This is a genomic window from Streptomyces flavusporus (genome assembly GCF_046267975.1).
GTDB lineage: Bacteria > Actinomycetota > Actinomycetes > Streptomycetales > Streptomycetaceae > Streptomyces > Streptomyces flavusporus.
Genome location: NZ_CP176503.1, coordinates 4,704,193 through 4,927,374, shown reverse-complemented (window position 1 = coordinate 4,927,374; position 223,182 = coordinate 4,704,193). Strand labels below are relative to the sequence as shown.

The 223,182-nt window shown below is 70.3% G+C and carries 202 protein-coding genes, 2 tRNA genes and 21 pseudogenes (2 of these 225 cut by a window edge); 118 read left to right on the top strand and 107 right to left on the bottom strand.

The features are described from left to right. The 3 genes from ACKTSN_RS23365 to ACKTSN_RS23355 form a co-directional block, all read right to left on the bottom strand. Nucleotides 1-106, bottom strand: partial view of a Stp1/IreP family PP2C-type Ser/Thr phosphatase gene (locus ACKTSN_RS23365; protein ID WP_409474902.1) — the 5' portion only. Its footprint begins 1,439 nt before the window's first position; the window shows 106 of its 1,545 coding nt (coding positions 1-106); its start codon is at nucleotides 104-106; its stop codon lies beyond the left edge, outside the window. 132 nt (nucleotides 107-238) lie between these two features. Then, the gene (locus ACKTSN_RS23360) at nucleotides 239-748 is read right to left on the bottom strand and encodes an FHA domain-containing protein FhaB/FipA (protein ID WP_409470906.1); all 510 of its coding nucleotides are present in this window, start codon (nucleotides 746-748) and stop codon (nucleotides 239-241) included. Between the two features lie 10 nt (nucleotides 749-758). After that, a complete protein-coding gene (locus tag ACKTSN_RS23355; protein ID WP_409470905.1) occupies nucleotides 759-1,622 on the bottom strand; it encodes an FhaA domain-containing protein in 864 nt (287 codons plus the stop codon). A gap of 466 nt (nucleotides 1,623-2,088) precedes the next feature. Here ACKTSN_RS23355 and ACKTSN_RS23350 point away from each other — a divergent pair. The 4 genes from ACKTSN_RS23350 (at nucleotide 2,089) to ACKTSN_RS23335 (ending at nucleotide 5,237) form a co-directional block, all read left to right on the top strand. Continuing rightward, nucleotides 2,089-2,175: transfer RNA gene (locus ACKTSN_RS23350), tRNA-Leu, on the top strand. 210 nt (nucleotides 2,176-2,385) lie between these two features. Then, a complete protein-coding gene (locus ACKTSN_RS23345; protein WP_409470904.1) occupies nucleotides 2,386-3,867 on the top strand; it encodes a DUF2252 domain-containing protein in 1,482 nt (493 codons plus the stop codon). A 45-nt stretch (nucleotides 3,868-3,912) separates the two neighbouring features. Continuing rightward, nucleotides 3,913-4,761 carry a hypothetical protein gene (locus ACKTSN_RS23340; RefSeq protein WP_409470903.1) on the top strand — a complete coding sequence of 283 codons (849 nt, stop codon included), beginning with the start codon at nucleotides 3,913-3,915 and terminating at the stop codon, nucleotides 4,759-4,761. A gap of 128 nt (nucleotides 4,762-4,889) precedes the next feature. Further along, nucleotides 4,890-5,237 carry a rhodanese-like domain-containing protein gene (locus ACKTSN_RS23335; protein WP_409470902.1) on the top strand — a complete coding sequence of 116 codons (348 nt, stop codon included), beginning with the start codon at nucleotides 4,890-4,892 and terminating at the stop codon, nucleotides 5,235-5,237. 16 nt (nucleotides 5,238-5,253) lie between these two features. On the opposite strand, the gene ACKTSN_RS23330 is transcribed toward ACKTSN_RS23335, so the two are convergent. The 6 genes from ACKTSN_RS23330 to paaA all read right to left on the bottom strand — a co-directional run bounded on the left by ACKTSN_RS23330 (nucleotide 5,254) and on the right by paaA (nucleotide 10,125). Further along, on the bottom strand, nucleotides 5,254-6,399 hold the full coding sequence (locus tag ACKTSN_RS23330) for an acyl-CoA dehydrogenase family protein (protein WP_409470901.1): 1,146 nt from the start codon (nucleotides 6,397-6,399) through the stop codon (nucleotides 5,254-5,256). 115 nt (nucleotides 6,400-6,514) lie between these two features. Further along, on the bottom strand, nucleotides 6,515-7,576 hold the full coding sequence (locus ACKTSN_RS23325; RefSeq protein ID WP_409470900.1) for a 2Fe-2S iron-sulfur cluster-binding protein: 1,062 nt from the start codon (nucleotides 7,574-7,576) through the stop codon (nucleotides 6,515-6,517). Continuing rightward, nucleotides 7,576-8,106 (bottom strand): 1,2-phenylacetyl-CoA epoxidase subunit PaaD, encoded by a 531-nt coding sequence (gene paaD, locus ACKTSN_RS23320; protein ID WP_409470899.1) that lies wholly within the window; start codon nucleotides 8,104-8,106, stop codon nucleotides 7,576-7,578. The genes ACKTSN_RS23325 and paaD overlap by 1 nt, the downstream gene beginning before the upstream one ends. Next, nucleotides 8,100-8,819 carry a 1,2-phenylacetyl-CoA epoxidase subunit PaaC gene (gene paaC, locus ACKTSN_RS23315; RefSeq protein ID WP_409470898.1) on the bottom strand — a complete coding sequence of 240 codons (720 nt, stop codon included), beginning with the start codon at nucleotides 8,817-8,819 and terminating at the stop codon, nucleotides 8,100-8,102. The genes paaD and paaC overlap by 7 nt, the downstream gene beginning before the upstream one ends. After that, entirely contained in the window at nucleotides 8,816-9,103 is a 288-nt protein-coding gene (gene paaB, locus ACKTSN_RS23310; RefSeq protein WP_020119451.1) for a 1,2-phenylacetyl-CoA epoxidase subunit PaaB, read from the bottom strand. The genes paaC and paaB overlap by 4 nt, the downstream gene beginning before the upstream one ends. Continuing rightward, nucleotides 9,100-10,125, bottom strand: coding sequence for a 1,2-phenylacetyl-CoA epoxidase subunit PaaA (paaA, locus tag ACKTSN_RS23305; RefSeq protein WP_409470897.1), 1,026 nt, complete (start codon nucleotides 10,123-10,125; stop codon nucleotides 9,100-9,102). The genes paaB and paaA overlap by 4 nt, the downstream gene beginning before the upstream one ends. Nucleotides 10,126-10,341: 216 nt before the next feature. On the opposite strand from paaA, the gene ACKTSN_RS23300 reads away from it, so the two are divergent. The 3 genes from ACKTSN_RS23300 to ACKTSN_RS23290 are packed head-to-tail and all read left to right on the top strand — an operon-like array spanning nucleotide 10,342 to nucleotide 13,144. Then, nucleotides 10,342-11,094 (top strand): DUF5819 family protein, encoded by a 753-nt coding sequence (locus tag ACKTSN_RS23300; RefSeq protein ID WP_409470896.1) that lies wholly within the window; start codon nucleotides 10,342-10,344, stop codon nucleotides 11,092-11,094. Next, nucleotides 11,091-12,320: an HTTM domain-containing protein gene (locus ACKTSN_RS23295; RefSeq protein WP_409470895.1), complete on the top strand. Its 1,230-nt coding sequence runs from the start codon at nucleotides 11,091-11,093 to the stop codon at nucleotides 12,318-12,320. The genes ACKTSN_RS23300 and ACKTSN_RS23295 overlap by 4 nt, the downstream gene beginning before the upstream one ends. Continuing rightward, nucleotides 12,317-13,144, top strand: coding sequence for a TrmH family RNA methyltransferase (locus ACKTSN_RS23290; RefSeq protein ID WP_409470894.1), 828 nt, complete (start codon nucleotides 12,317-12,319; stop codon nucleotides 13,142-13,144). The genes ACKTSN_RS23295 and ACKTSN_RS23290 overlap by 4 nt, the downstream gene beginning before the upstream one ends. Here ACKTSN_RS23290 and paaN read toward each other — a convergent pair. Further along, nucleotides 13,141-14,832 carry a phenylacetic acid degradation protein PaaN gene (gene paaN / locus ACKTSN_RS23285; RefSeq protein ID WP_409470893.1) on the bottom strand — a complete coding sequence of 564 codons (1,692 nt, stop codon included), beginning with the start codon at nucleotides 14,830-14,832 and terminating at the stop codon, nucleotides 13,141-13,143. The genes ACKTSN_RS23290 and paaN overlap by 4 nt on opposite strands. Nucleotides 14,833-14,991: 159 nt before the next feature. Here paaN and ACKTSN_RS23280 point away from each other — a divergent pair, with 159 nt between their 5' ends. Both ACKTSN_RS23280 and ACKTSN_RS23275 read left to right on the top strand, forming a co-directional pair. Beyond that, nucleotides 14,992-16,491 carry a 3-hydroxyacyl-CoA dehydrogenase NAD-binding domain-containing protein gene (locus ACKTSN_RS23280; RefSeq protein WP_409470892.1) on the top strand — a complete coding sequence of 500 codons (1,500 nt, stop codon included), beginning with the start codon at nucleotides 14,992-14,994 and terminating at the stop codon, nucleotides 16,489-16,491. Then, the gene (locus tag ACKTSN_RS23275; RefSeq protein ID WP_409470891.1) at nucleotides 16,488-17,078 is read left to right on the top strand and encodes a TetR/AcrR family transcriptional regulator; all 591 of its coding nucleotides are present in this window, start codon (nucleotides 16,488-16,490) and stop codon (nucleotides 17,076-17,078) included. Before ACKTSN_RS23280 ends, ACKTSN_RS23275 begins: the two co-directional genes overlap by 4 nt. Nucleotides 17,079-17,081: 3 nt before the next feature. Here ACKTSN_RS23275 and ACKTSN_RS23270 read toward each other — a convergent pair whose 3' ends face one another. Continuing rightward, nucleotides 17,082-17,567, bottom strand: a complete 486-nt coding sequence (locus tag ACKTSN_RS23270; RefSeq protein WP_129799121.1) for an Lrp/AsnC family transcriptional regulator — start codon at nucleotides 17,565-17,567, stop codon at nucleotides 17,082-17,084. Between the two features lie 190 nt (nucleotides 17,568-17,757). Between ACKTSN_RS23270 and pdhA (ACKTSN_RS23265) the strand changes: the two genes are divergently transcribed. From pdhA (ACKTSN_RS23265) to ACKTSN_RS23245, 5 genes are read left to right on the top strand one after another with little or no spacing between them, the layout of a single operon-like run. Then, nucleotides 17,758-18,894 (top strand): pyruvate dehydrogenase (acetyl-transferring) E1 component subunit alpha, encoded by a 1,137-nt coding sequence (gene pdhA / locus ACKTSN_RS23265; protein ID WP_409470890.1) that lies wholly within the window; start codon nucleotides 17,758-17,760, stop codon nucleotides 18,892-18,894. Then, complete coding sequence (locus ACKTSN_RS23260) at nucleotides 18,891-19,895, top strand: alpha-ketoacid dehydrogenase subunit beta (protein ID WP_129798890.1); 1,005 nt, start codon at nucleotides 18,891-18,893, stop codon at nucleotides 19,893-19,895. Before pdhA (ACKTSN_RS23265) ends, ACKTSN_RS23260 begins: the two co-directional genes overlap by 4 nt. Beyond that, on the top strand, nucleotides 19,895-21,349 hold the full coding sequence (locus ACKTSN_RS23255; protein ID WP_409470889.1) for a dihydrolipoamide acetyltransferase family protein: 1,455 nt from the start codon (nucleotides 19,895-19,897) through the stop codon (nucleotides 21,347-21,349). The genes ACKTSN_RS23260 and ACKTSN_RS23255 overlap by 1 nt, the downstream gene beginning before the upstream one ends. A 53-nt stretch (nucleotides 21,350-21,402) precedes the next feature. After that, complete coding sequence (locus tag ACKTSN_RS23250) at nucleotides 21,403-22,347, top strand: NTP transferase domain-containing protein (protein WP_409470888.1); 945 nt, start codon at nucleotides 21,403-21,405, stop codon at nucleotides 22,345-22,347. Then, nucleotides 22,344-23,741 carry a molybdopterin molybdotransferase MoeA gene (locus ACKTSN_RS23245; protein ID WP_409470887.1) on the top strand — a complete coding sequence of 466 codons (1,398 nt, stop codon included), beginning with the start codon at nucleotides 22,344-22,346 and terminating at the stop codon, nucleotides 23,739-23,741. Before ACKTSN_RS23250 ends, ACKTSN_RS23245 begins: the two co-directional genes overlap by 4 nt. A 16-nt stretch (nucleotides 23,742-23,757) precedes the next feature. Here the strand turns inward: ACKTSN_RS23245 and ACKTSN_RS23240 are convergent, their stop codons facing one another. Then, complete coding sequence (locus tag ACKTSN_RS23240) at nucleotides 23,758-24,873, bottom strand: potassium channel family protein (RefSeq protein WP_409470886.1); 1,116 nt, start codon at nucleotides 24,871-24,873, stop codon at nucleotides 23,758-23,760. Between the two features lie 161 nt (nucleotides 24,874-25,034). Between ACKTSN_RS23240 and ACKTSN_RS23235 the strand changes: the two are divergent. Then, nucleotides 25,035-25,715: pseudogene (locus ACKTSN_RS23235) on the top strand (potassium channel family protein); the annotation flags it as partial. Nucleotides 25,716-25,722: 7 nt separating this feature from the next. On the opposite strand, the gene ACKTSN_RS23230 reads toward ACKTSN_RS23235, so the two are convergent. Together ACKTSN_RS23230 and ACKTSN_RS23225 are read right to left on the bottom strand one after the other, a co-directional pair. Then, nucleotides 25,723-26,571 carry an ABC transporter permease gene (locus tag ACKTSN_RS23230; protein WP_409470885.1) on the bottom strand — a complete coding sequence of 283 codons (849 nt, stop codon included), beginning with the start codon at nucleotides 26,569-26,571 and terminating at the stop codon, nucleotides 25,723-25,725. Beyond that, nucleotides 26,568-27,590, bottom strand: a complete 1,023-nt coding sequence (locus ACKTSN_RS23225; RefSeq protein ID WP_409470884.1) for an ATP-binding cassette domain-containing protein — start codon at nucleotides 27,588-27,590, stop codon at nucleotides 26,568-26,570. The genes ACKTSN_RS23230 and ACKTSN_RS23225 overlap by 4 nt, the downstream gene beginning before the upstream one ends. Nucleotides 27,591-27,781: 191 nt before the next feature. Here ACKTSN_RS23225 and ACKTSN_RS23220 point away from each other — a divergent pair, with 191 nt between their 5' ends. After that, nucleotides 27,782-28,762, top strand: coding sequence for an NAD(P)H-quinone oxidoreductase (locus tag ACKTSN_RS23220; RefSeq protein WP_409470883.1), 981 nt, complete (start codon nucleotides 27,782-27,784; stop codon nucleotides 28,760-28,762). Nucleotides 28,763-28,765: 3 nt separating this feature from the next. On the opposite strand, the gene ACKTSN_RS23215 is transcribed toward ACKTSN_RS23220, so the two are convergent. After that, nucleotides 28,766-28,906, bottom strand: coding sequence for a hypothetical protein (locus ACKTSN_RS23215; RefSeq protein ID WP_409470882.1), 141 nt, complete (start codon nucleotides 28,904-28,906; stop codon nucleotides 28,766-28,768). Between the two features lie 73 nt (nucleotides 28,907-28,979). On the opposite strand from ACKTSN_RS23215, the gene ACKTSN_RS23210 reads away from it, so the two are divergent. After that, nucleotides 28,980-29,384 (top strand): hypothetical protein, encoded by a 405-nt coding sequence (locus tag ACKTSN_RS23210; protein WP_409470881.1) that lies wholly within the window; start codon nucleotides 28,980-28,982, stop codon nucleotides 29,382-29,384. A gap of 66 nt (nucleotides 29,385-29,450) precedes the next feature. Next, nucleotides 29,451-29,993 (top strand): bacterial proteasome activator family protein, encoded by a 543-nt coding sequence (locus ACKTSN_RS23205; RefSeq protein ID WP_409470880.1) that lies wholly within the window; start codon nucleotides 29,451-29,453, stop codon nucleotides 29,991-29,993. A gap of 108 nt (nucleotides 29,994-30,101) precedes the next feature. On the opposite strand, the gene ACKTSN_RS23200 is transcribed toward ACKTSN_RS23205, so the two are convergent. Next, the gene (locus ACKTSN_RS23200; protein WP_409470879.1) at nucleotides 30,102-31,736 is read right to left on the bottom strand and encodes a protein kinase domain-containing protein; all 1,635 of its coding nucleotides are present in this window, start codon (nucleotides 31,734-31,736) and stop codon (nucleotides 30,102-30,104) included. Nucleotides 31,737-32,105: 369 nt separating this feature from the next. Between ACKTSN_RS23200 and ACKTSN_RS23195 the strand changes: the two genes are divergently transcribed. Next, nucleotides 32,106-33,689, top strand: a complete 1,584-nt coding sequence (locus tag ACKTSN_RS23195; RefSeq protein ID WP_409470878.1) for a protein kinase domain-containing protein — start codon at nucleotides 32,106-32,108, stop codon at nucleotides 33,687-33,689. Nucleotides 33,690-33,716: 27 nt separating this feature from the next. Here ACKTSN_RS23195 and ACKTSN_RS23190 read toward each other — a convergent pair whose 3' ends face one another. After that, nucleotides 33,717-34,760, bottom strand: a complete 1,044-nt coding sequence (locus tag ACKTSN_RS23190; protein WP_409470877.1) for a phosphotransferase — start codon at nucleotides 34,758-34,760, stop codon at nucleotides 33,717-33,719. Between the two features lie 474 nt (nucleotides 34,761-35,234). Between ACKTSN_RS23190 and pdhA (ACKTSN_RS23185) the strand changes: the two genes are divergently transcribed. From pdhA (ACKTSN_RS23185) to ACKTSN_RS23175, 3 genes are read left to right on the top strand one after another with little or no spacing between them, the layout of a single operon-like run. Next, nucleotides 35,235-36,524, top strand: coding sequence for a pyruvate dehydrogenase (acetyl-transferring) E1 component subunit alpha (gene pdhA / locus ACKTSN_RS23185; RefSeq protein ID WP_409470876.1), 1,290 nt, complete (start codon nucleotides 35,235-35,237; stop codon nucleotides 36,522-36,524). Nucleotides 36,525-36,526: 2 nt separating this feature from the next. After that, a complete protein-coding gene (locus tag ACKTSN_RS23180; RefSeq protein WP_409470875.1) occupies nucleotides 36,527-37,507 on the top strand; it encodes an alpha-ketoacid dehydrogenase subunit beta in 981 nt (326 codons plus the stop codon). 10 nt (nucleotides 37,508-37,517) lie between these two features. Then, on the top strand, nucleotides 37,518-38,933 hold the full coding sequence (locus ACKTSN_RS23175) for a dihydrolipoamide acetyltransferase family protein (RefSeq protein ID WP_409470874.1): 1,416 nt from the start codon (nucleotides 37,518-37,520) through the stop codon (nucleotides 38,931-38,933). Nucleotides 38,934-39,090: 157 nt separating this feature from the next. On the opposite strand, the gene ACKTSN_RS23170 is transcribed toward ACKTSN_RS23175, so the two are convergent. Both ACKTSN_RS23170 and ACKTSN_RS23165 read right to left on the bottom strand, forming a co-directional pair. Next, nucleotides 39,091-40,068, bottom strand: coding sequence for a D-alanyl-D-alanine carboxypeptidase family protein (locus ACKTSN_RS23170; protein ID WP_409470873.1), 978 nt, complete (start codon nucleotides 40,066-40,068; stop codon nucleotides 39,091-39,093). 165 nt (nucleotides 40,069-40,233) lie between these two features. Next, entirely contained in the window at nucleotides 40,234-41,139 is a 906-nt protein-coding gene (locus ACKTSN_RS23165; protein WP_409470872.1) for a D-alanyl-D-alanine carboxypeptidase family protein, read from the bottom strand. 194 nt (nucleotides 41,140-41,333) lie between these two features. Here ACKTSN_RS23165 and ACKTSN_RS23160 point away from each other — a divergent pair, with 194 nt between their 5' ends. Both ACKTSN_RS23160 and ACKTSN_RS23155 read left to right on the top strand, forming a co-directional pair. Then, nucleotides 41,334-41,984 (top strand): GntR family transcriptional regulator, encoded by a 651-nt coding sequence (locus ACKTSN_RS23160; protein WP_409470871.1) that lies wholly within the window; start codon nucleotides 41,334-41,336, stop codon nucleotides 41,982-41,984. Further along, nucleotides 41,981-43,276, top strand: a complete 1,296-nt coding sequence (locus ACKTSN_RS23155; protein ID WP_409470870.1) for an MFS transporter — start codon at nucleotides 41,981-41,983, stop codon at nucleotides 43,274-43,276. The genes ACKTSN_RS23160 and ACKTSN_RS23155 overlap by 4 nt, the downstream gene beginning before the upstream one ends. Nucleotides 43,277-43,280: 4 nt before the next feature. Here ACKTSN_RS23155 and ACKTSN_RS23150 read toward each other — a convergent pair whose 3' ends face one another. Beyond that, nucleotides 43,281-44,081: an SAM-dependent methyltransferase gene (locus ACKTSN_RS23150; protein ID WP_409470869.1), complete on the bottom strand. Its 801-nt coding sequence runs from the start codon at nucleotides 44,079-44,081 to the stop codon at nucleotides 43,281-43,283. Between the two features lie 78 nt (nucleotides 44,082-44,159). After that, entirely contained in the window at nucleotides 44,160-44,984 is an 825-nt protein-coding gene (locus ACKTSN_RS23145) for a maleylpyruvate isomerase family mycothiol-dependent enzyme (RefSeq protein ID WP_409470868.1), read from the bottom strand. A 182-nt stretch (nucleotides 44,985-45,166) separates the two neighbouring features. Between ACKTSN_RS23145 and ACKTSN_RS23140 the strand changes: the two genes are divergently transcribed. Continuing rightward, nucleotides 45,167-45,994, top strand: a complete 828-nt coding sequence (locus ACKTSN_RS23140; protein ID WP_409470867.1) for a carbon-nitrogen family hydrolase — start codon at nucleotides 45,167-45,169, stop codon at nucleotides 45,992-45,994. Here the strand turns inward: ACKTSN_RS23140 and ACKTSN_RS23135 are convergent. Next, nucleotides 45,991-46,488, bottom strand: coding sequence for an LURP-one-related/scramblase family protein (locus tag ACKTSN_RS23135; protein WP_409470866.1), 498 nt, complete (start codon nucleotides 46,486-46,488; stop codon nucleotides 45,991-45,993). The two genes, ACKTSN_RS23140 and ACKTSN_RS23135, sit on opposite strands and share 4 nt — an antisense overlap. Then, nucleotides 46,485-47,489, bottom strand: a complete 1,005-nt coding sequence (locus tag ACKTSN_RS23130; RefSeq protein WP_409470865.1) for a GlxA family transcriptional regulator — start codon at nucleotides 47,487-47,489, stop codon at nucleotides 46,485-46,487. Before ACKTSN_RS23130 ends, ACKTSN_RS23135 begins: the two co-directional genes overlap by 4 nt. A gap of 52 nt (nucleotides 47,490-47,541) precedes the next feature. On the opposite strand from ACKTSN_RS23130, the gene ACKTSN_RS23125 reads away from it, so the two are divergent. Both ACKTSN_RS23125 and ACKTSN_RS23120 read left to right on the top strand, forming a co-directional pair. Then, a complete protein-coding gene (locus ACKTSN_RS23125; protein ID WP_385511616.1) occupies nucleotides 47,542-47,928 on the top strand; it encodes a cupin domain-containing protein in 387 nt (128 codons plus the stop codon). A 29-nt stretch (nucleotides 47,929-47,957) separates the two neighbouring features. Then, complete coding sequence (locus tag ACKTSN_RS23120) at nucleotides 47,958-49,787, top strand: NHL domain-containing thioredoxin family protein (protein WP_409470864.1); 1,830 nt, start codon at nucleotides 47,958-47,960, stop codon at nucleotides 49,785-49,787. Nucleotides 49,788-49,799: 12 nt separating this feature from the next. On the opposite strand, the gene ACKTSN_RS23115 is transcribed toward ACKTSN_RS23120, so the two are convergent. The 4 genes from ACKTSN_RS23115 to ACKTSN_RS23100 all read right to left on the bottom strand — a co-directional run bounded on the left by ACKTSN_RS23115 (nucleotide 49,800) and on the right by ACKTSN_RS23100 (nucleotide 54,369). Further along, the gene (locus tag ACKTSN_RS23115; RefSeq protein WP_409470863.1) at nucleotides 49,800-50,048 is read right to left on the bottom strand and encodes a DUF6458 family protein; all 249 of its coding nucleotides are present in this window, start codon (nucleotides 50,046-50,048) and stop codon (nucleotides 49,800-49,802) included. A 110-nt stretch (nucleotides 50,049-50,158) separates the two neighbouring features. After that, a complete protein-coding gene (locus tag ACKTSN_RS23110; protein WP_409470862.1) occupies nucleotides 50,159-51,481 on the bottom strand; it encodes a M18 family aminopeptidase in 1,323 nt (440 codons plus the stop codon). Nucleotides 51,482-51,559: 78 nt separating this feature from the next. After that, the gene (locus ACKTSN_RS23105) at nucleotides 51,560-53,386 is read right to left on the bottom strand and encodes an acyl-CoA dehydrogenase (RefSeq protein WP_409470861.1); all 1,827 of its coding nucleotides are present in this window, start codon (nucleotides 53,384-53,386) and stop codon (nucleotides 51,560-51,562) included. 128 nt (nucleotides 53,387-53,514) lie between these two features. Continuing rightward, nucleotides 53,515-54,369, bottom strand: a complete 855-nt coding sequence (locus ACKTSN_RS23100) for an intradiol ring-cleavage dioxygenase (protein ID WP_409470860.1) — start codon at nucleotides 54,367-54,369, stop codon at nucleotides 53,515-53,517. Nucleotides 54,370-54,548: 179 nt separating this feature from the next. On the opposite strand from ACKTSN_RS23100, the gene ACKTSN_RS23095 reads away from it, so the two are divergent. From ACKTSN_RS23095 to ACKTSN_RS23075, 5 genes are all read left to right on the top strand, one after another. Further along, nucleotides 54,549-55,013, top strand: a complete 465-nt coding sequence (locus ACKTSN_RS23095) for an SseB family protein (RefSeq protein ID WP_409470859.1) — start codon at nucleotides 54,549-54,551, stop codon at nucleotides 55,011-55,013. Nucleotides 55,014-55,188: 175 nt separating this feature from the next. Beyond that, nucleotides 55,189-57,120, top strand: coding sequence for a YncE family protein (locus ACKTSN_RS23090; protein WP_409470858.1), 1,932 nt, complete (start codon nucleotides 55,189-55,191; stop codon nucleotides 57,118-57,120). Nucleotides 57,121-57,260: 140 nt separating this feature from the next. Continuing rightward, nucleotides 57,261-58,238, top strand: coding sequence for a pirin family protein (locus ACKTSN_RS23085; protein ID WP_409470857.1), 978 nt, complete (start codon nucleotides 57,261-57,263; stop codon nucleotides 58,236-58,238). Between the two features lie 83 nt (nucleotides 58,239-58,321). Beyond that, nucleotides 58,322-59,377 carry an AI-2E family transporter gene (locus ACKTSN_RS23080; protein WP_409470856.1) on the top strand — a complete coding sequence of 352 codons (1,056 nt, stop codon included), beginning with the start codon at nucleotides 58,322-58,324 and terminating at the stop codon, nucleotides 59,375-59,377. Between the two features lies 1 nt (nucleotide 59,378). Beyond that, nucleotides 59,379-59,729 (top strand): nuclear transport factor 2 family protein, encoded by a 351-nt coding sequence (locus ACKTSN_RS23075; protein WP_409470855.1) that lies wholly within the window; start codon nucleotides 59,379-59,381, stop codon nucleotides 59,727-59,729. Nucleotide 59,730: 1 nt separating this feature from the next. Here the strand turns inward: ACKTSN_RS23075 and ACKTSN_RS23070 are convergent, their stop codons facing one another. After that, the gene (locus ACKTSN_RS23070; RefSeq protein WP_409470854.1) at nucleotides 59,731-61,860 is read right to left on the bottom strand and encodes a SpoIIE family protein phosphatase; all 2,130 of its coding nucleotides are present in this window, start codon (nucleotides 61,858-61,860) and stop codon (nucleotides 59,731-59,733) included. A gap of 145 nt (nucleotides 61,861-62,005) precedes the next feature. Between ACKTSN_RS23070 and aspS the strand changes: the two genes are divergently transcribed. Further along, the gene (gene aspS / locus ACKTSN_RS23065) at nucleotides 62,006-63,769 is read left to right on the top strand and encodes an aspartate--tRNA ligase (RefSeq protein WP_409470853.1); all 1,764 of its coding nucleotides are present in this window, start codon (nucleotides 62,006-62,008) and stop codon (nucleotides 63,767-63,769) included. A gap of 184 nt (nucleotides 63,770-63,953) precedes the next feature. Here aspS and ACKTSN_RS23060 read toward each other — a convergent pair. From ACKTSN_RS23060 to ACKTSN_RS23045, 4 genes and pseudogenes are all read right to left on the bottom strand, one after another. Then, a pseudogene (locus ACKTSN_RS23060) lies at nucleotides 63,954-64,088 on the bottom strand (Uma2 family endonuclease); the annotation flags it as partial. Nucleotides 64,089-64,103: 15 nt separating this feature from the next. Beyond that, nucleotides 64,104-64,415, bottom strand: a pseudogene (locus ACKTSN_RS23055) (helix-turn-helix domain-containing protein); the annotation flags it as partial. A 33-nt stretch (nucleotides 64,416-64,448) separates the two neighbouring features. Beyond that, nucleotides 64,449-65,315, bottom strand: a complete 867-nt coding sequence (locus ACKTSN_RS23050) for a helix-turn-helix domain-containing protein (protein ID WP_409470852.1) — start codon at nucleotides 65,313-65,315, stop codon at nucleotides 64,449-64,451. A gap of 708 nt (nucleotides 65,316-66,023) precedes the next feature. Beyond that, a pseudogene (locus ACKTSN_RS23045) lies at nucleotides 66,024-66,463 on the bottom strand (ATP-binding protein). Between the two features lie 160 nt (nucleotides 66,464-66,623). Between ACKTSN_RS23045 and ACKTSN_RS23040 the strand changes: the two are divergent. Continuing rightward, entirely contained in the window at nucleotides 66,624-67,499 is an 876-nt protein-coding gene (locus tag ACKTSN_RS23040; RefSeq protein WP_409470851.1) for a helix-turn-helix domain-containing protein, read from the top strand. Further along, entirely contained in the window at nucleotides 67,496-67,708 is a 213-nt protein-coding gene (locus ACKTSN_RS23035) for a DUF397 domain-containing protein (protein ID WP_409470850.1), read from the top strand. Before ACKTSN_RS23040 ends, ACKTSN_RS23035 begins: the two co-directional genes overlap by 4 nt. Nucleotides 67,709-67,732: 24 nt before the next feature. On the opposite strand, the gene ACKTSN_RS23030 is transcribed toward ACKTSN_RS23035, so the two are convergent. The 5 genes from ACKTSN_RS23030 to ACKTSN_RS23010 all read right to left on the bottom strand — a co-directional run bounded on the left by ACKTSN_RS23030 (nucleotide 67,733) and on the right by ACKTSN_RS23010 (nucleotide 73,979). Continuing rightward, entirely contained in the window at nucleotides 67,733-69,133 is a 1,401-nt protein-coding gene (locus ACKTSN_RS23030; protein ID WP_409470849.1) for a VCBS repeat-containing protein, read from the bottom strand. Between the two features lie 60 nt (nucleotides 69,134-69,193). Next, nucleotides 69,194-69,496 (bottom strand): hypothetical protein, encoded by a 303-nt coding sequence (locus tag ACKTSN_RS23025; RefSeq protein ID WP_409470848.1) that lies wholly within the window; start codon nucleotides 69,494-69,496, stop codon nucleotides 69,194-69,196. A gap of 122 nt (nucleotides 69,497-69,618) precedes the next feature. Next, nucleotides 69,619-69,984: a PH domain-containing protein gene (locus ACKTSN_RS23020; RefSeq protein ID WP_409470847.1), complete on the bottom strand. Its 366-nt coding sequence runs from the start codon at nucleotides 69,982-69,984 to the stop codon at nucleotides 69,619-69,621. Between the two features lie 171 nt (nucleotides 69,985-70,155). Continuing rightward, complete coding sequence (gene metG / locus ACKTSN_RS23015; protein ID WP_409470846.1) at nucleotides 70,156-71,871, bottom strand: methionine--tRNA ligase; 1,716 nt, start codon at nucleotides 71,869-71,871, stop codon at nucleotides 70,156-70,158. Between the two features lie 146 nt (nucleotides 71,872-72,017). Then, nucleotides 72,018-73,979, bottom strand: a complete 1,962-nt coding sequence (locus tag ACKTSN_RS23010; protein WP_409470845.1) for a VWA domain-containing protein — start codon at nucleotides 73,977-73,979, stop codon at nucleotides 72,018-72,020. 282 nt (nucleotides 73,980-74,261) lie between these two features. Here ACKTSN_RS23010 and ACKTSN_RS23005 point away from each other — a divergent pair, with 282 nt between their 5' ends. Then, a complete protein-coding gene (locus ACKTSN_RS23005; protein WP_409470844.1) occupies nucleotides 74,262-76,328 on the top strand; it encodes a PhoX family protein in 2,067 nt (688 codons plus the stop codon). A gap of 136 nt (nucleotides 76,329-76,464) precedes the next feature. Here the strand turns inward: ACKTSN_RS23005 and ACKTSN_RS23000 are convergent, their stop codons facing one another. Then, nucleotides 76,465-78,408, bottom strand: coding sequence for an FUSC family protein (locus ACKTSN_RS23000; protein WP_409470843.1), 1,944 nt, complete (start codon nucleotides 78,406-78,408; stop codon nucleotides 76,465-76,467). Between the two features lie 21 nt (nucleotides 78,409-78,429). Then, complete coding sequence (locus ACKTSN_RS22995) at nucleotides 78,430-79,230, bottom strand: alpha/beta fold hydrolase (protein WP_409470842.1); 801 nt, start codon at nucleotides 79,228-79,230, stop codon at nucleotides 78,430-78,432. Nucleotides 79,231-79,306: 76 nt separating this feature from the next. Between ACKTSN_RS22995 and ACKTSN_RS22990 the strand changes: the two genes are divergently transcribed. Next, complete coding sequence (locus ACKTSN_RS22990) at nucleotides 79,307-80,626, top strand: PLP-dependent aminotransferase family protein (RefSeq protein ID WP_409470841.1); 1,320 nt, start codon at nucleotides 79,307-79,309, stop codon at nucleotides 80,624-80,626. Here the strand turns inward: ACKTSN_RS22990 and ACKTSN_RS22985 are convergent. Beyond that, the gene (locus tag ACKTSN_RS22985) at nucleotides 80,532-81,461 is read right to left on the bottom strand and encodes a hypothetical protein (protein WP_409470840.1); all 930 of its coding nucleotides are present in this window, start codon (nucleotides 81,459-81,461) and stop codon (nucleotides 80,532-80,534) included. The genes ACKTSN_RS22990 and ACKTSN_RS22985 overlap by 95 nt on opposite strands. A 285-nt stretch (nucleotides 81,462-81,746) precedes the next feature. After that, nucleotides 81,747-82,187 (bottom strand): hypothetical protein, encoded by a 441-nt coding sequence (locus ACKTSN_RS22980; RefSeq protein WP_409470839.1) that lies wholly within the window; start codon nucleotides 82,185-82,187, stop codon nucleotides 81,747-81,749. 125 nt (nucleotides 82,188-82,312) lie between these two features. On the opposite strand from ACKTSN_RS22980, the gene ACKTSN_RS22975 reads away from it, so the two are divergent. From ACKTSN_RS22975 to ACKTSN_RS22950, 6 genes are all read left to right on the top strand, one after another. Continuing rightward, a complete protein-coding gene (locus tag ACKTSN_RS22975) occupies nucleotides 82,313-83,542 on the top strand; it encodes a PP2C family protein-serine/threonine phosphatase (RefSeq protein WP_409470838.1) in 1,230 nt (409 codons plus the stop codon). 46 nt (nucleotides 83,543-83,588) lie between these two features. After that, nucleotides 83,589-84,245, top strand: a complete 657-nt coding sequence (locus tag ACKTSN_RS22970; RefSeq protein WP_409470837.1) for a maleylpyruvate isomerase N-terminal domain-containing protein — start codon at nucleotides 83,589-83,591, stop codon at nucleotides 84,243-84,245. Between the two features lie 238 nt (nucleotides 84,246-84,483). After that, complete coding sequence (locus tag ACKTSN_RS22965; protein ID WP_409470836.1) at nucleotides 84,484-85,545, top strand: hypothetical protein; 1,062 nt, start codon at nucleotides 84,484-84,486, stop codon at nucleotides 85,543-85,545. A gap of 96 nt (nucleotides 85,546-85,641) precedes the next feature. Continuing rightward, entirely contained in the window at nucleotides 85,642-85,983 is a 342-nt protein-coding gene (locus ACKTSN_RS22960) for a hypothetical protein (RefSeq protein ID WP_409470835.1), read from the top strand. Between the two features lie 4 nt (nucleotides 85,984-85,987). Continuing rightward, nucleotides 85,988-88,615, top strand: coding sequence for a vWA domain-containing protein (locus tag ACKTSN_RS22955; protein ID WP_409470834.1), 2,628 nt, complete (start codon nucleotides 85,988-85,990; stop codon nucleotides 88,613-88,615). Beyond that, on the top strand, nucleotides 88,615-89,970 hold the full coding sequence (locus tag ACKTSN_RS22950) for an extracellular solute-binding protein (protein ID WP_409470833.1): 1,356 nt from the start codon (nucleotides 88,615-88,617) through the stop codon (nucleotides 89,968-89,970). The genes ACKTSN_RS22955 and ACKTSN_RS22950 overlap by 1 nt, the downstream gene beginning before the upstream one ends. Before the next feature lie 15 nt (nucleotides 89,971-89,985). Here the strand turns inward: ACKTSN_RS22950 and ACKTSN_RS22945 are convergent, their stop codons facing one another. The 3 genes and pseudogenes from ACKTSN_RS22945 to ACKTSN_RS22935 all read right to left on the bottom strand — a co-directional run bounded on the left by ACKTSN_RS22945 (nucleotide 89,986) and on the right by ACKTSN_RS22935 (nucleotide 92,318). Beyond that, nucleotides 89,986-90,555, bottom strand: a complete 570-nt coding sequence (locus ACKTSN_RS22945; RefSeq protein ID WP_409470832.1) for a TIGR03943 family putative permease subunit — start codon at nucleotides 90,553-90,555, stop codon at nucleotides 89,986-89,988. Then, nucleotides 90,531-90,896, bottom strand: a pseudogene (locus ACKTSN_RS22940) (permease); the annotation flags it as partial. The pseudogene ACKTSN_RS22940 and the gene ACKTSN_RS22945, both read right to left, overlap by 25 nt. Nucleotides 90,897-90,968: 72 nt before the next feature. Further along, nucleotides 90,969-92,318: a helix-turn-helix domain-containing protein gene (locus ACKTSN_RS22935; protein WP_409470831.1), complete on the bottom strand. Its 1,350-nt coding sequence runs from the start codon at nucleotides 92,316-92,318 to the stop codon at nucleotides 90,969-90,971. A 455-nt stretch (nucleotides 92,319-92,773) separates the two neighbouring features. On the opposite strand from ACKTSN_RS22935, the gene ACKTSN_RS22930 reads away from it, so the two are divergent. Further along, nucleotides 92,774-93,502 carry a GAF and ANTAR domain-containing protein gene (locus tag ACKTSN_RS22930; RefSeq protein WP_409470830.1) on the top strand — a complete coding sequence of 243 codons (729 nt, stop codon included), beginning with the start codon at nucleotides 92,774-92,776 and terminating at the stop codon, nucleotides 93,500-93,502. A 68-nt stretch (nucleotides 93,503-93,570) separates the two neighbouring features. Here the strand turns inward: ACKTSN_RS22930 and ACKTSN_RS22925 are convergent, their stop codons facing one another. Further along, the gene (locus ACKTSN_RS22925; RefSeq protein WP_409470829.1) at nucleotides 93,571-94,347 is read right to left on the bottom strand and encodes a hypothetical protein; all 777 of its coding nucleotides are present in this window, start codon (nucleotides 94,345-94,347) and stop codon (nucleotides 93,571-93,573) included. Nucleotides 94,348-94,560: 213 nt separating this feature from the next. On the opposite strand from ACKTSN_RS22925, the gene ACKTSN_RS22920 reads away from it, so the two are divergent. Then, nucleotides 94,561-95,289 carry a DUF899 domain-containing protein gene (locus ACKTSN_RS22920; protein WP_409470828.1) on the top strand — a complete coding sequence of 243 codons (729 nt, stop codon included), beginning with the start codon at nucleotides 94,561-94,563 and terminating at the stop codon, nucleotides 95,287-95,289. 5 nt (nucleotides 95,290-95,294) lie between these two features. Here the strand turns inward: ACKTSN_RS22920 and ACKTSN_RS22915 are convergent, their stop codons facing one another. Next, a complete protein-coding gene (locus ACKTSN_RS22915; protein WP_409470827.1) occupies nucleotides 95,295-95,837 on the bottom strand; it encodes a DUF2269 domain-containing protein in 543 nt (180 codons plus the stop codon). A 299-nt stretch (nucleotides 95,838-96,136) separates the two neighbouring features. Here ACKTSN_RS22915 and thrS point away from each other — a divergent pair, with 299 nt between their 5' ends. Together thrS and ACKTSN_RS22905 are read left to right on the top strand one after the other, a co-directional pair. After that, nucleotides 96,137-97,393 carry a threonine--tRNA ligase gene (gene thrS / locus ACKTSN_RS22910; RefSeq protein ID WP_409474901.1) on the top strand — a complete coding sequence of 419 codons (1,257 nt, stop codon included), beginning with the start codon at nucleotides 96,137-96,139 and terminating at the stop codon, nucleotides 97,391-97,393. A 46-nt stretch (nucleotides 97,394-97,439) separates the two neighbouring features. Next, on the top strand, nucleotides 97,440-98,399 hold the full coding sequence (locus tag ACKTSN_RS22905) for a nucleoside hydrolase (RefSeq protein WP_409470826.1): 960 nt from the start codon (nucleotides 97,440-97,442) through the stop codon (nucleotides 98,397-98,399). 251 nt (nucleotides 98,400-98,650) lie between these two features. On the opposite strand, the pseudogene ACKTSN_RS22900 reads toward ACKTSN_RS22905, so the two are convergent. The 5 genes and pseudogenes from ACKTSN_RS22900 to ACKTSN_RS22880 all read right to left on the bottom strand — a co-directional run. Beyond that, nucleotides 98,651-99,124: pseudogene (locus ACKTSN_RS22900) on the bottom strand (transposase); the annotation flags it as partial. A gap of 11 nt (nucleotides 99,125-99,135) precedes the next feature. Beyond that, entirely contained in the window at nucleotides 99,136-99,285 is a 150-nt protein-coding gene (locus ACKTSN_RS22895) for a hypothetical protein (RefSeq protein WP_409470825.1), read from the bottom strand. 303 nt (nucleotides 99,286-99,588) lie between these two features. Continuing rightward, complete coding sequence (locus ACKTSN_RS22890; RefSeq protein WP_409470824.1) at nucleotides 99,589-100,287, bottom strand: hypothetical protein; 699 nt, start codon at nucleotides 100,285-100,287, stop codon at nucleotides 99,589-99,591. 365 nt (nucleotides 100,288-100,652) lie between these two features. Then, nucleotides 100,653-101,192 carry a hypothetical protein gene (locus tag ACKTSN_RS22885; protein ID WP_409470823.1) on the bottom strand — a complete coding sequence of 180 codons (540 nt, stop codon included), beginning with the start codon at nucleotides 101,190-101,192 and terminating at the stop codon, nucleotides 100,653-100,655. A gap of 664 nt (nucleotides 101,193-101,856) precedes the next feature. After that, nucleotides 101,857-102,093: pseudogene (locus tag ACKTSN_RS22880) on the bottom strand (transposase family protein); the annotation flags it as partial. 13 nt (nucleotides 102,094-102,106) lie between these two features. On the opposite strand from ACKTSN_RS22880, the gene ACKTSN_RS22875 reads away from it, so the two are divergent. Next, nucleotides 102,107-102,493: a MarR family winged helix-turn-helix transcriptional regulator gene (locus tag ACKTSN_RS22875; RefSeq protein ID WP_409474900.1), complete on the top strand. Its 387-nt coding sequence runs from the start codon at nucleotides 102,107-102,109 to the stop codon at nucleotides 102,491-102,493. Nucleotides 102,494-102,533: 40 nt separating this feature from the next. Here ACKTSN_RS22875 and ACKTSN_RS22870 read toward each other — a convergent pair whose 3' ends face one another. Continuing rightward, on the bottom strand, nucleotides 102,534-103,064 hold the full coding sequence (locus ACKTSN_RS22870; RefSeq protein ID WP_409470822.1) for a DUF6415 family natural product biosynthesis protein: 531 nt from the start codon (nucleotides 103,062-103,064) through the stop codon (nucleotides 102,534-102,536). 358 nt (nucleotides 103,065-103,422) lie between these two features. Here ACKTSN_RS22870 and ACKTSN_RS22865 point away from each other — a divergent pair. Continuing rightward, nucleotides 103,423-104,148: pseudogene (locus ACKTSN_RS22865) on the top strand (class I SAM-dependent methyltransferase). Between the two features lie 113 nt (nucleotides 104,149-104,261). Here ACKTSN_RS22865 and ACKTSN_RS22860 read toward each other — a convergent pair. Then, nucleotides 104,262-105,191 carry an LAETG motif-containing sortase-dependent surface protein gene (locus tag ACKTSN_RS22860; RefSeq protein WP_409470821.1) on the bottom strand — a complete coding sequence of 310 codons (930 nt, stop codon included), beginning with the start codon at nucleotides 105,189-105,191 and terminating at the stop codon, nucleotides 104,262-104,264. Nucleotides 105,192-105,488: 297 nt separating this feature from the next. Between ACKTSN_RS22860 and ACKTSN_RS22855 the strand changes: the two genes are divergently transcribed. Next, complete coding sequence (locus ACKTSN_RS22855) at nucleotides 105,489-107,144, top strand: glycoside hydrolase family 13 protein (protein WP_409470820.1); 1,656 nt, start codon at nucleotides 105,489-105,491, stop codon at nucleotides 107,142-107,144. A gap of 18 nt (nucleotides 107,145-107,162) precedes the next feature. On the opposite strand, the gene ACKTSN_RS22850 is transcribed toward ACKTSN_RS22855, so the two are convergent. Together ACKTSN_RS22850 and ACKTSN_RS22845 are read right to left on the bottom strand one after the other, a co-directional pair. Then, on the bottom strand, nucleotides 107,163-108,314 hold the full coding sequence (locus ACKTSN_RS22850) for an aminopeptidase P family protein (RefSeq protein WP_409470819.1): 1,152 nt from the start codon (nucleotides 108,312-108,314) through the stop codon (nucleotides 107,163-107,165). A gap of 2 nt (nucleotides 108,315-108,316) precedes the next feature. Next, nucleotides 108,317-108,802, bottom strand: coding sequence for a hypothetical protein (locus ACKTSN_RS22845; protein ID WP_409470818.1), 486 nt, complete (start codon nucleotides 108,800-108,802; stop codon nucleotides 108,317-108,319). Between the two features lie 170 nt (nucleotides 108,803-108,972). On the opposite strand from ACKTSN_RS22845, the gene ACKTSN_RS22840 reads away from it, so the two are divergent. Continuing rightward, complete coding sequence (locus tag ACKTSN_RS22840) at nucleotides 108,973-109,440, top strand: DUF7144 family membrane protein (RefSeq protein ID WP_409470817.1); 468 nt, start codon at nucleotides 108,973-108,975, stop codon at nucleotides 109,438-109,440. A gap of 34 nt (nucleotides 109,441-109,474) precedes the next feature. Here the strand turns inward: ACKTSN_RS22840 and ACKTSN_RS22835 are convergent, their stop codons facing one another. From ACKTSN_RS22835 to ACKTSN_RS22815, 5 genes and pseudogenes are all read right to left on the bottom strand, one after another. Next, the gene (locus ACKTSN_RS22835; RefSeq protein ID WP_409470816.1) at nucleotides 109,475-110,254 is read right to left on the bottom strand and encodes an SCO2400 family protein; all 780 of its coding nucleotides are present in this window, start codon (nucleotides 110,252-110,254) and stop codon (nucleotides 109,475-109,477) included. A gap of 219 nt (nucleotides 110,255-110,473) precedes the next feature. Then, nucleotides 110,474-112,465, bottom strand: a complete 1,992-nt coding sequence (locus tag ACKTSN_RS22830) for a flavin monoamine oxidase family protein (RefSeq protein ID WP_409470815.1) — start codon at nucleotides 112,463-112,465, stop codon at nucleotides 110,474-110,476. A 226-nt stretch (nucleotides 112,466-112,691) separates the two neighbouring features. Then, a complete protein-coding gene (locus tag ACKTSN_RS22825; RefSeq protein ID WP_409474899.1) occupies nucleotides 112,692-113,243 on the bottom strand; it encodes a tellurite resistance TerB family protein in 552 nt (183 codons plus the stop codon). Between the two features lie 210 nt (nucleotides 113,244-113,453). Next, nucleotides 113,454-113,618 (bottom strand): annotated as a pseudogene (locus ACKTSN_RS22820) (LLM class flavin-dependent oxidoreductase); the annotation flags it as partial. A gap of 12 nt (nucleotides 113,619-113,630) precedes the next feature. Beyond that, nucleotides 113,631-114,880, bottom strand: a pseudogene (locus ACKTSN_RS22815) (RNA-guided endonuclease InsQ/TnpB family protein). Between the two features lie 330 nt (nucleotides 114,881-115,210). On the opposite strand from ACKTSN_RS22815, the gene ACKTSN_RS22810 reads away from it, so the two are divergent. The 3 genes from ACKTSN_RS22810 to ACKTSN_RS22800 all read left to right on the top strand — a co-directional run bounded on the left by ACKTSN_RS22810 (nucleotide 115,211) and on the right by ACKTSN_RS22800 (nucleotide 117,571). Continuing rightward, nucleotides 115,211-115,633: a GntR family transcriptional regulator gene (locus tag ACKTSN_RS22810; protein ID WP_409470814.1), complete on the top strand. Its 423-nt coding sequence runs from the start codon at nucleotides 115,211-115,213 to the stop codon at nucleotides 115,631-115,633. A 46-nt stretch (nucleotides 115,634-115,679) separates the two neighbouring features. Further along, complete coding sequence (locus ACKTSN_RS22805; protein ID WP_409474898.1) at nucleotides 115,680-116,573, top strand: ABC transporter ATP-binding protein; 894 nt, start codon at nucleotides 115,680-115,682, stop codon at nucleotides 116,571-116,573. 143 nt (nucleotides 116,574-116,716) lie between these two features. Continuing rightward, nucleotides 116,717-117,571 (top strand): ABC transporter, encoded by an 855-nt coding sequence (locus tag ACKTSN_RS22800; protein WP_409470813.1) that lies wholly within the window; start codon nucleotides 116,717-116,719, stop codon nucleotides 117,569-117,571. A gap of 47 nt (nucleotides 117,572-117,618) precedes the next feature. Here the strand turns inward: ACKTSN_RS22800 and ACKTSN_RS22795 are convergent, their stop codons facing one another. Further along, nucleotides 117,619-118,287: a DUF2637 domain-containing protein gene (locus tag ACKTSN_RS22795; RefSeq protein WP_409470812.1), complete on the bottom strand. Its 669-nt coding sequence runs from the start codon at nucleotides 118,285-118,287 to the stop codon at nucleotides 117,619-117,621. Continuing rightward, nucleotides 118,268-118,435 carry a hypothetical protein gene (locus ACKTSN_RS22790; protein WP_409470811.1) on the bottom strand — a complete coding sequence of 56 codons (168 nt, stop codon included), beginning with the start codon at nucleotides 118,433-118,435 and terminating at the stop codon, nucleotides 118,268-118,270. Before ACKTSN_RS22790 ends, ACKTSN_RS22795 begins: the two co-directional genes overlap by 20 nt. Before the next feature lie 613 nt (nucleotides 118,436-119,048). Here ACKTSN_RS22790 and ACKTSN_RS22785 point away from each other — a divergent pair. Beyond that, the gene (locus ACKTSN_RS22785; RefSeq protein WP_409470810.1) at nucleotides 119,049-119,411 is read left to right on the top strand and encodes a DUF952 domain-containing protein; all 363 of its coding nucleotides are present in this window, start codon (nucleotides 119,049-119,051) and stop codon (nucleotides 119,409-119,411) included. 49 nt (nucleotides 119,412-119,460) lie between these two features. On the opposite strand, the gene ACKTSN_RS22780 is transcribed toward ACKTSN_RS22785, so the two are convergent. The 4 genes from ACKTSN_RS22780 to ACKTSN_RS22765 form a co-directional block, all read right to left on the bottom strand. Then, complete coding sequence (locus ACKTSN_RS22780) at nucleotides 119,461-119,775, bottom strand: SCO5918 family protein (protein WP_409470809.1); 315 nt, start codon at nucleotides 119,773-119,775, stop codon at nucleotides 119,461-119,463. A gap of 6 nt (nucleotides 119,776-119,781) precedes the next feature. Next, nucleotides 119,782-120,039, bottom strand: coding sequence for a hypothetical protein (locus ACKTSN_RS22775; RefSeq protein ID WP_409474897.1), 258 nt, complete (start codon nucleotides 120,037-120,039; stop codon nucleotides 119,782-119,784). A 73-nt stretch (nucleotides 120,040-120,112) separates the two neighbouring features. Continuing rightward, the gene (locus tag ACKTSN_RS22770; protein ID WP_409470808.1) at nucleotides 120,113-121,666 is read right to left on the bottom strand and encodes a DEAD/DEAH box helicase; all 1,554 of its coding nucleotides are present in this window, start codon (nucleotides 121,664-121,666) and stop codon (nucleotides 120,113-120,115) included. A gap of 203 nt (nucleotides 121,667-121,869) precedes the next feature. Continuing rightward, on the bottom strand, nucleotides 121,870-122,073 hold the full coding sequence (locus ACKTSN_RS22765) for a cold-shock protein (RefSeq protein WP_129798962.1): 204 nt from the start codon (nucleotides 122,071-122,073) through the stop codon (nucleotides 121,870-121,872). A gap of 571 nt (nucleotides 122,074-122,644) precedes the next feature. On the opposite strand from ACKTSN_RS22765, the gene ACKTSN_RS22760 reads away from it, so the two are divergent. From ACKTSN_RS22760 to ACKTSN_RS22745, 4 genes are all read left to right on the top strand, one after another. Then, complete coding sequence (locus ACKTSN_RS22760) at nucleotides 122,645-123,001, top strand: MerR family transcriptional regulator (RefSeq protein WP_409470807.1); 357 nt, start codon at nucleotides 122,645-122,647, stop codon at nucleotides 122,999-123,001. A gap of 250 nt (nucleotides 123,002-123,251) precedes the next feature. Beyond that, nucleotides 123,252-123,455 (top strand): cold-shock protein, encoded by a 204-nt coding sequence (locus ACKTSN_RS22755; RefSeq protein WP_010986199.1) that lies wholly within the window; start codon nucleotides 123,252-123,254, stop codon nucleotides 123,453-123,455. 161 nt (nucleotides 123,456-123,616) lie between these two features. Further along, on the top strand, nucleotides 123,617-123,910 hold the full coding sequence (locus tag ACKTSN_RS22750; RefSeq protein WP_409470806.1) for an SCO5918 family protein: 294 nt from the start codon (nucleotides 123,617-123,619) through the stop codon (nucleotides 123,908-123,910). A gap of 171 nt (nucleotides 123,911-124,081) precedes the next feature. Continuing rightward, nucleotides 124,082-124,294 carry a DUF4287 domain-containing protein gene (locus tag ACKTSN_RS22745; protein ID WP_409470805.1) on the top strand — a complete coding sequence of 71 codons (213 nt, stop codon included), beginning with the start codon at nucleotides 124,082-124,084 and terminating at the stop codon, nucleotides 124,292-124,294. 176 nt (nucleotides 124,295-124,470) lie between these two features. Here the strand turns inward: ACKTSN_RS22745 and ACKTSN_RS22740 are convergent, their stop codons facing one another. Next, on the bottom strand, nucleotides 124,471-125,517 hold the full coding sequence (locus ACKTSN_RS22740; protein ID WP_409470804.1) for a CU044_5270 family protein: 1,047 nt from the start codon (nucleotides 125,515-125,517) through the stop codon (nucleotides 124,471-124,473). Then, complete coding sequence (locus ACKTSN_RS22735; RefSeq protein WP_409470803.1) at nucleotides 125,514-126,134, bottom strand: RNA polymerase sigma factor; 621 nt, start codon at nucleotides 126,132-126,134, stop codon at nucleotides 125,514-125,516. The genes ACKTSN_RS22740 and ACKTSN_RS22735 overlap by 4 nt, the downstream gene beginning before the upstream one ends. Before the next feature lie 181 nt (nucleotides 126,135-126,315). On the opposite strand from ACKTSN_RS22735, the gene ACKTSN_RS22730 reads away from it, so the two are divergent. From ACKTSN_RS22730 to ACKTSN_RS22695, 8 genes and pseudogenes are all read left to right on the top strand, one after another. Beyond that, complete coding sequence (locus ACKTSN_RS22730) at nucleotides 126,316-126,759, top strand: GntR family transcriptional regulator (RefSeq protein ID WP_409470802.1); 444 nt, start codon at nucleotides 126,316-126,318, stop codon at nucleotides 126,757-126,759. Then, nucleotides 126,756-127,676: an ATP-binding cassette domain-containing protein gene (locus ACKTSN_RS22725; RefSeq protein WP_409470801.1), complete on the top strand. Its 921-nt coding sequence runs from the start codon at nucleotides 126,756-126,758 to the stop codon at nucleotides 127,674-127,676. The genes ACKTSN_RS22730 and ACKTSN_RS22725 overlap by 4 nt, the downstream gene beginning before the upstream one ends. After that, nucleotides 127,673-127,906: a hypothetical protein gene (locus ACKTSN_RS22720; protein WP_409470800.1), complete on the top strand. Its 234-nt coding sequence runs from the start codon at nucleotides 127,673-127,675 to the stop codon at nucleotides 127,904-127,906. Before ACKTSN_RS22725 ends, ACKTSN_RS22720 begins: the two co-directional genes overlap by 4 nt. An 80-nt stretch (nucleotides 127,907-127,986) precedes the next feature. Continuing rightward, nucleotides 127,987-128,628, top strand: coding sequence for a hypothetical protein (locus ACKTSN_RS22715; RefSeq protein WP_409470799.1), 642 nt, complete (start codon nucleotides 127,987-127,989; stop codon nucleotides 128,626-128,628). Nucleotides 128,629-128,699: 71 nt separating this feature from the next. Beyond that, nucleotides 128,700-129,503: a class I SAM-dependent DNA methyltransferase gene (locus tag ACKTSN_RS22710; protein ID WP_409470798.1), complete on the top strand. Its 804-nt coding sequence runs from the start codon at nucleotides 128,700-128,702 to the stop codon at nucleotides 129,501-129,503. 17 nt (nucleotides 129,504-129,520) lie between these two features. Further along, nucleotides 129,521-131,101, top strand: a complete 1,581-nt coding sequence (locus tag ACKTSN_RS22705) for a glycosyltransferase family 39 protein (RefSeq protein ID WP_409470797.1) — start codon at nucleotides 129,521-129,523, stop codon at nucleotides 131,099-131,101. Nucleotides 131,102-131,151: 50 nt separating this feature from the next. Then, nucleotides 131,152-131,598: a hypothetical protein gene (locus ACKTSN_RS22700; RefSeq protein ID WP_409470796.1), complete on the top strand. Its 447-nt coding sequence runs from the start codon at nucleotides 131,152-131,154 to the stop codon at nucleotides 131,596-131,598. Between the two features lie 10 nt (nucleotides 131,599-131,608). Continuing rightward, nucleotides 131,609-131,845 (top strand): annotated as a pseudogene (locus tag ACKTSN_RS22695) (sigma factor); the annotation flags it as partial. Between the two features lie 82 nt (nucleotides 131,846-131,927). Here ACKTSN_RS22695 and ACKTSN_RS22690 read toward each other — a convergent pair. The 3 genes from ACKTSN_RS22690 to ACKTSN_RS22680 form a co-directional block, all read right to left on the bottom strand. After that, a complete protein-coding gene (locus ACKTSN_RS22690; RefSeq protein ID WP_409470795.1) occupies nucleotides 131,928-135,224 on the bottom strand; it encodes an FG-GAP-like repeat-containing protein in 3,297 nt (1,098 codons plus the stop codon). A gap of 342 nt (nucleotides 135,225-135,566) precedes the next feature. Then, nucleotides 135,567-137,075: a hypothetical protein gene (locus tag ACKTSN_RS22685; RefSeq protein WP_409470794.1), complete on the bottom strand. Its 1,509-nt coding sequence runs from the start codon at nucleotides 137,073-137,075 to the stop codon at nucleotides 135,567-135,569. 297 nt (nucleotides 137,076-137,372) lie between these two features. Beyond that, nucleotides 137,373-138,566: a CPBP family intramembrane glutamic endopeptidase gene (locus ACKTSN_RS22680; RefSeq protein ID WP_409470793.1), complete on the bottom strand. Its 1,194-nt coding sequence runs from the start codon at nucleotides 138,564-138,566 to the stop codon at nucleotides 137,373-137,375. A gap of 62 nt (nucleotides 138,567-138,628) precedes the next feature. Between ACKTSN_RS22680 and ACKTSN_RS22675 the strand changes: the two genes are divergently transcribed. Both ACKTSN_RS22675 and ACKTSN_RS22670 read left to right on the top strand, forming a co-directional pair. Next, nucleotides 138,629-138,910 (top strand): hypothetical protein, encoded by a 282-nt coding sequence (locus tag ACKTSN_RS22675; RefSeq protein WP_409470792.1) that lies wholly within the window; start codon nucleotides 138,629-138,631, stop codon nucleotides 138,908-138,910. Continuing rightward, nucleotides 138,907-139,590 (top strand): DUF6415 family natural product biosynthesis protein, encoded by a 684-nt coding sequence (locus tag ACKTSN_RS22670; protein ID WP_409470791.1) that lies wholly within the window; start codon nucleotides 138,907-138,909, stop codon nucleotides 139,588-139,590. The genes ACKTSN_RS22675 and ACKTSN_RS22670 overlap by 4 nt, the downstream gene beginning before the upstream one ends. A gap of 324 nt (nucleotides 139,591-139,914) precedes the next feature. Here the strand turns inward: ACKTSN_RS22670 and ACKTSN_RS22665 are convergent, their stop codons facing one another. The 4 genes from ACKTSN_RS22665 to ACKTSN_RS22650 form a co-directional block, all read right to left on the bottom strand. Next, nucleotides 139,915-140,964, bottom strand: coding sequence for an ABC transporter substrate-binding protein (locus ACKTSN_RS22665; protein ID WP_409470790.1), 1,050 nt, complete (start codon nucleotides 140,962-140,964; stop codon nucleotides 139,915-139,917). Nucleotides 140,965-141,055: 91 nt separating this feature from the next. Beyond that, the gene (locus ACKTSN_RS22660) at nucleotides 141,056-141,886 is read right to left on the bottom strand and encodes an ABC transporter ATP-binding protein (protein WP_409470789.1); all 831 of its coding nucleotides are present in this window, start codon (nucleotides 141,884-141,886) and stop codon (nucleotides 141,056-141,058) included. Beyond that, a complete protein-coding gene (locus ACKTSN_RS22655) occupies nucleotides 141,883-142,944 on the bottom strand; it encodes a FecCD family ABC transporter permease (protein WP_409470788.1) in 1,062 nt (353 codons plus the stop codon). The genes ACKTSN_RS22660 and ACKTSN_RS22655 overlap by 4 nt, the downstream gene beginning before the upstream one ends. Next, nucleotides 142,941-143,945, bottom strand: a complete 1,005-nt coding sequence (locus tag ACKTSN_RS22650) for a FecCD family ABC transporter permease (RefSeq protein ID WP_409470787.1) — start codon at nucleotides 143,943-143,945, stop codon at nucleotides 142,941-142,943. The genes ACKTSN_RS22655 and ACKTSN_RS22650 overlap by 4 nt, the downstream gene beginning before the upstream one ends. Nucleotides 143,946-144,337: 392 nt before the next feature. Between ACKTSN_RS22650 and ACKTSN_RS22645 the strand changes: the two genes are divergently transcribed. The 4 genes and pseudogenes from ACKTSN_RS22645 to ACKTSN_RS22630 all read left to right on the top strand — a co-directional run bounded on the left by ACKTSN_RS22645 (nucleotide 144,338) and on the right by ACKTSN_RS22630 (nucleotide 149,919). Then, a complete protein-coding gene (locus ACKTSN_RS22645; protein ID WP_409470786.1) occupies nucleotides 144,338-144,913 on the top strand; it encodes a helix-turn-helix transcriptional regulator in 576 nt (191 codons plus the stop codon). A gap of 94 nt (nucleotides 144,914-145,007) precedes the next feature. Next, nucleotides 145,008-145,262: pseudogene (locus ACKTSN_RS22640) on the top strand (RNA polymerase sigma factor); the annotation flags it as partial. Further along, nucleotides 145,257-145,817, top strand: a complete 561-nt coding sequence (locus tag ACKTSN_RS22635; RefSeq protein ID WP_409474896.1) for a hypothetical protein — start codon at nucleotides 145,257-145,259, stop codon at nucleotides 145,815-145,817. The pseudogene ACKTSN_RS22640 and the gene ACKTSN_RS22635, both read left to right, overlap by 6 nt. Nucleotides 145,818-147,243: 1,426 nt before the next feature. Further along, complete coding sequence (locus ACKTSN_RS22630) at nucleotides 147,244-149,919, top strand: ABC transporter substrate-binding protein (RefSeq protein WP_409470785.1); 2,676 nt, start codon at nucleotides 147,244-147,246, stop codon at nucleotides 149,917-149,919. Between the two features lie 49 nt (nucleotides 149,920-149,968). Here ACKTSN_RS22630 and ACKTSN_RS22625 read toward each other — a convergent pair. Next, nucleotides 149,969-150,187: pseudogene (locus ACKTSN_RS22625) on the bottom strand (substrate-binding domain-containing protein); the annotation flags it as partial. A gap of 194 nt (nucleotides 150,188-150,381) precedes the next feature. Between ACKTSN_RS22625 and ACKTSN_RS22620 the strand changes: the two are divergent. Next, the gene (locus tag ACKTSN_RS22620) at nucleotides 150,382-150,696 is read left to right on the top strand and encodes an alpha/beta fold hydrolase (RefSeq protein ID WP_409470784.1); all 315 of its coding nucleotides are present in this window, start codon (nucleotides 150,382-150,384) and stop codon (nucleotides 150,694-150,696) included. Here the strand turns inward: ACKTSN_RS22620 and ACKTSN_RS22615 are convergent. The 3 genes and pseudogenes from ACKTSN_RS22615 to ACKTSN_RS22605 form a co-directional block, all read right to left on the bottom strand. Then, nucleotides 150,686-151,797: pseudogene (locus tag ACKTSN_RS22615) on the bottom strand (sugar ABC transporter substrate-binding protein). The gene ACKTSN_RS22620 and the pseudogene ACKTSN_RS22615 overlap by 11 nt on opposite strands. Nucleotides 151,798-151,984: 187 nt before the next feature. After that, complete coding sequence (locus tag ACKTSN_RS22610; RefSeq protein ID WP_409470783.1) at nucleotides 151,985-152,215, bottom strand: response regulator transcription factor; 231 nt, start codon at nucleotides 152,213-152,215, stop codon at nucleotides 151,985-151,987. Between the two features lie 230 nt (nucleotides 152,216-152,445). Then, nucleotides 152,446-152,958 (bottom strand): TetR/AcrR family transcriptional regulator, encoded by a 513-nt coding sequence (locus ACKTSN_RS22605; RefSeq protein ID WP_409474895.1) that lies wholly within the window; start codon nucleotides 152,956-152,958, stop codon nucleotides 152,446-152,448. Nucleotides 152,959-153,066: 108 nt separating this feature from the next. Here ACKTSN_RS22605 and ACKTSN_RS22600 point away from each other — a divergent pair, with 108 nt between their 5' ends. Next, a complete protein-coding gene (locus ACKTSN_RS22600) occupies nucleotides 153,067-153,330 on the top strand; it encodes a hypothetical protein (protein ID WP_409470782.1) in 264 nt (87 codons plus the stop codon). A 356-nt stretch (nucleotides 153,331-153,686) separates the two neighbouring features. Here ACKTSN_RS22600 and ACKTSN_RS22595 read toward each other — a convergent pair whose 3' ends face one another. Then, on the bottom strand, nucleotides 153,687-154,997 hold the full coding sequence (locus ACKTSN_RS22595; RefSeq protein ID WP_409470781.1) for a transcriptional regulator: 1,311 nt from the start codon (nucleotides 154,995-154,997) through the stop codon (nucleotides 153,687-153,689). Nucleotides 154,998-155,211: 214 nt separating this feature from the next. Here ACKTSN_RS22595 and ACKTSN_RS22590 point away from each other — a divergent pair, with 214 nt between their 5' ends. Next, a complete protein-coding gene (locus tag ACKTSN_RS22590) occupies nucleotides 155,212-155,940 on the top strand; it encodes a DUF4232 domain-containing protein (RefSeq protein WP_409470780.1) in 729 nt (242 codons plus the stop codon). A 491-nt stretch (nucleotides 155,941-156,431) separates the two neighbouring features. Here the strand turns inward: ACKTSN_RS22590 and ACKTSN_RS22585 are convergent, their stop codons facing one another. After that, on the bottom strand, nucleotides 156,432-156,554 hold the full coding sequence (locus ACKTSN_RS22585; RefSeq protein WP_409470779.1) for a hypothetical protein: 123 nt from the start codon (nucleotides 156,552-156,554) through the stop codon (nucleotides 156,432-156,434). A gap of 157 nt (nucleotides 156,555-156,711) precedes the next feature. Here ACKTSN_RS22585 and ACKTSN_RS22580 point away from each other — a divergent pair, with 157 nt between their 5' ends. The 5 genes from ACKTSN_RS22580 (at nucleotide 156,712) to ACKTSN_RS22560 (ending at nucleotide 159,707) form a co-directional block, all read left to right on the top strand. Next, nucleotides 156,712-157,149 (top strand): NfeD family protein, encoded by a 438-nt coding sequence (locus ACKTSN_RS22580; protein ID WP_409470778.1) that lies wholly within the window; start codon nucleotides 156,712-156,714, stop codon nucleotides 157,147-157,149. A 29-nt stretch (nucleotides 157,150-157,178) separates the two neighbouring features. Then, nucleotides 157,179-158,285 (top strand): SPFH domain-containing protein, encoded by a 1,107-nt coding sequence (locus tag ACKTSN_RS22575; protein ID WP_409470777.1) that lies wholly within the window; start codon nucleotides 157,179-157,181, stop codon nucleotides 158,283-158,285. Between the two features lie 415 nt (nucleotides 158,286-158,700). Next, nucleotides 158,701-158,982 carry a hypothetical protein gene (locus ACKTSN_RS22570; protein ID WP_409470776.1) on the top strand — a complete coding sequence of 94 codons (282 nt, stop codon included), beginning with the start codon at nucleotides 158,701-158,703 and terminating at the stop codon, nucleotides 158,980-158,982. Beyond that, on the top strand, nucleotides 158,979-159,377 hold the full coding sequence (locus ACKTSN_RS22565) for a PIN domain-containing protein (protein WP_409470775.1): 399 nt from the start codon (nucleotides 158,979-158,981) through the stop codon (nucleotides 159,375-159,377). The genes ACKTSN_RS22570 and ACKTSN_RS22565 overlap by 4 nt, the downstream gene beginning before the upstream one ends. A 99-nt stretch (nucleotides 159,378-159,476) precedes the next feature. Then, entirely contained in the window at nucleotides 159,477-159,707 is a 231-nt protein-coding gene (locus tag ACKTSN_RS22560) for a hypothetical protein (protein WP_409470774.1), read from the top strand. Nucleotides 159,708-159,774: 67 nt separating this feature from the next. Here the strand turns inward: ACKTSN_RS22560 and ACKTSN_RS22555 are convergent, their stop codons facing one another. Both ACKTSN_RS22555 and ACKTSN_RS22550 read right to left on the bottom strand, forming a co-directional pair. Continuing rightward, nucleotides 159,775-163,254, bottom strand: a complete 3,480-nt coding sequence (locus ACKTSN_RS22555) for a S8 family serine peptidase (protein WP_409470773.1) — start codon at nucleotides 163,252-163,254, stop codon at nucleotides 159,775-159,777. Further along, the gene (locus ACKTSN_RS22550) at nucleotides 163,254-165,308 is read right to left on the bottom strand and encodes a M14 family metallopeptidase (RefSeq protein WP_409470772.1); all 2,055 of its coding nucleotides are present in this window, start codon (nucleotides 165,306-165,308) and stop codon (nucleotides 163,254-163,256) included. The genes ACKTSN_RS22555 and ACKTSN_RS22550 overlap by 1 nt, the downstream gene beginning before the upstream one ends. 850 nt (nucleotides 165,309-166,158) lie before the next feature. On the opposite strand from ACKTSN_RS22550, the gene ACKTSN_RS22545 reads away from it, so the two are divergent. Beyond that, nucleotides 166,159-167,166, top strand: a complete 1,008-nt coding sequence (locus ACKTSN_RS22545) for an IS110 family transposase (RefSeq protein ID WP_409467772.1) — start codon at nucleotides 166,159-166,161, stop codon at nucleotides 167,164-167,166. Between the two features lie 663 nt (nucleotides 167,167-167,829). Then, nucleotides 167,830-168,072, top strand: coding sequence for a zinc-binding dehydrogenase (locus ACKTSN_RS22540; RefSeq protein ID WP_409474894.1), 243 nt, complete (start codon nucleotides 167,830-167,832; stop codon nucleotides 168,070-168,072). Between the two features lie 98 nt (nucleotides 168,073-168,170). On the opposite strand, the gene ACKTSN_RS22535 is transcribed toward ACKTSN_RS22540, so the two are convergent. Together ACKTSN_RS22535 and ACKTSN_RS22530 are read right to left on the bottom strand one after the other, a co-directional pair. Continuing rightward, the gene (locus ACKTSN_RS22535; RefSeq protein ID WP_409474893.1) at nucleotides 168,171-168,443 is read right to left on the bottom strand and encodes a DUF6461 domain-containing protein; all 273 of its coding nucleotides are present in this window, start codon (nucleotides 168,441-168,443) and stop codon (nucleotides 168,171-168,173) included. Between the two features lie 26 nt (nucleotides 168,444-168,469). After that, nucleotides 168,470-168,586, bottom strand: a pseudogene (locus ACKTSN_RS22530) (VOC family protein); the annotation flags it as partial. Nucleotides 168,587-168,745: 159 nt separating this feature from the next. Between ACKTSN_RS22530 and ACKTSN_RS22525 the strand changes: the two are divergent. From ACKTSN_RS22525 to ACKTSN_RS22515, 3 genes are all read left to right on the top strand, one after another. Further along, on the top strand, nucleotides 168,746-172,510 hold the full coding sequence (locus ACKTSN_RS22525; RefSeq protein WP_409470771.1) for an FG-GAP-like repeat-containing protein: 3,765 nt from the start codon (nucleotides 168,746-168,748) through the stop codon (nucleotides 172,508-172,510). 243 nt (nucleotides 172,511-172,753) lie between these two features. Continuing rightward, on the top strand, nucleotides 172,754-173,608 hold the full coding sequence (locus tag ACKTSN_RS22520; RefSeq protein WP_409470770.1) for a hypothetical protein: 855 nt from the start codon (nucleotides 172,754-172,756) through the stop codon (nucleotides 173,606-173,608). Next, nucleotides 173,605-173,790, top strand: a complete 186-nt coding sequence (locus ACKTSN_RS22515; protein ID WP_409470769.1) for a hypothetical protein — start codon at nucleotides 173,605-173,607, stop codon at nucleotides 173,788-173,790. The genes ACKTSN_RS22520 and ACKTSN_RS22515 overlap by 4 nt, the downstream gene beginning before the upstream one ends. 197 nt (nucleotides 173,791-173,987) lie before the next feature. Here ACKTSN_RS22515 and ACKTSN_RS22510 read toward each other — a convergent pair. The 4 genes and pseudogenes from ACKTSN_RS22510 to ACKTSN_RS22495 all read right to left on the bottom strand — a co-directional run. Continuing rightward, a pseudogene (locus ACKTSN_RS22510) lies at nucleotides 173,988-174,193 on the bottom strand (IS5/IS1182 family transposase); the annotation flags it as partial. Nucleotides 174,194-174,398: 205 nt separating this feature from the next. Then, the gene (locus ACKTSN_RS22505) at nucleotides 174,399-175,691 is read right to left on the bottom strand and encodes a hypothetical protein (protein ID WP_409470768.1); all 1,293 of its coding nucleotides are present in this window, start codon (nucleotides 175,689-175,691) and stop codon (nucleotides 174,399-174,401) included. Nucleotides 175,692-175,816: 125 nt separating this feature from the next. Further along, nucleotides 175,817-177,007: a CU044_5270 family protein gene (locus ACKTSN_RS22500; RefSeq protein WP_409470767.1), complete on the bottom strand. Its 1,191-nt coding sequence runs from the start codon at nucleotides 177,005-177,007 to the stop codon at nucleotides 175,817-175,819. 45 nt (nucleotides 177,008-177,052) lie between these two features. Beyond that, nucleotides 177,053-177,619 carry an RNA polymerase sigma factor gene (locus ACKTSN_RS22495; protein ID WP_409470766.1) on the bottom strand — a complete coding sequence of 189 codons (567 nt, stop codon included), beginning with the start codon at nucleotides 177,617-177,619 and terminating at the stop codon, nucleotides 177,053-177,055. Between the two features lie 143 nt (nucleotides 177,620-177,762). Between ACKTSN_RS22495 and ACKTSN_RS22490 the strand changes: the two genes are divergently transcribed. Then, on the top strand, nucleotides 177,763-178,047 hold the full coding sequence (locus ACKTSN_RS22490; RefSeq protein WP_385518460.1) for a hypothetical protein: 285 nt from the start codon (nucleotides 177,763-177,765) through the stop codon (nucleotides 178,045-178,047). A 695-nt stretch (nucleotides 178,048-178,742) separates the two neighbouring features. On the opposite strand, the gene ACKTSN_RS22485 is transcribed toward ACKTSN_RS22490, so the two are convergent. After that, complete coding sequence (locus tag ACKTSN_RS22485) at nucleotides 178,743-179,006, bottom strand: Scr1 family TA system antitoxin-like transcriptional regulator (protein ID WP_409470765.1); 264 nt, start codon at nucleotides 179,004-179,006, stop codon at nucleotides 178,743-178,745. Nucleotides 179,007-179,072: 66 nt separating this feature from the next. Here ACKTSN_RS22485 and ACKTSN_RS22480 point away from each other — a divergent pair, with 66 nt between their 5' ends. The 4 genes from ACKTSN_RS22480 to ACKTSN_RS22465 all read left to right on the top strand — a co-directional run bounded on the left by ACKTSN_RS22480 (nucleotide 179,073) and on the right by ACKTSN_RS22465 (nucleotide 181,608). Beyond that, nucleotides 179,073-179,198 (top strand): hypothetical protein, encoded by a 126-nt coding sequence (locus tag ACKTSN_RS22480; protein WP_409470764.1) that lies wholly within the window; start codon nucleotides 179,073-179,075, stop codon nucleotides 179,196-179,198. A gap of 272 nt (nucleotides 179,199-179,470) precedes the next feature. Beyond that, on the top strand, nucleotides 179,471-179,899 hold the full coding sequence (locus ACKTSN_RS22475) for a hypothetical protein (protein WP_409470763.1): 429 nt from the start codon (nucleotides 179,471-179,473) through the stop codon (nucleotides 179,897-179,899). Between the two features lie 172 nt (nucleotides 179,900-180,071). Beyond that, on the top strand, nucleotides 180,072-180,584 hold the full coding sequence (locus ACKTSN_RS22470) for a hypothetical protein (protein WP_409470762.1): 513 nt from the start codon (nucleotides 180,072-180,074) through the stop codon (nucleotides 180,582-180,584). Nucleotides 180,585-180,843: 259 nt separating this feature from the next. After that, on the top strand, nucleotides 180,844-181,608 hold the full coding sequence (locus tag ACKTSN_RS22465; protein WP_409470761.1) for an IS5 family transposase: 765 nt from the start codon (nucleotides 180,844-180,846) through the stop codon (nucleotides 181,606-181,608). A 147-nt stretch (nucleotides 181,609-181,755) separates the two neighbouring features. Here the strand turns inward: ACKTSN_RS22465 and ACKTSN_RS22460 are convergent, their stop codons facing one another. Both ACKTSN_RS22460 and ACKTSN_RS22455 read right to left on the bottom strand, forming a co-directional pair. Continuing rightward, on the bottom strand, nucleotides 181,756-182,340 hold the full coding sequence (locus ACKTSN_RS22460) for a hypothetical protein (RefSeq protein WP_409470760.1): 585 nt from the start codon (nucleotides 182,338-182,340) through the stop codon (nucleotides 181,756-181,758). Between the two features lie 105 nt (nucleotides 182,341-182,445). Beyond that, nucleotides 182,446-183,708: pseudogene (locus ACKTSN_RS22455) on the bottom strand (IS4 family transposase); the annotation flags it as partial. Nucleotides 183,709-183,878: 170 nt separating this feature from the next. On the opposite strand from ACKTSN_RS22455, the pseudogene ACKTSN_RS22450 reads away from it, so the two are divergent. The 4 genes and pseudogenes from ACKTSN_RS22450 to ACKTSN_RS22435 all read left to right on the top strand — a co-directional run. Next, nucleotides 183,879-184,455, top strand: a pseudogene (locus tag ACKTSN_RS22450) (ISAzo13 family transposase); the annotation flags it as partial. Beyond that, nucleotides 184,453-184,734: pseudogene (locus tag ACKTSN_RS22445) on the top strand (transposase); the annotation flags it as partial. The pseudogenes ACKTSN_RS22450 and ACKTSN_RS22445, both read left to right, overlap by 3 nt. A 403-nt stretch (nucleotides 184,735-185,137) precedes the next feature. Then, a complete protein-coding gene (locus tag ACKTSN_RS22440; protein WP_409470759.1) occupies nucleotides 185,138-186,316 on the top strand; it encodes a Cmx/CmrA family chloramphenicol efflux MFS transporter in 1,179 nt (392 codons plus the stop codon). Continuing rightward, nucleotides 186,313-187,323 (top strand): annotated as a pseudogene (locus tag ACKTSN_RS22435) (IS481 family transposase). Before ACKTSN_RS22440 ends, ACKTSN_RS22435 begins: the two are co-directional and overlap by 4 nt. A 254-nt stretch (nucleotides 187,324-187,577) precedes the next feature. On the opposite strand, the gene ACKTSN_RS22430 reads toward ACKTSN_RS22435, so the two are convergent. Further along, on the bottom strand, nucleotides 187,578-188,000 hold the full coding sequence (locus tag ACKTSN_RS22430) for a PIN domain nuclease (RefSeq protein ID WP_409470758.1): 423 nt from the start codon (nucleotides 187,998-188,000) through the stop codon (nucleotides 187,578-187,580). Beyond that, nucleotides 187,997-188,212: a type II toxin-antitoxin system VapB family antitoxin gene (locus ACKTSN_RS22425; RefSeq protein WP_033320602.1), complete on the bottom strand. Its 216-nt coding sequence runs from the start codon at nucleotides 188,210-188,212 to the stop codon at nucleotides 187,997-187,999. Before ACKTSN_RS22425 ends, ACKTSN_RS22430 begins: the two co-directional genes overlap by 4 nt. Nucleotides 188,213-188,492: 280 nt before the next feature. On the opposite strand from ACKTSN_RS22425, the gene ACKTSN_RS22420 reads away from it, so the two are divergent. Further along, nucleotides 188,493-188,822 (top strand): CU044_2847 family protein, encoded by a 330-nt coding sequence (locus ACKTSN_RS22420; RefSeq protein WP_409470757.1) that lies wholly within the window; start codon nucleotides 188,493-188,495, stop codon nucleotides 188,820-188,822. Next, nucleotides 188,819-193,051 (top strand): hypothetical protein, encoded by a 4,233-nt coding sequence (locus ACKTSN_RS22415; protein WP_409470756.1) that lies wholly within the window; start codon nucleotides 188,819-188,821, stop codon nucleotides 193,049-193,051. Before ACKTSN_RS22420 ends, ACKTSN_RS22415 begins: the two co-directional genes overlap by 4 nt. A 1,038-nt stretch (nucleotides 193,052-194,089) precedes the next feature. Here ACKTSN_RS22415 and ACKTSN_RS22410 read toward each other — a convergent pair. Both ACKTSN_RS22410 and ACKTSN_RS22405 read right to left on the bottom strand, forming a co-directional pair. Continuing rightward, nucleotides 194,090-194,539 carry a hypothetical protein gene (locus ACKTSN_RS22410; protein ID WP_409470755.1) on the bottom strand — a complete coding sequence of 150 codons (450 nt, stop codon included), beginning with the start codon at nucleotides 194,537-194,539 and terminating at the stop codon, nucleotides 194,090-194,092. Between the two features lie 85 nt (nucleotides 194,540-194,624). After that, nucleotides 194,625-194,900 carry a hypothetical protein gene (locus tag ACKTSN_RS22405; protein ID WP_409470754.1) on the bottom strand — a complete coding sequence of 92 codons (276 nt, stop codon included), beginning with the start codon at nucleotides 194,898-194,900 and terminating at the stop codon, nucleotides 194,625-194,627. A gap of 505 nt (nucleotides 194,901-195,405) precedes the next feature. Here ACKTSN_RS22405 and ACKTSN_RS22400 point away from each other — a divergent pair. Both ACKTSN_RS22400 and ACKTSN_RS22395 read left to right on the top strand, forming a co-directional pair. Beyond that, nucleotides 195,406-195,864 carry a DUF4383 domain-containing protein gene (locus ACKTSN_RS22400; RefSeq protein ID WP_409470753.1) on the top strand — a complete coding sequence of 153 codons (459 nt, stop codon included), beginning with the start codon at nucleotides 195,406-195,408 and terminating at the stop codon, nucleotides 195,862-195,864. 65 nt (nucleotides 195,865-195,929) lie between these two features. Further along, nucleotides 195,930-196,415 carry an MSMEG_6728 family protein gene (locus ACKTSN_RS22395; protein WP_409470752.1) on the top strand — a complete coding sequence of 162 codons (486 nt, stop codon included), beginning with the start codon at nucleotides 195,930-195,932 and terminating at the stop codon, nucleotides 196,413-196,415. 276 nt (nucleotides 196,416-196,691) lie between these two features. Here the strand turns inward: ACKTSN_RS22395 and ACKTSN_RS22390 are convergent, their stop codons facing one another. After that, nucleotides 196,692-196,964: a hypothetical protein gene (locus ACKTSN_RS22390; RefSeq protein WP_409470751.1), complete on the bottom strand. Its 273-nt coding sequence runs from the start codon at nucleotides 196,962-196,964 to the stop codon at nucleotides 196,692-196,694. Then, nucleotides 196,931-198,037 (bottom strand): DUF1152 domain-containing protein, encoded by a 1,107-nt coding sequence (locus ACKTSN_RS22385; RefSeq protein ID WP_409470750.1) that lies wholly within the window; start codon nucleotides 198,035-198,037, stop codon nucleotides 196,931-196,933. Before ACKTSN_RS22385 ends, ACKTSN_RS22390 begins: the two co-directional genes overlap by 34 nt. A gap of 99 nt (nucleotides 198,038-198,136) precedes the next feature. Here ACKTSN_RS22385 and ACKTSN_RS22380 point away from each other — a divergent pair, with 99 nt between their 5' ends. Both ACKTSN_RS22380 and ACKTSN_RS22375 read left to right on the top strand, forming a co-directional pair. After that, complete coding sequence (locus ACKTSN_RS22380) at nucleotides 198,137-198,877, top strand: GntR family transcriptional regulator (RefSeq protein ID WP_409470749.1); 741 nt, start codon at nucleotides 198,137-198,139, stop codon at nucleotides 198,875-198,877. Nucleotides 198,878-199,154: 277 nt separating this feature from the next. Then, nucleotides 199,155-199,544: an ATP-binding protein gene (locus ACKTSN_RS22375; RefSeq protein WP_409470748.1), complete on the top strand. Its 390-nt coding sequence runs from the start codon at nucleotides 199,155-199,157 to the stop codon at nucleotides 199,542-199,544. A gap of 25 nt (nucleotides 199,545-199,569) precedes the next feature. On the opposite strand, the gene ACKTSN_RS22370 is transcribed toward ACKTSN_RS22375, so the two are convergent. Beyond that, nucleotides 199,570-199,749: a hypothetical protein gene (locus tag ACKTSN_RS22370; RefSeq protein WP_409470747.1), complete on the bottom strand. Its 180-nt coding sequence runs from the start codon at nucleotides 199,747-199,749 to the stop codon at nucleotides 199,570-199,572. Between ACKTSN_RS22370 and ACKTSN_RS22365 the strand changes: the two genes are divergently transcribed. The 9 genes and pseudogenes from ACKTSN_RS22365 (at nucleotide 199,748) to ACKTSN_RS22325 (ending at nucleotide 204,958) form a co-directional block, all read left to right on the top strand. Beyond that, complete coding sequence (locus ACKTSN_RS22365; protein ID WP_409470746.1) at nucleotides 199,748-200,866, top strand: FtsK/SpoIIIE domain-containing protein; 1,119 nt, start codon at nucleotides 199,748-199,750, stop codon at nucleotides 200,864-200,866. The genes ACKTSN_RS22370 and ACKTSN_RS22365 overlap by 2 nt on opposite strands. 81 nt (nucleotides 200,867-200,947) lie before the next feature. Then, nucleotides 200,948-201,604, top strand: coding sequence for a DUF2637 domain-containing protein (locus ACKTSN_RS22360; RefSeq protein WP_409470745.1), 657 nt, complete (start codon nucleotides 200,948-200,950; stop codon nucleotides 201,602-201,604). A gap of 19 nt (nucleotides 201,605-201,623) precedes the next feature. Next, nucleotides 201,624-201,815, top strand: a complete 192-nt coding sequence (locus ACKTSN_RS22355; protein ID WP_409470744.1) for a hypothetical protein — start codon at nucleotides 201,624-201,626, stop codon at nucleotides 201,813-201,815. After that, nucleotides 201,815-202,006 (top strand): mobile element transfer protein, encoded by a 192-nt coding sequence (locus ACKTSN_RS22350; protein ID WP_409470743.1) that lies wholly within the window; start codon nucleotides 201,815-201,817, stop codon nucleotides 202,004-202,006. Before ACKTSN_RS22355 ends, ACKTSN_RS22350 begins: the two co-directional genes overlap by 1 nt. 17 nt (nucleotides 202,007-202,023) lie before the next feature. Beyond that, nucleotides 202,024-202,218 carry a hypothetical protein gene (locus ACKTSN_RS22345; RefSeq protein WP_409470742.1) on the top strand — a complete coding sequence of 65 codons (195 nt, stop codon included), beginning with the start codon at nucleotides 202,024-202,026 and terminating at the stop codon, nucleotides 202,216-202,218. A 26-nt stretch (nucleotides 202,219-202,244) separates the two neighbouring features. Further along, a pseudogene (locus ACKTSN_RS22340) lies at nucleotides 202,245-202,501 on the top strand (SpdD protein). A gap of 131 nt (nucleotides 202,502-202,632) precedes the next feature. Beyond that, on the top strand, nucleotides 202,633-203,934 hold the full coding sequence (locus ACKTSN_RS22335; RefSeq protein ID WP_409470741.1) for a replication initiator: 1,302 nt from the start codon (nucleotides 202,633-202,635) through the stop codon (nucleotides 203,932-203,934). Then, nucleotides 203,931-204,143, top strand: a complete 213-nt coding sequence (locus tag ACKTSN_RS22330; RefSeq protein WP_409470740.1) for an excisionase family DNA-binding protein — start codon at nucleotides 203,931-203,933, stop codon at nucleotides 204,141-204,143. Before ACKTSN_RS22335 ends, ACKTSN_RS22330 begins: the two co-directional genes overlap by 4 nt. Further along, nucleotides 204,143-204,958 (top strand): hypothetical protein, encoded by an 816-nt coding sequence (locus ACKTSN_RS22325; protein WP_409470739.1) that lies wholly within the window; start codon nucleotides 204,143-204,145, stop codon nucleotides 204,956-204,958. The genes ACKTSN_RS22330 and ACKTSN_RS22325 overlap by 1 nt, the downstream gene beginning before the upstream one ends. An 89-nt stretch (nucleotides 204,959-205,047) precedes the next feature. On the opposite strand, the gene ACKTSN_RS22320 is transcribed toward ACKTSN_RS22325, so the two are convergent. Next, nucleotides 205,048-205,121: transfer RNA gene (locus tag ACKTSN_RS22320), tRNA-Gly, on the bottom strand. Nucleotides 205,122-205,627: 506 nt separating this feature from the next. Between ACKTSN_RS22320 and dcd the strand changes: the two genes are divergently transcribed. Then, the gene (gene dcd, locus ACKTSN_RS22315) at nucleotides 205,628-206,203 is read left to right on the top strand and encodes a dCTP deaminase (protein ID WP_224739795.1); all 576 of its coding nucleotides are present in this window, start codon (nucleotides 205,628-205,630) and stop codon (nucleotides 206,201-206,203) included. Between the two features lie 7 nt (nucleotides 206,204-206,210). Further along, nucleotides 206,211-206,714, top strand: a complete 504-nt coding sequence (locus ACKTSN_RS22310; protein WP_409470738.1) for a phosphoribosyltransferase — start codon at nucleotides 206,211-206,213, stop codon at nucleotides 206,712-206,714. Nucleotides 206,715-206,828: 114 nt separating this feature from the next. On the opposite strand, the gene ACKTSN_RS22305 is transcribed toward ACKTSN_RS22310, so the two are convergent. From ACKTSN_RS22305 to ACKTSN_RS22275, 7 genes are all read right to left on the bottom strand, one after another. Beyond that, complete coding sequence (locus tag ACKTSN_RS22305; protein ID WP_409470737.1) at nucleotides 206,829-207,821, bottom strand: Yip1 family protein; 993 nt, start codon at nucleotides 207,819-207,821, stop codon at nucleotides 206,829-206,831. A gap of 70 nt (nucleotides 207,822-207,891) precedes the next feature. After that, on the bottom strand, nucleotides 207,892-209,199 hold the full coding sequence (locus ACKTSN_RS22300) for an FG-GAP-like repeat-containing protein (RefSeq protein WP_409470736.1): 1,308 nt from the start codon (nucleotides 209,197-209,199) through the stop codon (nucleotides 207,892-207,894). Next, nucleotides 209,196-209,330, bottom strand: a complete 135-nt coding sequence (locus ACKTSN_RS22295) for a hypothetical protein (RefSeq protein WP_409470735.1) — start codon at nucleotides 209,328-209,330, stop codon at nucleotides 209,196-209,198. Before ACKTSN_RS22295 ends, ACKTSN_RS22300 begins: the two co-directional genes overlap by 4 nt. Before the next feature lie 103 nt (nucleotides 209,331-209,433). Further along, complete coding sequence (locus tag ACKTSN_RS22290; protein ID WP_409470734.1) at nucleotides 209,434-210,765, bottom strand: FG-GAP and VCBS repeat-containing protein; 1,332 nt, start codon at nucleotides 210,763-210,765, stop codon at nucleotides 209,434-209,436. Nucleotides 210,766-210,793: 28 nt separating this feature from the next. Next, a complete protein-coding gene (locus ACKTSN_RS22285; protein ID WP_409470733.1) occupies nucleotides 210,794-212,215 on the bottom strand; it encodes an FG-GAP-like repeat-containing protein in 1,422 nt (473 codons plus the stop codon). An 82-nt stretch (nucleotides 212,216-212,297) separates the two neighbouring features. After that, complete coding sequence (locus tag ACKTSN_RS22280; protein ID WP_409470732.1) at nucleotides 212,298-213,806, bottom strand: VCBS repeat-containing protein; 1,509 nt, start codon at nucleotides 213,804-213,806, stop codon at nucleotides 212,298-212,300. Between the two features lie 239 nt (nucleotides 213,807-214,045). After that, nucleotides 214,046-216,313, bottom strand: coding sequence for a (Fe-S)-binding protein (locus tag ACKTSN_RS22275; RefSeq protein WP_409470731.1), 2,268 nt, complete (start codon nucleotides 216,311-216,313; stop codon nucleotides 214,046-214,048). Nucleotides 216,314-216,729: 416 nt separating this feature from the next. On the opposite strand from ACKTSN_RS22275, the gene dnaK reads away from it, so the two are divergent. From dnaK to ACKTSN_RS22245, 6 genes are all read left to right on the top strand, one after another. Then, nucleotides 216,730-218,580 (top strand): molecular chaperone DnaK, encoded by a 1,851-nt coding sequence (dnaK, locus tag ACKTSN_RS22270; RefSeq protein ID WP_224739787.1) that lies wholly within the window; start codon nucleotides 216,730-216,732, stop codon nucleotides 218,578-218,580. After that, nucleotides 218,577-219,221: a nucleotide exchange factor GrpE gene (gene grpE, locus ACKTSN_RS22265; RefSeq protein ID WP_409470730.1), complete on the top strand. Its 645-nt coding sequence runs from the start codon at nucleotides 218,577-218,579 to the stop codon at nucleotides 219,219-219,221. Before dnaK ends, grpE begins: the two co-directional genes overlap by 4 nt. A gap of 33 nt (nucleotides 219,222-219,254) precedes the next feature. Continuing rightward, on the top strand, nucleotides 219,255-220,439 hold the full coding sequence (gene dnaJ, locus ACKTSN_RS22260; RefSeq protein WP_409470729.1) for a molecular chaperone DnaJ: 1,185 nt from the start codon (nucleotides 219,255-219,257) through the stop codon (nucleotides 220,437-220,439). 5 nt (nucleotides 220,440-220,444) lie between these two features. Further along, the gene (locus ACKTSN_RS22255; protein ID WP_409474892.1) at nucleotides 220,445-220,894 is read left to right on the top strand and encodes a heat shock protein transcriptional repressor HspR; all 450 of its coding nucleotides are present in this window, start codon (nucleotides 220,445-220,447) and stop codon (nucleotides 220,892-220,894) included. Between the two features lie 103 nt (nucleotides 220,895-220,997). After that, nucleotides 220,998-223,004, top strand: coding sequence for an amidase domain-containing protein (locus ACKTSN_RS22250; protein ID WP_409470728.1), 2,007 nt, complete (start codon nucleotides 220,998-221,000; stop codon nucleotides 223,002-223,004). After that, nucleotides 223,004-223,182: the 5' portion of a hypothetical protein gene (locus ACKTSN_RS22245; protein WP_409470727.1), read on the top strand. It continues 154 nt past the right edge of the window; 179 of the gene's 333 nt are visible here — the first part of the coding sequence; its start codon is at nucleotides 223,004-223,006; its stop codon lies beyond the right edge, outside the window. Before ACKTSN_RS22250 ends, ACKTSN_RS22245 begins: the two co-directional genes overlap by 1 nt.

Sequence of the window (223,182 nt, the reverse complement as noted above, 5' to 3'; positions counted from 1 at the left end):
CGTCGGCGATGGCGAGCAGACGTGGGCCGGCGTATCCGGAGTCCTCGTTGCCTTCCCGGATCATGCCTTTGTGCGAACCGGCGGCGAAGCGCAGTGACAGACTCATGCGCACCTCGCCCGTCGGCTCCGGGTACAGCCGATCGTGTCGAGCCACACTGCCCACCCTCCGGTCGGGAGCGCGCCGGGGCCCCGGGTGTGGACCGCCGCTGCGTGCTCGCTCCGCTCGCTCATTGTCGTACTACTTCCGCAGCTCGATGACGGTCTTGCCGATGCGGATCGGTGCGCCGGGCGCGATCGGCGTGGGGGTCGTGAGGCGGCTCCGGTCGAGATACGTGCCGTTGGTGGACCCGAGGTCCTCCACGATCCACTGGCCGTCCCGGTCCGGGTAGATCCTGGCATGCCGGCTGGAGGCGTAGTCGTCGTCCAGCACGATCGTGCTGTCGTGTGCCCGGCCCAGGGTGATGGTCTGTCCCTGGAGCGCGACGGTCGTGCCGGTGAGTGTGCCTTCGGTCACGACCAGTTTCGTCGGGGCGTTACGACGCTGGCGGCCCTGGGCGGGCTGCTGGCGCTGTTGCGGGGGTGCCTGGCGGCCGGCCTGCTGTGGCCGGCCGGCCTCCCGGCGGGACCCGCGCTGGGTGACCCGCGTCCCGAACAGGTCGCTGCGGATGACCTGCACGGCCATGATCACGAATAGCCACAGTACGGCCAGGAAACCCAGCCGCATGACCGTGAGGGTCAGCTCTGACATTGCCCCCGGATCACCCTTCGGCTTGCCTATAGATAACGGTGGTGCTGCCCACGACGATCCGCGAGCCGTCGCGGAGCGTAGCGCGGGTGGTGTGCTGCCCGTCCACCACGATGCCGTTGGTGGACCCGAGATCCTGGATCGTCGAGGGCGTTCCGGTCCGGATCTCACAGTGCCGGCGCGATACGCCGGGGTCGTCGATCCGCACGTCGGCTTCGGTGCTGCGGCCCATCACCAGGGTCGGGCGGGAGATCTGATGGCGGGTGCCGTTGATCTCGATCCAGTACCTGGTGCGCGCGCCCGGCGCGGCGCCGGGGCGCTGTGCGGCGGGCTGGGTCGGCTGCGGGTAACCGTAGCCGCCGGGGCGGGCGCCGGGCGGTGGCGCGGCGGGCATGGGGGGAGCGCCGGCGGGCTGCGCGGAGCTGCCCGGCTGCGGGTAGCCGTAGCCGCCGGGGCGCGCGCCGCCGGCGGCGGGGGCGCGGTTCGGGGCCTCCTGGCTGCTGGAGGAGGCGAGCGTACGGCTGCGCACCCGGTACAGGCCGGTGTCGAGGTCGTCCGCCTTCTCCAGGTGGACCTTGATCGGTCCCATGAAGGTGTAGCGCTGCTGCTTGGCGTAGTCGCGGACCATGCCGGCGAGCTCGTCGCCGAGCTGGCCGGAGTACGGGCTGAGGCGCTCGAAGTCGGGGGCGCTCAGCTCCACGATGAAGTCGTTGGGGACGACCGTCCGGTCGCGGTTCCAGATGGTCGCGTTGTTGTCGCACTCGCGCTGGAGCGCACCGGCGATCTCCACGGGCTGGACCTCGGACTTGAACACCTTGGCGAAGGTGCCGTTGACCAGACCTTCGAGACGCTGCTCGAACTTCTTCAGGACTCCCATGGGGCACCTCCTCCGTCGTTGCCGTCCTGTGTACTGCAGGTACTGCTGGTACTGCTGGTACCGGCGGTACTGCCGTCCGTACTGCTTACCCGGTACTGCTTACTGATCGTATCCACGCGCCGGTGAATCGGCTGGTTCCCCCTGTCAGCCCGGTCGACGGGTGTCGACGCCTGACGAAGTTCCCTTCGGCGCTCCCCTTCGAACTCCATGGATCGTAGAGGGGGCCGTAAACAAGTGTCCCGCACCAGACTGTGGACTCCGCCCCTCTCCTGGGCAGACGGACCGGACCGGTACGAGGTTGATACGGACGGAGGGCCGTCGATGCTGACGGAGGGCTCACGGGGGCTGACGGGGACTGCCCCTGCCCCGAACAAAGGGATGTGAACCCACCCCGTCCAGCGTGCTAATGTTCTGGGTGTCGGAGGGCGCCGAACCCAAGGGAAAGCAGCCCGATGACACACCCAATGCGCGGGTGGCGGAATAGGCAGACGCGCTGGATTCAGGTTCCAGTGCCCGCAAGGGCGTGGGGGTTCAACTCCCCCCTCGCGCACCAGACCGATGAACGGGTCTCTGCAGTGACGGAAGTCACGGCAGGGGCCCGTTTCTCGTTGTGCCGTGCGGTGTGAGGCGATGCACAGCCCGGGGATGTATGCGGTGGGCCCCGCCCGTGAGCTATCTCACGGGCGGCGCATGTCCACAGGTGAGGAGTTGTCCACAGGGTCTGACGGGATTCGGCGGCCGGTTGTACGGTCGGCACGAGTTGATGTTCGTGCGAGTCGCGGGGGAGGCGGTCGTGGTGACCGAGGTCGGGGCGCAGGAGGCGGGTTCCGGGACGGTGCGGATTCCGCGAGTGCGGGGCTTTGCCGAGTGGCCGCTCGGGAGGGCTTCGGTCTCCGGACCGGCCAAGGGGTCGCCCAAGGAGGAGGGCAAGGCCCTGCGGGAGAGGGTTCCGCGGCGTGCGCACGCCTCCCTCGATGTCGACGGCTCCCGGCCCGATGCGGTGACCGCGGTCGAGGAGTCGAGCCGTGGCCGCATCCCCGAGCTCCCGCCGATACGGATCGGCAGGATGGCGGCCACCCCCTTCGCCTTCCTGCGCGGTTCGGCGGGCCTCATGGCGTACGACCTGGCCCGCACCCCCATGACCAGGATCCGCGCCCAGATCTGCGGCGACGCGCACGCGGCGAACTTCGGCCTGTACGGCGACGCCCGCGGCGGCCTGGTCATCGACCTGAACGACTTCGACGAGACGGTCGACGGCCCCTGGGAGTGGGACCTCAAGCGGCTGGCCGCCTCCCTGGTGCTGGCGGGCCGGGAGGCCGGCGCGGACGAGGACACGTGCCGGGCGGCGGCGCACGACACGGTGGGCGCGTACCGCCGCACCATGCGGCTGCTCGCCAGGCTCCCGGCGCTGGACGCGTGGAACGCCATCGCGGACGAGGAGCTCGTCTCCCACACCGACGCCCATGATCTGCTCGGCACCCTGGAGCGGGTCAGCGAGAAGGCGCGGGCGAACACCAGCGGACGCTTCGCCGCCAGATCGACGGAGCCGACCGAGGGCGGCGGCCGCCGCTTCGTCGACGCCCCGCCGGTGCTGCGTCGCGTCCCGGACGCGGAGGCGGCGGCCGTGGCGGCCTCTCTGGAGCAGTACCTGACGACTCTCTCCGAGGACCGCCTCCCGCTGCTGGCCCGCCATGCGGTGCACGACGTGGCGTTCCGCGTCGTCGGCACGGGCAGTGTGGGCATGCGGTCGTACGTCGTGCTGCTGCTGGACCACCGGGGCGAGGCGCTGATACTCCAGGTGAAGGAGGCCCGCGCCTCGGCTCTGCTGCCCCATCTGCTGACCGCCGGCTTCGACGTTCCGCCCGTCGATCACGAGGGCCGCCGGGTCGTCCTCGGCCAGAAGCGTATGCAGGTCGTCAGCGACATCCTGCTCGGCTGGACGACCGTCGACGACCGCCCGTTCCAGGTCCGTCAGTTCCGTAACCGCAAGGGGAGCGTCGACCCCGCCGCCCTGTCCACCGACCAGCTCGACGACTACGCCCGCATGGCGGGCGCGCTTCTCGCCCGTGCCCACTCCCACAGCGCCGACCCCCGCCTGATCGCCGGCTACTGCGGCAAGAACGAGGAGCTCGACGAGGCGATGGCCATGTTCGCCGTCGCCTACGCCGACCGTACGGAGGCGGACCATGCGGCGCTGGTGTCGGCGGTGCGGGCCGGGCGGGTCGCGGCTGAGCTGGGCGTATGAGGGTGAGCCTCCGAGGCCGGTCCGCCCGTGGCCTACGCTGGTCGGGTGACGACCCCGGATGCTCAGCAGGATGGTGTCGCCGGTGAGGCGCAGGCGACGCCCGAGGACGGCGCGCCCCGGCCCGAGGAGCGGCTGGAGCGGGCCGTGCGGGCGGCCGAGCAGGCGCTGATCGAGTACGAGATCGCGGTCGAGACCTTCCGGGTCGAGATCGAGAACTTCTCCCGGCTGCACCACCAGAGGCTCGGCCCGATGTACGCCCGCCTCGAGGAGCTGGACGCGCAGATCGCCGAGGCCAGGGCCGCACAGAGCGGTGACCCCGAGGACCTGCGCCGTGCGCAGGAGCTGCGTGCCCGGGTGCTGCCGATGCCCTCCGTGGAGGAGCTGTTCCACGGCTGGATGGACAGCGACGGCCTGTTCCCGGAGGCCGTGGCGATGCTCACGGACCAACCCGTGCAGCCCCCGCAGCGGGTGCGGCCCAGCGAGGAGGCCCGCAAGCTCTACCGCGAGCTGGCCCGCAAGGCCCACCCCGACCTGGCGCAGGAGGAGGGTGAGCGCAAGCGGCGTGAGGAGTTCATCACCCGCGTCAACACCGCCTACGCCCGTGGCGACGAGGCGCTGCTGCGAGAGCTGTCCGAGGAGTGGGCCGCCGGGCCGGTGCCCGAGGAGCGGCGTCCGAGCCGTGGCGAGGAGCTGTACGCCCGCCTGGAGTGGCTGGCCCAGCGCAAGGAACTGCTCACCGTCGTCGCCCGGGAACTGGAGGAGAGCGCCATCGGCTCCATGCTCCGGCTGGCGCCGGACGACCCGGACCGTCTCCTCGAGGAGATCGCCGAGCAACTGCTGGCGGACGTCGCGGCACGCGAGGCGGAGCTGGCGGCGCTGGCCGGGCAGGCGTGAGCGGTGCATACCGGGCGGGCGTGAGCGGTGTGTGCCCGGCGGGCGTGAGGCGTCCGACCTGTCGGGCCTGAGCGGTGCCGACCGGTAGGGCCTGAACGCCCGGTGTTGCGTCGGGTAGCGTCGGGAGCATGAATTTCGGAGCCGGTGTTCCCACGGTCGAGGTCACGGACCTCAAGGACGACGACTTTCTGCTGGACGTCCGCGAGGACGACGAGTGGCAGGCGGGTCACGCCGAAGGGGCGCTGCACATTCCCATCAGCGAGTTCGTGGCGCGCTACGGCGAGCTGACCGAGGCCGCCCCGCAGGACGGCCGGGTGCATGTGATCTGCCGCTCCGGCGGGCGTTCGGCCCAGGTCACGATGTACCTCGTCCAGCGGGGCATCGACGCTGTGAACGTCGACGGCGGTATGCAGGTGTGGGCGGCCACCGGCCGTCCCGTGGTGACCGACGCGGGTGAACCGGGGCACGTCCTCTAGCAGCTCTCCGGGGGCGTCAGGCCGGCGGATGGGCTGCCAGCAGGTCGCCCAGCGCCTCCTCGTGCGCCGCGGCCGGGCCGAGCGACAGCTCCAGGTGCTTGGCCCAGGCGTGGTACCGGTGCAACGGGTAGTCGACGTCGGCGCCGAACCCCCCGTGCAGGTGCTGCGCCGTCTGCACGACCCGGCGTACGCCGTCCGCCGCCCAGATCTTGGCGACCGCGACATCCCCGGAGGCGGGCAGCGCACCCTGGGCACCCGAGGCGATGCGCCACGCGGCCTGCCACAGGGTGGCCTCCATGGCGCGCAGATCGATGTACCGGTCGGCGGCCTGCACGGCGACGGCCTGGAAGGTGGCGATCGGGTACCCGAACTGCTCCCGCTTGCCCGCGTACTCGCTGGTCATCCTCAGCACCCGCTCCCCGAGCCCGAGCGCCAGCGCGCACGTCCCGGTGGCCAGCAGCTCACGCAGCCACTCCCAGGCGCCGTCGGCCGTGATGACGTACCGGTCCGGAATCCGCACGGCCTTCAGCCGCAGCTCGCCGAGCCGCTCGCCGGTGGTGGAGACCTGCTCGGCGAGAACCGCCCCTTCGTGACCGCGGGGCACCACGGCGAGGATGCTGCGGTCGGCACCGGTGTGCGCCGGGACGAGCGTGAAGTCGGCGTCATACGCCCAGGGCACCGCCGTCTGCACCCCGTCGAGGATCCAGTCGGCTCCGTCCGGCCCGTCCTGCCGTGCGCTGACGGCACGTTCGGCGGGATCGTGACCCCCGGTACGGCCCTCGCCGGCGACGGTCAGCACGATCTCACCGCGCCCCGCCCTCGCGAGCACGGCCGACTTCAACTCCTCGCCGCCGTAGGCCTGTACGGCCGCCAGGGCCGCGCTGCTCTCCAGCAGCGGCACCCGCGCCAACACCTTCGCCGACTCGCGCAGCACCAGGCACAACGCGATGGCGTCGAGGCCCGCCCCGCCGTACTCCGGGTCGAGGAGCAGGCCCAGCAGGTCGGCGTCGGCGAGCCTGGCCCACAGCGCCCGGTCGAAGTCGTCGGCCACGGCGCCGGTGGTGAGCGCCGGGCTCGGCACGGCGTCCGGCGCGATGTCGGCGAAGACGCCCCGCGCCGCCTCGGCTGCCGCCTGTTGCTCCTCGGTGAAGGTGAAGTCCACGGTCCCTGTCCTTCCGGGCGGCTCCGCTGATCTGACGGAGCGTCAAGATAGAACAGGTTCTAGAAGAAGGGAATGACCGGGGACGCCGGTGCCGCTCACCGTGCGCCCCGCGCTCTCAACGGTCGAAGTCCAGCTCCACCCGCTCCGTCACCGGATGCGACTGGCAGGCCAGCACATACCCGGCTTCCGTCTCCTCCCTCTCCAGCGCGAAGTTGCGGTCCATGCGCACCTCGCCGGAGACCAGGAACGCCCGGCAGGTGCCGCACACCCCGCCCTTGCAGGCGTAGGGAGCGTCGGGCCGGTTGCGCAGCACCGCCTCCAGGAGCGACTCGCCGTCCTGCACGGGCCAGGTCCCGCCGCGGCCGTCGAGCCGAGCGGTCACCGTGCTGTGCGCGGGCGCGGGGACACTCGGCGTGGCGGGCGCTCCGGCGTCCACGTGGAAGATCTCCTCGTGGATCCTGCTGCGCGGTACGTCCAGCCCGCGCAGCGCCCGCTCGGCCTCCTGCACCAGCCCGAACGGCCCGCACAGGAACCACCCGGCGACCTCCGTCACCGGCAGCAGCGCCGGAAGCAGACCCGTCAGCCGCTCCCGGTCGAGCCGCCCGGAGGGCAGTCCGGCCTGCTGTTCCTCCCGCGAGAGAACCGTTACCAGCTGGAGGCGTTCCGGGTAGCGGTCCTTGAGGTCGGCGACCTCCTCCAGGAACATCGTCGAGGCGGACGTCCGGTCGCTGCGTATGAGGCAGAAGCGGGCCTGCGGCTCGCGTGCCAGCAACGTCGAGACGATCGACAGCACCGGTGTGATCCCGCTGCCGCCGACGATCGCGGCGTACAGACCGGGCGCGGGATCGAGGGTGAAGCGTCCCGCCGGTGTCATCACCTCCAGCTCGTCACCGACGTTGATCTCCTTCAGTGCGTACGTCGAGAAGGCCCCGCCCTCGACGAGCCGCACCCCCACCCGCAGGGTGCGCGGCCCTTCGCCGTTGTCCGGAGCCGGGGAGCAGATCGAGTACGTTCGCCGGATCTCGACCCCGTTGACCACGCGCCGCAGGGCGAGGTGCTGCCCGGCGGCGTGCCGGTACTCCGCGCGCAGTTCCTCGGGGACCGAGAGTGTGACGGCGATGGAGTCGTCGGTGAGCCGGTCGACCGCGGTCACCGGGAGTGTGTGGAAACGGGCCATCACAACTCCTTGAAGTGGTCGAACGGTTCACGGCAGGCCAGACAGCGCCGCAGCGCCTTGCACGCGGTGGAGGAGAAACGGCTGAGCAGCTCGGTGTCGGCGGATCCGCAGTGCGGGCAGCGGACGGGATCCGTCTCCTCGGTGAGCGTGCGCGTCGGCCCCAATTCCAGCGCCACCGGTCCGGAATCCCGCCGCACGCGCGGCGGCGCGATCCCGAACTCCCTGAGTTTGCGGCGCCCTTCGGGCGTGATGTCGTCCGTGGACCAGGCCGGTGTGAGCACCGTGCGGACGGTCACGTCCCGTATGCCGTGCTCGTGCAGCGCCCGTTCTATGTCCACGCTCATCGCCTCGAGGGCGGGGCAGCCGGTGTATGTCGGGGTCAGCTCGACCTCGACCGCGTCTGCGTCGCGCAGGTGCACCGCGCGCAGTACGCCCAGTTCCTGCAGGGTGAGCACGGGCAGCTCGGGGTCGGGCACCGAGCCCGCCACCCGCAGTAGCTCCGCTTCCGGAGTCGTCGTACCGGTCACCATGTCGCCCCCGGGTGGCTGCGATGCAGATGCTGCATCTCGGCGAGCATGCGTCCGAACGGCTCGGTGTGCAGGCCCTGCCGGCCGGCGCCCGCCGTCCAGGCCCCGGACTGCGGTCCCTCGGGGGGCGTGAGGGTCGCGCGGCGCAGGACGTCCCCGACCGACTCCAGCCAGTCCGCCCGCAACTTCTCCTCCTCGACGTCCAGGCCCTCCACCGGCTGGAACATCTCACCGGTGAACCGCCACAGCGCCGCGCACGCCCGCTGCATCCGCTCATGGCTCACCTCAGTGCCGTCGCCGAGGCGCACGGTCCACTGCTCGGCGTGGTCGCGGTGGTAGGCGACCTCTTTGACGGCCTTCGCGGCGAGGGGGGCGAAGGGGCCGTCTCCGGCGGCCAGCCGGGCGTACAGCAGGTGCTGGTAGGTGGAGAAGAACAGCTGGCGGGCGATGGTGTGGGCGAAGTCGCCGTTCGGCTGTTCCACCAGCTGGAGGTTGCGGAAGGCGCGCTCCTCGCGCAGGTACGCCAGCTCGTCCTCGTCGCCGGCCAGTGAGAGCAGCACACGGGCCTGGCCGAGCAGGTCCAGCGCGATGTTGGCGAGGGCGACCTCCTCCTCCAGCACGGGGGCGCGGCCGGCCCACTCGCCCAGGCGGTGGGAGAGCACCAGGGCGTCGTCGCCCAGGGCGAGGGCGGCGGTGGTGGGGACGGTGGTCGTCACAGGTGCTTCACCCCCTCCGGGATCTCGTAGAACGTCGGGTGCCGGTAGGGCTTGTCGGCCGACGGTTCGAAGAAGGGGTCCTTTTCGTCGGGCGAGGACGCCGTGATGGCGGACGAGGGGACGACCCAGATCGAGACGCCCTCGCCGCGCCGGGTGTACAGATCGCGCGCGTTGCGCAGGGCGAGCTCCGCGTCCGGGGCATGCAGGCTGCCGGCGTGGGTGTGGGACAGGCCGCGGCGTGAGCGCACGAAGACCTCCCACAGCGGCCAGTCGGTGTTCGTCATGCTCGCGTCGCTCCCGTCGTCTCCGTGGTACGCGGGCCCCGGGCGGCGCGCTTGGCCGCGTGGGCCGCGGCCGCCTCCCGCACCCAGGCGCCCTCCTCGTGCGCCTGCCTGCGCTGCGTCATCCGCTGCTCGTTGCACGGGCCGTTGCCCTTGAGCACCTCCCAGAACTCCGTCCAGTCGATCGGGCCGAAGTCGTAGTGCCCGCGCTCCTCGTTCCACCTCAGGTCCGGGTCCGGGACGGTGAGGCCCAGGGACTCGGCCTGCGGGACGCAGATGTCGACGAAGCGCTGGCGCAGCTCGTCGTTCGAGTGGCGCTTGATCTTCCAGGCCATCGACTGGGCCGAGTGCTGGGACTCGTCGTCGGGCGGGCCGAACATCATCAGGGACGGCCACCACCAGCGGTCCACCGCGTCCTGCGCCATCGCGTGCTGCTCGGGGGTGCCGCGGCTGAGGGCGAGCAGCAGCTCGTAGCCCTGGCGCTGGTGGAAGGACTCCTCCTTGCAGATGCGGACCATCGCGCGGGCGTACGGGCCGTAGGAGCAGCGGCACAGCGGTACCTGGTTGGTGATCGCGGCGCCGTCCACCAGCCAGCCGATCGCGCCGACGTCCGCCCAGGTCAGCGTGGGGTAGTTGAAGATCGAGGAGTACTTCTGGCGGCCGCTGTGCAGCTTGTCCAGCAGTTCCTCGCGGCTGGTGCCGAGCGTTTCGGCCGCGCTGTACAGGTACAGCCCGTGGCCCGCCTCGTCCTGGACCTTGGCCATCAGGATGGCCTTGCGGCGCAGCGAGGGCGCGCGCGTGATCCAGTTCGCCTCCGGCTGCATGCCGATGATCTCGGAGTGGGCGTGCTGGGCGATCTGCCGGACCAGCGTCGCGCGGTACGCGTCGGGCATCCAGTCACGCGGCTCGATGCGCTCGTCGGCGGCCACGGCGGCGTCGAAGGCGCGCTCGTACGCATCGGTGGCGTCGTCGTCGGTGCCGTATGCCGCTGTGCGGTCCGTCTCGTGCGCGGCTGCTGTCGCCATGAGGCCCCCTCGACCTTGGGCTCTGTCCGGAGCTACTCCCGACCGATCGTTCGGTTCATGCGATTCCATGGTCGGTCGAGCGCCGTAAGGTGTCAACCGCTGTGGATAACCTGCGGGCGGGCCGAGGGAACGGGCTGTGCCGGGTGGGTCGGCCTGAGTACCGTTCGCGTGCAAGGGGGCTGCCGGGCGGCGGAGACGGACAGGGATCGGGGCGGAATGGACGCGCATCGCGCGAAGGACGCGTACGGCGGAGCTGCGAGCGTTCCGCACGGGCCGGGCGAGCAGGGCGGACCTGATGGGATGAGCACGCAGCAGGAGCCCCGCACCGGCGTCGCCGCCCTGTCGCCCCCCTACCAGATCGGCGTCGCGCTCGCCCTCGCGGTCGTCGCGGTCGCCGTCTGTGTCCACATCGGGATGGTCTTCCTGCACGTCGCGCCGTCGAACACGGTCACCAAGAAGCACGGCGAGGCGATCGACGAGTGGATCTACCCGGAGTTCGAGCAGAACTGGAAGCTGTTCGCCCCGAACCCGCTCCAGCAGAACATCGCCGTGCAGGTGCGCGCCGAGATCCACACGGCGGGCGGCGAGATACGCACCACCCGCTGGTACGACCTGTCCGCGCAGGACGGCCGGGCCATCGACGGCAACCTGCTGCCCAGCCACACTGAGCAGAACGAGCTGCGCCGCGCCTGGGACTTCTACGTCGCCACGCACGACGGCGACAACCGCCCCTCCGGCCTGCGCGGCGCGCTGAGCGAGACCTATCTGCGCCGCATCGTGGTGCTGCGCCTGGACCGCGCGGACGCGGCCGGGCCCGGTGATGTCGTCGACCGGGTGCAGGTCCGCTCGCAGACCACCAACGTCCGCCCGCCCGACTGGAGCGAGGAACAGATATCCCTCAAGCCGACGTACCGGCTGCTGCCCTGGTGGTCGGTGCCGCAGAACGAGGCCGAGGGAGGTGTCCGGTGAGCCGTCTCGCCCTGGCCGTCTCCCGCGGGATCGCCCGCGTCACCGAGTCCGCCCTCGGCCCGTACCAGACCGCGGTGATCCGTATCGGATTCGCCGCGACCTGGCTGCTGTTCCTGTTGCGCGAGTTTCCCCATCGGCAGGAGCTGTACGGCCCCGACGGCCCGTGGGGCTGGGACCTCGCCGAGCAGTTGATCGGGGCCAACGGCGCGTTCACCGCCCTGATGTGGTCCGACGGGCAGTTCTGGTTCGAGGCCGTCTACGTGCTCGCCGCTCTGTCGAGCCTGCTGCTGATCGTGGGCTGGCGCACCCGCACCATGTCCGTGCTGTTCATGGTCGGCGTGCTCTCGCTGCAGAACCGCAGCGTCTTCATGGGGGACGGCGGCGACAACGTCCTGCACCTGACGTGCATCTACCTGGTGTTCACGCGGTGCGGCCAGGTGTGGTCGCTGGACGCGCGGCGTGCCCGGCTCGCGCGGGCGGCACGCGCGCGTGGCGAGCGGGTCACCGACCGGACCGGCCCGGTGCTGTGGGGCGTGCTCGGTCTGGCGCTGTTCGCGGTGACCGCGGTGGGGCGGCTGGACGGCGACTGGTTCGTACCGGCGCTGCTGTGGGCCGTGTGGGTGGCGCAGGCCCTGTGGTGGATCGTCGGGCGCCTTGCGCGGACGGCTCAGCCCCGGATCATGCTCGACGTGATCGGCAACATCCTGCACAACGGTGCCCTGCTGGTGATCATGGCCGAGGCCTGTCTGATCTACGCCACGGCCGGCTGGTACAAGATCCAGGGCTCGCGCTGGCAGGACGGCACCGCGGTCTACTACCCCCTCCACCTCGACTACTTCTCGCCCTGGCCCGCGCTCGCCGATCTCCTGTCGGCCAGCGGAACCTTGGTCATGCTCGTGACGTACGGGACGGTGATCGTGCAGGTCGCCTTCCCGTTCACGCTGCTCCACCGGCGGGTCAAGAACGTCCTCCTGGCCATCATGATCACCGAGCATGCGGTGATCGCCGTGGTTCTCGGGCTGCCGTTCTTCTCGCTGGCGATGATCGCGGCGGACGCGGTCTTCCTGCCGACGCCGTTCCTGCGCCGGCTCGGCGACGGTGCCGCACGCGCGCGTGCCCGCCTGTTCCCGCGCGCCGGCGGAACGGTGCCCGCTCAGCGGGACATGGACGACGCCCCCGAGCACACCGGGAAACCCGAGCAGACCCACGTAGGCTTCAGGGCATGACGGAGTCCGCGAGCCAAGCCCCGCCTGGTCCGGCAAGCCTCGGTGCCGCCGGTCCCGCTCATCGGCAGGCCGTCGACCCCGTCGGCGTCTGGCGGCGGTTCGTCGGTAGCTCTGTGCTGCTCGATGGGTTCCACGCGCTCAAGCACGCCGTGCGTTTCGGGGCCGAGGTGCCCCTCGCGGTCACCGTCGACCGGGCGGCCGCGCTCGCACTCGCCGACGAGCTGGCTCCGGACGTACGGGAGACGCTGGACGCGCTGCTCACGCAGGTCACGGAGTCGACGTACACGTCCCTCGTGCCGCGCCCCCATCCCACGGCCGTGGCCGCCCTGGCCGTACGGCCGTCCCGCGAGGTCAACCTGCGGACGCTGGCCCGCACACCCCGCAGCGCGCCCGTCGTCGTACTCGACCAGCCGCGCAACCTGGGCAACGCCGGCGCGGTGATCCGGCTGGCCGCCGGCTTCGGGGCGACCGGCGTGGTCACGACCGGCACGCTCGACCCCTGGCATCCCACGGTGGTACGCGGCGGAGCCGGGCTGCACTTCGCCACCGCGGTGGAGCGGCTGGCCGTCGACGAACTCCCGCCGGGGCCGGTGTTCGCCCTCGACCCGGAGGGCGAGGACATCCGCGGCCTGAAGCTGCCGGACGACGCGCTGCTCGCCTTCGGCTCGGAGCGCAGCGGCCTGTCCGCGGACCTGCGCGCGCGTGCCGACCATCTGGTGGCGCTGCCGATGCGCCCCCAGGTCTCCAGCTACAACCTCGCGACCAGCGTGGCCATGGCGCTGTACCACTGGAGCGCCACCGGGGGTGCACCGATCAAGGACTAAGCCTCGCGCCGCACCTCCACCATCCGGAACCGGTTCGCCACGAACGCGCCGTCGGTGAGGGCCGCGTTGGCCGCCGGGTTGCCGCCCGAGCCGTGGAAGTCGGAGAACGCGGCCGTCTGGTTGACGTACACCCCGCCGGTGAGGTTCAGGGACAGCTGCGCGGCCTCCTCCAGGCAGGCCTCCTCGACCGCACGCTCGACCTCCTCGTCGGTCGTGTACGCGCCCACCGTCATCGCGCCCTTCTCCCTGATGGTCCGCCGCAACAGCTCCACCGCGTCGGCCGCGGAGTCGACGGCCACGGCGAAGGAGACGGGCCCGAAGCACTCGCTCATGTACGCGGCCTCGTCGTCCGGCTTGGCGCCGTCCAACTTCACGATCACGGGCGTACGGACCACCGCGCCCGGGAACTCCGGGTTGACGACCTCCCGCGAAGCGAGAGCGACCTCGCCGAGGCCGGCCGCGGCCTCGAGGCGGGCCTTGACGTCCGGGTTGACGATGGCGCCGAGCAGGGCGTTCGCGCGCGTGTCGTCACCGAGGAGCCCGTCGACCGCCTTCGCCAGGTCGGCGACCACCTCGTCGAAGGACCGGGGTCCCTGGTCGGTGCGGATGCCGTCCCGGGGGACGAGGAGGTTCTGCGGCGTGGTGCACATCTGGCCGCTGTACAGCGACAGGGAGAACGCCAGGTTGGCGAGCATGCCCTTGTAGTCGTCGGTGGACTCCACGACCACCGTGTTGACACCGGCCTTCTCCGTGAAGACCTGCGCCTGGCGGGCGTTGGCCTCCAGCCAGTCGCCGAACGCCGTCGAACCGGTGTAGTCGATGATCCGGATCTCGGGGCGGGTGGCGAGCGTCTTGGCGATGCCCTCGCCGGGCCGCTCGACGGCCAGTGCGATCAGGTTCGGGTCGAAGCCCGCTTCGGCGAGCACCTGGCGCGCGACCTGCACGGTCAGCGCCAGCGGCAGCACCGCGCGCGGGTGGGGCTTGACCAGGACGGCATTTCCGGTGGCGAGGGAGGCGAACAGGCCCGGGTAGCCGTTCCACGTCGGGAAGGTGTTGCAGCCGATGACCAGCGCGATCCCGCGCGGCACCGGCGTGAACCGCTTGGTCAGCGCGAGCGGCTCCCGCTTGCCCTGGGGTTTGGTCCACTCCGCGGTGTCGGGCGTGCGGACCTGCTCCACGTACGCGTACGCCACCGCCTCCAGGCCGCGGTCCTGCGCGTGCGGGCCGCCCGCCTGGAACGCCATCATGAAGGCCTGGCCGCTGGTGTGCATCACCGCGTGCGCGAACTCGTGCGTCCGGTCGCTGATCCGCTTGAGGATCTCCAGACACACCATCGCCCGGATCTCCGCGCCCGCGTCGCGCCACGAGCGCTGTCCGGCCTTCATGACGGGCAGCAGGACGTCGAGGTCCGCGTGCGGGTAGGTGACGCCCAGCTCGATGCCGTACGGCGAGACCTCGCCGCCCGTCCAGTCGTCCGTGCCGGGCTGGCCGAGGTCGAGGCGGGTTCCCAGGAGGGCGTCGAAGGCGGCCTTGCCCGCTGCCGCGTCCAGGCTGCCGTTCTCCCCGTAGGCCTTGGGGTGTTCGGGGTGCGGGGACCAGTACGCGCGCGTGCGGATCGCTTCCAGCGCCTGGTCGAGGGTGGGCCGGTGCTGGGCGATCAGCTCGTGGGCGGTGAGTTCGGCGGCCATGCTGGACCAACTCCTTGTCTCAGAACTCTTCGTCGAGCTCATGACCTGGGCAGAGACATGGGCAGAAACAGGCAGTCAGAGTTAGAGTAACCGAACGATCGGTCGGGACAAGGGGGTCCGCCGCATCTGTGGAAAACCCCGTGCGGGAGGATCGCGCACATGACAGCACTCGACCTCAGCAGCCCCGTGGCCGTCGTCGGCACCGGCACCATGGGCCAGGGCATCGCCCAGGTGGCGCTGGTCGCGGGCCACTCCGTACGGCTGTACGACGCCGTCCCCGGGCGGGCCCGGGAAGCGGCCGACGCGATCGGCGCCCGGCTCGACCGGCTCGTCGAGAAGGACCGGCTCACCGGCGCCGACCGGGACGCCGCGCGCGCCCGGCTGCTGCCCGCCGAGAGCCTCGCCGAGCTCGCCGACTGCGCGCTGGTCGTCGAGGCCGTCCTGGAGCGGCTGGACGTGAAGCAGGAGCTGCTGCGCGCGCTGGAGGACGTCGTCGCCGAGGACTGTCTGCTCGCCACCAACACCTCGTCGCTGTCGGTGACCGCCATCGGCGGCGCCCTGCGCTCCCCGGGCCGCTTCGTGGGCCTGCACTTCTTCAACCCCGCCCCGCTGCTGCCGCTCGTCGAGGTCGTCTCCGGGTTCGCCACCGACGTCACCTCGGCCACGCGCGCGTACGAGACGGCACGCGCCTGGGGCAAGTCCCCGGTCGCCTGCGCCGACACCCCCGGCTTCATCGTCAACCGCATCGCCCGGCCGTTCTACGCGGAGGCCTTCGCGGTGTACGAGGCGCAGGGCGCCGACCCCGCCACCATCGACGCCGTCCTGCGCGAGTCGGGCGGCTTCCGGATGGGCGCCTTCGAGCTGACCGACCTCATCGGGCAGGACGTCAACGAGTCCGTCATGCACTCCGTGTGGCAGTCCTTCTTCCAGGACGTGCGCTTCACGCCGTCGCTCGCCCAGCGGCGGCTGGTCGAGTCCGGCCGGCTCGGCCGCAAGAGCGGGCAGGGCTGGTACGCATTCGTAATCGGCGGGGAGCGGTTGAGGCCGCACATCGCAGCCTCAACGCAGCTCCCCGCCTACGCCTTCAGGGGGAGCGTGGCCGCCCTGGGGAGGGCCAGCAGACACCTGGGCGTCAACTACCGTTCCTTGGCAGCGGGCGGAGACAGGTCCGCGCGCTGGCACGCCCCGAACGGTCTTGGGCGCACTGGTCGTCCGCTTTCGCATCCCGGGCGGCGACACGGATCCTGTCCGTGGTCCGAGCCGGGCGGGCGGAGTCCCTCACGAGCTGGCCATATGGACGCGGCCAGAGGCGACGGGGAGGCCCTGAACCATCACTCTGGTGGAACAGGGGCCCCGCGCGCCGGCACCGCACCCGGCGTCCCAGATCGCACGGCGACGCTACCCCGGTGCCTGCAGATTGCTGCAAGCCGGAAGGTCGACGATCACACGATCGGGCGAATTCAGCCACGTGGGTGCTCCAGAGGGCATAGCCGTAACCCCCTCGGCCCCTTCGAATGGAGCCGCCGCCTCGGCCGCAACTGGGCGTACGCCCTCCTCGACGACCTGCACCTGCGAGACCCGTCCGGGCGCTACGCGCCGTCCCTCGCGCTGTACCGCCATGCGTACGCCACCGACAAGCGGGAGGGCAGCACCTCATGACCACCGCCAAGCGCGACACGTACACGCCGGAGACGCTGCTGTCGGTCGCCGTCCGGGTCTTCAACGAGCGCGGCTACGACGGCACCTCCATGGAGCACCTGTCCAAGGCGGCCGGCATCTCCAAGTCGTCGATCTACCACCACGTCACGGGCAAGGAGGAGCTGCTGCGCCGGGCCGTGAGCCGGGCGCTGGACGGGCTCTTCGGGATCCTCGACGAGGAGCACGCGCGCGTGGGGCGGGCCGCCGAGCGCCTTGAGTACGTCGTACGGCGCATGGTCGAGGTGCTCATAGCCGAGCTGCCGTACGTGACGCTGCTGTTGCGCGTGCGCGGCAACACGGACACCGAGCGGTGGGCCCTGGAACGGCGTCGCGACTTCGATCACCGGGTCGCCGAACTGCTGAAGGCGGCCGCCGCGGACGGGGACGTGCGCGGCGACGTGGAGGTGCGGCTCGCCACCCGGCTGGTCTTCGGGATGATCAACTCGATCGTGGAGTGGTACCGGCCCGACGGCCGGGGCATGAGTGAGCGTGAAGTGGCCGACGCGGTGGTGCGGTTGGTGTTCGGCGGGCTCAGGCAGGACTTCTGACGTTCAGCCCTGCGGCTCCAGGTCCTCTTCCTCGAACACCAGCAGTGTGCGCGTGCTGAGCACCTCCGGGATCGCCTGGAGCCGGGTGAGCACCAGCTCGCGCAGCGCCCGGTTGTCGGAGGTGTGCACCAGGAGCAGCACATCGAAATCGCCCCCGACGAGGGCGATGTGAGAGGCGCCGGGCAGCTGTCTGAGCTGCTCGCGCACCGTGCGCCAGGAGTTCTGGACGATCTTCAGGGTGATGTACGCCGACGTCCCCTGGCCGGCCCGTTCATGGTTCACGCGGGCACCGAAGCCTCGAATGACGCCGTCCTCGACGAGGCGGTTGATCCGCGCGTAGGCGTTGGCGCGCGAGACATGGACCCGTTCGGCGACGGACCGCACCGACGCACGGCCGTCGGCCTGGAGCATCCGGAGGATGTCCTGATCTATGGCGTCGAGCGGGCGCGGTGGCGGCACGGCGGAACCGGCCTCCGGGCCCTCGGCCATTTGTTCAGATGCCATGTCCCCCCGCCTCCCTACCATGGACGTAATGCGTCCATCTCAGGTTGTGGAGAACCGTTTGTCCACAGCCCGCGGGGGCCTGTAGCCAAAATGTGCCGTCGACCGAACAATCGGTAGGTGAGGCGCATCACAGCCGACGCGCCTCTCGTAGCCGCTCCCACGAGGAGGTGCCGTCATGACGGTCATGGAGCAGCGTGGCGCGTATCGGCCGTCGCCGCCGCCCGCCTGGCAGCCCCGTACCGACCCCGCGCCGCTGCTGCCCGACGCGGCTCCGTACCGCGTCCTCGGCACCGAGGCGTCCGCCAAGGCCGACCCCGAGCTGCTGCGCCGGCTGTACACGCAGCTGGTGCGCGGCCGCCGGTACAACGCGCAGGCCACCGCCCTGACCAAGCAGGGCCGCCTCGCCGTCTACCCCTCCAGCACCGGCCAGGAGGCCTGCGAGGTCGCCGCCGCACTGGTTCTGCAGGACCGCGACTGGCTCTTCCCCAGCTACCGCGACACCCTCGCCGCCGTCGTACGCGGCGTGGACCCCGTCCAGGCCCTCACCCTGCTGCGCGGCGACTGGCACACCGGCTACGACCCGTACGCCCACCGCGTCGCCCCCCTGTGCACCCCGCTCGCCACCCAGCTCCCGCACGCCGTCGGCCTCGCGCACGCCGCCCGCCTCAAGGGCGACGACGTGGTCGCGCTCGCCCTGGTCGGTGACGGCGGCACCAGCGAGGGCGACTTTCACGAGGCGCTGAACTTCGCCGCCGTGTGGCAGGCCCCGGTCGTCTTCCTGGTCCAGAACAACGGCTTCGCGATCTCCGTCCCGCTCGCCAAGCAGACCGCCGCCCCCTCCCTGGCCCACAAGGCCGTCGGGTACGGCATGCCGGGCCGCCTGGTCGACGGCAACGACGCCGCGGCCGTGCACGAGGTCCTCGCCGACGCCCTACGGCACGCGCGCGCGGGAGGCGGCCCGACGCTCGTGGAGGCGGTGACGTACCGCATGGAGGCCCACACGAACGCGGACGACGACAAGCGCTACCGGCCCGACTCCGAGGTCGAGGCCTGGCGAGACCATGATCCGATCGCGCTCCTGGAGCGGGAGTTGACCGAGCGCGGCCTCATCGACGAGTCCGGCATCCGGCACGCGCGCGAGGATGCCGAGGCCCTCGCCGCCGACCTGCGCGCGCGTATGAACCAGGACCCGGTCCTCGACCCCAGGGACCTGTTCGCCCATGTCTACGCCGAACCCACGCCGCAACTGCGCGAGCAGCAGGACCAGTTGAACGCGGAGCTCCAGGCCGAGCAGGAAGGGACGCACCGATGACCACGGTCGCCGTGAAGCCCGCCACCATGGCGCAGGCCCTCACGCGCGCGCTCCGCGACGCGATGGCCGCCGACCCGGCCGTGCACGTCATGGGCGAGGACGTCGGCACGCTCGGCGGCGTCTTCCGCGTCACCGACGGGCTGGCCAAGGAGTTCGGCGACGACCGCTGCACGGACACGCCGCTCGCCGAGGCGGGCATCCTCGGGACGGCCGTCGGCATGGCCATGTACGGACTGCGCCCGGTCGTCGAGATGCAGTTCGACGCCTTCGCGTATCCGGCGTTCGAGCAGCTCATCAGCCACGTGTCCCGTATGCGCAATCGCACCCGCGGGACGATGCCGCTGCCGATCACCATCCGCGTGCCGTACGGCGGCGGAATCGGCGGCGTCGAACACCACAGCGACTCCTCCGAGGCGTACTACATGGCGACTCCGGGGCTCCATGTCGTCACGCCCGCGACCGTCGCCGACGCCTACGGGCTGCTGCGGGCCGCCATCGCCTCCGACGACCCGGTCGTCTTCCTGGAACCCAAGCGGCTGTACTGGTCGAAGGACGCCTGGAACCCGGACGACCCGCAGACCGTTGAACCCATTGGCCGCGCGGTGGTGCGGCGCTCCGGCCGGAGCGCCACGCTCATCACGTACGGGCCGTCCGTACCCGTCTGCCTCGAAGCCGCCGAGGCGGCACGGGCCGAGGGATGGGACCTCGAAGTCGTCGACCTGCGCTCCCTTGTGCCGTTCGACGACGAGACGGTCTGCGCCTCGGTACGGCGGACCGGGCGAGCGGTCGTCGTACACGAGTCGGGCGGGTTCGGCGGACCGGGCGGGGAGATCGCGGCCCGAGTCACGGAGCGCTGCTTCCACCACCTGGAGGCACCGGTGCTGCGCGTGGCCGGGTTCGACATCCCCTATCCGCCGCCGATGCTGGAGAAGCACCATCTGCCCGGCGTCGACCGGATCCTGGACGCCGTGGCGCGTCTGCAATGGGAGGCCGAGAGCTGATGGCACAGGTGCTGGAGTTCAAGCTCCCCGACCTCGGCGAGGGGCTCACCGAGGCGGAGATCGTGCGCTGGCTGGTGCAGGTCGGCGACGTCGTCGCCGTCGACCAGCCGGTCGTCGAGGTCGAGACGGCCAAGGCGATGGTCGAGGTGCCCTGCCCCTACGGCGGCGTGGTCACGGCCCGCTTCGGCGAGGAGGGCACGGAACTGCCTGTCGGGGCCCCGCTGCTGACGGTCGCGGTGGGCGCGTCGGCCGCCGACGGTGCGACCGACGGCTCGGGCGAGGGCTTGGGCGAGCGGGGTGCCGAGGGCTCGGACGCGGGCTCCGGCAACGTCCTCGTGGGCTATGGCACGGGTGCGCCTCCGGCGCGGCGCCGGAGGGTGCGTCCCGCGCCTCCGACGGCTCCCGCGCGGTCGGGGACCTCGCGGGAGGCTCCAACGGCTCCATCGGCTCCGAAGTCGCCGGTCAGGCCCGCGGAAGGCCACGCCAACGGCGATGCAGCCCACCGCGACGGCACCCGCGGTGACGGTCCCGTACCGGTGATCTCACCCCTCGTCCGGCGCCTCGCCCGCGAGAACGGGCTGGACCTGCGGGAGCTGACGGGCTCCGGCCCCGACGGGCTGATCCTGCGGGCGGACGTGGAGTACGCGCTGCGGGCCGCCGCCGCACAGGGACGCACAGCCCAGCCGACCGAGCCGCACGCGCGCGTGTCGGCCGTTCCGGCCGCAGCCACCGAGCCTCACGCCCCTACTCCCGTCTCCGCCCCCGGCGGCACCCGCATGCCCCTCAAGGGCGTCCGGGGCGCGGTTGCCGACAAGCTCTCCCGCAGCCGGCGCGAGATACCGGACGCGACCTGCTGGGTGGACGCCGACGCCACGGAGCTGATGCGGGCCCGCACCGCCATGAACGCGGCCGGGGGACCGAAGATCTCCCTGCTCGCCCTGCTGGCGCGGATCTGCACGGCGGCGCTCGCCCGGTTCCCCGAGCTCAACTCCACGGTCGACATGGACGCCCGGGAGGTCATCCAGCTCGACCATGTGCACCTCGGCTTCGCCGCACAGACCGAGCGGGGGCTCGTCGTGCCCGTCGTACGGGACGCCCACGCGCGGGACGCCGAGGGGCTGACCGCGGAGTTCGCCCGGCTGACCGAGGCGGCCCGGGCCGGGACGCTCACGCCCGCGGAACTCACCGGCGGTACCTTCACGCTGAACAACTACGGCGTGTTCGGCGTCGACGGCTCCACACCGATCATCAACCACCCCGAGGCGGCCATGCTCGGCGTCGGCCGTATCGTCCCCAAGCCCTGGGTGTACGAGGGTGAGCTGGCGGTGCGGCAGGTCGTCCAGCTGTCGCTCACCTTCGACCACCGGGTGTGCGACGGCGGCACGGCGGGCGGCTTCCTGCGGTATGTCGCGGACTGTGTGGAACAGCCGGCGGTGCTGCTGCGGACCCTGTGATCGGCCGGTTCGCCCGCGTTCCCTGAGGTGGCGGAGGCACGCATACTCAGGGGGTGACAGAGAACCAGCCGCCCACGAGCCCCGCAGCCGGTGACGCCGGCGGCTACGACGCCGTCGTACTCGCCGGCGGTGCCGCGCGGCGGCTCGGCGGTGCGGACAAGCCCGGCGTGCGCGTGGGCGGGCGGGCGCTGCTCGACCGGGTACTCGCCGCCTGCGCCGACGCACGGACCACGGTCGTCGTCGCCGATCCCCGTCCGACGGCTCGGCCCGTGACCTGGGCGCGCGAGGACCCGCCCGGCGGCGGTCCGCTCGCCGCCCTCGCAGCGGGCCTGCAGCACACCGCCGCCGACCGGGTGCTCGTGCTCTCCGCGGACCTGCCCTTTCTTGATGGACGAACCGTCGACCGCCTGCTGTCCACCCTGGACACGGCGGGTGAGGAAGCCGAGGGCGGAGCCGACGGTGTCGTCCTCACCGACCCCACCGGCCGGGACCAGCCGCTCGTGGCCGCCTACCGCGCCCGGTACCTGCACCGGACGCTCGCATCCCTCGGGACCGAACACGGTGGCCTCACCGGGCTTCCTCTGCGGCTCCTCACCGCCGCACTGAATCTCACGCGTATCTCCGACCCCGTCGCGTCCTTCGACTGCGACACCTGGGACGACATCGCCACCGCCAGGGCACGCATCAGGGAGCATGGTCACGTGTTGGATGAATGGATTTCCGCAGTCAAGGACGAACTGGGCATCGACCTCGAGGTCGACACCGGTGTGCTGCTCGACCTCGCCCGCGACGCCGCCCACGGCGTCGCGCGGCCCGCGGCACCGCTGACCACCTTCCTCGTCGGCTACGCCGCGGCCCGCGCCGGCGGCAGCCCCGAAGCCGTCGCCGAGGCCTCCCGCAAGGCGGCGGCCCTGGCGCAGCGCTGGGCGGAGGAGGACGCCGCTGCCGACGACGCGAAGTCCGCCCCCGCGACCGACCCCCGCCCGGACGCCGGATGACCGGCCGCGGTATCCGCCACAGCGAGGACGACGAGGACCTCGGCGTCGAGGAGGTACTGGCTCTCGTGAAGGAGGACAGGGACATCGCGGCCGTGCCCTCCCCGCAGGACGGCACCGGAGCGCACGACAGCCCAGCCCCGGGCTCCTCCGCGCTCCGGCACCAGACCGCCCCGCGCGCAGCGGACGGGCGCCACAAGGCCACCCCATGGCCCGAGGCCCGCGAGACCGCAGCCCGCGCCGCTCGCGCCGGCGTCCGCCGCGCTCCCGTCTCCGTGCCCCTCGACGCCGCCCTGGGTCTCGTGCTGGCCGCTCCCCTCTCCGCGCTCACCGACCTCCCTTCCTTCGACACCTCCGCGATGGACGGGTGGGCGGTTGCCGGACCCGGCCCTTGGGCGGTACGGGACGAGGGCGTGCTGGCCGGGCACGCGGAGCATGAGCCCCTCGCGGACGGTGAGGCCGTCCGGATCGCCACCGGCGCCCGTATCCCCCTCGACACGACCGCGGTCCTGCGCAGCGAGCACGGCCGCACGGACGGCAAGGGCCGACTGCATGCCAGTCGCGAGCTGCCGCACGGGCAGGACATCCGCCCCCGCGGACAGGAGTGCCGTAGCGGCGACCACCTCCTGGCCCCCGGAACCCTCGTGACCCCTGCCGTGCTCGGCCTCGCCGCAGCCGCCGGATACGACACCCTCACCGCCGTTCCCCGCCCCCGCGCCGACGTCCTCGTGCTCGGCGACGAACTGCTCACCGAGGGCCGGCCGCACGACGGACTCATCCGGGACGCGCTCGGCCCCATGCTGCCGCCCTGGCTGCGCGCGCTCGGCGCCGAGGTCACCGCGGTGCGCCGACTCGGCGACGACGCCGAAGCCCTGTACCGGGCGATCACCGGAAGTGACGCCGACCTCGTCGTCACCACGGGCGGCACCGCCGCGGGCCCCGTCGACCACGTCCACCCCACCCTGCGCCGCATGGGCGCAGAGCTCCTGGTGAACGGGGTCGAGGTGCGCCCCGGCCACCCCATGCTGCTGGCCCGCACCAAGGAGGACCAGCACCTCGTCGGCCTGCCCGGCAACCCCCTCGCCGCCGTCTCCGGCCTGCTCACGCTTGCCGAGCCCGTCCTGCGGACGCTGGCCGCCCGCCCGGCGCAGGAGCCGTACGCGCTGCCGGTGACGGACGCGGTGCACGGGCATCCGTACGACACCCGGCTGATCCCCGTCGTTCTGCGCGGCGACCGTGCGGTGCCGCTGCACTACAACGGTCCGGCCATGCTGCGCGGGGTCGCGGCCGCCGATGCTCTCGCGGTCGTACCGCCGGGCGGTGCTCGGCCCGGTCAGGAGGTGGAGATCCTGGATCTGCCGTGGGCGGCAGCCGGGATCGGGGTGTGTTTCACGTGAAACGTCGCGCCGGGCCCTACTCGGCCGCCGCGGACACGGGTCGGCTGATGGTGATGACCCGGTCTTCCGGCCGGAGTTGGGCGCGCCGGCCCTCGTCGTAGTCCAGCACCTTCTTGTCGCGTACGACCGCCACGACCAGGTCCGCACACTCGCGGGGCGTCCGGCCCACCTCGTCCTGGGTGACCGCCCGCTCGATGAGGTCCATCCCGCTGCCGAGGGTCATGAGGTCCTCCAGGGTCCGGGCCACGGGCGGGCTGGCCATGAACGTCCCCAGCAGCCGCCCGGCCGAGCTGGAACTGGTGACGACGGTGTCCGCGCCGCTCTGCTTGAGCAGCGGTACGTTCTCGTCCTCCCGGACGGCGGCGACGATCGTGGCGTGGCGGTTCAGCTGGCGTGCGGTGAGCGTGACCAGAGTGGCCGTCTCATCACGCTGCGGGGCGATGATCACGCGGGCGGCGCGGTGGAGCTCCGCCTTCAGCAGGGTCTCGGAGCGCGTGGCGTCGCCGGTGACCGCCACCAGGCCGTCGTCGCCGGCGGTCTCGGCCGCCTTGCCCTGCGTGTCCACGACGACGATCCGCTCCTTGCCGACGCCCTGTCCGATCAGCGTCTGCACGGCGTGCCGGCCCTTGGTGCCGTAGCCGATGACCACGACGTGATCCCGGATGCGGGCCCGCCACCGGTGGATGCGTACCTGCTGGCGGGTGCGCTCGGTGAGCACCTCCAGGGTCGTGCCGACCAGGATGATCAGGAACAGTACGCGCAGCGGCGTGATGACGAAGATATTGGTGAGCCGGGCGCCGTCGCCGACCGGGGTGATGTCGCCGTATCCGGTGGTGGAGAGCGTGACGGTGGCGTAGTACGCGGCGTCCAGCAGGTCGACGGAGCCGTCGGAGTTGTCGGTGTAGCCCTCACGGTCGACGTAGACGATCAAGATGGTGATGACCAGCACCAGTATGGCCATGGACAGGCGCTTGAGGACCTGCTGGAGCGGCGGTACGACACCCTGCACGGGCATCGCGATCGAACGGCCCGCCTCCGCGTCGTCGCGTGCCTCCTTGCGTGAGCGGCTCCAGAGGGACCGCAGGATGGAGCGGGTCACCCTCCGGGAAGATGGCTGCTCGTCGTCCCTCATCGTCTGCCCCCTGCGGCCGTGATCCTGACGGTGGCCTCCATGGTTCCGCACAGCATCCGCAGCAGTCACCGAGCCCCCCGGCCCGACACGCCGCCCGGCCGGGCAGTCTCCGGGCGCGGTAGCGTCGGGCCCGGTGCCGGACGGGCACCCGACTTCTCTGACACCGCTGGAGGTCTCCCTTGCGCGACCACACCGTCGTCGTCGGTTTCGGCACGAAGGGGCGGGCAGCGATCCAGGCCGTCTGCGCCAAGGGACTGAAGAAGGAACAGGTCGTCGTGATCGACCCCAGCAGCAAGGCGATCGCCGCCGCGACGGACGAGGGCTACGCCGTCGTGATCGGGGACGCCACCCGCAGCGATGTACTGAAACGGGCCGAGGTGCAGCGGGCGGGGCAGATCGTCATCGCGACCGAGCGCGACGACACGGCCGTCCTCGTGGCGCTGACTGCCCGGCAGCTCAACTCGGGCGCGAAGATCGTGGCCGCGGTGCGGGAAGAGGAGAACGCGCCGCTGCTGAAGCAGTCCGGCGCCGACGAGGTCATCACCAGCGCCGGAGCGGCCGGCCGTCTGCTGGGCCTGTCCGTGCTCAGCCCCGCCGCCGGCCTGGTCATGGAGGACCTCATCCGGCAGGGCAGTCGGCTGGACGTCGTCGACCGGCCGGTCACCAAGGCCGAGGTGGGCAGGAGCCCGCGCGACATGGACGACCTGGTGATCAGCGTCGTACGCGGGCACCGGGTCCTGCACTACGACGATCCGGCCGTGGGTGCCCTGGAGCTGACGGACCGGGTGATCACCATCGTGCCTCGGGCCGCACCGGACAACCGGCGCGGCCCGAGGATCTGAGCGATGCCTACTTGCGGTTGTACAGCCGCATCGTGATCGGCCCGAAGACGAGCACGAACAGCCCGGCCCAGCCCAGCGACCAGGCGATCTCGTCGGCCGGCCAATCGCCCCCCATCAGCCCCCGTACCGCCGAGGACAGGTGCGTGACCGGGCTGTTGTTGACGAACGCCTGCAGCCAGCCCGGCATCGTGCTCGGGTCGACGAAGACGTTGGACAGGAAGGTCAGCGGGAAGATCACCATCATGCTGACGCCCATGACCGACTTCTCGGTGCGCAGCAGCAGCCCGAACATCGTCCAGATCCACGAGAACGCGAACGAGAAGACGATCAGCAGCGCGATACCGGCGACCACCCCGCCGGCCCCGCCGTCGGGCCGGTAGCCGAGGATCATGCCGACGGTGAGCATCACCGCGGACGCGATGGTGTAGCGCAGCGCATCGCCCAGCAGGTAGCCGACCATCGTCGACGGCCGCCAGATGGGCAGGCTGCGGAACCGGTCGAACACGCCCTTCTCGATGTCGGTGTTGACCGAGACCCCGGTGTACATCGTGATCATCACGACGGACATCACCAGAATGCCCGGCAGCAGGAACTGGATGTACTCCTTCGGCGAACCGGCCAGCGCCCCGCCGAACAGGTACGTGTACATCAGCACCATCATGATCGGGAACGCCGTGACGTCGAACAGCTGCTCCGGCACGTGCTTGATCTTGAGCATCGCCCGCCAGCCGAAGGTCAGCGACGCCGACAGCGCGCTCGGGCGCGGCGGCCGCTCCTTGGCGACGAGCAGCTCGGCCAGCGACTCGGTGCTGACGGGGGCCAGTTCCTTGGTCTCGGTGGGGGTCACGGTACTCATGCGGCTGCCCCGTCCTTCACGTCGTCGTGGGCCTGGTCGTGCACCTTGGTGTCATGTCCGGTGAGGGCGAGGAACACCTCGTCCAGGCTGGGCTGGCCCAGCGAGAAGTTGTCGACGACGATGCCGCCGCGGGCCAGCTCGGCGAGCGCCTGGGCGGCCTGCTCAGCCGCGCCCTGACCGTTCGCCGCACCGGCGCCGACCCGGGCCGTCAACGCCACGGGATCCGGTTCCAGCTGTACGTCCGCCTGCAGCACCAGCTGCAGCACCCGCGAGGCCTCCGGCCGCTGCTCCGGATCCCGCAGCCGCAGATGTACGGACCCGGCTCCGACCGACGACTTCAACTCGCCCTTCGTCCCCTCGGCGATCACCCTGCCGCGGTCGATGACGGCGATCCGCGAGGCCAGCTGGTCGGCCTCGTCCAGATACTGCGTGGTCAGCAGCACGGTCGTGCCCTGAGCGACGACCGCGCGCACGATGTCCCACACCTGGTTGCGGCTGCGCGGGTCCAGGCCGGTGGTCGGCTCGTCGAGGAAGAGCAGGTCGGGCGTGTTCAGGATGGACGCGGCGATGTCGATACGACGCCGCATGCCGCCGGAGTAGTTCTTGACCTGCTTGCCGGCCGCGTCCGTCAGTCCGAAGGCCTCCAGCAGCTGGGCGGCGCGCTCACGTGCGGCCTTCTTGCCGTGGCCGAGGAGCCGGCCGAGCAGGACCAGGTTCTCCGTGCCGGTCAGGTCCTCGTCGACGGACGCGTACTGACCGGTCAGGCTGACCCGGCTGCGCACCTCGTCCGCCTCCCGGACGACATCATGGCCGAAGACATGCGCTTCTCCGCCGTCCGGCCTGAGCAGGGTGGCGAGCATCTTGACGGTGGTCGTCTTGCCGGCGCCGTTCGGACCGAGAACGCCGTACACCGTGCCGGTGGGCACGGCCAGGTCGACGCCGTCGACGGCCCTGGTCTCGCCGAACGTCTTCACCAAGCCCGCTGTCTCAATGGCCAGACCGGGCGTCTGCTGGCTCATATGGGGTGTCCTTCCGCGTACTCCGGTTACGCATGGGAGACCTCCACGGTCGCGCAAACTCATCGGTCGCGCACAGGGATTTCACACGGGTTCGGCCCAGCGACTGAGGGGAGTTCGGCCGGATGACTGAGGAGGCTCGGTCCGGCGACGGGGGAGGTTGCGCCGGGGGACCGAGGAGTAGCGTCCCCCTCATGCATGCGATCACGATTCCCGAACCCGGTGGGCCCGAGGCGCTGGTGTGGCACGAGGTCCCGGATCCCGTGCCCGGCGAGGGCGAGGTCCTGGTCGAGGTGGCCGCCAGTGCCGTCAACCGGGCCGACATCCTGCAACGGCAGGGCTTCTACAACCCGCCACCCGGCGCGTCCCCCTACCCCGGCCTGGAGTGCTCCGGGCGCATCACCGCGCTCGGAGCGGGTGTCGCCGGATGGGCCGTCGGCGACGAGGTCTGCGCGCTGCTCTCCGGAGGCGGCTACGCCGAGAAGGTCGCCGTCCCGGCCGGTCAGCTGCTGCCTGTTCCCCAGGGCGTAGGCCTGCAGCATGCCGCTGCGCTGCCCGAGGTGACCTGCACGGTCTGGTCGAACGTCTTCATGATCGCCCACCTCCGCCCCGGCGAGACCCTCCTCGTGCACGGCGGGTCCAGCGGCATCGGCACCATGGCGATCCAGCTCGCCAAGGCCGTCGGCGCCAAGGTCGCCGTCACGGCCGGAACCGAGGAGAAGCTGGAGCGCTGTGCCGAACTGGGCGCCGACATCCTGATCAACTACCGGGACCAGGACTTCGTCGAGGAGGTCAGGAAGGCCACCGACGGCGCCGGAGCCGACGTCATCCTCGACAACATGGGCGCCAAGTACCTGGACCGCAACGTCCGCACCCTCGCCGTCAACGGCAGGCTCGCGATCATCGGCCTGCAGGGCGGTGCCAAGGGCGAGCTGAACATCGGCGCGCTCCTGACCAAGCGGGCCGCGATCAGCGCGACCTCGCTGCGTGCCCGCCCGCTCGACGAGAAGGCGGCGATCGTGGCGGCCGTACGCGAGCACGTCTGGCCCCTGCTCGCGGCCGGCCACGTCCGCCCGGTCGTCGACCGGGAACTCCCGATGCATGAGGCCTCCGCGGCCCACCGCCTGGTGGAGGAGAGCGGCCACGTCGGAAAGGTCCTGCTCACCACGTCCTGATCGTCAGCCCTGGCTCCGGCGCACCCGAAGGGCGAGGAAGGCGAGCCCGAGCCCGAGTCCGATCAGCACCAGACCGCTGCCCAGCGGCAGGATCTTCAGCACCGGTTCGCCGGTGGCCTCGGAATCCGCGACGGCCTGCCGCACGGGCTCTTCCCGCCCCGGCGGCGCGGTGGATGCCGGTGGTGATGCGGATAGGTCGTCGGCGGCGCTGTCCTCTGTGGGTGTCGCCGTCGTGGCCCCGGTCGCCGGCTCCTGCCGCCCCGGCCGCGCCCGTCCCTCACCCGCCCGACTCCCGGCCCGCGTCGGCTCACCGGCCGACGCGGAGCCGGAGGGCGAGACGCTCGGCGAGGGCGGCTTCGCGTCGTACGTCGATACGACCCCGGACGACGAAACGCTGCCGTACGACGAAACGCCGCCGTACGACGCAACGGACCCGCACGAGCCCACGACCACCCCCACCCCGACCCCCACAACCACCCCCGTCGCACGCCACAAGCGCAGCCATGGAGTCACGTCGGTGACCCCCTCCCGCAGCCAGGTCGCCACAATCGGAACGATCAACGGAACAAGCCTCACATCCGCTATCGATCCCGGCATTTCGGATACCGCCAAGTGGTCGTAATCGGTGGATCACCCACCACAGGGGGCGCCGCGGTGATGAGGTGTACCGGTGCGAGAGAATGGCGGCATGGAGATGCCGAGGAACGAAAGGTCGCCGGAGAACGCCCAGAAGATCCTGGTCGTGGGCCAGGACGGTATGGCTCTCGGTGGCGGCACGGACGAGGACTCCCACGAGCTCCCGGTGACCGAGCAGGTCGAGCAGCCGGCCAAGGTCATGCGGATCGGCAGCATGATCAAGCAGCTGCTCGAGGAGGTGCGTGCTGCTCCTCTGGACGAGGCCAGCCGGGTCCGGCTCAAGGAGATCCACGCCAGCTCGGTGAAGGAGCTCGAGGACGGCCTGGCACCGGAGCTCGTCGAGGAACTGGAGCGGCTCTCCCTGCCGTTCGCGGACGAGGCGACCCCCAGCGACGCCGAACTGCGGATCGCGCAGGCCCAGTTGGTCGGTTGGCTGGAAGGCCTCTTCCACGGGATCCAGACGACGCTGTTCGCCCAGCAGATGGCCGCGCGGGCCCAGCTGGAGCAGATGCGCCGCGCCCTCCCGCCGGGCGTCGCCCACGAGGGCCACGACGACCCGCGCGCGGGTGGCCGCTCGGGCGGGCCCTACCTGTAGGCCCGCCGGGTCCGCCAGGTCCGGCAGACAGCCCCACCAGCAGAAAGGCCCGGCACGTGCCGGGCCTTTCCCTTCATGCGCCTTCAAGCGCCTTGAGCACCCGTCCCGTCAGGCCGACGGCGGATTGCCCGTCGAGACCTTGAGGGTGATCTCGGGCATCTCCTCGGGGGCGACGTCCGTGCCGGCCGGCGGGAACTGTTCCTGGACCGAGCCTTCACCGTACGTGTTTTCGTCGACCTTCACTTCCTTCATCTGCCAACCGGCGGCCTGGAAGCACTCCTTGACCGACTTGATGTACTTGAAGGTGAAGTCCGGAACCTGGATCTTCTCGGGGTCGTTGTACGACTCCTCCGGTTCCGTGCACTCCTCCTTGTCGATGGTCTTCGACGTGTCGGGCCCGCGGTAGCCCGCCACCGTGGTGGCCGAGGCGGACGCGCTGGCGTCGCCGCCCCCGCCCTCGTTGTTGCTGTCGCCGCCGTTCAGCGTAAGCGCCGCGATCAGGCCGCCGACCGCAATCACCGCGACGGCGATCGAGCCGATGATCACCGGCTTGTTGCTCTTGCCCCCGCCCGAAGGTGCCGGGGGCTGCGGCGTGATGTTGTACGGCGGCGGCGTGGACGGGGTCGGCTGCGGCGAGTACGCGGACGGGTTCGGCGTCTGGTAGCCGCCCTGTTGCGGATAGCCGTACCCCGGGGAGGGCGTCGGAGTGCCGTACGGGTTCGGAGTCGGCATCGGCTGGTACGGCGTCTGGACGCCCCCCGTGGGCGCGGGGGTGGACTGGTCGACCGGCGGGAACACCGCGGAGCCGACGCCCGCACCGCTCTGCGTCTGGGTGCCCGGCACGATGCTCGGCGGGGTCGCCTGGAAGGACGCGGCCACGCGCAGGCACTCGTCGCGCATGGACGCGGCGGTCGGGAAGCGCTCGTTCGGGTTCTTCTTCAGCGCGCGGGTGACCAGCGCGTCGACGGCCGGCGGCAGGGAACGGTTGATCGAGGAGGGCGCGACCGGCTCCTCCTGCACGTGCGCGTACGCGATGGCCAGCGGCGAGTCCGCGTCGAACGGCAGCCGCCCGGTGACCAGTTGGAACAGCATGATGCCGACCGAGTACAGATCGGACCGGGCATCCACCCCGCGGCCCAGCGCCTGTTCCGGCGAGAGGTACTGCGGGGTGCCGACGACCATGCCGGTCTGTGTCATCGAGGTCACGCCGGACTGCATGGCACGGGCGATGCCGAAGTCCATGACCTTGACGACGCCGCGCTTGGTCATCATCACGTTGCCCGGCTTGATGTCCCGGTGGACCAGGCCCATCTCGTGGCTGATCTCCAGCGCCGCGAGCACGTCCGCGGTGATCTTCAGCGCCTTGTCGGCGGGCATCGCGCCGTACTGCCGTACGTCCTCGTCGAGCACCGAGCCGAGCGGGCGGCCCTCGACGTACTCCATGACGATGTACGGCGTCGTCATGCCTTCAAGATCGTCTTCGCCGGTGTCGAAGACCGAGACGATGTTTGTGTGCGTGAGTTTCGCCACCGCCTGTGCCTCGCGGCGGAAGCGCTCGCGGAAGGCCTGTTCGCGGCCCAGTTCGGTGTGCAGAGTCTTGATCGCGACCTGGCGGTCGAGCACCGAGTCGTATGCGAGGTGCACCGAGGCCATCCCGCCCTGGCCGAGCAGATCACGCAGTTGATAGCGACCGCCGGCGAGCGCCCGTCCCGCGTACCGGCCCTGTGCGCCGTCCTGGCTCATCTTTCTGCGTCCCCCATAGGCGCGGCGGCAGCGGTGCCGCTGTGCTCCCGCGTTGATCGAATGCCTTGATCGAATGTGTTATTCCCGGCCAAGTCTGCCCCAGGGCACTGACACGTCAAGCTCGGTGCCCGTTCCGTGACCGTACGCGAAAGAAGCGTCGCGGAAGCGTTACAGCGGCCGTACGGCCGGTACACAGGATTTGCACGCCGCCACGGCGCGAGGGTTTGATGACCGGTTCGACGGGCGGTCCGTCCCGGGCCGGTCCCGGTATCCATCTGGGACCGGCGGCTTGCGCGGAGGCTGTAGCGTGGCGGACGGAGACCGTAACAACACCGCGCGCACCGCGGGCAGAAACGACGGCGAGGACTGATGGCACAGCAGCAGCGCGCTCAGGGCCCGTCCGACCCCGAGGCGACTGGCGGCGGGATGTCAGATGCGCCGGAAATGTGGGGTAACGGAGGGCTTGTCGGGGACGGCCGGTATCGGCTGACCCGCAGACTCGGCCGGGGCGGCATGGCCGAGGTGTTCGCGGCCGAGGACGTGCGCCTCGGGCGCACCGTGGCGGTCAAGCTGCTGCGCTCCGATCTCGCCGAGGACCCGGTGTCCAAGGCCCGCTTCACGCGCGAGGCCCAGTCCGTGGCCGGCCTCAACCACCACGCGATCGTCGCCGTGTACGACTCCGGCGAGGACTTCGTGGGCGGCCAGTCGGTGCCGTACATCGTGATGGAGCTGGTCGAGGGCCGCACCATCCGCGATCTGCTGCTCAACGCCGAGGCGCCCGGCCCGGAGCAGGCCCTGATCATCGTCTCCGGTGTCCTGGAGGCGCTCGCCTACTCGCATCAGCACGGCATCGTGCACCGCGACATCAAGCCGGCGAACGTCATCATCACCCACAACGGCGCCGTGAAGGTGATGGACTTCGGCATCGCCCGCGCCCTGCACGGCGCGTCGACGACGATGACGCAGACCGGCATGGTCATGGGCACCCCGCAGTACCTCTCCCCGGAGCAGGCCCTCGGCAAGGCCGTCGACCACCGCTCCGACCTGTACGCGACCGGCTGTCTGTTGTACGAACTCCTCGCGCTGCGCCCGCCGTTCGTCGGCGAGACCCCGCTGTCGGTGGTCTACCAGCACGTCCAGGACATCCCGACGCCGCCGTCCGAGGCCTCCGACGCCACGCCGCCGGAGCTCGACGGCCTCGTCATGCGCTCGCTCGCCAAGGACCCCGACGACCGCTTCCAGACCGCCGAGGAGATGCGCGGGCTGGTCCAGTACGGCCTGCAGATGCTGTACGACCAGGGCGGCCACACCGGCACCTGGAACACCGGCCCGGTGAACCTGCGCGAGGGCGGTCAGACCCCGGCGAGGGGCATGGCGGGCACGACCGTGCTGCCGCACTCGGCCGAGGGCACCACGCAGATCCCGCAGCCGATCCTGCCGCCCTACGGCGGTGGCGACGACGGCGGTTTCGAGGGGCACGGCAACAAGGGCAGTGGCCGCGGCAAGCTGTGGATTCTCGCCGCCCTCGCCGTGGTCGCCGTCGTGGCCGGTGTCGCGCTGGCGCTGCAGAACACCGGCGACGGCAAGGGCGGCGGTCCTGGCACCACGCAGTCGCCCACCACCTCGCAGACCACCGAGGACGACAAGGCCAGCGAAACGCCGAGCGAGGGCACGTCGGAGAACCCCACGGACACCTCGACGGAGGAGGACGACACGGGCACGGGCGGCGAGTGGGGCTACACACCGGAACCCACGCCTTCGTACACGCCGTCCGCGACCCCGAGTGGTGAGCCGACGGAGACCCAGCCGACGGACACCGAGCCGACGGACACGGAACCGACGGACACCGAGCCGACGGACACGGAGCCGACGGACACGGAGCCGACGGACGTGGAGCCGACGGACAGTACCGCGGGTACCGTCAACGGCGGCACCGAGGGCGGCGGCCTCTGAGCCGCAGCCGGTGATGCGGGGCGTACGTCACTGCACGAACGCCCCGCACACCGCGTCGTACGCCCGCGTCCACCACACCGCGAGCGCCGAAGCGGCCGGGAACTGGGAGTCGGCGCGGGTGTCGCCGCGCTCGTAGTGCCAGCGCAGCATCCAGAAGTCGTTCAGGCGCTCCCACCACACGCGGTGCACGGCCGCCGCGAGCTCCGAGGGCGTCGCCCCGGCGGCACGCCGGTATGCGCGCGCGTACGCCCGCACCTTGGGCAGGTCGAGGGTGCCCGCCGGGCGTACGAAGAAGATCGCGGCGGCTCGTACGGCCTCTTCCGCGCGGGGCTGGACGCCGAGCCGGTCCCAATCGACGATCGCGGCCGGGGCGTCCCCCTGATAGAGCAGGTTGAACGGGTGGAAGTCGCCGTGCACCCAGCCCACCGAGCCACCGCGCGGGGGACGCCGGTCCGCGTGCCGCTCCAGCAGCGTGCGCCGTTCCAGGAGCCGGTGCCGGGCGAGTTCGTCGAAGGAGTCGGCGGGGCGGTGCCGGCGTACGCGCGCGAGGAGGTCGTCGATGAGGTCGAACGTGTCGGCGGGGTCGGCGCTCTCCACAGGGTGGGGGCTCGTGGCCGGGGGCGTGCGCCCCTTGGGTGGCATTACGCGCTCCAGGCTCGCGTGGACCGCCCCCAGCAGCGCGCCGAGCCGTGCGCACTGGCCGGTGCTGAGCTGGCCGCCGTGCCGGTGCCGGCCGTCGATCCACGGGTGCAGGGCGTACGCGTGGCCGCTGACGACCGCGACCGTGCGCCCGTCCCGGCCTGCCAGCGGCGGGGCCACCGGGACGCCGAGGTCGGCCAGGCGCTGGGTCGCCCGGTGCCGGCGTTCGATCGCGGCGGGGTCGGCGGTGTCGGGGTCGAAGTGGTGCTTGAGGAAGTAGCGGCCGCGGGTCGTGCACAGCCGGTAGCCGCGGTTGAGCAGCCCCTGGTCGACGGGGTCGCAGGTGAGGGCGGACCCGGCGGAGTACTGGCGCAGGAGGGCGCTCAGCGGGGGCGCGTGGAGCGCAGGGGGTGGTACACATGGGCGCGGCACGCGCCAGATGCTAGGGCACCTGGCGAGCCTGTGAGCTGGGCGTTGTCACAGGAAGTCGTCGATGGTCGCTTTCGGTCACAAGTGGGTGATCCCGCTCGCGCACTCTCGTGATCGTCGAGGATAAATAACCTGATTTACCCTTTTTCGGGCATGAAGTCGGTGTCGGACACGAACTCTTCCCGTGAGCCGGGTGCGCGGGATAACGTGCCGGTGTTCCGGCCCCCTGCAAGGCTGTGACCTGGGCCCCTTCCCGACTTTGCGATTTACTTGGATTTCCAAGCAAAAACGCAGGTCAGGAGGGGTTACACAGAAATGTGGAGCACTGGGTAACGTGCTAGTTGCAGGGCGCTCGCCGGGGCACCTGTCACGCCTGTTCCCGGCCGAGTGGCACCCACCCCGTGCCCGAGGGTCGGATCAGGTGAGCCGCACTGGCCTACCGGCAACCCCGGGGGCCGGACCGACGGAGGAGCACACGTGACCGTGGAGAGCACTGCCCCGCGCAAGCCGCGACGCAGCGCCGGAAGCAACGCCGGGTCCACCGGCGCCGACGCAGCCGACGCCACCGGCACCCAGCGCACCACCCGCACGACCGCCAAGAAGACCACTGCCAAGAAGGCCACGCCCGCCAAGCGGGCCGTCGGCGCCAAGAAGGCCACGGGCGCCGCGCAGACCGCCGGCCCCCAGTTGGTGCAGCTGCTGACGCCCGAGGGCGAGCGCGTCCGGAACGCCGACACCGCCGCGTACGACGAGCACGTCGCCGACATCACCCCCGAAGAGCTGCGCGGCCTGTACCGCGACATGGTGCTCACCCGCCGCTTCGACGCCGAGGCAACCTCCCTGCAGCGCCAGGGCGAGCTGGGCCTGTGGGCCTCACTGCTCGGCCAGGAGGCCGCCCAGATCGGCTCCGGCCGGGCCCTGCGCGACGACGACTACGTCTTCCCGACCTACCGCGAGCACGGCGTCGCCTGGTGCCGCGGTGTCAACCCGACCAACCTGCTCGGCATGTTCCGCGGCGTCAACAACGGCGGCTGGGACCCGAACGGCAACAACTTCCACCTCTACACGATCGTCATCGGCTCCCAGACGCTGCACGCCACGGGCTACGCCATGGGCATCGCCAAGGACGGCGCCGACTCCGCGGTCATCGCCTACTTCGGCGACGGAGCCTCCAGCCAGGGCGACGTCGCGGAGTCGTTCACGTTCTCCGCGGTCTACAACGCCCCCGTGGTGTTCTTCTGCCAGAACAACCAGTGGGCGATCTCCGAGCCGACCGAGAAGCAGAGCCGCGTCCCGCTCTACCAGCGCGCGCAGGGTTACGGCTTCCCTGGCGTCCGCGTCGACGGCAACGACGTGCTGGCCTGCCTCGCCGTCACCAAGTGGGCGCTGGAGCGGGCCCGCAGCGGCGAGGGCCCGACGCTGGTCGAGGCGTACACGTACCGCATGGGGGCGCACACCACCTCCGACGATCCCACCCGGTACCGGGGTGACGAGGAGCGGCTGGCCTGGGAGGCGAAGGACCCGATCCTGCGCCTTCGCCGCCACCTGGAGTCCTCAAACCACGCGGACGAGGGATTCTTCGCGGAACTCGAGGCGGAGAGCGAGGCGTTGGGCAGGCGAGTGCGCGAAGCGGTCCGTGCCATGCCGGACCCGGACCACTTCGCCATCTTCGAGAACGTGTACGCGGACGGGCATGCGCTCGTCGACGAGGAGCGAGCCCAGTTCGCCGCCTACCAGGCGTCGTTCGCGGACGTAGAGGGGGTCTGAACATGGCCGTGGAGAAGATGGCCCTGGCCAAGGCGATCAACGAGTCGCTGCGCCGCGCCCTGGAGACCGACCCCAAGGTCGTCATCATGGGCGAGGACGTCGGCAAGCTCGGCGGTGTGTTCCGCGTGACCGACGGACTGCAGAAGGACTTCGGCGAGAGCCGCGTCATCGACACCCCCCTCGCCGAGTCGGGCATCGTCGGTACGGCGATCGGCCTGGCCCTGCGCGGCTACCGCCCGGTCGTGGAGATCCAGTTCGACGGTTTCGTCTTCCCGGCGTACGACCAGATCGTCACCCAGCTCGCGAAGATGCACGCGCGCTCGCTGGGCAAGGTCAAGCTCCCGGTCGTCGTCCGCATCCCCTACGGCGGCGGCATCGGCGCGGTCGAACACCACTCCGAGTCCCCGGAGGCGCTGTTCGCGCATGTGGCGGGCCTGAAGATCGTGTCGCCGTCCAACGCCTCGGACGCCTACTGGATGATGCAGCAGGCCATCCAGAGCGACGACCCGGTGATCTTCTTCGAGCCCAAGCGGCGCTACTGGGACAAGGCCGAGGTCAGCACGGAGGCGATCCCCGGCCCGCTGCACAAGGCACGGGTCGTCCGCGAGGGCACCGACCTCACTCTCGTCGCGTACGGCCCGATGGTGAAGCTCTGCCAGGAGGTCGCGGACGCGGCCGCCGGGGAGGGCCGCTCCCTGGAGGTGCTGGACCTGCGCTCGGTCTCCCCGCTCGACTTCGACTCGATCCAGGCCTCGGTGGAGAAGACCCGCCGCCTGGTGGTGGTCCACGAGGCGCCGGTGTTCTTCGGTTCGGGCGCGGAGATCGCCGCCCGGATCACGGAGCGCTGCTTCTACCACCTGGAGGCCCCGGTGCTCAGGGTCGGCGGCTACCACGCCCCGTATCCGCCGGCCCGCCTGGAGGAGGAGTACCTGCCCGGCCTGGATCGGGTGCTGGACGCCGTCGACCGCTCGCTGGCGTACTGAGGAGAGGGTCGTGACGACGATGACGGAAGCTTCCGTACGCGAGTTCAAGATGCCCGATGTGGGCGAGGGCCTGACCGAGGCCGAGATCCTCAAGTGGTACGTCCAGCCCGGCGACAAGGTCACCGACGGCCAGGTGGTGTGCGAGGTCGAGACCGCGAAGGCGGCCGTCGAACTCCCCATCCCCTATGACGGAGTCGTCCGCGAGCTGCACTTCCCCGAGGGCACGACGGTGGACGTCGGCACGTCGATCATCGCGGTGGACGTGAGCGGCGGCGCACCGGCACCGCCGGCGCCCGCCGAACCGCAGCAGGCGCCGGCGCAGGAGGAGCCGAAGCCGGAGGGCCGCCAGCCGGTCCTCGTGGGGTACGGCGTGGCCACGTCCTCCACCAAGCGCCGCCCCCGCAAGGGCCCCGAGGCCCCGGCCCAGCAGGCCTCGGCCGCGATCCAGTCTGAGCTGAACGGCCACGGGACGCCAGCGACGGCCACCCCGGCGACGCCGCCCACGGCTCCCACCACGCCTCCGCAGCAGCGCCCCCTCGCCAAGCCGCCGGTGCGCAAGCTGGCCAAGGACCTCGGCGTCGACCTCGCGACGGTCACCCCGACCGGCCCGGACGGCATCATCACCCGCGAGGACGTCCACGCGGCGGCGTCCCCGCCGAAGGCGCCCGAGCCGGTGACGACGGCCCCGGTTGCGGTCCCGGCGCCGGTGGCCACGTACGACTCGACCCGCGAGACCCGGATCCCGGTCAAGGGCGTCCGCAAGGCCACGGCCGCCGCCATGGTCGGCTCGGCCTTCACCGCGCCGCACGTCACGGAGTTCGTGACGGTCGACGTGACGCGCACGATGAAGCTGGTCGAGGAGCTGAAGGCGGACAAGGAGTTCACGGGCCTGCGCGTGAACCCCCTGCTGCTCATCTCCAAGGCCCTCCTGGTCGCGATCAAGCGCAACCCGGACATCAACGCGTCCTGGGACGAGGCCAACCAGGAGATCGTGGTCAAGCGCTACGTCAACCTGGGCATCGCCGCGGCCACGCCGCGCGGCCTGATCGTCCCCAACATCAAGGACGCGCAGGACAAGACCCTGCCGCAACTCGCCGAGGCGCTGGGCGAGCTGGTCTCGACGGCCCGCGAGGGCAAGACGTCCCCGTCGGCCATGCAGGGCGGCACGATCACCATCACCAACGTCGGAGTCTTCGGCGTCGACACCGGCACGCCGATCCTCAACCCCGGCGAGTCCGCGATCCTCGCGGTCGGCGCGATCAAGCTCCAGCCGTGGGTCCACAAGGGCAAGGTGAAGCCACGTCAGGTCACGACACTGGCGCTCAGCTTCGACCACCGGCTGGTGGACGGGGAGTTGGGGTCGAAGGTCCTTGCCGACGTGGCGGCGATCCTGGAGCAGCCGAAGCGGCTGATCACCTGGGCGTGACGCGTCGGGTTCGGATACGTCGAACCGTTCAGGGGCGGCCGCAAGTTCGGATTGCGGCCGCCCCTTCATTTGTGAGATTCAGGTCTCTACCTGCCCTCAAGGGGGCCCACTGCTCGCCAGCAGTGGGCCCCTACTGCGGTACCGGTGTCCCGTCGGGTCAGTCCCGCTGGGCGCCCGACGGCAGCGTGCGCAGTTGCATCGTGCTCGCCGTGCTGCTGCCGAAGGCGTAGTCCATCAGCTTCGCGGCGTCCGTGAAGCGGTACTGGTCGTTGAGGAGTACGCCGACGACCGTCTTGCCGTCGCGGGTTCCGGCGAAGACGAGGCAGGGGCCGGCCGGGGTGTTGGTGCCCGTCTTCACGCCGATCGCGCCGCTGTAGGAGCCCAGCAGCTGGTTGGTGTTGTACCAGGTGTACGTGCGGGTGGCGCCGGTGCTTGACGTCGCGTACTGCACGGTCTTCGTCTTCTTCACGATGCCCGCGAACGTCGAGAACGTCATCGCGCTGCGCGTGAGCTTGGCGAGGTCGCGCGGAGTCGTGTAGTTCGTGTTCTGTGTCGAGTTGCCGTCGAACGAGTCGAAGTGCGTGTTGGTCAGGCCGAGGGCCTCGGCCTTCTTGTTCATCTTGGCGATGAAGTTCTTGGTGCGAGCCGCGACCGTCGTGCCGGTGCCGAACTTGTCCGCGAGGGCCATCGCGGCGTCGCAGCCGGACGGCAGCATCATCGCGTGCAGCAGCTGGCGCACGCTGACCTTGTCGCCCGTCTTCAGGTCCGCGGTGCTCGCGCCCTTGGCGGCGACGTAGTCCCGGTAGGCCTGCTTGATGGTGACCTTGGTGTCCAAGTTCACGTCCGGGATGGCCAGCACGACGCGGGCCGTCATGATCTTGGTGGTGCTCGCCATTGGCCGCTTGGTGTCGGCGTACTTGCTGTAGAGCGTGGAGCCTGTCGCACTGTTGAGCATGAACGCGCCCTTGGCGCTGACCGTCGGGGCGGTCGCCGCCTGGGCGGGTGCGGTCAGGGCGCCGCCCGCGACCAGCGCGCCGGTGGTGGCGACGACGGCTGCGGCTCTGCGGAAACGTACGCCCTTGATGCCGGTTATCACTATGAACGCTCCGAGTGGGCGAAATGCCTGGTGAGGCATCTGCGATGTGAGGGGGGAGGCTATGAGGAGACTCGCGAGAAGCGTTCAGGGATGTACGGACCGGCATAACGAAATCGCGACGGTGGCGCGGAACTTCCAAGGGGGCGGCCGCCGTCGAGCGTCCGCCCCCTTGCCGGTGAGCCGGTGAGCCGGTGGGCCTCGGCGTCAGCCCAGGCTGGTGAAGCCGTAGTTCATGAGCTTCTTCGCGTCCGTCTCGCGCTGGGCGATCGAGGAGGAGGCGAGCACCGTGCCGATGACCGTCTTGCCGTTGCGGGTGGCGGCGAAGACGAGGCAGTACTTGGCCTCCGGGCCGGAACCGGTCTTCACGCCGATCGCGCCGCTGTAGGTGCCGAGCAGCCCGTTGGTGTTCTTCCACGGCGCCATGGTGCGGACGCTGCCGGTCTTGGTGATCGTCTTCGCCGTGTACTGCTTCGTCTTGACGATCGTGCGGAACGTGGAGTTCTTCATCGCGCTGCTGGCGAGTTTCGTCAGGTCGCGCGGCGTCGAGTAGTTCGCCCCGTTGCCGATGCCGTCGAAGGAGTCGAAGTGCGTGTTCGTCAGGCCGAGGTTCCTCGCGGTGGTGTTCATCTTGCCGATGAACGACTTCACGCGCGCGGCCCGCGTCGAGCCCGTGCCGAACTTGTCGGCGAGCGCGTACGCGGCGTCGCAGCCCGACGGCAGCATCAGGCCGTACAGCAGCTGGCGCACAGTCACCTTGTCGCCGACGATCAGCTTGGCGTTGGAGGCCCAGTTGTTGTCGACGATGTAGTCGCTGTAGGCCTTCTGGATCGTGACCTTGGCGTCGAGGTTGAGGTTCGGCTGCGAGAGCACGACCTTCGCGGTCATGATCTTGGTGGTGGAGCCGGTGGAACGCCTGGTGTCCGCTGCCTTTGTGTACAGCGTCTTGCCGTTCGCGTTGTTCATGACGTAGCCGCCCTTGGCCACGATCGAGGGCGCGGCGGCGGCCTGCGCGGGCGCAGCGGAGAAGGCACCGGCCGCGAGCATGGCGCCGGTGGTCACGGCGACGGCAGTGGCTCTGCGGATACGGATGCCCTGAATGCCGGTTGTCAACTGAAGTACCCCGATTGCGTTGAATGCCCCTGGTGTGCGGCCGAGTTGTGGTCAGTGGTCCGAAGGCGAAAGAGGCCGCACGTGTGTGACGAGTAAGTAGCACAGAAGGTTGTGCGGCGGATGAGGCGGGTCCGCTCACGTCCGCATGCTGGACGGGACTCCGTATGCGTACGTGATGTATCTATCCTGTGGGCATGTCCCTGGTCGTGAAGCAACCGCCCGCCGCCGACCGCGTCTACCACCACGTCAAGCAAGGGGTACTGGACCGCCGTTACGAGGGCGGAACCCTGCTCACCGAGGGCGAGCTCGCCGATGCCGTCGGGGTCTCCCGCACCCCGGTACGCGAGGCGCTGCTCCGGCTGGAGGTCGAGGGCCTGATCAAGCTGTACCCGAAGAAGGGCGCCCTCGTCCTGCCCGTCTCCGCGCAGGAGATCGCGGACGTCGTCGAGACCCGGCTGCTGGTGGAGGAGCACGCGGCCCGCAAGGCCGTACCCGCACCGCCCGGCCTCATCGAGCGACTCGAGGAACTGCTCGCACGGCAGAAGGAGCAGGCCGCCGCCGGGGACTTGGCCGCGGCCGCGGTCACCGACCGCTGCTTCCACGCCGAGATCGTCCGCAGCGGCGGCAACGAGATCCTCTCCCGGCTCTACGACCAACTCCGCGACCGGCAGCTGCGGATGGGTGTCGCCGTCATGCACTCCCACCCCGACCGGATCGCGAAGACCCTCACCGAACACGAGGAGATCCTGCAGGCACTGCGCTCCGGGGACGCCGACGCGGCCGTCGGGGTCGTCCACCGGCACATCGGATGGTTCTCGCACCTCGCCCGCGGTGAGGTCCGATGAGCGGGGCCACCCTCCCGGGCGATCCGCCCGGCGGCCGGCGTGCCGTCGCCGTCTGGGGCATAGGCGTCGCCGTCTACTTCGTCGCCGTCATCTTCCGTACGTCCCTGGGAGTCGCCGGCCTCGATGCCGCCGACCGCTTCGACGTGGGCGCCTCCGCGCTGTCCACGTTCTCGATCCTCCAGCTCCTCGTCTACGCCGGCATGCAGATACCCGTCGGCCTGCTGGTCGACCGGCTCGGCACCAAGAAGGTGCTGGGGATGGGCGTCGTGCTGTTCACGGCGGGCCAGCTGGGCTTCGCGTTCTCCCCCACGTACGGGATGGCCCTCGCGTCGCGGGCGCTGCTGGGCTGCGGCGACGCGATGACGTTCATCAGCGTGCTGCGGCTGGGCAGCCGGTGGTTCCCGGCCCGGCGCGGGCCGCTGATCGCGCAGCTCGCCGGGCTGGTCGGCATGGCAGGCAACCTCGTCTCGACGCTCGTCCTCGCCCGGCTGCTGCACGGCATCGGCTGGACGGCCGCGTTCGCGGGCAGCGCGCTCGCGGGGGTCGTGGTCTTCGTCCTGCTGCTGCTGTTCCTGAAGGACCACCCCGAAGGGCACGAGCCGGAGCCGGTACCGCATCAGGGGGTGGCGTACGTACGGCGGCAGATCGCCGCGTCCTGGCGCGAGCCGGGGACGCGGCTCGGTCTGTGGGTGCACTTCACGACCCAGTTCCCGGCGATGGTGTTCCTGCTGCTGTGGGGGCTGCCGTTCCTGGTCGAGGCGCAGGGGCTGTCCCGGGCCGCGGCCGGAGAGCTGCTGACCCTGGTCGTGCTGTCGAACATGGGGTTCGGGCTGGTGTACGGCCAGATCATCGCCCGGCACCACGGGGCGCGGCTACCGCTAGCGCTGGGCACCATCGGGGCGACCTCGCTGCTGTGGGCGGCAACGCTCGTGTATCCCGCCGAGCATGCGCCGATGTGGCTGCTGATCGTGCTGTGCACGGTGCTCGGGGCGTGTGGGCCGGCCTCGATGATCGGGTTCGACTTCGCACGGCCGGCGAATCCGCCGGAGCGTCAGGGGACGGCGTCCGGGATCACCAACATGGGTGGTTTCGTGGCCTCGATGACCACGCTGTTCGCGATCGGCGCGCTGCTCGACGCCACGGACGACGACTACACGGTCGCCTTCTCGTCCGTGTTCGTGCTCCAGGCGTTGGGCGTCACCCAGATCCTGCGCCTGCGCGGGCGAGCGGCCCGCCGGGAGCGGGAACGGCTGGTGGCGAGCCGGGTGGAGACAGTGCACGTGCCGGCGTGAGCGGTCAGCGGGTGACGACCGGTACGAGGGTGAGGTAGACGAGGCCGAGGATGCCGCGGTACGTCAGCCAGCGCGCCCGGTGCCGGTCGACGCGTTCGCGGGTCTCGGCGGCCAGCGGATGGTCGGGGTGCTCGGCGAGCCACACCTCCACGTCCGCCTGATAGGCCGACTCGAACTCCTCCCACTCGTCCATGCTCGCCGTCTCGATCCACTCCGGCCGGAACCCGGCCTCGATCGCGAGGTCGACGAGGGTCGCGAGATCGTGGTGATGGGTGGTGGAGGCGCCCGGCCACATGCCGGACAGTTCGGCGGGGGTCGGGGTGCGCTGCCAGAAGCCCTCGCCGAGCAGCACCCGGCCGCGGTCGGAGACCAGGCCGCGCAGTGCGCGCAGGGCCTCGGGGAGGTGGGCCGGCGGCTCGGCCGCGCTGAGGGCATGACTCGCGCCGACACAGAGGACCAGGTCGGCGGGGCCGCGCGGGGTTCCCACCGCGGACTCCTCGACAAACTCGACCCGCCGCGCGAGCCCGCGGGCCACGGCGAGGCGGCGCCCCCGCTCCAGATCCCGGGCACGGACATCGACGCCGACCCCGGTCGCCCCTGGCGCGGCGGCCAGCACGCGCAGCATCAGCTCGCCCCAGCCGCAGCCGAGGTCGAGCACGGTCGTGGGCGCGGTCCCGGCGAGCCGCTCGACCAGCTTGTCCGCCCGCGCCTCGGAGAGCGGGCCGTGGAAGGTCAGCCGGGTGAGGCTGGGCGGGCCGTCAAGCTCCGGAAGGCTCGTATCGGCGGCGGTCTGGGCGTCAGTCATGGCGGGCACGCTACTTTCCAGGGCCGCCGCCCGACACCGAATAACCCGGGCCTCCGCAATAACGGGGAGCCGGGCGCCCTACGGCGTCACCGTGAAGTTCCGCAGGATCGCCGCCGTCAGGTCCGGGTCGCCCTCCGTCTTCACCCGGTCCGCGACCGCCTCCGGCGTCACCCGGCCGCAGGCCAGGCGGACGTACGTCTCCCAGTCGAGGGTGAGGGTGGCGGCGGGGCCGAGTGCGGGAGCCGTCTCCAGGGTGCCGCGGCCCTGGATGTCGACGCGGATCGTGCGCAGGAACTCGACGGGGCCGTGAACGTCGAAGACGATCGCCGAACTGCGGGGAGCCCCGGCCTTGTTCGCGACGATGCCCGGGAGGGCGGCCAGCAGGACGTCACGGGTGACCTGCGCGCCGGGGGAGTCGAGGTTGCCGGGCCGGCCGACGGCGACGCGCAGGTCCTGCTCGTGCACCCACACGTCGAACGCGTGGCCCCGCATGGCCTCCTCGAGGGTGAGCTCGGTGCCCAGCGGCCCGCGCACCTTCGTACCGGGGTCGCGCGACTCGTTGCGCAGCTGCCGGTTGCGGCGAATGATCGTGTACTCCAGCTCGGAGGTCATCTCGGGCGCCGTGTGGTGCCGGCGGACGTCGACCTGCATCTCCATGTAGCGCTGGTGGTCGCTCGTGACGTGGAACAGGTCGCGCGGCAGCGTGTGGATGGGGCGCGGGTCGCCGAGCATCTCGCAGTCGAGGCCGATGACATGCGAGACGACGTCACGCACGGACCAGGCCGGGCAGGGGGTCCGCCGGTTCCAGTCGGCCTCCACAAGCGGCTGCACCAGCTCGGATATCGCTTCGATGGAGTGGGTCCAGGCGTCGGCGTAGGGCTGGAGGGTGGGATGCAGACTCACGGAACGGGACCCCTCGGCGGTCGGGACACGGGCAGGTTGTGGCGGCATTGCCAGTGGGCGGTGGCTGCGGTCGGCGGGCGTCTTGAGACGCTAAGTTACGCTGCTGTGAGGCACCCCGGCAGTGCTTTCGTGTGACGATCGTAGGCCCGTGTGGACGGCTCGAATGCCAGGACGGTGGTAGTGTGCGCGCCTCTCTGCTCCAGATCGCCGTAGACGAGGGCGAATCGGTCGATTCGCGCCGGCGCCGGGTCGCCTCGCTCGTTCGGGAACAGGCCGGTGCCGATCTCGTCGTGCTGCCCGAGCTGTGGACCACCGGGGCGTTCGCCTACCAGGAGTTCGCCCGGGAGGCCGAGCCGCTCGAGGGGCCGACGCACGAGGCCATGGCGAAGGCCGCGAGCGACGCGGGCGTGTGGCTGCATGCGGGCTCGATTCCGGAGCGGGGCGAATCCGACGGCGTCCCGGCCGCGGGCGAGGGGCCGCTGTACAACACGTCGCTCGTCTTCTCTCCTTCCGGTGATCTGGTCGCCGCCTACCGCAAGATCCACCGCTTCGGCTTCGACAAGGGCGAGGCCGTGCTGATGGGGGCGGGCGACGAGCTGGTGACGGTCCGCATGCCGGGTGTGACGACGCTCGGTCTGGCGACCTGCTACGACCTCCGTTTTCCCGAACTCTTCCGTGGGCTCGTCGACGCCGGTGCCGAGACCTTTGTGATCCCGGCGGGCTGGCCGGAGCGCAGGCGCTCCCACTGGACGCTGCTGGCTCAGGCGCGGGCGGTGGAGAACCAGGCGTTCGTCCTCGCGTGTGGAACGGCCGGGACGCATGCGGGAGTGCCGCAGGCCGGTCACTCGATCGTGGTCGATCCGTGGGGAACGGTCCTGGCGGAGGCCGGCCGCGGCGAGGAGGTCCTCCATGTGGAGCTCGACGACGGCAAGGTGGCTCAGACCCGGGAGCAGTTCCCGGCCCTGAAGGACCGCGTGCTCGGTCTCGCGACGCCGCTCCACCGCCGTTAGTCGTCCTCCTCGCGTTCCTTCTCCGCCAGGTGGATCACGCACACCGTCACCGCGATCAGCAACGCCGGATCCGCGTCGTCCCGGACGACTTCCACGCCGTACGTGTCCCGGACGTGCAGCCACCGCCGGGAGATGACGGCGAGCAGCTCACCGTCGTACTCGACGGCGAACTCGCGGTCGGCGATCTTGCCGCTGACGTCGAGCACCGTGCCGTCCACCAAGGTCACCCGATAGTGGTTGCGCAGTAGCGACAGCCGTTTCCGCCTGATCCGCGCGAGCGGCTCGCCGTCCCGTTCGATGAGCATCGTGTCCCGCAGGGCGAACATCTTCTGACGGATGTCGATCAGTACCCGTCCCTGGGTGTCCTTCAGCTCGAAGGTGTCCCGCAGCCGGATCGCCTTGCCGTCGACGAGGAACACCTTGTTGCCGTGGTCGTCCTCGATCCAGTAGTCGTCACCGAAGGAGAGGAGCCGGTCGCGTACGAGGAATCTCATGACATGACCGGTTCCCCGCCGGCCGGCCCGAAACGCCGCTGGTAGGCCGACGGGCTGAGCCCGGTCTCCCGGCGCAGCCGCTCCCGCAGGTTGGCCGCCGTCCCCAGCCCGCTCCGCGCGGCCACCACCTCCAGCCGTTCCTCCCCGCGCTCGATCAGCCGGCACGCCAGCGCCACCCGCTCCCCGGTCAGCCATGCCAGCGGCGTCGTGCCGAGCTGGGCGCGGAACCGCCGGTGCAGCGTGGCCGGGGACACCGCCGCCCACGCCGCCAGGTCCGCGACCGTGAGCGGCTCGCCGAGCCGTTCCTGCGCCCATGCCAGCAGTGGCCCCAGGGACTCGTCCCGCACCTGCGGAACCGGCCGCTCCACGAACTGCCGCTGACCGCCGTCCCGGTGCGCGGCGAACACCAGGCGCCGGGACACCGCATTCGCGATCTCGGCGCCATGGTCCCGGCGCCAGATGTACAGCCCGAGGTCGAGCGCGGCCGCGCTGCCGGCGGCGGTGAGGATGTCGCCCTCGTCGACGAAGAGCACGTCGGGCTCCAGGACCACCTTCGGGTGCAGCTCCCGGAAGGAGTCCGCCCAGCGCCAGTGGGTGGTGGCCCGGCGCCCGTCGAGCAGCCCGGCCTCGGCGAGCGCGAAAGTGCCCGTGCAGAAACTCACGACACGTGCCCCGCGCGCGTGGGCCCGCCTGATGGCGTCGAGGACGGCGGCGCCGCGAGGTACGACGTTGTCGGGCCGACCTGGAACGACGAGGGTGTCGGCCTCGTCCACGGCCGCCAGGCCGGGCACCCCGGTCAGCGTGAAGAAGCCGTGATTCATACGGATCCCGGGCGTGGGCGTGCACAGGGTCACCTCGTACAGCGGACCCGGCAGACCGAGCTCCGGCCTGGGCAGACCGAACAGCTCGGTCGCGACGCCCACCTCGAACGGGTTGGTGCCGTCGTCGACGATGACCGCGACGCGGTGCGGACGGGTTGGCTGAGAGGATCCTTGCGCCATATGCGATTCCTAGCACTCGTCCAGGTGCGCCACTACGGCCGACGATGGCCTCATGGAACCCATCGCCCTGGGCAAGGCCCTCGCATCCTTCACCGACCAGTGGAGCCCCCGCATCGTCACCGCCGTCAACGACTACGACGTCCGTGTCGCGAAGGTCGAGGGGGAGCACGTCTGGCACGTGCACGACCACACCGACGAGTTCTTCCTCGTCCTCGACGGTGAACTGCACATCGCCCTGCGCGAGGCGGCCGGCGAGCGCACGGTCGTCCTCCCCAAGGGCTCGGTGTTCACCGTTCCGCGCGGCACGGAACACAAGCCGTACGCCCCCGTCCCGACCGCGATCCTCCTCTTCGAACCCACCGGCACCCTCACCGTCGGCGACCACCACGACGCCGTCCCCGACCACGTGGATGCGACGACGGGGCACGCGCTGGGGTGATTGTCAGTGGCGGGTGGCACTCTTGATCCATGACCGATTCCTCCCCGGGCCCGACTCGCCGCCGTGCCCGTGTCCGTGCCCCCGAGCTGATCGGCAAGGGTGGCTGGCTGAACACGGGCGGGAAGCAGTACGGCCTCGCCGACCTGCGCGGACGTATCGTCCTCCTCGATTTCTGGACGTTCTGCTGTGTGAACTGCCTGCACGTCCTGGACGAGCTGCGGGAGCTGGAGGACAAGCACCGGGACACGGTGGTCGTCATCGGGGTGCACTCGCCGAAGTTCGTGCATGAGGCGGAGCATCAGGCGGTGATCGACGCCGTCGAGCGGTACGGCGTCGAGCATCCCGTGCTCGACGACCCCGAGCTCGCGACCTGGAAGCAGTACGCGGTGCGGGCCTGGCCGACGCTCGTGGTGATCGACCCCGAGGGGTATGTCGTTGCGCAGCACGCCGGTGAGGGGCATGTGCACGCCATCGAGCAGCTGGTGACCGAGCTGGAGGCGGAGCATGCCGCGAAGGGCACGCTGCGGCGCGGGGACGGGCCGTACGTGGCGCCGGAGCCGGAGCCGGCGGTGTTGCGGTTCCCGGGGAAGGCGCTGCTGCTGCCGAGCGGGAACTTCCTGGTCAGCGACACGACACGGCATCAGCTCGTGGAGCTGGAGGCCGATGGTGAGTCCGTTGTACGGCGCATCGGGTCCGGTGTCCGCGGCCTCTCCGACGGCACGGCGGACACGGCCACCTTCAACGAGCCGCAGGGTCTCGCCCTCCTCGACGACGGCTCGGTCGTTGTCGCCGACACCGTGAACCACGCCCTCCGGCGGCTGGACCTCACATCCGGTGAGGTCACGACCCTCGCGGGCACCGGCAGGCAGTGGATGCAGGGCGACGCCACGTCCGGCCCCGGCCGCGAGGTGAACCTCTCCTCTCCCTGGGACGTCGCCTGGTGGCAGGGCAGGGTCTGGATCGCCATGGCCGGCGTCCACCAGCTGTGGACGTACGACCCCGCCGCCGGCAGCGTCTCCGTCGCCGCCGGCACCACCAACGAGGGTCTCGTGGACGGCCCCGGCGCGGAGGCCTGGTTCGCGCAGCCGTCCGGCCTCGCGGCCACGCCCGACCGGCTGTGGCTCGCCGACTCCGAGACGTCGGCGCTGCGCTGGGTCGACCCCGACGGCACCGTCCACACCGCCGTCGGCACCGGCCTGTTCGACTTCGGTCACCGCGACGGCGCCGCCGAACAGGCCCTGTTCCAGCACCCGTTGGGCGTGACCGCGCTCCCCGACGGATCGGTCGCCGTCAGCGACACCTACAACCACGCCCTGCGCCGCTACGACCCCGCCACCGGCGAAGTGACGACGCCGGCCACGGATCTGCGCGAGCCGAGCGACGCGGTACTGGTCGGCGACGACATCGTGGTCGTCGAGTCGGCCCGTCACCGCCTGACCCGGCTGCGCCTCCCGGAGGAGGCGGTCCGCGTCGAGGCGGTCGTGCACCGCACCCAGCGCGCGGCCACCGATGTCGCCCCCGGGCGTCTGAGGCTGGACGTGATCTTCCAGGCCCCGGCGGGCCAGAAGCTCGACACCCGGTACGGCCCCTCGACCCGCCTGCTGGTCTCGTCCACACCTCCCGAACTGCTGGTGGACGGTGAGGGTGCGGGAACCGATCTCTCCCGCGCCCTGGAGCTCAACCCCGCGGTCCCGGAGGGCGTCCTGCACGTCTCCGCGATGGCGGCGTCCTGCGACGACGACCCTTCCAACGAGTACCCCGCCTGCCACGTCCACCAGCAGGACTGGGGCGTCCCGGTCCGTCTCACCGAGACGGGAACGGACCGCCTGCCGCTGGTCCTGGCCGGCTTGGACGCCTGACCCTGCGGGCGCTCACACGCCGTACCCGTCGCTGTACCCGTCCCGCCGATGGTGGTGCCGCTCCTCCACGACCGGTGTCGCGGGTGGCATCACCACTCGCCTGCGCCGGGCGATGCTGCTGAAGGTCGTCACGCCGATCAGGCCCACGATCATCAGGATCACGCCGACCAGGTCGAGGTTGACCCCCTCCATGTCCCAGTCGGTAGCGAACGTGAGGATGGCTCCCACGGCGATGAGGATGATGCACCCGCCGAGGCCCATGAGTTGTCGCCTCCCTGTCCGGTCCAGTCGTTCCGGTCGGGGGCGGGTACCCGAGGCTCCACCGGACATGCGGGTGGGGAATGTGACCTGGGGATCCGGCTGCTGCGGCCTCACCCCTCCAAGAACGCCACCAACGAGTTCGCCAGCAGATAGGGATCCTCCACCCCGCACAACTCCCGCGCGCTGTGCATCGACAGGATCGCCACCCCGATGTCCACCGTCCTGATGCCATGCCGCGCCGCCGTGATCGGGCCGATCGTCGTGCCGCAGGGCATGGAGTTGTTGGAGACGAAGGACTGGAACGGGACGTTCGCCTTCTCACAGACCGCCGCCCAGACCGCGCGGCCCGAACCGTCGGTCGCGTAGCGGTTGTTGACGTTGACCTTCAGGATCGGCCCGCCGTTGACGCGCGGGTGGTGCGTCGGGTCGTGGCGCTCCGCGTAGTTGGGGTGGACCGCGTGGCCCGTGTCGGAGGACAGGCAGACCGTTCCCGCAAACGCCCTCGCCCGGTCCTCGTACGACCCTCCTCGCGCGAACACCGAACGCTCCAGCACGCCGCCGAGCAGCGGCCCGTCCGCGCCGGTGTCCGACTGGGAGCCGTTCTCCTCGTGGTCGAAGGCCGCCAGGACCGGGATGTACGGCAGCCCCCCACCGCCCGTGGCCACCGCGGTCAGTGCCGCGACGCCCGCGTGCACCGACAGCAGGTTGTCCATGCGCGGGCCCGCCACCAGCTCCTTGTCCCGGCCCAGGTACGCCGGCGGCTCCACGGAGTGCACCATCAGGTCCCAGCCGGTGACCTCGCCCGCCGGGATCCCGGACTCGGACTCCAGGAAGGCGATGAGGTCGCCGTCGCGGACGTCGTTGCCGAGGCCCCAGATCGGCTGGAGGTGGCGCTGCTTGTCGAGCTTGAGGCCCTCCGACGACACCGAGCGGTCCAGGTGGATCGCGAGCTGGGGGACGCGCAGGAGCGGGCGGTCGATGTTCACCAGGCGGGTCGTGCCGTCGCGCAGGGTGAGGCGGCCGGCCAGGCCCAGGTCGCGGTCCAGCCAGGAGTTCAGGAGCGGGCCGCCGTAGATCTCGACCGCCACCTGCCGCCAGCCGTGCGCCCCTGTGTCGGGCAGCGGCTTGACCCGCAGGTTGGGCGAGTCGGTGTGCGCGCCGACGATGCGGAACGGCGTGTGCGGGGCCGCGCCCTCGGGGACGTACCACGCCACGATCGCGCCACCGCGCAGCACGAACCTGCCGCCGCTCCCCGCGGCGGAAGCCGCTGATGTCACCGCGTCCCAGGCGTCCGTCTCCGCGACCTGCCGGAAGCCGGCCTTCTCCAGGCGCTCGGCGGCGTTCGCCACGGCGTGGTACGGCGAGGGGCTCGCCGCCAGGAAGGACATGAGGTCGTCGGTGTGACCGCGATCGAAGCGGAAAGGTTCGCTCATGGATTCACCTTAACGACGTACGAGGGCCCCCTCCCGGCAAAGGGGAGCGGGCCCTCGTGAGGAAGGTGTGGACGGGGACTAGAACGCGGCCTCGTCCAGCTCCATCAGGTCCAGGCCGACGTTCTCCGACAGCTTGCGGGCCAGCGTCACGCCGGGCAGCACGGTGGCCGCGAAGAACTTCGCCGCCGCGATCTTGCCGGTGTAGAACGCCTTGTCCTTGGCGGAGGCGTTCGGCAGCTTCTCGGCGGCGATCGCGGCGCCCTTCAGCAGCAGGTAGCCGACGATCACGTCGCCGGAGGCCATCAGCAGGCGGGTGGTGTTCAGGCCCACCTTGTAGATGTTCTTGACGTCCTGCTCGGTGGCGGCGAGGTCGGTCAGCATCAGACCGACGATCGCCTCCAGCTCGACGGCCGCCTTGGCCAGCTGCTCGCGGGCGCCTGCCAGCTCCTCGCCGCCGGTACCGAGGGCGAGGAACTTCTTGATGTCCTCGGCGAGGGAGTTCAGCGCGGCGCCCTGGTTGCGGACGATCTTCCGGAAGAAGAAGTCCTGGCCCTGGATCGCCGTGGTGCCCTCGTACAGGGTGTCGATCTTGGAGTCGCGGATGTACTGCTCGATCGGGTACTCCTGCAGGAAGCCGGAGCCGCCGAAGGTCTGCAGCGACTGGGCGAGCTGCTCGTAGCCCTTCTCGGAGCCGTAGCCCTTGACGATCGGCAGGAGGAGGTCGTTGAGCGCGTGCTCCGTCGACGCGTCCTCGCCCGCCGCCTCCTTGACCGCGATCGCGTCCTGGACGGAGGCCGTGTAGAGGACGAGGGCGCGCATGCCCTCGGCGTACGCCTTCTGCGTCATCAGCGAGCGGCGCACGTCGGGGTGGTGCGTGATGGTGACCTTGGGCGCGGTCTTGTCCATGAAGTTCGCCAGGTCGGGGCCCTGGACGCGCTCCTTGGCGTACTCGAGGGCGTTGAGGTAGCCCGTCGAGAGCGTGGAGATCGCCTTCGTGCCGACCATCATGCGGGCGAACTCGATGATGCGGAACATCTGGCGGATGCCGTCGTGCTTGTCGCCGATCAGCCAGCCCTTGGCGGGGTGCTGGTCGCCGAACGTCATCTCGCAGGTGTTGGAGGCCTTCAGGCCCATCTTGTGCTCGACGTTGGTGGCGTAGACGCCGTTGCGCTCGCCCAGCTCGCCGGTCTCGAAGTCGAAGAGGTACTTCGGGACGAGGAAGAGGGACAGGCCCTTGGTGCCCGGACCGGCACCTTCCGGCCGCGCGAGCACGTAGTGGAGGATGTTCTCCGACATGTCGTGCTCACCGGACGTGATGAAGCGCTTCACGCCCTCGATGTGCCAGGAGCCGTCCTCCTGCTGGACCGCCTTGGTGCGCCCGGCGCCCACGTCGGAACCCGCGTCGGGCTCGGTGAGGACCATCGTCGAGCCCCACTGCTTCTCGACGGCGATCTGCGCGATCTGCTTCTGGACCTCGTTGCCCTCGTCGAAGAGGATCCCGGCGAATGCCGGGCCCGAGGAGTACATCCACACGGCCGGGTTGGCGCCCAGGATCAGCTCCGCGTACGACCAGATCAGCGACGGGGGAGCCGTCGTACCACCGATGGCCTCGGGCAGGCCGAGGCGCCAGTACTCGGAGTCCATGAAGGCCTGGTAGCTCTTCTTGAACGTCTCCGGGACCGGAGCGGTGTTGGTCTCCGGGTCGAAGACCGGCGGGTTGCGGTCGGCGTCCGCGAAGGACTCGGCCAGCTCGTTCTCCGCGAGCCGGGTGAGCTCGTCGAGGATGCTCTTGGCGGTGTCGACGTCCATCTCCTCGAACGGGCCCGTGCCGTACAGCTTGTCGCGCCCGAGTACTTCGAAGAGGTTGAACTCGATGTCGCGGAGATTCGACTTGTAGTGCCCCATGGCGACGGCTCCGTAGAGAGATCGGCGAGGCACTGGATCCTCGCGCTAGTTCACGTACCAACAAGTAGCTACGATGATGCTACCCGCCAGTAATAAGACGCAACCCCGATCCCGTCATCTGTGACGGGTCACACCGGCACCGTGAGCGTCGCCGTGTAGCCCTTCTCGACGCTGCCCGTCACCGTGGCCAGCTGCTGGTCGTGGCCGTCGCTGAAGATGTTGTCCGTCTCCAGCGAGAGCCGACCGAGGTTCTGCACGCTCTGGCTGTAGCCGTCCGTGGCGTACACCGTGTCGCAGACGTCCTTCGGCAGCGCGAGCTGGGAGGTGTTCGTGATCGAGGTGGCGGCGGTGGCGTCGTCCAGGCTTCCGTAGACCTCGAAGTGGATGTGCGGCCAGCGGCCCGGGTAGCAGGCCGGGAAGATGCTCCTGAACGTGACCTGGCCCTTGTCGTCGGTCTCCTGGACGCCGCGCAGATAGTTCTCGTCGGTGACGCCCTCGGAGTACAGGGAGTAGTTGCCGTCCCGGTCGCAGTGCCAGAGGTAGACGGCGGCGCCCTGCTTCGGGGTACCGCAGCCGGAGGCGGCGTCGACGACGGTGAGCGTGATGGCCAGGGGCACGCCCTCGGCGGTGCCGCCGGCCGAGTCGCCGAAGCTGGAGGTGATGTCGCTGCGGACGACGCCGCTCTCCTTCAGGACGTTCACCCCGTTCGAGCCGTCGCCGGGGTAGGGGCCGGCGGTCTCGTTCGGGATGGTCGCGCACTCGGCGGACGAGGAGGACGAGGAGGAAGAGGAGCTTCCGGCGGAGGCGGCCGAGGAGGACGAAGGGGAGGACGCCGAGGTCTCCTCTTCCGAGCTGCAGCCCACCAGCGGGATCAGGCTCGCGCCCGCCATCAGCCGGATCATGCGGCGGCGGGCGAGGACGGGAAGGTCGTACGAGAGCCCTCTGTCGTGCTCGTGGACCTCGTCGTCGTGGTGTCGGTGCATGGCTGTCTCCTTGCTGGTGTGGTGCCGCTTCCGGTGCTCCCCTCGGCGCGACCGACGCTATGAGTGGCAGCTGTGGGAAGCCAGGGCGACGGCTGTCAAGTCGCTGTCGAGTCACTGTCGGTTTGCCGGGGCACCCGTACCGGCCCGCCGTCCCGGCCGCTCTCGGTACGCTTGCGCCCATGTACGGCTACGACCAGAACGTCGGTGCCCAGCAGGGCTACGTCCCCCCGCAGCAGATGCCCGGCGGGTACGGACAGCAGCAGGCGCCGCTGTACCCCGAGCCGTCCCCGCCCTCGCTCGCGGACGCGGTGCGTGCCTTCACCACCGGGCAGATGTCCGCGGAGGACTTCCAGCAGGTCTTCGCGACGTCGAAGGTCTACTGCCCGCGCGGTGACAACCCCGGCTTCCTCGCCCTGCACAACACCCAGCAGCCGGTGATCCCGATGTTCAGCTCGCTGAAGGAGCTGCGCCGGTACGCGGGCAAGGAGTCCAAGTACTTCGTGATCACCGGCGCAGAGGTGATCGACCTGCTGCCGACCGGCTACGGCTTCGTCCTCGACATGGAGGGCGAGCACCGGATGGTCTTCGACGCGAAGGCGGTCGAGGAGATGGTCGATTTCGCGATGCGGCGGATGTACGGCTAGTCGACGTCCGGCGGTCCGGAAACCCCTCCCTGATTGTCACAGCCATGCCATAGGCTGCCCCCGGCTGCCGCGCCCCGTGCGTCACCGCGTTTCCGCGTTTCCGCCGGGTGCCGCGCGGCGCTTTCGTCTCCCGGTGAACACCGGGTTCTTCTGTGGGGGTTCCATCACTGTGCGCATGCGCAGCACTTCGACCGCGACGGCGCTCGCGGTCCTCTTCAGCTCGGCGGCCCTGACCGTCGTGTCGGCCGGCTCCGCGTCGGCCGCCTCCGCCGTGGTCGGCTCGCCCGGCGGCATCGTCGTGGACGGCGCCCTGCAGCGTGTCTTCGTCGGTGACAGCACGGCCGGGGCGATCGTGGCCGCCGACTACTCCGGCACCGTCGTCGACGAGGTGAGCGGCATCGGAGCGATCTCCGACCTGGCGCTGTCCGACGACGGCAGCACCCTGTACGCGGCGGCGCCCGACCTGCACGAGATCGTGGCCCTCGATCCGGCCACTCTCGACGTCAAGCACCGCTACACCGTCGCCACCAACACCGGCCCGCGGTACGTGGCCTTCGCCGGCGGCAAGGTCTGGTTCTCGTACGGCGATCAGTGGGACGGCGACCTCGGTACGGTCGACCCGGCCGTGGACCCGGCGAGCGGGGCCGACCCGGTGGCGCTCGGGCAGTACTCGAACAAGGTCTGGGGCCAGGCGCTCCTCGACACCGACCCGAACAACCCCGGTCTCCTGGCCGTCGGCGAGACCGGCCTGTCCACGGACTCGATGGCAGTCCTCGACGTGTCCGGCGGTACCGCGCAGCAGGTGGCCTGGCACAACGGCGACTACACGCTGAACGACGGCATCGGGGACATCGACCTGGTGCCCGGCGCCGCGCAGGTGCTGGTCAACGGCCAGGACCGGGACGCCTACGCGGACGGCAGGTTCACACCCGCCGGTTCCTATCCGTCCGGCCAGCGCGCCGACATCGCCACGAACGGGCTGGTCGCCCAGGTGACCGGCGGCAAGGTGGCGGTGTACAAGCCGAACACCACAGCGCCGCTGCGCACGTACACCACCAGCAGTTACGGCACGGGCGACCTGGCCTGGTCCCCGGACTCTGCGCGGGTCTTCGCCCTGGTCGGCACCGGCAGCGGCTACACCCTCAAGGCGCTCACCGACCCGACGCTCAACGTCCCCACCCTTACGGTCAACGCCCCGGCCACGGCCACCCGCGCCAAGCAGCTCACCGTCACCGGCAAGCTGTCGGCGACGGTGCCCCTGCCGAGCGGGGTCAAGCTGGCGGTCACCCGCACCGACCTGGAGAGCCCCAACGGCAAGGCGCTCCCGGCCGTCACCGTGAAGGCCGACGGCACCTACTCCTTCACGGACACCCCGCCGGCCGGCGGCAAGGTCACGTACAAGGTCTCCTACGCGGGCGACGCAGAGCACATGGCGGTCAGCGCCTCCGACAACGTCGAGGTCTCCCGCGCCTCGACCGCGCTGAGCCTGAACAACAACGGCAAGCTCTACAACTACGGCACCGATGTCCGGTTCACCGCGCACCTCGGTACGACGTACAAGAACCGCTCGGTGGAGATCTGGGCCAACCCGTACGGCGCCGACCGGCCCGACAAGCGGATCAAGGTCGGGCAGGTCGACTCCGGCGGCAACATCTCCGCCTGGGTGGACATGACCCGGGACACCATCGTCACCGCGGTCTTCAAGGGCGACGCCCGTTACAAGCCGAAGACCGTGAAGGTCACGGCGTACGCCCGGGTCAAGGTCTCCACCGCCGTCTCCCGGCACTACAAGACGGGCAAGATCGGCTCGACCACGTACTACTGGTTCCACAAGAACACCGACCCGCTGCTCACGACGACGATGACCTACTACCCGGGCCGTCAGCAGCGCTTCGACCTGCAGGTCTACTACAACGGCTCCTGGCACTCGGCGGGCTCGCAGTACTTCGCGCTCGGTACGAACGGCAAGTCGGCCGTGTCCCTGGAGGCGCCGGGCGAGTCGGGCATCCGGGCGCGGATGCGCTCGGTGTACGTCAACGGCTCGTCCGGCGACAACGTGAACTCCACGACGTACGGCTCGTGGAAGTACCTGTACTTCAGCAACTGACGCAACTGACGCAACTGACGCCACTGACGACGCACCGTGCAGCGGCGCAGGCCCGGAGGGAATGTCCTCCGGGCCTTCGGCGTTTCGGGTGGCGGGAAGTTCAATATTCAACTAGACTCGAAGCACAAGGAGGTACCGACATGCCTGCAGTGACCGTCGAGAACCCGCTGACGCTGCCCCGCGTGACCGCGCCGGCCGACGCCGTGGCACGCCCCGTGCTCGCCGTGACGACCGCGCCGAGCGGTTTCGAAGGTGAGGGCTTCCCGGTGCGCCGGGCGTTCGCCGGGATCAACTACCGCCACCTGGACCCGTTCATCATGATGGATCAGATGGGTGAGGTGGAGTATCAGCCTGGGGAGCCGAAAGGGACCCCGTGGCATCCGCACCGCGGCTTCGAGACCGTCACCTACATCATCGACGGGATCTTCGATCACCAGGACTCCAATGGTGGTGGCGGCACCATCACCAATGGCGACACGCAGTGGATGACGGCGGGCGCGGGCCTGCTGCACATCGAGGCGCCGCCGGAGCACCTGGTCATGTCCGGCGGTCTCTTCCACGGTCTGCAGCTGTGGGTGAACCTGCCGGCCAAGGACAAGATGATGCCTCCGCGTTACCAGGACATCCGCGGCGGCAGCGTTCAGCTGCTCACCTCCCCCGACGGCGGCGCGCTGCTCCGTGTCATCGCCGGTGAGCTGGACGGCCACCAGGGCCCCGGTGCCACGCACACGCCGATCACGATGATCCACGCGACGCTTGCACCGGGCGCGGAGATCACCCTGCCGTGGCGCGAGGACTTCAACGGCCTGGCGTACGTGATGGCGGGCAAGGGTGCGGTCGGTGCGGAGCGCCGCCCGATCCACCTGGGCCAGACGGCGGTCTTCGGCGCCGGCTCCTCGCTGACCGTCCGCGCGGACGAGCAGCAGGATTCGAACACGCCGGACCTCGAGATCGTCCTGCTGGGCGGTCAGCCGATCCGCGAACCGATGGCGCACTACGGCCCGTTCGTGATGAACACCCGCGACGAGCTCCAGCAGGCCTTCGAGGACTTCCAGAAGGGCCGCCTGGGCACGATCCCGGCCGTGCACGGCATGACGGAGAGCGGACCGAAGGGCTGATCCTCAGCCGGTTGCTGACGCCATGTCACCCGGGCGGGCTGTTCGCGCAGGACAGTCCGCCCGGGGCGTGATCATCTGGATGGGTGCAGCTGCTTCCCGACCCCGTGCGACGGCTTGCCGCCTGGTGTGCCGTCATCCTGCTCGTCGCCGGGGTGGTGTACGTCGGGATCCTGCTGTGCGCCCATCTGCGGGCGGCCGTGGTGCCGGTGCTGCTGGCGCTGCTCGGCACCGCGCTGCTCGGGCCCTTCCACCGGCGGCTCGTCAAGGCCCGGGTCAACCGGTCCGTCGCCGCCGGGCTCACCTGTGTCGCAGTCGTGGCGGTGGTCGGCGGGGCCGTGTACATCGTCGTCGCGGCGCTGATCGACAGCGGGGACCAGATCATCGCCTCGCTCAGGGACGCGGCGCGGGGGCTCGCCGAGCACTTCGGGGCGGCCGGGACCTCGCTGGACGACATGGCGGCCAACGCGCGGGAACTGCTGGGCAGGTTCGGCGGGACGGCCGCCTCCGGGGTCATCAGCGGGGTGAGCGTCGTCGGCGAGACCATCGCCATCGCCGTACTGGCGCTGCTGCTGGTCTTCTTCTTCCTACGGGACTCCGACCGGGCCACCGGCACCCTGCGCGCGCTCGCCCCGCACGGGACCGCCGACACCCTGGAGGCCATGGCACGGCGCGCCTACCGGGCCGTCGAGGGGTTCATGCGCGGGACCACCTTCATCGCCTTCATCGACGCCGTGTGCATCACCGTCGGCCTGCTGATCCTGGACGTGCCGGGCGCCGTGGGGCTGGGGGCGCTGGTCTTCGTCGGCGCCTACATCCCCTACCTCGGCGCCTTCATCTCCGGGGCGGTCGCCGTGCTGGTCGCGCTCGCCGACCGGGGCTTCGTCATCGCGCTGTGGGTGCTCGGGGTGGTGCTCGCCGTGCAGGTGCTGGAGGGGCATGTGCTCCAGCCGATGATCCAGAGCCGGACGGTACGTATGCATCCGGCGGCGGTCATGCTGGCCATCACCGCGGGCGCGTCCGTTGCCGGAATCCTCGGGATGCTGCTGGCGGTACCGCTCACCGCCGCCGCCTTCGGGGTACTGCACGAGCTGCGGGCGCGTTACGAAACGCCGCCCGAACCGGAGCAGTTGGAGACCTAGCATGCACGATCACACGGGCGGCACACCGGCCGCCGTCGTAGAGGCCGCGTTCCGGTACTACCGGGCGCAGGACCGCGAGGCGGCCGTTCTCCTCTACGCCGACGAGTTCACCTTCACCAGCCCGCAGGACGACCACATCGACAAGGACGCGTTCTTCGAGCGGTGCTTTCCCACCGCCTACCGGGTCAGGCAGCAGCGGCTGCTGAAGGTGACCCCCGCGGATCCGGAGCTCGTGTTCGCGTACTACGAGTACGAGCTCCCCACGGGCGAGAGGTACCGCAACGTGGAGGCGATCACCGTACGCGACGGGCTCATCCGGGAGGTGCGGGTCTTCTTCGGCGGCCGGGAGTGACTCAGGCGGGTTGCCCGTCGGACTCGTACACCTCGAACCAGGTGCTCTTGCCCTCGCCCCGCGGGTCCACTCCCCACGCGTCCGCCAGCATCTCGATCAGCATCAGCCCCCGCCCGGAGGACGCCAGCTCCCCGGGCCGGCGCTTGTGCGGCAGGTCGTCGCTCGCGTCGGTGACCTCCACCCGCATCCGCCGCCCGGCCGGCCCCCCGGTGACCTCGGCGACCAGGAGCGCGTCGGCGTCGGTGTGCACGAGGACGTTGGTGAGCATCTCGGACAGCAGCAGCACCGCGGTGTCCACCTGGTCGGCCGAGGCCCAGTCGTGCAGAAGGTCCCGCAGCTCCTGCCGGGCCACGGCGACGCGTTCCGGCTCGTCCTGGGCGACGGTGAGCATTGTGCGGCGCACGGCCGGCCGCCGGTCGGTCACGGTGTCGCCGTAGCTGTATTCATCGCCCTGCCGGGACAGCAGCAGCACGGCGATGTCGTCCTCGCGCCGGTCGGCCAGCGGGCCGGCGGTGTGGTGGGAGGACGGCCCGTGCACGGCCTGGAGCAGGGCGTCGGCGAGTTCCTCCAGTTCGTCGCCCTTGTGCTCCTCGAGGACCGTCCGGATGCGCACCCAGCCCGACTCCAGATCGTGCCCGCCGGTCTCGATGAGGCCGTCGGTGCAGATCATCATGGTCTCGCCCGGTTCCAGGACGAACCGCGTGGTGGGGTAGTCGGCGTCCGGGTCGATGCCGAGCGGCAGCCCGCCGGCCGTCGGTCGTTTCAGCACCGTGCCGTCCGCCAGCCGGATCGCCGGGTCCGGGTGCCCGGCGCGGGCGATGTCCAGGACGCCGGTCGCGGGGTCGGCCTCGACGTAGAGGCAGGTCGCGAAGCGCAGGTCGGCGGGGTCCTCGTCGACGGTGGAGATGCCGTGCAGGAAGCGGGAGGCGCGCGAGAGCACGGCGTCCGGGCGGTGGCCCTCGGCCGCGTACGCCCGCAGCGCTATCCGCAGCTGGCCCATCAGGCCGGCCGCCCGCACGTCATGCCCCTGCACATCGCCGATGACGAGGGCGAAGCGCCCGTTGGGCAGCGGGATCATGTCGTACCAGTCGCCGCCGACCTGGAGTCCGCCGCCGGTGGGGATGTAGCGGGCGGCGACGCTCATGCCGGGGATCTCGGGGCCCAGCGTGGGCAGCATGGAGCGCTGCAGGCCGTCGGTGAGCTCCCGCTCCGACTCGGCGGCGCCGGCCCGGCCGAGGGCCTGGGCGAGCATACGGGCGACCGTCGTCAGCACGGATCGTTCGTCCGGGGTGAACGCCACCGGATAGGCGAAGCCCGCCATCCAGGCGCCCATGGTGCGTCCGGCGAAGCTCAGGGGCAGGAACGCCCAGGACTGGCGGCCGAACTGCTCGGCGAGCGGCCAGGTGAGCGGATAGCGGGACTTGTACTCCTCGGGTGAGGAGAGGTAGACGGCCCGGCCGGTGCGCACCACCTCGGCCGCCGGATAGTCGGTCTCCACCGGCATGTGCGTGAAGCGTTTCTCGTCGCCGGGCCGGTAGCCGTGGTGGCCGATGACCGTCAGCCGGTCGGCCTCCACGCCGAACACCGCGAGCCCGTCCGGTGAGAAACCGGGCATCGACAGTCCGGCCGCGACCCGCAGCACCTCCTCCGTGGACCGCGCCTCGGCCAGCGCCCGGCCCGCGTCCAGCAGGAACGCCTCCCGGGAGCGCCGCCAGTCGCCGGTGACCGCACGGCGCCCCGCGGGTGTGCCCGGCGACGGGTCGGTGACCTCCTGGAGGGTGCCGATCAGCTGGTACGCCCGGCGCTCGGGGTCGAAGCTCGGTTTGGAGCGGCTGCGCACGGTGCGGATCACCCGGCCCCGCTCGTCCATGATCCGCACCCGCACCTCGGCGAGCGTCCGCTCGGCGACGGCGAGACCGATGACGCTGACGATCTCGTTCCAGTCGACCGGGTGGAGGCGTGCCCGGGCCTGGGATTCGGTCAGAGTCGACTGTTCGGGGGGCAGCCCGAGCAGCCGAGCGGCCTCGGCGTCCACGGTGACCAGCTTCGTGGCGGTGTCCCAGTGCCACAGGCCGGTCGCGAGGGCGGCGAGGACCTGCCCCACAGCGGGAAGGGGCTCACCAATGCGCATTGGCCCACTCTAAGAAGAGGTGAATGAACGGTGCCACTGGTGTCGCACGTGCCTAATGGTGAGGAGGCCGTCACGGGTGGCCGGTACCCTGGGGAGAAGTTTCACGTGAAACACGCCCCGATCCGCGAAGACTGGATGAACGACGATGCATCGGTACAGGTCCCACACCTGCGGCGAGCTCCGCGCCTCTGACGTCGGCACCGACGTCCGGCTGAGTGGCTGGCTGCACAATCGGCGCGACCTGGGCGGCATCCTCTTCATCGATCTGCGCGACCACTACGGCATCACGCAGCTCGTCGCCCGCCCCAACACGGTCGCCTACGAGGCGCTGGACAAGCTCTCCAAGGAGACCGTCGTACGGGTCGACGGCAAGGTCGTCTCCCGCGGCACCGAGAACATCAACCCCGATCTGCCGACCGGCGAGATCGAGATCGAGGTCGGCGAGGTGGAGGTGCTGGGCGCCGCCGCCCCGCTCCCCTTCACGATCAACACCGAGGACGGAGTCAACGAGGAGCGGCGCCTGGAGTACCGCTTCCTGGACCTGCGCCGCGAGCGCATGCACCGCAACATCATGCTGCGTACGGCGGTCATCTCGGCGATCCGGCACAAGATGACGGCGCTGGGCTTCAACGAGATGGCGACCCCGATCCTCAGCGCCACCTCCCCGGAGGGCGCCCGCGACTTCGTCGTGCCCTCCCGCCTCCACCCGGGCAAGTTCTACGCGCTGCCGCAGGCCCCGCAGCAGTTCAAGCAGCTGCTGATGATCTCCGGCTTCGACCGTTACTTCCAGATCGCGCCCTGCTTCCGCGACGAGGACGCCCGCGCCGACCGCTCGCCGGGCGAGTTCTACCAGCTCGACATCGAGATGTCCTTCGTCGAGCAGGAAGACGTCTTCCAGCCCGTCGAGAAGCTGATGACGGAGCTGTTCGAGGAGTTCGGCAACGGCCGTCACGTGACGTCCCCGTTCCCGCGGATCCCGTTCCGCGAGGCGATGCTGAAGTACGGCTCCGACAAGCCGGACCTGCGGGCCCAGCTGGAGCTCGTCGACATCACCGACGTCTTCGAGGGCTCGGAGTTCAAGGCGTTCGCAGGCAAGCACGTGCGCGCGCTGCCGGTGCCGGACGTCTCCGCGCAGCCCCGCAAGTTCTTCGACCAGCTCGGTGACTTCGCCGTCTCGCTCGGCGCCAAGGGCCTGGCCTGGGTGCGCGTGGCCGAGGACGGCTCGCTGACCGGCCCGATCGCGAAGTTCCTCACCGAGGAGAACGTCGCCGAGCTGACCAAGCGCCTGTCCCTGGCCGCCGGTCACGCCGTGTTCTTCGGCGCGGGTGAGTTCGACGAGGTCTCCAAGATCATGGGCGCGGTGCGGGTCGAGGCCGCCAAGCGGGCCGGGCACTTCGAGGAGGGCGTCTTCCGGTTCTGCTGGATCGTCGACTTCCCGATGTACGAGAAGGACGAGGAGACCGGCGCGATCGACTTCTCGCACAACCCGTTCTCCATGCCGCAGGGCGGCCTGGAGGCCCTGGAGACCCAGGACCCGCTGGACATCCTGGGCTGGCAGTACGACATCGTCTGCAACGGCGTCGAGCTGTCCTCCGGCGCGATCCGGAACCACGAGCCCGAGATCATGCTGAAGGCCTTCGAGATCGCGGGCTACGACCGGGAGACCGTCGAGGACAAGTTCGCCGGCATGCTGCGCGCGTTCCGCTTCGGCGCCCCGCCGCACGGCGGCATCGCGCCCGGCGTCGACCGCATCGTCATGCTGCTCGCCGACGAGCCGAACATCCGCGAGACCATCGCCTTCCCGCTCAACGGCAACGCCCAGGACCTGATGATGGGCGCGCCGACCGAGCTGGAGGAGGCACGGCTGAAGGAGCTGCACCTGTCGGTGCGCAAGCCGCAGCCGAAGTAGTCCTGTTGAGCGCGGGTGGCCCGGAACCGACGTCGGTTCCGGGCCACTTTCGTATGCAGGGCTCTCACCCAGCCCTTACTCATGGTGCTGACAGGTGCGCTCGCTGGCGTCCCGCCTCGATCTCCTCGTCGTCCCGCTCCTCGATTCCCACACGCCGGCTGTCGCCGGTCACAGTCGCACCCGCTCAGTGCTGCTCGCCGGTCCTGTTCCCATAGCGCGGCAGGTTGTCGGTCGAGATGGTCCAGTCGCCGATGGTGACGTCCTCGCCGTAGACGAAGTCCTTGCGGGTCGCGTAGCGGGGGCCCTCGGGGGTGGCGTTCTTCGGCGTCTCCTCCAGCGTCTTGACGATGACCCGCTCGACATCGGCGTCGGTGATCTTCCGCGGGACGCCGGGCCTGGGTTCGTCGCACAGGCCGTCCAGCCCACGCTCAAGGAAACGCCGCCGCCAGGTGCGGACCGTGTCCGGAGTGATCCGCAGCCGGCGCGACACCTCCATGATCGAATGGCCCTCGGCGCATTCCAGTACGATCCGCGACCGCTGGGCCAGCGCCTGAGCCGTCGTGCGGCGACGCACCCAGCCTTCCAGCACGGCCCGCTGGGCATCAGTCACCGACAACGGCGGAATCTTCGGACCCGGACGACTCATACAGAACCAACGACGAATCTCCGACTCAGATCACTAGGCGGCCTCCGGGAGATCGGATCGGCAGTCGCGGCAGCGGCCGGGGGCGGGGGCACGGAAGGGGCGGTCGCAGCCGTCGCAGGTCTGGAACGGGTGTCTGGGCTCCGGGGCCGGTGGCGCCGAGGGCCGGAACGGTGGCAAGGGCGGGAGCTGTGCAGCCAGGCGGTGGGCGAGGAAGGCGGCCGGGCGGATCAGTGGTTCCGTCGGCAGGTTCTCGGTCAGGGCGTGGCGTACGGCGGTGGGGGTGAGGTCGCGTTCCAGCCAGGAGGCGACGCCCGGGGCGAGGTGCTCGGCGTCCGTGGCGGAGAGGAGGAGGCGGGGGTCGTGGCGGCGGAGGCCGGCGAGGACGTCTACGGCTGTCTGGAGGAGGGCGGGGGAGGTGTACGAGGGCTGCGGTACGGCGGGGAGGCGCTTGCGGGGAGGTGGCTTGTCCGGTGCCGTGCGTCGGGCGGGCCTGGTGGAGGTTTCGTCCGGGGCAGTTCGGTGTCCGGGCTTGTTGCAGGAGACCGTGCGGGTGACGATCCGGCCGCTGGGGGTGCGTTCGCGGGTGCGCCGCAGGTAGCCGTGGGCTTCGAGTTCACGCAGGGCGGCGGCGATGCGGGTGGGGCCCTCGGGGAAGCGGTCGGCGAGGGTCTTGATGTCGACGGCGGTACCCGGTCGCACCGACTGGATGTAGCACGCCAGCCCGATGGCGAGCAGGGAGAGCTCCTGGTGCTGGATGAGGTAGTTGCCGATCACCGTGAAGTTCTCGGTGTGGCGGGCGTTGTCGTGGACGACGCCGGAGTGTGGCCGCGCGTGGGGGTGGTTTTTGCCCGGGATGCGGGACTGGGCGCGCGGGGGCGCGCTAGGGTTTTCGGTGTCCATCAGGAAGGGCCTAACTTCCTCGGTGGTCAGGCCCCCGCACTGGGATCGCTAGTCCCGGCGGGGGCCGTCGCATGTCTGCGGTTGTGTCTTGTCGCGGTGAGCGTAAGGCAGGCAACCAGTCCCGAATCCAGCCGAGTTGGGCATATTCACCCAGGCGAGTGAGTTTGCCCGGCGGGAGGGAGGGGTGGGGCTTGGTGGGGTGCTTTCTCCCCAGTGGGCAGTGCATAGGGAGCGCAGGTCGGGCCGGAGTGTGGGGCGCCAGGCTTCGGTGGTGGAGGTCTGGAGAGTCCGGGTGCAGCTCCGGTACCCGGTGTGCTGTACTGGGAGACAAGGCGGGCCCCCGCACCGGACCGGGAAGAATCCAGGCGGAGGCCCGGGCTCAGCAAGAGCGTGTCGGATGTCCCCACTGGGTATGGGGACATCCGGCTACCTGCTGAGCCACCAGAGCAGCCACCTCCTCGCGCACTTCGCCGCCCGCTCCGGCAGGAGCTGGATCAGACGCATGACGAGAGTCGGTTTCTGCTCCTTGTGACCGCCCATGTGGGGGCGTCCTCCCTTCGACGTGAGGCGGCCTTTACCCAGTCCCGGGACTGCTCTCGTCGGGCCGGGCCCCGACGAGGGTGGGGCCCGGAGTGAAGGGAGGACGCACCCACCGGGTGCGTCACATCTCGATGTTACCGGGTGAACTCACTTGCTGTGACAGCTTGTTCACGTACGGTGCGCTGCGCGCTCCGCCCACACTGTCTTGCGTGGGGGTAGGCCTTGGGTCACTCCCCAGCGGTCGGCAAAGGCGTCTACGAGGGTCAGGCCGCGGCCGGCTTCGCTGTCGGGGGTGGCGTGTTGGGGGTGCGGTAGCCGGTTACCGCGCGTGTCGGTGACCTCGATGCGGAGGTTTCGCCGATCACGTAGAGCAGGAGCTGGAAGTTGCGGCCGGGGATGCGGCCGTGGGTGGCCGCGTTGTTCGCCAGTTCGGCCACGATGTGCGCCGCCGAGTCCAACGGGAGGTCCCAGGCGCGCAGTTGCTCGGTGGCGAGCAGGCGTGCGAGGCGGGCGCCGCGTGGTGTGGAGGACAGCAGGACGCTGAAGCTGCGGATGGGGCAGTCGGGTTGGGCGGTCTGTGCTGTGGCCTCGGCGAGTTTCTGATTCACGTCACTCGGCGTGGTCGGATGTGCTTACCGTGAGGAGTGACTATGCCGTTGCTTACGGTGACTGCCCGCGGGTTGTCCGGTGGTGTACGGGCTTGTCGGGGCGGTGCGTACGGGTAAGGGCGTAGCTGGTAGGAGGCGGCGTTACGGAGGAGGGGCGCGCATGTCGGTGGACGGCGAGGTACGGCGGCTCAGGACCGAGGCGGACGAGCCGGGGTGGGAGGTGGATCCGGACGACGAGTGGGGTGTAGCGGTTGTCGCCACTGTCGGGCGGCAGTTGAAGCTGCGGCGGGAAGCGGTGGGGATGCGGGCCGCCGACTTCGGTAAGGCGGTCGGGTACGGCGAGGACATGGTCTACAAGATCGAGGGTGGGAAGCGGATTCCTCGGCCTGAGTATCTGGACAGGGCGGAGGAGGTGTTGGGGGCGGGTGGGTTGCTCTCGGCGATGAAGGAGGACGTGGAGAAGGTCCGCTATCCGAAGAAGGTCAGGGATCTGGCCGACATGGAGGCGAAGGCTGTTGAGATCGGGGTCTACGTCTGCAACAGCATCAATGGGCTGCTGCAGACGCCGGATCATGCTCGTGCCGCCTTCGAGTCGCGGCAGCCTCCTTACTCGCAGGCGGAGGTGGAGCGGTTGGTGGCCGCTCGTGTGGCCCGGCAGTCGATTTTCGAACGGGACCCGGCACCTGCGCTCGGTTTCGTGCTGGAAGAGGCACTGCTGCGGCGGCCTCTCGGAGGCACAATGGTCTGGCGACGACAACTCGAACTTCTGCTGGAGTTGGGGCGGTTGCGTAACGTCACGCTTCAAGTGATGCCGACGCACATCGAGTACCACCCTGGTCTGGACGGCCGGATCGAGGTGCTGAAGTTCGCGGACGGTACGGCGACGGCACGCTCCGACGGCGCGTTCAACGGCCGGCCGGTCTCCGACCCGAGGCAGGTACGAGTCCTTGAGCTGCGGTATGGCACCATCCGAGCTCAAGCTCTCCCGCCGCGGGAGTCGCTGACCTTCATTGAGCAACTGCTGGGAGAAACATGATCCGCAAGCCCTTCGCCGGGGACGCCTCCGAACTGGCGTGGTTCAAGAGCAGCTACAGCGACGGCAACGAGGGCGACTCCTGCGTCGAGGTGGCCACCGCTCCCGGCACCATCCACGTCCGCGACTCCAAGTACCGGGACGCCAGCCCCCGCCTCGCGCTGGCGCCGGAGGCCTGGGCGGACTTCGTGGCGTACGCGTCGGGGAGCTGACTCCTCGGGAAGAGCCCGCCGTCGTCAGATCACCTCGAGCAGTCCGTTGCCGCCCACGAGTGTGCCGTTGGCCTGGGTGAGGCCGATGGAGCGGGCCGTGAACACGCGGCTGCCGGAGGCCGTCGGGCGGGAGGTGCCGCCGGGGAGGACCCAAACGCCGCCGGTGTAGTTGTTCTCGCCCGCGGCGCTGACGAACAGTTCGGGCTTGCCGTCCTTGTTCACGTCCCCGGCGGCGACCGTCGTACCGAAGAAGTCGTCGGTCTCGGCGCCGCCCGGTACGCCGGAGGTGTTCTGGGTGAAGGCGTACGAGCCGGTGCCGAGGGCGTCCGAGGCGCGGCCGGGGATCACGGTGACCATGCCCGCCCGCTGCGTGCTGCCGAGGTCCTCGTACGGCGCGCCGACCACGATGTCCGCCAGCCCGTCCCGGTTGAGGTCGGTCACGGCGAGGGCGGCGCCGAACGCGTCGCCCGTCTCGCTCCCGCCGGGCACACCCCCGGTGTTCTGCGTGATCTCCACCGGCTGCACGTCGCTCGCGATGCCGTCCGCCGATCCGTACCAGACGAGGACACGGCCGCCCTTCGTGCCGTCCCTGCCCTCGACCTTGGGCTCGTCCGGGTCACCGGCCACGAGGTCGTCGTAGCCGTCGCCGTTGATGTCGCCGGTGGCGGTGATGAGGCCGTTGCCCCGGAGCTGCTTGCCGTAGGCGAGTTCTGTGTAGATCTCGCCGCCGCTGATGTCGTGCAGGCGGACGGTGGCGACGGCCGGGTCCGGCACAGTGTCGCCGTCGAGGTCACCGAGCGCGACGGACCCGACGGAGGCGGTGTTCTGGTTCAGCTCGGCGGAACCGACGCTGCTGCTCTTGCTGAACGGGCCCTTGACGTGCACCAACGCGTCCCAGCCGGCGACGACGACCTGGGTCCTCGTCCCGCTGCCGGTGCTGAGGGCGGCCAGGTCCAGGCCGTAGCGCCGCGGGCCGTCGCTCGGCGTCGGCAGGTTGGTGACTCTCGACAGCCCGCTGCTGCTGCCCCAGAGGATCGTCACCGTGCCCGCGTCGGTGCCCTTCGTCGTGTCCTCGAAGGGTGAGGAGACCAGCAGGTCGGCATATCCGTCCCGGTTCAGGTCGGCCGTCGCGGTGGCGGTGCCGAAGCCGTCGTAGGCCTCGGCCGCGCCCGGCACCCTGGCGGTGTTCTGGGTGATCGTCTTGCGACGGCTCGCGGCAAGGCCCGACGACGAGCCGTACAGCACGACCACCGCGCCCGCCGCCTCCTTGCCGGACACGTTCGTGCCCGGTGCGGGCAGCACGGCGTCCTTGTAGCCGTCGCCGTTGAAGTCACCGGGGACCGCGCCGTGCACGGCGGCGGCCGGTACGGCGGGCAGCAACGTTCCCGCGATCAGTCCGGCGACGACGACGCCGCCGCGCCCCAACTGCCTCTCCTGCCTGCGGACATGGGTGCCCCCCTCATTTCGTTGTCAGTGCGCGCTCTATCATCCAGTGATCTTGCGGGTACGGCGGCGCAGGGCCGGGCCGAGGCGGACCAGGACCCGCTTCTCCATGCCGGTGACGCGCCGCTCCAGGGCGGCCAGCTGCTTGCGGCTGGCGGCGAGTTCCTTGGCCGTGGCGTCGAGCTGTGCGGCCGTCTTGGCCGCGCGCTGCTCGGCGGCGGCCAGCTTGCGCCGCAGCTCGTCGTTCTGCTTCTTGACGTTGGTCTCGGACACCGTGATCCGCTCGCGCAGGTGGCTGATCCGGTAGCGCATCTGCCCGTCGTCGGAGCCGTCCCAGACCCGCATCGAGGCGGGCAGGTCCAGGGCGGCGAGGCGGGCGTCGTAGGCGGCGCCGCCGTCGCCGCGCCGGTAGGTGTTCTGCAGGCCGTTGCGGGCTGTCGAACCGCGGTGGACTTCGCCCGACCTGCTTAGCGCGCGACGTACTGGGTGAGGATCGCCTGCACCTCGTAGATGTCCACGCCCTTGGTGAAGGTCTTCGTGATCGGCATCTGGGTGCCGGAGATCCAGATCTTCAGCTCGGCGTCCAGATCGAAGGTGCCGGCGGTCTCCACCGCGAAGTGGGTGATGCTGCGGTACGGAACCGAGTGGTACTCCACCTTCTTGCCGGTGATGCCCTGCTTGTCGACCAGGATCAGCCGGCGGTCGGTGAACATGATGACGTCACGCACCAGCTGGTACGCCGCCTGCACCTGCTCCCCCTGCCCGAGCAGCCGCGCGAAGTCCTGCGTGGCCTTGCCCGGGTCCACGGTGCTGGCGTTGCCGAAAAGTGCCATGGATGTGCCCCCCACATGTGGCTGGGAAATCAGTCATGTCCCAGTAAGTCACTGGCTTCACATGATCTTCGGAATGTATAGCGCCTTGGGGGTGGGTATGCCTAGGGGGTATACACATCGGGGCCCAGGGCGGCAGCGCTGCCCTGGGCCCCGAGTGCGCGAGCGGGACGACTACTCCTCGGATCCGCCGAAGCGCTCCTTGTACGTTTCCAGGTCCTCGTCCGTGAGCTTGGCGAAGAGGACCGGCGGGACGGTGAAGGGGGTGCCGGCGGGGACGGAGGTCAGGGACTTGGCCTCCTCCTTGGTGACCCAGGTCGCCGTGTCGTCCTTGAGGTCGAACGCCGAGCGCATGGCCGCCGAGGAGGTCGGGATGAAGGGCTCCGAGACCACCGCGTAGAGGTGGATGAGGTTCATCGCCGTACGGAGGGTCAGGGCGGCACCCTCCGGGTTGGTCTTGATCTCCAGCCAGGGGGCCTTCTCCTCCAGGTAGGAGTTGCCGGCCGACCACAGGGCGCGCAGCGCAGCCGCGGCCTTGCGGAACTGGATGGCCTCCATCTGCTCCTCGTACTCGGTGAGCAGGCGCGCGATCTCCTCGCCGAGCTTCGTCTCCGCCTCGCCGGGCTCCGCGCCCGCCGGGACCTCTTCGCCGAAGCGCTTCTTCGAGAAGGACAGGACGCGGTTGACGAAGTTGCCGAGGGTGTCCGCCAGGTCCTTGTTCACCGTGGCCGTGAAGTGCTCCCAGGTGAAGGACGCGTCGTCCGACTCGGGGGCGTTGGCCATCATGAAGTAGCGCCAGTAGTCGGCGGGGAGGATTTCGAGGGCGTCGTGGGTGAAGACGCCGCGCTGCTGCGAGGTGGAGAACTTGCCGCCGTAGTAGTTCAGCCAGTTGAAGGCCTTGATGACGTCGACCTTCTTCCACGGGGCGCGGGTGCCCAGCAGGGTCGCCGGGAACATCACGCTGTGGAAGGGGACGTTGTCCTTGCCCATGAACTGCGTGTAGTGGACGTTCGCGTCCGACTCCCACCACCAGGAGCGCCAGTCGCGGTTCTCCGGGTCCTGGTCCGCCCACTCCTTCGTCGCGCCGATGTACTCGATCGGGGCGTCGAACCAGACGTAGAAGACCTTGCCCTCGGCCGCGAGGTCCGGCCAGGTGTCCGCGGGGACCGGGACGCCCCAGTCGAGGTCGCGGGTGATGGCGCGGTCGTGCAGGCCCTCGGTGAGCCACTTGCGGGCGATGGAGGAGGCGAGGACGGGCCAGTTGTCGGCTCGCTCGTCGACCCAGGCCTCGACCTCGCCGGCGAGTGCCGACTGCAGGAGGAAGAGGTGCTTGGTCTCGCGGACCTCCAGGTCGCTGCTGCCGCTGATCGCGGAGCGCGGGTCGATGAGGTCGGTGGGGTCCAGGACGCGGGTGCAGTTCTCGCACTGGTCGCCGCGGGCCTTGTCGTAGCCGCAGTGGGGGCAGGTGCCGATGATGTAGCGGTCCGGGAGGAAACGGCCGTCGGCGTTCGAGTACACCTGGCGGATGGCCCGCTCCTCGATGAAGCCGTTCGCCTTCAGCTCGCGGGCGATCTCCTGGGTGATCTCGCGGTTCTGGGGGGAGGAGCTGCGGCCGAAGTAGTCGAAGGCCAGGTTGAAGCCGTCGTAGACCGCCTTCTGGGCGCCGTGCGCCTGGGCGCAGAACTCGTCGACCGGCAGGCCCTGCTCCTTGGCCGCCAGTTCCGCGGGGGTGCCGTGCTCGTCCGTGGCGCAGATGTAGAGGACGTCGTGGCCGCGCTGGCGGAGGTAGCGGGAGTACACGTCCGCCGGGAGCATGGACCCCACCATGTTGCCCAGGTGCTTGATCCCGTTGATGTACGGAAGGGCGCTGGTGATGAGGTGTCGAGCCATCGCGGGCTGCTCCCAGGTTGTTACAGGGGGTGACGATCGTCGTTTCTCTGGTCGTCTCGGAACCTTGAAATCGTAGCCGACATGGGCGGGCCGCCCGCTTCCCGTTTTACGGGGTGGGAAGCGGACGGCCGGGTTACGGGGTGGCGCTACGGGCGCCAGTTTGCGAGGACGCCCTCGTAGAGCTCCGTGTCGGTGAGTTCCTTCGGGGCCGGGCCCGCGTGGAAGAACGACGTGTTGTCGGTCTTCAGCTTGCGGAGGTAGTCGAAGGCCTTGTTGTCGTGCTCACCGAAGGCGACGAAGGAGAAGAAGACGGTCGGGTGGCTCTTCGCGGCGGCCGTGAGGGCCTGGGTCGCGGGGGTCTTGGCGTCGGGGGCGCCGTCCGTCTGGAAGATCACCAGGGCCGGGTCGCCGGTGCCGGACTTTTCGTAGTGGGTGAGGACTTCTTCCACGGCGGCGTGGTAGCTGGTACGGCCCATGCGGCCGAGGCCGGCGTGGAGGGTGTCGATCTTGTTCTCGTGGTCGGTGAGGGTGAGTTCGCCGGTGCCGTCCACTTCCGTGGAGAAGAAGACGACGTGGACCTTGGCCTCGGGGGCGAGGGCGGCGGCGAGGGCGAGGGTTTGTTCGCCGAGGGCCTGGGCGGAGCCGTCCTTGTAGTACGGGCGCATGGAGGCGGAGCGGTCGAGGACGAGGTAGATCTTGGCGGTGGTGGGGGTGAGGTTGTGGGTCTTGAGGGTGGTTGCGGCTGCGGTGTAGGCGGTGCGGAGGGTTGGGGGGACGGGCACGGCCCGGCCTTCGGCCGGGTCTTCGTTCCCACCCGCACCACCCGTGCGGCTTTCGTCGTCGGGTGCGGGTGACCCCAGTGGGGCGTCCTCGCCGCTGGCGGCAGCGGGTTCGGGGGTGGGGGCGGGCTGCTCGGCCTGCGGGCTTGACTCCGGGGTCGGGTCCGGGGCCGGTTCCGGCTGCTGGGTCGGCTCAGGCTTCTGGGTCGCCTTCGGCTCCGGCTTGGGCTCCGGTTCCTGAGCCGGTGCGGGCTCCGGGGTGGGTTCCGGTTCCTGAGCCGGTGCGGGCTCCGGGGTGGGTTCCGGTTCCTGAGCCGGTGCGGGCTCCGGGGTGGGTTCCGGTTGCTGGGCTGCTTGCGGTTCCGGGGTCGGCTCCGGAACCGGGGCTGTTTCCGGAACCGGGGCTGTTTCCGGCTCCGGCTGCTGGGTCGGCTCCGGCTGCTGGGCTGATTCCGGCTCCGGTGTGGGCTCGGGTTCCTCGGAGAGTTCCGGCTGGGGCTGGGGGTCGGCTTCGGCCTCGGTGGGCTCCTGCTCCGGCGTGGCCTCGGCCTCGGGGGCCGAGGCTGCCTCCGGCTCCGGCTCGGGCTGGGGCTCGGCGTCGGCGGCCGTGTGCGGCTTGGGGGCCGGCTCCGTCACCGGTTCCGCCGCCTCCTTTGCTGTGGGCTCCGTCACCGTGGGTTCCGTCGCCGGGGCGGGCTCTTCCTCTGCTGTGGGCTCCGTCGCCGGCGCAGGCTCCTGCTCCGCCGTCGGGTCCGGCACCGGCGCGGGCTCTTCCTCCGCCGTCGGGTCCGGCACCGGCGCGGGCTCTTCCTCCGCCGTCGGGTCCGGCACCGGCGCGGGCTCTTCCTCCGCCGTCGGGTCCGGCACCGGCGCAGGCTCCTGCTCCGCCGTCGGGTCCGGCACCGGCGCGGGCTCTTCCTCCGCCGTCGGGTCCGGCACCGGCGCAGGCTCCTGCTCCGCCGTCGGCTCCATGGCCGGGGTCGGCTCTTCCTCCGCCGTCGGCTCCATGGCCGGCGTCGGCTCCTGCTCGGGTGCCGGGTGCTCCGAGGGCTTCGGTTCCTGCGTTGGTTCACCCTTGTCCGGAAGGGGCGCTTCCGCAGGGGGTGTCGGACCCGGGACCGTGATCTTGTCGAAGGCGGCCGAGACCAGGTCGTGTTCGTGGCGGGGTTCGGGGAAGTGGGGTGTGGGGGTCGGCTCCGTGGACGGGCTGGGGAGGGTGACCGCCTCGGTCGCTGGCTGCGTGGGTACCTGTTCCGCACCCTCTGCCTCGGCGGGACGCCCCTTGCGTGACCGGCCGAATGCGTTCCGCAGGAGAGTGAGAATGCCCATATGCGCAACCCTTCGCGTGAGTTGATGCCCGTTAATTCCTGGCCAGGACGGACACGTAAGGTTAGCGGCCCCGGATGGGGATCTTGAGGAGGGGCGACGGACGGTGCCCTCCGTCGTCAAGGTCTTCATCGAGACTTTCGCGGGTTACGTCCACCCGAGCACGGCAACTTCCTTACAGATACCTCCAGTTCACCTTCCGTTCATTCGGTCGCCCCGCTCCCGCACAAACGTGCTCCTACCGTCCGTCACGCTGGATTCAAGGGGAAGCAAGGGGAGTAAAAGGTGCGCAATCTGCTGCCGATCATCAGAACGAACGACTCACACCCTGGCGGCCGGTCCGCCCTGACGTGCCGTTTCCGCTGTGGTGACGCCTGCTTCCACGAGGTGCCGAACACCACCGCCAACCCGTACGTCGGCGACGTCATCGCCGGCGCCCTCAGCCGCCGTTCCGTGATGCGTGCCGCCGCTGTCGTCACCGCGGCCGCCGCCGCGGGCACCGCGGCCACCGTCGCCGCCGCCCCGCAGGCCGAGGCCGCGACCGCCGACCGCGGGCACCGCCCGAGCAGCAAGGGCGCCCGAGGCCTGCGCTTCACGCCCGTCGCGCCGAACACCAACGACGCCGTGACCGTCCCCGACGGTTACGGCCAGAACGTCGTCATCCGCTGGGGCGAGCCCATCCTGCGCGGCGCGCCCGCCTTCGACCCGGAGAACCAGACCGCCAAGGCCCAGGCCGGTCAGTTCGGGTACAACTGCGACTTTCTCGCGCTGCTCCCCCTTCCGGGTGAGTACGGCCGCCAGATCCTCGTCGCGAACCACGAGTACACCGACGAGATCCTGATGTTCCGCGGCTACGACGCCGCCAACCCGACCCGCGAGCAGGTCGAGATCGCCTGGGCCGCGCACGGTCTGTCCGCCGTCGTGGTGGAGGGTGAGCGCAAGACCGGCAAGCTCGTCCCCGTGCCGCGGCACCCGCTGAACCGGCGGGTCACCGCCACGACGGAATTCCGGGTCACCGGTCCCGCCGCCGGTTCCGACCTCCTCAAGACCTCCGCCGACCCGACCGGCACCAAGGTGCTCGGCACCCTCAACAACTGCGCCGGCGGCACCACCCCGTGGGGCACCACGCTGCACGGCGAGGAGAACTTCAACCAGTACTTCGCCAACGGCACCCGCGCCACCGACAAGCGCTACGGCGTCACCGCCACCGGGACCGAGCGCAAGTGGGAGCGTTTCGACAAGCGCTTCGACGTCGCGCAGGAGCCGAACGAGGTGCACCGCCACGGCTACGTCGTCGAGCTCGACCCGTACGACCCCCACTCCACGCCCCGCAAGCGCACCGCGCTGGGCCGCTTCAAGCACGAGGGCGCGACCGTGCGGCTCACGGAGGACGGCCGACCGGTCGTCTACTCGGGTGACGACGAGCGCTTCGACTACTTCTACAAGTTCGTCGGCAGCAAGCGGATGAAGAAGGGGTCGGGCCGGGCCGTGCGGGAGCACAATCTCTCGCTGCTCGACGAGGGCACGCTGTACGTCGCCAAGCTGACCGGTGACTCCCCCGCGATCGAGATCGACGGCACCGGCAAGCTGCCGGGCGACGGCGAGTTCGACGGCTCCGGCGAGTGGATTCCGCTGGCCACCGCCACCACGGACGGTGCCGTCTCGCACGTCGAGGGCATGACCGCCGAAGAGGTGTTCGTCTTCACACGGCTCGCCGGTGACAAGGTCGGCGCCACCAAGATGGACCGGCCCGAGGACGTCGAGCCCAACCCGCACACCGGCAAGGTGTACGTCGCCCTCACCAACAACACCAACCGCGGCAAGACCGGCTACGCCGGCGTCGACGAGGCCAACCCGCGCAACAGCAACAAGCACGGCCAGGTCCTGGAGCTGACCGAGCGCTGGAACCGCGCCGACAGCACCGAGTTCGCCTGGAGCCTCTTCCTGGTCGCCGGCGACCCCAACGACCCGGCCACCTACTTCGCGGGCTTCCCGAAGGACCAGGTCAGCCCGATCTCCTGCCCGGACAACGTCGCCTTCGACCCGTACGGCAACCTGTGGATCTCCACCGACGGCGCCCAGCTCGGCTCGCACGACGGTCTCTTCGGTGTCGCTACGCGCGGTGAGCGGCGGGGTGAGCTGAAGCAGTTCCTGACCGTGCCGACGGGGGCCGAGACCTGCGGGCCGATCGTCCAGGACCGTCGTGTGCTTGTTGCTGTGCAGCACCCGGGGGAGGTCGACGGGGCGTCGGTGGAGAAGCCGGCGAGTGCGTGGCCGGACGGGCCGGGCAAGTTCGTTCGGCCGGCGGTTGTGGCCGTGTGGCGTAAGGACGGGTGCGACATCGGGGTCTGAGCCGGTGCGGTGGGGCGGGGATGGGTCGCGCTGCCCGGCGCTGCGGGGCGCCGCTGCGCCCACCCGTGCCGCCCTGGGGGCACCTCCCAGGCCCTTAAGGCACTGGGGGAGGCACGACTGCCCGCAGCTGAGGCTGTCAGCGCGGTGACGCGATCGCCCTCGCCGCCGCCACCTCCTGGCGCAGTGGTTCAAGGACGCTGCCCGACGGGCCCGTGAGGTCGGTGCGGACCGGTACCAGGACCTCGGCCTCGCGGACGCCCTCGGAGAGCTCGCACAGTTGCCGGGCGACCTGAGAGATCTCCGCCTCCGACGGCGGCGTGGCTCCGTGTTTGACGCGGACCCGCGCCGCCGTCGTCGCGTCCACGATGCGTTCCACGGCGACGACCAGCGGCCACCAGCCGGCGGCCCGGCGGCCGGTGGGCGGCGGTTCGGTCAGCGCGCGCTGGAATTCCGTACGGATGCCGGACAGGTCGCGGTAGAGGCGGCGGCGCATCCGGGCACGGGCCGCGGGGTCCGTGGTGTCTCCGAAGGCGGCCTCCACATAGCGGGCGGTGTCGGCCACCGCGTCGGCCAAGCGGTCGCCGACGCGGGTGTGCCAGCTCTCCGGCCAGAGCAGGTAGCCGACGACCAGCGCGATGGCGCAGCCCATGAGGGAGTCCACCAGGCGGGGCAGGAGCAGGCCCGTGCCCTCGCGGTTGAGGACGTCGGACAGGACCAGGATCACCGGGGTGATGGCGGCCGTCTGGTAGCCGTAGCCGCGCGGGGTGAGCGCCGGGATCAGCGGGGCGAGCAGGAGCAGCACCGGTACGTCCCACCAGCCCCGGGGCACCTCCGCCAGGACCGCCGCCGCGACGACCAGCCCGGCGACGGTGCCGAGCGCGCGCAGCAGTGCCCGCGAGAACACCGAGCCGAAGTCGGGCTTGAGGACGAAGGTGATGGTCAGGGCGACCCAGTAGGAGCGCGGGACCGGGACGATCGAGACGAGGGTCTGGGCGAGGCCGATGCAGAGGGCGAGGCGCAGGCCGTAGCGCCAGGAGCCGGCGGACAGCAGGACGGTGCGGGCGGCCCCGGCGGTGCGGATGCGTGCGGCTGCCGGGCGGCCCAGGCGGTCGTCGATGCCGTGGGGGTCGACGTCCGGGGCCGCGACGACGTCGGCGGCGTGCCGCAGGGCGTGGTCGACGGCGCGGCCGGTCTCGGTGGTCGGTACGGGCAGGCGGAGTTCCACGGGTGTGGTCGAGCCGGTCTCCACGGCGTCGGCGAGACGGCGTACCGCGTCCGGTACTTCCGGTGGCAGCGGGCGGCCGCTGAGGTGGACGGCGGGGGCGGCCTCGACGACCGGGGTGACGGCGTTCAACCGGGCGACCAGCCGGGTCAGTTCGGGGCTGCGGCCGTGGTGGCGGGCGCGATGGCCGAGGACCAGGTCGTACGACTCGTTGAGCGCCCGGGTGGCGTCGTGCCGTGCGTCGTCGTACGTCACCTCCGAGTCGCCGCCGCAGGCCGCGAGCAGGTCGGCGACGGCCCGGTAGGTGTCCGCGACGGCGGTGCGTTCCGGCACCCCGGAGCGCAGGGGCCAGGACAGCAGGGCGAGGAAGAGGACGAGCAGCCCGCCGCCGGCGATCAGCAGCGCCGGCAGCCACCACTCGCCCGGCATCGGCAGCCCGGCCCCGATCACGGCGTTGAGCAGCAGGAGCAGCCCGGACACGGAGGCGACCGCGCCGATCGTCGAGATCATGCCGGACACGAGGGCGACGCCGGTGACGGCGGCGACGGCGACCCAGCCGTGGCCGTACACGAGGGAGCCCAGGGTCACGCCGACGGCGCCGAAGAGCTGCGGTACGGCGATGTTGAGGATCCGCATGCGGTAGGCGTCCGCGGTGTCGCCGATGACGCCGGACAGGGCGCCGATGGAGGCGAGGGCGCCGTAGGCGGGCCGGCCGGCCGCGAGCCCGAGGGCCAGGGGCAGGGCCATCGCGACAGCGGCGCGGACCACGGCCGGCCGGTTGACGGGCGCCTGTTGCGGTTGGAGGTTCCGTACCAGCCAGTCGGGGGGTGTGAGGCCGATGGGGAACTCGCGGGGCATGGCCCATTATGGCCACGCCGGTCAGGTGTGCCCGAGCCGACGACGGTCGACGCGGGCCAGGAGCCCGGACAGCGCCGTGTTGAACTCCTCGGGGCGTTCCAGGTTGGGCATGTGGGCCGCCGAGTCGATCACGTGGAGGGCCGCGTCGGGGAGGGCCGCGTGCATGGCCCGGGCGTCGGAGACGGGCGTGTACTCGTCGTCCGCGCCGACGACGACCAGGGCCGGGACGGTGACGCGGGTCAGCAGGTCGCGGTAGTCGGGGCGCTCGGCGCGCCCGCGCAGGGCCGCGGCGGCACCCTCGGGCGGGGTGCCGGTCATCATGCGGTGGACGTGGGCCTTGACCTCGGCGGACGCGTACGGGGCGACCATCTTCTCCAGGACCTCGTCGGCGTAGCCGTGCATGCCCTCGCACAGGAGGCGGTCCGCCATGGCGTGGCGGGTGCGCCTGCCCTCGGGGGTCTCCGCCGCGGGGAAGGTGTCCGCCAGCACCAGGCCGCGGATGCGGTCCGGGCCCCACTGGCGGTAGCACTCCATCGCGATCTGGCCGCCCATCGACAGGCCGGCCAGCGCGCAGGACTCCACCTTCAGCTCGTCCAGCAGCGCCCCGATGTCCTGCGCGAACTCCGACAGGAGCGTGCTGCCCGGGGTCACCGGCGATGCGCCGTAGCCGCGCAGGTCGGGGGCGACGACCCGGCGGGCGGGGGCGAACGCCTCGATCTGCGGGGCCCACATCGTGCGGTCGAAGGGATGGCCGTGGACGAGGACAAGCGGGACCAGGGAGGAATCGGTGCCTTTGTCCTCGTATGCAAGGAAGGGTGCCATGTGCTCGACCCTAGGCCGCTCCAACTCCTCGGTGCAATAAGATCTTTGCTCTCGGTGCAATCCGGCAGGGGGACTTGTGGACGCATACGTGCGGCTCGCCGACCGCATCGCCGACGACATCGCCGCCGGCCGGCTCCGGCCGGGGCAACGGCTGCCCCCGCAGCGGGTGTTCGCACGACGGCGTGGAATCGCCCCGTCGACCGCGGGGCGGGTGTACGGCGAACTGGTGCGCCGGGGCCTGGTCGTGGGTGAGGTCGGGCGCGGCACCTTCGTCCGCGCCGCCCCGCCCGCACCGGGCGGACGGGCCCTCACCGAGCCCGCGACCACCGCTCCCGTCAACCTGGAGCTCAACTACCCGTCCGCGCCCGGCCAGTCCGAACTCCTCGCCCCCGCCCTCACCCCCCTCCTCCGCCCGGACGTCCTGACGGAAGCCCTCCGCCCGGCCGCCGCCACCGGCAACGCCGCCGCCCGCGAAGCGGCCGCCGCTCTCCTCGGCTGCCCCGACCCCGCCCGGCTGCTCTTCACCGGCAACGCCCGCCAGGCGATCGCCGCCGCACTCGCCTCCCTGGTCCGGCCCGGCGGCCGCGTCGGCGTCGAGGCGCTGACGTACCCGCTGGTGAAGGAGATCGCCGCCCGGCTCGGCCTCACCCTCGTCCCGCTCGCCACGGACGACGACGGGCTGCGCCCGGACGCCCTTGCCGCCGCCCACCGCAGCGCACCCCTGTCCGCCCTCTACGTCCAGCCGACGCTGCACAACCCGACGTCGGTCACCATGAGTGACCAGAGGAAACACCAACTCGCCCGCACCGCCACCGACCTGGAGATACCGATCGTCGAGGACCGCATCTGGTCCTTCCTGCGCCCCGGGGCACCCCTGGCCGTCCACGCGCCCTGTCTCACCCATGTCGTCGACGGCCTCTCCAAGCGGGTCGCCCCCGGACTCACTGTCGGCTTCCTCGTCGTACCGCCGCACCGGGTGGACGCGGTGGCGGGCGCCATCCGCTCCGGCGGATGGAGTGCGGGGCGGTTCGCGCTGGAGGCGGCCGTGCGGTGGATCGGGGACGGGACCGTCGAGCGGCTGGTCGCGGCGAAACGCGCGGACGCCGAACGGCGGCAGCACCTCGTACGCCGGCACCTGCGGGACTTCGCCGTCCGCACCGACCCGCACGCCTACTACACCTGGTGGGAGCTGCCCCCGCCATGGCGGGCGGACACCTTCACCGCGGCTGCCGCGGCACACGGCATCGCCGTCACCCCGGGCCCCGCCTTCGCCGTCGACCCCGGCCGCACGCCGGACGCCGTCAGGCTCGGGCTCGCGTCGGCCGCTGAGGCGGAGCTGGAGCGGGCGCTGCGGACGCTCGCCGACGTCGCAGCACGGGGCCGTACCGGCCGGTGAGCCAGGCGCCGAGGGCCACCGTGAGGCCCAGCGCGAGCAGCAGCCAGGACACCGTGCGCAGGGTCTCGGTGAGCGCGTCGTAGACCGCGCCCGCGGCCGGCCGGGAGACCTCGGCGGGCAGGCCGGCCAGCGTGACGTGCCGGCCGATCGCGACGGCCACGCCGAGCAGCGCGCCGCCGAGGGCCGTGCCGAGGCCGGTCGCGGTGACCGCGCGGCGGCGACAGGTCGCGAGGGCGATACCGGCGACGGCGAACACGACCGCCCCGAGCGGCAACCAGAGGGCGGCGACTTCCAGCACGTGGTAACCCTTCCGGAGCCCGTCCAGCTCCTTTGCCGGGAGGATGGCGACCTGCGTGTGCCGGACCGGGATGTGGCGGGCCAGCAGCACGTTGTCGGCGGCGAGTTCGTGTTTGATCCGGGTCGTGACCGGCGCCAGGTCGACCGTGACCGCGCCGCTGCGGCCGCCGTCCTCGCGCAGGGCGCGGAGCACGGCGGCGTGGCTGGCCCGCATCCCCGCGTCCCAGCCGGCCCGGAAGGCCTCGGTCTGTGTGAACGAGCGCACCGCGTCCTGCACGAACGGCCCCATGGCGCCCGCCTGCGCGCCCATACCGACCTCGTGCAGCACCTCGTCCCCGACGGTGTCCGCGACCACTTCCCGGACCGCCGGATCGGTGGCCAGCGGCGCCATCGTGCGGGCGTAGCGGCCGGTGTCGGCCAGCCCGTACGCCGCCCAGGCCGCCAGCGCCGCGAACGGGACCAGCAGGCAGCACAGCGCGATCAGCGCCGCCGACAGGGCGCTGCGGAGACGGAGGAAACGTGCGGACCGGGACGACACCCTTTCAGGCAACGGCCTGGGCGCGGGCGGGGCGAGCGGGGCGACTGCAATCGGGTGCATCCCCGGCCCCCTGGCGGAGCTGGGGATTCCGCTCTCCGGTGGAGGGCTCACCCGAACGGGTGTTTCCTGGTGGTGGGGAACACTTCCGGAACCTCGCCGGGCGGCTGGGTCTGGCTCCGCGTCGTCCGGTGAGTGGAGGGATGAGGGATAGCGTGGACCCCGGCGATCGTGCCGGGGTCCACGCGTCACGTCCGGGGTGCCGTACAGGAGACGTCCGGGGCCCTGTCAGGAGACCCGGTGGCCCTCGGCGTCCTCACGCGTGTAGTAGCGGTAGAACAGGATGGCGAACACGGTCGCCGCGATCGCCAGCGCCATCACCGTCGAGCGCAGCACGGTCGCGCCGGTCTGGCTGTACAGGAAGCCGAACGCGATACCGGCGAAGGACATCCACGCCAGCGCGTGCACCTCCCGCTTCATACGCGGCGCCAGTTGGCGCAGGGCGACGTACACCACGGCGAACGCGAGCGCGGCGACGAAACCGAGCAGCAGGTTCCAGCCGGTGATGGGTCCGCCGTCGCGCCGGTTGGCCGCGGCCCAGTAGCCGTAGACGAGCCCGAGCACGACGGGCACGGCCCATTTGGCGATCATGTGGGTGCGCGCGCTGAAGATGTCGGGTGTACCGGCGGCTCCGGTCGTGCCGCCGGACGCGGGTGCCGCATGAGCCATGAGAGCACTCCTCTCTCCTCGCCCCGCCTTCCAGGGCACACCTCGGGCCGACCCCTGGCAAGTCGGCCGGCCGGTCCCACCGGGAGGGGATGCGCGGGGCGCGGGGCCGTGTTTCGCTGGGGCCCATGGACCCCGTGAGCGTTGCCGGCGGCGGGGGCGAACGGCTGCTCGACCGGTATCCCCGGGCCCGGCGCCGGGAGGCGCTGCACCGGCAGCAGATGTTGCGCGTACGGGGACGCAGCGTCGCCTGGGTGCCGCCGCTGCTGCTGCTCATCGGGATCGCGCTGGTCGACGTCTACGCGGAGTTCCGGATCGTTTCCTGGAGCGTGCTGGTGCCCGGGATCGCCGCCGCGATCTGCGGGGTGTGGGGCACGGCGATGTACGGGGCGCTGGCGCTCGTGACGTACCTCGTCCTGGACAGCGCCTGGCCGCATGAGTTCCGGGCCGGGCTGCCCGACTTCGTCCTGGTCGCGATCGGCGGTGTGCTGGCCTTGCTGGCGTGTGCGGTGCGGGTGCGCGGGGAGGCGCACATGGTGCGGATGCGGGACATCGCCGAGACGACCCGGCGGACCGTGCTGCGTCCGCTGCCGGTGCCGTGGGGCGGGCTCGACCATGCGGCGGTGTATCTCGCCGCGGACGTCGACGCGCGGGTCGGGGGCGACTTCTACGACATCCAGCCCGGGCTCCACGGCACGCGCGTCCTGGTCGGGGATGTGCAGGGCAAGGGGCTCGGGGCGGTGGAGACGGCGGCGGCGCTGCTCGGCACGTTCCGGGAGGCCGGGTATCACGAACGGGAGCTGCGGACGGTCGCCGAGCGGCTGGAGGTGCGGATGCGACGGCATCGGGAGCTCATTTCCGCGCTGGGGCGGACGGACGGGGACCGGTTCGCCACGGCGGTGCTGCTGGGGTTTCCGGCGGATGCGGGGGATGCGGTGGATGTCATGAACTTCGGGCATGAGCCGCCGTTGGTTGCGGGGCCGGGTGGGGTGCGGGTGCTGCCGGTGGGGGACGGGCTGCCGCTGGGGCTCGGCGAGCTTGTGTCGACGGGGGCGTCGGGTGCGTCAGGTGGGTCTGAAGCGTCCGGTGCGTCGGGTGGGGAGTCGCTGCCCTCTGTGCGGCGGTTTCCGCTGGCGGACGGGGAGACGTTGCTGGTGACGACGGACGGGGTGACGGAGGCTCGGAACGCGGGCGGGGAGTTCTATCCGCTGGCCGAGGAGGTGACGCGGATGCTCGCGGCGGACGCGCGGGGGGTACGGCCACGGAGGTTGGTGGTGTTCGTGCGGGACGGGGTGCTGCGGCACAGCGGTGGGCATCTGGCGGACGACACGACGGTGTTTGCGGTGCGGCGGCTGTAGGGGAATGCGCTTGTTCGCCGTTCCGGCGCCGCACTACCGTGCCGATGTGGATCTCTTCTCACGCTCGTGGACAGCGCTGCGCGCGGCGGTCGCCGGGCTTGCGGACGAGGACTTCGCACGGCCGTCCGGCTGTACCGGCTGGCTCGTACGGGACCTGGTGTGCCACCTGGTCATTGACGCGCAGGACATCCTGATCACCCTTGTGACCCCCGCCGAAACGGAACCGACCCGTGACGCGGTGACCTACTGGGAGGTGGCCGAAACGCCGCCGACCGGTGAGGATCCGCTCGATGCGCTGATCGTTCGGCTGGCCGCTGCGTACGAGGAACCGTGGCTGCTGAAGTTCTACCTCGACGATGTCGGCTCCGCCGCGGGGCGGGCTGCCGAGCTCGCCGACCCGGGGCTGCGGGTCAACACCCGCGACGTGGTCCTCACCGCGGGCGACTACCTCTCCGCGTACGTCCTGGAGTGGACGCTGCACCACCTCGACCTGATTGCGCACCTTCCGCATGTCGCGGGACCGTCCGCGGAGGGGCTGGCTCGGTCGCGCGAGATGCTGGAGAAGATCGCCGGGGGTGCGTTCCCCGTGTCGTTCTCCGATGAGGATGCGTTGCTGGTCGGTACGGGGCGGCGTGCGCCGAGTGAGGCGGAGAAGGGGGAACTGGGGGAGCTGGCTGGGAAGCTTCCGCTCGTCCTTGGGTGAGCGTCCGGCTGACCGGCGTTGGGGCTGGCGCGGGGTGGGTCGCGCAGCCCGGCGCTGACGGGGTGCCTCCCCCAGAGGGGGGACCCCCAGCGCCCACCCTCCCCCGCTCTCGGCTTCGCTCGAGCGGGGGACCCCCATCGCCCCAGCGGCACGACTGCCCGCGGGCTGACGGCGTACCTGCCCGCGGGGTTACGGCGTGGCTTACCGTGCTGGGGTGCCTGATCGACTGGGAGGGACCATGCCGGGGACCGTGTTGTTGGTGGCCGGTTCGCCTGTGGGTAAAGGGCGGCTGGTGGATGCGGCGGGGGTGCTTCCTGTGCTGGCGGCTGTGGCGCCGGGTGTGTTGGCGGGTGCGGAGACCGCGAACGTCGTCGAGCTGGCCGACCCGTTGGAGCCGCAGGCCGTGCTGACGCGGTTGCGGGCGGCCGCGGCGGCGCCGGGGCCGTTGACCGTGTACGTCACCGGGCAGATTCAGCTGGACCGGCGGCAGCGGTTGCCGCATCTGGCGTTGGCGCGTACGACGCCGGCCACCGTGCGGTACACGGGGTTTCCCTGGCACTGGTTCCGGGAGGAGCTGCGGTTGCGGGCGCCGGGGACGACGACGCTGTTCCTCGATCTGCACGCGGACGCGGAGAGCTGGGAGCTGTTGCGCTCGGTCCCGCTGGACTGTGGCCGGGAGAGCGCCGTGTACGGCAGGATCGCGCCCCCGCCGCACCGGCGGTCGCTGGGCGAGCCCTCGTACATGAAGGCCGTCGCGACGATCCTGCGCAGCGGGCACCGGCCGCCGCTGGACCAGCTGCACCAGCAGGCACTGAGCCGGATCACCGGTGAGGACGTCGGTATCGTGCTGGCCGCGCAGCCGCCGGCCGTGAGCGATCCGCACGCCGCCGTCTCCGCCGCGGTCCGGGCCGGCCGGCATGCGGATGCGGACGGGCTGGCCGCGCGGTGGGAGCAGGCGGCCGTACGGGCGCACGGTGCCGCCTCCGAGGAGGCGCTGCACTGGACGGAGGTGCGGGCGGATCTGGCGATGCTGGCGGGGGACGCGGCCCGCAGCTGCCGTACGTGGCTCGCGGTGGCCGCCGCGCGGCTGGCCGCCGGACAGGCCGAGGACGCGCCCGCCGTGGAGGCGGCCGTGGACCGGGCCCACCACCAGTGGGGCGAGGTACGCGATCCGGCACGGGCCCGCGAACTCGGGGCCGCGCTGGCGGAGTTGCGCGGCCGGGTGCCCGGTCGGCGGGCCGGCGCCCTGGACCACGTACAGCAGCAGCTGCGGCGGCTTCAGCCCCAGGCACAGCACTGAGCGCCGGCGCGAACTGCCTGCGGAAGCCGCCGTCCGGACCCTCCCCAGTCCGCAACCACGGTGCCATGATGGTGAGTTATGGCTGAGGGGGATGGAGTGGCCGACCGAGTCATCCGGGTCCGCTTGGACGAGACCGCGACCGAGAGCGATGTCGGCGCGCTGCGCAAGTGGCTGGAACGGGAGCAACGGCTCGACGAGAAGGTGCGTGCGGGCGAGCTCCGGATCCATGAACGGCGCCGTACGGACGAGTCCGGGGCCCCGATGGGCATCGCCATGGAGATCATCGTGGCGATGATCGGGGGATCCGCGTCGGTCGCGTTGAACCAGTTGGTGGTGCAGGTCGCGCATGCCGTGGAGGCGTGGCGGGAGAACCACCGCGAGGTCGAGGACGGTGATCCGCCCGAGGCCAGCGTGGACCCCGTGGACCTCGACGGGTAGGCCGGTGACCCGTTTCGATCCGCGCGGGCGGGTGAACCGGGCACTGCTGGTGGGTGTCTCCACGTACGACTTCACGGAGCCGCCGCACGGTGTGCCGGGCGATCTGCCGGCCGTCGAGGAGAACCTGAACCGGCTGCGCGAGGTGCTGTCCCGGGGCGGGGTCTTCGGCGAGCACCAGATCATCGTCGCCCGGTCGCCGTCCCTGGACGACTTCGAGCGTGAGCTGCGTACGGCCGCCGAGGAGGCCGAGGGGCTGCTCCTGCTGTACTTCGCCGGGCACGGCGCGATTCCCAGCGCGGGCGACGAACTGTTCCTGCAGATGCGCAACGCGAGCGTGATCCCGGGCGGGCATGCCGTCTTCCCCGGCGCGGAGATGTTCACGACCATGCTGACCTGGCTCGCCAGCAGCCCGGCCGAGCGGATCGTGGTGATCCTCGACTGCTGCTTCGCGGGCAACGCGGCCTGGATCTGGGAGACCTTCCGGGACAAGCGTCGTGTGCTGCTGCTGATGAGCGTGCAGGCCAACCACCGTATCGACGCGGGCGACGCGGCCACGCCCACGCCGTTCACCGGGGAGCTGCTGCAACTCATGGGCGAAAAGGGCGAGTTGGGTTTCCGTCAGGTCTCGGACACGCTCCGGGTCCGGATGGCCGCGGGCCGCCACGAGACGCTGCGCGGCGAGCCGTGGACCCCGCAGAGCCGGGCGGAACCCGATGAGGACGTGCTGCTGTCGGCCCGTGGGGACGGGGTGGATCAGGGGGCCTGGAGTGTCTGGGCGGCCTGGCGGGCCGGCGACGACGGGGAGCACGGCTCGCAGCGGCCCCTGCCGCTGCGGCTGCTCCCCGCCCGGGCCGCCCGCCTGCGGTGGCCCCGGCTGACCCGCATCCCGGTGCGCCCGGGTCGGCGGCACGCGCGCGGCCTGGCCCGGCGGGCCCGTGTCCGGGTCGGCGTCCTGGCCGCCCTCGCCGCCCTGGGCCTCGGCTCGTACGGCCTCCTCGGCCTGGTCGGCCTGGTCGGCGGACCCGGCGACTGTGCGCCGCCCCTCGAGTTACGCGTCCTGACCGACCCGGACCTGGAGGCGACCGTCGGTGCCGCGGCCGACGCGTATCTGACGTCGGACGCGAACACCACCGGCGACGGCTGCCGGCGCAGCGGCATCACCGTCTACAGCGCGGGCTCCGCCGACGCGGTCACCGCGCTGCGCCGCGATTCCGGCGCCTGGCACGAACCGCGCGAGAACCTCAATCCGCAGCGTGACATCGGCCCGCAGCCGGACATCTGGATCCCCGCCACACCGGCGGACGTCGCCCGGGTCACCACCGGCCAGGACACGGACGCGCTCGCCCTTCTGGAGCCGGACAACCGGGCGTTCGCGTACTCCCCCATCGTGCTGGCCGTGCCCCGCCACCTCGGCGTCCTCTCCCTGGACGAGCGGGCAGGACCCGCGCTCTTTGAGATGATCGGCGCCCTGCGCGAGCGGGACGACCGTGCCGAAGTGCGCCGCCCCGACCCGGAGTTCGCGGACAGTGCGCTGCTCGCCACGACGGCCCTGTACGGCACGCCCGGTGCCGATCCGAGCCGCGTCGAGCAGGAGATTGCCCCGGCGGGACCGCCCGCCCGCACGGCCGCCGACCTGCTGTGCGCGCTGCCGGACGACAAGGCCGTGGACAACCGCACCGCGGCCCTGGTGCCGGAGTTCCTGATGAAGAGCGGGGTCGGCTGCGACCGTACGACCCGCAGTCCGCGGCTCGCCCAGTACCCCGGCGACGTATGGGGGCTGGAGCCCGTGTTCGTCCGGGTCCGCTGGCAGGGCGCCGACCTCGACCGGGACGCGCGCGACGCGGCGGCCGACGACTTCCGGGAGTGGCTCACCGGGGAGGGCGGACGCACCGCCTTCGCCGCGGACGGTTTCCGCGCCGCCACCGGTGACCGCGCCCTGCTGGACACGGGCGGCACGGTCCCCGAGGGGGTGCTGAGGGCGCCCTCCCCGCTCGTCGAGTCCGCGGGGCGGGACGCGATGGAGACGGCGCTGAGGAAGTACCGCGACGCCCGCGGGCCCGGCCGCGTCCTGTTCCTGCTCGACAGCTCCGGTTCGATGGCGTCGCGGTGGAAGGGGGCCAGTGGCGGCCCCGGCCTGCTGAAGCAGTCGCTGGGCGGGCTCGGCGAGCAGGACGAGTACGGCGTGTGGGCGGTGGCGGACACCGCCGGCAACTCCTCGTACGACACCCTGCTGCCCTTCGGCCACCACACCCGCAAGGACGCCGAGCGCGCCATCGACGGCCGGGCCCGGGTACGGGACGCCGAGGCCGACCCGTACGCCGCCCTGCTCGCCGCCCTCGACGACATGGCCGGGCGGGGCGCCGACGACGACCGTCCCCAGCTGATCGTCCACATCACCGACGACGAGGACGCCGACCGGCTGACCGGCGCCCGCCTCGACGACCTGCTGAGCAGGGCCCGGTCGGCGACGGTGCCGATCGCCGTGGTGTCGCTGGCCGGCGGCGGCTGTGCCGCGGGCGAGCCGGGCGCCCGGATCTCCGCCGCGAGCGGCGGCCGCTGTCTGGACGCCGACGACGAACTCGGCGCGGGCCTGAGCGACGAGGTCGCGCGCACCGGAACGGGGGAGGACTGATGGTCCGACGGCTCGCCGCCCTGCTGGCCCTTCTGCTGCTGGCCGCGTGCACCGGCGGCGGGGACGGCACGAACGCCGCGCCCTCCCCCGACGTGCCCGGCGACATCGTGGTGGCCAGCGGCCGGGACGTCACCGGCAAGAACGGCATCCGCCAGCAGCTGATCGACGTGTGGAACCGACAGCAGGAGAAGGAGAACACCAACTACCGCGCCCGCCTGGTGGAACTCCCCGGCAGCGCCGACGAACAGCGCAGCCAGCTCCTCGGCGCCCTCCAGTCCGGCAGCGCCTCCTACGACGTGGTCAACCTCGACGTGACGTGGGTGCCGGAGTTCGCCGCGGCCGGCCTGGTCCGCCCGCTGCTCGAGGAGGTGATCGACACCGACGTGATCGAGTCCGTCGCCGGCACGGCCCGCTGGGACGACAAGGTGTACGCGGCGCCGTTCAACAGCGACGTAGGACTGCTCTACTACCGGCGCGACCACCTCCGGGACGGCGGCGTCCAGCGCACCGACCTGAGCGGCGGCCTCGACTGGCGGGAGCTGGAGGAGCTGGTCGACACCCTGTACGAGCATCCGCCCAAGGGCTACGAGAAGGGCTGGACCACACAGCTCGCCGCGTACGAGGGCCGGACCGTCAACGCCGTCGAGGCGTTCGCGTCCGCCGCGCAGGACCTCACGCTCACCGACGGCGACGGCCACTACAACGCCACCGTCGCCCAGCTGACACAGGGCATCGGGGAGCTGCGTCGGCGCACCCAGACGCCGTACCTGCTCCAGGACGCCGTCCACTCCGACGAGGCGGCGACGCTCGGCGACTTCGCCGACGGCCGCACCACGTTCCTGCGGCACTGGCCGTACGCGTACGGCACCCTGCACCAGTCGTTCACCGACGAGCAGCTCGGGGTGGCCCCGCTGCCCGGCCGGGCGGTGCTCGGCGGCCAGAACCTCGCGGTGACCGCGGCCTCGCAGCGGTCGGCGAAGGCGGTCGAGCTGATCAGGTTCCTCACCGGCAAGGACAGCGAACGCTGCCTGCTGGACGCGGGGTTCGCGGCGACACGGGAGTCGGCGTACAAGGACGACGCCGTACGGTGCACCGCCGCACCCACGTCTCCCTCCCCGTCCGGCGAGAGCGCCGACCGCATGCCCCGCGACCCGGCCGGCCGCCCCGCCTACGCCCGCCGCATCCTGCTCCCGGCCCTGCAGAACGCCGTGCAGCGGCCGCGCACCGCGCTGTACGGCGCGTTCACACAGACGTTCACCGCGCAGCTGGGCGCGCTGTTCGGCGACAGCCCGCCGAGCGACACGGCGCTGGCGACGAGCCTGGACGAGGCGCTGAAGAAGGCGCTGCCGGACTGAGGAGGTCGCTTTCGGCTAACGCTTCTCGTAAGGATTCGCCGGCTCCTCCACCGTCCACACGCTGCCCGCGTCGAGGACCGGCGGCCACGCCGTGTCCGTGCCCAGGGTGCCCTCGGGGCGCCACGTACCGGTCACCGTCACCCATGTGTCCGTCGCCGGCGCATCCGCGCCCCGCACTTCGACCTTGCTGGTCGTCGCGTCGGCGGCGCAGCAGGAGACCAGGAGCCGCGTGACGTACCACGTGCCGTCGTCGTCCCGCGTGACGAAGCCGGTCAGGCGGACCGTACGGCCCTTCAGTGACCGCTCGCTGTCGTAGACCGCCCGGGAGCCGAACTCGGCGAGCGTGAGGTCGAGCGGCTCACCCGAAGGCAGCGCCGGGAACGTCCCCACCCCCTGTGCCGCCCGCTCCGCCGCTTCCCTCTCCGCGCTGTAGGAGCCCAGGGCGGGCGGCGGGAAGAGCAGCAGGGCGAGGGCGGGCAGGGTCAGGAGCCGGGCGACGCGCGGACCGGCGGGGCTGTGCTGGTGCCCGTGGCCGTCGTCATCGTCGTACTCCTCGTGCCGCCTGCCACCGGTACGGACGCGCACTCACAGCCGGGCAGCACCACCCCCGCCGCGCCCGCCACCGGCACGGCCAGCGCCTGGTTGCGAGGGAGCAGCCGGCTGAACACCCGCTCGGGCACGAACGCGCCGATCGCCGCCGACACCACCGTGCCCAGCAGCAGAAACGGCACGCCCTGCACCGCGACCGCCGTGAACACCGTCCACCAGGCCGCGACCGGCGGCGTGTACAGGTCCAGCGCGAGGAGTGGGCCGAGCACCGAGGCGACCGTCGCGATGGCGATCAGGGCCGCGCCGCCGACGACCGCGTAGACGAGCGCGCGCACGCCGAGGCGCAGGCCGTCGGCCAGTGTTCGTTGGTTCTCCACGCGTCTGTCCTGGTAGTCCGTCCCCGTACCCGCGCAGGTTAACGGGGGCCGCTGTGCGCCACCTCGGCTTCGTCAAAGAGGCGGCTGTGCGGGGGCGGGCCCGAGGGTGGTGGTGCCGGGGGCCGTACGGTGGCCCAGCCCCGTACGGTACGCGTCCAGAGCCGCCTCCACCCGGCCGGTGCGGCGCAGCAGATCGCCCAGCAGCCGGCACAGGTCGGCCAGGTCGCCGGCGGCGCCCGCGCGTTCCAGCAGGCTGAGGGCGCGTACGTAGTGCTCCTCGGCCGCGTCCGTGTCGTGGGCGTCCTCGGCGATCCGGCCGAGCAGGCGGTGCGCGGCGGCGGCGTGCACGGCGCCGCGCTCGGAGGAGAGGTCGCCGAGGACGTCGTTCAGGAGGGCGGCGGCCTCGTCGGACTTGCCGCGCCGGTGCAGTACGTCGGCGAGTTCGACGGAGACCTGGCTGCTGTAGAGGGCGGCGCGCTTGGCGGACAGCATCGCCTGGGCGGCCCGCAACTCCTCCTCGGCGCGCTCCAGCCGGCCGTTCTGGGCGTAGACGTAGCCGCGCATCCAGTGGCAGTTGGCGAGTTCCGTACGGATCTGGAGCTGGCGGTACATGTCGGCGGCCTTGGCCAGCGAGGCGTCGGCCTCGGCGAGCCGGCCCTCGGCGACCAGGGTGCGGGCGACCTGGCGGTGCATCCGGGCGACCAGCGCCGGATCGCCCGCCTGCGGCGCGAGGGCGAGCGCGAACTCGGCGGCCTGCGCGGCGCGCGCGTGGGCGCCCATGTCCATGTACGGGCCTATGACCCCGGCGTAGAGCAGAAGCAGCGCGTCCGGATCGTGCAGTCCACCGCGGTTCAGCTCATCGAGAGTCGACTCCAGGAGATAGACGGCGTAACGGAGCTCTCCGGCCAGATAGTGCGACACCGCCCGGCCGCGGATCGCGGGCACCCGCGCCGGGAGCGGAGCGTCGGCCTCGGCGATGGACTTCTCGGCACGCTCGAAGTGCCGGCGGGCGGCGATCAGATCACCGGTGTCCAGACCGCACTCGCCGAGCCCCAGCAACGCGGTGGCCTGCTCCTCCACCAATCCGTACCGCTCCGCCTCCACGAGCAGCGTGGCGTACTGCTCTGCCGCCTCCTCCGCGGCCCCCGTGGCGAGGGTGCGCTGCGCCTCGGTCAGCCGCAGCCGCAGATCGGTGGCGAGACGGGCCGGGCGTCCGGTGGCCAGCTCGTCGAAGGCGACACCGAGCCGGTCGGCGAGATGCCGCAGCGCCTCGTCGGAGGGGCGGACCCGGCCGGCCTCGAGAGTGGAGATGTATGCCGGGGTGTAGGCAGGCTCGGCCAACTGCCTCTGGGTCAGCCCACGTTCATGCCGCAGCTGCTGCACTCTGCGCCCGATGGTCTCGGGGTCGTCCCGGTTCGCCATGCGCTTCATCATGCCAGTAAGCCGACTTACACAAGCGGTTGTTCAACTCTCCTTGCCCCTCTTCCGATTGAGGGCCTCGACCCCCTAGGTTATGAATGAGATTAAGGCCGCTTAATCCGTCGCTGTCGTTGCGAGGTTCCCGTGCCCGGACCCACATCCGCCCCCCACGGACGCCCTTCCGCCCGTTACGCCAGGGCAGCCGTGGCAGCCGTCATCGCGGCCGCCGCACTGATCACCGCGGCGAACGCGGTTCCGGCGCGGGCGGCGGAATCGGCACCTGCGCAGTCGGCTGGAGACAGTCGGCACGGTTAGCGGCGGCGTATGTCCTTCGCGCCGTAGGCGTGCCGGGGAACGGCGGTTTCGCGTGGGCTCGTGCGGGTAGTCGGGCCTCGTTTCCGGGCGGGTGGTGGTGCTGGTGGTGAGGGCCCGCCGCGTCGTCGGAGGAGGGAGTCACCGTGCGGCCCAGGGACGAGCCGGAGCCGGCGTGGGCCGCCGACGCGATCGCCCACGGGGTCCGGGGCGCCGATCCCGGAGAGATCCCGAGAAGGGTGTGCCGTGTCGCGGTCCGGCTGCTGCCCGTGACCTGCGCGGGAGTGTCGCTGTGCAGCGACGGCATGCCCGTGCCGCTCAGCGCCAGCGACCCGCGGGCCGCCTACCTGATGGAGATCCAGGCCACCCTCGGCGAGGGCCCCTGCCTGCACGCCGCACGCATCGGCGCCCCCGTCATCGCCGCCGACCTGGCGGGCCGGGACGCCGACCGCTGGCCGGTGTTCGCCCAGCAGGCGACCGCGGCCGGCGTACGGGCCGTGTACGCACTGCCGCTCGGCGACGACTCGGAGTGTGTGGGCACGCTCGACCTGTACCGCGACAGCCCCGGCGGCCTCAGCGCCCGCGAACTGCACACGGCGTATCTCATGGCCGGCGTCATGACGGTCGCCCTGATGGCCCTGCCGACCGGCGAGGAGAACGGCAGCCGGCGGGCGGACGGACCCTGGCTGAGCGAACTGGCCACCGAGCACGACGAGGTCTACCAGGCCGTCGGCATGATCATGGCCCAGCTCGGCGTCGGCTCCGACGAGGCACTGGCCCGACTGCGGGGGCATGCGTTCGCGCACGGCAGGACCGTCCTCGACATGGCGCACGACGTGGTGACCCATCGGGAGCGGTTCGAGCGGGACTACTAGGGCCTGTCCGGCGGATCACCCCGCGTCTGCGGCATGATCCGCCGGACAGGCCCTGGGGCGAACGGGCCTCACACCAGTGCCCGGCCCTGCTTCCTGACTTCCGCGAGCCGTTCGGCGCCCAGTTCGGCCGCCTCATGGGTGACCTCCATGTACACGTTCCCCAGGCCGCCGTGGGTGAGGGTGAACGCGTCCTCGCCCACCCGTACGGCCGCGACGTCCAGGGTGAGGGTGACGGGCTCGTAGTCCGTGTCGTCGGTGACGGTGATCCGCAGGCCCTGCCGCGCGTCCCCGACCTCCGGCAGCTCCGCGTCGGAAACCTCCACCCTCCGCTCCACCCCGCCTGCGGTCGTCGCCGTGAACTCCCCGCACTTCTCCGGCAGCGTCCCCAGCCAGGCCAGCGTGCGGTCCACGTCCTCCGCGCGCTGAGTGGTCACCTGGTGGCGCAGCTGGGCACCCTCGTCCCCGTCGTCCAGGCCGGTCACCGCGCGAGCCGGGGCGCCGAACAGTTCGTCGGCGTAGAGCCCGTCGAGGAGACGCCCGCAGTCGCGCCGGTCGGCGGGAGCGGAGGCCTTGAGGAACGCGTCCCGCCAGGTCGCCGTGCCCTGCGTCGGCGCCCATGGCTCACCCAGGTCGGCCTCCGTGATCAGCGTCGACCGGGCCTGGGCCTCGGTGAGGGCGGGCACCCCGGTGGCGGACGGGGGCGTGGCGGAGGCGACGGGCGATGCGGAGGCGGCGGCCTGCCGGGCCGCCCAGGGTTGCGCACCGGAGCAGCCGCCCACTGTCAGCAGCGCGCCCGCCGAAAGGGCGGAGGCGAGGAAGGCGCGGGCGGCCGGGGGTCGGGTCATAGAGGTGCCTCCAGGGGGGACTTTCCGACAGTCGTACGTCCACGGCACCACCGGCTCCCACCGGGCGCCAGCGGTGCCGGGCCGTACGGGTGAGCGGCGCTGTGGGTGCACCGGAAACGCACGCCTGACCGCGTGTGCATCGGCGTGCGCCCGTGTCTGTGGCGATCGACCCTGGATAGGTGAGCTCGAACGACCTGGAAGGTGAACGTCACCATGAAGACGCCCCCGATCGTTTCGCCGCAGGAGTGGGAGGCCGCGCGCCAGGAGCTGCTGGAGGAGGAGAAGAAGCTGACCCACGCCCGTGACGCACTGGCCGCCAGGCGTCGCAGGATGCCGTGGCAGGCGGTGGAGAAGAAGTACGAGTTCGACGGACCCCAGGGCAGGGTGAGTCTGCTCGACCTGTTCGAGGGCCGCCGTCAGCTGATCGTCTACCGCGCGTTCTTCGAGCCGGGCGTGTTCGGCTGGCCGGACCACGCGTGCCGCGGCTGCTCCATGCTGGCCGATCAGGTCGGCCATCCTGCCCATCTGAACGCCCGCGACACCACTCTCGTCTTCGCCTCCCGCGCATCGCAGCCCGAGATCGAGCGGGTGAAGGCTCGGATGGGCTGGGTGATGCCCTGGTACACGATCACCGACGATTTCGACATCGACTTCGGTGTGGACGAGTGGCACGGTACGAACGCCTTCATCCGCGAGGACGACCGAGTGTTCCGCACCTACTTCATCAACGCCCGTGGCGACGAGGCCATGGGGAGCCTCTGGAATTACCTCGACATGACGGCACTCGGGCGGCAGGAGACATGGGAGGACTCGCCCGAGGGCTATCCCCAGACCCCGCCGTACGAATGGTGGAACTGGCACGACGAATACGGCGAGGAAGCCGATCCGGCGCAGGAGTGGGTGGACACAACGCGTCGAGGTCCCCGAGGCCGGCAGGACTGAGCGCTTCACGGAAGGGTACGCGCCGCCTGCCGCGCAGGTACTGCCGGAGTGCGGGCAACCGCCCGCAGACGTCGGCCGCGCCGGGTCGGTCCCCATGGCTTGAGGATCGAGATCACCGTCATGAAGACGTAGGCGGACAGGGAGACGACCGGCCCGAACAGCACGTCGCCGGCGTCGGGCAGCGGCCCGCCCGTGGCGACGGCGGTGACCGCCGAGTTCACGCCCGGGCGCAGCGCGAAGACCGTGGCGGTGGTCGTGGCCAGAGTCAGCCAGAACTTGGTGTAGACCCACCGGTGCCGCGCCAGCCCCCACGCCGTGCCCAGCGACAGGAGCAGGCCGCTGAGGAGGGTGAGGAACGCGACGGGGAGCAGCAGCCAGTCGGCGAAGAGCTTCATGGCCCGGACGGAGGTCTCCACGGTCACCGCGGACCCGGTGGTGGTCGCGGTGACCCCGAGCGCGAGCAGCCCGAGCGTGAGCCCGAGCCAGCTCGCGGAGGCGGCCACATGGACGACGAGGGAAGCCCGCCGTGCGGGCCGGTTCAGTTTCATGCCAACACCGTGCCGGGCGGGAGCGGCGCGGACGTCTGACGGCGGGAGCAACCGCGCGTACTGGTCTCGGCGTACGGACGGCGTACGGGCGTACATCGGCGTACGGACGCGCGGAGGAGAGCCGAGCGCCCACCGAAAATCCTTCGCGCGCATCGCCGACCCCCGTTACCGTCACCCCATGAAGCGCGCCCACCCGTCTCTCACGACGACGCCGGAGAGTGTCCCGGCGCGCTGACCACTGACGTAGACGACGCAGAAGTCGAAGCCCCGGGGCGAGTGCCCCGGGGTTTCGTCGTCCCCTGGCGGTTCCTCGCCCCCGAGCGAGGGAGAACCCCGTGCACGACCACCGCCGCCTCGGCCGAGATCTCGACCTGTTCGACACCGATCCACTGATGGGTGCCGGGCTGCCGTACTGGCTGCCCGACGGGGCGGTCGTACGCCACACCCTGGAGGAGTACATCCGCGAGGCCGAACAAGCCGCCGGCTACCGGCACGTGTACTCGCCCGTCCTCGGCAAACGGGAGCTGTACGAGATCTCCGGCCACTGGTCCCACTACAGCGACGACATGTTCCCGCCGATGAAACTGGGCGCCGAGGAGGTCGTCCTGCGCCCCAGCCTCTGCCCCCACCACGCCCTGATCTACCGCTCCCGCCCCCACAGCTACCGCGAACTACCCCTCCGTATCGCCGAGTTGGGCGGCATGTACCGCTCCGAGCTGTCCGGCGTGCTCGGCGGCCTCACCCGGGTCCGGGCGATCCACCTCAACGACGCGCACATCTTCTGCACCCTGGAGCAGGCCGTGGACGAGGCCCGCGCCGCCCTGGAGCTGATCTGCCGCGCCTACGCCGACCTGGGCATCCGCGCGGCCCGCCACCGCCTCTCCCTGCCCGCCGAGGGCGGCAAGTACGTGGCCGACCCGGCCCTGTGGCGCCGGGCGACCGCACTGATCGAGGAGGCCCTCGACGCCTCCGGCCTCCCCTACGAGTCCGCACCGGGCGAGGCGGCCTTCTACGGCCCGAAGATCGACGTACAGATCGCGGACCCGGCCGGCCGCGAGACCACCCTCTCCACCGTGCAGATCGACTTCCACCAGCCCGCCCGCTTCGACCTGCACTACACCGGCCCCGACGGCGCGAAACACCGGCCGGTCATGGTCCACCGCAGCATCATCGGCAGTGTGGAACGGGCGGTCGCGCACCTCGTCGAGCAGCACGGCGGGGCGTTCCCGCCCTGGCTGGCGCCCGTGCAGCTGGCGATCCTGCCGGTGTCCGAGGCGCAGGAGGAACGAGCCGTGTCCGTCCTGAACCAGACCACCGCGCAGGGCATCCGCGCGGAGCTGCACGGCCCGGGGGAGGGCAGCCTGGGGGCCCGGGTCCGGGCGGCGCGGCTGGTGCCGTACCAGGCGGTGATCGGGGCGCGGGAGGCCGACGGTGACCTGGTGGCGGTACGGCTGCGGGACGGCCGCCGGCCAGGAGCGGTACCCGCCGCTGAGCTGCTGCGGCTGATCGCCGCCCGCGTCCGGGACCGGCGCTCCGAGCTGTGGGAATCCGCGTAGGGTCACTGCCGTAGGGCAACAAGGCCCGGGTGAGAGGAGCCTGGACGTGACCGGTCAGCCCATCCCCGTGATCATCGACTGCGACACCGGCGTCGACGACGCTCTGGCCCTGCTGTTCGCCGTACGGCACCCGGGCCTGGACCTGCGCGCGATCACCTGTGTCGCCGGGAACACGGACGTCGACGGCGTGGTCCGCAACACCCTCACCGTGCTCGAACAGGCCGGCGCCCCCGGTATCCCCGTCGCCCGGGGCGCCGAACGCCCGCTGATCGAGGCACCGCGCTCCGCCCGGCACGTCCACGGCCACGACGGCATGGGCGACCTCGGTCTGCCGGCGCCCACCCGCAGGCCGGTGGACGTGGACGCGGTGACCCTCCTGCGCCGGGAGATCCTCGCGTCCCCGCGCCCGGTCACCCTCATTCCCACCGCGCCCCTGACGAACATCGCCCTGCTCCTGCGCACCCACCCGGAGGTGACCCGCAACATCGAACGGATCGTCTTCATGGGCGGCGCGGTGACCACCGGGAACGCCACGCCGGTCGCCGAGTTCAACGTCTGGCACGACCCGGAGGCCGCGGCGGTCCTCCTCACCGCCGGCGTGCCGATCACGATGTACGGCCTGGACGTGTTCAAGCGGGTCGTGGTGCCGGGGTCGGACGTGGCACGGCTACGGACGAGCGCGGAGCCCGGCGTACGGCTCGGCGGCGAGCTCCTCGCCCACCGCGACCCCGCCGTCTCCGGCGACCCCACCCCCTCGGGCGGCCTCGGCGACGCGGGCGCGGTCTGCGCGGTCGCCGACCCGGAAGGCCTGACCACCGAGCGGCTCCCCGTCGAGGTGAGCCTCGCCCCGGGCCCGACTCGCGGCCAGACCGTCGTCGACCGCCGCCCCCGCCCCGGCGAGTCCGAAATCCACGCCGGCACACGCGAACAGCCCCTCGTCGACGTCGCGTTGGACGTCGACGAGGGGCGGTACGTGAAGCTGTGGCTGTCGGCGGTGGAGGGGTAGACGAGCTGGACCTCGATTTGGCGTGCGCCCTTGTTGATCAAAAACTCAAAGGGTTCTGTTCGAGGATGTAGCGGATGTGTGGGTCGCCGAAGTAGCCGCGGACGGTGTGTGGCTGACGTTGGCGCGCCGGTGGAAGAACCGGCGGCTCTCGGCGGCGAGTTGGGTCTGAGGGGGGCCCGGCTGTGCATCGGAAGGCTCTGTTCGAGGTCGGCGTTGATCAGTTCGTCGGGGTTCGGTTCCGGTGAGTACGACGGCAGGAAGTGCAGCTCGATGCGGTCGGGGTGGTCGGCCGGCCAGGTGCGGACCGTGCGGGAGCGGGGCGCGGAGTGGCCGTCCTCGACGAGGTGCGCCTTGCGGTCGAAGTGGCCGGCGAGCCGGTCCGGGAAGCGGCACATGGCGTCGGCGTCGAAGGTCTCGGTGAACGCCATGAAGTGCATCCGGCCCTTGGTGCTGATCGCGGACATCGCGTTCACCGGGAACCGGTGACCGGTGCGGCGGATCACCGGGGTGCGTCCTTTGGCGTCCCCGGTGCGGTCGGTGACCTGGTCGGAACGGATGCCGGCCTGGTCGGCGGAGAGCACCTCACCGCCCTCGGCCTTCGCCTTCGCGCGGATCGCCGGCCAGGTCTCCTCCCGCCAGAGGCGGACCGCCTCCTGGTCCTGCTCGACGGCTGGCTTGTCCGGGCGCTGGAAGGACAGGCCCCAGCGGCGCAGGTACGTGCCCACGCCCTGCTCGGTCAGCCGCACCGGTACGGCTTCGCGATCAGATCCCCCATCCCGGCCCGCGTCCACAGCTGCCCCGCCACCAACGCGGCCACCGCCCGCAGCCGAAGGGCCTCCTGCGCCGACGGCGACAACTGCCGTGCATCCCCCGCCAGTTCACTCACGTAAGGAACAACGACCCTGAACCCCTACCGTTTCGGATCAATACAACCGCAGGCGCCTACGCAGGCACCCCGGGTGGGGCTACCTCACACCACACGAGACCCCTCAGCGCCACCAAGGAACGAAACCAGACCACGCCCTCGCCGCGTGACGGAAACGTGTCCAAGATCACGGGGAAACTTCGGTTCTTGTGTGTGTCGCACGGCGAGTCATCTGCGAACAACTGGATGACCACCGTCCGTGGCGGGCGGAACTCGTGCTGGCCGCAGCGAAGACGGCGAAGATCGCACTGCGGAGGCATGGCCTCACCGATCGCCCGCGGAGGGGTTCAGTTCCCTGCCGAACCGGGAGGGTTCAAGTCGGTGGCGCCCGGTGCGGTGTGGCGCGTTGCCGTGGGCCTGCTGACTTTGGGCCGGCTGGAGTCGTGCTCGAGGTCGTACTCCACTTCTCCGTCCGGAAAGAGGGAGGGCGGCGTCTTTGCGTGCCATGACGTTTTCGTACTGGCGGATGAGCTCAGCCACGTGTGTTTTGTGTTCTGCGGATCCTTCGCTGAGCCGTTGTTGTGCTCGCAGCAGTTCGCCGTGGATTGTTGCGTATGAGCCGCACAGTTTGATGGCCTCTTCGGTCCGGTCGCTCAGCCCGGTGACGTGTGGGGCAGCGATCGCGAGTGCGGAGACACCTGAGAGTGCGGAGAGGACGACCTGCGCGGTGAGCGGCGAGGCATGGGAAATGAGGGGCCATGCCATGAGCCCTGTGCTGAAGATGATCGCCGTTGCCACGACGTTGCGCAGCTGGACTTGTTGCGTCAGGCGCACAGCTTCCCTGGGCATTCTCGTCGCCCAGTAGCCGGCACCTCCGATGCTTTGCTCGAGCCGCCGTGACAGTACTGCGTCAGACGAACTCTTCGACCTTCGAAAAATCTTGGACAGCAGTCCCATGGCACTCTCGCAGGTGTAGGGAAGGTCCTCAAACGATGACTGCTGCCGGGCGTGCTTCCCGGGCACCGACACTCCTATTTCCGGATAACTGATCCGTATGGAGCAGTCAAAGTCGTGTCAGCTGATGCGTCGGCCGCCGGTTTCGCGCCTTGAAACTGGCGCAGGGAATGCTTAGGTTTGCGGGCAGCATGGAGGGCCTCCGGCGCGTCTTTGCGATCATGTGTGCCGGAGTGCATAGTGAAGTACGAGGCGTATGGGTTATCGGCCGCACAGTCATGGAGCCATCCGGAGCTGGGCGCCCCGCGAGGGGATGACCCAATGCCGGGAATCCCCGGCCCGATTCAGGCGGGCCGGGGATTCCGGTGCCGCGTGGGCGGCCGTGTTGCTCTTCTGTGTCACTGCTTCTTCGTGGTGTGCCTTTTCGGCTGGTGTCAGTGGCCGTAGTCCTCGTCGTGGTCGTCGTCGTAGCCCTTGTCGTCGTGGCTGTCGATCACCTTGAAGCTGCCCACGATCACATCGCCTTCTACGTTTCCGTCGACCACGAACTGGGAGGACTTGGGCGGGAGAATGGCCTCCGGTGTGTTGCTGCAGTTGGCGGTGTCGAAGAACTCGACGATCTTCTTGCTGAGGTTTTCGACGTTGAAGGTGTCATCGGCGACGGGGCCGTCGCCGTTGGGGATCTGGACGCTGGTGACGGGGAAGCACTGGTACTTGTGAGCCGGGTACTTCTGCCCGTTGACGATGACCTTGCCCTTGTCGTGGTGCTTGTCATCCTCGCCGTGGTCCGACTTCTTGTCGTAACCCTTGTCCTCCTCCTTCTTGCCGTTGTCGCCGCCGTAGGGGGCGTGGGCCGGAGCAACCTGCGGGGCGGACTGAGAGGAACCGGTGGCGGAGGCGTAAGTCATTCCGGTGAGAGTCAGGGCCGCGACGCCGATGGCGGAAGTCGCCAGGGCGACAGTACGCGTCTTCATTTCTTCTCCTCGATTTCAGAGATGTCGACTGGGGAGTCGACCCGTGAATGAACGTACTGATCGCATTTCTGGCTGTCATCTCGGAGAGGTCCAAGGGGTAATCACAGGGGGCTGACCGGACGCAGTCTGAGGCCGTGTCATACGGCCTTCTGATGGACTGATTGCCCGTCAAGGGCCCAGTAAAATCAAGGGTGTCCGATCGTGGCTTTGGACTGGCCGGGTGATTAGTCTGACCGACCGCCGGGCCGTCACCCTGTCGGCCGGTCCTCCGCGTGATTTCGATACCCAGACGAGCATGGGCCCGCAGGGCATCTCCGTGCGGAGCTGCGAGTGCCTCGGCCGGGCCTCTCAGCGGCCCGGCGGGCCTGCTGCCGGGGCCGAACTGCATTACCCACCTGAGCTGTCTCGTCTCCATCTGCTCCGAAGACATGAAAGCTGCGATGTGCCAGTTCCGGCGCTGTCGAATGGTGACAGTGACAGTGGGTCAGCCGGAACTGCCTCTGGTCCGGCGACGCGCCGGAGGCTCCGCCGGTCCCGCTTTTCGGGCTGCGTGTGTGGCACAATTCCCGTGACCAGCCACTTGGTGCTCGCCTGGCCTCGATCGTTCATGAGGGACCGTCAGCTTGCTGACGGACCCCTTTGTGACTGGAGGCAGTGAGCCCTTTCAGCGTTGCCTCTCCAGGGTGAGGACGGCTTTCGTGATGGACGTCATCCGGTTGGGGCTGATACGTGACCTGCGGAAGATTCGCCAGGACTTCAGCCGCGCCATACCGCGTTCGACGGGTGCTCGTGAGCGGGCGAGTGCTCGGTTCATCGTGCGCTGGGTTGGGGTGAGTTCACCGCCGGGCGGGCGCTTGCGACCGGTGGTCACCCAGGGGCCGGCGCCCTGGTAGGCGCGGTCGGTCGCTGCCGAGCTGGCTGGCCAGGTAGCGGCGCGCGGCCGGAGCCTGGTCGCCGAGGCGATCGTCGAGGAAGGGCTGAGGCTGCCGCATCACGCCGTGCTCGCGGCAGTGTCCGAGTACGGCCCGGTCGCCCAGGCGGATGTGGTGCGCCGAGCGGGCTTCGACGCGAAGGACGTGGTTCTCCCGCTCAACCACCTGGAGGAAGCCGGGCTGGCGGTGCGGGAACCCGATCCGCGGGACCGCCGCAAGAACGCAGTGACGGTGACACCAGCAGGCGTGCGGACCCTGGAGCGGTGCGCGGAGCTGGCGGAGCGGGCCAACGCCGAGCTGCTGGCGCCGCTCAGCGCGGCGGAAGGCCAACATCTGATGGAGCTGCTGACCCGGGTGTACGAGGCGTAGTGCCGCTCCACGCCCGGGCCGCCCTGTCACCAGCCACCGGTCAACGGCGCTGTGGCGCCCCCGCGCAGCGGGCGTGGATCCGACCGGGCAGTACGGCGCGTCCGCAGGGGCTGACACGGTCGTACGGCCTCCACGCGTCAACCGCCTCGATGGGCTTGTCGCAGGCCAGGCACATCAGGACCCCGGTGAGGCTGTCGTGGTGGTCGCACAGGGCCGTGACGGATCGGGCGAGCCGTTTGACGCGTTCGACCTCGCCGTGCAGTCCCGCGGCCTCAGCTTCTTCCAGGCGCCGTCGAGCCTCGCCGACACCGGCCAGTGCCACCTTCGCCGGAACATCGTCCGGATGCAGGGTTTCAGCGAGCCGCTCGATCTGCGGGATCAGCTGCTTCAGACAGCCGTGGAAGTCCTGGCTGAAGCCCTTCACGGTCTGGTGGCGGGGGAGCGAGCGCTGGTCGATGAACCAGGAGGCCTGGGCGCGCATCAATCCGGCGGACGGCGAGGGTGCTTCGGTCTTGTCGGTCACCTCGTCGCCGGATGGGCATCCCGCAGGCGAGGCGGTGTCGTTCGACACGTCGACACTCCCTGTCTGGTTCGAGAGTTGGCCGCACCACTTCCAGCAGACGAGCCTCCTCGTCGGTAGCCGGCCTCACCGTTGTCACATCCACTCCCTCTACAGGGAAGCGGCCTGTCTGGCGCCGCACGTAATGCGTCGTACCTTCGGCGATCGGCCCCTTCATCGCCAGGCGGGGGGCGGCCTCCGAAACGGCGGGCGGGAACCATGCCGTGACCAAGCTGTGCGGGGAGCCGTCGTCGAGCAGCACCAGCCGGATGCGCAGATCCTCGGCAATCTGCTCGTACTTCAGCAGGGGCGTGTGGGCACACTTCCGATCACTGGACTGGTCCACCGGTGAGCCCACCAGAATGCCCGCATGACGAGCCCTGAAGCAGCTCCGGAGATCGTGAGGTTCTACACCGAGACCATCGACGAGGCGGACCGGCTGACCACGACCGTCGACGGACGCCTGGAGATGGTATGCACGCAGGAATTGCTGAGCCGTCACCTCCCCACCCCGCCCGCACGCGTACTCGACGTCGGCTGCGGTCCCGGCGCCCACGCCGGGTGGCTCGTCCACGACGGCTACACCGTGCACCTCGTGGACCCGATCCCCGCCACATCGAACGGGCCGAACAGACCGGCGCCACCGTCGAACTCGGAGACGCTCGCCACCTCACGGCCGAAGACGCCTCGTACGACGTCGTGCTCATGCTCGGTCCGCTCTATCACCTGCTCGAGCGCGCCGATCGCGACCAGGCTCTGGCCGAGGCCTACCGCGTACTGAAGCCGGGCGGTCTCCTGGCCGCGGCCGGCATCAATCGGTACGCGTCCCTGTTCGAGCACACCGCGTTCGCTCACCTCTACAAGGAACCGATGCGGCAGAGCATCGGCAGCATCCTCGCCACGCAGATCCATGACGGCAGGAAGGCGTTCACCGCCGCCTACTTCCACAGCGGCGACCGAGCGGCACACCGGCGAGTCACTGATCGACTCACCGATGTTCGAGTCGGCGCTGACCGCAGCGCGCATGGCGGAGCCGTACCCGGAGCTGCTGGCGGCGAGCTCGCACCTGCTCGCGATCGGACGTCGCCCAGCCTGATGTGCCCTTTCCTCGCGAGCCGGAACGGAGTCCCGGCCGGGGTCTGGGGCGGGGCCCCAGTGGCCCACCCTTCAACTGACCGAGTCGGGTGGGTGGGTGGGCCAAGGGGAACGTCAGGAGCGGACAGCGCGCCGGCGACGCGTGACGAGCACGATCCCCGCGCCGCCCGCCAGCAGCACCGCCGCGCCGATCGCGATCGGCATCGTGTTGCCGTCCGCGCCGGTCTCGGCGAGGTCCCCGCCGCCGCCCGCAGCGGAGGGCTCGCTCGTCGGAGCTGTCGTCGACGCCTCAGCGGACGGCGTCTCGGTCTCCACCGGCGTCGACTCCTCCGGCTCCGTCGCCTCCGGCGTCGTCTCAGCCGGAGCCGACGGCTCCGAGGACTCCGGGGTGGACGGCGTCGGTGTCGACGGCGGCTCCGTCTCGGTCGCCGTGCAGTCCTTCGTCCCGCCGTTCCACGCCGCGATCAGCTTGTCCTTGATGACCGGGCGGTCCGGGCCCTTGGGCAGGTCGCCGTGTTCGAAGCCGTCGCCGATGTCGGGGTCTTCGCCGTCGTACTTGACCGCGCCCCGGTAGAGGTCGATCTGTGCGAAGCAGCCCGCGTCCGGGACCGCGATGTCGAGCGAGTCGGTCTGTCCCGGCTTCACGGTCACGGTGTCGAAGTCGACGAACACCTGCTCGCCGGAGGTCGCGAAGGTGGCGCCGTGGGCGAGGTACGAGGCGAGGGAGGCCGTGCAGGTGGTGGCGTCACCGGCGGTGCGGACCTGGATGTGGACCTTGCCGTCGTCGCTGGGCCGCAGGCTCACGTCGTCGACCTTGACGGAGTCGTAGAAGTTCGTGCCGTCGAGCGAGAACTGGCAGCGGTCGGTCTCCGTGACCGTTCCCGCCCCCGTTCCGGGCTTGTACTGGCCGCCGGCCTCCCAGCCGTCACCGCCGCCGGGCGAACCGGTGGCCCAGGAACCGGAGGCGGAGGCCGCGCAGAGGGCGAGCGACGCGGCGCCCGTCCCCAGCAGGCGGCGCATGGTGACACGTCTCGCTATGGACATGCGTATCCCATCGTGCGTGTACATGGGTGTACACAGAGTGAGTGGTCGTCGTAGGAACACTGGGCTCACTGGTCACATGGGCCACAGTGTGAGCACATGGTGGGTCGACCGGCAGAACGCTGTCAACCTGCGGGAACGGAAGGGGAGTTCAGCGGTTCTCCCGATGGCCCTCACCAATTCGTCACAGGGGGAATCCGGCACTCCGCCGCGTGCCGACGTTCGCTTTTCCGGCCAACTGGACAGCCTCCTCCTGTTGCCCGAAAGCACAGCCGCCCTCCCCACAGCAGAGGAGACCGAGTGACCAAGCCCGACCTCTCCCCGAAGAACCCCGACTGGTGGCGCCAGGCCGTGATCTACCAGGTGTATCCGCGCAGCTTCGCCGACGCGGACGGCGACGGGCTGGGCGATCTGAAGGGCGTCACCCAGCGCCTGACCCACCTCGCCGCTCTCGGCGTGGACGCCCTGTGGCTGAGCCCCTTCTACCCCTCCGAACTCGCCGACGGCGGCTACGACGTCGCCGACCACCGCGACGTCGACCCGCGCCTCGGCACGCTCGACGACTTCGACACGATGGTCGCCGAGGCGCACCGCCTGGGCCTGAAGGTCATCGTCGACATCGTCCCCAACCACACCTCTCACCAGCACGTCTGGTTCCAGGAGGCGTTGCGCGCCGGGCCCGGCTCCGGCGCCCGCGAACGCTATGTCTTCCGGGACGGCCGCGGCGCACACGGTGAACTCCCGCCCACCGACTGGCAGTCCGTCTTCGGCGGCAGCGCATGGCGGCGGGTACCGGACGGCCAGTGGTACCTGCATCTCTTCGCGCCCCAACAGCCCGACCTCAACTGGGAGAACGAGGAGGTCCGCACCGACTTCCGCACCACCCTGCGGTTCTGGTCCGACCGCGGCGTCGACGGCTTCCGCGTCGATGTCGCCCACGCCCTCGCCAAGGACCTGAGCGAGCCGCTGCGCGACCTCGGTGCGCCCGAGCTGAGCGACGAGAAGGCGCTGAGCGACTTCGCCCCAGGGACCCACCCCTTCTACGACCGCGACGAGGTCCACGAGATCTACCGCGACTGGCGCAAGATCCTCGACGCCTACTCCCCGCCGCGAATGGCGGTGGCAGAAGCCTGGGTTCCGGGCGCCCGCCGCGTCTTGTACGCCCGCCCGGACGAACTCGGCCAGGCCTTCAACTTCGAGTACCTGCAAGCGGGTTGGGATGCCGAAGAAATCCGCCGGGTCATCACCGACTCGCTGGCGGACGCCCGCGCGGTCGGCGCGTCGGCCACCTGGGTGCTGTCCAACCACGACGTCGTACGCCACACCTCCCGCCTCATGCTCCCGCCCGGCACGGACGACAACGCCTGGCTGTTGTCCGGCGGCCACGCGCCCGCGATCGACACGGTGGCCGGACTGCGGCGTGCGCGGGCGGCGACCCTGCTGATGCTGGCGCTGCCCGGGTCGTCGTACGTCTACCAGGGGGAGGAGCTGGGCCTGCCCGAGGTCGCCGATCTGCCCACCGCGGTCCTCCAGGACCCGATCTGGGAGCAGACGGGCCGGGTCCGCAAGGGCCGCGACGGCTGCCGGGTGCCGCTGCCGTGGACGACGACCGGTCCCAGTTACGGCTTCGGCGCGGGCGGTGCCTGGCTGCCGCAGCCGGCGAACTTCGCGTCGTACCCCGTCCAGGCCCAGGACGGGGTGGAGGGCTCGACCCTGGAGCTCTACCGCAGGGCCCTCAGGCTGCGCCGCAAGCTGGTCGAGGGCGAGACGCTGACCTGGGCGGAGGACACCCCGCCCGGCGTCCTGCAGTTCACCCGTTCCGACCGCTGGCGCTGTGTGGCCAACCTGTCCGGCACGCCCGTACCGATGCCGCCGGGGGAGCCGCTGCTGACCAGCGCGCCCCTGGAGCCCGACGGACGTCTGGGCCCGGACACCACGGCGTGGCTGGGACTGTGACCCGGGCCTGCCCCGCCTTCACCGACCCGCAGCAGCCGCTCCGTCGACGACGGCCAGCTCGTGCGGGGTGTCGTTCAGCCGGCGGCCGCCGTGCTCCGTGCAGGTCACGATGTCCTCGATCCGGACGCCGAACCGGCCCGGCAGACAGATGCCGGGCTCGACGGAGAAGCACATGCCCGGCACGAGCGGCTGCTTCTCGCCCGCCACGAGGTACGGCGGCTCATGGGTGGTGACGCCGATGCCGTGCCCGGTGCGCTGGACGAAGTACTCGCCGTACCCGGCGTCCTCGATCACCGACCGGGCCACCCGGTCGATGTCCTGGCAGGCCACGCCCGGCCGTACCGCGTCGACCGCGGCCTGCTGCGCGACCCGCACGATGTCGTGCACCTTGCGCTCCTCGACGGTGGGCTCGCCGACATGCACGGTACGGGAGGTGTCGGAGCCGTAGCCGTCCTTCAGACCGCCGAAGTCCAGGACGACCATGTCGCCGTCCACGATCAACCGGTCGCCCGCCTCGTGGTGCGGGTTCGCGCCGTTCGGCCCGGAGCCGACGACGGTGAAGTCGACCTGGCTGTGCCCGTGCTCGCGCAGCAGCCGGGCCAGGTCGGCGGCCACGTCCCGCTCCCGGCGCCCGGCGAACCGTACCGACAGGATGTCCCGGTACGCCGCGTCCGCGGCCGCCCCCGCCGCGGCCAGCCGCTCCACCTCGTGCGCGTCCTTCACCGCCCGCAGCATCGGCAGGGCGACGCTCAGCGAGCGGAACGTGGCCAGCGGCAGCGTCTCCTGGAGGCCGAGCAGGTGCATCGCCCAGGTCGCGTCGCCGACGCCGTACCGCCCGTTGGGGCGCAGCAGCCCGGTCGCCGCGGCGTACGGGTCCTGGCCGTCCCGCCACTCCGTGATCCGCAGGGCACCGGCGCCGGGGGCCGCCGTCGCGTCCGGGCGTTCCAGCGCGGGGACCAGCAGACGGGGCTCGGAGTCCTGGGTGACGACGAGCAGGGTGAGGCGCTCGGTGATCGCGGGGGGCCGGTAGCCGCACAGCCACTCCAGGTCCGGGCCGGGCGTGACCAGCAGCCCGGACAGCCCGGCGGCGGCCGCGTCGCGCGCCGCCCGGTGCATGCGCGCGGCGTAGTCCTGCTCGGTGAAGGCCACCGCGGTCGCCGTCTCGCCCATGGTCAGTACCGCACTGCTCGTGCGACCTCCGCCTGTACGTCGCCGGACAGCTTGTGGGTGCTGCGGGCGGTGGCCTCGCCACTCCCGCCGGCCCGGACGTCGGAGACGGTGACGACGACGGTGTCGAGGAAGTCGCCGTGCCGGTTCTTGAAGTCGACCTGCACGACGAAGGATTTCGTCGAGTCGGTGGTGTTCCGGGCGGTGACCTCGACGGTGGTCCGTCCGTCGTCGGCGGTCGTCGGCCTGCCGAGGGTCACGTCGTCCCTGACGTCGATGCCCTTGGTGATCTCGTCGACCCTGCGCTCGGCCTCGGCGGTCGCCGACGCCCAGAAGTCCGAGGCCTGCGAGGCGGCCGACTCCACGGCCGAGGCGGCATCGGTGGGTCGCGGCTCGGTGTCGTTGCCGTCCGTGCAACCGGTCAGCCCGGCGCCCACGGCCACCACCAGCGCCGCTCCGACCGCCCACCACCGGGTCCGGTAACCGGCCATGTCGCCTCCCAGAATGCGTCCTCCACTCCAGTGAAGGCCCACCCGCGCGACCCCGCATCCGCATGGCCTTCACCCGGATGGCGTACGTCCCGTGGTGACGGCCGGGACCGGCCCGGATCATCGAAACACGAGCCTTTCAGGGCAGCGCAGGACAGAGACGGAGCCCGGCCATGACCGACCAGCCGCACGCGAACGAGCCGCCGGTCTGGGACACCGCGCACCGGAGGGCCGCCCCGACTCCTCCTCCGCCCGGCGCCCCTGGCGCACTCACCGGCGGCATCCACTTCGCCGGCGTCCTGATGACGCTGAACGGCATCCTGGCGATCTTCCAGGGCATCGCCGCGATCGCGGAGGACGACGTGTACGCCCGGATCGGCTCCTACGTCTACGAGATCAACCTCACCGGCTGGGGAGTGATCCTGCTGGTCCTCGGCGTCGTGGCCCTCGTCACCGGCTGGGGCATCCTCAAGGGCGCCGGCTGGGCCCGCGTCGCCGGTATCGCCCTGGCCTCGCTGAGCCTGATCGCCCAGTTCCTCTTCCTGCCGTACGCCCCCCTGTGGGCGCTGATCCTGATCGCCATCGACTTCTTCGTCATCTGGGCACTGGCGACGCAGTACCCGCAGCACCAGCGGTTGTGACGCAAGGTTCGGCTGCTGACGCCGCCCGGCGCGGTCAGCCGCCGAGGCAGATGACGAGCAGGCAGAGCTCCGGCCGCGACGGCGAGTCCGGCGACGACGGCGAGGTCGGTGCCGGTGCCGGAGTCGACGGGGTGGTGCCCGGGTCCGTACCGCCGCTGTCAGCGGGGCCGGACGTCGGAGCGGTCGTGGCGGGGGGCGTCGCGCCGGAGGCCGGGGAGTCGGCGCGCTGCTGCGGAACCAAGGGCAGGGACGGGACGACGGACTCCGTCTGCGTCGTCGGACCTGTCGGGCGGGGCGTGACGGGGGCGTCCGGCCGGGTGCTCTCCGGCGTGGTGCGGGGCGCGTCGGGCCGCTGCCGCGCCGGGTCGGATGCGGGAGCCGTCGGGGAGGAACGCGGTGTCTCGGGCGGGGCGGTCGACGGGCGGTCGCGCTCGGCCGTGGGCCGCTCCGCGGCACCCAGGCTCACCTCGTCCTGCGCCGTCGCCGCCTGGGCCCCCTCGCCGGAGTGCCGGTCCATCGCGGCGAGGGTCAGTCCGCCGCCGACGAGCGCGACGGCGGTCGCGATCACGGCCTTGCGCCGGCTCTTCTTCCAACGGGCCCGTTGGCGCCGCCGCGCCGCCCGGCCCTGCGGCGCGGGTATCGCGCCGCCGGCCTCGGCGGGCGGGACGGTCTGCGGGGGCGGGTCCGTGGGAGCGGTGTCGGCCGGGTCCGGAGCGATGTCCGGGGCGTAGGCGCCGCAACCGGGGCACACCAGGGCGCCGTTGAGATGCCGACGGCACGAGGAGCAGTAGTCCATCCGTTGCCAGTAGTCCATCTGCGGTCTTCCTGAGTTGACAGCGAGCCCCGAACGGCCAGCAACGCTAACGAGGGATTCCTGCGGCTGTGTGCAGCCTGTGTGACGCTCCTGCACAGATTTCCCGCTCACAGGTTTCCGGTGCCCTGCATCCGGAGGACAACCCGCGCATGGCGCCACGAGGCGGGCCCATCGCGCGCAAGGCGACGGGCCCACTTCTCGTACGGCTGTCCCATGGCCCTAGGCCAGGTGCACCTCCAGCGCGGCCCGTACCCCCGACTCCACGGCGCCCTCGATCCAGGACGGCTTGACCGAGGTGTGGTCCCCGGCGAAATGCAGCGGTCCCTCGGGGGCGCGGATGGCCGCCAGGAGCTCCGTGTGCTGGCCCGGGAGCAGGACCGACGCCTCGCCGTACGCGTACGGGTCGCGCAGCCAGCTCTGGGTGCGGCCGGCGCCGGTGTAGAAGACCTCGATGCGCTGCCCGTAGACCTGTTGCAGCCCCCTGAGGGCGTGCGGGTAGCGGGCGTCGTCGTCGAGGGAGTCCCAGCGGGAGGCGTCGTCGGCCCAGCTGTAGGACGCGAGCACGACACCGCCTCGGCTGCCGGCCACCGGATGGGACGGGTTGATCATGAAGCGGTTGGAGTTGTCGGAGACCGAGCCGCCGCCGATGATGTCCGCGGCCTCGGGCTGCTCACGCGTGGCCCAGCGGTTGGCGGCGTAGTGCACGCGCTGCGCCGGGGTGATGTGTCCGGCCGGCACGGAGTGATGCGCGCCGAGCAGACTCCCGTCGGCGGGTGCCTTCCCCTTCCGGTACTCCTCGTACAGGCCGGGCCGTACGGCATCCAGCTCCCGCTTCCACTCATCCTCCCCGAACTCCCACCACCGGCGGCTGAACTCGAGCAGCACCTTGGTCGCGCTGTCGTAGTGCAGCTCGGCGACGGCACGCCGTTTGCCGTACGACATCAGCGGCCTGACCTGCACCTGCCGCAGCCCGGAGAACGGCACCGTCACGATCGCGAGGTCCCCGGTGAACTCCTCCCGTACGACCTTGCCGTCCCGCCCTTCGGACACCGTGTCCACCCACACGTGCGGCCCGCCGGCCCGGACGTGGGAGACGTCGCCGCGCCGGTCCGGGTCCCAGTACTCGATGTGCGTGACCCGCCGGTCCATCCGCACGACGTCCTTCACCTGCCGCAGCAGCGCGTCCGGCAGCGTCGCCGTACCGCCCACCAGCTCCCAGAACGCGGTGTCCGGGCTGATCAGCGACTGGCTGATGAAGCTGTGGACGAACGACAGGGGCAGCCGCGAGGTCAGATTCTCCAGCGTGCCGACGAGATCGACCGTGCGCTCGTCGAAGCCGGCCTGCTCGGTCAGGAACCGGTACATGGACCAGTCTCCGTACCGCTGGATGACCCGCGCCCACCCCTCGACCCGTTCGGGCAGGGGTTTGTCGACGCGCCTGCCGTCCGGCCCGACCGTGCTGAACTCGTCGCGCACCGGGTCCAGGGCGGTGCGCAGGATGGTCGCGGACGGTGTGTCCCAGTACTTGCGCGGCACCCCGAAGGACCGGTTGACCCTGCGCGGCGCCCGCGCGTAGGCGGCGCGGCGCACGCGGATGCCGTTGACATGGAGCCACGCCCGGTTGACCGGCTTTCCCTCGCCGTCGACGTCCACGAGATGGAACGGCCGCCGTTCGACGCCCAGTCGGTCGATCAGGGACATCACCAGCGGATGGCTCCCGGGGATCCGCATGGCCCCGGCCTCCGCGTACTGCCGCGGATCGGCGAACGGCTGCGCCGCCTGCTCATGTCCGCCGGTGCGGAAGGTCTTGATCCGGCCGCCGACCCGGTTGCCGTTGGCCTCCAGCAGCGTCACGCGATGCCCGGCCCGCTTCAGCAGCCAGGCCGCCACAAGACCCGCCGGCCCCGCACCGACGACCAGGATCTTCTTGGCGTTCCCGGTCCTCGGCCGGGGCAGACCGGTGTCGAGGATCTTCTTGTACGCCGGCACGAGCAGCCGGTTGTCGTCGTCGACGACCAGCAGCGCGCGGGCGACCGCGAGGCAGGTGGCCCAGTCGGCGGTGGATCTCGGCGGGCAGGGCGCCTCTCGGGGACGGGCGGGTGCGGCGACGGCCGGTCCCGCCGCGCCGATCCCGACGGCCGCCGCGGTCGCGGCGGTGAACTTCCGCCTGGAGAAGGGAGAATGACGGTCAGCGATGCGCACTTCATCCATACGTCCTGGATAGGGTGCGCCGCCGGACGCCGACAGGACGATCAACGGCGATCACCGGAACGTGCGAGCGTGAAGGGGGCGGTCGGGCAGCCCTGCCGACCGCCCGAGCGCTCCTGCCACGTCCACGCGCCCCCACCGCCCCGGTGTACGGATCACCGCGGGCGATGCCGAGGCCGCACTGCGGGTGAACGCGGCGCCGCCCAGCTCGTACGCCGTGCCCGCGGGGTCAGAGGCCGAACTCCTGGGGGGACACCCCGAGCACCGAGCACGCCTCGCGCAGGACCTGCTCCTCGGCCGGGGCGACGTATCCGTCCGCACCGGCGATGACGAAGCCGGTCTGCACGACCGCTCTGGCCTCCGTCGGCTTCTTGGCCGCCTTGGCGATCTCCTGCATGACGTCCCTCTTGCCCTGCGGGAAGTCGAACGCCAGCTGGTCGACATGCTTGTTGAACCGCTGGCGCAGCTGCTCCGGCGGGAAGTTCTGCAGGACGTCGTTGTGCAGGATCAGCGACTCCACATGCTGGCGCTCGGTCGGGTCGACATGCCCGTCCGCCGCCGCGACCAGGGCGCACATCGCCATGCTGGCGTCCCGGTAGGCACCGCTCTTCAGCTCCGTCTTGAGCGAGGTGAGCTGGGACTTGAGCGTGCTCACCAGCTGGGCCCGGGATCCTCCGGACGACCCGGTACCCGGCCGCCCGTGTCCGCCGGAGCCCCGCGTTCCCTGCGACTGCTGCTGCAGACTCTTGGCCTGGTCCTTGATCCGATCCCACATTGCCATCCGTGCCACCTCGGCTTCAGCCCATGTCGTTCCGGTCGCCCGCCAGCATTCCCGGGCCTCCCACTGGCAACGCCTCCCGGGCCCCCGAAGTTCCGCGAACGGCTCAACGGCCGGCCTGTCCGTGTGCGCCACTCGGCCGCTCAGGCGAACGCGGGCGTGATCCCGTCGTGGATCAGGCGGAGCTGGGTGTACACGTCCGTCACCTCCGCGAGGTCCCGGCCGGTGAACGCCCTGGGCCTGCCCGGCGGCCGTGGCGAAGAGCAGCCACAGGTCCTTGTGCCAGGTCTCGTTGGCGGCGTAGCAGGCGTGAAAGTCCAGTTTGTCGGCGAGTCGGATGGAGTCCAACAACTCCGCGAGCGGATAGTCGGGGAGCATCGCGTAAGTCAACTACCCGTCGCTAAGCGATGGGCTTGCACAACGGGCGTCACTGGCGGTGACGCTGCGTTTGCGTCCAGTCCCGCCGCCACGCTGGCGTGGTGGTGGGGCAGGGGCGATTGACTGCGCCCCGCTTCGCCACAACTCCCACGCTCTTGCGCGGATGTTGCGGGAGCCGTTCCGGTCTGCATGATCAACGAATCCGCAGTTCCGGCACGCGAACCAGGCCTGGGAGACCCGGTTAGCCTTGTCGATATGCCCGCACTCGGCGCAGGTGCGCGAGGTGTACGCCGGATCGACGTACACCACCGGCACCCCCGCCCGGCGGGCCTTGTACGCGATGAACCCTCCGAGCTGGGCGAAGGACCAGCTGGAGTGGGTGGCCCGTTGGGGCTTGCGAAGCCGTACCCGCTCGCGGATGCCCGTGAGGTCTTCCAGGGTGATCCCGCGACCGGTGCGTTCCGCCTCGGCCACCACATGTTTCGCGATCTTGTGGTTGATGTCCTTCGCCCGCCGCGCCTCCTTGCGCCTGCGCTTCTTCAGCCGGCGCTTGGCGGACGGGGTGTTCTTCTTCTGCAGCTTGGTGCGCAGCGTGCGTTCCCGCACCCGTACGCGGTTGAGGTCGCGTCCGGCCATGATCTCGCCGTCGGACGTGGTGGCGATGTTCACGATGCCCAGGTCGATGCCGAGGAAGTCCGCCGGTTCGGTGTTCAGCGGTGCTTCGGGCACCTCACAGGTGGCCAGGAGGAACCACACGCCGTCCCGGCACACCAGGTCGGACTCGCCCCGGCGGTACAGGGCCAGGGTGGCCAACTGCTCGGGGGCGGCGGTGAACGCAACGTCCCTGACCCGGCCCCGCACGGTCCAGATGGAGACCCGGCGCTCGGCGATCTGCCAGGACAGCATCCGGTCGTCGTAGGGCTGCGCACCCTCCGGCCGGAAGGCGACCGGCTTCTCGTGGCCCTGCGGTACCGCTTCGAGCCGGGTTTCCCGAGATTCCCGGCCTTCAGGTTCGCCTTCAGCGTCGCGTAGGCATCGCAGGTCTTCTTCACGACGTGCTGGGCGGCCTGGGCCCCCAGCCGCCACCGCGCCTTCACCTCGTCATAGGTGAGCTTGCGCAGCGCGAAGTTCTTCTTCACATCGTTTTCGAAGGCCATGCGACTGGCCCAGGTGGCCGCCTCGTTGCAGGCGCGCAGGGTTGCTTCAAGTGCCGCCGCTTGTACGGGCGTCGGCAGCAGCTTCACCTGCACCACCAGCTTCACATCCGCGACGCTACCCCGCACTCGGCGGCCCCCGCATTCGAACACGGAAAACCGGCCATCCGACTCGAGGCCTCTCCCAGCGCCGGATGCCGCCGCGGTGCTCCGCACCGCTCACTCAGGATGCGATTCCTCCCTGGCGCCACCTTCCGAGGATTGACCGCGGCAACTGGATGTGTCGTGCACCTTTCTCCATCGAGGATGTTGACGCCGACCGTCAACTGTCCAGGGCCCGGACGGAGTTGTCGTCCGCTCTACCGTCCCCGGCTGCCTCCGGACGACCGGCGTCGACAAGTCCGTCGGCGGCCCTCCATCGTCTAATCAAGTAGTGAAATGGTGGTGGAGGGCTTGGAGTTCCGCATCGACAGGCGGAGCGGGGTCCCCGCTTATCAGCAGATCGTCCAGCAGACGAAGCAGGCGCTGCGGCTCGGCGTTCTGGAACCGGGGGACCGGTTGCCGACCGCCAAGGAGGTCGCCGAGACCAGCGCGGTCAACCCGAACACCACGCTCAAGGCGTACCGGGAGCTGGAACGCGAGGGCCTGGTCGAGCCACGGCCGGGTCTCGGCACCTTCGTGCGCCGCTCGCTGGCCCGCCCCCAGACGGGCGCGGACTCGCCGTTGCACGGGGAGCTGGTGGCGTGGATGGCGCGGGCGCGCGAGGCGGGCCTGGAGCAGGAGGACGTGGCTGCGCTGGTCGCTTCGGCCATGGAGAAGCAGTACGGCGCAATGACAGAGGCGAGGAGCACAGGTGAGTGACGGTACGTACGCCGGCGGGCCGGCGTTGGAGGCGGTCGGGCTGGGCATGCGGTACCGGCGGGGCTGGGCCCTGCGGGACTGCTCCTTCCGGCTGCCGGCGGGACGGATCTGCGGACTCGTCGGACCCAACGGGGCGGGCAAGACCACGCTGCTGGGCACAGCGACCCATGTGCTGGAGCCGACAGAGGGCGACCTGCGCGTCTTCGGCGCCGCCCCGGGATCCACCGAGGCCGTCCGGCGCACCGCGTTCCTCGCCCAGGAGAAGCCGCTCTTCCGCCGCTTCACCGTGGCCGAAACCCTGCGTCTGGGACGTGAGTTGAACCCCGGATCCTGGGACCAGCGGGCCGCCGAGAACATCGTCCGTGCAGGGAACGTGCCCCTGAACGCGAGGATCGGCACCCTCTCCGGCGGACAGCGCACCCGCGTCGCCTTCGCCCTCGCCTTCGGCAAGCGCCCCGACCTGCTGTTGCTCGACGAGCCCATGTCCGACCTCGACCCGCTGGTGCGCCACGAACTGATGGCCACCCTCATGGCCGAGGCCGCCGAGCACGGCACGACCGTGCTGATGTCCTCCCACATGCTCGCCGAGCTGGAGAGCGTCTGCGACTACCTCGTCGTCATCGCCTCGGGCGGGGTACGTCTCGCAGGCGGCGTGGACGAACTGCGCGAGGCGCACACCCTGGTCACCGGAGTCCGGGACGGCGAGGGCACACCGAAGGACCTCGCGCACCACACCGTCGTCGAATCCCGCCCCAGCGGACGGCAGTACACCGCCCTGCTGCGCCCCGACGGACCCATCGGCGGCCCCTGGGAGACCGACACCCCGAACCTGGAGGAACTCCTGCTCGCCTACCTGCGCACACCCGAGGCCCCACCCCTGATCACGCCCAGCGCCCAGGTCCCCGGCCAGGCGCACGGCATCCGGGCGGTGGCCGCGTGAGCACCGTGACCGACACCCCGACCACCACCTCGCCGGCCACCGGCTCGGCCCGCGGCCCTCGGCTCGGCGGAATGACCTGACCCTATGAGGGCCGGGCCCCCTACTGGACCATCCTCGTCGGCACGGCGATCGGCCTGGCCTGGATGGTCTACCAGCGCGCCCAGTTGACGGACTTCCTCACCGGCTACGGCTGGCCCGCCAAGGACATACCGAGCCTGGGCCCGGAACTCGAGCCGTACACCGAGGCCTTCGGCCGCGCCTCCATGGCGCTGGGCCTGATACCCATCCTCCTCGGCGTCTTCGTCGGCGCTCCCTTGCTCGCGGGCGATCTGGAGCACGGCACCGCCAAGCTCGTCACCACCCAGTCCACCGGTCGCCTCCGCTGGCTGGCCACCGAGCTCGGCCTGACCGCGCTGCTGATCGTGGTGAACACGGTCGCGCTGTCCGTCGTGTTCGGCTGGTGGTGGAGCCCGGTCAAGGACCAGAACACGGTCATGGACTGGACCTCCGGATCCGCGTTCGACACCACGGGCCCGGTGCCCGTCGCCCTCACCCTGTTCACCGTCGTGAGCGGTGTGGCCATCGGCATGGTGCTGCGCCGTACGCTGGCGGCCATGGTGGTCACCTTCGGCTTCGCCGTCGTCGTCCAGCTCGTCTGGGGCCACTTCCGGCTGGCCCTCGGCGACACCGTCACCACGAACAAGGGCGTCCTCGCTGAGAACGCCTTCCCGACGCTGCCCGACGCCGCATACCAGATCGACCAGTCGTACCTCACCGGCAGCGGAGAGCTCCTCGGCTGGAGCACCTGTGTGCACGAGGAGACCGAGCAGGCGCGCGAGCTGTGCCTGAAGCAGGCCGACGTCGTGGGCTGGTCGGTGGACTATCTCCCGATCTCCCAGATGAACGGCATGCAGTGGTTCGGCGCGCCGATCCTCCTGGCCCTGACGGCCGCCGTCACGGCGTTCCTGTTCCTCTGGAGCCGTAAGCGGCTCGTCTGAGCCACCGCCCCCGGCGCACGCGTGAGTGTGCGCCGGTACGGCACCCTTCAGGGCTTGGTTTTCCCCTGACTGCCCACGGCGTGCCGAGGCCTGCGCTTCGTCGAGACCTGGCCGACGAGCTCCCAGAAACACACCAGAGCGGTGACCGGCGGAATTCCGAAGATCACTAACGACAGGATCGAGCGTGACGAGTGGCCGACCGACAGCGCCACCGCCAGGGCGGACGCGGCGAGGATGACACACCAGGACCGCCGCGCGCTCCGCTGCTGAACGGTTGCCCGCACGATGGACAGCGCCGCCACCAGCCACGGCCCGAACACCGTCATCGGCCACCATTGCGCAAATCTCATGGGCAGCACGGACGAGGCGATGGCGCGCAGTTGGTCATAGGAATAGGAGAGCGACCATCCCAGCATGCACACCGCGCTCAACGTGATCGCCGCGATCAGGAGCGTGACGTGAGTGACACGCTGACCGCCGTCAAGGAAATGGGATTCCGGGTGGGGCCGCCGCCGGTTGCTCCTGCGATGCGGTCGCCCGGCCAGCCGGTCCGGAGTGGGCTCGGCGGACGCGGTGGACAGCATCTGGGCCAGTTCCTCGACCGGGTCCCAGTCGTTCGGCGGGATGTCCGGTTCCGGGGCCACGCTCCACAGCTGCTGGGTATCGACCGAGGTCTGAAAATCGTAGAGCCCGGACTCATCGCGCATCGTGGTCATACAGCCCCATCATCGCCCGGAGGTATTCGCTTTCCATCTGTCTGATCTTTTTATGGAAATCATCAAGCAGGTCCGAGCAGTACATGAGGCGCACATCGACATTCGTCTCGAGGTCGCCGGTGTCGTGCCCGAAAAGCGTCTTGGCCACGGGCCCTTCCTTCCAAGTCACGATCACCTAACGAGCCCAACAGTGGGAGAGATGTCGGGCATTCGGGGGATGCGAGTCACTCGAAAGGGGCGCACGGAGTGTGAATAACGGCACGCAATCGGCGATGTTCAAGCGCCGAAGAACTTATATTCCTGGATTACCGTCGTTTGTTTGCGGGCCCGTCTGCTGTTCCATGTGCTGCAGGATCAGCGCCGCTTCGGTGGTCCGGCACAGCGCCTGGACGGCCTGGCGCAGTGACCGCCAGGAGGCGAGGCCCAGCACGATGCCGACCGGCGCCTTCAGCGCCCCTGCCGCTGCACGCGGCCCAGTGCACCTCGCGCGACTGCGAACTCGACGGCTGCGGCGCCGCACTCGACGCCGTGGTGTCGTCGTACGTTCCCGGTCTGCAGACCCTGGCGTACGTCCGCACCAGGGCCAGGGACCGCGACAGCGCCGACCACGGTGTGCCCTGCTGGTCGCCGCGCCGGAGGATGAGGTGCCCGGCGTCGCCGCGGCGGCCGGCTACGCGGCGGAACTCCTCGGTGAGCGCTAGCCGTTGGTGGATGCCGCGGCTACCCCTGAGGCCGTGCAACTACTGCTGTATAACCGGATCATGATTTATCACGTCGTGTCGCGTGACGAGTGGAACGCCGATCCCGACCGGCCGTACACACCCGTTTCCCTCGCCGAGGACGGTTTCGTCCACTGCTCTCCCGACGAGGAGACCACGCTCACCATCGTCAACGCGTTCTACCGCACCAGCCCCCGGCCTCTGCTGGCGCTGGTCCTCGACGAGGACCGGCTCACCGCGAACTGCGAGTGGGAGGCGGCCGCTCCTGCTCCGCCTCCCGGCGTCGCCGAGAGCACTTTGTTCCCGCATGTGTTCGGCCCCGTCAACCGCGACGCCGTCGAGCGCGTGCTCGAGGTCCGCTGGGACGACGAAGGCCGGGCCACGGGGCTGGTGGACGCCGACTGACGGATCGGCGTATCCCGATGGACTGCCCGATGACGGCTTTCGCGCTTGCTCATGCGTCCCGGGGTGCGGGGCCGCCGAGGAGTTCCGTCGCCGCCTGGAGCGGAGTGGGGACACGTACGGGCGTGGCGTCGGGGTGGTCGTGGCAGGTGAAGCCGAGGCGGGTCATGGCCCGGACGACCTCGCCGCTGGTGAAGTCGCGACGGTCCTGCCGGGTGATGACTTCGCCCACTTGCTTGACGGGGTAGCGGCGGCGGCCGATGGTCACGGACTCACCCGAGATGAGTTCGGGTGTGATGCCCTTCATCGAGGCCAGCACTTCGTTCTTGGTCAGTTCGAACGGGTATCGGGCGATGACACAGCGCATGATGCCTCACAGAGAGAAGGAGAACGGTCCGGCGAGGACGTCCCGTAGCCGGGTCCGGTCCGTGTACGTGCTGCTCCCGCGGTGAACGGCGAGCTCGGACCGGGTGATGGACCCTGTGCGCTGATCGTCCCCGTCGCACAGGAGCAGATACTCGACACGGGCACCGGCCATGACGGACAGAGCCACCTCGACGGTCATGTCGTCACGGACCCGCGGCCAGGACGCGTCCACGTCCTCGGCCCCGGTCACGAGGGCGGGAGCCAACTGAAGTTGCTGCACCTGAACCGGCGTCAAAGCTGCCTCCTCCGAGATGGGTGAGCTTTCTGGTCCGATGGCTCTACGCCGCCGGGTCGAGCGTGGACTGCCGCCGCGTCCTGCGACCTGACGTCTCGCCGGCGGGTCGACCCTGAGCAACGCGGCCGCGGCGGCCGCGGAACGAAGAAGATGAAGAAGACGAAGCAGCTGAAGAAGACCTGGAAGACCTGGAAGACGCAGCGCGGCGGGGACGTTCCGCCACGGGCGCGGTGATCACGACGGGGACACCGGAAGGCGCCTGAGCCCCGGTGATACGGCTGAGCTCCGCCTCACCCGAACGTACCGAGGCGATCCGCGGGGTGATGCCGGCCGCGGCCATCAGCCGGCTGATGCCGCGGCGCTGGTCGGGGGTCACGAGCGTGACGACGCTGCCGGACTCGCCCGCGCGGGCCGTACGACCGCCTCGGTGCAGGTAGTCCTTGTGGTCGGTGGGCGGATCCACGTTGACGACCAGGTCGAGGTTGTCGACGTGAATCCCGCGCGCGGCGACATTGGTCGCCACCAGCACTGTCACATCCCCGCTCTTGAACTGGGCGAGGGTCCGCGTGCGCTGCGGCTGGGACTTGCCACCGTGCAGGGCCGCGGCGCGGACGCCGCTCTTCAGCAGGTGCTTGGTCAGCCGGTCCACCGCGTGCTTGGTGTCCAAGAACATGATCACCCGGCCGTCTCGCGCCGCGATCTCGGTGGTCGTCCGCTGCTTGTCCGTGTCGTGTACGTGGAGCACGTGGTGCTCCATCGTGGTGACCGCGCCTGCGGACGGATCGACGGAGTGGACCACCGGGTCGCTCAGATAGCGGCGGACCAGCAGGTCGACGTTGCGGTCCAGGGTGGCCGAGAAGAGCATCCGCTGTCCGTCCGGGCGCACCTGGTCGAGCAGCGCGGTGACCTGGGGCATGAACCCCATGTCGGCCATCTGGTCGGCCTCGTCGAGGACGGTGATGCGGACGTCGTCCAACCGGCAGTCGCCCCGGTCGATGAGGTCCTTGAGCCGTCCCGGCGTCGCGACGACGACCTCCGCCCCGGCCCGCAGCGCAGCGGCCTGTTTGCCGATCGACATCCCGCCGACCACGGTGGCCGCCCGCAGCTTCACAGCGCGGGCGTACGGGGTGAGCGCGTCGGTGACCTGCTGGGCAAGCTCGCGGGTGGGTACGAGGACGAGGGCGAGCGGCTGCCGTGGCTCGGCGCGCCGACCCGCTGTACGGGCCAGCAGCGCGAGGCCGAAGGCAAGGGTCTTGCCCGAACCGGTGCGGCCACGGCCGAGTACGTCACGACCGGCCAGGGAGTTCGGCAGGGTCGCCGCCTGGATCGGGAACGGTACGGTCACGCCCTCATGGCCCAACGCGGCCAGCAAGGGCGCCGACAGGGTGAGATCGGCGAACGACTCGACGGCGGGCAACGCGGGCGTCGTCGTCACCGGCAGCGCGAAGTCGCCCTGCGGCGCGGTCTGTCGGCCTCCGTAGCCCTTGGAGCCCTTGGAGCCCTTGGAGCCCTTGGAACGGCGCGGGGCGCCGGAGGAGCGGTTGGTGGCGGAGCCACCGAAGCGGTCGTATGTGCGCTTTGTGCGTGCACGGCTCATGCGGAACCTTCACACTTTCCTTGATGCGGCACGTATCAAGGAAATGGCGCAGTCATGGAACAGCGCCGAGAATCGCGAGAACGAGCCGAAAATGATGGGGGGCGAACCGAGAATCCTCTTCTGCGGCGCCCTGAAACATAGCGAGCTGGGGCCCGCACCCCAAGGTGCGGGCCCCAGCTGCGAAGCAAGCGTCAGTTCTGGTGTCAGGCGGGAACGATGTTCTCGGCCGTCGGGCCCTTCTGGCCCTGCGCGACGTCGAACGTCACCTTCTGGCCTTCCTGCAGCTCGCGGAAGCCCTGGGTGGCGATGTTCGAGTAGTGGGCGAAGACGTCGGCGCCGCCGCCGTCCTGCGCGATGAAGCCGAATCCCTTTTCCGCGTTGAACCACTTCACGGTACCGGTAGCCATTTTTTCTCCTTCGGGACGGTGTTCGGAGTTCGCCCTGTGCGGACTCCGGTCGCCGTAATGATCGACCCGTCGGAAAAACCTTCTGGCAACCACAACTGCAACTGATATGGACAGTACCACGGCGTCATCGTCCAGGCGTGGTAAATAATTCCGCCCGGTCTGTCGGCTGGGGAATATTCCTCGCACGCCGCGTCGATTTCTCACGTCACGACCACAGATATTGCTCCGCCCGGCCCCGCCGTTGCGGTCGGGCGCCTCCGGCAACAGCGCCCCTGACCTCCTTCGATGGGCCCGCGTTCGGCTGCCGTCGGCGCCGGCGGACGAGACGCCGGGGAACGCGCCGAGACCCGCACTGTGATGAAGGTCACATCCGAGGTTACGGGCGGGAAGAAGTGGGGTCCTGGTCGCCGCGGGTCACGAGCGCTGTGTCGGCACAGTGGCCGCGCGTGCCCGGCCGAGGACATCTGTGCCCGCGGCGGCAGGAATTCCGCACGGGCGACTAGAGTTCCCCTACGGGGAACCCGCTCCCCTGGTGCGGGCCGCGACTTCGGTGGTCCGCAGGAAGGTGCCCATGCCCTCGCAAGACCGGTCGCACACCGCCCACCGGCTGGAAGACGACCACCACCCGGCGTACACCATGGGTCGTGCCGCCGAGGTGATCGGTGCCACGCCCGGCTTCCTGCGGGCCCTCGGCGAGGCGGGACTGATCACGCCGACGAGGTCGGAGGGCGGCCACCGCCGCTACTCCCGCCACCAGCTGCGCCTCGCCGCCCGCGCCCGCGAGATGGTCGACCAGGGGACCCCGATCGAGGCCGCCTGCCGGATCATCGGTCTCGAGGACCGGCTGGACGAGGCCCTGCGCGCCAACGAGGAACTGCGCCGCCCGGAAGGCCGTCCGGACGAGGGGCCTGACAGCGGCGGCGAGTGAAAATCTGACGGCGCCGGAGAAGAAATTCGACCGGTACTGGAAGAGGCTTTTCCCTGCACCCGGCCGTCGTATGGTCCGGGATTTTCTCCCCCTCCCTTCTCGCTTCCTTGTCGCCGATTTCTTCCGTGCTAGACTCGACGTGAATTGCAGTTGTGGTTGCCGTTTTTCGGGATTCCCGGGCAGGTGATCATCACAGCGATGAGGGAGCCCGCGAGGTGCGGGCCTCCAGCACTGCCTCAGGAGAATTGACATGGCCACCGGTACCGTTAAGTGGTTCAACGCGGAAAAGGGCTTCGGCTTCATCGAGCAGGACGGCGGCGGCGCCGACGTCTTCGCCCACTACTCGAACATCGCCACCCAGGGCTTCCGTGAGCTGCAGGAAGGCCAGAAGGTGACCTTCGACGTGACGCAGGGCCAGAAGGGCCCGCAGGCGGAGAACATCGTTCCCGCCTGACACTCGCGTCCGAACGCGTCTGAATTTCGTACACACATACGACGAAACAGGGGCCCGCACCTTGGGTGCGGGCCCCTGTTCCGTTTCCCGGGCCAGGATCCTCCGAAGACACCCGCCGCTGTTCCACCCCCTCCCGCCATCCCGACTCCTGGTGAGGCACCATGCGCTGTGTGATCGCCCGTTATCCCTTCGACCTCTTCAAGAGCGAGGTGGAGACATCGATGGAGAGCGTCCGACCCGAGCCCGTCACCGCCGTCTGCGTCGACATCGGCGGCCGCGTGTATCCGGTCAAGCAGGTGGGCGAGGTGATCACGGGCCAGGACCGCCGTGACTTCACCGTCGGGGAGATGACCAGGGCACTGACTCGTCTCGGCTTCACCTGCCACGCCGCGCCCCCGCAACTCCCGTCCGCCGTCGCCCCGGCGTACGGACCGCTCGCCCAGTGGGGCGACTGACGGAGGGGCAGGTGACTCAGGTCACTTCTGTAGGTCGATTACTTCTCCTGTCCCCGCCGGTCATGACCGACAACACGCGCAGGAGTACCTCGCAGCCTTGCGTGACGGCTCCGGCGGCGCTGACCGCGACATGAAGTCGTTTGATCGACTGAAGGAAAGGATGCGACTGACGTGACCGCACCTGTGAAGGGCCCGGCCGGCTACTTCCCTTCGATCGAGAAGAAGTACGGCCGTCCGATAGCGGAGTGGAAAGCCCTGATCCGCACCTCACCGCTGACCAGGCACATGGAACTCGTCTCCTGGCTCAAGAGCGAGCACGGCCTGGGGCACGGCCATGCCAACGCGCTCGTGGCGCACACGCTTGCCGAGCACGCCGGCCACTGAACCTGCCGACAACGGACCAGGCCCAGGTCTCCGACCTGGGCCTTCAGCTGGAGCAGGTGACGAGAACCGAACTCACGCGAACTCGATCCCGGCCGGCACCCGCTGATCGTCATGGCGGACGTCGGGTCCCTCGGGCGGGGAGATGGAACCGCCCGAGGGACCCGACGTGATGCAGGTCAACTGTCGGTCTTGGCGGGTGCCTTGCCGTGCTGGTCGACGACCGTGCGCTTCATGATCGCGCTGGTTCTGAACAGTGTGTCGGAAGTGAGCCTCTTGGCCTCGTCATGGGTGATGTACGCGCGCGAGCCGAGGAAGGCGAGGGTGTCCTTGTCGAAGATCCATTCGTAACGGGTCGCGGAGGAGGCGTCCTCGCGTGTGATGGCGATGCCGTGCCGGCCGGCGGCGTCGACGGCGTCGGGGATCTCCTGCACGCCGGGGATCTTTGCGGCTGCCTTGTAGAACGCGGAGGCGTTCGCCGGCGGCATGATCGTTTCGCTCACCAGGTCGCCGATCACGTTGAAGACGGCCTGCTCCTTCGACTCGCCCTCCTCCACCCTGGTCTGGGTGTAGAGCAGGTCGAGCAGCGCGTCGGGGTCGGTGGGCAGCGAGGCCAGCCACTTGTACGTCGGGTGGTCGATGCCCGCCGAGAGGGGGGCGGTGGACTCGATGGGGCCCAGCTGACCGGGCATCACGGCGTCCTTCCCGGATTCGCGGATCCACCCGGTCTTCGTGACCGGGCCGGGGTTCTGCGACATCCAGACCTCCCGCTTGTGCAGGGCGCCGAGCCGTACGGGACCCTCGAAGGCGCCCTTGTTCTCGCGGACCAGGCTCTCGACGTACACGAACTGTCCGTCCTTCACCGGTGTCTCTTCGGTTGCCATGGCGGCGACTGCGATCCGGTTGAGAATGGCGGAAGCGCTGTTGGCCTCGGCGGCTCGGGTCGCCGGCGCGGGGGTGTCGTCTCCGCCGGAGAGCGTGACGATCAGCGCCCCGGCCAGTGCCATCGACGCGAGGGGCAACAGCACCACTCCACGCGCCGGCCGGCGGCGGGGCGCCGGGCGAGCCTGGGGGGAAGGGGTGCGGTCGTGGTCGATCTGCTGCATCAGAACGTCCTTGTAGTGGAGGTGTCTGCTCGGCGGGAGGTCCCATTCGGCCGGAGCCGACAGCAACTCCTCGGCCTCACTCCGGGCGGAACCGGCGTGCTGCGGATTGTTGTTGTTCATCCGGTTTCCTCCTGCAGAAACTTGGCCGCGAACGCGGCCTCACTCTCCTTCTCTCCGCGAGGGCCCCGCGGTTCCGCCTGTGCGCGGTCGAGTTGACCGGAGCTGATCCGGGCAAGCCGCGCCCGGGCGCGCGACAGCCGCGACCGCACGGTGCCGACCGGGATGCCGAGCGCGTCGGCGGCCTGCTGGTAGTCCAGCCCGGCCGACACGCACAGCGCGAACACCTCCCGGTCCTGGCGGCGCAACCGGCCCAGCGCCTCGTGAACCACCGCGAGACGGCGGGCGTCGTCGATTCGGCCGGCCGTCTCGTCCGCGAAGTCCTCGACGGGACGTGGTTCCGGGCTGTGCGCCAGAAAGGCGAGCCGGCGGCGCAGACCACGGTTGGCGTTGTGCGCCTTGTGCGTGGCGATGCCGAGCAGCCAGGGCTTGAGTGAACCGCCCTCCGGCTCCACCGTCTCCCGGGTACGCCAAGCGGCGAGGAAGGTCTCGGACATGGCCTCCTCCGCCTCCGACCAGTTGCCGGTCAGGCGCAGGGCATGGTTGTAGACCGCCCTCGCGTGCTCGTCGTACAGGTCGGCGAATGCCGCACGGTCCCCTGCCCGTACGCGCGCACGCATCGACTCCGCTGGTTCTGTATGCCTCACACTCTGTACGCTCCGCCGTCCCACCCGGGTTCCTGTGGCCTGTGCCACAGCACTTCCTGTGGCCTGCGCCACGCCTCGACGTTCATCCCGTTGACAGCCCGGCCACACCTCCACCATGCTTGTGTTAATTCATTAATGGAAGCCCACTGGAGCCATGGAAGGTGACGTGGTCGAGTACCGGATCGACCGTGGCAGCGGCGTACCCGCCTACGTGCAGATCGTCGAGCAGACCGAACGGGCGCTCCGGATGGGCACGTTGAAGGTCGGGGACAAGTTGCCCACGGCGAGGGAGGTGGTGGCGGCGACCGCCATCAACCCCAACACCGTGCTGCGGGCCTACCGCGACATGGAGCAGGCCGGCCTGGTCGAACTGCGCCGTGGGCTGGGGACCTTCGTGACGCGGTCGCTCGCGCGGCCCGGCGCGGAGAACGACTCGCCCCTGCGCACGGACCTCACCGACTGGACGGCACGCGCCCGCGCGGCGGGATTGGAACGGGCCGACATCCTCGCAATGGTCACCGCCGCTCTGGACGCCCACGACAACGAGCAACACGAGCACACCCCGGGCGACCGGGAGCGCGAAGAGGAGGACGCATGACCGGGCCTGACGCGCCGGCCGCACTGCGCGCCACGGGACTCGGATTCCGTTACCGGGCGCGGAGCGGCTGGGCCCTGCGGGACTGCGAGTTCACCGTGCCCAGCGGACGTATCACCGCCCTCGTCGGACGCAACGGCGCCGGCAAGAGCACCCTGCTGCACCTGGCCGGCGGCCTGCTGCACGCCGACTCCGGGGAGATACGCGTGCTGGACGCCGTACCGGGCACATCCGAAGCCCGCGCCCGGGTCGCTCTGCTCACCCAGGACAAGCCGCTCTACCCCCGCTTCACCGTGGCGGACACCCTGCGGATGGGCGAGAAGCTGAACTCCACGTGGGACCAGGTGGCCGCCGAGCGGACCGTCTGCGAGGGCGGCATCCCGCTCACCGCCCGCGTCGGCGAGCTGTCCCCCGGACAGCGCACCCGTGTCGCGCTCGCCCTGGCGCTCGGCAAGCGGCCCGAACTGCTGCTGCTCGACGAGCCGATGGCCGACCTCGACCCCGTGGCGCGAGGCGAGATCATGGCGGCGCTGATGGCCGAGGCCGCCGACCGCGGTATGAGCATCGTGCTGTCCTCGCACGTCCTGCCCGAACTGGAGCAGACCTGCGACTGGGTGCTGCTGCTGAAGGACGGCCGCGTCGAGCTGAGCGAGGACGCCGACGCGCTGCGCGAGAGCCACGTCATCCTCACCGGACACGCCGACCAGGCCGACCCCCTGGCCGGACGACACACCGTCGTACACCGCCGGACCGCCGGCAGACAGACAACCGCCCTCGTACGGCAGCACGGACCGCTGCACGGCGACTGGCACGTCGAGCAGCCCAGGCTGGAGGACATCCTGGTCGGTCACCTCCAGGCCGCTGACGCCGATGACATGGTGCGCACCGCGGCCGCCGAGCGGACGGAGGCGGCGGCATGAACGGCTCCTTCTGGCTCGCGTGGCGCCAGCAGCGGGTGCTGGTCGGCGTCGGCGCGGCTGTTCTGGCCGCCGTCGCGGCGATCGCCGCGTACTACCGCTCGGGCATGCTGGACGCCCTGCGCAGCGGGCTGTTCGACCACTGCGACCCCGGGCCCATCTCCTGCACGCGTTCCGACACCGGTGTGCCCTGCTGCTGGACATCGAGCCGCTGCAGTACCTCGGGGCGCTGAACATCGCCCTGCCCGTCATCATCGGCGTCTTCTGGGGCGCCCCGCTGCTGGGCCGTGACCGGGAACTGGGCACGCACCGCATGGTTCTGACCCAGGGTGTGAGCCGCGGCCAGTGGTTCGCCTCGCGGTTCGCCCTCGCCGCGGCGACCGCGGTGGCTCTCTCCGGCCTGCTCGCGGGAGTGTTCGCGTGGTGGTGGCGACCGGCCGCCGACCGGAGCTACGGCCTGTTCTGGTACGAGACCACGGCCCTGAGCGGCTCGGGCCCGCGGGTCGTCGCAGCCGCCCTGTTCGGCCTGGCGGCCGGCACACTGCTGGGTCTGCTGGCCCGCCGGATCCTGGCGGCGATGGGCCTGACCCTCCTGGTCACCGGGGCGATGACGCTCGTACTGGAGTGGACGCACAAGACGCGTCTGCTGGTCCCACCGCACACCTACACCAGCGCCGGCAGCATCCCCAAACTGCCCATGGGCGAGAAGTGGTCGACCGGCAACTACGGCCTGATCACCGGTTCCGGCCGCCGCGACGACGTGATGAACTGCCCCTTCCCGTCCGGCACCCAGCTCAAGGAGTGCATGGACCGGAACGGGTACGTCGCCCGCTTCTACGAGGCCAACCCGGCCGGCGACTACTGGACCATCCAGTGGATCGACACCGCCGTCCTCGGCGGCCTCGCCCTCCTGCTCACGGCCGTCACCGTGCTGGTCCTGCGCCGCCGCATCTGACCGAGCCGAACCAACGCATCTGCCCTTCAGCCCCTCACCCGGGGTCCCCTATGTACGGAGGTTGCTTCGCCATGCCCGCAGACGCCAAGTCGCCCAAGAAACTGCGCAACAACCGCGCCGCCCTCACTCACAAGATCGGCTACGCCCTGCGCCACCCCGGCCGCGTCACCCCGTATCTCCGCCGGGCCGGCCGGGACGCCTGGCTGCGCCTGAAGCACCCCGACCACGTCGGCTACTACCGGGCCGTGATGGCCTCGGACACCCGCCGCAACCCGGAGGCCGCGGTCGGCAGTCAGACCCACGAACGCTGGCTGGCGCTCGGGCAGATGCAGTTCGACTACCTCATCGAGCACGGGCTGCGCCCCGAGCACCGCATGCTCGACATCGGCTGCGGCAACCTGCGCGGCGGCTGGCGCTTCATCGACCACCTCGACACCGGCAACTACTACGGCATCGACATCTCGCCCGACATCCTGATCGCCGCCAAGAAGACCCTCACCGAGCGCCAACTCCAGGACAAGCTGCCGCACCTGACCATCACCGGCGACCTCACCCTGGACTTCCTGCCCAGCGACCACTTCGACGTCATCCACGCGCACAGCGTCTTCTCCCACTCGCCCTTGCACGTCATCGAGGAATGCCTCGCCCACGTCGGCCGTGTGTTGACCGACACCGGGTTCTTCGACTTCACCTTCGACCGCACCGAGGGCACCGAACACCAGGTGCTGCGCGAGGACTTCTACTACCGCACCGAGACCCTTCTGGCCCTGGCCCGCAAGCACGGCCTGCACGCGCGCTTCATGGAGGACTGGGAGAAGCGCCCGCACGGCCAGTCGAAGATACGTGTCAGCCGCTCAGCCCTGCCCACCACCTGAGACGGCCGGGATCCGACATGCCGCCCCCCACAGTGCCCCCGGGCACCCTGCTCGACCCGCCCACCGTCACCACGCCCCGGCCACCCGTCGTCCTGCGCCCGCGCGTGCCGCCGGCCACCCCACGGCCCGGTCCGAGCCGCGCACTCACGGCAGCCGTGCCCGCGGGCCTCGTGATCGCCCTGGGCCTGTGGGGGATCACCCGCCAGGACAGCATGTGGCGCGACGAGGCCGCCACCTGGCAGGTCGCCCACCGCAGCCTGCCCGAGATCTGGCAACTGCTCGGGCACGCAGACGTCGTCCACGGCCTGTACTACGCCCTCGTGCACGTCATGTTCGAGGTCTTCGGCGACAGTCTCCTGACGCTGCGGCTACCCTCCGTCCTCGCCATGGCCGTGGCGGCCTCTCTCACCGCCGACCTCGGTGCCCGGCTCGCGGGCCGATGGAGCGGGCTCGGCGCGGGGCTCGCCTTCGCGCTGCTGCCCACCCTCCAGACGTACGCACAAGAAGGCCGCCCGTACGCGATGGTGACCGCCACCGTCGCGCTCGCCACCTGGCTGCTGGTGGCGGCCATGCACCGCCCGCGCACCCGCACCTGGAGCGCATACGCTGTCGTCGTCCTGCTCGGCGCGCTGCTCAACTGGTTCTCCCTGCTCGCGCTGCTCGCCCACGCCGCCACGCTCGCCCTCGCCCGGCCCCACCGCACCATCCGGGTGCGCTGGCTCCTCGCCGCAAGCACCGCCGTACTCGGCGCCCTGCCCCTCGTCCTGGCCAGCCGGGGCCAATCCAGGCAGGTTTCCTGGATACAGCCCACCACCCCTGGCACGATGTACACCGTCGCAGCCACCATCCTTGCGGCCGGCGGCTGCGCACTCCTGCGCCGCGCACACCGACCCGCCGGTCCGGCTCCGGCAGCGGCGGGAAAACTGAGCCTGGCCGCTGTGGCCGTCCCGCTGTGCGCCGTCCCGCAGCTGATGCTCCTCGCCGTCTCGCTCACCTGGCAGCCCCTCTACGTCGGCCGCTACGTACTGGTCGCCCACATCGGCCTCGCCCTCCTCCTCGGGGCAGCGATCGCCACACTCGCCACGCGCCTGCCCACCCACCCCGGAGTTCCGCTCGCTGCCGTCACGGCACTCGCGTTCCTCGCCCTGCTCCCCGTGGAACAGCATGTACGCAGCCCACACAGCCGCGTCGACGACGTACTGGCTGCGGCCCCCGTGGTGGACGCAGCGCGTGGACAGGGCGCCGCGGTGGTCTTCCTTCCCTCGGCCCGACGCGACACCGCCCTGGTCACCCCGGGCGCGTTCCACGGCCTGCGCGACATCGCGCTCGCCCGGAGCCCCGTCGAGTCCGCCACCCTGCACGGCATCGAAACAGACCCGGACACCACAGCCCGCGCAATGCTGCGCGAACGGCACATCATCCTCATCAGCGACGCAGAGCCCCGCCCCGCCCGCAACGCCCGCGACCGCGCCAAACAACGCATCCTGCACGACCACTTCACCAAACGCTCCACCACGATCCGACGCGGTCGCAGCATCACCCTCTACGAACGAATCGACCGCCCGCATCACAACCGGCCTGCCGCCAACAGGCCGTAAATTGGCGCCACCTGCGCTACGCGCCCCAAGAGCGGTGTGGAGGGGTCATCTTGGGCTGGAGTCCGCTGATCTACAAGTTCGTCGACGGCGGTGCGGAGCCGGTGCTGCTGGACATGGCGTTGGTACGGGCTGTTCTGGAACCTCACGATGTCGGGGACCTGCAGCTCACGGTGGGCGAGGACGGGAGCCTCGGGTTCTGGGTCCGGGCTTCCGACGGCAGTGAGGCCGAGACATTCGCCGGTGTGCAGGGCGTCGAGGTGCACCGCCCGCATGCCGGAGGCGTGTGGGGCATCGTCGCGGAGCTGGTCTCCCGGCTGGGAGCGGTCGTCATCGACCCGAGCGGGGCCGGGGTCGTGTGCAGGGCGGAGGAACATACGCACCTTCCTGCGGCCATGCAGGACGATGCCACAGTGATCGAGATGACGGGTGAAGCCCTTGAGGCCGCTCTCACGGGGCCGCGCCGCAATGCCGCGGCCGTCGCGCGCCGCGAGAGCTAGGATCCGGGCCATGGCCCTCACCACGAACGACGTGGACCGGTTCGAGGCCTCCAGGCCCCGCCTGGAGGCCATCGCCTACCGCCTCCTCGGCTCCGCGAGCGAGGCCGAGGACGCCGTGCAGGAGACGTTCCTGGTCTGCAAAGGCGCGGCCTGGGGCGTCACCAACCCGACGCTCGGGATGCCTACCCGGCGCCGCCGCGTACTGCGGGAGCCGGCCCGCGCGGGTTCGGCGGTCAGGACGCCGGCCTGACGCGTCCGCGTACGCCGAACTGCCGGGCCCAGGCCAAGAGACCTGGGCCCGGCAGCGGGCGCCACGAGGGCGATGTTCCTTATACGACGGCCTTGTACCCCTGCCAGCCCGTCGCGATCTTCGCACGGCCGCCGAACGACCCCTTGCCGTCACCACTGTTGCGGTACAGGTTGCCGCTGGTGTCGCGTGAGACGAGGTCCGTCTTGCCGTCGCCGGTGATGTCGCCGGCTCCGACGACCGTGTTGTAGGAAGCGCCCCAGTTCGAGAACACCTTCACGCGGGCCTTGAAAGTGCCCCTGCCGGTGCCGTCGTACCGGTACAGGTTGTTCGACTTGTCCTGGGCGAGGAGGTCGCCGATGCCGTCGCCGTTCAGGTCACCGGCCCCGACGACCTTCTTGTACGTCTTCCAGTTGTCGTACAGCTTCACGCGCGCCGACAGCTTGCCCGTGCTGGTGCCCTTGTACAGGTAGACCGTGCCGGTCGAGGCGTTGCGGGCGATCAGGTCCGGGCGTCCGTCACCGCTCACGTCACCCGGCGAGGCCAGCACGTCGTACTGGGTCCATCCGGAGGTGGCGAGTGTGGTGTACGGCGTCGAGGGCGTCGCCGCCTTGCCGCAGGCCGGGCGGTAGGCGCGCAGGGCGCCGCTGCTCAGCCGGACCAGGACGTCGTTGCACCGGTCGCCGCTGAGGTCGCCGTACGGCACGAACCTCGCGGTGGTCGGCCAGCCGGCGCCGGAGACCTTGCTTCCCAGCGTGCCCGTGCCGGTGCCGCGCTGGATGGTGAGGGTGCCCGAGGAGTTGAGGGTGAGCACGTCGCCGACGTCGTCGTTGCCCGCGTAGTCGCGCGGTGCCGCCGCTCCCGCCGTCACCTTGACGTCGCCGGAGAGGCTGAGGGCGGCGCCCTGGCCGTCGGCGGGCTGGGCGGTGAGTGTCCAGGTGTAGGTGCCGTTGGTGACGAGGCGGCCCGCGGAGTCCTTGCCGTCCCAGGCGGCCTTCAGCAGACCGCGGGCGGCGGCGCCGGACACGGTACGCACGGTGGCGCCGGACGCCTTGTGGCGGACGGTCACCTTCCAGGAGGCGGCGGGCTTCGACAGCCACCAGGTGCCGGACCAACTCGCGGACCCGGCGGTGACCGTGGAGTCGATGGCCGACAGCGCGGACGCCGGAACACCGGTCGGTACGAGGTGGACGCGCTGCTCGCGGTCGGCGTAGGCGACGCCGCCGCCGAAACGGTCCACGGTCCAGGTCGTGCCCACCCCGAGGTTGTCCTGGCCGAGGTCGGCCCAGTCGGCGAGCTTGCGGCTCGGAAGGTCCGTGTGATTGCCGCTGGACGGCAGTCCGTTGTGCAGGTCGATGAGATTCAGCCCGCTGCCCGACTGGGTGCCGCCGACGCGCTCGACGAGGTAGCCGTCGCCGAGGAGGACCCTGCCCGCCGGGGCGGTGGCGGTGCGCTTGGCCGTACGGTCGTAGACGCCCGAGCCCTGGACGTCGCCCCAGGCGTCCACACAGGTCCAGTACACCCAGCGGCCCACGGCCTGGAGGCTGGACGGAGTGCAGCCGTTGCGGGTGGTGAAGGACTCCACGGCGGTGCCGGACGGGAGCCGGGTGGCCGTGACCCTGCCTCCGGTGGCGGCACCGCTCCACAGGGTGTTGCCCCAGACGGCCGCGGCGACCCGGTCGCGCTTCTGCAGGACCTTGCCCGCCGAACCGTCGGGGAACTCGCCGATGTACTGGTAGCCGGAAGAGGCGCCGTCGACGACCGCGTACCGCCCGGAGAGGTCCTTGAGCTGCGGGGTGTCGTCGCCCGTGTCGAGGGTCGGGCCCCAGTCGGTGGCGCCGTTGGTGCGCAGCATGGTCAGGTCGGACTCGGTGGCGTCGCGGCGGCCGTGGTGGCCGGTGCCGTCGGCGAACATCCGGATGCAGCGGGTGGCGCCGGCGGCGCAGTCGCCGTCCCGCCCGCTGACCAGCCCGTCCACGGTGGTTTTGGCGACGCCCGGGGTGCCGCTCGTGGTGAGCCAGGTGCTGCGGTACGCGCCGATGATCGTGCCCGGCTCGTACAGCGTGCTGTTGTCGGCCGTGGTGAGGATGCCGCTGCCGAGCGAGAGGCCGTTGATCTGCGCGGGCATCGGCTGCACGGCGGCCAGGCGGCTGCGGGTGAGCGAGCCGTCGGCGGCCCGTGCGATCCGGTACACGCCCCAGTCGAGGTCACCCCGCTCGACATACTGCTCGGCGCCCGCCACGAGGACGGAGCCGTCCGGGGCCTGGACGACCCCGTGGGCGGCCGGGTCCATCACCTCGGTCAGGTCGGTCTCCGTGCCGTCCGACGTGAGGGCCCACAGCGGCTGGCCCCGGTACTTGTTGTCGCCGGGCGCCACCGGTTCGAGGCCGAGCAGCTTGTCGCCCACGATCCCGTACGCGGCCTGGTAGGACAGGGCGCCCGTGTCGAAGGTACGGGGCGCGGCGGACAGGTCGGCGCGGTCGTACAGGTCCGCCTTGCCGCGCCCGCTGCGCAGCCGCAGCACCGAGTCGGCGCCCAGCCGGAAGCCGGTCACCTCCCAGCCGTCCGCCGGGTCGACCCGGTCGGGCAGCGCGCTGAACGCGCCGGTGGCGAGGTCGACGATGCCCCAGTGACCCCAGCCTTCGTCGCTGTCGGTGGTGTAGCGGAGGATGACGGACCGGGCGTCGCCGTCCTCGACGACCACGTTCCCCGCGCCGTCCGGCAGCCCGGTCACGGGCGTCTGTCCGACCCCGCCGCCGTCCTGGACGCGCCACAGCTGGTAGGCGTTCGGGTTTCCGCTGACGCCGCTGGTGCTGGTGAGGACGGTGTCGCCGAAGGTGCCCTGGTAGGTGTGGTGTTCGGGCACGGGCACCACGGTGGTGCCGCCCGAGGTGCCCGCGCCCTGGAGGAGGGTGACGTGGGAGTCCTCCTCGGAGTACAGGGCGACGGTGTCGGACCCGTCCCCGTAGTGGCCGAACTGGAAGGAGGCAGCCTGCTGGAAGTAGCCGCTGTCGATGTCGTACTGCACCGGAACGTCCAGCCGCTGCTCCAGCGCGGTCGTGGTGCCGGTGGCGTAGTCCGTCCACAGGAGCCGGTCGTCGCCCTCCTGGGCCCAAAGGAAGCCGCTGGTCCCCGCGTTGAGGATCTGCGTGGCCCTGGGGACGGCACGCGGGGCGGTGGGCAGTACGAAGTCTCCCGCCGCGGCGGCCGACTGCGGAGCGGCTGCCGCCGAGGACGGTACGGCGGCGAGCGGGAGGCTGAGAGCCAGTGCCGTCGCCAGGACGGCCGCGGTGCGTGCCGCCGGCGGTCCGAGGTGTGCTGAGCGTGAATCAAGAGCCGGTCCGGGCTGTCTGTGTCGGCGTCGGCCGAGTCGGGCCACCGTTCCTCCTGAAGGGCAAGAAGAAGGCATGGCGGGACATACGGCAACGCCCTGGCATTTCCCCCGGCCCCCCCGGCCGCTCCCCCCACGCGTGTGAGGGGAGATTAACAGCATGCTCATGACCGGCTGCCGTGGCCTGCCGTCCGCGGGCACACCGCTCCCGGCGACGGTCGCTACTGCGGGTGCGGGCTTGTCGGCGGCCGGGCCCGCGTCGGGCAGAAGGGTGCTGGAAGTCATGGTCATCACCTGGGGGCGGGATAAGGGGACGGGACGGCCCGTCCCGGATGTCGTGTGGGAGTGCGGCACGGAATGCGCGGCGCTAGCAGGGGAGTTGGGACGGGATCAGCCGAACAGGCCGGTGCGGGGCCGGGCCCGGCTGCTCCGCTTGCGGCGCATCGCGAGAGGCGTACGGCGGTCGAGCCGGGGACGGTGGCCGGCATCCGCGTGCCCCGCGCTCGAGGCGTTCCCGCCCCCGACCGCACCGGCACCGGCGACCAGCCCCGAGCGGAAGAGCCCGTGGTCGATGCGGCGGGCCGCAGCCGACTCCAGTGCCTCCCGGAGCGGCCCGTCGCGCAGGACCGCACCGGGACCGAGCAGCCCCTCGACCACGTCCAGTGCCCCGGCGACGTCACCGTGGGCGAGCCGCTCCCGGACCGCAGGCAGCGCCTCCGGGCTGCGGTGCACCGCGTCGATCGCCCGCAGGCACGGCAGCGCCGGTCCGCCGAGCGCGACCAGTAGCTCCTCCCGGTGCAGTTGGGCCGGGTCGTGATCGATCGCCGTCAGCACCCCGTCCCGCAGCGCGATCCGGTGGACCTCGCCCCGGCACTCCACCCGGTGCGGATCGCCGGGCTCGGGGGAGGGGCCGGCCACCGGGGCCGAGCCGGACGCGGCCACCGGGCCGGACGCCGCCAGTGCTGCGGCGACGAGCGGATGCAGCCGCTCGGCCGCTACCAGCCCGGCCTGCAGCAGCTCCAGATCCGGAAGGACCCGGGCCGCCGCCTCAGGTAGCACCGGAAGCGCCGCGACCTCCTGCGGTGGCAGCGCCTCCCGCAGCGGCCGGAACGTCGGGGCATGGCTGTCGTCAGGGGCGACGAGTTCGAACACGGCGCGGCTCCGCGCACCGAGCCGCACAGTGAAGGCCCCGCGAGGGCGCCCCTCGGCCCGCAACAGCAACTCCGCCTCGGTGGCCCAACTTGCCACCGCCCACGCGGAATCGTGGAGGGCAGGCCGATCGGGACGATCTGGCAGGACCGGTCGACCGGGTAGGTGGATCCGGTCGGGCGGCACCATGGGCGGTACCCCGCCCGCACCGCACCGCCGCGCCAGTTCGCCGCTCCGCCCGGCGTCCCAGAGATGCCGGTGCAGGTCGAGCCGGAAACGCCGGTCGGTATGCGGGTGCGGGTGCGGATGATGCCCGGGGGCACCGTTCCCGGACCCCTCCCACAGGGCCAGGGACATCCGCTGTCCGGCGTCCGCCCAGGCCGGCGGTGTCCGCACCACCAAGTCCAGCGGCGTGGCGCCGGGACTCCGGTAACGGGCCAGGGAGATGGTCAGGCCGGGCCGGAGCCACCCGTCGGGGGCGATCCGGGGCATGTGCCAGCGGAGCAGATCCGGCGCCAGCAGACGCAGATCTGTACGGAGGTGGGTGACGAGATCGGTACCGTGGCGGTCGCACACGGCGCGCAGATCGAGATCGACGTCGATCCGGGCGGCGGCGCAGGCCCCCGCCCAGTCACCGACCGCACGCCGTGCGGTCGCAGTCTCGATCATGGACGGTGGGACGGCGTACTCACGCACGCGCTGCCACATCAACAAGCGGGCCGGAATCGCGTTCGCGAAGTGATGTGCCATCAGCACTCACCTTGCGCGAACGATTCCCCCAATCCGTAAGAGCAGAGGTTCTTCATCTGCAGCATCGTAACCACCCCGATAACGATCTGTCAGTCCCCTTGGACCGCCCATCGACCTTCCTCGCCGGGCCGAAGGACATACCCGTCAGGACCGATCACCCTCCCGGCCACAACGGCCGCGCCCGAGGCGATCATGGGACAGCGGTGTGGGTCACCTCGTCCCGCTACGTCCGCAGTGCAGCGCTGACTCGAAGGCGTGACCACCGAGTGCGACGCCGACTACGAAGCGTTCGCCGGATCATCGTCCTGAGCCGGCGTCCCCTTTCTTCTTCGTACGGCCCTGCCGCAGCAAGGCGGACAGGGCCACGAAACCGACCGACCCGATCACCGCGAGCTTCCACGCCCCCTTGGCGACGAGCCACCCCAACCACGGATGGGGGACCCAGCCCAGCCAGGAGAACACCGCCAGCACAATTGCCGCCCCACACACCGCTGCCGCGATCGTGGCGACGATCGCCACACCCTTGGACAACTTCTGCTCCTCGGACGCTGTGACGTCCGTGACTTCATGGCCCATGCCTACTCCGTTCTCGGGTGAGGTGTAAATCTTCAAACTGTGGTGGCCGCAGGCCCCGCCAGGCGGCGAGTGGGTTCGGGGGTGGTGCGTGCGATGCGGAACCGGTGGCTCAGGCGCAGGACCACCCACGCGTACAGCGGCAGCACGATTGCTTCGGCCGCCAGCATCTCCCAGGAGGCATCCGCAGCGGTGGAGGTGTCGCTGAGCCCGCCCCCCGTAGGTGGCGGAGAGGAGGAAGATGACGAGGTTGTTGACCACATGGAAGGCGATGGCCGCCTCCAGACCACCGGTACGGATCACCAGCACGCCCAGAACGAGGCTGAACAGGACCAGGTAAGCGAAGCCCCACGGCGTGCCCAGCCCGTGAGCCAGGGCGAACAGCAGACCTCCCACGGCGATGCCGGCCCAGGGGGCGCGCAGGTAGCAGCCGAAGACCTGGGGGATCCAGCCGCGGAAGACGTACTCCTCGTCGGCGGCCTGGAGCGGCACCAGCAGGACGAGCATCGCGGCGGCGGCCAGGAACGTCGGCCAGCCCGCCCAGGCATAGGACGTCGACTCGGACGCTCCAGCCCCGGACACGGCGGTGAAGACGGTTATCAGGCCGAGCAGGAGCAGTACCGCGGCCACGGCCACCCCCAGGCAGACCAGCAGCCAACGCCAGCGCAGCCGTCCGGTCACCGAGGACAGGGTGCCGGCCGGTCGGCGTTGCACCAGGCGCGCGGCAAGCAGCACCAGCGGGAGCATGAGCGCGAGTATGAGCAGCAGCGCGGCGTTGTCCCACAGGGGATCGGCGAACAGCAGGTCGCCCGTGCCCTCCTTGACCCCGGCCAGCGAGGCCGCCGCGAGTGGAGCAGTGCCGCGAAGCTCGTGCTGATCCCGCTGGGGCGGGCGTTCGAAGCGGTCCGTCTTCCCCACCGCATCGTGCACGGTGCCGTCGGCAGCGAGGACCCGGCCGTGGCGAGTGATCGGCTCGCGCAGTGCCTGGGGGTGGTCCGGTCATCCACGACCCCGGATTCCGGCGGTACTACGCCCTTGTACCGGTCGGCACCTCACAGACGTGGCTCACGCCGCTCGCCGATTGCCTGGGCGAGGGCACCTACCTGGGCGTGCCGCGTGCCGACCGCACCGAACTGGACGAGTGGACGCAGGGCTCGTATTGGGTTGTGCCCATGACCCGTCCAGGCCGCCTGTGCGCAGCGGCCGACGTGCTGGCGTTCGTGAGGTCGGGCGGCAGTCCGACCGATGAGGACGAGTCATGAGCGCGTTCAGAACCAAGGCTGCGCCGCTGGACCTCGAAACGATGCGCGCCTGCGCGGACCGCCTGCTCGCGGAAGACGTCGAGGCTCCATACCCCGAGGACTTGGAGACGCTCACGCTCCAGCTGCGCGGTCACATCATGGTGGCCGTTCCCGCGGTGGAGACGGCTGCGCTGGCCCTGCCCGAGGACGGAGTGCCGCGGGTCTGTGCGCTCTTCTGCATCGGCGAGGCCCGCCTGCGGCTGAGCGTTGAGCCCGGCAGCAGCCTTCCCGCCCGCGTCGCGCACGCGCGACGCCTCGCCCGGTCCGTCCATGCTCTGTGCGACCACTACGAGAACGGGAACCATTGGTGCCCGAACGGCCCCGGGCGAGCGGCGTACCTACGCATGCTGCAGCACTGCCCCGCATGCTCGGCCTGCCGGACCGTGGACGACAACGGCGAGGCCACCGGGACCTGCACGACCGTCGACCGGCTCTACGAGGAATACCGGCAGGCACGCCGCGGTCCCTTCCCCGTGAGAGCACCCGAGACGCACTCGGACCGTGGCCCGGACTCTGCCTTGAAGATCCATAGGCGACCACCGACGGGCCGGTGCCCGGAGGGCGACCGCTGGGCTAAGGCCCCCGATGGAGAGGGCGCGGGTGGGCGAGCGGGAGGCCGGGCCGGGGTACCCGGACCCTGAGGAGACCATCGCCCTTGCCCCGGCCACTTACGAGCAACAGGTGGGCGGCCGTAGCTCGGCCGTCGGCCGTCGGCTCCGTGGAGGTGAGATTCGCTACGGCATGAGCGGATCCGCGGCGGCTGACACTGTGGTGCGGCTCTGGCGCGCTTCTGGCATGCGGCAACATGGCTGCTGACCAGCGCGGATCTCGTCGCGTCGGTGTGGTGCGTGAGCCCGATCGTGCCGCTGTCGACCGTGGTTGTCCGCTCTTACGGGCACGGTTCGGGCACGGCCGCGGCCTGCGGCGTACGGCAGCCGGATGCCGGCTGCCGGTCCGTCCCGCGCCTACTTGGTGAGGTGCTCCTCCAGGTCGGCGAGGACCTCGTCGGCGGCCATCACGCCGAGGCCGAGGTACCAGGTCTCGTCCGGGACGTCGTACGCGCGCCCGGCCTTGACGGCGTCGAGGTTCTTCCACAGCGGGTTGCCCTGCGCCTTGGACTTGTCCGTGGCCTTCGGGTCGCCGTAGACGCCGGTGAAGACGTAGTCGGCGTCGGCCTGGTCGATGTTCTCGGCGCTGATCTCGGCGGCGAGGTCCTCGATGTCCTGGTTCTTCGGGCGGGGGATCTCGAGGTCCTTGAGGATCGTGCCGATGAACGAGGCGTTCGCGTAGAGGCGGATCACGCCGTCGGGCAGGTAACGGACCATCGAGACGGTCGGCTTGTCGGCGCCCAGCTTCGCCTTCAGCGCCGCCACCTTCTCGTCGTATTCAGCGAGCTGGGCCTTGGCCTCGGCGGTCTTGTCCAGGGCGGCCGCGTTGAGGAGGTAGTTCTCCTTCCACGTGAAGCCCGGACGCAGGGAGAAGACGGTCGGCGCGATCTGCGACAGCTCGTCGTACTTGTCGGCGGCGCGCAGCTGGCTGCCGAGGATCAGGTCGGGCTTGAGTGCGGCGATGGCCTCGAGGTTGAGGTTGTTGATCGTGCCGACGTTCTCCGGGCTGCCCGCGTCCTTCTTCAGGTACGACGGCAGCTCGGGGGAGCCCTCGGTGGGGGCGAGGCCGACCGGCTTGATGCCGAGCGACACCACGTTGTCGAGCTCGCCGACGTCCAGGACGACGACGCGCTTGGGCTGGGCCTTGATCTCGGTCTCGCCCATGGCGTGCTCGACGGTCCGCGGCCATTCACCCGCCTTCGCGTCGGTGCCCATCGCCGCGGTCTGTTCCGCCGCCTTGGAGAAGTCCTCGCCGCCCTGGGCGACCGCCTTCTTGTCGTCGGCTCCGGCGGAGGCGCCCGCGGACGTCTCCTCCCCGCTTCCGGAGGAACCGCCGCAGGCCGTCAGCGAGAGGGCGGCGGCGAGGACGAGGGCTGCGGCGGCGGTACCGCGGCGGCTGGCAGACATGGGAAGGCTCCCGTCGTACGAATGGAACTTAGGCGAGCCTTACTTTATGAGAAGCCTGTGCATTCGGAGCATCCGGAGCATGTGGCTCCGCTCACGTTCCCGGTACGGCCTGCTCGGGCACGGCCGTATGCGTCGAACGCGGCGGTCCCGGCACCACCAGCGGATCGCCCGTCACCGGATCCGGTACGACGACCGACGCGAGTCCGAAGACCTTCTCGACCAGCTCGGCGGTGACGACGTCGGCCGGTGCGCCCTGCGCCACGATCCGGCCCGCCTTCATGGCGACGATGTGGTCGGCGTAGCGGGCCGCCTGGTTCAGGTCGTGCAGCACGGCGACCACGGTCCGACCCCGCTCCTGGTTCAACTGTCGTACCAGGTCCAGGACTTCCACCTGGTGGGCGATGTCGAGATAGGTCGTCGGCTCGTCGAGCAGCAGGACGTCGGTGTCCTGGGCGAGGGCCATCGCGATCCACACGCGCTGACGCTGACCGCCCGACAGCTCGTCGACCGGCCGTTCGGCGAGCTCGGCGGTCCCGGTGCGCTCCATCGCTTCGGCGACGGCCGTCTCGTCCGCCTCCGACCACTGCTGCCACCACTTCTGGTGCGGCTGCCGGCCACGCGAGACCAGGTCGGCGACGGTGATGCCCTCTGGCGGCACGGGCGTCTGCGGCAGCAGGCCGACGGCCCGGGCGATCCGCCGGGTCGGGATGCGGGACAGCTCGGTACCGTCGAGCAGTACCGCGCCGCGCTTCGGCTTGAGCAGTCGGCCCAGGGCGCGCAACAGGGTGGACTTTCCGCAGGCGTTGGGCCCGACGATGACGGTGACCTTCCCGTCCGGGACCTGAAGGTCCAGGCCGTCCACGACCGTACGGTCCTCGTAGGCGAGGGTGAGCCCTTGGGCGATGAGACGGTTGCCGGTCACGCGGTTCCTCCGGAACGGCTGCTACGGGAGCTGACGATCAGCCACATCAGATACGGGGCGCCCACCAGGGCGGTGAACACGCCGACCGGCAGCTCGGTCGGGGAGAAGAGGCTGCGGGCCAGCAGGTCGGCGACGGTCACGATCAGCGCACCCATGAGCGCCGAGCACAGCAGTGGGATGTGCGGGGTGCGGGTGAGCCTGCGGGCGATCTGCGGGGCGAGCAGCGCCACGAAGTCAACGGGTCCGGCGGCGCCGGTCGCCACGGACGCCAGCACCACACCGAGCGCGCCGAGTCCGAGCCGGTCCCGGTCGAGCCGGGTGCCGAGGGCGGTGGCGGTGTCGTCGTCAAGGCCCGCGCCACGCTGGACGCGGGCCGCCCACAGCAGGAACGGTACGAGCAGCAGCAGTACGGTCGCCAGCGGTTCGGCCTGGTCGTAGCCACGGCCGTTGAGGGAGCCGGTGAGCCAGACCTTGGCCTGCTGGGCGACCAGGTAGTCGCCCTTGGTCACGAACAGCCGGGTCAGGGAGCCGAGGGCCACCGAGATGCCGATGCCGACGAGCACGAACCGGGCGGCGTGCAGCCCGCGCCGCCAGGCGAGCAGATAGACGAGCAGTGCCGCCGCGAGACCGCCGACGACGGAGACGTAGGGGAGTACGGCGTACGAGGTGACGCCGAACGTCATCGCCGCGACCGTCGCGGCGCCCGCCCCGTGCGTCACGCCGATGACGTCGGGGCTGGCCAGCGGATTACGGGCGACGGTCTGGATCAGCGCGCCGGAGACCCCGAACGCGGCGCCCACCAGCAGCCCGGTCACCAGACGCGGCAACCTCAGCGTGCCGACGACCAGCTGGTCGGGGCTGGGCAGACCCAGCAGCACGCGGACGACCTCGCCCGGCGCGACGAACGACTCTCCGACGCACAGGGACGCGACGACGGTGGCCGCGAGCAGCGCGGTGAGGACGGCGGCGACGAGGAAGCTCCTGCGGTGGAGCAGGAAGCTGCTCTTCCTGGCGCGCAGGACGGCATGCCCCGGAGGTCGGAGAGTGTCCTGGGTCACGCCGCCACCAGCTTCCTCCGCCGTACCAGCACCACCAGGAACGGCACCCCGGCCAACGCGGTCATCACGGCCACCGGCACCTCCGAGGGCCGTACGACGACCCGCCCGAGGACGTCCGCGAGGAGCAGCATCACCGGCCCCAGCACGGCGGCCATGGGCAGCAGCCAGCGGTGCCCGGGGCCGACGAGGGCCCGGGCGATGTGCGGCACGGCGAGGCCGGTGAAGGCGATCGGGCCCGCGGCGGCCACCGCGACGCCGGTGAGCACGGTCGCGCCGAGGGCGCCGGTCGCGCGCAGCAGCGCCACGTTGCGGCCCAGCCCCCGCGCGATGTCCTCGCCGAGCGCGAGCGCGTCCAGCCCGCGGGCCATGGCCAGCACCAGCAGCAGCCCCGCGACCAGGAAGGGCCAGGTCTGCCCGACGATCGAGGCGTCCCGGCCGGCGATCGAACCGACGTCCCAGAACCGGAACTCGTCCAGGGCACGGGCGTCGGTGGTGAGGATGCCAGTGACGACGGAGGCGAGGAAGGCGTTCATCGCGGCGCCCGCGAGCGCGAGCTTGACGGGCGAGGCGCCCCCGCGTCCGCTACTGGCGACGACGTAGATGCACACCGCGGCGACGGCCGCGCCCGCGAAGGCGTACCAGACGTATCCGTTCAGCGTGTGCACCCCGAAGAAGGTGATGGCACAGACGACGCCGAGCGAGGCGCCCTGGCTGATGCCGAGGATGCCGGGCTCGGCGATGGGGTTGCGGGTGATGCCCTGAAGAACCGTTCCGGCAACGCCGAGGGCGACCCCGACCAGCACACCGACGACCGTCCGCGGCGCCCGCAGCGCCCGTACGACCTGGGCGTCGTCGCTCGTGCCGTGGTGCAGCAGCGCGTCCCAGACCGCCGTGGGGGCGATCGCGCGGCTGCCGACCGCGAGGCTCAGCACCACGGCCAGCAGCAAGAGAAGAAGGGCGACGGCCATCCAGCCGACACGTCGGCTCGCGACTCCTGACATGCGCCCTTCCCGTATCCACTGTCAATTAGCTAAGGATTGCCTAAGCGTACGTGGTGAGGAGAGCGCGTCCTCGGCCGACTGCTTGTGGGCCCACCACACCGGGGCGCACCGCTCCTGCGGATTGTTCGCGGCGATGGCGGCGATGCCTGCGCACGCGCCGAGCGTGTGAAGCGCCTCGCGCAGCGCGCCGAGCTCCTTTGCAGCGTCCGTGACAGGTGCGAGTACGACGAGATCACGGAGACGTTCACCGACCTCTGCCCTGACGCGCCGGTGCCGAAGAACGCGGGGCCCTGGATCGGTGCGGTGCAAGACCGCACGGCTCAGGCCGGGGAGCATCGCAGTGCCTCGGCGGTGGACCTCGTCATCGCCCCGGGGTCGAGACCCTGGACTCGATGCGCCGACTGGTGCGCGTCCTGCGCGAGGACGAGAACCGCACCCTGCGCTCCGGCGAACTCTTCACCCAACTCGCCACTTTGGTCGCCGACTTCTCCTCGGGTGGCGAGCAGGAGGCGAGTCTGCGGTTCGCTGCGGCGGCCCGCGCGGCGAAGCTCGCACCGGAAGTCGAGACGTCCGTGCAGCGAGTCGTACAGGAGGCGCTGACGAACGTACGTCGGCATGCTCCCGGTGCCACGGTCGCGGTCCGGGTCGAGGCCGTGCGGGCCGCGGCACGCGGAGACGCACTGGTCTCGCCCGCCGTGACCCTGCGTCTGCTGCGGCAACTCGAGGACCGGCGGATGCCTTCGGAGGACGATGGCGCACGGTCCCACCCTCTGACCGACCGTGAGCTCGATGTCGCGCGGCTGGTGGCGGTGGGCCGCACCAACGAGGAGATCCGGACGGAGTTGTGCCTGTCCCTGTCCACGGTGAAGACGCACCTGACGAACATTCACAGCAAGCTGGGTGTGCGAAACCGGGTCGAGGTCGCCGCCTGGGCCTGGGAGAACGGTACGGTCCGCCCGCCTCGCTGACGCTCCGGTGTACTCCGGCCGCCCTCTCTATTTTTGCGTGACGGGGATCACGCCGAGGGGAAAACCTGCCGCCGGGGCCCGCCGTCCAGAGGGTGTGAGATCAGTAAGGAAGGCACCGGGGGAGCTGGACGAGGAGCGTCTCGTCCGGCTGGTGGCCAAGGGCGACCGTGCCGCGTTCGAGGAGCTGTACCGGCGTACGTCGCCGTGGATGGCGGTGCGGCTGCGCCGTCGCTGCGCGGACGAGCAGATCGTCGCCGAGGTCATGCAGGAGACGTATCTGGCGGTGTGGCGCGCGGCGGGCGCGTTCGCCGGGACCGCGGCCGGAGGGACGGCCGTCGGCTGGCTGTACGCGCGCTCGCGCCAGGTTCCCGCGTCGTTCGCCGCAGTGGTGATCAGCGCGGTGGCGGTGTGGGCGCTTGCCCGGGACGGCAGCGAGGGGCACGTTGATCCGAAACTGCCCGCACTCGTCCTCGCCGCGGGGGCTGTGGCGGCCTCGATCGGGCTCGGCGGGCAGGACCTCGCGCTGGACCGGACGGCCGCGATCCGCTGGGTGCCCCGCAGGGCGGCGCATGTGCTGCTCATCGGCGCGGTCGTCGGCGCGGTGCTGCTGGCGGTGCAGATGATGGGCGAGGACCTGGCCACTACCGCGTTCGTCGTCCGCGGCAGCGCGGGGCTGACGGGGCTGATCGCCGTCGGGGCGACGGTGTTCGGGGCGCAGTACGCGTGGACGCTGCCGATCTCCTGGCTGTCGTTCTCGCTCTTCGCCCCGCCCCCGACGGATGCGCCGATGGAGGTGGCGACCTGGATGCTGCTGCCACCCGGCACGACGGCGGGCACCTGGACGGCCCTCGTCCTCGCGGTCGCCGGCACCGCGGCCTACGCCGTCGCGGGACCGCGACGGTAGCGGGTCCGACAAGCCGAGCCAAGGGGACAGCGGCCCCCGTCCTTCCGTTGACCGGTGGAGCCACCGGTCAACGGAGGTTGCGCATGGACAGTCGTGGCCGCCCACCCGCCCCTTGCCCTTGCGTGTGCGGGAGACGGCCACCAGTGACGGCCGATCCCTTCTCCCTTTACAAGGACTTTCTGATGCGGCAGACCGACCGCGACCGCACCTCCTCCGTATCGCTTCCGCGTTCAGGGCAACCGACAGGAAGCCGGTGAAGGACGGCCCCGCGGCCGGTTCGAAGGTGCGGGCCGACGGCTGCTCCCATCAGGACCGGAAGTGCCTCCTGACCGCCGACGGCATGATGCCTGCCCGCGAGCGCGGAGCGAGGTAGCTTCCAGCGGGGCCGGAGGACGGCATGCACGTGGGCACGGGTCCGTCTCCGTGCTGCTGGCTCTGGCATGACGATGCCACGCTGCTCTCTGCGTGGGACAACGGCAGCGACGGACTCTTCGGCGTCGGCCCTGCGGTCACATGGTGGGCGGCTCGGGCAAGGGGGCGTCGTGCAGGGCGACCTGATGGCGACCATGCCCGCGGCGAACAGCAACAGCACGTGGGGGAGAAACAGGGGGAGGCCCCACCACAGCGGGCGCGACGTCATGGACAGCCAGGTCGTGACGATGTACCCGGGCCAGGTGATGGGGTTGACGACCAGATGCGCTGCGATGCAACCAGTAGCGGGGAACGTCGGCCGGTAGCCGGACGGGGTCAGCGTTTCCTCGGGCATCGATCACCTCCGGTCCTCGAAAGTCCGGAGGATTGTGCCCCGGACACGCCGGGACCCCTCCCGAGGCCGGTGCCGAGACGGCGTGAACGGCCGCCTGTGGCCGGCAAGCTCCAAGGCGAACGAACCCCAGGCCGCTGACCCGGGGTTTCAGAATGCGAGGAGGTCGAGCGTGCCGGCGCCGTCCCGCACCCCAGGTCGACGGTGTGGCGCGTGGTGTCTTCGACGGGCAGCCATTGGGCAGCGGACGCACCGGCGCCCGGTCCTCCGGCTCGCGTTCCCTGCGGGCGGCCGCGGATCAGGATTCCGAGCCGGTGCTCGCGGATCTCCCGATGATCTGCCGCTCTGACGTGAGCTTCCCGTCTTCGGCGGCACCCCTGTGTACCACGCGCGGGCGCCGTCCTGGTGACGACGGCCGAAGGAGACCGGCGAGCGTACGATCCGGGCCGGAGGGGGCGCACATGGAGGGCACAGGGGGCGCACGCGAAGAGTGTTGAAGCGCTTCCGGTAATCCATTGTGACCCCTGCCACATCGCAGCTACCCTTCAACTCCCTTTCCTCGGCCTTCTTCTCTCAACTTCCTTTGCAACAGGCCGAGTCGGCCAGGAGCCAGTGGCGTCTTATGGCGTGGGTTGATCAGGTTGGACATGGGGGGAGTTCCGCATGACCGCACCTTTCGACGGCCCCAGATTCCCGAACGACCAGGCCATTGAGTTTGTACGGGAGTTCCGGGTCACCGTGGCCCCCGAGTACGAGAACCGGGCGAAGCTGGAGACCAGTCCGCCGTTGTTCCTCCTGCGCGTGCCGCAGGCGTCGTACCGGAGCGGCGTGGACCGTGTCGTCGCCGCCCTGACCGGGGCGCTGCGGCAGCGGGTGCCGTTCGCTCATCTGCCGGCTGGAACCAGGGCGGAAGCCGACTCCAGGCTGCTCTCCGCCGGCGCCGGGACGCAGCTGTACCGCAGCGCTCCGCAGCACATGACGCCCGACCGCTTCCCGCACTTCCACGTCATGTGCGACCTGGTCGAGTACATCAGGTCGCACCCGGAGGAGTGGGCGACGAACGCGAACCAGGAAGCGGAGCTGCGGACCCACGCCAGTGAGCGACGGGCCCATCGTGGCGGTCCGTTGGCCTTCACCAGGATGGACGGACCGTCTCTCGACGGGCTCGCCGGCTTCTTGGCCAACCTGAGCTGGCTGTCGTTCGTTCAGCTGCTCCCGCGGTGGTTGTGGGCCCGTCGTGTCTCCCGCAAGGTGATGCGGGGCTGGCTCGGCGCGGAACAGGTGGCTCAGGGCAGCAACAACCTCTTCCGGCTGATGGACCGCGTGGCCGCCGAGCGATCCGTGCAGCTCATGGACGACGCGGGCCACGAGGAGGCGCTCCAGGAGTTCGACTGGCTCGTCCTGCGCGCCCTGCTGGAAGACCTGCGCCGACCCGCGATCGGGCGGATCCTGCCCGGCCGGCGCCGCAGAACCAGCCGCCCGGTCCTGTTCGTGGAGCTGCCTCCAGCAGGAGAGCCGGGTGCCCGCGCCGCCGAGCGTTTCCTGCGCTCCCTGCGCCGGGCCCAGGCCACCGCCCGGCCGCCGGGCCCGCTCGTCGTCGCCGTCGGCGTGCCCTCCGACGCCCTGCTGCGGGAGCTGGGCGATCCGGTCGAGAGTACGTTCCCGGAAGCGAGCGTGCGCCTCGCCGACAACGGCTCTGCCGACGAACCCCCGGTCCTGGTCACCATCTCCGAGGGCGCCCTGGCGGCGCGCGGCGTGCCCGTCCTGCCCGTCGCGCCGAGAACGTTCAGGTTCAGCCGGTACGTCCCGACCTCGATCGTGAGCGGGGTGACCACGCTCGCCCTGCTCACGGCAGGACTCGTGCTCCCGGGCGTGATCCCCCCGGCGCGCGACTGCCTCGGCGGCACCGGGTCCGTGGCGGAGTCCGCCCCCACCGAGCCGATACCGGTGGAGGCCGCAGCCTGGTACGAGGCGGCCACGAAGACCATCGACGATCAGAACGCGCGCGTCGCGCAGTACGCCGACCGGGGCCGCGCCGTGCGGACCGTCGTCGCCTTCGTGTCCGACCCGCCGAAGACCGACGACGAGACGCGCTTCGACGGGACGATCCCGGAGCTGCGCGGCATCGCGATGTGGCAGGAGAGGCTGAACCGCGAGGCCGCCGCCGACGACTCCTTGATACCCCTGCACGTGGATATCCGCGAGGCCGGAGTCGCCTTCCGAGACGCCGAGAGCGAGGCGAAGAAGCTTGTCGCGGAGATGGCGGACGAGAAGAGCGTCCCGGCACACGAACGAGTCGTCGGAGTGCTGGGCTTCGCACAGAGCCGGCAGGAGACCCAGGCCGCCCTCCGGGTCCTCGGCGAGGCGGGCATCCCCTCGATCGGCACCACCGCGACCGCCGACGAGATGCTCACCGGCCCGGCCGCCCGGACCTACTGGCCGTCCACGCCGTTCAACTCGCGCGAGGCCAGGATCGAGGCGGACTTCGCGTACACGGAGAACATCGTGGCCGAGCCCGGCTTTGAGGACCGCTGCACCCCGGCCGGGCACGCGATCGTGATCGAAAGCTCCGCGGACCTGTACAGCCACAGCCTTGCCGGCCGGTTCGTCAGCGAGTTCGACGGCACGCACCAGGTGTTCGACTTCAACCAGCAGGGCGACTTCAGCCCCACGCCACTGAGCGGTGCCGTCAGCCAGCCCGATGCCGATCTGCTGGCACGGGCGCTGTGCGACGCGCTCAAGAACAAGCCGGACTCGGTGGTGTACTGGTCGGCGCGGGCCAAGGACTTCACCGCGCTCATCAACTCCATGGACACCGCCGGGACGTGCACCGCGCGTGACGTGACGGTGCTCGGCGGCAACGAGCTGACCAACGTGGCGCAGACCGGTGCCTTCGCCAACAAGGACTGGTTGCGCCTGTACTACTCCGCGCACCGGTTGCCCGCCGACGATCCGGACGCGAGTGACAGGACCCGGCAGTTCGTGGCCGAGTACGACGCCTATGTGAAGGCCACCACCGAAGGCACGGACCCCTGGCGGCAGGACGGCCACTCCGCGGTCTCGTACGACGCCTTCCACGTCCTGTCGCAGGCGGTGCGCCAGGCCGGGCTGCACGACCCGGACATCGACCGCGAGTCCGTCCTGTTGGTCCTCGGCACGGGCATCGCCTTCAACGGAGCCACCGGATACGTCTCCTACGACGGCGCCAACGCCCCACCCCACGACAAGACTCTCGTCCTGCTGCGCCAGTCGGGGAACCACCCAGAGGCCGTCCTCGCCTGCGGCGCCTACCGCCAGGATCAGTCGAGCGAGGCACAAGGGCCGCCCTGCGCGGGCTGATCAGCCGCTCCCTGTGTTCGCGAGTCTCACCTTGCCCTACGCACTGATCCCGGATCACGAGCTGCGTGCTCAGCACGACGTGGTCATCGGACGCGAAACCCACGTCTCGTTCCAGGGCGAGGCGTACGGCGGTACGGCCCAGTTCCTCGTACGGCACGCGGACGGTGGTGAGGGCCGGCGTCAGGTCGGCGGCGAACGGGACGTCGTCGAAGCCGACCACGGAGACATCGCGGGGGACGCGCACACCGGCCTCGCGCAGGGCGGCCCGCGACCTCGCCACCGGCAAGACCGTCGGCGCCGGCGAGCGGCCGAAGCTCGGCCCGCGCAGCACGCTCGTCCTGTACCGGGGCTGACCGCCCACCGGGCCGGTGCGGCAGGGGACCGCACCGGCCCGCGCCCCGCATCCGCACTTCCCTTCGGACCTTGCTGTTCTCCCTCTGATCCCTCTCATCGGACAACACCGTGCACTCGCTGATCCAGAACCCCGTCCCCCTCTTCCACACGGACCTCGGTCCGGCGGGCGCCCCGGCCTTGCTGCTCGTGCACGGCTGGGGCGGCGACGGCAGGGAGTGGTCCCCGCACGCCGAGGCGCTGGCCGGCCGGTTCCGGGTCGTCGTGCCCGATCTGCGGGGGCACGGCCGGTCGCCGGTGCCGGAGGTCCACACGCAGGTTCGCCCCTGGGAACCGTACGGACAGGACCTAGGCCTCGCTGCGCCCTTACCGGCTGGCAGATGTCTCCTCGGACTCACGTTGCAGGACCACGCCGTCAATGGGTGAGTCCGGCCCTTTCGCAGGCGGACTCGAGCTTCGGGGTGCAGATCTGGTCGGTCGTGTACACGCCGTCCTTGACCACGGTGTCCTTGATGTTGTCGACGGTCACAGGGACGGGGTCGAGCAGGACGGCGGGGATGTCCTGGGTGGTGCGCGTGTCGACCGTGGTCTCGGTGATGTCGTCGAGCTTTTCGCCGCGGCCCAGGGCGACGGCCATCTCCGCGGCCGCGTCGGCCTCGGCCTTGAAGGGCTTGTAGACGCTCATGTACTGCTCGCCCCTGATGATGCGCTGCACGGCCGCGAGGTCGGCGTCCTGCCCGGTGACGGGAGGCAGCGGCTCGATCCTGGCGGCCTTGAGGGCGGAGATGACGCCGGAGGCGAGGCCGTCGTTGGCGGCGTAGACGCCGTCGATGTTGTCGGCGCCCAGGGCGGCGATGGCGCGGACCATGTTGGCGTGGGCGTTCTCCTGCCTCCAGCCCTGGATGTCGTACGTCTTGCCGATCTTGACCTTGCCCTTGAGGACGGACAGCGCGCCCCTCTTGAAGGAAATGTTGGTCGGGCTGGTCTGGGGGCCGTTCCTCATGACGATCTGGCCGCCGTCCGCCTTGTCTTGTCGCCCATGGCCTTGAGGAGCGCCCCACCCTGGAGCTTCCCGACCCGTTCGTTGTCGAAGGAGACGTGGGCCGAGATCGGGCCCTCGACGAGGCCGTCGTAGGCGACGACCGGGATGCCCGCGTCGTGTGCCCTCTCGACCGCGGAGCGGAGAGATCTGAAGTCCACGGCGCTGAGGATCAGGACCTTCACGTCCTTGTTGATCAAGGTGTCCACCTGTCGTTGTTGGGTGGCCACGTCCCCCTCAGCGTTGGCGTACACCATCGTGCAGTCCCCGCACAGCTCCTTGAGCTTCTTCTCGATCAAGGGCATGCCGAACTTCTGCCAGCGAGTCTGGATGACCTGGCTGAACAGCAGGCCGACCGTGAAGCCGCCCCTGCCAGGGGCAGTCCCGCCCGAGTCGGCGGACTCCCCGGCCGTGCCGCAGGCGGCCAGTGACAGGGCCGGCGACAATGCGGCTGCGGCGATGGCCGTACGACCCCGATACGCACTCACACGGGGACCTCCTGGCTCCCCCGAGAAACCCCCTGACCGTCCACGTCGGCCACTCGTCGCCAGGATAGGCCGGGCGGTGTGATGCGGCGGATATCCGGCCCCGAGGTGAGTGGTAGGGGTGCAGGAGTGGCGATACCGGTATCGCGGATCGACTGCTCCCGCCCGGTTGGACTCGGGTGACCGGGTGTCACAGTCCCAGGGAGATGGCCAGTCGGGTGAGTTCGGCCGTGCTGTTGATGTTGAGCTTGGCCCGGATGCGGCGGAGATAGGCGTCCACCGTGTGCTTGGAGAGTCCCATGTGGCGGGCCGTTTGCAGGTAGGTGCGCCCTTCGGCGATATGGCGCAGTGTCTCCCGCTCACGCGGAGCCAGCGCAGGTGCGGGGGCCTCGACGTGCGGCATGGTGGCTGTGAGGCTCATGGGGTTTCCTCCGACGGATCGGCTCGGTCAGCACTGCTCACACCCTCGGAAGCAGGGGACAAATGCCCGAATGGTGCTATTTGCCCTTATTTGAAGAGTCTGGCCGGGCGACTTCACGACGGTGTCCGCCGACTGTCACAGACGTGTCACGAGGCGCGCAGTGGGCGTGCCGCGGCGCGATCGCAGAAAGGAGCCGGGTGGGTGCACGGATGACCTGTCCTCGGTCGGGCTCAGCGTGAGTCTTCTCTCCAGCCGCGTTCGAGCAGGTCGAAGATCTCGTCCAGGGCGCGCCGGGGGTCCTTGCGTCCGTGGACCAGGCTGGGGCTTTCCATGACGAAGCGGGCCAGTGCGGCGACGCGGACGTCACCTTCGGGGGCGCCGGTGGTTTCGGTGATGGCGGCTGCCAGAGCGGTCTCGTGCCGCCGCCACATCCGGTGCAGGTACTCCTGCAGGGCCGGTGTCTCGTCCACCAGTTTCATCATGGCGGTGAATTCCGGGGTGTCGCCGCCGAACGCCATGCGGGTCTGCACCAGGTGGTCCCGGAGCGCACCGAGGACCGACTGGCCGGGGGCGCGGTCGCGTACGGCGGCGACCAGGGCGGCTTCCCTGCCCTCGTCCTCGTCGAAGATCAGGGCCTCCTTGCTCGGGAAGTGCTTGAAGAGCGTGGTCACGGCCACATCCGCCGCTTCGGCCACATCCCTGACGCCCACGTTGTCGTAGCCGTGCTCGGTGAACAGCCGCATGGCGGCGTCCGCCAGCGCCTTGCGGGTCTGGGCCTTCTTGCGCTCCCGGTCGGCCTGACCTGGCAGAGCAAGCCGGCCGTCACCCTGCTCGGCGACGCCGCCCACCTCATGTCCCCCTTCGCCGGGGCCGGAGCCAACCTCGCCATGATCGACGGCGCCGAACTCGCCCTCGCCATCGCCAAGTCCCCCGACAACCCGGCAGCTGCGATCGAGGCGTACGAGAAGGAGATGCACGAGCGCGTCCTGCCGGAGGCCCAGATGGCCTCGCACCACCTCGACCTCATGATCGCCCCCGACGGTGACCAGCAGTTCCTGGCCCTGCTCGACCAGCTCACGGCCATGGACGCCGAGGGACCCGACGCCGACCGGTAAACCCTGCCGACGCCAACAGCCGTGGCACCGCCCGACACCGACAGGAGCAGCACCGTAACCGCCTGGCCCGGCCCCCATCGCCGCGCGGGGGCCGGGCTCGAAGGACGGCTTCCTGGTGCGGTCGCACCGCTGTTGACCGTGGTTGACCGTTCTTACGGGCACGCTATGAGCACGGATTCGGAGAACCTCGGGCACCGGGCGTGCACGAGCGGGCTCTGTGCTGGGCCAGGCCGGTTCGGATGTTCGACTCCGGGGGAGCCTTCGCGAGTGCTCACTTGCCGGATTCTGGCCGTGCCACGGCAGCGCCTGGCCGGTGGCAGCGGCGATGCACTCCAAGCCCCGTGCCTGCCGGGCGCTCAGCCGGGAATGTCGGGGGTGTACTCGTTCCGCCCCCACTCGGAGGAACCGAGCGGATAGTTGTACGCGGGCCGTCCCACGTTCCCGCTCGTCCGGAAGGGTTTGCCGTTGTCGTCGATGCGTACGGTGCCCTGCCGGTCACCGCTGGACCACTCCAGCTCCAGGTACCAGCTCACGTTGTGCGCCCGCGCGTCGGCGAAGATGTAGAAGACCTCGGGATCGGACTCACTCACCTTGTACGGGAAGTCGCGCTGACCGGCCTTGGGGGAGAGCGCGGGCCGCCCGGCATCGAGGTCCACCCCGAATGACGTCGTCTCCACGCCGCCACCGCACCCGACGCCCATCTCGAAGTCGTTCCAGGTGAGCGGCGCGCTCTTCTCCACCACCCGCACATGCAGTTCCTCCAGGACGACGGTGGCCTTCCCGGTGCCCTGCACCGTCAGCGCGAGCATCTGCTGTCCGCCGGCCACCCCGCCGAGCGCGGTGACCCACCCGCGCGCGTCCGGCTCACTCGGTGGCGGAGGCACCTGCTCGGGCTGCCGGTCGACCAGGTAGTGCTGGCTGCACGGGTCTTCCCACTTGTACGGATTGACGGCGACGGTGGGCGCGGTGGCCCCGTTCTCGGAACCGCCGCCCTGGGCCGCCCCGGCCCCGCTGCTCCGGGAGGCGGAGGCGGGAGCCGTGGGTGTGCCGCTGCGTGAGGTGGATGGCGAGGCCGACCTGCCCTTCGCGTCGGCCGACTCGGAGGCGCCGGGGCTTTCGCCGACGGAATCGGCGGAGCCGACAGATGGGGAGGCAGCCCCCATGGACTGCTTCCCGCCCCGGTCGTCATCCCCCTCGCCGGGCACAAGATTCACCAGGAGCACGGCCGACACGAGGACGGCGGCCACGGCCGTCCCGGCGAGGACGACGGTACGCCGCCGCGCCACGGGAGCCTCCGCCGAGTGCCGCTGCCCACCCTCGGGACCGGCCTCGGCCGCTGCTGCTTCGGTCCCCGACGTCTCGGTCCCGGCCTCCGCCGCCGGCCGCGCCCGCGGTTCCTCCTCCGCAGGGGCCCCGCCCGCCTTCTGCCTGCGCCGGGCATCCGCGAGCACCCACCGCCGATGCAGTTCCACCAGTTCCTCGGGCGTCGCCTTGCACACCCGCGCGAACCGTTCCACGGGCGCGTAGTCCGTCGGTACGGCGTCCCCGTTGACGTACCGGTGAAGCGTGGACGCACTCGTGTGCAGCCGCTTCCCGAGCACCCCGTAACTGAGCCCGGACCGCTCCTTCAACCGGCCCAACAGCTCCGAGAACTCGTCCCCCGCCACCGTTCCTCCCTCTCCCCACGTCCCGGCCCCCCGTTCCAGGGGGAGGTCATTCCCCCAGGTCAGAGCTGTCACAAGCGTTCCAGCGTCCCGGATACCCCGGCAGTCGTGGCGGTCGGGACGGATCACCGCACAAGCTTGGGCCATCCAAGCACGCCGCTCCCGGCACCCGGTCGAGCGGCCCATGCCAACACCCGTACCGCACAAGGGGGATCACATGTCCACTCGCACCCACCGCACCCGCATGCTCGTCGCCGCCGCGCTCACGGCCGCCACGCTGACGTTGACGGCATGCAACAGGGGAGAGGGCGTCCAGGACGAGGGGGCATCGGCAGGATCGGCGCCCACGGCCTCCACCACGTCCTCGCCCAAGGCGAGCGGGGGAACCTCCATCGGGACGGGTCAGACCGACTCGGCGGGCCGGACCGCCGAAGGCTCGACGGGCGGCGCGGCCGGTTCGAGCGGCACGACGGGTTCCAAGGGCGCGTCGGTTTCCACGGGCGACAAGACCTCGGAGGACTCGGAGGAGCCCACCTCCACCCCCTGCTCCACCACCTCCACCCGGACGACCGCCACAGAGGTCTCCCGCCCCCTGAACCACCTTCTCCTCACCGTCACCAACACCGGCTCGAAGAACTGCAACCTCATCGGCTACCCGGCGGTCCGCTTCGGCGAGGCCCAGTCCGTCCCGCCGGCCTTCGAGGAATCCAAGCCGCAGGCGGTGGTCACGCTGGCCCCCGGAGAGTCGGGCTATGCGAGCGTCCTTCTCTCGGCCGCCGACGGCAGCGGCTCCCACGGCCACACGGCCAAGTCCCTCGCGGTCTACTTCGACAAGAGCGCGAGCGTCGCCGCCCACCCGTCACTCCCCGCGAAGGGCGTGCACGTCGACGACTCGATCCGAGTCTCGTACTGGCAGTCGACCATGGCCGACGCCCTGACCTGGTGAGGCACCGACAGCCTCCCGGCGTGAATCCGGCACGCGGCCACTGATCACAGCCGACAGCAAGAAGGCCCGGGTCAGATGACCTGGGCCTTCGCCATGGAGCGGGTGACGAGAACCGAACTCGCGCTCTCAGCTTGGGAAGCGACGGCGCTCGCGAAGGCACATAGCTGCTGACCCGCGGGGATTCATTGTGGAGGTGCTGTTGCGCGGGCCTGATCGCACCGCTGTCGACCGTGGTTGTCCGCTCTTACGGGCACGGATAGGGCACGGCGTCGTCGACCTGTACCGTCGGCAGCGCCCTCGGGCTCTCGGGGCGCCGTGCCGTACGCGGGTCAGTTCAAGCGTGTACGCACGGTATTGCGTGCGCAATTCATCGGTCACCTCCGGCGCGTCTTAGCTGTAGTTCTTGGTCTTCATGGGCTGGACAGGGTTGCGTGGTCGCGGTTGCGGTGTTGCTGTTCCAGCGGCGGTGGGCCTCGGCAAGCGTCCAGCAGTTACGCGTGTCCTCTCACGCGCCAGCAGCCGAGGCTCACGGCGAGGGCAGCCCACAGCTTCCCCATCGCCGCCATCCACGCCTGCTCGGCCTCCACGGTCACCTGGTCCTTGATCGTCTTCACACACGCTCATGATCATGGCGGCTGTTCGGCTGCCCGCAGGTACCACAGCCGATCAGGGCAAGCCCGTCAATGAGCAAGAGCCGCGGCTGCTGGGTCTGTCTGCCCGACGTTCCGGAAGGTAGCTTGGTGGAGAAGGCCCCTGAAGGAGGGCGATTCGATGCCGTGGTTCGTATGGCTGCTCGCCGCCGCGGCGCTGGGTGTCGCGGAGTTCTTCACCCTGACACTGGTCTTCGGGTTGCTGGCGGGCGCTGCGTTGGTTGCCGCCGTGGTCGCTGGTGTGGGCATCGGCCTTCTCGGCCAGCTCGTGGCCCTGGGGGCAGCAGCGGCGGTCGGCCTCGTCATCGTCCGTCCTGTCGCGCTGCGGCATATGACAGAGCAACCCCTCATACGCGAGGGCAGTGACGCGCTGATCGGCAAGCGGGCCGAGGTCATGCAGGAGGTCACCGCGACCCGCGGCCTGATCAAACTCTCCGGCGAAGAATGGTCCGCCCGCGCCCTCGACGAGAGCCTTGTGATCCCGGTGGGAGCGTTGGTGGATGTCATGGAGATCGAAGGTGCCACGGCCATCGTCTACCCCCGCGAACTCCTTCCGTGAACGGCTGAACCCATAGCAACGGAGGCACTGTGGATCCAGTTGTCATCCTCACTCTTGTGGCGGCCATCGTTGTCGTCTTCCTCGTGGCCTCCACTGTGCGGATCGTCCCGCAGGCGCGCCGCTACAACATCGAGCGGTTCGGCCGATACCGCCGGACGCTGCAGCCCGGCCTGAACCTGGTCCTGCCGGTGGCGGACCGCATCAACACCAAACTCGACGTGCGCGAGCAGGTCTATTCGTCCGACCCCAGGCCGGTGATCACCGAGGACAACCTCGTGGTGAACATCGACACCGTGCTCTACTACCAGATCACCGACCCGCGGGCGGCGGCCTACGAGGTCGCCGATTACCTCCAGGCGATCGATCAGCTCACCGTGACCACGCTCCGGAACGTCATCGGCAGCATGGACCTGGAGGAGACGCTCACCTCGCGTGAGGAGATCAACTCCCGGCTCCGCGCCGTCCTCGACGACGCCACCGGCAAGTGGGGCATCCGGGTCAACCGCGTCGAGATCAAGGCCATCGATCCACCGCACACCATCAAGGAAGCGATGGAGAAGCAGATGCGGGCCGAGCGTGACAAGCGCGCGGCCATCCTGCACGCCGAAGGGGAGCGGCAAGCCAAGATCCTCACCGCGGAAGGCACGAAGCAGAAGGACATCCTGGAGGCCCAGGGCACGCAACAGGCCATGATCCTGCGGGCGGACGGCGAGGCCAAGGCAGTGGAGCTCGTCTTCCAGGCCGTCCATCGCAACAATGCCGACCCGAAGGTCCTGGCCTACAAGTACCTCGAGACGCTCCCGCACTTGGCGAGCAGCGACAACAACACCTTCTGGGTGATCCCGGGGGAGCTGACCGAGGCGGTTCGGACCGTCACCCGTGCGTTCGGTGACCAGTCGACGGCAGGCCCTCCCATTGTGCAACCTGAGGAGGCAGCCACCGCCGACGATGTCGACACGTCGGACGAAATCCGGATTCCGCAGCTCGGTGCGGGCTCAACGGTTTCCCTCGACGCCGCCACGGCTGCTGACGAGGCCGAGAAGCAGGCCGCCGCCGCGGTGAGCGACGCCAAGGCGGAGGCCGAGGCTGCGAAGTCGCCCCAGGTGCCGCGCCGGGGGCGGACGTCCGGCGATTGAGCCCACCCTCGGCTGTCGCCAGGGACAACCGTGAGGCGCGGATGCTGACCGAGATGATGTCGCAGCTGTCAACCGAGAACTGCTGGACACCGCGCCCTCTACCTGCCACGTCGCGGACCGCCGAACCAGCCCGCTGAGTTGAGGCGGGTGTGCCCGACGACGTGCGGTTCACCACCAAGCCCGCACTCGGGGCGAGCAGCAGCCCGTTCCCGACGGAGAGCATGAGGGCGATCACACCACGCCCGCCGACTCCTGCCGGCGCGGAGTTCCGAGGGTGCTGCTCTCGTGACCGTGCCCCAGGCGGAGGACGAATCCCGGGCCCGCGATGCTTTGGGGCTCCGGTCGGCCACCTGGCCGGAGCCCCGCGAGGGCGACGACATCCCGCGTATGCCATTTTCAATGGCATACTCGCATCATGGCTGACGAAGACGAGGGCTTCCTCCCTGGTGACGGTCCCAGCAGCGGCATCTCCGTCACGCTGACCGCCGGCACCTTGCAGGCGATCCGCGAGCGTGTCGGCAAGCGGGGCGTCTCGGCGTACCTGGAGAAGGCGGCCCAGCGGCAGATCGAGCGCGACAACCTCGACGAGCTGATCGCAGACTTCGACCAGGTGCACGGCCCGGCCGACCCGCAGGCCGTGGCGGTCAAGCGCGCCCGGCTCACCGGCGGCGCCTCGGACGCCGGGGCGGCAGCGTGAGCGGTGCCCTGGTCTTGGACAGCGAGGGGCTGGCGAAGGCCGTACAGCGCGACCGCGAGATCCACGAATGGCTGACTGCCGCCCGCGACGCGGACCTGCCGGTGATCACCTCGGCCGCGGTGCTGGTCGAGGTGATCCACCCGAAGATCAACGACGCCGCACTGAAATGGACCCTGTCCCGCCTGCGCGTCGAGCCGGTGACCCAGGCCGTCGCGCACTCCGCTGCCGCCCTGCTGCGGACCGCGGGGCTGCACGGCCACAAGTACGCCATCGACGCCATGCTGTGCGCGGCCGCCCTGCAGCACCCGGGCCGGGTGACGGTCCTGACCTCCGACGTAGAGGACATCGGACTGCTCACCGCCGAGCATCCACGCGTGAGCGTCGAGAAGGTCTGAACTGACCCCTTCGGGACTGTAAGCGGCGTCACCGTTCGAAGGACGTCCGGCGGCCTACCGTCGTGTGGACCCCTCCGCCCCCGAAAGGGGTGGAAGGACATGATGCGCGCCGCGCCCCCCGAACCCTCCGCCCTCCCGACGCCGCAGCAGACCGCCACGCCGACGCCGCAGCAGACCACGCCCCCGGACCCCGACGGTCAGCCCCACGACCCCGCCTGGCAGCTCACCGCCGTCCACGACCTCACCGCCCAAGCCGGGCAAGAAGAAGAGCGGCAAGCCCAAGCCGAAGGGCTGACACGGCTCCAGCGCCGGCCGTGGCCCGGGCGGTGACACGGGGGCGGGCCGGAGCCCCCGCAGGGGTTCCGGCCCGCCCGGATCTTCCGAGGACGGTGCCGCGTCAGCGGAAACGGACCCGCACGCTGTCGCGTGCCGTCTCGGTGCCGCGTTCCACCAGACGTACGACGATGGTGCGGTGGCCGACGCCGTAGGAGGACGTGGTCAGCCGGAACGACCAGTCAGCGAGACCCTCGGCGGGACGCCAGGCGGCCGGCTCCACGGGAGCGTTGCGGCTGACGACCTGCCACTCGACGCGGGCATCCGGGACGACCCGGAAGCCCGTCCGTGTGGCCTGTGACGGAGTGCCGTCCCGCACCGCGCGGGCGTACAGCACGTGTTCGCCCACCCCGAGACGCCCGGCATCGGCCCGCCAGGTGCCGGTGGCCTCGTCGAGCTCCGCGGAGAGCGGGGAGGCGAAGCCGGCGTCGTCCACGGACACCTGCACGCGGCGGGTTTCCGGACGGCCGCCGACACCTTCGGGGTCGGTCCCGGCATCAGGGAAGGTGTACCGGCCGCCGACCACGACCGTCTCGCCCTCGCGGACCTCGCCGTCCGCGGGTGCCTCGATGGTGGCGCCGAATGCGAGGCCGGAGGGCGGCAACGCGGCCGGGTCGACCGTGAGCCTCGTTGCGTGGTCGCCCTCGTATCCCACCGAGAGCAAGACGGTGGTGTCGGAGAGCAGTTGGACGGTCAGCTGCTCCCCGGTGAAGGCGTGCCCGGCGGTCTCGAACTCGATGGTGAGTTTCGTCCAGGAGCCGGTGACCGGCTGGGCCATGGCCTTGCCACGGCCTATCTCCCGGTCGGTGGCGAGCAGGACGACGGACGGGCCCACAAGGGCTGCCGGGGCCCGTGTCCGCACATACAACTCGGACCGGACCCGCGATCCTGCGGCGAGCGGCCCGTCCAGGGCGTCGGTCGACGGGTGAGCGGCGGTCGGCAGATACGGCGCTACGGAGGACAGGGTGTCACCGACGGGGCAGCCGTCCGCGTCACCCGCCCGGTCCGTGCGGTCCATGGTCCGCTCGCCCGAACAGTCGGGCCCCTGGTGCAGGTAGTAGCTGAACGACTTTTCCGGGTACGGCTCTTGGTCCGTGCCGGCCTGTTCCGCGCCGGCCTGCTGGGCGGCGAGGGTCCTGCGCAGTGCGCTCAGCGCGCCGTCGAGCGTCGCCACGTCGTCGAGGCCCGTCGAGACGCCGCCCGGCAGCGGCGCGGGGTCCTCGGTTCCGTCCCCGTCCCGGTCGTAACCGCCCCAGATGCTGTCCCGTATGGCCCGGTCGGCGGCGAAGAAGTCGTCCTCGACGGGGCGTTCGGGGAGCAGGGCCCGGCCGAGCAGTACGTCCGTGGCGCGGCGCGCGGTCTCGGGTGTGGCGGCACCGTAGCCCTCGAAGAGGACGTTGCCAGCCGTGTGCGGTGAGGCGAGCGGCCAGCTCGCGGACGGCAGATTGTCCTCGCCGAGCGGGAAGGAGTTCTTCAGGACGGCCTCGCGCAGCTCACCCCGGGTCAGCCTGCCGTCCTTGAGGTACACGCTCCCGTCGAGCGCGTCGCCCTCGGCGACGACCTGGCCGCTCTTCTGTCCGGCTCGGGCGTCACCGATCGCCTCGCGCACCCGCTGAAGTGTCGTACCGAAAACGCCGGCCGTGTACGGCGTTGCGGCCGAGGTGCCGCTGAACTGGTCCTGGCACAGGACACCGGTGTGGCAGGCCGAGGGAAGGCTTCCGATGCCCCAGGACGACAGATGCACGGGCACTCCGTCGCCGACGACGGCCCGCTGGTCGTCGCGGCGCAGCGCGCCCACGGTGATGTTCCAGTCGGGTCCGGTCTGGTCCGAGTGCCAGGTGCTGACGGGCACGTCGAAGGCGTTGCCGACGCCGTTGCCCGCGGCGAACAGGACGGTCTGGCCGCGCTCGGCGGCCTCCTTGGTGACTTCCTCGCCGCTGATCACGGGGCCGACGGGGGCGCCTCCCACGTACCCGAAGGAGTGCGAGGTGACGTCGACCCAGGGGTACTTGGTGGCGACCGTCTCGTCGAGCCCCTCGACCATGACGAGCAGGCAGGTCGGACAGTAGCCGTAGCGGTTGCCGGCCGAGACGGAGGCGGAGCCGGTGCCGTGCCCGTGGTCGTCGAGGACCGGATGGGCGCCGTCGACGCTCGACGAGTACGCCCCGATGATCTTCGTTCCGGGGATCCAGTGGAGCTGTCCGCCCTTCACCCGTTCGCCGGTCCACAGATCCTTGTCCTCCTCGGGCAGATAGCCCTTGCCGAGGGTGACGGGGATCGCGGGGGCGGAGGCCGGGTAGCCGGGGATGTACTCCGAGGGGTGCCGGGTGAAGTTCTTCGTCAGCGCCAGCACATCCGGGTCGGGGTAGGTGCGGGCGGAGAACTCGAGGTGGTAGGGGTTGATGCCGGTGTCGGCGATGCCGATGACGGTGACCGGCGGTGCCGCGTCCAGCCGGTCGGCGTCACCGACGAGCACGGAGGTGGTCTCGCGCCGTTCCAGGCCCCGGGCGTCGGTCGCCTTGAGGGTGACGAGGTGCCGGCCGTCGGGCAGTTCCGGGGTGACGGTGGTGCCCGTACCGTCGTCGAAGCGGCCGTCGCCGTCCAGGTCCCAGGCCGCGTCCACGGGGTCCGTGCCGCCGGTGATCGTGCCGCTGAGACGTTGCTCGGTGCCCGTCTCGAACCTGTACGGGCCCCCGGCCTTCACCTCGGGCCGCGGGTCGGCGGTGACCCTGCGGGCGACGACCCGCGCGGTCACGTCGGCCGTGACAGTGGCCCATTTGACCGCTATGACCTTCAAGGTGCCCTCGGCCGGGTCGGCCACGGACGTCTTCTCCGGATGCCCGGACGATTCCGACCTCGCCACCACCGTGCCGGACGGGTCGGTGACGCGCAGGTCGTAGTCCTGCTCCGGCGTCGTCCAGGACAGGGTGACGTCCAGGGACCGTACGCCGGAGGGCACTTCGAAGGGGAACTCGACGCTCTGGTCGGCGGGGAAGACGCCGGGCGTCGGGTCGTTCCTCGTCTCGTCGAGCAGTTCGCTGCTCGTCTCCTCGCCCACGACGGCCTTGACGGTGTCACTCGTGACGGCGCCCGCGGCATCGGTGACGGTGAGCCGGATGTCGTACGTGCCCGGGGCGAGTCCCGTCGTGTCGAAGGCGGGGCTCGCCGAGTCCGCGCCGGTGAGCCTGCCGTGCTCGGCGGTCCAGGCCCAGGTATAGGGAGCGGTACCGCCGTAGGCGCTGCCGAGGAGCGGCGCCTTGTCACCTGCGGTGACGAAGGGGCTGTCGCCCGCGTCGGCGTGCAGCGGTGCGGGATCGGCGGGCGACCCAGGGGCGCCGGTGCGGGCCGTGCCGGCCACGTCCACCGTGCCGCTCAGCGGCTGCTTGACCGTGCCGTCCTCGGTGACCCGCTGGCCGCCGACCGAGGAAACCGTGACATCCGGGCCCTCCGCCGCGGTGGCGCCGGTGAGGGGGAGCAGCGAGAGGGACAGGGCCAGCGAGGCGACGGCGGCGAGGCGCCGGAAGCGTATGCGCGCGCGTCTCATCAGCTCTTGCTCCACTTCTGCGCGCAGGTCTTCAGATCGGCCTTGACGCGCTGGCCGCGGTCGACCACGACGGGCACCTGTTGCAGGACCTTTCCGTTCTTCTCGCAGGAGAGCGTCCAGTTCTCGACGAGTCCGCCGACCTCCTCGGTGGTGGCGTCGTAGAGGGAGGCGGTGAGCGACCAACTCGGCGCCGCGGACGCCCAGTTCTCCACCCGCAGCACGTAGTCGCCCTGCACGGGGGAGTCGAGGAGCACGCGTTCCTTCTCGCCGACGGAACCGGTGGACCGTCCGACCTCGGTGAGGGCGCCGTCGGCGTTCCTGCGCAGCACGTACAGGTCGAGATCGTCCGGGGTGGGCCAGTCGAGCCGCACCTCGAGGAGGTCGGCGGCCCGGTCGACGGTGAATTCCCGCTCCGTGGGCTGCGCGGGCAGTGTCGTACCCGTGTACGTCTGCCGCTTCAGCGGCTCGGAGTCGACCACCCGGATCTGGCGGGCCTTGACGACGGGCCGGGTGGAGGGGTTGACGTGCCAGGTGTAGCCGCCGCCCGCGCCGACGGTCATGGTGGTGTCGACGGTGTCCGCGACGGTGCCGGACCAGGTGGGCGTGGCGAAGGTCTTCTTCAGCCGCAGCGTGGCTCCGGCGGGCGCCTTGCCGGTGATGACCGAGTGCGCCGCCGGGTCGACGGCGTTCTCCAACGCGAGCAGGAACGCCTCACGGTTGCCCTTCCCCGCGTACTCGCCCGCGCCGAGGTATTCGTCGACGACCTCCGGGAACGGCGGGTGGAACTCGTCGGGCCCGATCTCGAAGGTGTAGCCGTAGCCGCCGGTCGCGTTGTACGACCAGTCCTCCGTGGTTCCGGTGGTGTCGTACAGCTGCCAGCTGTGCTGGCTGGTGTAGCCGTTCTGCGCCGCCATCCGGTCACCGAGTTCCTTCATCGCGGCCTCGTCCGGCGGGTCGCCGAGGGACAGTCCGTCGGGACCGGTGGTGTCGGGCGCGACGCCGTTCGGGCGCAGCACCAGATTGGAGAAGGTGTGATTGGTGATGAGCCCGGTGACCTGCCGCCCGCTGATCAGCTCGCGGATGTTCTGCGTCTCCGGCTCGGAGAACGGCCCGGCACCGCGGTAGGTGGCCTGCACCGGCTCGGCCGCCGCGCCTGGACCGCCCCAGAAACCGCCGTAATTGCGGTTGAGGTCGACGCCTGCGCCGAAGCCGCCGGGGCTGCTCGCGAGGGCGCACTCGTTCGCGAGCGGGGCCAGGCCGTCGGCCATACGGCAGTTCTTGCGTTTGTACGCGTTGCCGGGCGTGGCCAGGACGGACCCGGTGCCGCCCTCGTCGATGCCGCGCAGGTCGACCAACTGCCCGTCGTTGAAGGACTTCTCGAAGCCGTCGACGTTGACCACGGGCACGACGAGCACCCGTGCCTTCTTCAGCAGGGAGGTGATGCGGTCGTCCCTGCCGTAGTTGCGGACCAGGTCGAAGGCGAACTCGATGGCGTGCTCACCGGAGGGCCACTCACGGGCATGGTGCAGCCCCATCATCAGGAAGACGGGCCGGCCGTCCTCGGGGGCGTCCACGTCGTGCGCGATCTCCACCGCGTACACGGGCTTGCCCTCGAGGCTCTTGTGCGGCAGGGCGAACTTCCTGACCAGACCGGGGTGTTGCTCGGCGAGGCGGTCCATGTCGGCGTTGTAGTCGGCGAACCCGCGGTAGCCGTCCCGTCCGGAGGGCAGCGGCGAGGTCGTGGTGGCGGCGGCGTAGGTGCGGTTCGCCGCGTTGACGTCGGACTCGCGTTGCACCAGGTCCGGTATTCGAACCTGCCAGTCGAAGCCCGCGCCGGCCAGCGCGAGGGCGTCGTCCGCATGGTGCAGGACGACCTCGACATAGTCGTGTCCGGCGTGCTCGGTCAGGTCGACGCCGAGGGCGACGAGGCGGTCCTTGTCGGCGCGTGTCGGGGTACTCACCGTCACCAGTTGCGGGCGGAAGCCCTCCGCCGCCGCTGCGGCCGGTGCCGGCGAAGCGGGCGCCGGCCCACCGCCGGCCACGACAGCGGTCACCACCACGGCGCAGGCGATCAGTCTGCGTCTGCGAGATCGTCGGGATGAACCAACCACATGAACTCCTACTCGCCAGGAGACACGCCGGCTGTCCCGGGCGCGCCTTGTGGGCGGCCGGTTCACCGGGCGTTGCCCGATCATGTGGGGGTGGCGGACAGAACCTACCCCTCCGGACACAGCTGGTACACAGGTTCGCGTGAACAGGAGAGCGGAATCCCGACGCACCATGGTCGGGCCCGAACGCCGTACGAGGTCTCACCGGACACCGGCCACCATGGAGCTGGGTGAGCTCGTGGGCGGCCTCACGGCGACTCATCCTTGCGCTGGTACTCCAGTACTGGCGACGGGGTGATTCACCGGTGTGCGCCGACGGTTCGATACTCGGCCCCCCGACCTGGGCGAGCTCCGCGTCGAAGGGGCAACCGAGACGGCGCGACCGGCCCCGAGGTGGGCGAGCAGGCCGGCGTGCAGTTCGATCACCTCTCGGGGTACGGCAAGCGGGTTCGCGTTCGCCGTGCCCGACCATGACATCGACCTCTACAAGGTCTTGGTGCGCTGAGGGGTAGCGGCGAACGCGCCGGAGCATGGCTGACGGCCGCGGCCTTCTCGGATGGCAGCTTCACGGGACGGATCTCTGTCATCGTCGTGGTGCGCCCCGACGCGATCGCTCCAGACGGGGGACCGCTCCTCTGGAACTTCCGAGGAAAGGCGTGTGCCCGATCTTCGGGCGCTGCACATGCAGAGAAACGCAGACTGCTGACCTGACCCTATGAGGGCCGGGCCCCCTTCCCTGCTCAGCCCGGCGATACCTATCGTCCGGGTATGTACGGGCTCAGGAAGGAGGCCCTCGATGTCTGTCTACGTCGGTATCGACGTGCACCGCAAGCGGTCACAGATCGCGGTGGTCGAGGACGACGGTGCGGTGCGGGCCAACCGCAACGTGCCCAACGGGGTCGAACCGGTCCTGTCGGTGATCGGGGATCTGCCGATCGGCGCCCCGGTCGCCTTCGAGGCCGCCTACGGCTGGGGCTGGCTGGTTCAGCTGCTGGAGGACTACGGCTTCGAGCCGCATCTGGTCCACCCGCTGCGCTGCAAGGCGATCGCCTCCGCGCGGCTGAAGAACGACAAGGTCGACGCGGCCACCCTGGCCCAGCTGCTGCGCGCCGATCTGCTGCCGGAGGCGTGGATCGCCCCGCTGGATGTGCGGCAGCAGCGCGCGTTGGTGCGGCACCGCTGCCAGCTGGTGCGGTTGCGCACCCTGCTGCGCAACCGGGTCCACGCCGTCCTGGCGGACTACGGCTGCGACCGTCCCGGCAGCTGTTTCACCGCTCCGGGCCGCATCTGGCTCGACAGCCTTGATCTGCCCGACGCCTCGCGCCGCGTGGTCGACGACCTCCTGGTCCTGATGGACGCCCTCAAGGAGCCGATCGACACGGTGGACCGGCAGCTGCTCGCCACCGCACGGGGCGACCCCCGCATCAAAGCGCTCACCCGGCTGCCGGGGGTGGGCGTACTCACCGCGCAGGTCATGGTCACCGAGATCGGTGACGTCACCCGCTTCCCCTCCGCCCGCAAGCTCGCCGCCTGGGCCGGACTGACCCCCACCGTCCGCGCCTCGGACCTGACCGTGCGGCACGGACACATCTCCAAGCAGGGCTCCAACTGGCTGCGATGGATCCTGTGCGAGGCCGCACAGAGCGCCAAGCGGTCCCCGCAGTTCGCCCCCGCCTACCAGCGCCTGGCCCGCCGCCGCGGCAAGAAGATCGCCACCACCGCGATCGCCCGAAAACTGCTCACCCACGCCTACCACCTGCTGCGCGCCGTCCCGGCCCGGCAGGACCACCGGGGGGCGCGATGACAGCAGCACACGACAACCGCCACAGGCGGTCGCAAACCCCGGGCGAGCTCGCAAAACACCATGAGACGGCCCTGTGGCCGCGCTCGATGACCTGACTGAGCAACCCGGATCCCCGCACCATGGTCATGGCGCCGGCCTGCGGCCGGACGCCGAATGGGTGTGTGTGAGACCACTCCGCCGACCAGCCGGTACCGGGGATGACAACGACCGTTTCTGCCAACATCCGTGACGCTTCCTCGGCCTCCATTCTCGGCCGCCGCTCGTCGGCGTCCAGCTCGTTCGTCCTCGCCCCGCTCGTCCCTCGCGGGGCTCCGGGCGCTCCAACTGGACCCCTCCCACGCGGCGGCCCCCCACAAAGACCGCGAGGAAGGTCCGCAAGGAAAAACGCCCCGGCATCCCACCGAAAAGCCGCAGGCGGGGGCCGTCTACGCCCCCTTGACAGGCCCGGCCCTCATGGGTGGGGCTTTGAGGAGAGCGGGTGACGAGAATCGAACTCGCGCTCTCAGCTTGGGAATGCGATGGCGCTTGTGGAGTTGGATAGCTTCTGACCTGGGAGTATGCGCTCTGGCACGGCGCCCGGAAGCGCAGGATCGCACCCCTGTTGGCCGTGGTTGACCGGTCTTACGGGCACGCTATGGGCACGCCGTCTGATCGGAGTCACGACTGCCTCAGCTTCGCGGTGCGCTCCTCCGGGCCCCCGAGCTGGGCATCACCTTCGTCGCCCCCGACGGCCGGTTCGGGCCACAGCTCGCCGACCACGCCCGCCATGCTGCCGACGGCCGGCTGCGCGTCCGTATCGACCAGAGCTACCCGCTCGCCGACGCCGCCAAGGCCCAGGAACTCGGCGAATCCGGCCACCCGCGCGGCAAGCTGCTCCTGCGCCCACAACAGGCGGCCGGGCCGTAGACGGCAAGTTCTGCCAGCTCGCTGAACGTCGGCTGCAGCTCCTCCGTGAGCCGGACCCCGTCAGGCGCTCCGCGAGGGCTGGGACCGCCGGCTTGATGTCAAAACCGAACGGGCCGTCGCCGTGAGGTGGAAGCCGACGTCGCGCATGGCGGCGTTGAGGGCGTCGGGGTGGAGCCGGTCCGGTGGTGGCTGGGCCACTCGAAGGCGATGCGCAGCTCGCTGTTCTCGAACCAGTGGAAGAGATGGACGGGCTTGCCGTCGATGAACGAGTGCGTGACGGCGCGGGTGTCGGCCGAGAGGGCTTCGAGGAACTCCGGAGTCATGCCCACGCCGCCGCCGAATTCCAGGGCAAGGGTCCAGTCGCCGCCCAGGCCGAGCCCCGCACGCGGCCGACCGCCTACTGCGGCTGTGTCGCGATCTGGATCAGGTTGCCGCAGGTGTCGTCGAAGACGGCGGTGGTGACGGGGCCCATCTCCACGGGCTCCTGGAGGAAGCGGACGCCGAGGCCGCGCAGCGGGACACCGCGTCCACCGGAACACCTGATAACAGGTTTTTCGACAGGCACATCTGTGCGATCATCGCTTGGTTTCGCCGCGCGCCGCCCTCGACCCGCAGTCACGAAGGGCCCCGGCATTCACCCGCGTCGCTCGACGCCGTCCCTGGGGGGAACGCAATGCCCTACCGCTTGTGTACGCGCGGGAGATCCGCGGCGTACACCGCACTACTGTTCACGCTCACCCTGTCGGTCCTGCTGTCGGCCCTGCTCCCGGTCGGCGCGGCACAGGCGTCCGACGGCGCCACTACCGCTGCCGCGTCCGATGCCACCACATCGGCCACCGCGACCGACAGCACCGCATCGTCCGCTCCGGCCGCCACCGCTGCCGAGGACTGCGCCGTCCTCCCGCTCGCCCCCTTCGGCGACCCGGGTTCCGCGGTGGGCAAGGCGACGGTCCTCGCCGACGGCAGCGCCTGCTTCACCTTCACCGCCGAACAACCCGGCCTGCACCGCGTGTTGACGGACAGCACCGCGACGGACGCCCAGGTCTTCGACGGTGAGACCCAATTGGACTGCTACGACGCCACCTGGGGCCGCGGCTGGTGCACGCTGCCGCGCGCCGGTGCCTTCACCCTGAAGGTCGTCAACACCAGCTGGGGGACCGGGAGCCGCGAGATCCCCGTGACCGTCACCCCGCTGGCCACCACCGCAGGCTGTGCGGAGGAGACCGGCACGTCCTGGGACCTTCCTCCGGTCACCGGCTCCGCGGCCTCTCGGCTCGGCCTCGTGTGCCATCCGTTCACGGGAAAGCCCGGCGAGCGGATCACGGTCGACTTCCGTACCGACACGTACGGCGAGAGCGTCAACTGGATCACCGATGAGACTGGTGCCCATATCTGCCCGCACTTCAACGAGGACGACAGCGACGGGTGTGTGCTGCCCGGCGACGGGCCGTACCGGGTGCTGGGGCACGTCAGGCAGGCCGAGCGCGGCTTCCCCGCCCCGTACACCCTGACGATCCGCCGGCTGTCCGACCCCGCCGGTTGTGCGCGCGTCCCCGTGAACGCGTACAACTCGGCGCCCACCACCGTGGACCCGGCCACCGGCTGCAAGATCTTCACCGCCCCGGCCGCGGGACGGTACAGCGTGTACGAGGTGACCGACGGCGCCCGTTCCAGCCTCACGGTGTACGACCGTGAGGGGAAGACCGTGTGCGTCGGCTGCGGCGTCCCCGCCGGTGACTACACCGTCCTCACCGACCACGCCACCCTCATCCTCGACCGCGCCGGAACCGCCGGCTGCGAGCCCGTCGAACTCGGCACCTACAAGGGCACCTTCACCACGGCGGGTGAGATCGACTGCCTGACGCTGCCGCTGCCCGAGGGCGCCCGGATGGCCGCGCTGACGCCCCTGAGCGGACCGGCCCCGCAGCCGGACGTCGTGGTCGTCGACGCCGACGGCGTCCAGCGGTGCAACTGGGAGTCCCTCGGCGCGGGCACCTGCGCGCTGACCGGCTCGGCTCCGTTCCGCGCCCTGGTGTCCACCGACGACAGCACGGCGACCGGTTCATACCGCATCGCCCTGCACCGCACGGACGCGGCGAGCGGCTGCCCGGTCGTCCCGGCGGGCGACTTCACCTCCGACAGCGCCGCGGCCCGGTTCCGCACCGGCGACGGCGTCTTTTCGCACTGCCTGTCCATCCCGGCCGACGACCACAGCGCGGTGGAGAACCTCCAACTGCGGGCCGTCTCCGGCACCTCCACCGCCGAGTTCTCGGTGCTGGACGCCGACGGCAAGCAGGTCTGCGACGTCTGGGCCTCCCTGTCCACCTGGACCACCTGCGCCCTCGCCCCGGGCGTCGCGCACACGGTGCTGGTCACCGGCCGCGACACCTCCGCCGAGTACACCCTCGCCCGGCGTGACGTCACCGCCACCGCCAAGGGCTGCACGGCGAATCCGGCGACCGCGGTGGACGGCCCGTCCACGGGCGGCACTCCGGCGGCTCCCGGCCTGCTGCTCTGCCACCAGGTGACCACCGCCGACACCGGGGACACCCTGCACCTCGACGTCCGCGATCCCCTGGGCACCGCCAACATCCTGGCGTACGACGCCGAGGGCGACGCCGTCTGCTCGTACCGCAACAAGGCGTGTGCGGTCACCGGCTCCACCAGCTACCAGGTCCTCGTCACCGTCCCGACGAACCTCAAGGCCGCCGAGTCCTACCGGTTCGACGCCCTGCGCATCGCGACGTCCGCCGGGCCGGCCGCCGAGTGCGCCAAGGTCCCGAACGTCAGCTACGGGTACGGGCCGGTCACCGGCACCCTGGACGAGCAGCACACCGCGGTCTGCGCCGCGCTGCCCACCGCGTACCGTGACTCCTTCGACTTCGTGGTCAGCGACACCGCGGGTGGCACCCAGACGGCCGTCCCCGCGCTGTACGACGCGAGCCTGGACAACAACTGCACGCTGTACATCCCGAGCGGCTACCGATGCTCCGTGAGTGAGCCGTACACGACGGACGTCACCCCGAGCATCCTGGTCGTCGGACTGCCGGAGAAGGCGTCGCAGACCACCTACAAGGCGGAACTCGTCTGTAGGTCCTTGCTTTGCGGGACCGAGAAGGTCAGCGTGGGCACGGTCACGCCGACCAGCGGCGTCAGCGGTACCGCAGCCACGGTGACCGTGACGGGCACCGCCCTGCACGAGGACGACAAGGTACGGATCAGCCTGTCCGGCAAGACGATCGAGTCCACCACCACCTCGGTGGCGGCCGACCGGAAGTCCCTGACGGCCGTTCTGGACCTGACCGGACTCGCCCCGGGCGACTGGAGTCTCAGCGTCATCACCCACAACGGCTGGGAATACCCGCGCGGCACCTTCACCGTCACCCCGGCCCCGCTGAAGAACACCGCCGCCCCGACCGTCACCGGCATCGCCCGGGTGGGCTCCGAGCTCACCGCCAAGCCCGGATCCTGGACGCCGACCCCGGACTCGTACACCTACCAGTGGAAGGCCGACGGCAAGGCGATCTCGGGGGCCACCGCCTCCACGTACCTGGTGCCCGCCTCGCTGCGCGGCAAGAAGCTGACCGTGGCCGTCACCGCCCGCAAGAGCGGCCTGCAGAGCACGACGGCCGAGTCCTCCGCACGCGTCATCGCGGCGGCGCCAAGGGACCACACGGGCGCTGGTTCGGTGCCGGACGGCGTCGGGGATCTGCTGACGCTGACCTCCAGCGGCTCGCTCACCTTCCAGCATGGTTCCGGTACGGGGGCCTTCTCGGGCAAGACCAGCGGCTCGGGCTGGTCGACATCCGTCAAGGTGGTGCCGTTCGGGGACGTGAACGGCGACCGGTGCAACGACGTGCTGGTGCGGATGGCCGACGGCTCCCTGCGGGCGTACCGGCCGGGCTGCGGGAAGGCGGTCACGCCGTCGACGCCGTACGTGTCGCTGGGCACGGGCTGGAGCCAGTACAACGTGCTGACCTCGCCGGGGGACATCACCGGTGACGGGCGGGCGGACCTGATCACCCGTAACTCCTCCACCGGCACGGTGTACCTGCACAAGGGCACCAGCGACGGGAAGCTGGCGGCGCGGGTGAAGTTGTACGACAACTGGAAGGGCTACAAGAAGATCATCGGCGTCGACGACCTGAACGGCGACGGCCACGGCGACCTGCTCGCCCAGGACTCCTCGAACGAGCTGTGGCGCTACAACGGCACGGGGACGGGGAAGTTCACGGCCCGGGTGAAGGTGTACGACAACTGGGGTACGGCGTACAACGCCGTCGTCGGCGTCGGGGACATCACCCGTGACGGGAAGGCGGACCTCGTCTCCCGGGACACCTCCGGCAACCTGTGGCGCCACAGCGGCAACGGCAGTGGCTCGTTCTCCGCCCGGGTGAAGATCGCCACCGGATGGCAGGGCTACAAGGAGCTCTTCTGATCTGACGTCGTGAGAGTACGAGGGAGGCCCCGACCGTGACAGGTTGGGGCCTCTCTCGTACTCAGAGACGGAGACGGAAGACCAGCAGCGAAGCCTCCTGGTCGTTGCGGGGACTGGCGCTCTCCCGGTGGTGCGCCACCTGCCCCACCAGTCTGGACAACAAGCGACCCCCAGGAACATGCCCGGCAGCGCGCTGGGCGGAAGCTGCGTGGCGGCAAGTGGCATTCCACGTCTCTGAGAGACGTGCTTTACACCCCTGCCGTTCGCGGCTGGCTGGTGCAGGCCGTTCCCGGACAGAAGCGCGGAGCCATCCACAATCAGCCTGTCCTTGACGCCGAAGGCAAACCAGTGTCGGCAGGGCCGGAAATCCTCAGCGCCGAAACCTGGGCGGCAGTGCGCGCCATTCTCGACGGCAAGGCAAAGGGGCGTGGCGCTGATCGAACCGGTAGGTCACTGCTCCTGCATGTGGCGCACTGTTCGGAATGCAACGGACCCCTGTACCGGCAACGCCGTGCCGTAAACGGGAAGGATTACAGCACCTACGTATGCCGGAATGGCGTAGGCAAGCGAGGAATCCACAAGCCCAACGTCATCATTGCCCGCAATGTTGAAGAGTTGGTGACAGCCGACTATCTGAGGCGCTTCGGCAGCTTTGAGCTGATGCGCTGGGCTGAGCCTGACGGCAGCGCAGTGCTCCAACTCTCCGAAGTAACTCAGCAGATTGAGCGACTGGCAGGGAACCTTGCGCAGCTCGACCCGAACGGCACTGCGGCATGGGCAGTCATCGAACAGCTAACGGCGCTGGAAAAGCGGCAGGCGGAACTACAGGCGGAAGCCGAACACGCCGAAGGCCGCTGGGTTGCCACTGGTAAAACTATCGCTGAGGAATGGGAACAGCGGAGCGAAGAGGGGCGGCGCGCAATGCTCGCTGATTTGGGGGCACAGGTGGTTATCCGTCCGGCCACGCCCGGCGCACCGAAGAGGTTTGACCCTGAGCGGATTTCCGTGAGCTACCAAGGTCCTGAATGGCGGCGCGAGTTGAACCCAGCGGAAGCCCACCTGATTGAACTTGCGATGGAAGAGGTGCTGTCGGCATGAGGTGGACTGAGGACCCGGCGCTTGAGCGGCAGATTGAAATGCGCCGGATCACGCGGAAGCTGGACGCCCTATACGCCGCTCAGGCGGCCGGAGACAGCAGCGTCCTGACTCGGCAGCGCGTTGAGCGCCTGGAAGCGCTACAGCAGGCGCTCATGGGCTTCCCGGCGGCGCTGGCCCAGTAGCCCCGGGACCTTCTGAGAACTGCCCCGTTGGTCACAGTGACCGGCGGGGCTTTCTCGCGCCCTGTGCGCCCCAGTGCGCCACGCCTGCGGCGGGCTCGGCGAAGGCGGGCACGTACCTCGTCGAGGCGAAGGCTCCGGGCCTGGCCAAGGCGCAGACATCCTTCGTCCTGGAAAACGACTAGGCGGCTTCGTTTGGATCACCGGGCTGACCAGAGGAAGATGCCCGCGACGTGGAGTCCGGCCAGGCAGATGGTCGCGGTTTCTCGTAGCGGGTGGCGATGCAGCCCGCTGGGCTGCGCCACTGCTTCAAGCGGTTGATGCACCGCTCGACGGTGTTGCGCTGCTCATAGGCCTCGCGGTCGAAGGCAGGTGGCCTGCCGCCGCAGCTGCCCCGACGCAGCCGGTGGCCCCACTGATCCGTCGGGACGGGGATCGCCGCCGAAGCATCCGCCTGGGCCATCAGCGCGGTGAACACCCGTTCCCACGCGCCGTCCACGGCCCACATCCGCAGGAGGCTGTAGACAACGTACGACCGCCTGTGGCCCGCCTCCTCCGGAAGCGGGCCACAGGCCTTGCGTTGGTCGCGTGCGTGCGTGTCGGCTTGTCCGTCAGCGCAGGCCGCGCGATGCGAGCAGGCCGCAGGCGCTTGTCGTGCTGTCGCATGCGGCGTTCCCCGCCGCCAGCATGGCGCGCGTGCCGGGTATGCCCTCGAGGTTGAAGACCGCGCTGCCCTCGCTCGTCGAGGTGAGGTCCGCGGGAAGCTGCTCCTCGGTCCAGGCGGTGCCGTTCCAGCGGGAGAGCACCGTGTGCGGGGTGCCCACGGGCCAGCCCGCGACCCACACGGCTCCCGAGCCGTCGGTGCCCGCGGCGTTCACCTCGTCGACGCCGGGGACGGGTACCGGGTGCCACTTGTGGCCGTCCCACCGGGTGGCCAGCAGACTGCTCGGCGTGCCCATCTGGTTGGGCTTGCCGAAGACGAAGACATCTCCGCGTTCCGTGGTCACGGCGTGGTTGGCAATCCAGCCGCCGTCGGCCTCGGAGGGGGTGGGAACGGTCTTCACCGTCCAGCGCCGGCCGTCGAAGTGGTAGAGCAGGGGTGTCGCGGTGCCGTTGTTGTCGGCCCGGGCGGTGACCCACACGTCGTCGGGGCCGGTGCCGGTGATGGCCCAGGGCTCGACCCGGCTGCCGTCCGGTGCCGGGGGCAGGGCCGCCTTCCGCCACGTGTCGCCGTCCCAGTGCTCCAGCTGCCCGGCGAACTCGTTCGTGTCCGGGTTCCAGTCAAAGGTGGTCAGCCACACGGAGTCCGGGCCCATGGAGGTCAGTCTTGCGACGAAGCGGATCCAGCCCTCGGCGGGCGCCGGACGCGTGAACCGTGTCCACCGGGTGCCGTTCCAGTGCTGGAGCACGATCGGGCTGGCCGTCGCGGGACCGGCGCCGCTGCGGAGCCGGTCCCCCACAAGGCCCGCGAGGTGGTCCGGGATACGCGCGGAGGAGGTGGTACTCCCGAAGGCGTCGTTGTATGTTCCGGCGACCCAGACGTCGTTCGGGCCCGAGGCGGCCACCGCGTCCAACTGCGCGGGCCTGCCGTCCGTCCTCACGGGCGGTACGTCGCTCCACCGGGTACCGTCCCAGTGCCTGACCAGCGGGGTCGCCGTCCAGGATTCGTCGATGGTCTTGCCCACCACCCACGCGTCGGTCCTGCTCGTCGCCTCGACATCGAAGAAGTCGCTCGACTGAGCCTGGGCCAGCGGCATGGCGAGCTTCCAGGGTGTCCCGGAGGGGGCGGCCTGGGTCGCGGTCTGCGCCTGGGCGGCCCACGGGGTGAGGGCGAGGGCACAGGCCGCGATCGAGGTGGCGATACGGACCCTGCGTGAGCCCAGCAGTCGTGCGGACGCTGTCATCTATCCGTTCCTTTGCGGTGTGTTCCGTCACCGGCCCAAGGCATCGGTGTCCTGGGCCGGGAGAGGGAGAGGGAGAGGGAGAGGGAGAGGGAGTTCGGGCGTGCCGGGTCTCGCCTCATCCGGATTCAGCGCCGCGCGTTCTGCGGCACCGTGATCTGCTTCTCGGCCCAGCCCATTCGGGTCGTTGCCTCGTAGTTCACCGCCGTGCCCGCCTTCAGCCCCGCTTCTTGCGACTCGGCCGACGGTTCCGCCAGGACGCTCTGCCTGGAGAGCAGCGCGGCGCTGGACGGGTTCACGACGATCTGCTCCTCCACGCTTCCCAGCGGCGTCCGCCACTTGGTGGCGAGCGCGAAACCGATGCCCTCGCGACCCAGCGGGTCGACGGTGGACCCCAGCGCGCGGATGCCCGGCAGCTGTGCGATCACCTGGTACGCGGCAGCTCGTACGGCAGGCTGTACCGGCATGGTGACGAGGTTGACGGCCTGTTGGAACACGTAGTTCGTGCGGCCTGCGCCCGTCTCGGCACTGCCGGCCTGCTCGTACAACCGCTCCAGCAGCCGACGCAGCTCAGTGCTCCCGGTGGGGAGTTCACGCAGATCTTGGGAGGAGACGTTCTTTGGGCCGAGGGCGTAGATCTTGCCGTCGAAGTCGGTCCGCATGACGAGCGGCTGGTGGGTGCCCATCTGGTACCCCAGCGCCTTCCGTCCGCCCGGCACGTTCACGGACTTCGCGGTGCGCGGGGAACCTGCGGCCCGCCAGCGGGCCTTGTCCTCCGCGGTGCGGGGCCCGGTTTTGGCGTCCAGATTGCTGACCATCAGGCTTTTGGTTCCCGGGTGCACGCCCACCGACCACTTGCTGGTCCCGGTCGAGTGCACGGAGTAGCGCTGACCCGGCTCGCCGACGACGTCCACGTTCTCGGTCCGCGTGGTCACCTGCCAGTACGTTCCCTCGTCGGCGGCGGCAGCCTCCACCTTCTCCGCCACGCTGAGCAGTTCGAGGCGGCCGCCCGGATCAGTCGTTCCTGTGGACGGCGCCGATGCGCCCGCGCCTGCGTGCGGTTCCTGCTGGGCGGGGACGCCCACGACGACCGCGGACGTCGCGAGGACCGCGACGGCACCGAGCGGCACGAGCCAGGCACGCGGTCGCATCAGGATGCGTCTGCTGGCTCCGTCCGGCGCATCGAACGTGATCCGGGCCAGGTCCTCGCGCTGCCGTCGGGTACCCGCCAAGCGGGACGGGTCCAGTTCGGCGGGCCGGGCGTTTGCGAGCACCGTCATGACGTCGCGCGATCGGGCCCGTTGGTACGGCTTCTTCATGTGAGTGTTCCTTCCGGTCGGTCGGCTGAGCGGGCTCAGCCGTGATCATCCGGCGGCGCTGCCTGTGCGGGTGGCGGGCGCACGGACCGGGTGCTGCCGTTTCTGGGCCATCGGTACGGACACGGCCGCCAGCGCCTGTTCCAGACGGCGGCGGGCCCGGTGCAACCGGACAGTCAGCGTCGCGGTGGTGCAACCCAGCACTCGTGCGGCCTGCTTGGGGCTCAGCCCGTGCCAGGCGATCAGGGTCAGCAGTTCCCGGTCGGCGTCGGACAGCCTTGCCAGCGCCTGAAGAGCGGCGTCGCGGTCGGTGACGTCCACGGCCACGTCGCCCACGTCGGTCCGGCCGCCGGAGTTGATGCGCTGTGCTTCCTCGACGGCCAGGGCGTACTGGCGGCTGTCCCGGCGACACAACTCCCGCACCAGATTGCGGGCCACCCCCAGGAGCCAGGGCAGCGCGGGCTCCGGGAGGTGCCGCATCCGCCGCCAGGCGACGGTGAACGTTTCGCTGGTGATGTCCTCACCGACCTGCCGGCCCACCCGGCTCGTGGCATAGGCGAGTACGCGCGGATAGCACTCCTCGTAGACCTCCCGGAAGCGTTGGGCTTGGCTCACACGCCTCTCCTCGTCTCGGCTCATTCACCAAGGAATGGCTGCGGCGGTCGGCTTCTTACAGGCAGGCAACAAAAAAATCCGTGCCGCTGAGGAGAACAGGAGGACAGATGTGCCCTTACGCGACCGGCGCAGCGTAGTGGGCCTTGACCACGTCGGGCCCACGTGGGGCGCTTCCTGCCGGTCAGGGCCGCGTCCTGGCCAGTGTCGCCGTTGAGGTCGTGCTGGAAGAAGGCCGTCGTGTAGGCGACCCGGCGTTGCTCGTCCTCGGTCAACTGCCTCTGGTCCGACCCGAGTCCGGCTCGCCCTCGATGTCACTGTGGCGCGGGATCCGGCAGTGGCCGGCCTTCGAGCCGCTGGCGGACGAGGTGATCCCGGGACCTGTTCCCGTCCTCAAACGCGACGACTCGGGGCGTAGTCACCTGCTCTGACTGCTGTCGGACCTCCGGCAGTTGCTATATCCGTACGACGGCGCCGCCAGGCGAACGACCAGGTCGGACGGGCTCCTACCTGGGGCCGAGAACGGTGTCGGTGCCCGCTTCCTGGCGCCCGGCGGCCCGGCCTGCCCCACGACGCGGCTCTGACCGCAAACTGCACAGACTCTGCGTGCCGCAGGGAGTGGGGACCTGCACAGGTGGCGCGTGCCGCAGGGAGTGGGGACCTGCACAGTGCGTGCCGCAGGGAGTGACGAAGCCGCACGGATTCTGCGCCCCGCACAGAGTGTGCGCGTCCGTACCGATCAAGCCGCACAGATGCGGGGAACTGCGGCCGGCGAACGCCATCACCGACGACGGCCCGGTCTGTCTGCGCTGCTACATGGCCCCGCCCCGGCTCTGTGACGTCTGCCAGCAGATCAAGCCGATCAGAATCCGCAAGCCCGAGGGCGAGCCCGCGATCTGCGGAGACTGCTACCGCGGTCCCAAGCGGACCTGCGTCCAATGTGGCCAGGTCCGGCACGGCTTCACCCGCCGCGAGGGCGACTTCTACTGCACCTCCTGCCGCGAGCACCCGTGGCTGCCCTGCGCCACTGACAACGGGACCATGATCCGAACGAAGCGGCCTGACTCCGTCGGAGCTGACGAGCACTCCAACGCCCCTCGCGGCAGCCGAAAAGTCAGTTGCTACTCTACAAGGCCAAGGCTTTGGTGATCAGATCTTTGGCTGCGTCTCCGTAGCAGGCGGCCTCGCTGAGCGCGCTGAACGCCTTGTCATGCAGGGCGATTTCGTCCGCATCAGTGATGTCCACGCTGGTGGAAACGGGTTCGTAGTGGGCTCGGCCACCGTCGTACATGGCGAATCCGGTCATGGGATGGACGGCCACTTCGGCTGTGGTGGGGAGGATGCCGAGGGACAGCGAGGGGAGGTCGATGTCTCGGAGGAGCCGCTCCATCTGCCCCCGCATCACCTCCGGCCCGAGGATGCTTCCCAGCTGCGGACGGGCACCGCACCGCGCGCCATGGCCACCTGGCGTCATCTCGCCATCGGCGCCCTCCGCCTGGCCGGCAAGACGAACATCGCCCCCGCACTGCGGCACAACGCCCCCGACGCCCGCCGACCGCTCGCCCTGCTCGGACTCACATGATCACGAACTGGACATCACAAGACTTTGCCGAAGCCCTGGTCCGTGCGCCATTCAACTACGGGTGAAATTCTGTTTGACGCCGGACCGCCTCCACGAGATGCGCCGGAATTGTCGCGGTGGGATTCTGATGGTACGGGGCTTACATCGACGCCCTCATCAGCGATGCGGTGCCCGCCCATCGAGGTGGGCTCTGATTTCCGCGAGGTTCGAAGATGAAGCTTGCACATGCCATAACGGCTGCAGTTCTGCTGACTCCCATCTCGTTCGTGGGCATGACCCAGCCCGCTGCCGCGGCTGCGTCGGCTCCCGCCATCCCGCCGACGGCCAAGTGCACGCTGGAGCTGACGGCAGGAGGCGGATCGGTCACGGCAAACGGGACGGGATTCACCGGCGGCGCGCAGCTCCAGGTCCGAAAGCCGGATGGGACCCCGGGGACCACGGTGATTGCGGACGCCGCGGGGAATGCGACGGTACCGGGGCTCACCCCGCCGACTCCGCCGGCGAGCTACTTCCTCAGAGAATCGGTGAACAACGAGGTGAAGCAGGACGTGCGTTGCTCGACGCTCAACCTGCCCCCGGAGATGCAGGAGCTCCCCGAGCTCCCGGAGCAGGTGCCCGGAGAGCCGGGCCAGTCCGAGCAGGAGCAGGCCCGTGCGGAATTCATCCAGGGGCAAAAGGACGGGTTCGCCCTCGGCCGGTAGCTGTACGAGGCCGCCGCGCCGAAGAAGGGCGTCGCCGCCCTGGCCCCGAACTACGAACGCGGCTTCGAGTCCGGGAAGAAGAGCGCAATCGACCAATTCTGCAACTAAAACGCAAACTATCGAAACATCACAGCCAATGCAGAGCTGCATCTTCGCCGCTTTAGGAGAAACCATGAATAGAAAATGCACGGCCAGGCGAAGCGTCGCGCTGATCGCGCCGGCGCTGTTCGCCTCCCTGGCGCTCCCGCAGGCTTTCGCTGCACCGAGCCCGGCGGCCCATGCCTCCGCGTCGGCCGCCGTCACGCAGGGCGGCGGCGATTTCGAAAGGGGATTCCGCGCCGGCTTCCAGGCCGGGAAGGCGGGGGTCCCGGAGGCTTGCAAGACCAGGACTCCGCCCAGGTTCGTCACCCTCAACTCGGCCGAACGGAACGGCTTCATCGCGGGCTTCAGAAACGCGCTGAACGAATTCTGCCCTAAGGGAGCCAAGCCGGGGGAGCCCTCCGGGAGGGTGTCCGAGGTTGAAAGGGCATCCACCGCCGGCTTCCAGGCCGGGAAGGCGGGGGTTCCGGAGGCTTGCAAGACCAGGACTCCGCCCAGGTTCGTCACCCTCAACTCGGCCGCACGGGACGCCTTCATCGCGGGCTTCAACAACGCGCTGAACGAATTCTGTCCGAAGGGCCGATGACCGGCTGGAGCTGACGCGCCTCAGGGCGCCCCGAATACCGATTGCAGGCAGCGTTACGCCCGAATGCCCTGCTATCGAAGGACTGGCACGGTGACTGACGTTCCGTTTCCAGTCCCTGACCCTGCTGAGCACGATGCGGGCCGTGTCCGTGAGCGTTTTCCAACCTGCCGGTCAGGTTGGCCAGTTGGGCTGACAGGCAGGTGAAGCCCCTGGTAGATGGGTTTTCGACCAAGAAATCCGTCTCCACCAGAGGCTTCGTGTGCTTGTCTATCCGTCCGGCGTCGACGTGTCCAGCCCTGCCCTTCGCTTCCTGCCCGCCAAGCTGCGCAGGCATCGCCGGGAGCTCGGCACCCGGTGGCGGCGCCTGAGCGTCGGCCGGCAGGCTCTGCTCACCCTCGCCCACCTGCGCAACGGTCATCCGTACGCCCAACTCGCGGCCGGATTCGGCATTGGAACCACCACCGCCTACCGCTACGTCACCGAGGCCGTCGAGATCCTGGCCGCCCTCGCCCCCACCCTCGCCGAAGCGGTCCGCACGGCATCCTCGAAGGCGTTCGTGCTGCTGGACGGGACCCTGCTGCCCATCGACCGAATCGCCGCCGACCGCCCCTTCTACTCTGGAAAGCACAAGAAGCACGGGATGAACGTGCAGGTCCTCGCCGATCCGTCCGGCCGTCTGCTGTGGGCGTCACCAGCTCTGCCCGGTGCCGTCCACGACGTCCGGGCCGCCCGTGAGCACGGCGTCATCGGCACCCTCGCCAAAGCCGACATCACATGCTGGGCGGACAAGGGATACCGGGGCGCCGGAGGTACGGTCCGGCTCCCCTACTGGGGCCGCTGGGAGACTCTTTCCACAGGCCGGCAGGCGGTCAACCGGTCTCATGCGAAGATCCGGGCCCTCGCCGAACAGGCCATCGCCACCCTCAAATCCTGGCGGCTCCTGCGCAAGCTCCGCTGCTCGACCACTCGGATCACCAGCCTGGTCCAGGCTGTCCTCACGCTTCATCTCGCCAGCTCAGAGTGAGGATGGAAAAGGCTCCGTGTCAGGTATGGGGTTGAGGCGGAGCGTCGGCGGGCGGGCGGGTCATCCGCGTTCCGAGACCGGCGCCGATCACCCCGAGCGTGAGGCCGAGCACGGGAAAGACGCCGAGGCTGAAGACCAAGGCGTCGGTCAGGTTCCCGCCACGGGAGCCTGCTCACCGACGAGCAGCTTGCCGTCGATCGCGTGACGGCGCAGCGCCTCGGGCAACCACAGGGCGTAGGTGAGCGGGACGGTGACGGCCACGGTCCAGACGGTGGCCTGCAGGCCCGAGCGGAACGACCGGCCGGCCCGCGCCGCCGTGAACGCCGGGAGGAAGAAGGCGGCGATGGGGGCGACCGGGAGCACAAGTGCGAGCAGGAGCACGAGCGGAAGCGGGGGCTCCGCTCCGTCGGTGCGGATCGCCAGCAGGAACCAGGCCGTGAACACGAGCGCGGCGGCGGCGCCGAGGTGGGGTGCGAGCCGGGTGGTGCCCAGCCACCGCGGCGCTGCCACGGCGAGCCACAGGCAGCCGGCCAGCACGGTGGCGAGATATACCGCCGCGGCAGGCGGCAGGCGGCAGGCGGCAGGCGGCAGGTGCTCGGCCGCGGTCGGCTCCCGGCGCAGGAAGATCACGGTTACGGCGATCGACGCGGCAACGCCACCAGTCACCAGGACGGTCGGAGCCGGCACCGGCAGCCGCAGTCGGAGCGAGCGCGCGACGGCCAGGACCACCATCGCACCGACCAGGCCGGTGAAGCTCAGACGCCATCCGCTTATCGATCACGGGGCTGGCCTGGTCGAACAGGGTTCCTGATCGGGTGATCGCGCGAGAGCCGGCGCACTGATGCGTGAGCGCCGGGCCGGCAACAGAGCGGACAGGACCGCGCTGGAAATGCCGCTGGTGGTGTGATTCGACGGGGCCGGCAGGACGTGGTCTGCGCGGATCAGCTGGTCACGGGCCGCTTGAAGGGCGACGGTGAAGCTGGCCCGGTCCGGGTCAGCACCGGGGACGGACTCGACGGCGTCGACCATCGCAATGCGGAGGGTCTGGTAGAGGGTGAGCAGAGCCCACATCTCCTGCTCGAGTCCGCGCGGTTCCTGGGAACGCAGGACTCGCCCGGTCAGCAGGGTGTGCCGCAGCGAGTAGAAGGCGGACTCGATCTCCCAGCGTTCGTGATAGAGGCGGACCAGGGCCTCGGCGGGATCGCGGCGGTGGTCGGTGAGGGTGGTCGCGAGCCGGTAGCGGCCTGCGATGCGCTGTCCGCCGTTGGTGGTGATGGTGATGTCGGCGTCGATGACGCGGACGTGCAGGTCGTGGAAGCGGGTGAGGTAGGAGCCGTCGGGGAGGACCGCCAGCACTGCGGGGCGCCGGTGGGCACACAACCGCACCAGGAACTGGGAGCCAGTGCCGGCGACGGCGCGCAGGAAGTCGTCGCCGTCGAAGGCCCGGTCTGCCAGCAGGAGCATCTGCGGAGTCAGCCGGGGCAGCAGCTGGGTCGCCTGGACGGTCTCGCCGTTCTCGGACGGGCCGAAGACTGCACCGAGCAGGCCGCGAGTCCCGGTCTCGCACAGCACGGTCAGCCTCAGAGACGGGTAGCCGGACATGCCCCAGTGGTGCCGGACCTTGCCCAGCAGTGCCCGGACGCGCGGCAGGTCCGGCGCCTTGAGGGAGCTGCAGCCGTCGAACGCCACGGTCCGCCAGCGCCGGTAGCGGACGCCGGGTGTTGATGGCCGTGCCAGCGGCACCGCCAGAACGTCGAACAGCGCTCTCAGCGGCTCCGGCCCCAGACGTCGGCGCAGCTGTCGCAGGGCGGCTTCCGATGGAGTGCACAGGTCGATGCCCGACAGGCCGGCCACGAGCTTGTCCCAGACACGCCGGTATCCCAGAGCAGGGAACAGCCCCAGGGCCAGGACGAAGTAGATGCCGACCCGGGACGGAAGCGTACGCACACGGGCCTGAACGGTCCTGGTCTCCTCGAGCACATCATCGACGAGCTCGAACGGTATGTGCTCACTCAGCCCACCGAGGTGACCAGGGGCGAAGGCGCCCGCGGCGACGGTCGTAGTGCGCGTCACGGTGCAGGTGGCAGACTGGCTCGACAACAGGATCCCCTGATCAGGAACGTCTTGGTCGACTTCCTCCTATCAGGAGATCCCGCCCTGCACCGCCAGAACCACCCATCTCGGACTCGCCCTTGACTCGGCGTTCGCGGCGATAAGGGTCTGCGGAGAAACAAGTCGTTGCTTCCGTGGGTGCTCGTCGTTGTTGTGCTATGGGGATGTTGGAGGGGGTTGAGGCGGGGCTGGCGGCGAAGTTCCAGGTGCTGTTTCCGCATCTGGATGAGCGGCAGCGCCGGTTGGCTATGGGGGCGGAGGCGCGGTCGCTGGGGCATGGTGGGATCAGAAAGGTGGCTCGTGCGGCCGGGGTGCGTGAGGGCACTGTGTCCCGCGGGGTTGCTGAACTGGAGTCCGGTGCAGCCCCGTTGGGCCGGGCCCGCCGGGAAGGCGGAGGCCGCAAGCGCGTGGCGGATCTTGATCCTGGGCTGCGGCCTGCCCTGCTGGCTCTCGTCGAGCCGGACATGCGGGGTGATCCGATGTCGCCGCTGCGCTGGACGACGAAGTCGACCCGTCATTTGGCCTCCGAACTGGCCGGGCAGGGCCACCGTGTCTCGGCGGAGACTGTGGCCGACCTGCTGCGCGAGGAAGGCTTCAGCCTGCAGGGGAACGCAAAGACGATCGAGGGCCGCCAGCATCCGGACCGGGATGGTCAGTTCCGCTATATCAACGAGCGGGCCAAGGACTACCAGGCTGCCGGGGACCCGGTGGTCAGTGTCGACACGAAGAAGACGGATGGGCAGCGAAGCGTCCTTCGCCGCACTCGGCGGCGTCAGCCCGGTGGAGGCATCCTCCGGCAAGACACAACGCCGCAGGCTCAACCGCGGCGGCGACCGCCAGGCCAACTCCGCGCTCTACACCATCGTCCTGGCCCGCCTGCGCTGGGACACCCGCACGCGCGACTACGTGAAGCGACGCATCAGCGAGGGCAAGACCCGCCGAGAAGCCATCCGCTGCCTGAAACGGTACATCGCACGAGAGATCTACCAGACGATCACCCGCGAACCGCGGTGACACCAGCACCAGCCGCTTGACATCCATAGGGGCATCAGCCGGGTCGCCAACCTGCCCACCCCCAGAAAACTCCGCCCCGAACCAGCAGAAAGGGCCCGTCAGCAAGCTGACGGACCCTCATGCAAGATCGAGGTTAGGTGTTGCGGGACATGACGTTGGTGGCACAGATCAATGCCGGTGAAACCGAGGTGCCTCGACGGGCATCGGGCGGGTAGCGTGCGGACCATGTCGAGTCCTGAGTCAGACAAGGTGGGGGCTTTCGGTCACGCCGTCAGCCCCCTGAACCACTGAGTTTGTAGCCCTGTCGTCGCGCCGCATTCTGTGGTGGGACGAGTGTGCCCTTGGGGCTGGCCGCGGTGACGAGATGACCTTCTCGTGCTTCTCCTCACCTCGGAGCCACTCGATGCCTCTCCCGCTGTACCTGCTTGCCATGGCGGTCTTCGCCATGGGCACCTCGGAGTTCATGCTCGCCGGCCTCTTGCCGGACATCGCCTCAGATGTTGACGTCACAGTCGCGGCAGCAGGCGTTCTCACCTCGGCCTTCGCGATCGGCATGATCGTCGGCGCCCCCCTTGTGGCCGCGCTTGCCCGCAACTGGCCCAGGCGCTCCAGCCTTCTCGGGTTCATCCTCGCTTTCGCGGCAGCTCACGCTGTGGGCGCCGTCACCACGAGCTTCCCGGTCCTGTTCGCTACCCGGGTCGTCGCCGCGCTCGCGAACGCAGGGTTCCTTGCCGTCGCTCTGACAGCTGCCGCCGCGCTGGTCTCGCCCGACAAGAAGGGACGTGCGCTGGCCGTGCTGCTGTCAGGCACGACGGTGGCCACGATCGCCGGTGTTCCTGGTGGGTCGGTACTCGGCACGTTGCTCGGCTGGCGGGCCACATTTTGGGCGGTAGCCGCTCTCTGCCTGCCCGCTGCTCTCGGCATCCTGAAGGGGATCCCAGCGGAACGTGTGAAGGAAGAGGCGACTGGCGGGCCAGCCTTGCGAGCGGAGCTCGCCCAGCTCACAAGGCGGCGGTTGATCCTTGTGATGCTGCTCGGCGCGCTGGTGAACGCGGCAACGTTCGCAAGCTTCACCTTCCTCGCCCTCGTTGTGACCGGCTCTGCCGGGCTGAGCGAGTTGTGGATCTCTGTCGTTCTGGTGCTCTTCGGTGCCGGTTCCTTCGTCGGCGTCACCGTCGCCGGCCGACTGTCCGACCAGCGTCCCGGTCTGGTCATCGCAGTCGGTGGTCCGCTGCTGCTCATCGGCTGGCCGGCCCTGGCGGTGCTGGCCAACGAGCCGGTCGCCCTGTTCACCCTCGTGTTCGTGCAGGGCGCGTTGTCGTTCGCGCTGGGCAGCACGCTGATCACGCGGGTCCTCTACGAGGCTGCGGGAGCCCCCACGATGGCCGGCTCGTATGCGACCGCAGCACTCAACGTCGGCGCCGCCGTCGGCCCCCTCATCGCCGCGACCACCCTCAGCACCGGGCTCGGGAACCTCGGGCCGCTGTGGGCAAGCGGCCTGCTCGTCGCGATCACACTGCTCATCGCGTTCCCCCTCCGCACTGCGGTCGCGGCCAGCCGAAGCACCGAGGTGCTCCAGTGACGCATGCGAACGCTCCCTTGAATATCGAAGGACGCCGAAGGCTCGTGGAGCGCTGCCGCAGCCGCCCGATCGCCCACGTGGCCGCCGAGGCCGGTGTCTCCCGCGCCTGCCTGTCCAAGTGGAAGAACCGGTACGACACCTACGGCGAGGTCGGACTGCAGGACCGCTCGAGCGTCCCGCACTCCTCACCGACCCAGACCCCACCCGATGTTGTTGAACGGATTGAGCAGCTGCGGCGGGACAACAAGTGGTCCGCCCGCCGGATCGCGCTCGAACTCGCGAACCAGGGCGTGGTGATCAGCGAACGCACCGTGGGCCGGTGGCTGGCTCGCCTGGGCATCAACCACCGCCGGTTCCTCGATCCCGAGGGGTCCGCCAACCGGCGTCCGCCGGGATGCATCGTGGCCCGCTACCCGGGCCACATGGTCCACCTGGACGTCAAGAAGGTCGGACGTATCCCGGACGGCGGCGGGTGGCGGGCCCACGGCCGCGACTCCCAGCAGGCCAGGGCCGCCCAGCGCGCGAAGACCGTCGGCGCCAAGGGTGGGTACGTCTACCTGCACTCCGCCGTCGACGGGTTCTCCCGCCTGGCCTATACCGAGCCCCTTCCCGACGAGAAGGCCGCCACCACCGTGGCGTTCTTCAGCCGCGCCCGCGCGTTCTTCGCCGCCCACGGCATCCACCGGATCGTGCGTGTGGTCACCGACAACGGCGCCAACTACCGCGCCGCGGTCTTCGTGCGCTCCCTGATCTCGTGAGCCTCCCGCCACCAGCGGACCAAGCCCTACACGCCCCGGCACAACGGCAAGGTCGAGCGCTACCAGCGCATTCTCGCCGAAGAGCTGCTCTACGCCCGCACCTGGACCTCTGAAGCAGAGCGAGCCGGGGAGATCGCGGTCTGGAACATCCACTACAACTACCACCGGCCTCACACCGCCGCCGGTAACCGTCCTCCAGCCTCACGCCTCCACACAAGCGTCACCAACGTCATGGCCAGCAACAGCTAGGCGAGACACCCGGGTGACTGACCTGGGGGTTCGGTATGGAGTTGGGTGACGAGAGTCGAACTCGCGCTCTCAGCTTGGGAAGCGACGGGGCTTTCCAGGCTACATAGCTTGTGACCTGGGCATACGTATTGAAGCAGCAGTCCTGTCCGAGGTCGATGGAGCCGCTGTTGGCCGTGGTTGTCCGCTCTTACGGGCACGCTGTGGGTACGGACTGCGAAGACCGGTGGGCAGAGCACGTGCAGCTCGGTCCCTTGTCACTTGCCCGTTTCGGGGCCGTACCACTGGAGTGCCTGGCCGGTGACGGCGGCGATGCACTCGAAGTCCCGGTCGCGATGCAGCAGGGTCAGTCCCTGCAACTCGGCCGTGGCGGCCACCACGAGGTCGACGGCCCCGGCGCTGCGGTGCTGTCCGCGTTGGGTGAGGATCTCCTGGACCTGCCAGGCGCGGTCGTACGCGCGGTCGTCGACCGGCACCCAGCCGAACAGCAGGCGCATGTCCTCGATGCCCTGTGTACGGTCGGCGGCGGAGCGCGCGCTGTAGAAGAACTCCAGCTCGGTGATGGGGCAGGTGGCGATGAGCCCGGCCGCTGCCGCCTGGTCCCATCCGTACTGTTCGGCGTCGCCGCGCAGCAGGCGAGCGAGTGCGCTGGTGTCGATCAGGAACTGCGCGGCGTTCACCGGCGGTAGTTGCCTTTGTCCTCGAAGAGGTCCAGGTCAAAGGCGCCCTCCTCCGCAGCCGCACGCAGGCGGGTAAGTGCCAGAGCGCGCCGCCGGTTCTCCAGCACTTCCCGCAGGGCGGTGTTCACGGTCTCCTTCTTGGTGCTGGTCCCGAGGGCCTTCGCCACGTCCGCGACCAGCTGGTCGTCGAGGTCGATCACGGTTCGGCTCATCGACTACACCTCCTAAGTATCATCTACGCCATCAATTATATCTGCATCTATGCATGAGTGTGGGTCGATGGGGCTGGTGTGAGCTGGGCCGGAGGTCGTCCAGCGCAGCCCCGGCGGATTCCCACCGCCACGTGTTGGGGCTCGACGTCTCGTGGGGGAACGATGACGGTGCCGTCGGTGATGCTCGAAACTCCTTATGAAATAGGTAAGTTGATCGCCATAGTGGGTTCGTGGCGATCCTCGAGTGTGAAGGGCGGACGGCGTGACCCGGATCGGGGAGATGAGGCTCAGCGATGGGACCGCGGTGCGCGTCGAGGTCGAGGGGCAGCAGGACAGCGGGATCGACCGAGTGGGCCGTGGGTCGGCATCCGAGGTCGTCCGCGGCTCCGCGCACACCCTCCAGGAGGCGCTCGCGCACATCAGGCCCGCGGTCGAGGCGGTGGCCGACAGCGTCCGGGGCCTGGCGAGCCGACCCGACTCGGTGAGCGTGGAGTTCGGGATCAAGCTGTCCGCGGAAGCGGGCGTCGTGGTGGCGAAGGCGGCGAGCGAGGCCAACTTCGCCGTGCGTCTGGAGTGGGGCGCCCGCGACCCGGGATCATCGCGGACATGACAGCGATACGGGGTGAAGCGCCGCTGGAATCGGGGCTCGTCCGCATACGGGGAGCCGACGAGATAGCGGGAGCGGGATTTCTCGTGGCGGCCGACATCATCTGCACCTGCGCGCACGTCGTCGCCGATGCGCTGGGGCTCCCGCGTGATACCGCGACCGTCCCCTCCGAGGCCGTACAGGTGGAGTTCCCGCTGGTGCGCGACGCGGACGGAGCCGCCCCCGCCGTGCGCGCCCGGGTCGTCTCCTGGCAGCCGGTACTGGAGGACGACAGCGGTGACATGGCCTTGCTGCGCCTCGACGAACCCGTGCCCAACGCCCGTCCGGTGCCGCTCGTGGACGGTACGTCCGTATGGGGGCACTCCTTCCGCGCGTACGGTTTTCCGGGCGGCGGCGACCACGGGGTGTGGGCGACCGGCACACTGCGGAGCGTCCAGGGCGTGGGCTGGGTACAGATGGACACCGGTCCCGGCAGCCCGCGGGTGACCAACGGTTACAGCGGTGCGGCGGTATGGGACGACGTGCAGGGCGGGGTCGTCGGGCTGGCCGTGGCGGCCGGTCGCGGCGAACTGGCGGGCACCGCGTTTCTCGTACCGTCCGACGCGCTCGTGGACGAGGACGTGCTGCGCCCGACGTGCCCGTTCCGCGGCCTCGAGGTGTTCGAGGAGGAGGACGCCGAGTTCTTCCACGGTCGCGACGACGACACCGGGCGGCTTGCCGCATCGATCGCCGGGCGCTCCCTCACGGTGGTCGTCGGCCCCTCTGGAAGCGGCAAGTCCTCACTCATCCGTGCCGGGCTTCTGCCCCGGCTCCGGGCGGACGGCATGAGCGTGACCGTTCTGCGCCCCGTGCCCGGTGCGCCACCGGAGACGTTGCTGGCGCACGCGCTCGTACCCGTCCTGGAGTCGGGGATCGGGGAGGTGGACCGGCTGAGCAAGGCGGGGGAACTGGCGCGGCTGCTGGAGAGTGCGGTCGAGGGCCCTGCCGGGGCCGTGGCGCAGGCCGGAGCGGACAGCGGCCGAACCCCACAGGCCGTCGCCGCGCTGCGGGCTTCGCTTGAAGAGCGCGCCGGCCAAGGCGGCCACCTGATCGTCGTCGATCAACTGGAGGAGTACGTCGGAGCCGAACCGTCCGCCGCGCGCACCCTTCTCCGCCTCCTCATCGCCCTCACGGAGAACCAGGGCGACGGGTGCGGTGTGCGTGTCGTAGCCACGGCGCGTCAGGCATCCCTCGACGCCCTGCTGACATCGGAGACGTCCGGCTCTCTGAGCGATGCCGTCCTCTTCCTCGCCCCGCTCGACGCGGAGCACCTGTACCGCGCCGTCGTGAGTCCCGTCGCCGCCGTACCGGGGCTGTGGCTGGAGCCGGGCCTGGCTGAGCGCATTGTCGAGGACGCCGCAGACGAGCCCGGCCGGATGCCGTTGGTGCAGTTCACCCTCACCAGGCTCTGGGAGCGGCGCGAACGCTTCATGCTCACCCACGCCGCGTACGACGAACTCGGCGGCGTCGCCGGAACCCTGGTGGGCTACGCGGACGACGCCTACAGCGCGCACGTACCCGCGGCCGAAAAGGCCGTCGCGCGCAGGCTGTTCGTGCAACTGGCCCGTCCCGACGAAGGGGGCGGATACACCCGCCGCGCCGTCCCCGTCACCCAACTCGATCCGGCCGCCGTGGCGCTCGCCCGCCGCCTCGCGCGGGCGAAGCTGGTCGTCATCGGCCGTACGGCCGAGGGCGCGGAGATCGTCGACCTCGCGCACGAGGCCCTCACCCGGCTGTGGCCCAGGCTGCGCGAGTGGCTGGACGACAGCAGGAACTTCCGGGTGTGGCAGGAGCAACTCCGTACGGACCTGGCGCGCTGGGAGGCGAAAGGCAAAGAAACGGGGGCCTTGCAGCGAGGCAGGACCCTTGCCGAGGGGGAGCACTGGCTCAAGCGCCGGCCCGAGGACGTGACGGCGGACGAGCGTGCGTACATCGAGGCGGGCCGCCGTTACGCGAAGCGGACGATCCGCAGGCTGCTGGTGGGAGTCGCGGCGCTGATGGCGCTGCTGTCGGTGGCGGTGACGCTGGGCGTGAAAGCCTGGAACACCAGCCAGGATCTCGAGGACCAGCTGCGTACCCTCGCGTCCCGCGCGCTCGCGGAGGAGTCGGGCAGCCGGCAGGCCAAGGAACCCGGCACGGCAGTGCAGTTGGCGCTCGCCGCCTGGCACGCCGACCGGACGCAGCCGCAGGCGCGGGAGGCTCTGCTCACACAGTACGTACGGGCCCAGTACGCGCGCGGCCTCCACACCGGACTGTGGCGGGGCCGGGTCCAGGACCTGGACGCCACCGCGGACGGCCGTACTCTCGCGGTGTTCTCCAAGCCCGAGAACGAGGACCCGTACGAGGTGTCGATCGTGACCGGCGTACTGGACGGCACGCCGCGGCACTACACGCTCAAGGGCGTGCCCGAGACCCAATCGCGCGCCGCGATCAGCCCCGACGGGCGGCACTACGCCGTGGCGATGCCGGACGGCACGGTGTGGCTGTGGCGGCTGGACGGCCCGGGCAGCGAGCCGATCCGGCTCGGCGAACGGTTCACGAGCGGGCGCGATCGTGTCAGCGCCGGGCTGGACTTCAGCGCGGACGGCAGCCGGATGCTGAGGTTCCTCGACATTCACAGCCCTGGCGACAAGGGCGCGAAGCCGAGGGTCTTCCTCGATGCGTGGGACCTGGGCAGCGTCAAGCCGCTGCCGGTGGCGGACACCGTGGTGTCGACGGCCGGAGACCAGAGCGTGAGTTTCGGAGAGGACGTCGGCACCGTCGAAGTCACGACGAGCATGTCCGAGGAGGCCAGAACACCCAACGGCACCGTTCTGCGTGATCTGCGCACGGGACGCGTGCTGCGAAAGATCCCGTCCGGCGACACTGCCGACGGCTGGCTCTACTCCGACGCCACGGGCGCCTATGGCTTCGACACACAGGAGATCGCCGACTTCGGCTACGCCGATCTGACACTCGGCAGGCGGGGCACGGACGACACGTATGTGACGCGCCTGCCCCTGGACGACGAGCCGGGCTACGACGAACCGAAGCTCGCCGTCGCCCGGAACCGGCAAGGCGAACTGATGGTGCTGTCCCCGGTCGGGAACACCCTGGTCGTGGCCCACGCATCCGCCGCGCCCCGGCCCGACCCCGGACGGGAGGTCACCAAGGGGGTCCTGTCGCCGGACGGCCGGAGAGTCGCGCGGCTGTCGGATCGTGAGGTGCAGGTGGTGGACCTGGTACACGGCGGCACCACCGTCGGCGAACTGCCGGCCGGGTTCGTCCGAGGCGGCGACCAGTACCTCGTATGGACACCTGAGGGCAAGCACCTCGTGCTCTCGGCGGAGCATCGTGCACACCTGTATGTGTACGACGCCGACGCGCTGTCCGACCGCGTCGACGTGCCGTTGGACGCGGGCCGGGAAACCGCTGCAGAGGAGGGGCTGATCAGCTCGGTCGTAGCCCTGTCCGACGGCGACGTCGTCGTCCTGACCCGAGGCGGCAGCCTGCTCCAGGTGGACCCGGAGCGGGGTGTGCAGACAGGAGGACCGCTGACCGTCGACCGCTCACCGCGTGGCCAGACCTTTCCCCTGGTCAGGAGCCAGATTCTGGGCCGCCCGGGTCACCCGCACCAAGTCGCCGTGGTGACGCCTGACGACAGGGACCGAGGCAGGATCCAGATCTGGGACCTGGGGGCCCGTTCACGAACACAGGTATTGAAGGCCGATGAGATCAACTGGGCCTTCGAGGGAGACGACTCGGACAACCTGGCCTTCTCGCCGGACGGCCGACACCTGTTGGTGACCTACAACGACGGAAGGCTGCACCGCTGGGACGTCGAGAAACGCACTGTCGTCGCCACTCCCATCGTGATGGAGGGGGGTGACGGTGTCGCTGGGGTGACGGACAGCGGAATGGTGATCACGGCCGAGAGTGACGGCACGTACGAACTGTGGGACGCCGACGGCATCCGCGTCGCTGCGATCCCGACCGGCTCTTACGCCACGGCGGTCGTGCGAGACACCCGGCTGATCGTGGGGAGCGAGGGCTGGCGTACCGCGTTCGATCTGCGCCCCGACACCTGGTTCAGCCACCTCTGCGAGAACGTGGGGCGCGCCTTCACCGAGGAGGAACGCAAGCACCTCCCACCCGGCACCCCACCGGAGCCGCCTTGCTCCCGTGACGCCGACGTGGTCCAGGGAGCCCGCTGACGGCAAGCCGGCAGCCGGGGCCGGTGGCGCTGCTCCCGATCCCCGAGCGCCCTCATGGGTGTCAGGTGCGCCTCATCCATGTTCAGCGCCTTCCAGCGGCCGTCGCGTAGGGCCCGGGCCGGCGCTCCTCGTCGCGATGCGGCGCGGCCGGGACAGGTGCCCGTGTCACCAGGTCGGCGCACACGGCGAACGCCTCCCGGCAGTGTTCGGCCGCCACCACCCATGCCAGGGCACGTCAACGATCTCCAACCGGCCGTAGCGCTCGCCGATGCGACGGCCATGACTTGGACCGGCTGGTGGTTGGGCACGCCCGGCTATCTCGCATGGGAGCAGCTCTCTCACGGGATCGTCGGCCCGGCCGCCGATGCATTCGCGTGGGAACTCGTCGTGGCAGCGGCGGGCTTGGGGCGCCACCACACCTTCGGCACAGGCTCGCCGAAGCCCCCGCCCACCGCATTCAGCACCTCGAGCCCGATCTGCGTGGACTGGCGTCGGAGCTCGCACCCGCGGTGCCCTCCGGACGGTGGGGAACACCATTCGGCCGTGCCCAGGGAACGGCAGGCTGAGGGCCCGCATCCGTGAAGGCTCGCGGTGGACGTCACGAAATCGCAGGCCAGTGGCACGTTTTGACAAATAGGAGCGGTGACTGCGTGGCATCCGCCAAGCATTCGTGCCCTCCGTGTGCCCAATCTCATGTGCTAAGCGGGTCGGAATCCGGTGGAGAACCCCGCCGTGAACAAACCCCAGGCCATTGACCTGGGGTTTCATCATGGAGCGGGTGACGAGAATCGAACTCGCGCTCTCAGCTTGGGAAGCTGCGGACACCTGCCGTCCGGTTCGGGGCCTGACCTGGGCAAACGGCGACAGGGTGGCCTCGGCGGGTGGGGCCGCTTTCACCGTGATTCCCCGCTGTTCCCCGCCCTATCTGGTGCGCTTGTGGTGCGGCGGTTCTGTCACGGGGCCTCGGCGGTAGCCCGGTCCAGGCACAGAACAACGTGTTTTATGACGGCCGGAAGACGCGGTTCGTTGCAAGCTCGGTTATGGGGTGGTGTCGGGACGGGCGGTGTGGGCAGGATGGCCAGCCGTGCGGCGGGATTCTTTCATCTCTGCCTCGTACAGATGGTCCCGCCCTTCGGCCAGCCGCTCTACTGCGGCGCGTTCGAGGTCTTTGAACGGCTGGTGGTAGCTGTCGTTGTAGGCCTCGATGATCTGGAAGGTCCAATGGTCGGGAATGACGTTGCGGCCCATGATTTCTGTCTGTACTTGGTCGGCCCACTTCGGGTGGCCAGCCTCACGTAGCAGCTGCACTGCTTCGTCCAGTTCCAGGTCCGCAGTACCGGTTAGCTGATGGAAACTGTACAGGTGACCACGGGCGCGTTCTGTTGTCTCCAGTGCCCTCGACAGTGACCCCAAGGCCCGCACCGTCGTATTGCTAAGGCCCTCGGGGCGCTGATGGGCGCGGTCGGGGACATTGTTGTAACCGTTCATGATCTTCCAATGTGGCTGATGGTATGGCGGTGGTGCCCGCCCGGGCAGGCACCACCGGTAAGGCTTCCCTTGTTGAAGGCCTTTTTCAGCCAGCTGCCTTGCGCTCCCGGAACTCATGGACGCTGGCCGTGAGGGTGCCGTCGTGCTGTTCGTAGTGGGACAGGGCGAGGCCGAGGCCGAAGAACGTGGGAGCCCACTCGCCCACGAAGATGCCCCACCGGTCGGCGCGGGCGAGCCCGGTGCCGGGTTCGGCTTTCAGGCTGGTCACCCAGGCGGCAACGGTCAGGCCGATGGAGGTGAAAGCGGCCATGTAGGCGTGCTCGCTGCGGACGCCCATCTCGTGCATTTTCTTTACGATCATGGTGTACTCCCGCTCATAGGCCGGTAGTGGGGTTTGTTTCCTGCAGTCCTGGCGGTGGCGTTTCTTACGCCGGGGCGTGTCTGAGCCCGTCGACAACGCCCAGACAACACGTCGCCATCGTCGTCCTCTCGCCTGCACGAGCCGGGCGGTGGCAGAGCGATGACGATGAGACCGTGCTCGGGATCTTTCACATGGCGTCCCGCCTGAGCGGTGGCCAGAACCTCAGCAGGCGCTGCTACACCGGAGTGCCCATTTCCTTGAGCAACACCCCGCACTCCGACGAATCAGAGGCCACTTTTTGTTTGTGCCTTCAACATGCCGAGCAGTTCGATCGGCGGCTTTGGCTGGCCGGAAGGAGACGGATGCCGCCTGGCCTCCGCCGGACCGGCTGCGCGCGCCGATGCCATTGCTCGACCAGGTTGTGTTTGCACCAGGCGTGGTACTCGTGGGCAAGAATGGATCTTTTCCTTCTCGCCATCCGTAAGACAGTGAGGATCGGCAAACCATGACCACACGCACACGCACACGCCGCGCGACCGCCAGCACCCCCGTGCAGCAGGCCGCCGGGCTGGTGGGCGCAGTATTCCTGCTAGTGGGCATACTGGGCTTCATCCCTGGGATCACCACGAGTTACAGTGCGATGGAATTCGCCTCGCACGAGTCGGGTGCCAAGCTGTTCGGGCTCTTCCAGATTTCCATCCTGCACAACCTGGTCCACCTGGCTTTCGGCGTTGCCGGTCTGGCACTGGCCCGTACCGCTTCCGCCGCGTATAACTATCTGCTAGTCGGCGGGGTCATCTACCTAGTGTTGTGGGTCTACGGCTTGGTCGTCAGCCGGGACAGTGACGCCAACTTCGTGCCCCTCAACACTGCCGATGACTGGCTCCACTTCGTGCTGGGCATCGCCATGGTCGGTCTTGCGCTTCTCCTTGGCCGACGTACCCCTGGCACCGAAAAGCGGTAAAGGCTCGAGTCGGGCAGCGGACTTTTCGCCCCACAAGAAGATCTCTGCCTGGCAGGGACGACGGCATGCAGACTTTCCTGCCCTACCCTGACTTCAGATCCTCGGCCCTGGTCCTGGACCGTCGCCGACTTGGAAAACAGCGGGTCGAGGCATTGCAGGTCCTTCGTGGCCTCTTCGTGCCGGGTTACGGGTGGCGCCGCCATCCAGCAGTGCGGATGTGGGCGGGATACGAGGAAGCGCTGGTCCGATATGGCCTGGAAGTCTGCAAGGTGTGGCGTGAACGGGGCCATCAGGACGGCTGTGCGGCCACACTGGTCGCTGATCTCCTCGCATTCCGTCCCGGTGCATCAGCTCGCCACCAGGCGCTACTTGCTGCCGCTGGGGAACTTCCTCCTTGGCTCGGTGACGATGCCTTTCACCGCAGCCACCAGTCAGCGCTGGTACGTAAGGACCCGAACACCTATACATCACTCTTCCTCGACGTGCCGAACGATCTGCCATACATTTGGCCGACGTCGGACCGTTTGGGCGACCCACTTTCCGAGGTGTGAAAGTGGAAGCCGCAACTCCTTTCGTGTGCGCAACGAGGTCGGCGGAGCGGCTTTGGGCGGGAGCTGCTTTGGCGCGAGTGATCATGGCCCCGTAAGCTTCCGGCGCGTCGGGCAGTCTGTTGACCTGCCCGGTAAAGCACGACGTTGGGGCCATGATCTTCGAGGCTCGCGCCAAAGTGGCTGCGTAAAGCCGTGGAGCCGACCGCCCCAGCCGGGGGCCGGGCCGCGCGCGGCGAGCGGAGCGAGCCGACTTGAACCCGTGAAGAAGGTGGTAACTCAGTCGGTTGCTGTGCCTGGCCGGTTGGCTGTTGCGCCTGTGATGCTGCGGGACTGTGCGGCAGCCCGTTGCAGAGCAGCCGCCAATTGCTCTGCGGCGTCGGCGGACAGCAAGATCTCTTGCGTCCACAGGATCGACAGCCTGATGCTGCCGTTCAGCAGATTCGTGGCAAGGTCGGCTTCCGTGCCGTTGCCGGTGCTGTCCTGCACGATCAGGTCCGGGTCGCTCCTGAACGCACTCATGATGTCGGGCTCGTAGCTGTGATGCTCCACAGGGGGGCCGCGTACTGCTCAGGTCGGCTGTTGATGAGCAGCTGGCGCAGGGCCTCGCGCTGAGTGCCGTCGAGGTTCAGTGCCTCGGTGAGGCGGCGGAACGTCGTGTGGGTGACTCCGCGGCTTCGTGCCTCGGCCTCGAACTGGTCGAGTCGGGGCAGCACCGACTCGGCGTCCAGCCTCACCGGCCGCTGCTTCTTGAGCCACAGGGCTTTGTTGCGCTCGTAGTCGATCTCCGAGAAGCCGCACACTTCGCGGCTGAGGGCCTCGACCTCGTCCAAGGTGGCTGTCGTCATGATCGCGCGGGCCAAGTTGTTGCAGCTCAGCGCCTCGTCCAGATCGACTTCGTGGACCGTCGGGCTCTCGTCGGTCAGGGGGATGGGAAGTCCCGCGTCCCGGACCTCGCATGTGCCCCGTGCTCCTCGGGCCGTCGCCGCGAGCATTCCGGTCGCCTCGGAAGGGTGCCACTCCAGGACCGAGCTGACCGGCTCCACATCCTTGGCTGTGAGGGTGTGGACAATCGGGCCGAGCATGCCGCGCATGTCGTCGAGCGGAAGTTCCCCGTCCAGGCCCGGCCCCGCGATCAGCAGCCGGATGGGCGCGTTGACTTGGCCGCAAGCCGCGAGTGTGAGGGCGTCCGCGAGTGGGCTCTTCAGGGTCGGCTCGTCGCCCTGTGCCAGAACGTCGCCGCCCACGTCCAGGAGATCGATCGACTCGGGCTCCAAGTGGCTCACCAACTCTTCGAGTTGGCGTGTGACACCCTCGGCGCCGTGTCGTGGGTCGATCAGCGCGAACGTGTGCGGGAGCTCTGCCGCGAGCCGGGGGAGAGTGGAGCCTGCCGGGGCGATCGGGCGGGCCTGCGCCGGCACTTTCCAGACGGCCGGGGTGATGGGTTCGAGGCCGGTGAAGTTCTCAGGTCCTCGGGGGCCCGGTACCGGGTCGATCAGCAAGCGGTCCCATGCGTACGTGAGGATCACCGCCCGGCCGTCGTCGTCGCCGTAAAGGGCGGCGTCAAGCATTGCGGCGGCGACTGCGTCGCCCCCTCCTCCTGCTGCGACGATCAACCGCGTCATGAGCCCAAGACTACGCGGTCCGGTCTTGACCACTCACCCTATAGTGGCTAGAGGCCATAGCCACTTTGCCGCCCGAGCGGCACGGAACGAGGAGGGCGCATGCCCAAGATCGAGGAGGCTCAGCCGAAGTATCTCCAGATCGCGCACTACATCCGCGATCAGATCCTTCGGGGTGACCTGCGGCCGGGGGATGAGGTCCCCTCGGAGCGGCAGCTGGCGGCAGATTGGGGGGTGTCCAGGCCGACGGCGGCTCGGTCGCTGGAGGCGCTGAGCCATCAGGGGCTTGTCGAGAAGCGGCAGGGGTCGGGCACGTACGTGCGGAGCCTCGAAGTGAACCGGCGTGCACGTGAGTTGTACGGCCGTGCGCGGCAGACGGGGAAGATCTACACGCCCGGCGAGTATGCGGTCATCACGTCGGCCGGCTGGCTGGAGGCGCCGGATCACGTTGCTGAGGCACTGGGCCTGGTGAAGGACCGTCGGACTGTTCACCGGCGGCGGGTGACCAACAACCAGGACGGACCTATCACGTTGTCCACCTCGTGGTTCTCGCCGGATGTCGGGCAGCGGGCACCGAAGCTGGTGGATCCCGAGCGGATTCAGGAGGGAACCCTGATGTACGTCGAGAAGATGACTGGACGTCAGGGCAGCTACGCCGAAGATCGCATGTGCGCCCGGACGGCGACAGATGAGGAAGCGGCTGACCTCCAACTTGAATCGGGCTCCGCTGTCTTGGTCGTGCATCACGTTGTCTACGACCTCCAGGACCGGCCGCTGGAGTTTGCCGAGGCCACCTACCCGCCGCAGCGTTGGGCGTTCGAGCAGGGCTACCCGCTCGCCTGACAGCCGGTCAGTTGAGGCGAACCGCTTGCGCCGCCGAAATGGCTAAGGCCACTATCCAGGAAGTGGCTAAGGCCATTTCATCGGAAGGGGGCACGGTGTGACGAGTCAGCGGCCGGATCAGGGCACGCACTTACCTTGCCGGGGTTGCCGGGGGCGCGGCTGGAAGCGTGTCGGCTCGCGTACGACCCTGGCGTTTGCCACCGCCGCCGACCGCACCCGTGCCACATCGAAGCGGCGCTGCCTCGACTGCGACGGCAGCGGCAGAGAGTGAGCACGGATGGCCTACACGATCGACCGCTATCCCTCCGAGGACTCACCGCGGCTCGGCGCGATGATCTTGCATCCCGTCCCAGAGTCCGTGCCTCGGGCTCGGCGCTGGTTCCGGAAGTTCATCGCTCCGTACAACCCGGCCTGCTCGGTCGACGACTGTGCGCTGATGATCTCGGAGCTGGTGACCAACGCCATCGCCTACGGCCGGTCCGACGACCCCTGGGTGGTTCGAGTGGAGTGGTTCCGCGAGGGGACTTCCCTCCGGGTCGAGGTGCACAACCCGGGATTCCCTGTGAGCGTCCGGCTGCGGCACCCCGACGCCAACGACGCGCACGGCCGCGGGCTGCTCCTCGTCGACTCCATCGCCGACTCCTGGCACCACGGGCCCAGTCGATAGGCGGTGCGGCCTACGCCCGGCACGCTCACCCGGCGGCGTACTGGTCCGCGGTGGGGCTGCCGGTCTCGGTGGCTCGGCTGCCGGCCTCGTACTCCTCGACCATGGACGCGTGCGGCCTGACGGTCGAGCCGTCCCGGTTACGGGCCCTGGCCGTCAAGGCGGCCACTCGCCGTGCGGTCCGGCCGGTGTCTCCCCGTCGGGGCATGATCCGGCCCACCTCGACCGGCCTGCGGCTCCGGCTGCGGCTGGCTCCGGGGCAGGAACCGGCGGACGTGGCGGCCTCGGCAGAACGGCTGCGGCACGCGTGGGGTGTGCACGCCGTGTACGTCCGGGACGTCAAGCCCGGAGTCGTGGAGCTGCGGCTCGTCGGCTTCGACGTCCTGCGAAAGGTGCGGATGCCTCGCCGGACCGATGCCGGTCCGCTGCGCGTGCCGGTGGCTCTGCGGGAGGACGCGACCGCCTACGTGCGGGACTACCGGGCCGTACCTCACGAACTCGTGCTCGGCGCCACGCTGTCCGGCAAGTCGATGTTCCTGCGGAACCTACTCGCGGGACTGGCCGCTCAGCCGGTCGTGCTCGTGGGAATCGACTGCAAGCGTGGTGTGGAGCTGGCGCCGTTCGCGCCTCGGCTCTCCGCGCTGGCCACCGATCCGGAGCAGGCGGCCGAGTTGCTGCCCGTGCTCGTGCAGGAAATGGAGGACCGGTACGACCTGATCAAGGCCCGGCAGGGCATCGCGCCCGGCACTCCGGCCGAGGAGATCACCTCCGACGTCTGGGGCCTGCCGGACGATGAACGCCCCGCACCCATCGTGCTGTTCATCGACGAAGTGGCCGAACTCTTCCTCGTCGCCACGAAAAAAGAGGAAGAACGGCGGGACGAGATGGTCACCCAGCTGATCCGGCTCGCTCAGCTCGGCCGCGCGGCCGGCATCTACCTGGAGGTGTGCGGGCAGCGGTTCGGGGCCGAGCTGGGCAAGGGCGCGACCATGCTCCGGGCCCAGCTGACCGGCCGGGTCTGCCACCGCGTGAACGATGAGGCCTCCGCCAAGATGGCGCTCGGCGACATCGCCCCCGAGGCGGTCTACGCAGCCTGCGCCATCGCCCCCGAGATGCCCGGCGTTGCCGTCGTCGGTGACACGTCCGGCGGCTGGTCCCGCATTCGTACTCCGCACCTGTCCCTCGCCGACGCTGCGGCCACCTGCCGCGATAAGGCGCGCCTCGCTCCGGACGTTCCTGCGCTCTCGCCGTTCCGGCCGTACGTCCCGCCGGTGCCGGTGAAGGAGTCCGGGCCCGTGGCCGCTCCTCAGCCGGTCACCGAGTAGCCCACCCCGCTCCAACGGTCGGCGCGGCCGTCCCGCGCCAACTCCCTACCCCACCCATGTCTGGAACTGGAAGGAGTAGCCGTGCGTGCCCTGCCTGACCGCGTGGACGCCGTACTCGTCCAAGCGCTGATTGCCGCCGCGCTGTCCTTCGCTCACCTGCATGACCTGGCGCTGGCTGCCGGGCAGGACGGCTGGAAGGCGTGGGCCTACCCGGTCTCCGTCGACCTGCTGTTGGTCGCGGCCTGGCGGCGGCTGCGCTCGGGTGAGGCGAAGGCGGCCGGGTGGTGCTGGTTCCTCGTCGCACTGACCGCGTCCCTCGGCGCCAACGTCGCCACCGCCGGACTGCTCGACCCGGACGACGTACCGGCCTGGCTGCGGATCCTCGTCGCGGGCTGGCCCGCGGTCGCCTTCCTCGGCGGCACCCTGCTCGCCCACGGAGCACCGAAGCCGAGCGAGGCTCCGGCGACAGCACCCGAACCGCCCCCGACTGTCATGGCGCCCGGACCCACCGCCACAGAAGTCGATCCACCTTCGACTGCGGCCGAACTGCCGCCCGCCGCCCCTGAGTCGGCTCCGCCTTTGCCGTCTCCGGTACCGCCCGCCCTCGTCACCCTCGCCCGCAAGGTCGCCGACGAACACCTCGCCCGGATCGGAACCGCCATCGACACCTCGACGCTTCGCGCCCGGCTCGGCGTCCCGATGCCGCTCGCCGAAGCGATCGCCGACCAACTCACCTGACCCCGGAGGACCTTCCACCGTGCGCCCGTCCACGCTCCGCGCGCTGAACCGCGCCGCCGAGCTGACCCGACAGAACCGCTTCACCGAAGCCGTGCTGATCGCCGAACCGGTGATCCTCGCCGCCGACAGCTACGAGAGCGACGAGATCCGCCGCTGGCTCGCCGACCACGTCACCGACTTCACCGGCGAAACCGAGGAGGAGACCCCCTGATGCCCGCCAACCGCCGCTTCCGCCGCGTCGTCCGCATCGGCCCCGTGCAGGTCGCCACCTACTACGACGGCCGAGGCCGCGAGAAACACACCGCCGCCTGCACGGCTCCACGCTGCGGCTTCTCCACGGACTACGACAGCCGGGCCGCCGCCGAGCTGGCCGCCCGCACCCACCGCTGCGCCGTCCGCTGACCCGCTGAGGAGATCCCGTGACCGTCAGCCTTCCGCTCGTCTTCGTCCTGGGCGTCATCGCCTGGGCCGCGATCAAGTTCCTCGGTATCCGCCTCTGGGTCGCCGTCGTGATCGCCCTGTTCGGCTTCTGGCTCTCGCACACCTTCCTCGCCCCCGGCACCAAGTCCGGCACCCGTTCCGGGGTCGACGTCGTCAACGGCGCCCGCGAATGACCATCCGACCGACAAGGAGTCCCGCCGTGTTCCGTCCCAAGCTGCCCGACACCCCGCACGTTCCGAGCATCACTACGCACATCCCGCAGGACCACGCCCCGGCTCCCTCCGCCGGCCGCCCGGTCGCCCGTTTGTGGGGGTCGGTGTCGGCGCGGTCGCCGCCGTGGCCGTCGTCGGCGTCGTGCTCACCGCGCTCCTGGCGGCCGTCGCCGTCTCGGCCATATCCGTGGCCATCGCCGCCGTAGTCCGGCGCTCCCTCGTCACCGGCGCGAACAAGCGCTGACCGGCCGCCGGGGCGGCAACACGCCGCCAAGCATCCCGCCGCCCCGGAGCCGTCCCTCCCAACCGCCGAAACAGCCGAAAGGAAGTCCCATCATCACCCGGCAGACTCCGCCCCCGCTGGCGGAACTCTCCATGCCGGCCTCCCTCGGCACCATGCCCGAGCTGGCCCGCCAACTCTCCACCCTGGGCGGCTGCACCCGCCCCGTACGCCTCGGCGGCCACCGCACCGAGTACGCCGTCGACACGACGACCGGCGAGATCGGCAGCGTCCTGCACCACCTCGACTCCGCCGTCCTCCCCGCCGGACAGCTCCTCGTCCGCTGCAACAACCGCCGCGCCACGCGCTGCGCGGCCTGCGCCGAGACCTACCGCCGCGACACCTACCACCTGATCACCGCCGGACTGCGCGGCGGCAAAGGCACCCCGGAACAGGTCGCCACGCACCCACGTTTCTTCGCCACCTTCACCGCCCCCAGCTTCGGCCCGGTCCACAACCGCCCCACCAACGGCCGGGACTGCCGCTGCGGCACCCGCCACGACGAGACAGATCCCATCCTCGGCACACCCCTCGACCCGGACACGTACGACTATGAAGCGGCCGTGCTCTGGAATGCCCACGCCGGGGCTCTGTGGCGGCGGTTCTCCATCTACCTGCGCCGTGAGGCCGCCAAGCGGGCCGGACTCACTCAGCGTGCCTTCCGCGACCACGCGCGCGTCTCGTTCGCCAAGGTGGCCGAGTACCAAAAGCGTGGCGCCGTCCACTTCCACGCGGTCATCCGCTTCGACGGCCCGGAGGGCGGCGACACGGCTCCTCCGGCCTGGGCAACGGCCGAGCTGCTGACCGACGCCATTCGCGCCGCTGCCACCGCCGCGCGCGTCAACGGACCGGAGGCCGACGGCCGGGCCCACACCTTCACCTTCGGCCGCCAACTCGACGTCCGTCCCATCCGCTCCGCCGACTTCGACGATGGCCAGGAGCTGACCGAAAGGGCCGTAGCGGCGTACATCGCCAAGTACGCCACCAAGGGCGCCGAGACGGCGACCGGCACCCTTGACCGGCCCATCAGGTTCCTCGCCGAGCTGGCACAGGCCCGGATCACGGACCATGCCCGCTGCATGATCCGCACCGCCTGGGCCCTCGGCGCACGCCCCGAGCTGGCAGAGCTCCGGCTTCGCGCGTGGGCCCACATGCTCGGCTTCCGCGGCCACTTCTCCACCAAGTCCCGCCGCTACTCCACCACCCTCGGCGCCCTCCGCGACGCCCGCGCCGAATGGCGCCGAGCCCAAGCAACCCCACCCGCACCGCAGGACGGCGAAACCACCCTCGTCCTCGCCCACTGGGTCTTCGCCGGAACCGGCCTCAGCACCGCCGAAACCTGGCTGGCCGCATCCCTCGAACCCGCCCCCGGAACGGAAGGAGAGCCCACCACATGAACGACCGCCACCTGTCCGTCGACCAGGTCGCCGAGTTGCTGGGCACGACCGCTCGTTTCCCTCGGCGCCTCATCGAGGAGCGACGCATTCGGTACGTGAAGGTCGGCCGTCACGTCCGTATCCCCGAGAGCGCCGTTCGGGAGTACATCGCCTCTCGCACCGTTGAGCCGATCCGGCTCCGTCGCCCCGGACTGCGGAGGGTCGCCTGATGGCCAACAAGAAGGGCAGGCGCCGGCGCTTCGGTGCGGTGCGGCAGTACCGGTCCGGGAAGTGGACGGCGTCGTATCTCGCGCCCGACGGTGAGCGGGTTCGTGCTCCGGAGACCTTCGAGACCAAGAAGGATGCTGAGATCTGGCTGTCCCAGGTTGAGGCGGATCTCAGCCGGGGCGACTGGCGCGCTCCCGACACGGGTGCCGTGAACTTCCGGGTGTACGCCGAGAAGTGGGTCGAAGAGCGGGAGCTGGCCGTTCGCACCGTGGACCTGTATCAACACCTCCTCCGGCTCCATGTCCTCCCGAGCTTCGGCACGCTCAACCTGGACGAGATCACCGCTCCTCGGGTCCGAGAGTGGCGCGCTGAGAGGCTGCGCACGACCGACGCCAAGACGACCGTGGCCAAGGCGTACCGGCTGCTCAAAGGCATCATGGAGACGGCCGTTGATGACGACCTGATCAGCCGCAATCCGTGCCGAATCAAGGGCGGGGGCATGGAGTCCGCCGCTGAGCGCCGGATCGCCACCGTCGCCCAGGTCGACTGGTACGCGGAGAAGGGTCCTGATGGTCTCCTCTTTGTGGGCGAGAGGGGCGCGGCCTTCCGCCGTACCTCGTTCGGCCGGAAGTGGCGTCGCGCCCGTGCGGTGGCGGGCCTGCCGGACGGCTTCCGTTTCTACGATCTTCGTCACACCGGACACACGCTCTCGACCCGCTCGGGTGCCACTCTCAAGGACACGATGGTGCGCGCCGAGCGTGGGAAGCACCACAAGGGCAACTCCGCGCACCACAAGGAGGAGTCCACCGGGAGCTAGCGAGAGCTAATGGTGCGGTTGTGGTGCGCCGCCCGCTCACCGGTCTAGACAACAAAGAACCCCCGGGTCTCTGACCTGGGGGTTTCGCATGGAGCGGGTGACGAGAATCGAACTCGCGCTCTCAGCTTGGGAAGCTGATGTTCTACCATTAAACTACACCCGCGTAAGACGCCGACCACGTCGGCGTCGGAATGCTCGCCCACTGTACCTCATCGCTGGCCCCCGGTGCTCAAACCGTGGGGCCTGTGGCTTGTTCCGGGGGAGGGATGTGGCTGCGGGGGAACGGAGTTGGGGCGTACGGTGGTGGAGTGGGAGAGGGGTTGGGCGGGTCCGGAGTGCCGCCTGGAGGGGCATCCCTTTCGTCCCGTAATGTGGCCTTCCTCGTCAGGGCATCAAGCCAGACGCGGCTCTTTGGGGAAGGGACTTCAGGACTTGATGGAGCGCACCGTCGTCCGTTGTGCCGATGGGCACGTGTTCACCACCGCTTCGCTCCCGATGCAGCAGGCCGAGCGCCTCGGCCCGGGGCGGCTCGTCCGCTGTCCGCGATGTGCGCGGTTGCGCATTGTCGTGCCGGTGAGCCTCGAGAAGCAGTAGCGGTATCCGTTCAGCAGTGGCGCGCGGAGTCGTCACGATTGTCGTGGCTCCGCGCGCCTTGCGTATCCTCGGGGCGTGCTTCTCTCAGACAAGGACATCCGGGCCGAGATCGACGCCGGGCGGGTACGGATCGATCCCTATGACGAATCCATGGTGCAGCCGTCAAGCGTCGATGTGCGGCTGGACCGGTACTTCCGGGTGTTCGAGAATCACCGGTACCCCCACATCGACCCCTCCATCGAGCAGGCCGATCTGACGCGGCTCGTGGAGCCGGAGGGGGACGAGCCGTTCATTCTCCATCCAGGGGAGTTCGTGCTCGCCTCGACGTTCGAGGTGATCACACTGCCTGATGATCTTGCCTCCCGGTTGGAGGGGAAGAGCTCGCTCGGGCGGCTCGGGCTCGTGACGCACTCCACCGCCGGCTTCATCGATCCGGGGTTCTCCGGGCATGTGACGCTGGAGCTGTCCAATCTCGCGACGCTGCCCATCAAGCTGTGGCCGGGCATGAAGATCGGGCAGCTGTGCCTGTTCCGGCTCAGCTCGCCGGCCGAGTTCCCGTACGGGAGTGAGCGGTACGGGTCGCGGTACCAGGGGCAGCGGGGACCCACTGCCTCGCGGTCCTTCATCAATTTCCATCGGACGCAGGTGTGAGCCCGGCATGAGCGACGTGGACGTACGAGAGAACCTCAGCTACGAGCAGTTCGGGGTTGCCGTGCGCGAGCTTGCGCAGGCCATCGCCGATGACGGGTACGAGCCCGACATAGTGCTGTCGATCGCGCGGGGTGGTGTGTTCGTCGCCGGCGGGCTCGCCTACGCCCTCGACTGCAAGAACATTCATCTCGTGAACGTCGAGTTCTACACGGGGGTGGGGACCACGCTCGAGATGCCCGTCATGCTCGCGCCCGTCCCCAACGTCGTCGACTTCTCCGACAAGAAGGTCCTCATCGCCGACGACGTCGCCGACACCGGCAAGACGCTCAAACTGGTGCGGGACTTCTGTCTCGACGCGGTCGCCGAGGTGCGGTCCGCCGTCATCTATGAGAAGTCCCACTCACTGGTGCAGTGCGAGTACGTGTGGAAGCGGACCAACGAGTGGATCAACTTCCCGTGGTCCGTTCAGCAGCCCGTGGTGAAGCGCGCCGGGCAGGTGCTCGACGCCTGAGCAGCAGCGTCATAGTCACTCATAGTCATCACACTCATAGTCATCAGTTGTAGTCATGTGACAGGGCCCCCGGCTGCGCCCAGCGCCGGGGGCCCTGTCATGTCGTGCCGGTCCTCAGAACGTGCCCAGCTTCACGATCGACAGCAGTGCGATCAGCTGGATCGCGGACGCCCCCAGGGCCTTCGGCCACGGCAGGTCGTGGGAGCGGCTGACCATGAGGGTGAGGAGGGCGCCGCCGGCGACCCAGGTGGCCCAGCCCAGGATCTGGACGAAGGGCGCGTCGCCGCCCATGAACATCGCGACGACCAGGCGGGGGGCGTCCGAGAGGGACATGATGAGCATGGAGAGGCCGACCGTCGGCTGCCAGGCGCCGTCGCCGCCGAGCTGGCGGGCCAGGGTGTGCGTGACCACGCCCAGGACGAAGGCGCTGAGCACCATGGCCACGGCCGTCGTCAGGACGATCGGTATCGCAGTGGAGAGTGCGGCGTTGATCGCTTCCTCGCGGGCGCCGTCGAAGCCGAAGACCGCGAGCAGGCCGTAGAGGAAGGTCATGACGAGGGCGGGAACCCACATCGTGTAGTCGCGCATCCGGAGGAAGGTCTGGTTGGGAGCGAGGACGATGCCCCTCAGCAGGTCCTTCCAGTGCAGGCGCGGGCCGATCGGGGCCGACGGCGCGGTCGAGCCCGCGTGGTAGGTCTCCCCCTGGCTGTAAGGCTCCTCGCCGACGGAGAACGCCTGGGTGTGGCCGGGGTTGTTGGCGGCGTACGGGTCCGGGGCGCCGTGCCGGTGGCCGTCGTCGCCGAAGTACTCCGGTTCGCCGCCGCCCTGGGGGCCGTAGCCGCCGTTCGACTGCGGCCACTGGCCTCCGCCGTAGCTCTGCTGCCCCGGGTGGGGGTGCCGCTGCGGCGCCGGGGGATAGCCGTACGACGGTCCCTGCGGCGCCTGCTGTCCGTACGGGGGGTGTTGCGGTCGCGTGTGCGGGGCACGGTCGTCCCGGCCGCCGCGTCCGATCCTGAATCCAGCCACGTCATCGAACGTACCTGGTCTCGGAGGTCCGCGTGCCGGGCCCGGGGTTGCGGGCCCGGCTTTGCGGCCGAGCTGTGACATCCCTTACGGGGAGCACCGCGGGATACCGGGGCCAGCCCCTAAGGGGCGTCCCTCAGGGGCAGTTGGCCGGTCACTGCAGAATGCCCTGGCCCAGTCGCGGGTAGCCGGTCGCCGGCACGCCCACCGACGCCGGCCCCCAGCTCGTGGCGCCCTTCGTCGTCACGCCCGACGACGACCCGCGCAGGCTCCATACGCCGCCGTCCGCGTCGTTCTCGCCGTCGGCGCCGGCGAAGAGGTCCGCGCGGCCGTCGCCGTTGACGTCGGTGAGGCGGACCGCCCAGCCGAAGCGGTCGGCGGTCTCTGCGGTGCCGGGGACGCCCGCGGTGTTCTGGGTGAGGGACTGGGCGCCGGTCGTGGTCAGGCCGCCCGGCGCGCCCCGCAGCACGGTGACACTGCCGGCGAGCTTCGCGGTGCCGATGGTCTCGAAGTTGGCGGAGACCGCCAGGTCGGCGTAGCCGTCGCCGTTGATGTCGTCGACGGAGAGCCAGTGCCCGAACCAGTCGTCCGGCTCGTCGGCGCCCGGTACGCCGGGCGTGTCCTGGGTGATGGTCTGGGCGGGCTGGGTGCGCGTGCCGCTGCTGCTGCCGAGGTACACGCTGACCGAGCCGCCGTCGCCCTCCTGGACGGAACCGGGCGGCGCGCCGGTGACCACGTCGTCGTAGCCGTCGCCGTTGAGGTCGCCCACGGCGGCGGCCGTCTGCCAGCTGTCGCTGCGCAGGACGGTCTGCCTGACCGGGCCGGAGGGCGAGCCCAGGTAGACGTGGGTGGCGTCGTAGTACGTGTACGGGTCCTCGATGAGGTACGTGCCGGTGATGACGAGGTCGTCGGTGCCGTCGCCGTTGACGTCGCCGGTGGTGAGGGCCTCGGCGCCGTGCACGATGCCCGGGTAGAGGTCGGCGGTGAGCTCGACGCTGGAGGCGGGGGCGACGTTCTTGCCGATGCCGTGGTGGATCCGGATGTCCTTGCCCGTGCTGCCGACGGCGAGCTCGTTGCGGCCGTTGCCGTCGAAGTCGCCGACGGCCAGGGACATGCCGTAGGAGTCGTGCGCGGAGCGGGCCGGGTCGGCGATCGACTGGCCGCCGGACAGGCCGCTGCGGCCGCCCCAGACGACCACGACCGCGCCGCCGTCCTTGTCGCCGTCGACGTCCTCGTCCTCGGCGCCGACCACCAGATCGGCGTAGCCGTCGTTGTTGAGGTCGCCGGAGGTGAGCCGCTTGCCGAAGTTGTCCTCCGTCTCGGCGGATCCGGGGATGCCCGCGGTGTTCTGCGAGATCACCGTGCGGCGGGTGGTGCTGAGGCCGGAGGACGAGCCGTACTGGACGACGACGGCGCCGGCGCGGGTCACGCCGCCGACGGTGGCGTACGGCGCGGCGGTCACCAGGTCGCGTAGCCGTCGCCGTTGAAGTCGTCGGCGTGCCGGGCGGGCGCGGCGGTGGCGGGGGTGGTGGGCAGGGCGGTCAGCAGGCCGGTGGTGAGGGTGGCGGCCAGGAGGAGGGTGCGCTTGCGCATCGGGGTCCGCTCGGGAAGGTCGGAACAGAGAAGTCGGAACGGACCCCAGCAGGACGAAGGCTGCCGCCGTCGGGGTCCGTTCCGAGAAGTCGGGAAGTGGCGCTCAGTCGGCGAAGGAGCCGCCGAACTCCGGGAGGACGAAGGCGCCGGTCGTCGTCGTGCCGCCCGAAGCGCCGCGCAGCACCAGGGAGGTGCCGGCCGCGCCGATGCCGAGGTCGGCCTTGCCGTCCTTGGTCACATCGCGCAGGCGCAGGGTGTAGCCGAAGGACGTGTACGCGTCGGCGGGGCCGGTCACGGTCTGCGGGATCCAGGAGGAGCGCAGGCCGGACAGGCCGCCGGAGCCGCCGCGGAAGAGGTGCACCCCGCCCTGGTCCTCGTTGCCGCTGACGTCCTCGTGCGGGACGCCGACCGCGAGGTCCGCGTAGCCGTCGCCGTCGGCGTCACCGGCCGAGACGGCGTAGCCGAAGTTGTCGCCCTTCTCGCGGCTGCCGGAGACACCGGAGCTGGCCTGGTTGTAGGTGTGCGAGCCGCTCGGGCCCGCGGACGTGCCGCGCCAGACGGTGAGCGAACCGATGCCGTCGTTGGCGTCGGGCCTGCCGAGGGCGATGTCGCCGTAGCCGTCCTTGTCGAAGTCGCCGATCGCCGCGCTCCCGGCGGCGACCGTCTTGGAGGCGCCCGACGTCAGGCCGCCCGAGGAGCCCTTGAGGAACCAGACCCGCTCGACCGGCTGGTTGTCGATGAACTGCTCGCCGAGGATGACGAGGTCGGTCTTCCCGTCGCCGTTGACCTTGCCGGCCGCGAGGCCGTACGAGTACCAGCCCGCGCCCTCCTTGTCGATCTTGCTGACGCTGCCGGTCGTACCGGACTTGCTGAACGAGCCGCGGTACAACCAGGTCTCGCCGCCGCCGACCACCGCGAGGTCGGGCGAGCCGTCGCCGTTGAAGTCGCCGGTGGCGAGGTCGCTGCCGAAGTGGCTCTGCGCGCCGGACTTCGGGGCCACGTCGGTGCCGCCGGACAGGCCGGACGCCGAGCCCCAGACGATGGTCACCGAGCCGCGGTACTGCTGGCTGCCGACGTGCTCGGTCGGGTTGCCGACGATCAGGTCCGCGTAGCCGTCCTTGTTGAGGTCGGCGCTGGCGAGGGAGTCGCCGAACTGGTCGTCCTCCTCGCCGGTGCCGGGGATGCCGGCACTGTCCTGGTGGATGAACTGGGTGCGCGTGCCGGGGCCGTCCGCGGTGCCGTAGACGACGGTGACGGTGCCGCCGGTGCGGTCGACGTCGTTGTAGCCGCCGTACGCCAGGTCGCGGTGGCCGTCGCCGTTGAAGTCGTCGTAGTGCTTGGCGACGGCCGCCGAGGCGGGGGCGGTGAGGAACAGCGGGGTGACGCCGGTCGCGAGGAGGGTCGCGGCGAGTGCGGCGGCGGTGCGTCGGGTCATGACGGAGTCTCCTGACGGTGTCGGTACGTCACTTGACGAGGTCCCAGCCGAAGGTGGCGCCGCCCTTGAGGCCGGCGCCGGCGGCGGTGAGGGACTTGGCGCCGGTGGTGGTCAGGCCGGAGGCGGTGCCGCGCAGGTAGGTGACGGAACCGTTCTGGTTCTCGTAGCCCGCGCCGGTGACCAGGTCGGCCTTGCCGGTCTTGTCGAGGTCGAGCAGGCGCACGGACATACCGAAGGCGTCGCCGCTCTCGGCGGTGCCGGGCACGCCCGAGGTGTTCTGGGTGTACGTCTTGGCGCCGGTCGTCCTCAGACCCGTGGCCGAGCCGAACAGCACGGTCACCGATCCGGCGTCGCGGGCCGAGCCGATGTCCTCGCCCCAGGCGCCCACCACGACATCGGCGAACTTGTCGCCATTGATGTCGCCGACGTCGACCGCGGAGCCGAACAGGTCGGCCTCCTCGTCGGCGCCGGGCACGCCCGGGGTGTCCTGGTGGACGACGGTGGGCGTCTGCTGCGGGTCGGGGCCGCTCGGGCCGCCGTACCAGACCGTGATGCGGCCGCCCTTGAGGCTGTGCGGGCCCGCGTAGTCGCCGAGGACGAGGTCGCCGTAGCCGTCGCCGTTGATGTCGCCGGTCGCGCCGAGGTCGCCGTCGGCGTTGGGCAGGCCGATCATGGCGTACTCCGACTCGGGGTGGTCCGCGTCGTTGAGGGGGTCGTACTGGAAGTAGCGGATGTCGCCGCCCGGGTCGCCGTCGTGCGCGAACGGGTACACCCGCTCGGCCGCCCCGTCGCCGGTCAGATCGCCCGCGATGACCTCGTACGTCGTGCCCAGCTCGTAGACGCCGGTGTGGCTGAGCGGGGTGCCGGTGCGGGTGAAGGGGCCGCGGTAGAGGTGGGTGTGGGTCTGGCCGGTGACGGTCGCGTCGGTCTTGCCGTCGCCGTCGAAGTCGCCGGTGGCGACGCCACGACCGTAGCCGCCCCACTCGGCCAGCTCCTCCGCCGATGGCTGCGGCAGGGCCGAGCCGCCGGTCAGGCCGGAGGAGCCGCCCCAGATGACGGTGGCGCTGCCGACGCCCTTGCGGGTGCCGATGCTCTCGAACTCGGCGCCCACGACCAGGTCGGCGTAGCCGTCGGCGTTCAGGTCGCCGGTGGCGAGGCTCGCGCCGAAGCGGTCGTCGGACTCGGCGGTGCCGGGGACGCCGGTGGAGTTCTGGGTGATGACGGCCTTCTTGGTGCCCGGCACCCCGGAGGCCGAGCCGTACAGCACGACCACGGCACCGGCGCCGCTCGCGGAGCCGACGTCGGCGCCCATCGCGCCGATGGCGATGTCCCGGTAGCCGTCGCCGTTGAAGTCGCTCGCGAGTCCCGAGGGGGCGGCGACGGCGGGAGCGGCGGGCAGGGTGGTGAGCACGCCGGTGGTGAGGGCGGCGGCGATCACGAGAGTGCGCAAGACGTGACTCCAGTCGGGGGGCCCGCACCCAGGGTGCGGGCCCAGGGCGGTTCTACGGTTGATCAGTCGGCTCTACGGCTGTTCAGTCGGCGAAGTTGGCGCCGAAGTACGGCGTGCCGGTCGTCACGACGCCCGTCCAGTGCGGGGCGACGGAGTCGGCGCCGGTCGTGGTGATCTTCGAGCCGTTGGACGGCAGGAAGGTGACCAGCCCGTTGCCGCCGTTCTCGGCGGAGCCCGCGAGGAGGTCGGCCTTGCCGTCGCCGGTGACGTCGTCGAGCTTGACGTCGATGCCGAACATGTCGTTGTCCTCGTTGGTGCCGGGCACGCTCGCGGTGTCCTGGGAGAAGGACTGGGCGCCCGAGGCGGTGTTCAGGCCGCTCGCCGTGCCGTAGAGGATCGTGACCGCACCGGTGTCGACGTCGTCGCCGATGTTCTCCCCGGCGACGCCGATCGCGAGGTCGAGGAAGCCGTCGCCGTTGACGTCGCCGAGGTCGAGCTCGTAGCCGAAGTAGTCGTTGCCCTCGGCGGTGCCGGGGACGTTGTTGGTGTCCTGGGTGATGCCGGTGGCGGCGGTGGTGAGGGGGCCGCCGTCCGAGCCGTAGGTGACCCAGACCTTGCCGCCGTGGCCGGAGTCCGGGAACGAGGTGCCGTCGCTGGTCTTGGTGTTCCAGTAGGCGCCGCTGACGACATCGCCGTAGCCGTCGTGGTCGATGTCGCCGATCGCGGTGATCACGCCGGGCTTGAGGGGCTCGGCACCGGAGACGTTCAGGCCGCCTGAGCCGCCGGGGATGAAGTAGTTGCGGTTCCAGCCGTAGTCGGTCTCGGTCTCGTAGCCGTCGACCACCAGGTCGGTCTCCGGGCCGCCGTTGATGTTGCCAGCGGTCAGGTTCATGGGGCCGCCCACCTCGCTGCCGTCCATGATCGGGGGCTTGATCGTGTACCGGCCGCCCGGCGCGCCGGAGGAGTCGAAGCCGCCCTTGAGGACGTGGATGGTGCCGGTGTTGCTGCCGACGGCCAGGTCGGCCCTGCCGTCGCCGTCGAAGTCGCCGGCGGTGAGGGTCTTGCCCCAGAAGTCGTGCGCGGACCGGGCCGGGTCGGCGACGACGGAGCCGCCTTGGAGGCCGGAGGCCGAGCCCCACAGGATGGTGACCATGCCGCCGTCGGTGTCGCCGTCGATGTCCTCGCCCGGGGCGCTGACGGCGAGGTCGTCGTAGCCGTCGCCGTTGAAGTCGGCGTAGGCGGAGTCCCGGCCGAAGGAGTCGCCGGCCTCGGCGCCGCCGGGGATGCCGTTGGAGTTCTGGCTGATGGTGGAGTTCGGCGTGGCGGGCTCCAGGTTGCCGGAGTGGGTGCCGTCCGACACGCCGGCGGGGGTGCCGTAGAGGGCGACGATCTGGCCGGCGTTCTTCTTGGCGTTCACGTAGGCGCCGTCGGCGGAGAAGGCGACGTCGCCGACGCCGTCGCCGTTGAAGTCGGCCTGGGCGACGGCGGTGGAGTCCGCGGCCGTCGCGGTCGCGGCCGTGAACGTGAGCAGACCGCCCGTCAGCGCGGCCGCGGTGGCCGTCGCGAGGGCGAGTCGCAGGGTGTGCTGCATGCGGGGTCTCCTGCTGCATGCGGGGATGCCTGGCGGGCATCCACAGTCAATGGGGTGCGGACCGTCCGTGTTTGGCGGGAGTTCTCTTCGGGTTCACGTGGCAGCCGGCGATCAAGAGACCTGTGTGGACGGGCAAGGGTTGTACGGGAGTTCGGTAACTCTTGGGGAACGGGGCCCGTAAACGGCGACGCTCCCACGCCGGCAAGGGCGTGGGAGCGTCGGCCGCAGGATCGGGTCGGTTACTTCACCGGCTCCGGTTCCGATTCCGTCTCCGCGTCGGACGAACCCTCCGGGGCGGTCGGCGTCTTCACGGAGTCCAGCAGCAGCTGGGCGACGTCGACGACCTGGATGGACTCCTTCGCCTGGCCGTCGTTCTTCTTGCCGTTGACCGAGTCGGTCAGCATCACCAGGCAGAACGGGCACGCCGTCGACACGATGTCGGGGTTGAGCGACAGGGCCTCGTCGACACGCTCGTTGTTGATGCGCTTGCCGATCCGCTCCTCCATCCACATGCGGGCACCACCGGCGCCGCAGCAGAAGCCGCGCTCCTTGTGGCGGTGCATCTCCTGCTGGCGCAGGCCCGGGACGGCGGTCATGATCTCGCGCGGGGGCGTGTAGATCTTGTTGTGGCGGCCCAGGTAGCAGGGGTCGTGGTACGTGATGATGCCCTCGACCGGCGTGACCGGGATCAGCTTGCCCTCGTCGACGAGGTGCTGGAGCAGCTGGGTGTGGTGGATGACCTCGTAGTCGCCGCCGAGCTGCGGGTACTCGTTGCCGAGGGTGTTGAGGCAGTGCGGGCAGGTGGCGACGATCTTCTTCGCCGACTTGGGCTTGCGGGTCGACTCGTCCTCGTCGTCCTCGCCGAACGCCATGTTCAGCGCCGCCACGTTCTCCATGCCGAGCTCCTGGAACAGCGGCTCGTTGCCGAGGCGGCGGGCGGAGTCACCGGTGCACTTCTCGTCGCCGCCCATGATCGCGAACTTGACGCCCGCCATGTGGAGCAGCTCGGCGAAGGCCTTGGTGGTCTTCTTGGCGCGGTCCTCGAGGGCGCCCGCGCAGCCGACCCAGTACAGGTACTCGACCTCGGACAGGTCCTCGATGTCCTTGCCGACGACCGGCACCTCGAAGTCGACTTCCTTGGTCCACTCCAGGCGCTGCTTCTTGGCCAGGCCCCAGGGGTTGCCCTTCTTCTCCAGGTTCTTGAGCATCGTGCCCGCCTCGGACGGGAAGGAGCTCTCGATCATCACCTGGTAGCGGCGCATGTCGACGATGTGGTCGACGTGCTCGATGTCCACCGGGCACTGCTCGACGCACGCGCCGCAGGTGGTGCAGGACCACAGGACGTCCGGGTCGATGACGCCGTTCTCCTCGACGGTGCCGATCAGCGGACGCTCGGCCTCCGCGAGAGCGGCCGCGGGAACGTCCTTCAGCTGCTCCTCGGACGCCTTCTCCTCGCCCTCCATCGTCTTGCCGCCGCCGGCCAGCAGGTACGGCGCCTTGGCGTGCGCGTGGTCCCGCAGGGACATGATCAGCAGCTTGGGGGAGAGCGGCTTGCCGGTGTTCCAGGCCGGGCACTGCGACTGGCAGCGGCCGCACTCGGTGCAGGTGGAGAAGTCCAGCAGGCCCTTCCAGGAGAACTGCTCGACCTGGCTGACACCGAAGACGTCGTCCTCGCCGGGGTCGGTGAAGTCGATCGGCTTGCCGCCCGACGTCATCGGCTGGAGCGCGCCGAGAGCCGTCTCACCGGTGGCGTTGCGCTTGAACCAGATGTTCGGGAAAGCGAGGAAGCGGTGCCAGGCCACGCCCATGTTGGTGTTCAGCGAGACCACGATCATCCAGATGAACGAGGTGCTGATCTTCACCATCGCGACGAAGTAGACCAGGTTCTGCAGCGCGGTGACGCTCAGGCCCTTGAAGGCCAGGACCAGCGGGTACGAGGCGAAGTACGCGGCCTCGTAGTGCTCCACGTGGTGGATCGCACCCTCCAGGCCGCGCAGCACGTAGATCGCGAGGCCGATGGTGAGGATGACGTACTCGACGAAGTACGCCTGGCCGGACTTGGAGCCTGCGAAGCGCGACTTGCGGCCCGCTCGGGACGGCAGGCTCAGCAGGCGGATGACCATCAGGACGGCGATGCCCAGGACGGTCATCACGCCGATGAACTCGATGTACAGCTCGAACGGCAGGAACCCGCCGATGACCGGCAGCGTCCAGTCGGCCTGGAAGAGCTGGCCGAAGGCCTGGGCGAGGGTCGGCGGCAGCGTCAGGAAGCCGACCGCCACGAACCAGTGGGCGACGCCGACGATGCCCCACCGGTTCATCCGGGTATGGCCGAGGAACTCCCGCACCAGCGTCACGCTGCGCGCGTAGGGGTTGTCGGTCCGGCTGCCGGCCGGGACCGGCTGGCCCAGTCTGAAGTACCGGACGAACTGGCCGATGGCGCGCGCGAGCAGCGCAACGCCGACCACGGTCAGGACCAGCGACACGATGATCGCGGCGAGTTGCATTGGGGGCTCCTCGGGCCTGCGAGGGGGGAGATCTGTTGATTACTAAGCGGTAACTTATGCAGTCCGTCTGAGACTACCCATTTCCTCGGTCGCACTGTAGCCAGGGGCCCGGTGATCTGCGTCGCTGAGGCATACCTGACCGTATGGGGCACGGCGCGTCGGACTGATCTCAGTATTCCTCGCACATCATGACATTCCGTTTACCTTGGGGCTGTGCTCTGCGGGGCTGAGGGTGAGGGTCACCGGACGGGTGAACGCAACCTCGGTCCGCCTCGCTGCGTCTCTGCAGGTCACCGGGCAGTTGCGCGTAAGGAACGGATAAGAGTTGAGTCCGCTCGACTCAGGTCTGTTGACCCGGCGGCAGGCGTCATGCACACTTGAGTCCGTTCCACTCAAGTCAGCTGGAGGAATCAACCATGGCACGTGCGGTCGGCATCGACCTGGGCACGACTAACTCCGTCGTCAGCGTTCTGGAGGGCGGCGAGCCCACCGTCATCACCAACGCCGAGGGCGCCAGGACCACGCCGTCCGTCGTCGCCTTCGCCAAGAACGGCGAGGTGCTGGTCGGCGAGGTGGCCAAGCGGCAGGCTGTGACCAACGTCGACAGGACCATCCGGTCGGTCAAGCGCCACATGGGCACCGACTGGAAGATCAACCTCGACGGCAAGGACTTCAACCCGCAGCAGATCAGCGCCTTCGTGCTGCAGAAGCTGAAGCGGGACGCCGAGGCCTACCTGGGCGAGAAGGTGACCGACGCGGTCATCACCGTCCCGGCCTACTTCAACGACGCCGAGCGCCAGGCCACCAAGGAGGCCGGTGAGATCGCCGGTCTGAACGTGCTGCGCATCGTCAACGAGCCGACGGCCGCCGCCCTGGCGTACGGCCTCGACAAGGACGACCAGACCATCCTTGTCTTCGACCTCGGTGGCGGCACCTTCGACGTCTCCCTCCTGGAGATCGGCGACGGCGTGGTCGAGGTGAAGGCCACCAACGGTGACAACCACCTCGGCGGTGACGACTGGGACCAGCGCGTCGTCGACTACCTGGTCAAGCAGTTCCAGTCCGGTCACGGCGTGGACCTGAGCAAGGACAAGATGGCGCTGCAGCGCCTGCGTGAGGCCGCGGAGAAGGCCAAGATCGAGCTGTCCTCGTCCACCGAGACCTCGATCAACCTGCCGTACATCACCGCCTCCGCCGAGGGCCCGCTGCACCTCGACGAGAAGCTGACCCGCGCCCAGTTCCAGCAGCTGACCGCGGACCTGCTGGAGCGCTGCAAGACGCCGTTCCACAATGTCATCAAGGACGCCGGCATCCAGCTGAGCGAGATCGACCACGTCGTCCTCGTCGGTGGCTCCACCCGTATGCCCGCCGTCGCCGAGCTCGTCAAGGAGCTGACCGGCGGCAAGGAGGCCAACAAGGGCGTGAACCCGGACGAGGTCGTCGCCATCGGCGCCTCGCTCCAGGCCGGTGTCCTCAAGGGCGAGGTCAAGGACGTCCTGCTGCTTGACGTGACCCCGCTGTCCCTCGGTATCGAGACCAAGGGCGGCATCATGACCAAGCTGATCGAGCGCAACACGACGATCCCGACGAAGCGTTCGGAGATCTTCACCACGGCCGAGGACAACCAGCCGTCGGTGCAGATCCAGGTCTACCAGGGCGAGCGCGAGATCGCGGCCTACAACAAGAAGCTCGGCATGTTCGAGCTGACCGGTCTGCCCCCGGCGCCGCGCGGCGTCCCGCAGATCGAGGTCTCCTTCGACATCGACGCCAACGGCATCATGCATGTCACGGCGAAGGACCTCGGCACCGGCAAGGAGCAGAAGATGACCGTCACCGGCGGCTCCTCGCTCCCGAAGGACGAGGTCGACCGGATGCGCCAGGAGGCCGAGCAGTACGCGGAGGAGGACCACCGCCGCCGCGAGGCCGCCGAGACCCGCAACCAGGGCGAGCAGCTCGTCTACCAGACCGAGAAGTTCCTCAAGGACAACGAGGACAAGGTCCCCGGCGACGTCAAGACCGAGGTCGAGGCCGCCGTCGAGGAGCTGAAGACCGCGCTGAAGGGCGAGGACACCGCCGAGATCCGCACGGCCACCGAGAAGGTCGCCGCGGTCTCCCAGAAGGTGGGCCAGGCCATGTACGCCGACGCCAATGCCGCGCAGGCCGCGGGCGGCCCCGAGGGTGCCACCGCCGGTGGGGCCAAGCCGGCCGACGACGACGTCGTGGACGCCGAGATCGTGGACGACGAGCGTAAGGACGGTGCCGCGTGACGGAGGAGACCCCGGGCTTTGAAGAGAAGCCCGACGTCCCCTCCGGCGCCACTCCTGACGACGCCGAGCCGCAGGCCGCTCCCGCGGAGGGGGCGGCCCCGGCCGGGGACGCAAGCGCAGATGCCGGTCTGCTGGCCCAGCTGGACCAGGTGCGCACCGCGCTCAACGAGCGCACCGCGGACCTCCAGCGGCTCCAGGCCGAGTACCAGAACTACCGCCGCCGGGTCGAGCGCGACCGGATCACGGTCAAGGAGATCGCCGTCGCGAACCTCCTGACCGAGCTCCTGCCCGTGCTCGACGACATCGGACGCGCGCGGGAACACGGCGAGCTGGTCGGCGGCTTCAAGTCCGTCGCCGAGTCGCTGGAGACCGTGGCGGCCAAGATGGGCCTGCAGCAGTTCGGCAAGGAGGGCGAGCCCTTCGACCCGACGATCCACGAGGCCCTGATGCACTCCTACGCGCCGGACGTCAAGGAGACGACCTGCGTCGCGATCCTCCAGCCGGGGTATCGCATCGGCGAGCGCACCATCCGCCCCGCGCGGGTGGCCGTCGCCGAGCCGCAGCCGGGCGCGCAGACGGTGAAGGCCGAGGAACCGGCCGAGGGCGACGACAAGGAGAACGGTGGCCCGGACGAGGGCTGACGTTGAACTGACGAGGAAGGAGGGACGTCGGGGATGAGCACCAAGGACTTCATCGAGAAGGACTACTACAAGGTCCTCGGCGTCCCCAAGGACGCCACCGAAGCCGAGATCAAGAAGGCGTACCGCAAGCTCGCCCGCGAGTACCACCCGGACGCCAACAAGGGAAACGCCAGGGCCGAGGAGCGCTTCAAGGAGATCTCCGAGGCGAACGACATCCTCGGCGACCCCAAGAAGCGCAAGGAGTACGACGAGGCCCGCGCCCTGTTCGGCAACGGCGGCTTCCGCCCGGGCCCCGGCGCGGGCGGCGGCTCGTTCAACTTCGACCTGGGCGACCTCTTCGGAGGCGGTACCCCGGGCGGGGGAGGGGGCGGGGCCGGCGGCTTCGGCGGCGGACTCGGTGACGTCTTCGGGGGCCTGTTCAACCGGGGCGGCACGACCGGGACGCGGACGCATCCGCGTCGCGGCCAGGACATCGAGTCCGAGGTCACCCTCAGCTTCACCGAGGCGATCGAGGGCGCGACGGTGCCGCTCAGGATGTCCTCCCAGGCACCGTGCAAGGCCTGCTCGGGCACCGGCGACGCGAACGGCACACCGCGCGTGTGCCCGACGTGCGTCGGCACCGGCCAGGTGGCACGCGGCTCGGGTGGCGGCTTCTCCCTGACCGACCCGTGCCCGGACTGCAAGGGCCGGGGCCTGATCGCGGAGAACCCCTGCGAGGTCTGCAAGGGCAGCGGCCGGGCGAAGTCGTCCCGCACCATGCAGGTCCGCATCCCCGCCGGGGTGTCGGACGGCCAGCGCATCCGTCTGCGGGGCAAGGGCGCACCGGGCGAGCGGGGCGGTCCGGCGGGCGACCTGTATGTCGTCGTGCACGTCGACGCCCACCCGGTGTTCGGCCGCAAGGGCGACAACCTGACGGTGACCGTCCCCGTGACCTTCGCGGAGGCGGCCCTCGGCGGCGAGATCAGGGTCCCCACCCTGGGCGGCCCGCCGGTCACCCTGAAGCTGCCGCCCGGCACGCCCAACGGCCGCACCATGCGGGCCCGGGGCAAGGGCGCGGTCCGCAAGGACGGCACCCGCGGCGACCTCCTGGTCACCGTCGAGGTGAGTGTCCCGAAGGACCTGACGGGGAAGGCTCGTGACGCACTCGAGGCGTATCGCGAGGCTACCGCGGGCGAGGATCCGCGGGCGGAGCTGTTCCAGGCCGCGAAGGGAGCATGAGTCAGATGGACGGCCGTCGACGCAACCCGTATGAACTGACCGAGGAGACCCCGGTCTACGTCATCTCGGTGGCGGCCCAGCTGTCCGGCCTGCACCCGCAGACACTGCGCCAGTACGACCGCCTGGGCCTGGTGTCTCCGGACCGCACGGCCGGCCGGGGCCGCCGCTACTCGGCCCGCGACATCGAACTGCTCCGCCAGGTGCAGCAGTTGTCGCAGGACGAGGGCATCAACCTGGCCGGCATCAAGCGCATCATCGAACTGGAGAACCAGGTCGCCGCGCTCCAGTCCCGGGTCGCGGAACTGCAAGCGGCCCTGGACGGCGCGGCGGCGGCGATGCAGCAGCGCGAGGCCGCGGTGCACGCCTCGTACCGGCGCGACCTGGTGCCGTACCAGGAGGTGCAGCAGACCAGCGCGTTGGTGGTGTGGCGGCCGAAGCGGCAGCAGTCCGACTGACGCCGCGTCAACCTGCCGAAAGGAACCGCACCTGACGATCACGTACAACTCGTATCCCGAGGTACCGGGCACGATCTCCCTGTCGCCGTCCACCAGCAACAACGTGGTCACCTCGCGCACGCCCGCGCTGTCGTCGTGGGGGAACGACGCCGATCCGCAGCGCGTGCGCATCCAGTACGCCATCGAGCCGGACCCGGCGTACAACGACACGACCTACACGCTCACCGCCGACACCCCCTACGTCGAGACTGGCGAGGTCGCGGCCTTGGCTGTGCCGCAGGAGACGCCGCTGGTCGACGGCACCCATCTGCGGGTGCGGGCCCGCACCTACGACGGCACCGACTACTCGACGGCGTGGAGCGCCTGGCAGACCTTCACGGTCGACACCTCAAAGGCCCCCGCGCCCGAGGTGCCCACCGACCTCGCAACCGGCGCCGTCCAGACCACGACACCCCTGCTGACTGGCGTCGTCACGGCCGCCGGTGAGGGTGCCGTGACCGCCGAGTACCAGCTGTACGACGCGTCGGGCAACGCCGTGGGCGAGACCCTCACTGTCGGCGTCCAGGACGGCGACCGGGCCGTCGCGAAGGTGCCGGACGGTCTGCTCACCGACGGCGCCACCTACCGCTGGAAGATGCGTGCCTGCGCGGACAACGTCTGCTCCGCCAACACCCAGCTCCAGACGTTCACCCTGGACGTGGCCGAGGAGACCGGGACCTCCGGCACCACCGGCACCGCGCCCGAGGCGGTGACCAACCTCAAGGCCGTGGCCGGCGAGCACGGGGCCCTGGTGACCTGGAGCCCGGCGGAGTTCATCGGCGACGCCGACGACGTCGTCACCTACACCGTCACCGCCGTGGCCTCCGACGGGACGACGGCCGGCACGGTGACCACCACCGGCCTGTCCGCGGTGTTCAACGAACTCAACGCGGACGCCGGGGACATCACGTACAGCTTCAAGGTGACCGGGAAGAACGACTACGGCACGGGCCCGGCCGCCACGTCCGGCGGCATCGTGCCCGCCGCGGTGACGGGCGGGACGGAGGCGCACCAGAGGGCTCTTGAGGCGTACCACTACGCCCGGGGTGGCATGGTCACCGGCAGCTATGTCGACGCGTGGGACGCCGCTGCTGGCAGCGCGTACGGCGCCCAGTTCGTCGACCTCCTCGCCCGGGACCAGGAATCGTTGCTGCGGGAGCGGATCGCCGTCTCAGAGGACGACACGGACAACAGCTGGCCCGAGGCCTCCTTCAGCGACGTGCTGGCCATCCCGTCGGCTGACGGCAAGACGGTCACCCTGCGCGCGACGGTGACCACCACGAACGTCATCGTGACCGACGCGAGCACCGGGACCGCCGACCCGACCGACGAGACCGGCAAGACCGAGATGCGCTACACCTTCACTGCCGGAGCGGCGCCCGTGCTGCTCTCCGCGGTTACCGCGGCCGCCAAGGAGGTGGTGGTGCGGCCGACCGGCGCCGCGCTGGACGACTTCGCCAACGCCGTCGACGGAGAGCTCATGGCTGACGGCCTCGCCCCCTCGGAGTTCGATGGCGACTCCACGGACGACGGCAGCGAGACCACCAGCACCGCCACCACGGTCTCTTTCGACGCCCAGCAGGCCGGTACCTACCTCCGCACGGGAGCGGCCACCTGGGCAGTGACCCACTGGGACTCGCCGAGCTTCTACGACCAGGACTGCACGAACTTCGTCTCTCGGGCGATCCACCACGGCGGCGACGTCCGGATGAAGGGCTCCGGGGACGAGAACCACAAGAGCAAGGACTACTGGTGGCGCAAGCCGAGCAACTGGATCCACGAGGAGACCTGGACGTGGATCAACGCGGGCTACTTCAAGACCTTCATGGAGCGGCACATGCTCCATTCGAAGCGCAACACGAGCAACGCCTTCACCGGTGACATCATCTTCTACGACTGGAAGAACGACGGGAAGGTCGACCACGCCTCGATCATCACCAAGATCAGTAACGGGAAGATCTACGTGACCCAGCACAACAAGAACTACAAGTACCGCAGCCTGGCCGCGCAGAAGAGCGCCGAGCCGAAGACGAAGATCTGGATCTACCGGCCCAAGCCGAAGTGGTACTGATGCAGACGGCGACGAGACTGCGCGGAGTGTTCCACCTCTCGCGGGGCGGGCTGTGGTTCGTCTCCGCGGAGGCGGTGCTGACCCTGCTCGTGGCCCGGACCTTGTGGACCTGGCGCGACGACCCGTACGTACTGCTCGCGGACGTCCCGTATCTGCTGTGGTCCAGCGTCGGGTTGAC

Bases quoted from the DNA above. Each gene is read 5' to 3' on its own strand.
- ACKTSN_RS22735 (WP_409470803.1), bottom strand. From the start codon at position 126,134: ATGCGTGCGCGCGTACGGGCAGGGGACCGTGCGGCATTCGCCGACCTG.
- ACKTSN_RS22545 (WP_409467772.1), top strand. From the start codon at position 166,159: ATGTCTGTCTACGTCGGTATCGACGTGCACCGCAAGCGGTCACAGATC.
- ACKTSN_RS22770 (WP_409470808.1), bottom strand. From the start codon at position 121,666: ATGAGCCGTGCACGCACAAAGCGCACATACGACCGCTTCGGTGGCTCC.
- ACKTSN_RS22415 (WP_409470756.1), top strand. From the start codon at position 188,819: ATGACAGCGATACGGGGTGAAGCGCCGCTGGAATCGGGGCTCGTCCGC.
- paaD (WP_409470899.1), bottom strand. From the start codon at position 8,106: ATGGTGACCGGTACGACGACTCCGGAAGCGGAGCTACTGCGGGTGGCG.
- ACKTSN_RS23300 (WP_409470896.1), top strand. From the start codon at position 10,342: ATGGACGCGCATCGCGCGAAGGACGCGTACGGCGGAGCTGCGAGCGTT.
- ACKTSN_RS23025 (WP_409470848.1), bottom strand. From the start codon at position 69,496: ATGCGGGTCTGGGACGGCTCCGACGACGGGCAGATGCGCTACCGGATC.
- ACKTSN_RS23325 (WP_409470900.1), bottom strand. From the start codon at position 7,576: ATGGCCCGTTTCCACACACTCCCGGTGACCGCGGTCGACCGGCTCACC.
- ACKTSN_RS23240 (WP_409470886.1), bottom strand. From the start codon at position 24,873: ATGAGGGACGACGAGCAGCCATCTTCCCGGAGGGTGACCCGCTCCATC.
- ACKTSN_RS23180 (WP_409470875.1), top strand. From the start codon at position 36,527: ATGGCCGTGGAGAAGATGGCCCTGGCCAAGGCGATCAACGAGTCGCTG.
- ACKTSN_RS22725 (WP_409470801.1), top strand. From the start codon at position 126,756: ATGACCGGGCCTGACGCGCCGGCCGCACTGCGCGCCACGGGACTCGGA.
- ACKTSN_RS22850 (WP_409470819.1), bottom strand. From the start codon at position 108,314: ATGGGCGAGACGGCGACCGCGGTGGCCTTCACCGAGCAGGACTACGCC.
- ACKTSN_RS22395 (WP_409470752.1), top strand. From the start codon at position 195,930: ATGCAGACTTTCCTGCCCTACCCTGACTTCAGATCCTCGGCCCTGGTC.
- metG (WP_409470846.1), bottom strand. From the start codon at position 71,871: ATGGCTCGACACCTCATCACCAGCGCCCTTCCGTACATCAACGGGATC.
- ACKTSN_RS22975 (WP_409470838.1), top strand. From the start codon at position 82,313: ATGGACCCCGTGAGCGTTGCCGGCGGCGGGGGCGAACGGCTGCTCGAC.
- ACKTSN_RS22375 (WP_409470748.1), top strand. From the start codon at position 199,155: ATGGCCTACACGATCGACCGCTATCCCTCCGAGGACTCACCGCGGCTC.
- ACKTSN_RS23120 (WP_409470864.1), top strand. From the start codon at position 47,958: ATGACCGATTCCTCCCCGGGCCCGACTCGCCGCCGTGCCCGTGTCCGT.
- ACKTSN_RS22370 (WP_409470747.1), bottom strand. From the start codon at position 199,749: ATGCCCCGACGGGGAGACACCGGCCGGACCGCACGGCGAGTGGCCGCC.
- ACKTSN_RS22720 (WP_409470800.1), top strand. From the start codon at position 127,673: ATGAACGGCTCCTTCTGGCTCGCGTGGCGCCAGCAGCGGGTGCTGGTC.
- ACKTSN_RS23205 (WP_409470880.1), top strand. From the start codon at position 29,451: ATGGAGATGCCGAGGAACGAAAGGTCGCCGGAGAACGCCCAGAAGATC.
- ACKTSN_RS22255 (WP_409474892.1), top strand. From the start codon at position 220,445: ATGGACGGCCGTCGACGCAACCCGTATGAACTGACCGAGGAGACCCCG.
- ACKTSN_RS22840 (WP_409470817.1), top strand. From the start codon at position 108,973: ATGACCGACCAGCCGCACGCGAACGAGCCGCCGGTCTGGGACACCGCG.
- ACKTSN_RS23035 (WP_409470850.1), top strand. From the start codon at position 67,496: ATGATCCGCAAGCCCTTCGCCGGGGACGCCTCCGAACTGGCGTGGTTC.
- ACKTSN_RS22650 (WP_409470787.1), bottom strand. From the start codon at position 143,945: ATGTCAGGAGTCGCGAGCCGACGTGTCGGCTGGATGGCCGTCGCCCTT.
- ACKTSN_RS22555 (WP_409470773.1), bottom strand. From the start codon at position 163,254: ATGAGACGCGCGCGCATACGCTTCCGGCGCCTCGCCGCCGTCGCCTCG.
- ACKTSN_RS22335 (WP_409470741.1), top strand. From the start codon at position 202,633: ATGCCGGCCTCCCTCGGCACCATGCCCGAGCTGGCCCGCCAACTCTCC.
- ACKTSN_RS22670 (WP_409470791.1), top strand. From the start codon at position 138,907: ATGAGCGCGTTCAGAACCAAGGCTGCGCCGCTGGACCTCGAAACGATG.
- ACKTSN_RS23075 (WP_409470855.1), top strand. From the start codon at position 59,379: ATGCACGATCACACGGGCGGCACACCGGCCGCCGTCGTAGAGGCCGCG.
- ACKTSN_RS22410 (WP_409470755.1), bottom strand. From the start codon at position 194,539: ATGAACGGTTACAACAATGTCCCCGACCGCGCCCATCAGCGCCCCGAG.
- ACKTSN_RS22705 (WP_409470797.1), top strand. From the start codon at position 129,521: ATGCCGCCCCCCACAGTGCCCCCGGGCACCCTGCTCGACCCGCCCACC.
- ACKTSN_RS22605 (WP_409474895.1), bottom strand. From the start codon at position 152,958: ATGCGGCTGTTCACCGAGCACGGCTACGACAACGTGGGCGTCAGGGAT.
- ACKTSN_RS22750 (WP_409470806.1), top strand. From the start codon at position 123,617: ATGCGCTGTGTGATCGCCCGTTATCCCTTCGACCTCTTCAAGAGCGAG.
- ACKTSN_RS22560 (WP_409470774.1), top strand. From the start codon at position 159,477: ATGATGCGCGCCGCGCCCCCCGAACCCTCCGCCCTCCCGACGCCGCAG.
- ACKTSN_RS23150 (WP_409470869.1), bottom strand. From the start codon at position 44,081: ATGACTGACGCCCAGACCGCCGCCGATACGAGCCTTCCGGAGCTTGAC.
- ACKTSN_RS22525 (WP_409470771.1), top strand. From the start codon at position 168,746: ATGCCCTACCGCTTGTGTACGCGCGGGAGATCCGCGGCGTACACCGCA.
- ACKTSN_RS22830 (WP_409470815.1), bottom strand. From the start codon at position 112,465: ATGGATGAAGTGCGCATCGCTGACCGTCATTCTCCCTTCTCCAGGCGG.
- ACKTSN_RS22460 (WP_409470760.1), bottom strand. From the start codon at position 182,340: ATGGTGGTCCTGGCCGTCGCGCGCTCGCTCCGACTGCGGCTGCCGGTG.
- ACKTSN_RS23125 (WP_385511616.1), top strand. From the start codon at position 47,542: ATGGAACCCATCGCCCTGGGCAAGGCCCTCGCATCCTTCACCGACCAG.
- ACKTSN_RS22400 (WP_409470753.1), top strand. From the start codon at position 195,406: ATGACCACACGCACACGCACACGCCGCGCGACCGCCAGCACCCCCGTG.
- ACKTSN_RS22380 (WP_409470749.1), top strand. From the start codon at position 198,137: ATGCCCAAGATCGAGGAGGCTCAGCCGAAGTATCTCCAGATCGCGCAC.
- ACKTSN_RS22385 (WP_409470750.1), bottom strand. From the start codon at position 198,037: ATGACGCGGTTGATCGTCGCAGCAGGAGGAGGGGGCGACGCAGTCGCC.
- ACKTSN_RS22965 (WP_409470836.1), top strand. From the start codon at position 84,484: ATGCCGGGGACCGTGTTGTTGGTGGCCGGTTCGCCTGTGGGTAAAGGG.
- ACKTSN_RS22425 (WP_033320602.1), bottom strand. From the start codon at position 188,212: ATGAGCCGAACCGTGATCGACCTCGACGACCAGCTGGTCGCGGACGTG.
- ACKTSN_RS23090 (WP_409470858.1), top strand. From the start codon at position 55,189: ATGCGCAGCACTTCGACCGCGACGGCGCTCGCGGTCCTCTTCAGCTCG.
- ACKTSN_RS23130 (WP_409470865.1), bottom strand. From the start codon at position 47,489: ATGGCGCAAGGATCCTCTCAGCCAACCCGTCCGCACCGCGTCGCGGTC.
- ACKTSN_RS23050 (WP_409470852.1), bottom strand. From the start codon at position 65,315: ATGGACACCGAAAACCCTAGCGCGCCCCCGCGCGCCCAGTCCCGCATC.
- ACKTSN_RS22935 (WP_409470831.1), bottom strand. From the start codon at position 92,318: ATGGCGAACCGGGACGACCCCGAGACCATCGGGCGCAGAGTGCAGCAG.
- ACKTSN_RS23095 (WP_409470859.1), top strand. From the start codon at position 54,549: ATGTACGGCTACGACCAGAACGTCGGTGCCCAGCAGGGCTACGTCCCC.
- ACKTSN_RS23195 (WP_409470878.1), top strand. From the start codon at position 32,106: ATGGCACAGCAGCAGCGCGCTCAGGGCCCGTCCGACCCCGAGGCGACT.
- ACKTSN_RS22780 (WP_409470809.1), bottom strand. From the start codon at position 119,775: ATGCGCTGTGTCATCGCCCGATACCCGTTCGAACTGACCAAGAACGAA.
- ACKTSN_RS22330 (WP_409470740.1), top strand. From the start codon at position 203,931: ATGAACGACCGCCACCTGTCCGTCGACCAGGTCGCCGAGTTGCTGGGC.
- ACKTSN_RS22885 (WP_409470823.1), bottom strand. From the start codon at position 101,192: ATGAAGACGCGTACTGTCGCCCTGGCGACTTCCGCCATCGGCGTCGCG.
- ACKTSN_RS22325 (WP_409470739.1), top strand. From the start codon at position 204,143: ATGGCCAACAAGAAGGGCAGGCGCCGGCGCTTCGGTGCGGTGCGGCAG.
- ACKTSN_RS22845 (WP_409470818.1), bottom strand. From the start codon at position 108,802: ATGGCCGGTTACCGGACCCGGTGGTGGGCGGTCGGAGCGGCGCTGGTG.
- ACKTSN_RS22405 (WP_409470754.1), bottom strand. From the start codon at position 194,900: ATGATCGTAAAGAAAATGCACGAGATGGGCGTCCGCAGCGAGCACGCC.
- ACKTSN_RS22645 (WP_409470786.1), top strand. From the start codon at position 144,338: ATGCGCCGACTGGTGCGCGTCCTGCGCGAGGACGAGAACCGCACCCTG.
- ACKTSN_RS23360 (WP_409470906.1), bottom strand. From the start codon at position 748: ATGTCAGAGCTGACCCTCACGGTCATGCGGCTGGGTTTCCTGGCCGTA.
- ACKTSN_RS23100 (WP_409470860.1), bottom strand. From the start codon at position 54,369: ATGCACCGACACCACGACGACGAGGTCCACGAGCACGACAGAGGGCTC.
- ACKTSN_RS23200 (WP_409470879.1), bottom strand. From the start codon at position 31,736: ATGAGCCAGGACGGCGCACAGGGCCGGTACGCGGGACGGGCGCTCGCC.
- ACKTSN_RS23170 (WP_409470873.1), bottom strand. From the start codon at position 40,068: ATGCCTCACCAGGCATTTCGCCCACTCGGAGCGTTCATAGTGATAACC.
- ACKTSN_RS22305 (WP_409470737.1), bottom strand. From the start codon at position 207,821: ATGTCACAGCTCGGCCGCAAAGCCGGGCCCGCAACCCCGGGCCCGGCA.
- ACKTSN_RS23010 (WP_409470845.1), bottom strand. From the start codon at position 73,979: ATGGGCATTCTCACTCTCCTGCGGAACGCATTCGGCCGGTCACGCAAG.
- ACKTSN_RS22805 (WP_409474898.1), top strand. From the start codon at position 115,680: ATGCGGTACCGGCGGGGCTGGGCCCTGCGGGACTGCTCCTTCCGGCTG.
- paaN (WP_409470893.1), bottom strand. From the start codon at position 14,832: ATGGCCGCCGAACTCACCGCCCACGAGCTGATCGCCCAGCACCGGCCC.
- ACKTSN_RS22480 (WP_409470764.1), top strand. From the start codon at position 179,073: ATGGCCACCTGGCGTCATCTCGCCATCGGCGCCCTCCGCCTGGCCGGC.
- ACKTSN_RS22500 (WP_409470767.1), bottom strand. From the start codon at position 177,007: ATGAAGAAGCCGTACCAACGGGCCCGATCGCGCGACGTCATGACGGTG.
- ACKTSN_RS22630 (WP_409470785.1), top strand. From the start codon at position 147,244: ATGACCGCACCTTTCGACGGCCCCAGATTCCCGAACGACCAGGCCATT.
- ACKTSN_RS22915 (WP_409470827.1), bottom strand. From the start codon at position 95,837: ATGAAACTGAACCGGCCCGCACGGCGGGCTTCCCTCGTCGTCCATGTG.
- ACKTSN_RS22290 (WP_409470734.1), bottom strand. From the start codon at position 210,765: ATGACCCGACGCACCGCCGCCGCACTCGCCGCGACCCTCCTCGCGACC.
- ACKTSN_RS22740 (WP_409470804.1), bottom strand. From the start codon at position 125,517: ATGAACAACAACAATCCGCAGCACGCCGGTTCCGCCCGGAGTGAGGCC.
- ACKTSN_RS22580 (WP_409470778.1), top strand. From the start codon at position 156,712: ATGCCGTGGTTCGTATGGCTGCTCGCCGCCGCGGCGCTGGGTGTCGCG.
- ACKTSN_RS22485 (WP_409470765.1), bottom strand. From the start codon at position 179,006: ATGGAGCGGCTCCTCCGAGACATCGACCTCCCCTCGCTGTCCCTCGGC.
- ACKTSN_RS22825 (WP_409474899.1), bottom strand. From the start codon at position 113,243: ATGGCAATGTGGGATCGGATCAAGGACCAGGCCAAGAGTCTGCAGCAG.
- ACKTSN_RS22440 (WP_409470759.1), top strand. From the start codon at position 185,138: ATGCCTCTCCCGCTGTACCTGCTTGCCATGGCGGTCTTCGCCATGGGC.
- ACKTSN_RS22920 (WP_409470828.1), top strand. From the start codon at position 94,561: ATGAAGACGCCCCCGATCGTTTCGCCGCAGGAGTGGGAGGCCGCGCGC.
- ACKTSN_RS23155 (WP_409470870.1), top strand. From the start codon at position 41,981: ATGAGCGGGGCCACCCTCCCGGGCGATCCGCCCGGCGGCCGGCGTGCC.
- ACKTSN_RS23135 (WP_409470866.1), bottom strand. From the start codon at position 46,488: ATGAGATTCCTCGTACGCGACCGGCTCCTCTCCTTCGGTGACGACTAC.
- ACKTSN_RS22710 (WP_409470798.1), top strand. From the start codon at position 128,700: ATGCCCGCAGACGCCAAGTCGCCCAAGAAACTGCGCAACAACCGCGCC.
- dnaJ (WP_409470729.1), top strand. From the start codon at position 219,255: ATGAGCACCAAGGACTTCATCGAGAAGGACTACTACAAGGTCCTCGGC.
- ACKTSN_RS22995 (WP_409470842.1), bottom strand. From the start codon at position 79,230: ATGGCACCCTTCCTTGCATACGAGGACAAAGGCACCGATTCCTCCCTG.
- ACKTSN_RS22925 (WP_409470829.1), bottom strand. From the start codon at position 94,347: ATGACCCGACCCCCGGCCGCCCGCGCCTTCCTCGCCTCCGCCCTTTCG.
- ACKTSN_RS22785 (WP_409470810.1), top strand. From the start codon at position 119,049: ATGATTTATCACGTCGTGTCGCGTGACGAGTGGAACGCCGATCCCGAC.
- ACKTSN_RS22590 (WP_409470780.1), top strand. From the start codon at position 155,212: ATGTCCACTCGCACCCACCGCACCCGCATGCTCGTCGCCGCCGCGCTC.
- ACKTSN_RS23345 (WP_409470904.1), top strand. From the start codon at position 2,386: ATGTTCGTGCGAGTCGCGGGGGAGGCGGTCGTGGTGACCGAGGTCGGG.
- ACKTSN_RS23230 (WP_409470885.1), bottom strand. From the start codon at position 26,571: ATGAGTACCGTGACCCCCACCGAGACCAAGGAACTGGCCCCCGTCAGC.
- ACKTSN_RS22610 (WP_409470783.1), bottom strand. From the start codon at position 152,215: ATGAGCCTCACAGCCACCATGCCGCACGTCGAGGCCCCCGCACCTGCG.
- ACKTSN_RS22835 (WP_409470816.1), bottom strand. From the start codon at position 110,254: ATGGACTACTGGCAACGGATGGACTACTGCTCCTCGTGCCGTCGGCAT.
- ACKTSN_RS23280 (WP_409470892.1), top strand. From the start codon at position 14,992: ATGACAGCACTCGACCTCAGCAGCCCCGTGGCCGTCGTCGGCACCGGC.
- ACKTSN_RS23225 (WP_409470884.1), bottom strand. From the start codon at position 27,590: ATGAGCCAGCAGACGCCCGGTCTGGCCATTGAGACAGCGGGCTTGGTG.
- ACKTSN_RS23085 (WP_409470857.1), top strand. From the start codon at position 57,261: ATGCCTGCAGTGACCGTCGAGAACCCGCTGACGCTGCCCCGCGTGACC.
- ACKTSN_RS23260 (WP_129798890.1), top strand. From the start codon at position 18,891: ATGACCACGGTCGCCGTGAAGCCCGCCACCATGGCGCAGGCCCTCACG.
- ACKTSN_RS23255 (WP_409470889.1), top strand. From the start codon at position 19,895: ATGGCACAGGTGCTGGAGTTCAAGCTCCCCGACCTCGGCGAGGGGCTC.
- ACKTSN_RS23335 (WP_409470902.1), top strand. From the start codon at position 4,890: ATGAATTTCGGAGCCGGTGTTCCCACGGTCGAGGTCACGGACCTCAAG.
- ACKTSN_RS22755 (WP_010986199.1), top strand. From the start codon at position 123,252: ATGGCCACCGGTACCGTTAAGTGGTTCAACGCGGAAAAGGGCTTCGGC.
- ACKTSN_RS23270 (WP_129799121.1), bottom strand. From the start codon at position 17,567: ATGGCCGAGGGCCCGGAGGCCGGTTCCGCCGTGCCGCCACCGCGCCCG.
- ACKTSN_RS22475 (WP_409470763.1), top strand. From the start codon at position 179,471: ATGACCCAGCCCGCTGCCGCGGCTGCGTCGGCTCCCGCCATCCCGCCG.
- ACKTSN_RS22760 (WP_409470807.1), top strand. From the start codon at position 122,645: ATGCCCTCGCAAGACCGGTCGCACACCGCCCACCGGCTGGAAGACGAC.
- ACKTSN_RS23160 (WP_409470871.1), top strand. From the start codon at position 41,334: ATGTCCCTGGTCGTGAAGCAACCGCCCGCCGCCGACCGCGTCTACCAC.
- ACKTSN_RS23070 (WP_409470854.1), bottom strand. From the start codon at position 61,860: ATGCGCATTGGTGAGCCCCTTCCCGCTGTGGGGCAGGTCCTCGCCGCC.
- ACKTSN_RS23110 (WP_409470862.1), bottom strand. From the start codon at position 51,481: ATGAGCGAACCTTTCCGCTTCGATCGCGGTCACACCGACGACCTCATG.
- ACKTSN_RS22420 (WP_409470757.1), top strand. From the start codon at position 188,493: ATGAGGCTCAGCGATGGGACCGCGGTGCGCGTCGAGGTCGAGGGGCAG.
- ACKTSN_RS22860 (WP_409470821.1), bottom strand. From the start codon at position 105,191: ATGTCCATAGCGAGACGTGTCACCATGCGCCGCCTGCTGGGGACGGGC.
- ACKTSN_RS22800 (WP_409470813.1), top strand. From the start codon at position 116,717: ATGGTCTACCAGCGCGCCCAGTTGACGGACTTCCTCACCGGCTACGGC.
- ACKTSN_RS23355 (WP_409470905.1), bottom strand. From the start codon at position 1,622: ATGGGAGTCCTGAAGAAGTTCGAGCAGCGTCTCGAAGGTCTGGTCAAC.
- ACKTSN_RS23040 (WP_409470851.1), top strand. From the start codon at position 66,624: ATGTCGGTGGACGGCGAGGTACGGCGGCTCAGGACCGAGGCGGACGAG.
- pdhA (WP_409470890.1), top strand. From the start codon at position 17,758: ATGACGGTCATGGAGCAGCGTGGCGCGTATCGGCCGTCGCCGCCGCCC.
- ACKTSN_RS22365 (WP_409470746.1), top strand. From the start codon at position 199,748: ATGATCCGGCCCACCTCGACCGGCCTGCGGCTCCGGCTGCGGCTGGCT.
- ACKTSN_RS22765 (WP_129798962.1), bottom strand. From the start codon at position 122,073: ATGGCTACCGGTACCGTGAAGTGGTTCAACGCGGAAAAGGGATTCGGC.
- ACKTSN_RS23020 (WP_409470847.1), bottom strand. From the start codon at position 69,984: ATGGCACTTTTCGGCAACGCCAGCACCGTGGACCCGGGCAAGGCCACG.
- ACKTSN_RS22665 (WP_409470790.1), bottom strand. From the start codon at position 140,964: ATGTCTGCCAGCCGCCGCGGTACCGCCGCCGCAGCCCTCGTCCTCGCC.
- ACKTSN_RS22795 (WP_409470812.1), bottom strand. From the start codon at position 118,287: ATGACCACGATGCGCGATGAGTCCGGGCTCTACGATTTTCAGACCTCG.
- ACKTSN_RS22715 (WP_409470799.1), top strand. From the start codon at position 127,987: ATGGTTCTGACCCAGGGTGTGAGCCGCGGCCAGTGGTTCGCCTCGCGG.
- ACKTSN_RS22980 (WP_409470839.1), bottom strand. From the start codon at position 82,187: ATGGCTCATGCGGCACCCGCGTCCGGCGGCACGACCGGAGCCGCCGGT.
- ACKTSN_RS22685 (WP_409470794.1), bottom strand. From the start codon at position 137,075: ATGGCACATCACTTCGCGAACGCGATTCCGGCCCGCTTGTTGATGTGG.
- ACKTSN_RS23220 (WP_409470883.1), top strand. From the start codon at position 27,782: ATGCATGCGATCACGATTCCCGAACCCGGTGGGCCCGAGGCGCTGGTG.
- ACKTSN_RS23290 (WP_409470894.1), top strand. From the start codon at position 12,317: ATGACGGAGTCCGCGAGCCAAGCCCCGCCTGGTCCGGCAAGCCTCGGT.
- ACKTSN_RS23000 (WP_409470843.1), bottom strand. From the start codon at position 78,408: ATGCCCCGCGAGTTCCCCATCGGCCTCACACCCCCCGACTGGCTGGTA.
- ACKTSN_RS22810 (WP_409470814.1), top strand. From the start codon at position 115,211: ATGGTGGTGGAGGGCTTGGAGTTCCGCATCGACAGGCGGAGCGGGGTC.
- ACKTSN_RS22280 (WP_409470732.1), bottom strand. From the start codon at position 213,806: ATGCAGCACACCCTGCGACTCGCCCTCGCGACGGCCACCGCGGCCGCG.
- ACKTSN_RS23105 (WP_409470861.1), bottom strand. From the start codon at position 53,386: ATGGGGCACTACAAGTCGAATCTCCGCGACATCGAGTTCAACCTCTTC.
- ACKTSN_RS22310 (WP_409470738.1), top strand. From the start codon at position 206,211: ATGAGCGACGTGGACGTACGAGAGAACCTCAGCTACGAGCAGTTCGGG.
- ACKTSN_RS22950 (WP_409470833.1), top strand. From the start codon at position 88,615: ATGGTCCGACGGCTCGCCGCCCTGCTGGCCCTTCTGCTGCTGGCCGCG.
- aspS (WP_409470853.1), top strand. From the start codon at position 62,006: ATGCATCGGTACAGGTCCCACACCTGCGGCGAGCTCCGCGCCTCTGAC.
- ACKTSN_RS22515 (WP_409470769.1), top strand. From the start codon at position 173,605: ATGAGGTGGACTGAGGACCCGGCGCTTGAGCGGCAGATTGAAATGCGC.
- ACKTSN_RS22295 (WP_409470735.1), bottom strand. From the start codon at position 209,330: ATGCGCAAGCGCACCCTCCTCCTGGCCGCCACCCTCACCACCGGCCTG.
- ACKTSN_RS23115 (WP_409470863.1), bottom strand. From the start codon at position 50,048: ATGGGCCTCGGCGGGTGCATCATCCTCATCGCCGTGGGAGCCATCCTC.
- ACKTSN_RS22730 (WP_409470802.1), top strand. From the start codon at position 126,316: ATGGAAGGTGACGTGGTCGAGTACCGGATCGACCGTGGCAGCGGCGTA.
- ACKTSN_RS22350 (WP_409470743.1), top strand. From the start codon at position 201,815: ATGCCCGCCAACCGCCGCTTCCGCCGCGTCGTCCGCATCGGCCCCGTG.
- ACKTSN_RS22600 (WP_409470782.1), top strand. From the start codon at position 153,067: ATGTCCCCCTTCGCCGGGGCCGGAGCCAACCTCGCCATGATCGACGGC.
- ACKTSN_RS23245 (WP_409470887.1), top strand. From the start codon at position 22,344: ATGACCGGCCGCGGTATCCGCCACAGCGAGGACGACGAGGACCTCGGC.
- ACKTSN_RS22275 (WP_409470731.1), bottom strand. From the start codon at position 216,313: ATGCAACTCGCCGCGATCATCGTGTCGCTGGTCCTGACCGTGGTCGGC.
- dnaK (WP_224739787.1), top strand. From the start codon at position 216,730: ATGGCACGTGCGGTCGGCATCGACCTGGGCACGACTAACTCCGTCGTC.
- ACKTSN_RS23275 (WP_409470891.1), top strand. From the start codon at position 16,488: ATGACCACCGCCAAGCGCGACACGTACACGCCGGAGACGCTGCTGTCG.
- ACKTSN_RS22505 (WP_409470768.1), bottom strand. From the start codon at position 175,691: ATGACAGCGTCCGCACGACTGCTGGGCTCACGCAGGGTCCGTATCGCC.
- ACKTSN_RS22570 (WP_409470776.1), top strand. From the start codon at position 158,701: ATGGCTGACGAAGACGAGGGCTTCCTCCCTGGTGACGGTCCCAGCAGC.
- paaA (WP_409470897.1), bottom strand. From the start codon at position 10,125: ATGGCGACAGCAGCCGCGCACGAGACGGACCGCACAGCGGCATACGGC.
- paaB (WP_020119451.1), bottom strand. From the start codon at position 9,103: ATGACGAACACCGACTGGCCGCTGTGGGAGGTCTTCGTGCGCTCACGC.
- ACKTSN_RS22470 (WP_409470762.1), top strand. From the start codon at position 180,072: ATGAATAGAAAATGCACGGCCAGGCGAAGCGTCGCGCTGATCGCGCCG.